General features: G+C 45.0%; 252 protein-coding genes, 1 other RNA gene, 5 pseudogenes, 1 CRISPR repeat array and 2 riboswitches (2 of these 261 cut by a window edge). Of the genes and pseudogenes, 223 read left to right on the top strand and 35 right to left on the bottom strand.

Annotated elements, in window-relative coordinates:
* The 6 genes from HDCHBGLK_RS09825 to HDCHBGLK_RS09850 form a co-directional block, all read left to right on the top strand.
* Nucleotides 1-220, top strand: partial view of a carbohydrate ABC transporter permease gene (locus HDCHBGLK_RS09825; protein ID WP_004608174.1) — the final stretch only. It extends 677 nt beyond the left edge of the window; only the last 220 of its 897 coding nucleotides appear in the window; its start codon lies beyond the left edge, outside the window; the stop codon is at nt 218-220.
* A gap of 2 nt (nt 221-222) precedes the next feature.
* Complete coding sequence (locus HDCHBGLK_RS09830) at nt 223-1,059, top strand: carbohydrate ABC transporter permease (RefSeq protein ID WP_004608175.1); 837 nt, start codon at nt 223-225, stop codon at nt 1,057-1,059.
* Between the two features lie 37 nt (nt 1,060-1,096).
* A complete protein-coding gene (locus HDCHBGLK_RS09835) occupies nt 1,097-2,305 on the top strand; it encodes an ADP-dependent glucokinase/phosphofructokinase (protein ID WP_004608176.1) in 1,209 nt (402 codons plus the stop codon).
* Between the two features lie 48 nt (nt 2,306-2,353).
* On the top strand, nt 2,354-3,208 hold the full coding sequence (locus HDCHBGLK_RS09840) for a class II fructose-bisphosphate aldolase (protein ID WP_004608177.1): 855 nt from the start codon (nt 2,354-2,356) through the stop codon (nt 3,206-3,208).
* Nucleotides 3,209-3,362: 154 nt separating this feature from the next.
* Nucleotides 3,363-4,196, top strand: a complete 834-nt coding sequence (locus HDCHBGLK_RS09845; RefSeq protein WP_004608179.1) for a MurR/RpiR family transcriptional regulator — start codon at nt 3,363-3,365, stop codon at nt 4,194-4,196.
* Nucleotides 4,197-4,394: 198 nt separating this feature from the next.
* Complete coding sequence (locus tag HDCHBGLK_RS09850) at nt 4,395-5,033, top strand: DUF3298 and DUF4163 domain-containing protein (RefSeq protein ID WP_039909986.1); 639 nt, start codon at nt 4,395-4,397, stop codon at nt 5,031-5,033.
* 283 nt (nt 5,034-5,316) lie between these two features.
* Here the strand turns inward: HDCHBGLK_RS09850 and HDCHBGLK_RS09855 are convergent, their stop codons facing one another.
* The 3 genes from HDCHBGLK_RS09855 to HDCHBGLK_RS09865 form a co-directional block, all read right to left on the bottom strand.
* Nucleotides 5,317-6,756, bottom strand: a complete 1,440-nt coding sequence (locus HDCHBGLK_RS09855) for a Na+/H+ antiporter NhaC family protein (RefSeq protein ID WP_004608181.1) — start codon at nt 6,754-6,756, stop codon at nt 5,317-5,319.
* A 121-nt stretch (nt 6,757-6,877) separates the two neighbouring features.
* The gene (locus tag HDCHBGLK_RS09860; RefSeq protein ID WP_004607984.1) at nt 6,878-7,072 is read right to left on the bottom strand and encodes a hypothetical protein; all 195 of its coding nucleotides are present in this window, start codon (nt 7,070-7,072) and stop codon (nt 6,878-6,880) included.
* A gap of 35 nt (nt 7,073-7,107) precedes the next feature.
* A complete protein-coding gene (locus tag HDCHBGLK_RS09865) occupies nt 7,108-8,289 on the bottom strand; it encodes an IS91 family transposase (protein WP_039909242.1) in 1,182 nt (393 codons plus the stop codon).
* Nucleotides 8,290-8,650: 361 nt separating this feature from the next.
* On the opposite strand from HDCHBGLK_RS09865, the gene greA (HDCHBGLK_RS09870) reads away from it, so the two are divergent.
* Nucleotides 8,651-9,154 (top strand): transcription elongation factor GreA, encoded by a 504-nt coding sequence (gene greA / locus HDCHBGLK_RS09870; RefSeq protein ID WP_009248716.1) that lies wholly within the window; start codon nt 8,651-8,653, stop codon nt 9,152-9,154.
* A gap of 281 nt (nt 9,155-9,435) precedes the next feature.
* Nucleotides 9,436-9,551, top strand: a riboswitch (TPP riboswitch).
* A gap of 31 nt (nt 9,552-9,582) precedes the next feature.
* Here the strand turns inward: greA (HDCHBGLK_RS09870) and HDCHBGLK_RS09875 are convergent.
* The 3 genes from HDCHBGLK_RS09875 to HDCHBGLK_RS09885 all read right to left on the bottom strand — a co-directional run bounded on the left by HDCHBGLK_RS09875 (nt 9,583) and on the right by HDCHBGLK_RS09885 (nt 12,618).
* Nucleotides 9,583-10,629, bottom strand: a complete 1,047-nt coding sequence (locus HDCHBGLK_RS09875) for an aldo/keto reductase (protein WP_004604903.1) — start codon at nt 10,627-10,629, stop codon at nt 9,583-9,585.
* A gap of 26 nt (nt 10,630-10,655) precedes the next feature.
* Nucleotides 10,656-11,003, bottom strand: a complete 348-nt coding sequence (locus HDCHBGLK_RS09880; protein ID WP_004604902.1) for a TIGR04076 family protein — start codon at nt 11,001-11,003, stop codon at nt 10,656-10,658.
* A 760-nt stretch (nt 11,004-11,763) separates the two neighbouring features.
* On the bottom strand, nt 11,764-12,618 hold the full coding sequence (locus HDCHBGLK_RS09885; RefSeq protein WP_004604900.1) for an AraC family transcriptional regulator: 855 nt from the start codon (nt 12,616-12,618) through the stop codon (nt 11,764-11,766).
* 107 nt (nt 12,619-12,725) lie between these two features.
* Here HDCHBGLK_RS09885 and HDCHBGLK_RS09890 point away from each other — a divergent pair, with 107 nt between their 5' ends.
* The 9 genes from HDCHBGLK_RS09890 to HDCHBGLK_RS09930 all read left to right on the top strand — a co-directional run bounded on the left by HDCHBGLK_RS09890 (nt 12,726) and on the right by HDCHBGLK_RS09930 (nt 25,508).
* Nucleotides 12,726-14,519 carry an L-fucose isomerase gene (locus tag HDCHBGLK_RS09890; RefSeq protein WP_009247880.1) on the top strand — a complete coding sequence of 598 codons (1,794 nt, stop codon included), beginning with the start codon at nt 12,726-12,728 and terminating at the stop codon, nt 14,517-14,519.
* Between the two features lie 50 nt (nt 14,520-14,569).
* Complete coding sequence (locus HDCHBGLK_RS09895) at nt 14,570-15,835, top strand: Gfo/Idh/MocA family protein (protein WP_039909209.1); 1,266 nt, start codon at nt 14,570-14,572, stop codon at nt 15,833-15,835.
* Nucleotides 15,832-17,127 carry an ABC transporter substrate-binding protein gene (locus HDCHBGLK_RS09900; RefSeq protein WP_004604897.1) on the top strand — a complete coding sequence of 432 codons (1,296 nt, stop codon included), beginning with the start codon at nt 15,832-15,834 and terminating at the stop codon, nt 17,125-17,127. Before HDCHBGLK_RS09895 ends, HDCHBGLK_RS09900 begins: the two co-directional genes overlap by 4 nt.
* Nucleotides 17,128-17,135: 8 nt before the next feature.
* Nucleotides 17,136-18,911: a sensor histidine kinase gene (locus tag HDCHBGLK_RS09905; protein WP_004604896.1), complete on the top strand. Its 1,776-nt coding sequence runs from the start codon at nt 17,136-17,138 to the stop codon at nt 18,909-18,911.
* Between the two features lie 2 nt (nt 18,912-18,913).
* Nucleotides 18,914-19,723 carry an acyltransferase domain-containing protein gene (locus tag HDCHBGLK_RS09910; protein ID WP_004604895.1) on the top strand — a complete coding sequence of 270 codons (810 nt, stop codon included), beginning with the start codon at nt 18,914-18,916 and terminating at the stop codon, nt 19,721-19,723.
* Nucleotides 19,724-19,790: 67 nt separating this feature from the next.
* A complete protein-coding gene (locus tag HDCHBGLK_RS09915) occupies nt 19,791-22,067 on the top strand; it encodes a glycosyl hydrolase family 65 protein (RefSeq protein WP_004604894.1) in 2,277 nt (758 codons plus the stop codon).
* On the top strand, nt 22,068-22,934 hold the full coding sequence (locus HDCHBGLK_RS09920; protein ID WP_004604893.1) for an HAD family hydrolase: 867 nt from the start codon (nt 22,068-22,070) through the stop codon (nt 22,932-22,934).
* Nucleotides 22,935-23,146: 212 nt separating this feature from the next.
* Complete coding sequence (locus HDCHBGLK_RS09925; RefSeq protein ID WP_009247876.1) at nt 23,147-24,487, top strand: ABC transporter substrate-binding protein; 1,341 nt, start codon at nt 23,147-23,149, stop codon at nt 24,485-24,487.
* 286 nt (nt 24,488-24,773) lie between these two features.
* Nucleotides 24,774-25,508, top strand: a complete 735-nt coding sequence (locus HDCHBGLK_RS09930; RefSeq protein WP_233440648.1) for a carbohydrate ABC transporter permease — start codon at nt 24,774-24,776, stop codon at nt 25,506-25,508.
* 133 nt (nt 25,509-25,641) lie between these two features.
* Here the strand turns inward: HDCHBGLK_RS09930 and HDCHBGLK_RS09935 are convergent, their stop codons facing one another.
* Nucleotides 25,642-26,820 carry an IS110 family RNA-guided transposase gene (locus tag HDCHBGLK_RS09935; protein ID WP_039909206.1) on the bottom strand — a complete coding sequence of 393 codons (1,179 nt, stop codon included), beginning with the start codon at nt 26,818-26,820 and terminating at the stop codon, nt 25,642-25,644.
* 257 nt (nt 26,821-27,077) lie between these two features.
* Here HDCHBGLK_RS09935 and HDCHBGLK_RS09940 point away from each other — a divergent pair, with 257 nt between their 5' ends.
* The 27 genes from HDCHBGLK_RS09940 (at nt 27,078) to HDCHBGLK_RS10070 (ending at nt 52,691) form a co-directional block, all read left to right on the top strand.
* Entirely contained in the window at nt 27,078-27,920 is an 843-nt protein-coding gene (locus HDCHBGLK_RS09940; RefSeq protein ID WP_004604889.1) for a carbohydrate ABC transporter permease, read from the top strand.
* 47 nt (nt 27,921-27,967) lie between these two features.
* Nucleotides 27,968-29,293: an alpha-L-fucosidase gene (locus tag HDCHBGLK_RS09945; protein ID WP_039909205.1), complete on the top strand. Its 1,326-nt coding sequence runs from the start codon at nt 27,968-27,970 to the stop codon at nt 29,291-29,293.
* Nucleotides 29,294-29,324: 31 nt separating this feature from the next.
* Nucleotides 29,325-30,884, top strand: a complete 1,560-nt coding sequence (locus HDCHBGLK_RS09950; protein ID WP_004604887.1) for a response regulator transcription factor — start codon at nt 29,325-29,327, stop codon at nt 30,882-30,884.
* A gap of 150 nt (nt 30,885-31,034) precedes the next feature.
* Complete coding sequence (locus HDCHBGLK_RS09955; protein WP_130574588.1) at nt 31,035-31,226, top strand: hypothetical protein; 192 nt, start codon at nt 31,035-31,037, stop codon at nt 31,224-31,226.
* A 50-nt stretch (nt 31,227-31,276) separates the two neighbouring features.
* Nucleotides 31,277-33,700: a CRISPR-associated helicase/endonuclease Cas3 gene (locus tag HDCHBGLK_RS09960; RefSeq protein WP_004604885.1), complete on the top strand. Its 2,424-nt coding sequence runs from the start codon at nt 31,277-31,279 to the stop codon at nt 33,698-33,700.
* Nucleotides 33,701-33,715: 15 nt separating this feature from the next.
* Nucleotides 33,716-34,456: a type I-C CRISPR-associated protein Cas5c gene (gene cas5c / locus HDCHBGLK_RS09965; protein ID WP_004604884.1), complete on the top strand. Its 741-nt coding sequence runs from the start codon at nt 33,716-33,718 to the stop codon at nt 34,454-34,456.
* Nucleotides 34,443-36,422 (top strand): type I-C CRISPR-associated protein Cas8c/Csd1, encoded by a 1,980-nt coding sequence (cas8c, locus tag HDCHBGLK_RS09970; protein ID WP_004604883.1) that lies wholly within the window; start codon nt 34,443-34,445, stop codon nt 36,420-36,422. The genes cas5c and cas8c overlap by 14 nt, the downstream gene beginning before the upstream one ends.
* Nucleotides 36,419-37,273, top strand: a complete 855-nt coding sequence (gene cas7c, locus HDCHBGLK_RS09975; RefSeq protein WP_004604882.1) for a type I-C CRISPR-associated protein Cas7/Csd2 — start codon at nt 36,419-36,421, stop codon at nt 37,271-37,273. Before cas8c ends, cas7c begins: the two co-directional genes overlap by 4 nt.
* Nucleotides 37,260-37,922, top strand: coding sequence for a CRISPR-associated protein Cas4 (gene cas4 / locus HDCHBGLK_RS09980; RefSeq protein WP_004604881.1), 663 nt, complete (start codon nt 37,260-37,262; stop codon nt 37,920-37,922). The genes cas7c and cas4 overlap by 14 nt, the downstream gene beginning before the upstream one ends.
* 2 nt (nt 37,923-37,924) lie before the next feature.
* The gene (cas1c, locus tag HDCHBGLK_RS09985) at nt 37,925-38,956 is read left to right on the top strand and encodes a type I-C CRISPR-associated endonuclease Cas1c (RefSeq protein WP_039909203.1); all 1,032 of its coding nucleotides are present in this window, start codon (nt 37,925-37,927) and stop codon (nt 38,954-38,956) included.
* 8 nt (nt 38,957-38,964) lie between these two features.
* A complete protein-coding gene (gene cas2, locus HDCHBGLK_RS09990) occupies nt 38,965-39,255 on the top strand; it encodes a CRISPR-associated endonuclease Cas2 (RefSeq protein ID WP_009247866.1) in 291 nt (96 codons plus the stop codon).
* A 180-nt stretch (nt 39,256-39,435) separates the two neighbouring features.
* Nucleotides 39,436-42,089: direct repeats of the CRISPR family, unit length 33 nt; unit sequence GTCTCTCCCTGTATAGGGAGAGTGGATTGAAAT.
* A gap of 25 nt (nt 42,090-42,114) precedes the next feature.
* Nucleotides 42,115-42,762, top strand: coding sequence for a flavin reductase family protein (locus tag HDCHBGLK_RS09995; protein ID WP_004604870.1), 648 nt, complete (start codon nt 42,115-42,117; stop codon nt 42,760-42,762).
* Nucleotides 42,763-42,780: 18 nt separating this feature from the next.
* Nucleotides 42,781-43,176, top strand: coding sequence for an SRPBCC family protein (locus HDCHBGLK_RS10000; protein ID WP_004604869.1), 396 nt, complete (start codon nt 42,781-42,783; stop codon nt 43,174-43,176).
* Nucleotides 43,177-43,204: 28 nt separating this feature from the next.
* The gene (locus HDCHBGLK_RS10005) at nt 43,205-43,411 is read left to right on the top strand and encodes a DUF4177 domain-containing protein (RefSeq protein ID WP_004604868.1); all 207 of its coding nucleotides are present in this window, start codon (nt 43,205-43,207) and stop codon (nt 43,409-43,411) included.
* Complete coding sequence (locus HDCHBGLK_RS10010; RefSeq protein WP_004604867.1) at nt 43,408-43,749, top strand: DUF3795 domain-containing protein; 342 nt, start codon at nt 43,408-43,410, stop codon at nt 43,747-43,749. Before HDCHBGLK_RS10005 ends, HDCHBGLK_RS10010 begins: the two co-directional genes overlap by 4 nt.
* A 167-nt stretch (nt 43,750-43,916) precedes the next feature.
* Entirely contained in the window at nt 43,917-44,216 is a 300-nt protein-coding gene (locus tag HDCHBGLK_RS10015; protein WP_233440650.1) for an alpha/beta fold hydrolase, read from the top strand.
* A 53-nt stretch (nt 44,217-44,269) separates the two neighbouring features.
* Nucleotides 44,270-45,250 carry an NTP transferase domain-containing protein gene (locus HDCHBGLK_RS10020; RefSeq protein WP_130574589.1) on the top strand — a complete coding sequence of 327 codons (981 nt, stop codon included), beginning with the start codon at nt 44,270-44,272 and terminating at the stop codon, nt 45,248-45,250.
* 42 nt (nt 45,251-45,292) lie between these two features.
* Nucleotides 45,293-46,327 carry a xanthine dehydrogenase accessory protein XdhC gene (gene xdhC / locus HDCHBGLK_RS10025; RefSeq protein ID WP_004604865.1) on the top strand — a complete coding sequence of 345 codons (1,035 nt, stop codon included), beginning with the start codon at nt 45,293-45,295 and terminating at the stop codon, nt 46,325-46,327.
* A gap of 29 nt (nt 46,328-46,356) precedes the next feature.
* Nucleotides 46,357-47,382, top strand: coding sequence for a molybdopterin-binding protein (locus HDCHBGLK_RS10030; protein ID WP_004604864.1), 1,026 nt, complete (start codon nt 46,357-46,359; stop codon nt 47,380-47,382).
* Between the two features lie 83 nt (nt 47,383-47,465).
* Nucleotides 47,466-47,717 carry a radical SAM protein gene (locus tag HDCHBGLK_RS10035; protein ID WP_004604863.1) on the top strand — a complete coding sequence of 84 codons (252 nt, stop codon included), beginning with the start codon at nt 47,466-47,468 and terminating at the stop codon, nt 47,715-47,717.
* Nucleotides 47,718-47,765: 48 nt separating this feature from the next.
* Nucleotides 47,766-48,020: a hypothetical protein gene (locus HDCHBGLK_RS10040; RefSeq protein ID WP_009247854.1), complete on the top strand. Its 255-nt coding sequence runs from the start codon at nt 47,766-47,768 to the stop codon at nt 48,018-48,020.
* Complete coding sequence (gene modA / locus HDCHBGLK_RS10045) at nt 48,017-48,910, top strand: molybdate ABC transporter substrate-binding protein (protein ID WP_004604861.1); 894 nt, start codon at nt 48,017-48,019, stop codon at nt 48,908-48,910. Before HDCHBGLK_RS10040 ends, modA begins: the two co-directional genes overlap by 4 nt.
* Before the next feature lie 27 nt (nt 48,911-48,937).
* A complete protein-coding gene (gene modB / locus HDCHBGLK_RS10050) occupies nt 48,938-49,642 on the top strand; it encodes a molybdate ABC transporter permease subunit (protein WP_004604860.1) in 705 nt (234 codons plus the stop codon).
* Nucleotides 49,643-49,667: 25 nt separating this feature from the next.
* Nucleotides 49,668-50,717: a sulfate/molybdate ABC transporter ATP-binding protein gene (locus tag HDCHBGLK_RS10055; RefSeq protein ID WP_004604859.1), complete on the top strand. Its 1,050-nt coding sequence runs from the start codon at nt 49,668-49,670 to the stop codon at nt 50,715-50,717.
* A gap of 71 nt (nt 50,718-50,788) precedes the next feature.
* Nucleotides 50,789-51,199 carry an ester cyclase gene (locus HDCHBGLK_RS10060; RefSeq protein ID WP_039909199.1) on the top strand — a complete coding sequence of 137 codons (411 nt, stop codon included), beginning with the start codon at nt 50,789-50,791 and terminating at the stop codon, nt 51,197-51,199.
* Nucleotides 51,200-51,355: 156 nt separating this feature from the next.
* Nucleotides 51,356-51,574 (top strand): hypothetical protein, encoded by a 219-nt coding sequence (locus HDCHBGLK_RS10065; RefSeq protein ID WP_004604857.1) that lies wholly within the window; start codon nt 51,356-51,358, stop codon nt 51,572-51,574.
* Nucleotides 51,575-52,082: 508 nt separating this feature from the next.
* Complete coding sequence (locus HDCHBGLK_RS10070; RefSeq protein WP_004604856.1) at nt 52,083-52,691, top strand: recombinase family protein; 609 nt, start codon at nt 52,083-52,085, stop codon at nt 52,689-52,691.
* Between the two features lie 186 nt (nt 52,692-52,877).
* Here the strand turns inward: HDCHBGLK_RS10070 and HDCHBGLK_RS10075 are convergent, their stop codons facing one another.
* Nucleotides 52,878-53,510 (bottom strand): recombinase family protein, encoded by a 633-nt coding sequence (locus tag HDCHBGLK_RS10075; protein ID WP_039909198.1) that lies wholly within the window; start codon nt 53,508-53,510, stop codon nt 52,878-52,880.
* A 443-nt stretch (nt 53,511-53,953) separates the two neighbouring features.
* Here HDCHBGLK_RS10075 and HDCHBGLK_RS10080 point away from each other — a divergent pair, with 443 nt between their 5' ends.
* From HDCHBGLK_RS10080 to HDCHBGLK_RS10115, 9 genes and pseudogenes are all read left to right on the top strand, one after another.
* Nucleotides 53,954-54,136 carry a hypothetical protein gene (locus HDCHBGLK_RS10080; RefSeq protein ID WP_233440652.1) on the top strand — a complete coding sequence of 61 codons (183 nt, stop codon included), beginning with the start codon at nt 53,954-53,956 and terminating at the stop codon, nt 54,134-54,136.
* 306 nt (nt 54,137-54,442) lie between these two features.
* A complete protein-coding gene (locus HDCHBGLK_RS20005; protein WP_230104866.1) occupies nt 54,443-54,532 on the top strand; it encodes a hypothetical protein in 90 nt (29 codons plus the stop codon).
* A gap of 728 nt (nt 54,533-55,260) precedes the next feature.
* Entirely contained in the window at nt 55,261-56,343 is a 1,083-nt protein-coding gene (locus tag HDCHBGLK_RS10090) for a Mu transposase domain-containing protein (protein ID WP_004604919.1), read from the top strand.
* A gap of 108 nt (nt 56,344-56,451) precedes the next feature.
* Entirely contained in the window at nt 56,452-56,664 is a 213-nt protein-coding gene (locus HDCHBGLK_RS19400) for a hypothetical protein (RefSeq protein WP_004604918.1), read from the top strand.
* A 117-nt stretch (nt 56,665-56,781) separates the two neighbouring features.
* Entirely contained in the window at nt 56,782-57,189 is a 408-nt protein-coding gene (locus HDCHBGLK_RS19405) for an ATP-binding protein (RefSeq protein ID WP_233440758.1), read from the top strand.
* A 224-nt stretch (nt 57,190-57,413) separates the two neighbouring features.
* Complete coding sequence (locus HDCHBGLK_RS10100) at nt 57,414-60,248, top strand: glycoside hydrolase family 2 TIM barrel-domain containing protein (RefSeq protein WP_004604916.1); 2,835 nt, start codon at nt 57,414-57,416, stop codon at nt 60,246-60,248.
* Between the two features lie 41 nt (nt 60,249-60,289).
* A pseudogene (locus HDCHBGLK_RS10105) lies at nt 60,290-60,781 on the top strand (GDP-mannose 4,6-dehydratase); the annotation flags it as partial.
* Nucleotides 60,782-60,834: 53 nt separating this feature from the next.
* Nucleotides 60,835-62,889 carry a beta-galactosidase gene (locus HDCHBGLK_RS10110; RefSeq protein WP_004604914.1) on the top strand — a complete coding sequence of 685 codons (2,055 nt, stop codon included), beginning with the start codon at nt 60,835-60,837 and terminating at the stop codon, nt 62,887-62,889.
* A gap of 41 nt (nt 62,890-62,930) precedes the next feature.
* Entirely contained in the window at nt 62,931-63,812 is an 882-nt protein-coding gene (locus HDCHBGLK_RS10115; protein ID WP_009248743.1) for a helix-turn-helix domain-containing protein, read from the top strand.
* Nucleotides 63,813-64,102: 290 nt separating this feature from the next.
* On the opposite strand, the gene HDCHBGLK_RS10120 is transcribed toward HDCHBGLK_RS10115, so the two are convergent.
* Entirely contained in the window at nt 64,103-64,561 is a 459-nt protein-coding gene (locus HDCHBGLK_RS10120; protein ID WP_167738458.1) for a hypothetical protein, read from the bottom strand.
* 757 nt (nt 64,562-65,318) lie between these two features.
* Between HDCHBGLK_RS10120 and HDCHBGLK_RS10130 the strand changes: the two genes are divergently transcribed.
* The 3 genes from HDCHBGLK_RS10130 to HDCHBGLK_RS10140 all read left to right on the top strand — a co-directional run bounded on the left by HDCHBGLK_RS10130 (nt 65,319) and on the right by HDCHBGLK_RS10140 (nt 68,391).
* Entirely contained in the window at nt 65,319-66,623 is a 1,305-nt protein-coding gene (locus HDCHBGLK_RS10130) for an ABC transporter substrate-binding protein (RefSeq protein WP_004604908.1), read from the top strand.
* Between the two features lie 78 nt (nt 66,624-66,701).
* The gene (locus HDCHBGLK_RS10135) at nt 66,702-67,589 is read left to right on the top strand and encodes a carbohydrate ABC transporter permease (RefSeq protein ID WP_004604907.1); all 888 of its coding nucleotides are present in this window, start codon (nt 66,702-66,704) and stop codon (nt 67,587-67,589) included.
* Entirely contained in the window at nt 67,582-68,391 is an 810-nt protein-coding gene (locus HDCHBGLK_RS10140) for a carbohydrate ABC transporter permease (RefSeq protein WP_004604906.1), read from the top strand. Before HDCHBGLK_RS10135 ends, HDCHBGLK_RS10140 begins: the two co-directional genes overlap by 8 nt.
* A gap of 284 nt (nt 68,392-68,675) precedes the next feature.
* On the opposite strand, the pseudogene HDCHBGLK_RS10145 reads toward HDCHBGLK_RS10140, so the two are convergent.
* Nucleotides 68,676-68,836, bottom strand: a pseudogene (locus HDCHBGLK_RS10145) (transposase domain-containing protein); the annotation flags it as partial.
* A gap of 427 nt (nt 68,837-69,263) precedes the next feature.
* Between HDCHBGLK_RS10145 and istA the strand changes: the two are divergent.
* The 4 genes from istA (at nt 69,264) to HDCHBGLK_RS20195 (ending at nt 72,357) form a co-directional block, all read left to right on the top strand.
* The gene (istA, locus tag HDCHBGLK_RS10150; protein ID WP_004605483.1) at nt 69,264-70,796 is read left to right on the top strand and encodes an IS21 family transposase; all 1,533 of its coding nucleotides are present in this window, start codon (nt 69,264-69,266) and stop codon (nt 70,794-70,796) included.
* The gene (locus HDCHBGLK_RS10155) at nt 70,789-71,562 is read left to right on the top strand and encodes an ATP-binding protein (protein WP_004605482.1); all 774 of its coding nucleotides are present in this window, start codon (nt 70,789-70,791) and stop codon (nt 71,560-71,562) included. Before istA ends, HDCHBGLK_RS10155 begins: the two co-directional genes overlap by 8 nt.
* Entirely contained in the window at nt 71,555-71,797 is a 243-nt protein-coding gene (locus HDCHBGLK_RS10160) for a hypothetical protein (RefSeq protein WP_004604852.1), read from the top strand. Before HDCHBGLK_RS10155 ends, HDCHBGLK_RS10160 begins: the two co-directional genes overlap by 8 nt.
* A gap of 164 nt (nt 71,798-71,961) precedes the next feature.
* Nucleotides 71,962-72,357, top strand: a complete 396-nt coding sequence (locus HDCHBGLK_RS20195) for a helix-turn-helix domain-containing protein (protein WP_004605199.1) — start codon at nt 71,962-71,964, stop codon at nt 72,355-72,357.
* Here HDCHBGLK_RS20195 and HDCHBGLK_RS10170 read toward each other — a convergent pair.
* Entirely contained in the window at nt 72,311-72,748 is a 438-nt protein-coding gene (locus HDCHBGLK_RS10170; RefSeq protein WP_004605201.1) for a hypothetical protein, read from the bottom strand. The genes HDCHBGLK_RS20195 and HDCHBGLK_RS10170 overlap by 47 nt on opposite strands.
* A 261-nt stretch (nt 72,749-73,009) precedes the next feature.
* Between HDCHBGLK_RS10170 and HDCHBGLK_RS18985 the strand changes: the two genes are divergently transcribed.
* The 6 genes from HDCHBGLK_RS18985 to lgt all read left to right on the top strand — a co-directional run bounded on the left by HDCHBGLK_RS18985 (nt 73,010) and on the right by lgt (nt 75,797).
* Nucleotides 73,010-73,168, top strand: coding sequence for a hypothetical protein (locus HDCHBGLK_RS18985; RefSeq protein ID WP_004605202.1), 159 nt, complete (start codon nt 73,010-73,012; stop codon nt 73,166-73,168).
* Nucleotides 73,169-73,212: 44 nt separating this feature from the next.
* Nucleotides 73,213-73,416 carry a hypothetical protein gene (locus tag HDCHBGLK_RS10175; RefSeq protein WP_039909285.1) on the top strand — a complete coding sequence of 68 codons (204 nt, stop codon included), beginning with the start codon at nt 73,213-73,215 and terminating at the stop codon, nt 73,414-73,416.
* The gene (locus HDCHBGLK_RS20200; protein ID WP_082210517.1) at nt 73,403-73,513 is read left to right on the top strand and encodes an excisionase; all 111 of its coding nucleotides are present in this window, start codon (nt 73,403-73,405) and stop codon (nt 73,511-73,513) included. The genes HDCHBGLK_RS10175 and HDCHBGLK_RS20200 overlap by 14 nt, the downstream gene beginning before the upstream one ends.
* A 91-nt stretch (nt 73,514-73,604) precedes the next feature.
* Complete coding sequence (locus HDCHBGLK_RS10185) at nt 73,605-73,715, top strand: integrase DNA-binding domain-containing protein (protein ID WP_130574590.1); 111 nt, start codon at nt 73,605-73,607, stop codon at nt 73,713-73,715.
* Nucleotides 73,716-73,814: 99 nt separating this feature from the next.
* Nucleotides 73,815-74,915: a redox-regulated ATPase YchF gene (ychF, locus tag HDCHBGLK_RS10190; RefSeq protein ID WP_004605204.1), complete on the top strand. Its 1,101-nt coding sequence runs from the start codon at nt 73,815-73,817 to the stop codon at nt 74,913-74,915.
* Nucleotides 74,916-74,930: 15 nt separating this feature from the next.
* Nucleotides 74,931-75,797, top strand: a complete 867-nt coding sequence (lgt, locus tag HDCHBGLK_RS10195) for a prolipoprotein diacylglyceryl transferase (RefSeq protein ID WP_004605205.1) — start codon at nt 74,931-74,933, stop codon at nt 75,795-75,797.
* 87 nt (nt 75,798-75,884) lie between these two features.
* On the opposite strand, the gene HDCHBGLK_RS10200 is transcribed toward lgt, so the two are convergent.
* Complete coding sequence (locus HDCHBGLK_RS10200) at nt 75,885-76,508, bottom strand: manganese efflux pump (protein ID WP_004605206.1); 624 nt, start codon at nt 76,506-76,508, stop codon at nt 75,885-75,887.
* A 129-nt stretch (nt 76,509-76,637) separates the two neighbouring features.
* Between HDCHBGLK_RS10200 and HDCHBGLK_RS10205 the strand changes: the two genes are divergently transcribed.
* The 10 genes from HDCHBGLK_RS10205 (at nt 76,638) to HDCHBGLK_RS10250 (ending at nt 86,001) form a co-directional block, all read left to right on the top strand.
* The gene (locus HDCHBGLK_RS10205) at nt 76,638-77,588 is read left to right on the top strand and encodes a calcium/sodium antiporter (protein ID WP_004605207.1); all 951 of its coding nucleotides are present in this window, start codon (nt 76,638-76,640) and stop codon (nt 77,586-77,588) included.
* A 189-nt stretch (nt 77,589-77,777) separates the two neighbouring features.
* A complete protein-coding gene (locus tag HDCHBGLK_RS10210) occupies nt 77,778-78,467 on the top strand; it encodes an N-acetylmannosamine-6-phosphate 2-epimerase (protein WP_004605208.1) in 690 nt (229 codons plus the stop codon).
* Between the two features lie 50 nt (nt 78,468-78,517).
* On the top strand, nt 78,518-79,438 hold the full coding sequence (locus tag HDCHBGLK_RS10215) for a dihydrodipicolinate synthase family protein (RefSeq protein ID WP_004605209.1): 921 nt from the start codon (nt 78,518-78,520) through the stop codon (nt 79,436-79,438).
* A 47-nt stretch (nt 79,439-79,485) separates the two neighbouring features.
* The gene (locus HDCHBGLK_RS10220; RefSeq protein WP_004605210.1) at nt 79,486-80,991 is read left to right on the top strand and encodes a sodium:solute symporter; all 1,506 of its coding nucleotides are present in this window, start codon (nt 79,486-79,488) and stop codon (nt 80,989-80,991) included.
* Between the two features lie 18 nt (nt 80,992-81,009).
* Nucleotides 81,010-81,459 carry a YhcH/YjgK/YiaL family protein gene (locus tag HDCHBGLK_RS10225; protein ID WP_004605211.1) on the top strand — a complete coding sequence of 150 codons (450 nt, stop codon included), beginning with the start codon at nt 81,010-81,012 and terminating at the stop codon, nt 81,457-81,459.
* A gap of 69 nt (nt 81,460-81,528) precedes the next feature.
* Nucleotides 81,529-82,329 (top strand): sialate O-acetylesterase, encoded by an 801-nt coding sequence (locus HDCHBGLK_RS10230; protein WP_004605212.1) that lies wholly within the window; start codon nt 81,529-81,531, stop codon nt 82,327-82,329.
* Nucleotides 82,326-83,213: an ROK family protein gene (locus HDCHBGLK_RS10235; RefSeq protein WP_004605213.1), complete on the top strand. Its 888-nt coding sequence runs from the start codon at nt 82,326-82,328 to the stop codon at nt 83,211-83,213. Before HDCHBGLK_RS10230 ends, HDCHBGLK_RS10235 begins: the two co-directional genes overlap by 4 nt.
* 12 nt (nt 83,214-83,225) lie before the next feature.
* A complete protein-coding gene (locus HDCHBGLK_RS10240; RefSeq protein WP_004605214.1) occupies nt 83,226-84,068 on the top strand; it encodes a MurR/RpiR family transcriptional regulator in 843 nt (280 codons plus the stop codon).
* A gap of 18 nt (nt 84,069-84,086) precedes the next feature.
* Complete coding sequence (gene nagA, locus HDCHBGLK_RS10245) at nt 84,087-85,217, top strand: N-acetylglucosamine-6-phosphate deacetylase (RefSeq protein ID WP_004605215.1); 1,131 nt, start codon at nt 84,087-84,089, stop codon at nt 85,215-85,217.
* A 73-nt stretch (nt 85,218-85,290) separates the two neighbouring features.
* Entirely contained in the window at nt 85,291-86,001 is a 711-nt protein-coding gene (locus HDCHBGLK_RS10250; protein WP_004605216.1) for a DUF5714 domain-containing protein, read from the top strand.
* Here the strand turns inward: HDCHBGLK_RS10250 and HDCHBGLK_RS10255 are convergent.
* A complete protein-coding gene (locus tag HDCHBGLK_RS10255) occupies nt 85,998-86,207 on the bottom strand; it encodes a zinc ribbon domain-containing protein (RefSeq protein WP_004605217.1) in 210 nt (69 codons plus the stop codon). The genes HDCHBGLK_RS10250 and HDCHBGLK_RS10255 overlap by 4 nt on opposite strands.
* Nucleotides 86,208-86,224: 17 nt before the next feature.
* Nucleotides 86,225-86,584 carry a YccF domain-containing protein gene (locus HDCHBGLK_RS10260; protein ID WP_004605218.1) on the bottom strand — a complete coding sequence of 120 codons (360 nt, stop codon included), beginning with the start codon at nt 86,582-86,584 and terminating at the stop codon, nt 86,225-86,227.
* Nucleotides 86,585-87,452: 868 nt separating this feature from the next.
* On the opposite strand from HDCHBGLK_RS10260, the gene tyrS reads away from it, so the two are divergent.
* The 5 genes from tyrS to HDCHBGLK_RS10285 all read left to right on the top strand — a co-directional run bounded on the left by tyrS (nt 87,453) and on the right by HDCHBGLK_RS10285 (nt 91,615).
* Nucleotides 87,453-88,676 carry a tyrosine--tRNA ligase gene (gene tyrS / locus HDCHBGLK_RS10265; protein WP_004605219.1) on the top strand — a complete coding sequence of 408 codons (1,224 nt, stop codon included), beginning with the start codon at nt 87,453-87,455 and terminating at the stop codon, nt 88,674-88,676.
* Between the two features lie 62 nt (nt 88,677-88,738).
* The gene (locus HDCHBGLK_RS10270; RefSeq protein WP_039909288.1) at nt 88,739-88,960 is read left to right on the top strand and encodes a hypothetical protein; all 222 of its coding nucleotides are present in this window, start codon (nt 88,739-88,741) and stop codon (nt 88,958-88,960) included.
* Entirely contained in the window at nt 88,935-89,447 is a 513-nt protein-coding gene (locus HDCHBGLK_RS10275; protein WP_004605221.1) for a flavin reductase family protein, read from the top strand. The genes HDCHBGLK_RS10270 and HDCHBGLK_RS10275 overlap by 26 nt, the downstream gene beginning before the upstream one ends.
* 477 nt (nt 89,448-89,924) lie before the next feature.
* Nucleotides 89,925-90,476 (top strand): sigma-70 family RNA polymerase sigma factor, encoded by a 552-nt coding sequence (locus HDCHBGLK_RS10280; protein WP_004605223.1) that lies wholly within the window; start codon nt 89,925-89,927, stop codon nt 90,474-90,476.
* 2 nt (nt 90,477-90,478) lie between these two features.
* Entirely contained in the window at nt 90,479-91,615 is a 1,137-nt protein-coding gene (locus tag HDCHBGLK_RS10285; RefSeq protein WP_004605224.1) for a DUF4179 domain-containing protein, read from the top strand.
* A gap of 72 nt (nt 91,616-91,687) precedes the next feature.
* On the opposite strand, the gene HDCHBGLK_RS10290 is transcribed toward HDCHBGLK_RS10285, so the two are convergent.
* Nucleotides 91,688-92,998 carry an alpha-amylase family glycosyl hydrolase gene (locus HDCHBGLK_RS10290; protein ID WP_004605225.1) on the bottom strand — a complete coding sequence of 437 codons (1,311 nt, stop codon included), beginning with the start codon at nt 92,996-92,998 and terminating at the stop codon, nt 91,688-91,690.
* A 221-nt stretch (nt 92,999-93,219) separates the two neighbouring features.
* On the opposite strand from HDCHBGLK_RS10290, the gene HDCHBGLK_RS10295 reads away from it, so the two are divergent.
* The gene (locus HDCHBGLK_RS10295; RefSeq protein ID WP_233440654.1) at nt 93,220-93,474 is read left to right on the top strand and encodes a hypothetical protein; all 255 of its coding nucleotides are present in this window, start codon (nt 93,220-93,222) and stop codon (nt 93,472-93,474) included.
* An 11-nt stretch (nt 93,475-93,485) separates the two neighbouring features.
* Here HDCHBGLK_RS10295 and HDCHBGLK_RS10300 read toward each other — a convergent pair whose 3' ends face one another.
* Nucleotides 93,486-94,838, bottom strand: coding sequence for an MATE family efflux transporter (locus tag HDCHBGLK_RS10300; protein ID WP_039909292.1), 1,353 nt, complete (start codon nt 94,836-94,838; stop codon nt 93,486-93,488).
* A 251-nt stretch (nt 94,839-95,089) separates the two neighbouring features.
* Between HDCHBGLK_RS10300 and rplM the strand changes: the two genes are divergently transcribed.
* Together rplM and rpsI are read left to right on the top strand one after the other, a co-directional pair.
* Nucleotides 95,090-95,518: a 50S ribosomal protein L13 gene (gene rplM, locus HDCHBGLK_RS10305; protein WP_004605230.1), complete on the top strand. Its 429-nt coding sequence runs from the start codon at nt 95,090-95,092 to the stop codon at nt 95,516-95,518.
* 26 nt (nt 95,519-95,544) lie between these two features.
* Nucleotides 95,545-95,937, top strand: coding sequence for a 30S ribosomal protein S9 (gene rpsI, locus HDCHBGLK_RS10310; RefSeq protein ID WP_004605231.1), 393 nt, complete (start codon nt 95,545-95,547; stop codon nt 95,935-95,937).
* Between the two features lie 216 nt (nt 95,938-96,153).
* Here rpsI and HDCHBGLK_RS10315 read toward each other — a convergent pair whose 3' ends face one another.
* From HDCHBGLK_RS10315 to HDCHBGLK_RS10325, 3 genes are all read right to left on the bottom strand, one after another.
* Nucleotides 96,154-96,492 (bottom strand): hypothetical protein, encoded by a 339-nt coding sequence (locus tag HDCHBGLK_RS10315; protein ID WP_039909294.1) that lies wholly within the window; start codon nt 96,490-96,492, stop codon nt 96,154-96,156.
* A 14-nt stretch (nt 96,493-96,506) separates the two neighbouring features.
* Entirely contained in the window at nt 96,507-97,598 is a 1,092-nt protein-coding gene (locus HDCHBGLK_RS10320) for a tyrosine-type recombinase/integrase (RefSeq protein ID WP_004605233.1), read from the bottom strand.
* A gap of 167 nt (nt 97,599-97,765) precedes the next feature.
* Nucleotides 97,766-98,335 carry a hypothetical protein gene (locus tag HDCHBGLK_RS10325; RefSeq protein ID WP_004605234.1) on the bottom strand — a complete coding sequence of 190 codons (570 nt, stop codon included), beginning with the start codon at nt 98,333-98,335 and terminating at the stop codon, nt 97,766-97,768.
* Nucleotides 98,336-98,406: 71 nt separating this feature from the next.
* Here HDCHBGLK_RS10325 and HDCHBGLK_RS10330 point away from each other — a divergent pair, with 71 nt between their 5' ends.
* On the top strand, nt 98,407-98,604 hold the full coding sequence (locus HDCHBGLK_RS10330) for a helix-turn-helix domain-containing protein (protein ID WP_004605235.1): 198 nt from the start codon (nt 98,407-98,409) through the stop codon (nt 98,602-98,604).
* A 257-nt stretch (nt 98,605-98,861) separates the two neighbouring features.
* On the opposite strand, the gene HDCHBGLK_RS10335 is transcribed toward HDCHBGLK_RS10330, so the two are convergent.
* On the bottom strand, nt 98,862-99,242 hold the full coding sequence (locus tag HDCHBGLK_RS10335) for a helix-turn-helix domain-containing protein (protein WP_004605237.1): 381 nt from the start codon (nt 99,240-99,242) through the stop codon (nt 98,862-98,864).
* Nucleotides 99,243-99,392: 150 nt separating this feature from the next.
* Between HDCHBGLK_RS10335 and HDCHBGLK_RS10340 the strand changes: the two genes are divergently transcribed.
* Complete coding sequence (locus tag HDCHBGLK_RS10340; protein ID WP_004605238.1) at nt 99,393-99,602, top strand: hypothetical protein; 210 nt, start codon at nt 99,393-99,395, stop codon at nt 99,600-99,602.
* 18 nt (nt 99,603-99,620) lie between these two features.
* Here HDCHBGLK_RS10340 and HDCHBGLK_RS10345 read toward each other — a convergent pair whose 3' ends face one another.
* Nucleotides 99,621-99,800 (bottom strand): hypothetical protein, encoded by a 180-nt coding sequence (locus HDCHBGLK_RS10345; protein ID WP_004605240.1) that lies wholly within the window; start codon nt 99,798-99,800, stop codon nt 99,621-99,623.
* 88 nt (nt 99,801-99,888) lie between these two features.
* On the opposite strand from HDCHBGLK_RS10345, the gene HDCHBGLK_RS10350 reads away from it, so the two are divergent.
* Nucleotides 99,889-100,101: a hypothetical protein gene (locus HDCHBGLK_RS10350; RefSeq protein WP_039909298.1), complete on the top strand. Its 213-nt coding sequence runs from the start codon at nt 99,889-99,891 to the stop codon at nt 100,099-100,101.
* 40 nt (nt 100,102-100,141) lie between these two features.
* A complete protein-coding gene (locus HDCHBGLK_RS10355; RefSeq protein ID WP_004605241.1) occupies nt 100,142-100,516 on the top strand; it encodes a hypothetical protein in 375 nt (124 codons plus the stop codon).
* Here HDCHBGLK_RS10355 and HDCHBGLK_RS10360 read toward each other — a convergent pair.
* Nucleotides 100,511-100,777 (bottom strand): hypothetical protein, encoded by a 267-nt coding sequence (locus tag HDCHBGLK_RS10360; RefSeq protein WP_004605243.1) that lies wholly within the window; start codon nt 100,775-100,777, stop codon nt 100,511-100,513. The two genes, HDCHBGLK_RS10355 and HDCHBGLK_RS10360, sit on opposite strands and share 6 nt — an antisense overlap.
* Nucleotides 100,778-101,074: 297 nt before the next feature.
* Here HDCHBGLK_RS10360 and HDCHBGLK_RS10365 point away from each other — a divergent pair, with 297 nt between their 5' ends.
* The 50 genes from HDCHBGLK_RS10365 to HDCHBGLK_RS10595 all read left to right on the top strand — a co-directional run bounded on the left by HDCHBGLK_RS10365 (nt 101,075) and on the right by HDCHBGLK_RS10595 (nt 135,066).
* Nucleotides 101,075-101,392: a hypothetical protein gene (locus tag HDCHBGLK_RS10365; RefSeq protein WP_004605244.1), complete on the top strand. Its 318-nt coding sequence runs from the start codon at nt 101,075-101,077 to the stop codon at nt 101,390-101,392.
* A gap of 85 nt (nt 101,393-101,477) precedes the next feature.
* A complete protein-coding gene (locus tag HDCHBGLK_RS10370; protein WP_003506129.1) occupies nt 101,478-101,699 on the top strand; it encodes a hypothetical protein in 222 nt (73 codons plus the stop codon).
* Between the two features lie 5 nt (nt 101,700-101,704).
* Nucleotides 101,705-101,866, top strand: a complete 162-nt coding sequence (locus HDCHBGLK_RS18990; RefSeq protein ID WP_003506130.1) for a hypothetical protein — start codon at nt 101,705-101,707, stop codon at nt 101,864-101,866.
* 26 nt (nt 101,867-101,892) lie between these two features.
* Nucleotides 101,893-102,456: an MT-A70 family methyltransferase gene (locus HDCHBGLK_RS10375; RefSeq protein WP_004605245.1), complete on the top strand. Its 564-nt coding sequence runs from the start codon at nt 101,893-101,895 to the stop codon at nt 102,454-102,456.
* Nucleotides 102,457-102,460: 4 nt separating this feature from the next.
* Nucleotides 102,461-102,775, top strand: a complete 315-nt coding sequence (locus tag HDCHBGLK_RS10380; protein ID WP_004605246.1) for a DUF7768 domain-containing protein — start codon at nt 102,461-102,463, stop codon at nt 102,773-102,775.
* Nucleotides 102,776-103,024: 249 nt separating this feature from the next.
* Nucleotides 103,025-103,945: a rolling circle replication-associated protein gene (locus tag HDCHBGLK_RS10385; RefSeq protein WP_039909304.1), complete on the top strand. Its 921-nt coding sequence runs from the start codon at nt 103,025-103,027 to the stop codon at nt 103,943-103,945.
* Nucleotides 103,942-104,733 (top strand): lytic transglycosylase domain-containing protein, encoded by a 792-nt coding sequence (locus HDCHBGLK_RS10390; protein ID WP_004605248.1) that lies wholly within the window; start codon nt 103,942-103,944, stop codon nt 104,731-104,733. Before HDCHBGLK_RS10385 ends, HDCHBGLK_RS10390 begins: the two co-directional genes overlap by 4 nt.
* On the top strand, nt 104,720-104,872 hold the full coding sequence (locus HDCHBGLK_RS18995) for a hypothetical protein (RefSeq protein ID WP_004605249.1): 153 nt from the start codon (nt 104,720-104,722) through the stop codon (nt 104,870-104,872). The genes HDCHBGLK_RS10390 and HDCHBGLK_RS18995 overlap by 14 nt, the downstream gene beginning before the upstream one ends.
* Nucleotides 104,844-105,353 (top strand): VRR-NUC domain-containing protein, encoded by a 510-nt coding sequence (locus tag HDCHBGLK_RS10395; protein WP_039909306.1) that lies wholly within the window; start codon nt 104,844-104,846, stop codon nt 105,351-105,353. Before HDCHBGLK_RS18995 ends, HDCHBGLK_RS10395 begins: the two co-directional genes overlap by 29 nt.
* A 14-nt stretch (nt 105,354-105,367) precedes the next feature.
* The gene (locus HDCHBGLK_RS10400) at nt 105,368-105,652 is read left to right on the top strand and encodes a hypothetical protein (RefSeq protein WP_039909307.1); all 285 of its coding nucleotides are present in this window, start codon (nt 105,368-105,370) and stop codon (nt 105,650-105,652) included.
* 15 nt (nt 105,653-105,667) lie between these two features.
* On the top strand, nt 105,668-105,808 hold the full coding sequence (locus HDCHBGLK_RS18805) for a hypothetical protein (RefSeq protein ID WP_004605252.1): 141 nt from the start codon (nt 105,668-105,670) through the stop codon (nt 105,806-105,808).
* Nucleotides 105,809-105,842: 34 nt separating this feature from the next.
* Nucleotides 105,843-106,622, top strand: a complete 780-nt coding sequence (locus tag HDCHBGLK_RS10405; protein WP_003506142.1) for a ParA family protein — start codon at nt 105,843-105,845, stop codon at nt 106,620-106,622.
* Between the two features lie 2 nt (nt 106,623-106,624).
* Complete coding sequence (locus HDCHBGLK_RS10410) at nt 106,625-106,903, top strand: hypothetical protein (protein WP_004605253.1); 279 nt, start codon at nt 106,625-106,627, stop codon at nt 106,901-106,903.
* On the top strand, nt 106,878-107,852 hold the full coding sequence (locus HDCHBGLK_RS10415; RefSeq protein WP_004605254.1) for a DNA cytosine methyltransferase: 975 nt from the start codon (nt 106,878-106,880) through the stop codon (nt 107,850-107,852). Before HDCHBGLK_RS10410 ends, HDCHBGLK_RS10415 begins: the two co-directional genes overlap by 26 nt.
* A 25-nt stretch (nt 107,853-107,877) precedes the next feature.
* The gene (locus HDCHBGLK_RS10420) at nt 107,878-108,273 is read left to right on the top strand and encodes a hypothetical protein (RefSeq protein ID WP_233440656.1); all 396 of its coding nucleotides are present in this window, start codon (nt 107,878-107,880) and stop codon (nt 108,271-108,273) included.
* 273 nt (nt 108,274-108,546) lie between these two features.
* Complete coding sequence (locus HDCHBGLK_RS10430; RefSeq protein WP_039909309.1) at nt 108,547-109,911, top strand: ParB/RepB/Spo0J family partition protein; 1,365 nt, start codon at nt 108,547-108,549, stop codon at nt 109,909-109,911.
* Between the two features lie 27 nt (nt 109,912-109,938).
* Nucleotides 109,939-110,517 carry a type II toxin-antitoxin system PemK/MazF family toxin gene (locus HDCHBGLK_RS10435; protein WP_004605258.1) on the top strand — a complete coding sequence of 193 codons (579 nt, stop codon included), beginning with the start codon at nt 109,939-109,941 and terminating at the stop codon, nt 110,515-110,517.
* Nucleotides 110,514-111,101, top strand: coding sequence for a hypothetical protein (locus HDCHBGLK_RS10440; RefSeq protein ID WP_004605259.1), 588 nt, complete (start codon nt 110,514-110,516; stop codon nt 111,099-111,101). The genes HDCHBGLK_RS10435 and HDCHBGLK_RS10440 overlap by 4 nt, the downstream gene beginning before the upstream one ends.
* Entirely contained in the window at nt 111,098-111,529 is a 432-nt protein-coding gene (locus HDCHBGLK_RS10445) for a single-stranded DNA-binding protein (protein WP_003506157.1), read from the top strand. The genes HDCHBGLK_RS10440 and HDCHBGLK_RS10445 overlap by 4 nt, the downstream gene beginning before the upstream one ends.
* 20 nt (nt 111,530-111,549) lie before the next feature.
* Complete coding sequence (locus HDCHBGLK_RS10450) at nt 111,550-111,924, top strand: hypothetical protein (protein WP_004605260.1); 375 nt, start codon at nt 111,550-111,552, stop codon at nt 111,922-111,924.
* Nucleotides 111,872-112,309: a hypothetical protein gene (locus HDCHBGLK_RS10455; RefSeq protein ID WP_003506159.1), complete on the top strand. Its 438-nt coding sequence runs from the start codon at nt 111,872-111,874 to the stop codon at nt 112,307-112,309. Before HDCHBGLK_RS10450 ends, HDCHBGLK_RS10455 begins: the two co-directional genes overlap by 53 nt.
* 175 nt (nt 112,310-112,484) lie before the next feature.
* Nucleotides 112,485-113,093, top strand: coding sequence for a hypothetical protein (locus HDCHBGLK_RS10460; protein WP_004605262.1), 609 nt, complete (start codon nt 112,485-112,487; stop codon nt 113,091-113,093).
* Between the two features lie 64 nt (nt 113,094-113,157).
* Nucleotides 113,158-113,700, top strand: a complete 543-nt coding sequence (locus HDCHBGLK_RS10465; protein WP_004605263.1) for a phage terminase small subunit P27 family — start codon at nt 113,158-113,160, stop codon at nt 113,698-113,700.
* A gap of 18 nt (nt 113,701-113,718) precedes the next feature.
* On the top strand, nt 113,719-115,494 hold the full coding sequence (locus tag HDCHBGLK_RS10470; RefSeq protein WP_130574660.1) for a terminase large subunit: 1,776 nt from the start codon (nt 113,719-113,721) through the stop codon (nt 115,492-115,494).
* Nucleotides 115,491-116,921, top strand: coding sequence for a phage portal protein (locus HDCHBGLK_RS10475; protein ID WP_004605265.1), 1,431 nt, complete (start codon nt 115,491-115,493; stop codon nt 116,919-116,921). Before HDCHBGLK_RS10470 ends, HDCHBGLK_RS10475 begins: the two co-directional genes overlap by 4 nt.
* A gap of 2 nt (nt 116,922-116,923) precedes the next feature.
* On the top strand, nt 116,924-117,751 hold the full coding sequence (locus HDCHBGLK_RS10480; protein WP_004605266.1) for a head maturation protease, ClpP-related: 828 nt from the start codon (nt 116,924-116,926) through the stop codon (nt 117,749-117,751).
* A gap of 19 nt (nt 117,752-117,770) precedes the next feature.
* The gene (locus HDCHBGLK_RS10485; RefSeq protein ID WP_004605267.1) at nt 117,771-119,138 is read left to right on the top strand and encodes a phage major capsid protein; all 1,368 of its coding nucleotides are present in this window, start codon (nt 117,771-117,773) and stop codon (nt 119,136-119,138) included.
* Between the two features lie 53 nt (nt 119,139-119,191).
* Nucleotides 119,192-119,503 carry a head-tail connector protein gene (locus tag HDCHBGLK_RS10490; protein ID WP_003506174.1) on the top strand — a complete coding sequence of 104 codons (312 nt, stop codon included), beginning with the start codon at nt 119,192-119,194 and terminating at the stop codon, nt 119,501-119,503.
* Complete coding sequence (locus HDCHBGLK_RS10495; RefSeq protein ID WP_004605268.1) at nt 119,500-119,817, top strand: phage head closure protein; 318 nt, start codon at nt 119,500-119,502, stop codon at nt 119,815-119,817. The genes HDCHBGLK_RS10490 and HDCHBGLK_RS10495 overlap by 4 nt, the downstream gene beginning before the upstream one ends.
* A 29-nt stretch (nt 119,818-119,846) precedes the next feature.
* Nucleotides 119,847-120,302, top strand: a complete 456-nt coding sequence (locus HDCHBGLK_RS10500; RefSeq protein ID WP_003506178.1) for an HK97-gp10 family putative phage morphogenesis protein — start codon at nt 119,847-119,849, stop codon at nt 120,300-120,302.
* 5 nt (nt 120,303-120,307) lie between these two features.
* Nucleotides 120,308-120,676: a hypothetical protein gene (locus HDCHBGLK_RS10505; protein WP_004605269.1), complete on the top strand. Its 369-nt coding sequence runs from the start codon at nt 120,308-120,310 to the stop codon at nt 120,674-120,676.
* Nucleotides 120,673-121,308: a major tail protein gene (locus HDCHBGLK_RS10510; RefSeq protein ID WP_003506181.1), complete on the top strand. Its 636-nt coding sequence runs from the start codon at nt 120,673-120,675 to the stop codon at nt 121,306-121,308. Before HDCHBGLK_RS10505 ends, HDCHBGLK_RS10510 begins: the two co-directional genes overlap by 4 nt.
* Before the next feature lie 32 nt (nt 121,309-121,340).
* Nucleotides 121,341-121,676, top strand: a complete 336-nt coding sequence (gene gpG, locus HDCHBGLK_RS10515; protein WP_004605270.1) for a phage tail assembly chaperone G — start codon at nt 121,341-121,343, stop codon at nt 121,674-121,676.
* The gene (locus HDCHBGLK_RS10520) at nt 121,673-122,197 is read left to right on the top strand and encodes a hypothetical protein (RefSeq protein ID WP_004605271.1); all 525 of its coding nucleotides are present in this window, start codon (nt 121,673-121,675) and stop codon (nt 122,195-122,197) included. Before gpG ends, HDCHBGLK_RS10520 begins: the two co-directional genes overlap by 4 nt.
* 20 nt (nt 122,198-122,217) lie before the next feature.
* The gene (locus HDCHBGLK_RS10525) at nt 122,218-125,571 is read left to right on the top strand and encodes a phage tail tape measure protein (protein WP_004605272.1); all 3,354 of its coding nucleotides are present in this window, start codon (nt 122,218-122,220) and stop codon (nt 125,569-125,571) included.
* A gap of 4 nt (nt 125,572-125,575) precedes the next feature.
* Nucleotides 125,576-126,283: a phage distal tail protein gene (locus HDCHBGLK_RS10530; protein WP_004605273.1), complete on the top strand. Its 708-nt coding sequence runs from the start codon at nt 125,576-125,578 to the stop codon at nt 126,281-126,283.
* A gap of 11 nt (nt 126,284-126,294) precedes the next feature.
* Nucleotides 126,295-127,305 carry a phage tail protein gene (locus tag HDCHBGLK_RS10535; protein WP_233440660.1) on the top strand — a complete coding sequence of 337 codons (1,011 nt, stop codon included), beginning with the start codon at nt 126,295-126,297 and terminating at the stop codon, nt 127,303-127,305.
* Nucleotides 127,306-127,309: 4 nt separating this feature from the next.
* Nucleotides 127,310-128,161, top strand: coding sequence for a BppU family phage baseplate upper protein (locus HDCHBGLK_RS10540; RefSeq protein WP_004605275.1), 852 nt, complete (start codon nt 127,310-127,312; stop codon nt 128,159-128,161).
* A 17-nt stretch (nt 128,162-128,178) separates the two neighbouring features.
* The gene (locus tag HDCHBGLK_RS10545) at nt 128,179-128,565 is read left to right on the top strand and encodes a hypothetical protein (protein ID WP_004605276.1); all 387 of its coding nucleotides are present in this window, start codon (nt 128,179-128,181) and stop codon (nt 128,563-128,565) included.
* Entirely contained in the window at nt 128,565-129,803 is a 1,239-nt protein-coding gene (locus HDCHBGLK_RS10550) for a hypothetical protein (RefSeq protein ID WP_004605277.1), read from the top strand. Before HDCHBGLK_RS10545 ends, HDCHBGLK_RS10550 begins: the two co-directional genes overlap by 1 nt.
* A gap of 457 nt (nt 129,804-130,260) precedes the next feature.
* The gene (locus tag HDCHBGLK_RS10555) at nt 130,261-131,559 is read left to right on the top strand and encodes an RNA-directed DNA polymerase (RefSeq protein WP_004605278.1); all 1,299 of its coding nucleotides are present in this window, start codon (nt 130,261-130,263) and stop codon (nt 131,557-131,559) included.
* Between the two features lies 1 nt (nt 131,560).
* The gene (locus HDCHBGLK_RS18810; RefSeq protein WP_004605279.1) at nt 131,561-131,710 is read left to right on the top strand and encodes a hypothetical protein; all 150 of its coding nucleotides are present in this window, start codon (nt 131,561-131,563) and stop codon (nt 131,708-131,710) included.
* A 1-nt stretch (nt 131,711) separates the two neighbouring features.
* On the top strand, nt 131,712-131,864 hold the full coding sequence (locus HDCHBGLK_RS10560) for an XkdX family protein (RefSeq protein ID WP_004605280.1): 153 nt from the start codon (nt 131,712-131,714) through the stop codon (nt 131,862-131,864).
* A gap of 56 nt (nt 131,865-131,920) precedes the next feature.
* Nucleotides 131,921-132,100 carry a hypothetical protein gene (locus HDCHBGLK_RS10565; RefSeq protein ID WP_227056834.1) on the top strand — a complete coding sequence of 60 codons (180 nt, stop codon included), beginning with the start codon at nt 131,921-131,923 and terminating at the stop codon, nt 132,098-132,100.
* The gene (locus HDCHBGLK_RS10570; protein WP_004605281.1) at nt 132,090-132,404 is read left to right on the top strand and encodes a hypothetical protein; all 315 of its coding nucleotides are present in this window, start codon (nt 132,090-132,092) and stop codon (nt 132,402-132,404) included. The genes HDCHBGLK_RS10565 and HDCHBGLK_RS10570 overlap by 11 nt, the downstream gene beginning before the upstream one ends.
* 48 nt (nt 132,405-132,452) lie before the next feature.
* Nucleotides 132,453-132,821, top strand: a complete 369-nt coding sequence (locus HDCHBGLK_RS10575) for a hypothetical protein (protein WP_130574592.1) — start codon at nt 132,453-132,455, stop codon at nt 132,819-132,821.
* Nucleotides 132,818-133,183: a hypothetical protein gene (locus tag HDCHBGLK_RS10580; RefSeq protein ID WP_004605283.1), complete on the top strand. Its 366-nt coding sequence runs from the start codon at nt 132,818-132,820 to the stop codon at nt 133,181-133,183. Before HDCHBGLK_RS10575 ends, HDCHBGLK_RS10580 begins: the two co-directional genes overlap by 4 nt.
* A complete protein-coding gene (locus HDCHBGLK_RS10585; RefSeq protein ID WP_004605284.1) occupies nt 133,176-133,508 on the top strand; it encodes a hypothetical protein in 333 nt (110 codons plus the stop codon). The genes HDCHBGLK_RS10580 and HDCHBGLK_RS10585 overlap by 8 nt, the downstream gene beginning before the upstream one ends.
* Nucleotides 133,505-134,320: an endolysin-like domain-containing protein gene (locus tag HDCHBGLK_RS10590; RefSeq protein WP_004605285.1), complete on the top strand. Its 816-nt coding sequence runs from the start codon at nt 133,505-133,507 to the stop codon at nt 134,318-134,320. Before HDCHBGLK_RS10585 ends, HDCHBGLK_RS10590 begins: the two co-directional genes overlap by 4 nt.
* A 17-nt stretch (nt 134,321-134,337) precedes the next feature.
* Nucleotides 134,338-135,066, top strand: coding sequence for a hypothetical protein (locus HDCHBGLK_RS10595; RefSeq protein WP_004605286.1), 729 nt, complete (start codon nt 134,338-134,340; stop codon nt 135,064-135,066).
* A 59-nt stretch (nt 135,067-135,125) separates the two neighbouring features.
* Here HDCHBGLK_RS10595 and HDCHBGLK_RS10600 read toward each other — a convergent pair whose 3' ends face one another.
* Entirely contained in the window at nt 135,126-135,527 is a 402-nt protein-coding gene (locus tag HDCHBGLK_RS10600) for a type II toxin-antitoxin system HicB family antitoxin (protein ID WP_004605287.1), read from the bottom strand.
* Between the two features lie 31 nt (nt 135,528-135,558).
* Nucleotides 135,559-135,741, bottom strand: a complete 183-nt coding sequence (locus HDCHBGLK_RS10605) for a type II toxin-antitoxin system HicA family toxin (protein ID WP_004605288.1) — start codon at nt 135,739-135,741, stop codon at nt 135,559-135,561.
* A gap of 535 nt (nt 135,742-136,276) precedes the next feature.
* On the opposite strand from HDCHBGLK_RS10605, the gene HDCHBGLK_RS10615 reads away from it, so the two are divergent.
* The 19 genes and pseudogenes from HDCHBGLK_RS10615 to HDCHBGLK_RS10710 all read left to right on the top strand — a co-directional run bounded on the left by HDCHBGLK_RS10615 (nt 136,277) and on the right by HDCHBGLK_RS10710 (nt 148,413).
* Entirely contained in the window at nt 136,277-136,693 is a 417-nt protein-coding gene (locus tag HDCHBGLK_RS10615; RefSeq protein WP_004605290.1) for a hypothetical protein, read from the top strand.
* Nucleotides 136,694-137,016: 323 nt separating this feature from the next.
* A complete protein-coding gene (locus HDCHBGLK_RS19410; protein ID WP_004605292.1) occupies nt 137,017-137,160 on the top strand; it encodes a hypothetical protein in 144 nt (47 codons plus the stop codon).
* A 304-nt stretch (nt 137,161-137,464) separates the two neighbouring features.
* On the top strand, nt 137,465-137,857 hold the full coding sequence (locus HDCHBGLK_RS10625; RefSeq protein ID WP_233440759.1) for a histidine phosphatase family protein: 393 nt from the start codon (nt 137,465-137,467) through the stop codon (nt 137,855-137,857).
* A 47-nt stretch (nt 137,858-137,904) separates the two neighbouring features.
* The gene (locus HDCHBGLK_RS19740; RefSeq protein WP_004605295.1) at nt 137,905-138,081 is read left to right on the top strand and encodes an NUDIX hydrolase; all 177 of its coding nucleotides are present in this window, start codon (nt 137,905-137,907) and stop codon (nt 138,079-138,081) included.
* A 377-nt stretch (nt 138,082-138,458) separates the two neighbouring features.
* Nucleotides 138,459-138,926 (top strand): GNAT family N-acetyltransferase, encoded by a 468-nt coding sequence (locus HDCHBGLK_RS10635; protein ID WP_009248722.1) that lies wholly within the window; start codon nt 138,459-138,461, stop codon nt 138,924-138,926.
* Between the two features lie 97 nt (nt 138,927-139,023).
* A pseudogene (locus tag HDCHBGLK_RS10640) lies at nt 139,024-139,146 on the top strand (GNAT family N-acetyltransferase); the annotation flags it as partial.
* A 7-nt stretch (nt 139,147-139,153) separates the two neighbouring features.
* Nucleotides 139,154-139,597 (top strand): GNAT family N-acetyltransferase, encoded by a 444-nt coding sequence (locus HDCHBGLK_RS10645; RefSeq protein ID WP_009248721.1) that lies wholly within the window; start codon nt 139,154-139,156, stop codon nt 139,595-139,597.
* A gap of 120 nt (nt 139,598-139,717) precedes the next feature.
* Nucleotides 139,718-140,395, top strand: a complete 678-nt coding sequence (locus HDCHBGLK_RS10650) for a 4Fe-4S double cluster binding domain-containing protein (RefSeq protein ID WP_004605300.1) — start codon at nt 139,718-139,720, stop codon at nt 140,393-140,395.
* Between the two features lie 278 nt (nt 140,396-140,673).
* Nucleotides 140,674-141,645 carry a biotin synthase BioB gene (bioB, locus tag HDCHBGLK_RS10660; RefSeq protein ID WP_004605301.1) on the top strand — a complete coding sequence of 324 codons (972 nt, stop codon included), beginning with the start codon at nt 140,674-140,676 and terminating at the stop codon, nt 141,643-141,645.
* A gap of 113 nt (nt 141,646-141,758) precedes the next feature.
* Nucleotides 141,759-142,643, top strand: a complete 885-nt coding sequence (locus HDCHBGLK_RS10665; RefSeq protein ID WP_009248719.1) for a DegV family protein — start codon at nt 141,759-141,761, stop codon at nt 142,641-142,643.
* 126 nt (nt 142,644-142,769) lie between these two features.
* Nucleotides 142,770-143,222: a LytTR family DNA-binding domain-containing protein gene (locus tag HDCHBGLK_RS10670; RefSeq protein ID WP_004605303.1), complete on the top strand. Its 453-nt coding sequence runs from the start codon at nt 142,770-142,772 to the stop codon at nt 143,220-143,222.
* A 4-nt stretch (nt 143,223-143,226) separates the two neighbouring features.
* Nucleotides 143,227-143,931, top strand: a complete 705-nt coding sequence (locus HDCHBGLK_RS10675; protein WP_004605304.1) for a LiaF transmembrane domain-containing protein — start codon at nt 143,227-143,229, stop codon at nt 143,929-143,931.
* A 201-nt stretch (nt 143,932-144,132) separates the two neighbouring features.
* Nucleotides 144,133-145,506 carry an FAD-dependent oxidoreductase gene (locus HDCHBGLK_RS10680; protein WP_004605305.1) on the top strand — a complete coding sequence of 458 codons (1,374 nt, stop codon included), beginning with the start codon at nt 144,133-144,135 and terminating at the stop codon, nt 145,504-145,506.
* Between the two features lie 249 nt (nt 145,507-145,755).
* Nucleotides 145,756-146,247: a DUF2975 domain-containing protein gene (locus tag HDCHBGLK_RS10685; RefSeq protein ID WP_004605306.1), complete on the top strand. Its 492-nt coding sequence runs from the start codon at nt 145,756-145,758 to the stop codon at nt 146,245-146,247.
* Between the two features lie 17 nt (nt 146,248-146,264).
* Nucleotides 146,265-146,474 (top strand): helix-turn-helix domain-containing protein, encoded by a 210-nt coding sequence (locus HDCHBGLK_RS10690; RefSeq protein WP_004605307.1) that lies wholly within the window; start codon nt 146,265-146,267, stop codon nt 146,472-146,474.
* A gap of 180 nt (nt 146,475-146,654) precedes the next feature.
* Complete coding sequence (locus HDCHBGLK_RS10695) at nt 146,655-147,020, top strand: DUF2089 domain-containing protein (protein ID WP_004605308.1); 366 nt, start codon at nt 146,655-146,657, stop codon at nt 147,018-147,020.
* 35 nt (nt 147,021-147,055) lie between these two features.
* Nucleotides 147,056-147,442 carry an SHOCT-like domain-containing protein gene (locus HDCHBGLK_RS10700; protein WP_004605309.1) on the top strand — a complete coding sequence of 129 codons (387 nt, stop codon included), beginning with the start codon at nt 147,056-147,058 and terminating at the stop codon, nt 147,440-147,442.
* A gap of 11 nt (nt 147,443-147,453) precedes the next feature.
* Nucleotides 147,454-147,717: a hypothetical protein gene (locus HDCHBGLK_RS10705; protein WP_004605310.1), complete on the top strand. Its 264-nt coding sequence runs from the start codon at nt 147,454-147,456 to the stop codon at nt 147,715-147,717.
* A 96-nt stretch (nt 147,718-147,813) separates the two neighbouring features.
* Nucleotides 147,814-148,413, top strand: coding sequence for a VanZ family protein (locus tag HDCHBGLK_RS10710; RefSeq protein WP_004605311.1), 600 nt, complete (start codon nt 147,814-147,816; stop codon nt 148,411-148,413).
* Nucleotides 148,414-148,563: 150 nt separating this feature from the next.
* Here HDCHBGLK_RS10710 and HDCHBGLK_RS10715 read toward each other — a convergent pair whose 3' ends face one another.
* Together HDCHBGLK_RS10715 and HDCHBGLK_RS10720 are read right to left on the bottom strand one after the other, a co-directional pair.
* On the bottom strand, nt 148,564-148,758 hold the full coding sequence (locus HDCHBGLK_RS10715; RefSeq protein ID WP_004607984.1) for a hypothetical protein: 195 nt from the start codon (nt 148,756-148,758) through the stop codon (nt 148,564-148,566).
* A 35-nt stretch (nt 148,759-148,793) separates the two neighbouring features.
* Nucleotides 148,794-149,975: an IS91 family transposase gene (locus HDCHBGLK_RS10720; protein ID WP_039909242.1), complete on the bottom strand. Its 1,182-nt coding sequence runs from the start codon at nt 149,973-149,975 to the stop codon at nt 148,794-148,796.
* A gap of 361 nt (nt 149,976-150,336) precedes the next feature.
* Between HDCHBGLK_RS10720 and greA (HDCHBGLK_RS10725) the strand changes: the two genes are divergently transcribed.
* The 17 genes from greA (HDCHBGLK_RS10725) (at nt 150,337) to HDCHBGLK_RS10805 (ending at nt 167,681) form a co-directional block, all read left to right on the top strand.
* The gene (greA, locus tag HDCHBGLK_RS10725; RefSeq protein WP_009248716.1) at nt 150,337-150,840 is read left to right on the top strand and encodes a transcription elongation factor GreA; all 504 of its coding nucleotides are present in this window, start codon (nt 150,337-150,339) and stop codon (nt 150,838-150,840) included.
* 281 nt (nt 150,841-151,121) lie between these two features.
* A riboswitch (TPP riboswitch) is annotated at nt 151,122-151,237 on the top strand.
* Between the two features lie 57 nt (nt 151,238-151,294).
* Nucleotides 151,295-152,116 carry a hydroxyethylthiazole kinase gene (gene thiM / locus HDCHBGLK_RS10730; RefSeq protein ID WP_004605595.1) on the top strand — a complete coding sequence of 274 codons (822 nt, stop codon included), beginning with the start codon at nt 151,295-151,297 and terminating at the stop codon, nt 152,114-152,116.
* Nucleotides 152,103-152,744, top strand: coding sequence for a thiamine phosphate synthase (gene thiE / locus HDCHBGLK_RS10735; protein ID WP_004605596.1), 642 nt, complete (start codon nt 152,103-152,105; stop codon nt 152,742-152,744). Before thiM ends, thiE begins: the two co-directional genes overlap by 14 nt.
* Nucleotides 152,741-153,400, top strand: coding sequence for an HAD family hydrolase (locus HDCHBGLK_RS10740; RefSeq protein ID WP_004605597.1), 660 nt, complete (start codon nt 152,741-152,743; stop codon nt 153,398-153,400). Before thiE ends, HDCHBGLK_RS10740 begins: the two co-directional genes overlap by 4 nt.
* Nucleotides 153,401-153,485: 85 nt before the next feature.
* On the top strand, nt 153,486-154,331 hold the full coding sequence (thiD, locus tag HDCHBGLK_RS10745) for a bifunctional hydroxymethylpyrimidine kinase/phosphomethylpyrimidine kinase (RefSeq protein ID WP_004605598.1): 846 nt from the start codon (nt 153,486-153,488) through the stop codon (nt 154,329-154,331).
* A gap of 3 nt (nt 154,332-154,334) precedes the next feature.
* Entirely contained in the window at nt 154,335-155,507 is a 1,173-nt protein-coding gene (cytX, locus tag HDCHBGLK_RS10750; protein WP_004605599.1) for a putative hydroxymethylpyrimidine transporter CytX, read from the top strand.
* Between the two features lie 109 nt (nt 155,508-155,616).
* Nucleotides 155,617-157,032 carry a helix-turn-helix domain-containing protein gene (locus tag HDCHBGLK_RS10755; protein ID WP_130574594.1) on the top strand — a complete coding sequence of 472 codons (1,416 nt, stop codon included), beginning with the start codon at nt 155,617-155,619 and terminating at the stop codon, nt 157,030-157,032.
* A 53-nt stretch (nt 157,033-157,085) separates the two neighbouring features.
* A complete protein-coding gene (locus HDCHBGLK_RS10760; RefSeq protein WP_004605601.1) occupies nt 157,086-158,552 on the top strand; it encodes a WD40/YVTN/BNR-like repeat-containing protein in 1,467 nt (488 codons plus the stop codon).
* A 372-nt stretch (nt 158,553-158,924) separates the two neighbouring features.
* Nucleotides 158,925-160,421 carry a ribosomal protection-like ABC-F family protein gene (abc-f, locus tag HDCHBGLK_RS10765; protein WP_039909385.1) on the top strand — a complete coding sequence of 499 codons (1,497 nt, stop codon included), beginning with the start codon at nt 158,925-158,927 and terminating at the stop codon, nt 160,419-160,421.
* A 111-nt stretch (nt 160,422-160,532) separates the two neighbouring features.
* A complete protein-coding gene (locus tag HDCHBGLK_RS10770; protein ID WP_004605603.1) occupies nt 160,533-161,846 on the top strand; it encodes a replication-associated recombination protein A in 1,314 nt (437 codons plus the stop codon).
* A gap of 55 nt (nt 161,847-161,901) precedes the next feature.
* A complete protein-coding gene (locus tag HDCHBGLK_RS10775; RefSeq protein WP_025644749.1) occupies nt 161,902-162,225 on the top strand; it encodes an MGMT family protein in 324 nt (107 codons plus the stop codon).
* Nucleotides 162,226-162,359: 134 nt separating this feature from the next.
* Nucleotides 162,360-163,040 (top strand): response regulator transcription factor, encoded by a 681-nt coding sequence (locus HDCHBGLK_RS10780; RefSeq protein WP_004605605.1) that lies wholly within the window; start codon nt 162,360-162,362, stop codon nt 163,038-163,040.
* Nucleotides 163,028-164,248 carry a HAMP domain-containing sensor histidine kinase gene (locus HDCHBGLK_RS10785; RefSeq protein ID WP_004605606.1) on the top strand — a complete coding sequence of 407 codons (1,221 nt, stop codon included), beginning with the start codon at nt 163,028-163,030 and terminating at the stop codon, nt 164,246-164,248. Before HDCHBGLK_RS10780 ends, HDCHBGLK_RS10785 begins: the two co-directional genes overlap by 13 nt.
* Before the next feature lie 73 nt (nt 164,249-164,321).
* Nucleotides 164,322-165,200 (top strand): ABC transporter ATP-binding protein, encoded by an 879-nt coding sequence (locus HDCHBGLK_RS10790; protein ID WP_004605607.1) that lies wholly within the window; start codon nt 164,322-164,324, stop codon nt 165,198-165,200.
* Complete coding sequence (locus HDCHBGLK_RS10795; protein ID WP_004605608.1) at nt 165,200-166,438, top strand: ABC transporter permease; 1,239 nt, start codon at nt 165,200-165,202, stop codon at nt 166,436-166,438. Before HDCHBGLK_RS10790 ends, HDCHBGLK_RS10795 begins: the two co-directional genes overlap by 1 nt.
* Nucleotides 166,395-167,015, top strand: a complete 621-nt coding sequence (locus HDCHBGLK_RS10800; protein ID WP_009248705.1) for a hypothetical protein — start codon at nt 166,395-166,397, stop codon at nt 167,013-167,015. The genes HDCHBGLK_RS10795 and HDCHBGLK_RS10800 overlap by 44 nt, the downstream gene beginning before the upstream one ends.
* Before the next feature lie 75 nt (nt 167,016-167,090).
* Nucleotides 167,091-167,681 carry a DUF3841 domain-containing protein gene (locus tag HDCHBGLK_RS10805; protein WP_004605610.1) on the top strand — a complete coding sequence of 197 codons (591 nt, stop codon included), beginning with the start codon at nt 167,091-167,093 and terminating at the stop codon, nt 167,679-167,681.
* 6 nt (nt 167,682-167,687) lie between these two features.
* On the opposite strand, the gene HDCHBGLK_RS10810 is transcribed toward HDCHBGLK_RS10805, so the two are convergent.
* Nucleotides 167,688-168,734 (bottom strand): acyltransferase family protein, encoded by a 1,047-nt coding sequence (locus tag HDCHBGLK_RS10810; protein WP_004605611.1) that lies wholly within the window; start codon nt 168,732-168,734, stop codon nt 167,688-167,690.
* A gap of 238 nt (nt 168,735-168,972) precedes the next feature.
* On the opposite strand from HDCHBGLK_RS10810, the gene HDCHBGLK_RS10815 reads away from it, so the two are divergent.
* Nucleotides 168,973-169,155, top strand: coding sequence for a hypothetical protein (locus tag HDCHBGLK_RS10815; RefSeq protein ID WP_004605612.1), 183 nt, complete (start codon nt 168,973-168,975; stop codon nt 169,153-169,155).
* A gap of 47 nt (nt 169,156-169,202) precedes the next feature.
* On the opposite strand, the gene HDCHBGLK_RS10820 is transcribed toward HDCHBGLK_RS10815, so the two are convergent.
* Nucleotides 169,203-170,291, bottom strand: coding sequence for a hypothetical protein (locus HDCHBGLK_RS10820; RefSeq protein ID WP_009248704.1), 1,089 nt, complete (start codon nt 170,289-170,291; stop codon nt 169,203-169,205).
* A gap of 179 nt (nt 170,292-170,470) precedes the next feature.
* On the opposite strand from HDCHBGLK_RS10820, the gene HDCHBGLK_RS10825 reads away from it, so the two are divergent.
* The 8 genes from HDCHBGLK_RS10825 to glmM all read left to right on the top strand — a co-directional run bounded on the left by HDCHBGLK_RS10825 (nt 170,471) and on the right by glmM (nt 179,764).
* Nucleotides 170,471-171,184 (top strand): IMP cyclohydrolase, encoded by a 714-nt coding sequence (locus HDCHBGLK_RS10825; RefSeq protein ID WP_009248703.1) that lies wholly within the window; start codon nt 170,471-170,473, stop codon nt 171,182-171,184.
* Between the two features lie 41 nt (nt 171,185-171,225).
* Nucleotides 171,226-172,404: a phosphoribosylaminoimidazolecarboxamide formyltransferase gene (locus tag HDCHBGLK_RS10830; RefSeq protein ID WP_004605615.1), complete on the top strand. Its 1,179-nt coding sequence runs from the start codon at nt 171,226-171,228 to the stop codon at nt 172,402-172,404.
* 573 nt (nt 172,405-172,977) lie between these two features.
* Nucleotides 172,978-173,556: a manganese efflux pump MntP gene (locus HDCHBGLK_RS10835; protein ID WP_227060846.1), complete on the top strand. Its 579-nt coding sequence runs from the start codon at nt 172,978-172,980 to the stop codon at nt 173,554-173,556.
* Nucleotides 173,557-173,587: 31 nt separating this feature from the next.
* The gene (locus HDCHBGLK_RS10840; RefSeq protein ID WP_004605618.1) at nt 173,588-175,000 is read left to right on the top strand and encodes a radical SAM protein; all 1,413 of its coding nucleotides are present in this window, start codon (nt 173,588-173,590) and stop codon (nt 174,998-175,000) included.
* A gap of 156 nt (nt 175,001-175,156) precedes the next feature.
* Nucleotides 175,157-176,152: a lysylphosphatidylglycerol synthase transmembrane domain-containing protein gene (locus tag HDCHBGLK_RS10845; RefSeq protein WP_004605619.1), complete on the top strand. Its 996-nt coding sequence runs from the start codon at nt 175,157-175,159 to the stop codon at nt 176,150-176,152.
* Between the two features lie 4 nt (nt 176,153-176,156).
* Complete coding sequence (locus tag HDCHBGLK_RS10850) at nt 176,157-176,744, top strand: TetR family transcriptional regulator (protein WP_004605620.1); 588 nt, start codon at nt 176,157-176,159, stop codon at nt 176,742-176,744.
* A 98-nt stretch (nt 176,745-176,842) separates the two neighbouring features.
* On the top strand, nt 176,843-178,234 hold the full coding sequence (locus HDCHBGLK_RS10855; protein WP_004605621.1) for an NAD(P)/FAD-dependent oxidoreductase: 1,392 nt from the start codon (nt 176,843-176,845) through the stop codon (nt 178,232-178,234).
* Nucleotides 178,235-178,417: 183 nt separating this feature from the next.
* Nucleotides 178,418-179,764 carry a phosphoglucosamine mutase gene (gene glmM, locus HDCHBGLK_RS10860; protein WP_004605622.1) on the top strand — a complete coding sequence of 449 codons (1,347 nt, stop codon included), beginning with the start codon at nt 178,418-178,420 and terminating at the stop codon, nt 179,762-179,764.
* 38 nt (nt 179,765-179,802) lie between these two features.
* Here glmM and HDCHBGLK_RS10865 read toward each other — a convergent pair whose 3' ends face one another.
* Nucleotides 179,803-180,645 carry a YitT family protein gene (locus tag HDCHBGLK_RS10865; RefSeq protein ID WP_039909386.1) on the bottom strand — a complete coding sequence of 281 codons (843 nt, stop codon included), beginning with the start codon at nt 180,643-180,645 and terminating at the stop codon, nt 179,803-179,805.
* A gap of 162 nt (nt 180,646-180,807) precedes the next feature.
* Here HDCHBGLK_RS10865 and HDCHBGLK_RS20205 point away from each other — a divergent pair.
* The 9 genes and pseudogenes from HDCHBGLK_RS20205 to HDCHBGLK_RS10910 all read left to right on the top strand — a co-directional run.
* Nucleotides 180,808-180,906, top strand: a pseudogene (locus HDCHBGLK_RS20205) (hypothetical protein); the annotation flags it as partial.
* 102 nt (nt 180,907-181,008) lie between these two features.
* Nucleotides 181,009-182,322 carry a phosphopyruvate hydratase gene (gene eno / locus HDCHBGLK_RS10875; RefSeq protein WP_004605626.1) on the top strand — a complete coding sequence of 438 codons (1,314 nt, stop codon included), beginning with the start codon at nt 181,009-181,011 and terminating at the stop codon, nt 182,320-182,322.
* Nucleotides 182,323-182,421: 99 nt separating this feature from the next.
* Nucleotides 182,422-183,372, top strand: a complete 951-nt coding sequence (locus HDCHBGLK_RS10880) for a glycosyltransferase family 2 protein (protein ID WP_004605627.1) — start codon at nt 182,422-182,424, stop codon at nt 183,370-183,372.
* Nucleotides 183,369-185,921, top strand: coding sequence for a YfhO family protein (locus HDCHBGLK_RS10885; RefSeq protein ID WP_004605628.1), 2,553 nt, complete (start codon nt 183,369-183,371; stop codon nt 185,919-185,921). Before HDCHBGLK_RS10880 ends, HDCHBGLK_RS10885 begins: the two co-directional genes overlap by 4 nt.
* 72 nt (nt 185,922-185,993) lie before the next feature.
* The gene (gene secG, locus HDCHBGLK_RS10890; protein ID WP_004605629.1) at nt 185,994-186,236 is read left to right on the top strand and encodes a preprotein translocase subunit SecG; all 243 of its coding nucleotides are present in this window, start codon (nt 185,994-185,996) and stop codon (nt 186,234-186,236) included.
* A gap of 83 nt (nt 186,237-186,319) precedes the next feature.
* Nucleotides 186,320-188,479, top strand: coding sequence for a ribonuclease R (rnr, locus tag HDCHBGLK_RS10895; RefSeq protein WP_004605630.1), 2,160 nt, complete (start codon nt 186,320-186,322; stop codon nt 188,477-188,479).
* Nucleotides 188,460-188,927, top strand: coding sequence for an SsrA-binding protein SmpB (gene smpB, locus HDCHBGLK_RS10900; RefSeq protein ID WP_039909387.1), 468 nt, complete (start codon nt 188,460-188,462; stop codon nt 188,925-188,927). Before rnr ends, smpB begins: the two co-directional genes overlap by 20 nt.
* 10 nt (nt 188,928-188,937) lie before the next feature.
* Nucleotides 188,938-189,180: a hypothetical protein gene (locus HDCHBGLK_RS10905; protein ID WP_004605632.1), complete on the top strand. Its 243-nt coding sequence runs from the start codon at nt 188,938-188,940 to the stop codon at nt 189,178-189,180.
* 29 nt (nt 189,181-189,209) lie between these two features.
* The gene (locus tag HDCHBGLK_RS10910) at nt 189,210-189,764 is read left to right on the top strand and encodes a zinc-ribbon domain-containing protein (protein ID WP_004605633.1); all 555 of its coding nucleotides are present in this window, start codon (nt 189,210-189,212) and stop codon (nt 189,762-189,764) included.
* Nucleotides 189,765-189,897: 133 nt separating this feature from the next.
* Here the strand turns inward: HDCHBGLK_RS10910 and HDCHBGLK_RS10915 are convergent, their stop codons facing one another.
* Entirely contained in the window at nt 189,898-190,323 is a 426-nt protein-coding gene (locus HDCHBGLK_RS10915) for an Hsp20/alpha crystallin family protein (protein WP_004605634.1), read from the bottom strand.
* 456 nt (nt 190,324-190,779) lie between these two features.
* On the opposite strand from HDCHBGLK_RS10915, the gene ssrA reads away from it, so the two are divergent.
* Nucleotides 190,780-191,130, top strand: a transfer-messenger RNA (tmRNA) gene (ssrA, locus tag HDCHBGLK_RS10920).
* 46 nt (nt 191,131-191,176) lie between these two features.
* Here the strand turns inward: ssrA and HDCHBGLK_RS10925 are convergent.
* Nucleotides 191,177-191,707, bottom strand: a complete 531-nt coding sequence (locus HDCHBGLK_RS10925) for a ferritin-like domain-containing protein (RefSeq protein WP_004605635.1) — start codon at nt 191,705-191,707, stop codon at nt 191,177-191,179.
* Between the two features lie 286 nt (nt 191,708-191,993).
* On the opposite strand from HDCHBGLK_RS10925, the gene HDCHBGLK_RS10930 reads away from it, so the two are divergent.
* A complete protein-coding gene (locus HDCHBGLK_RS10930) occupies nt 191,994-192,620 on the top strand; it encodes a cytidylate kinase-like family protein (RefSeq protein ID WP_039909389.1) in 627 nt (208 codons plus the stop codon).
* Between the two features lie 100 nt (nt 192,621-192,720).
* Here HDCHBGLK_RS10930 and HDCHBGLK_RS10935 read toward each other — a convergent pair whose 3' ends face one another.
* Genes HDCHBGLK_RS10935 through HDCHBGLK_RS10945 form a run of 3 tightly spaced genes read right to left on the bottom strand, consistent with a single transcriptional unit; the run spans nt 192,721 to nt 193,743 of the window.
* Nucleotides 192,721-193,329, bottom strand: a complete 609-nt coding sequence (locus HDCHBGLK_RS10935) for a manganese catalase family protein (RefSeq protein WP_004605637.1) — start codon at nt 193,327-193,329, stop codon at nt 192,721-192,723.
* Entirely contained in the window at nt 193,329-193,577 is a 249-nt protein-coding gene (locus HDCHBGLK_RS10940) for a spore coat protein CotJB (RefSeq protein WP_004605638.1), read from the bottom strand. The genes HDCHBGLK_RS10935 and HDCHBGLK_RS10940 overlap by 1 nt, the downstream gene beginning before the upstream one ends.
* The gene (locus HDCHBGLK_RS10945; protein WP_009248694.1) at nt 193,567-193,743 is read right to left on the bottom strand and encodes a spore coat associated protein CotJA; all 177 of its coding nucleotides are present in this window, start codon (nt 193,741-193,743) and stop codon (nt 193,567-193,569) included. The genes HDCHBGLK_RS10940 and HDCHBGLK_RS10945 overlap by 11 nt, the downstream gene beginning before the upstream one ends.
* 175 nt (nt 193,744-193,918) lie before the next feature.
* Here HDCHBGLK_RS10945 and HDCHBGLK_RS10950 point away from each other — a divergent pair, with 175 nt between their 5' ends.
* From HDCHBGLK_RS10950 to hflX, 11 genes are all read left to right on the top strand, one after another.
* Nucleotides 193,919-194,599, top strand: coding sequence for a response regulator transcription factor (locus tag HDCHBGLK_RS10950; protein ID WP_004605640.1), 681 nt, complete (start codon nt 193,919-193,921; stop codon nt 194,597-194,599).
* On the top strand, nt 194,599-196,065 hold the full coding sequence (locus HDCHBGLK_RS10955) for a sensor histidine kinase (RefSeq protein ID WP_039909390.1): 1,467 nt from the start codon (nt 194,599-194,601) through the stop codon (nt 196,063-196,065). The genes HDCHBGLK_RS10950 and HDCHBGLK_RS10955 overlap by 1 nt, the downstream gene beginning before the upstream one ends.
* Before the next feature lie 42 nt (nt 196,066-196,107).
* Nucleotides 196,108-196,713: an imidazole glycerol phosphate synthase subunit HisH gene (gene hisH, locus HDCHBGLK_RS10960; protein WP_004605642.1), complete on the top strand. Its 606-nt coding sequence runs from the start codon at nt 196,108-196,110 to the stop codon at nt 196,711-196,713.
* 14 nt (nt 196,714-196,727) lie between these two features.
* Nucleotides 196,728-197,489 (top strand): imidazole glycerol phosphate synthase subunit HisF, encoded by a 762-nt coding sequence (gene hisF, locus HDCHBGLK_RS10965; protein ID WP_004605643.1) that lies wholly within the window; start codon nt 196,728-196,730, stop codon nt 197,487-197,489.
* Nucleotides 197,490-197,507: 18 nt separating this feature from the next.
* On the top strand, nt 197,508-198,176 hold the full coding sequence (ung, locus tag HDCHBGLK_RS10970) for a uracil-DNA glycosylase (RefSeq protein ID WP_004605644.1): 669 nt from the start codon (nt 197,508-197,510) through the stop codon (nt 198,174-198,176).
* A gap of 17 nt (nt 198,177-198,193) precedes the next feature.
* Nucleotides 198,194-199,621, top strand: coding sequence for a dihydrolipoyl dehydrogenase (gene lpdA / locus HDCHBGLK_RS10975; protein ID WP_004605645.1), 1,428 nt, complete (start codon nt 198,194-198,196; stop codon nt 199,619-199,621).
* A gap of 202 nt (nt 199,622-199,823) precedes the next feature.
* Nucleotides 199,824-202,097 (top strand): heavy metal translocating P-type ATPase, encoded by a 2,274-nt coding sequence (locus HDCHBGLK_RS10980; protein ID WP_004605646.1) that lies wholly within the window; start codon nt 199,824-199,826, stop codon nt 202,095-202,097.
* Nucleotides 202,098-202,247: 150 nt separating this feature from the next.
* Nucleotides 202,248-202,607, top strand: a complete 360-nt coding sequence (locus HDCHBGLK_RS10985; RefSeq protein ID WP_004605647.1) for an ArsR/SmtB family transcription factor — start codon at nt 202,248-202,250, stop codon at nt 202,605-202,607.
* Between the two features lie 31 nt (nt 202,608-202,638).
* Nucleotides 202,639-204,501, top strand: a complete 1,863-nt coding sequence (locus HDCHBGLK_RS10990) for a heavy metal translocating P-type ATPase (protein ID WP_004605648.1) — start codon at nt 202,639-202,641, stop codon at nt 204,499-204,501.
* Between the two features lie 8 nt (nt 204,502-204,509).
* Complete coding sequence (locus tag HDCHBGLK_RS10995) at nt 204,510-205,034, top strand: tetratricopeptide repeat protein (protein ID WP_004605649.1); 525 nt, start codon at nt 204,510-204,512, stop codon at nt 205,032-205,034.
* Nucleotides 205,035-205,037: 3 nt separating this feature from the next.
* Entirely contained in the window at nt 205,038-206,318 is a 1,281-nt protein-coding gene (gene hflX / locus HDCHBGLK_RS11000; protein ID WP_004605650.1) for a GTPase HflX, read from the top strand.
* Here the strand turns inward: hflX and HDCHBGLK_RS11005 are convergent.
* A complete protein-coding gene (locus tag HDCHBGLK_RS11005; RefSeq protein WP_004605651.1) occupies nt 206,267-207,109 on the bottom strand; it encodes an AraC family transcriptional regulator in 843 nt (280 codons plus the stop codon). The genes hflX and HDCHBGLK_RS11005 overlap by 52 nt on opposite strands.
* Before the next feature lie 160 nt (nt 207,110-207,269).
* On the opposite strand from HDCHBGLK_RS11005, the gene dapF reads away from it, so the two are divergent.
* The 19 genes and pseudogenes from dapF to HDCHBGLK_RS11100 form a co-directional block, all read left to right on the top strand.
* A complete protein-coding gene (dapF, locus tag HDCHBGLK_RS11010) occupies nt 207,270-208,127 on the top strand; it encodes a diaminopimelate epimerase (protein WP_004605652.1) in 858 nt (285 codons plus the stop codon).
* Nucleotides 208,128-208,154: 27 nt separating this feature from the next.
* Nucleotides 208,155-211,579: pseudogene (gene addB / locus HDCHBGLK_RS20015) on the top strand (helicase-exonuclease AddAB subunit AddB).
* 3 nt (nt 211,580-211,582) lie between these two features.
* A complete protein-coding gene (addA, locus tag HDCHBGLK_RS11020; RefSeq protein WP_004605654.1) occupies nt 211,583-215,185 on the top strand; it encodes a helicase-exonuclease AddAB subunit AddA in 3,603 nt (1,200 codons plus the stop codon).
* On the top strand, nt 215,182-215,448 hold the full coding sequence (locus HDCHBGLK_RS11025) for a DUF1294 domain-containing protein (protein WP_004605655.1): 267 nt from the start codon (nt 215,182-215,184) through the stop codon (nt 215,446-215,448). The genes addA and HDCHBGLK_RS11025 overlap by 4 nt, the downstream gene beginning before the upstream one ends.
* A gap of 366 nt (nt 215,449-215,814) precedes the next feature.
* On the top strand, nt 215,815-216,138 hold the full coding sequence (locus HDCHBGLK_RS11030; RefSeq protein ID WP_004605656.1) for a PadR family transcriptional regulator: 324 nt from the start codon (nt 215,815-215,817) through the stop codon (nt 216,136-216,138).
* Nucleotides 216,135-216,821, top strand: coding sequence for a DUF1700 domain-containing protein (locus HDCHBGLK_RS11035; protein ID WP_004605657.1), 687 nt, complete (start codon nt 216,135-216,137; stop codon nt 216,819-216,821). The genes HDCHBGLK_RS11030 and HDCHBGLK_RS11035 overlap by 4 nt, the downstream gene beginning before the upstream one ends.
* Nucleotides 216,822-216,823: 2 nt before the next feature.
* A complete protein-coding gene (locus HDCHBGLK_RS11040; protein WP_004605658.1) occupies nt 216,824-217,672 on the top strand; it encodes a DUF4097 family beta strand repeat-containing protein in 849 nt (282 codons plus the stop codon).
* A 49-nt stretch (nt 217,673-217,721) separates the two neighbouring features.
* Nucleotides 217,722-217,916 (top strand): PspC domain-containing protein, encoded by a 195-nt coding sequence (locus HDCHBGLK_RS11045; RefSeq protein ID WP_004605659.1) that lies wholly within the window; start codon nt 217,722-217,724, stop codon nt 217,914-217,916.
* 127 nt (nt 217,917-218,043) lie between these two features.
* Nucleotides 218,044-218,238 carry a small, acid-soluble spore protein, alpha/beta type gene (locus HDCHBGLK_RS11050; RefSeq protein WP_004605660.1) on the top strand — a complete coding sequence of 65 codons (195 nt, stop codon included), beginning with the start codon at nt 218,044-218,046 and terminating at the stop codon, nt 218,236-218,238.
* Nucleotides 218,239-218,348: 110 nt separating this feature from the next.
* A complete protein-coding gene (locus tag HDCHBGLK_RS11055) occupies nt 218,349-219,047 on the top strand; it encodes a WecB/TagA/CpsF family glycosyltransferase (RefSeq protein WP_039909392.1) in 699 nt (232 codons plus the stop codon).
* A 218-nt stretch (nt 219,048-219,265) separates the two neighbouring features.
* A complete protein-coding gene (locus HDCHBGLK_RS11060; RefSeq protein WP_004605662.1) occupies nt 219,266-220,354 on the top strand; it encodes a PucR family transcriptional regulator in 1,089 nt (362 codons plus the stop codon).
* A 16-nt stretch (nt 220,355-220,370) separates the two neighbouring features.
* The gene (ftsE, locus tag HDCHBGLK_RS11065; RefSeq protein ID WP_004605664.1) at nt 220,371-221,057 is read left to right on the top strand and encodes a cell division ATP-binding protein FtsE; all 687 of its coding nucleotides are present in this window, start codon (nt 220,371-220,373) and stop codon (nt 221,055-221,057) included.
* On the top strand, nt 221,047-221,955 hold the full coding sequence (ftsX, locus tag HDCHBGLK_RS11070; protein WP_004605665.1) for a permease-like cell division protein FtsX: 909 nt from the start codon (nt 221,047-221,049) through the stop codon (nt 221,953-221,955). Before ftsE ends, ftsX begins: the two co-directional genes overlap by 11 nt.
* Before the next feature lie 18 nt (nt 221,956-221,973).
* Complete coding sequence (locus HDCHBGLK_RS11075; RefSeq protein ID WP_004605666.1) at nt 221,974-223,083, top strand: murein hydrolase activator EnvC family protein; 1,110 nt, start codon at nt 221,974-221,976, stop codon at nt 223,081-223,083.
* Nucleotides 223,084-223,100: 17 nt separating this feature from the next.
* Nucleotides 223,101-224,282 carry a S41 family peptidase gene (locus HDCHBGLK_RS11080; protein WP_004605667.1) on the top strand — a complete coding sequence of 394 codons (1,182 nt, stop codon included), beginning with the start codon at nt 223,101-223,103 and terminating at the stop codon, nt 224,280-224,282.
* Nucleotides 224,283-224,423: 141 nt separating this feature from the next.
* Nucleotides 224,424-225,710, top strand: a complete 1,287-nt coding sequence (locus HDCHBGLK_RS11085) for a dihydroorotase (RefSeq protein WP_039909394.1) — start codon at nt 224,424-224,426, stop codon at nt 225,708-225,710.
* 12 nt (nt 225,711-225,722) lie between these two features.
* The gene (gene pyrF, locus HDCHBGLK_RS11090; protein WP_004605670.1) at nt 225,723-226,652 is read left to right on the top strand and encodes an orotidine-5'-phosphate decarboxylase; all 930 of its coding nucleotides are present in this window, start codon (nt 225,723-225,725) and stop codon (nt 226,650-226,652) included.
* 34 nt (nt 226,653-226,686) lie between these two features.
* Complete coding sequence (locus tag HDCHBGLK_RS11095; protein ID WP_004605671.1) at nt 226,687-227,460, top strand: dihydroorotate dehydrogenase electron transfer subunit; 774 nt, start codon at nt 226,687-226,689, stop codon at nt 227,458-227,460.
* Nucleotides 227,460-228,136 carry the 5' portion of a dihydroorotate dehydrogenase gene (locus tag HDCHBGLK_RS11100; protein WP_004605672.1) on the top strand. The gene runs 226 nt beyond the window's last position, so only the first 677 of its 903 coding nucleotides appear in the window; it begins with the start codon at nt 227,460-227,462; the stop codon falls past the right edge of the window. Before HDCHBGLK_RS11095 ends, HDCHBGLK_RS11100 begins: the two co-directional genes overlap by 1 nt.

A 228,136-nucleotide genomic window follows, 5' to 3' on the forward strand; every position in this document is an offset into this window, starting at 1 on the left:
GCTTGACTTTGTGTGGACGCTTCAGTCTTTTGCGGTTATCTGGATGATGACAGGAGGAGGGCCGGTCAATTCGACGCAGACGCTCAGCATCTACATCTACAAGCTGGCATTTAACAGCAGCCAGTATGGCATTGCATCCGCGGTGGCGGTGCTTCTGCTGATCGTATGCGTGGTCGTAGCCATTTTCTATGTCAAGCAGCAAAAGAAAGCGAGGGAATAGGCATGGTAGGAAGTTACAAGAAGCCGATTAAGGTGATTTTGAGTATTTTACTGATTCTGGGCGGAGCCTTCGCGGGATTTCCGGTTTTATGGATGTTCATATCATCTTTAAAGTCTAACACGGAGATATTCTCCTGGCCGCCGACCTTTATTGACAAATCATTCAGCCTGCGTTCCTATATCGAGATTCTGACGGATGCGGAAAAGGTCCGGTATTTCCTGAACAGTTACTTTGTATCAGCAGTCGTAGTGGTGCTGACGCTGGTGATCGGGATTCTGGCCGCTTATGCGTTCAGCCGGTTTGATTTCCCGTTAAAGGGACTGATCAATACGCTGATCGTAAGCGTGCAGGCGGTTCCCCCGATCGTGCTTTTGATTCCGTATCTAAGCCTGATCGTGGCGCTGAAACTGTTTAATACATATTGGGCCCTGATTCTGACCTATCTGGTATTCACGCTGCCGTACTGCATCCTGATGATCACCGGATATTTCAACACGCTTTCTACGGATCTGGATGAAGCCGTCATGATCGACGGAGGATCCCGCATGAAAGCGCTGTGGAAGATTCTGGTTCCGGTGTCCGTGCCTGGCCTGGTATCCGTTGGAATGTACACCTTCATGCAGGCATGGAATGAGTACCTGTTTGCCCTGGCCCTGACCCAGACCACCAATATGCGTACGGTGCCCATCGGCATCAACATGCTGATGGGGCAGCATACCTACGACTGGAGCCAGATGATGGCGATGAGTTTCTTAGGCTCTCTTCCGGTATTGATTCTGTTCATCTTCTTCCAGAAATACTTTATCGCCGGAATGTCATCGGGAGCGGTAAAAGGATAACAGGACAGAAAAAAAGAGAGAAAGGAAATGTAGGAAAATGGGTGAAAAGATAGCATTAGGGTTCCACACTTGCGTTGATTTTGAAATGACTTGGGACGCAAAGGTGGTGGAGCAGATGATCCGGGAGTTTGACGTCCGGGATGCCGATCTTGTAGACGGCGATATTCCAATTGACTCGGTGCGGGCGCTTCTCATATCCAGCCTGTGGCATATGAAGCGGGGAATGGGATGCGAGCTGGTGCCCGACACGAACCAGATCTGCCTGGACTTCGCTAATCGGTTCCAGTACCGCGTCACCATCGGCGGCACGGCGACACGCGCCGCGATGGCGATCAGCAAGCTGGGGTACGAGAGCGCGATCCAGTTATGCTGCTTCAACCGTTATATGAAGGAACTTCTGCCAAAAGAGATCCATTATATGGTAGGTGTTCAGCATGAGAGGGAAGAAGTCTATCCTCATGTCATCCTGTCCTATCAGGGCGGGGTGCGTATCCGGGCAAATGACATTGATTTTACGACGCCCCGGGAGAACCGGGTGATGTTTTCCCGGGATATCGACAGCCTGCTGATAGAAGTTTCTGAAGATTACGCGCCGATGATACAGGATGCGGAAGCATTCCTCTTATCCTGCTTCAGCGAGATCCTGGATGAGGAGATTCTGGAAGACCGCATGGATCGGACCCGGAGACTCCTTGGGACGCTTCCCAAGGACGCCATCGTCGTGATGGAGGATGGATGCTATATTCGCAAGGATTTCCGCGTCTATGTGCATCAGGCGCTGCGGGACGTGGTGGACGTTCTGAGTATGAACGAGGACGAACTGCAGGAATACATCCAGCGCAGGATCGACATTCTGAATGTGGAAGAGGTTCTGGATGCGGTAAGAGAGGTGTATGAGAAGGTGAAGGTTCCGACGCTTCTGGTCCATTCGGCCGCCTGGGCGCTGACCTATGGGGAAGATGCCAGAAAGTATGAGCGCGCCCTGGAAGGCGGCATCACGATGGCAGCCACCCGCTTCTGGCGCGGGGATGATTTTGGAAGAAAGGAGTATGAGGAGACGGGGCGGCTGGCGGCAAAGGAAGAGGGAAAAAGATTCCGTCAGGAGATTGAGGAGCGGGCAGGGGAGGCGGTCTGCTGTGTTCCCTGCAAGGACTTACGTTTCGTGGAGAATCCGACGGTGGTCGGCCTGGGCGACTTCTTCGCGGGCGGCCTGCTTCCGCAGCTGACTAAGGACCGGCGCATATAGGCGCAGAACAATGGTTGATAATTAAAGATTAGAAGAAAGGATGATTTTATGTACGAGAGAGTGGAAAATATTTTAAAAATGGCAGAGGAGAGCAACACTTCAGCCATAGCATTTATATGTATGGATGATACGATGGCAAGATCCGTCGTATGCGCGGCGGAGGCGACGAATACGCCGGCGATCATCATGCTCTATCCGGAGCATGTCACGATCCAGAAGACCTGTAACCTCAGCGGATTCGCAGCCATGGTAGAGGAGATGGCCAAAGAGGCCAAAGTTCCCATCGGCTTGCATGCGGATCATGATTATACCTATGACGCGATCATCAACACGGTCAATAAGGGATTCCGTTCGGTCATGATGGATGGCTCCATGAATGATCTGGATACGAATATTGCCCTTACCAAGAAAGTCGTAGACAAGGCGCATGAACTGGGGGCCATCGTGGAAGGAGAGATCGGGCACGTAGGTATCGCGGCAAATGCGGATAACAACAAGGAGGACCTATATACCAAGGCGGATGCCGCGGAAAAGTTCTGCCGGGAGACATGCGCGGATTCTCTGGCAATCTCCATCGGAAACGCCCATGGAGAGTATAAGGATACGCCGAACCTGGACATCGCAAGGCTGGAAGAGATTCACGCAGCCGTGAATGTCCCGCTGGTACTCCATGGCGGCAGCGGTATTCCGGATGAACAACTCTTGATTGCATTTTCAAAAGGAATCCGCAAGTTTAATCTGGGAACAGAATTCCTGGGAAGATACTATGACGCGGTGGCAGAGTTCGTAAAAGAAAACGCCAAGAACCCGGATCCAGTAAAGATCATCAACCTGCCGGAATACGCAAGGGCGCGTCTTGTGCCATATCTGGAAGAAAGAATGAAGACCCTTTGCAGGTTCTAAAAACCAAAAGTCTTAAAACACAATTGAATTCGTTGTATATAAAAGTTATAATGCTTATAGGAAAAATCATCCAGAGCACCTTATTTTCATCAGGGGGAGGACAGGATACACAGGATATGGATATTCTCCAATTCCACAGAAGGAACATAAAAATATGAGTGAAAAAAGCGTAATCGATAATATACAGAAGCACTATCGCGAATTCTCGCCTACAGAGCGGAAGGTAGCGGATTGTGTATTAAGACATCCAAATCAGGTAACAGAATATACGGTCAAGGAACTGGCTATGGCAAGCGGGGTAAGCGAGGCGACCGTCGTGCGGATGTGCCAGCATGCGGGATACACCGGCTACTGGCCGTTCCGTACCATGCTGGCCCGCGATATGGGAATGATGGGAAGAGAAGAAAAAAGGGATAATGACCAGGCCAATATCGTGGCCGGCATATTCCGGAAATATGCGGATATCATGCAGAATCTCAGCAGCAAGATCGATCTGGATGCCATGAGCACATGCGCCAGGCTTATTGACAATTGCCATGAGGTGCATGTGATCGCGGCGGGAGATACAGGAACCCTGGCGAAGCATATGGGATTCTGTCTGGGCAGGATCGGGATCAAGGCGACTTACAGCGGACTTGCGGATTATTATCTGAATACCATCAACCTTGCCGATGAGAATGACGTGCTGATCGCCATATCAAAGTCGGGGATAACCAAGACGGTCATTCAGGGAGCCGAACTTGCGAAGGAAAAGGGGCTGAAGGTGATCGCCATTACAGAATACGGCAACTCGAAGCTGGGAGAATTGGCAGATCACGTCCTTCTTTCCAAAGGGGATTCCTCCCGCTTTGATTATTATAAGAACTATAATCACTTAAGCGAGACGGCGGTGATCGAGGCGCTTCTGGAACTGGTCAAGAACGTGGACAAGATCGTGGAGAAACGTGCGGACCAACTGGAGTTTATGCTCTCAGAGGCGAAATTATAGCAAGTTTGTGCAAGAATGTAAGGTGCGGGATAGAATAAGCGCCGCAATAGGATAGAGAGTTTTTAGAGTAGGCTGTGGCAGAAGATACAAGTTATGTTTTGCCGTAGCCTTATTTTCGTACGGCATATTACTTATCCTGTGACCAAAGGACATTGGATGGAATATAATATTACAACTAGTTCTATATCGGGAGGCATTATGCAGACAGTCACCCAAAAAACGCTGGAAGACACGATGTATTATGGGGATATCCCTGTATTTGTCTATAAGATCAACTATCCTTCCTTTACCACCACATGTGACGAAACCGCCGGCAGGGCCATAAATGCCTACTATGCCAAGAGGGCAATGGATACGGAGGAATATTGCCGGAATATCCTATTTGCGCAGGCAGCAGAGGATAAAAGGTATCATCAAGATGGGCTGCCATTCAACAGCTATACCCTGGAGGTGGTCTATCAAATTACTTATAATGCCGGGTGCATTACCAGTTTATATACGGATACCTATACCTATATGGGAGGGGCGCATGGCGAGACAAAGCGGACATCCGACACATGGGACTTTGTGACTGGGAATCGGTTAAAACTGGCAGACGCCTACCCGCTTACGCCTGCTTCTCTGTACCAACTGCACAGATCGATAGCAAGGCAAATCGCTAAACGGTTAAGAGAAACCCCAGGCTCATATTTTGAGGATTACAGATCTCTGTTAAGGGATACTTTTAATGTGAATAGTTTTTATTTACAGCCGGGCAGCGGAGTTATCTATTACCAGCAGTATGACATAGCGCCATATTCCACGGGAATCCCGGAATTCTATTTTCCTCTGCGTTAACCCCTATTTTTGTGCAATATGTAGAAAAATAACGACGAGCCACAAAAGTTTTGAAAATAGTTGACAACATGGCTGTCAATTCAAGAATCAAGCATTTGGGTCTGCCTGCAGTGAGAGGCGAAGAAGTGTATATAGCAAGGATAGCGGAACATTTCCTATGACAAGAACGGAAAGAAGCGTCCTATCAATCCGTTCTTGTTGGCAGACAGCGCCAATCCATACGAGGTTATGCCAGTTGCAGGAATGCTGTCAAACCCGAAGGAATCGTTTCTTTTTGAATCTTTTATTCCGATTTTTCCAAAGTTCTCACCGGCTTACCGTATGCGCCTTCGTATGCTCTGCCCCAGCCGGTTATTACGGAGAACAGCAGTACCAGGAACAACGAGAAGCAGTAAAACATGAATCCGCTTACCTGGGTAACGGATAAGGCATCTGCATATTCATATCCGGCCGTAAGGGAAGATCCGATGAATACGAATACGCTCAGAAACGGAACTGCCAGGACGATGGAATTGGCAAATCCATCCAGCAGATTGGCCCGGCGGTATGGGTGCAGGCCGACACGTTTCCCAATCTCGTTCTGGATCTTTCCGAAGGTAGCCATGGAGGCGCTGGTCACGCCGCCGAAGAACATGGTTGTGATGGAGATCCCAAGCATCATGGCAATCTCTGCACCGCGGGTAGTCTGGCCAAATTTGCTGTCCAGGATCATATTGGTAATCTTCTCCAAGGCTCCGGCAGCAGTGAGTACGCCCATGATTCCATATACGGAAAGTACAAGGGTGATGGTTGCGATCATCCCATTGATACCATCGGTGAGGAATCCGGCAGGCGCGCCGTCCTTGACGGATAGGATGCTGCTTGGGGGCAGAAGGTGGAAAGCCAGTCCCACGATGGTTCCCAGAATCAGTCCGACGGTAATGGCTTTATAAATATTTCTGGTTTTTACGGCGGTAACCAGCATCACCACTACAGGAACCAGCATGACCAGCGTGGCAGGGTTCATATTTTGAGTAAGTATCTCCTCTGCGCCGCTGCCAAGCGTTCCGCCGCCTCCAAATATCCAGAACAGTACAAAAGAGATCGCACCGGCAGTTAGCGAGTATTTCAATCGGCTGGTCACGCACCCGCCTACATCCGCGAAGCCGGATTTTTCCGTGTATTCTTGGGTGCCCGCAGATATAATCGTCGTATCAGAGATGGGAGCCAGGTTGTCGCCAAAGATTCCGCCGGATACGATGGCGCCTGCCAGTGCGGACGGATTGCTTCCCAGCAGGATGCCGGCTGCGTAGAAGATAGGGAAGCAGGTGAACATGGTTCCCAGGGAGGAGCCGGTAGCGGAAGCTATGATACATACGGCAAAAAAGGTAAATGCCGTAAATAAGCCGCCGCCCACATGCAGTTTATCGGCGAGCCATACAAAGCCGGTGGAAATATTGGCAGCCTTGATCATGGCAGAAAACATGCCGATGATCAGCAGCAGGACGGTAACCGGAATGGCCTCTTTCGCGCCGTCATAGACGGCTTCCCAGAAGCGGTCATAGTGTCCTTTCTTAGTGAAGACGGCGCTGATTAGCAGTGCCACGAAGGCTCCCATTGCAAGCGCGTACATTTCAAATGCTTTCAATACGATAAAATATAAGATGCAGAAGAATAGGAAGATGCATACCGGAAGGAATGCAGCCATCCATCCCCCTCTGAATTCGAGTTTTTTCTTTTCCATATCAGGTGTTTCTCCTTTGTAGTGTTAACTTTGTTCCTTTATAGGAAAGTTCTCCTTTCGGAGAACTTGGGGACTAAAATAGCCCGCTCAAAAGCGGGCATAGTGAATCAGACGGTTTGGATTAAAAGATGTAAAAGCCCTCTTCACCAAAATCGTCATCATCAAGGTTATCAAATTCATGTAAGAAATAATCCATATCCAGAAGTTCGTCGTCACTCATGTCATGGACTTCTTTAGAAGTCATACCTTCTGGTGGATTTTTAATGTACTGTTCCCTTAGTTCCTTTGCGAGTTCTGCTTCTGTTATACGTTTCATAGTGTGGCCTCCGTTCTTAAGATATATTGAGTTTATCATGAGAAAAGAGGTTTTGGAAGATATGAAAACGAGGCAGGCGAACGACATCTATGTTTTTGCATAGCCTTTTCGTATAATTCATGCAAAGGAACAGGATTATGATTAAAATATAGTTCTAAAAATAGCATGGTTTTTCCACAGTTCGGACATTTTAAAGGATCGTAACCAAAAGAATGTAAGATTGAATCACGCCACCTATTGAGTGAAAGAAAAAAGTTATGTTTTTCTCTGGAAATGGCTTTTCGTAAAAAATTGTCAGAATTACGGTGACGAGCGTAAATACCATAATAGCGAATCATTTTAAAATGTTTTTCAGGGATGTGTTGTGTTAAGCGGTCAATGAATTCCAAAACAGGAACAGTTTCTGTAATAAGTTTATTGTCTTCATGACGGTTGTAATGGAAGGTGACAAAATCACCATCGTAAGAATCAATGCGAGAAGTAGCAATAACAGGTCTGCCAAGATAACGACCGATATATTTGATAACCTGAGAAGGATTACACTTGTTAGGCATGGCGCGAACATAAAAACCATTTTTATCTTTTGCATAGATAGCAGATTTTACTTTTTTGAAAGCTGGACCTATTTTTTGATGGAGTTCATTTAAAAGAGCAGTTTGGAACGCATCACGTAAAAAATGATAGTTAAAATGTTTGAAGTGTCGCCAGGAAAGAGTATTACCAACACCACCTTCAGAAACAAGGCAGTGAATGTGAGGATTCCATTTTAAATCTCTGCCAAAGGTATGAAGGACGCAAATAAATCCAGGAGTAAATAATTCAGATTTATTTTCTTTATGGAACATACGAGAAATCACGCTGTTGACTGCCGAAAAAAGGCAGTTAAGAAGAGAACGGTCTTTAAGAAAAAAAGGCCGCAAAGAATCATCAATGGTAAAAACACAATGCCGATGTTGTACATCAATAATCTTAAAAGACATAGCAGTAGTTCTGTCAATGGAATACATGTTACCACAAGTTGGACAGAAGCGAGAATGACAACGAAAAGCAGTAAATTTGAAATTACCACAATTGGGACAAATATACATGGCGCCACCATAAGATGGATCGCCACAATGAATCATTTTTTCTACATTCTCAACAATAGCATCACGAGGATGTTGAAGATAAATCATTTCTTCATAATGTTCGATAAAAATTTTTTGTAAGATATTCATAAGACCATTATGAAGCAAAATGAAGCAAAAAGAAACCCCTATCCCTCATGATTGAGGGGCAGGGGAGTTGAAGTGTCGAAGACACTATTTTTACTTCTTAATTAAATGTTTCTTTCACTCTGCATGGTATTCATCTTCCCAAAGACCTGGGGGCTTGATGGAGTATGGACAGCGCCGGCGTTACCCAGTGTTGTCTGGCACTGGCAGGACTCATCCTGCTAAAAATGCTGGACAAACGAATGCTTGGGAAGGTAAAATGAGCACGTAACAAAGTTGAAAAGTGTTACGTGTAAAATTGAAAAATGTTACGTGTCAAACCTACACAACTGGTGCGTAAAATTGATCGGGAGGAGGATATCGCATGGGAGAGCAGTTAACGCGAAGTGACGTCAAGAAGATAAAGGAAGAGATTGAATACCGGAAGCTGGTGGTCCGCAAGAGGGAACTGGAAGCGGTAAAAGAGGCTCGGGCACAGGGAGACTTAAGCGAGAACTTTGAATACAAGGCAGCGAAGCAGGATAAAAACCGCAACGAAAGCAGGATACGCTATCTGGAGCGGATGCTCAAGAACGCCAGAATCATCTCGGATGATTCCGGGGAAGATGAAGTAGGGATTAATAATACGGTAGAAGTATATTTCGAGGACGATGATGAGACAGAGACCTACCGTCTTGTCACCAGCGTGCGCGGCAATTCCCTACAGGGCCTGATCAGCATAGAATCCCCGCTGGGGAAGGCCATCAAAGGTCGAAAGGCGGGAGACCGCGTAAAGGTTAAGACCAATGGCGACAATGGATATTACGTGGTGGTCAAGAAGATAGAGAAGACTACGGATGATTCCAATGATACCCTAAGAAAATATTAATTGGAGAAGGGTGCCAAGGAAGACCCAAAACGCGATTCACCCGGAAATGCTGTACACCTCCGGCACAATCCTGTGCGTGGAAATTTATAGGCAGTTATTCAGTTAACTGGTAGAGATGCACAGCCAATTATGAGCATACATAAATTATCGTCTAAAAAATATTTAGTTGTATAATAAATTGGTTTGATCTAGTTGATTAACCATACAACAAATTGCGGAAGGTAAAATTGTGGAAAAAGGTTGCAAAGAAACTGGAAAGTAGTATAATTAACGTTGTATAAAACAGAACAACGGGGAGCTTGCAGATATGGAGCAGGCTGAGAGTAGGCTGATATTGCCTTGACCCATAAACCTGATTTGGATAATGCCAACGTAGGGACATAACGTATGTAATCAGACGGATATGCCGAAGGCGGCATATCCGTTTTTCACTCTTTCGTGATATTCATATGCATAATATTACGGTATTTTGAGCCTACGGTACGCTCTAACTCAAACGGCTCGCCCTGTGGAGTCGGAAATTGCTTAAGGAACGTGCGGATTGCGTGAATATCGTCCTCTGCCAGTTCAAACTTGAATATCTGCGCGTTGGATTCTACGTGCCTGCTGTTGCGGACTCCTACGATAGCGCCGGCAACGCCGTCCTGGCTTAGGATGTACTTGGTTGCGACATTGGAAATGCTGGCGTCATATTTTTCCGCAATTCCCTTTAGAAGTACAAGCAATTCCTGGTAACCATCCCAGCCCAGAGAATCTTCGATGATCTGAAGGTATTTTACTTGGGAACGGGTCTCGGGCTCCGCGGCTTTCCTGCCCATCCATTTCTCTGCCAGGAATCCGCCGGAGAGGGTTCCGTAGCATAATAGCTTGATATCATTTTCTTTGCAGTAGTCCAGCATTTTCCGCTCCGTACGGCGGTCAAATACGGAATACTGCGCCTGCATGGAGACTACCGGAATTCCGGCATCCACCAGTTCTTTTAAATGTGCCGTATCAAAGTTGGTCACGCCGATGTTGCGGATTTTTCCCTTTTCTTTTAAGCGCATCAGGTCGCCTGCGGTCTCGATACATCCCGGCACATCATAGTCCCACCAGTGGAACTGCACCAGATCCAGGGTGTCCCGGTTCAGGCGCATCAGGCTCCGGTCGATGATCTTTTCAGTAAATTCATAGTTTACCTGGCTTAAGTAATTAATATCCGGCACATATTTCGTATGTATCTGGATATCGTCAGCGGAAAAGCCATGGCCGTTCTTGAGTTCCGTTACAAACTGGCCGATGAATTCCTCCGCGCCTGTGTAGATATCCGCACAGTCAAACGTCGTAAATCCTTGCTCTACCAGCATGTGAAACGCCTTCATAACATCCTTAAGATCCAGGCTGCCCTGCAGGCTGTGGCCTTTTGATAACTGCCAGCAGCCATTTAACACCCTGCTGATCGTATAATCCTTGGCTAATTCCATTCTCTGTGTCATTTTTTTCCCTCCATATCGAAACTTAATTAGTCTTCATTTCCCTTATAAATATCTTCCACAGTACAGTCGGCGTGGCTGAATGTCCGCTTACCGATCCGCGTAATCTTAAAACGTGCGCCGCAATTGGGATCCGGACAAGCGATCACGCTATCCGAGAGCATCCAGTCATTTTCATGCAGTTCTCTTTGCTTAGCCGGAAGAAGCGGAAGCAGGGCGGCAAGGGAATACATGGAAAATGAGGTGGTCTGCGGAAAGACCAGATTTTCTCCGATGACCAGGAAGTAGTCCCCTTCCTTATGGCTGCATACCATGGGCTTGTCTGAGGCGATAACCTCGACCTTTAAATCGTACAATGTAAATTCATCATGCTTCATAGATAAACATCCTTTCCGGCGAAATAAAAAAACCTGTCCTTGAATAGATTCATTCAAGGACAGGTATAAAACCTGCGGTACCACCTTGTTTGGTATAAAATATACCCTCTTTCACAGAGTGCCATCACACTCCTGACCCTATAACGCTGGTCTTGCGTCTCAGTTACTTGATAAACGTTCACTTCGCCCTCCGAGGCCCACTTGCTGCTACTGACATCTGTCCGGCTTCCACCATCCCGGATTCGCTGAAGACCGTTTCACAGCCTAACTTCCTCATCTTCGGTTTTAATTTTTAACATTATAGCACCGCGCACCAGGAAATGTCAACAATCAAAGATCTGCCTTTATATCCGTTTTTTTACCAAAGACATGAGCAGAAGCGGGCCAAGGAGGAGAACCTGGAGAAAATCAGGCGGGCATTAAAGTCAGACGAGACTGGTCAGGTTATTCTGGTATCTGGAGAGTCCGAAACCGGGAAAACGGTTCTTGAAATTCTCAAAAAGGTAAATAAAAGCGTATTGCTATTGTGCGTACAAGTTGGTATTATATAGTTAAATGGAAACACTAAGATTTCAGGCATTTGCTGATATTCGCGAAGATTACGGTATATGATTTATGAGGTAACTACCACCGGTCAAGCCGATGCCGATTTAAGGGGCATATATGAGTTTATTGAATGCATAGGGCAGCTTTTATATACCTGATAAGGATGCGAGGCCTTCCATACAATTCATAATTATATTGATACAGAACAATTTTCTTATTGTTTTTTTAAGTATTTTGTTGGAGTGATTTGCTTATATTTTTTGAAACATCTGATAAAATAACTGCTATCATTAAAACCGCAATGATAAGCGACTTCTGTAATAGAAAGATCTTCTGTTTCTAATAAATAGCAAGCCTTTTCAATACGATAATAGTTGAGATAGTCGATAGGCGTACGGTGAATGACAGTACGAAATATACGACAGAAATATTTTGGGGACATACCGGCAATTCGGGAAAGAGTATCTAAAGTAATTGGTTGAGAGTAATTGCCTTCTATGTATTCTAAAACAGGTTTTAACTGTTGGATTTTTAGATGACGGATACGTACGGGCGTATCTGTCTTTTTTTTAAAATAACCTTCACGAAAGAGAATGCCATAAAATTGGAATAGTCCACCAAGAACACTCATTTCCCAACCAGAAAAACGGATTCGGGCTGCGGAGAACAGAGAATGAAGACAGACTGATAGATCAGAAGATAGGCAACTAAAATGTTCGTGTATGGAGAGCTGTTCATATTCGGTTTTTCTCAGATATTGACGCACTGCATGGGTATGCATTAAAAGTGTAGTAGGATCAAACACAAGACATTCATAGATACAGTTTTCAGGTTCCCCTCCGTGAATTACCCCTCCTGCAATATAAATCAGATCCCCGGCATGAGCAAGGAATTCTTTGTCATTAAGGTAGATTCGCATATTACCTTTACATATATGTAGAAGTTCAGTTTCTTGATGCCAATGAAATGGCATTGTATAACGGGGATGATGTTGGTCAATATCATAATAAGCGAGGGGAAAGTCGTTAGTTCCATGTTGTCTTTTTTCATTATAATCCAAATAGTGCATGTTACCTCCAAAAAGTGAATATTATCCCATTTTTTGCAATTATATCACAGGAAATAGGGGAAACGCAAACTTATAATGTGAATATAAGAAGATTTGGAGGTGCAAATATGGGAAAAAACAGATTGATTGGCAGTTATCCGGTTATTGGAATACGTCCCACGATTGATGGTAGAAGAGGATATCTAAATGTGCGTGAAACTTTAGAAGAACAGACAATGAAAATGGCTCGTGCAGCAGCAGAGCTCTTTGAAAACAATCTGAAATATTCTAACGGAGAGGCCGTAAAGACTGTGATTGCGGATACGACTATTGGTGGCGTAGCTGAGGCTGCCGACTGCGCAGACAAGTTTAGAAAAGAGGGAGTAGAAATTACACTAACTGTCACGCCTTGTTGGTGCTACGGGGCAGAAACCATGGATATGGATGCCTCAACTATTAAAGCAGTTTGGGGATTCAACGGAACGGAACGACCAGGCGCGGTATATTTAGCAAGTGTATTGGCAACCCATGCTCAAAAGGGGCTTCCGGCCTTTGGAATTTACGGTCATGATGTACAAAATGCTGATGCAAAGGAGATTCCAGAAGATGTCAAAGAAAAATTGCTTCGTTTTGGCAGGGCGGCAATAGCTGCAGCTACTATGAGAGGAAAATCTTATCTTCAGATAGGTTCTATGTGTATGGGAATCGGAGGATCTATCATTGATCATGATTTTATCGAATCATATCTTGGAATGCGTGTGGAATCTGTTGATGAAGTTGAAATTATTCGTCGTATGGAAGAGGGGATTTATGATGAAAAAGAATTTCTGAAGGCACTTTCCTGGACAAAAAAACACTGCAGGGAAGGTTTTGATAAAAATCCACTAGAAACACAAAAAACAAGAGAAGAGAAGGATCAAGATTGGGAATTTGTAGTCAAGATGATGTGTATTATTAAAGATCTGATGAATGGAAACGAAAATCTTCCGAAAGGATGTGAAGAAGAACAGTGTGGACATAATGCACTTGCTGCAGGATTCCAGGGACAGAGACAGTGGACAGATTTTTACCCCAATGCAGATTTTGCAGAAGCTCTTTTAAATACTTCATTTGACTGGAATGGGGCAAGAGAGCCGTATATTTTGGCAACAGAAAATGATGTGCTAAACGGTTTGGGTATGATGTTCATGAAACTCCTTACAAATCGTGCACAGATTTTTGCGGATGTACGGACTTACTGGAGTCCTGAAGCAGTGGAAAAAGCTACAGGATATCAGCTGGAAGGGAAGGCGAAAGAGTCATCAGGATTTATACATTTGATTAATTCTGGTGCAGCATGTTTGGATGCCAGTGGTGCAGTAAAGGACGAAAGTGGAAATGCTGTAATGAAACAGTGGTTTGATATTACAGAAAACGATCAGGATAGGATCATGGAAGCTGTGACATGGAATCCGGCGGATTTTGGATATTTCCGTGGTGGGGGATATTCTTCTCGTTTTTTAACGGATTCTGAGATGCCAGTGACTATTATGCGTCTTAACTTAGTAAAGGGATTAGGGCCAACAGTGCAGATTGCGGAAGGATGGACAGTAAATCTTCCAGAAAAAGTATCAGATATTCTCTGGAAACGAACGGATTACACTTGGCCATGTACCTGGTTTGTACCGAGAGTTACGGGAGAGGGAGTTTTTAAGACTGCCTATGATGTAATGAACAATTGGGGAGCGAACCATGGAGCCATCAGCTATGGACATATAGGAGCGGATTTGATTACCCTTTGTTCCATATTACGTATTCCTGTTTCCATGCATAATGTACCAGAAGAAAAAATATTCCGTCCTGCTGTTTGGAATGCTTTTGGGATGGATAAAGAAGGACAGGATTATCGGGCGTGTGCTACATATGGGCCGTTATATAAGTAAGGAAGAGCGGAGATGGAAGAAATTATTTAAGAATGATAAGGAGTGGAATTATGTATCAAGTGACTGCAATTTTAATCGGCGCGGGACTTAGAGGCGCGAAAGCATATGCAACATACGCAAAAGAATATCCCGCCAATTTTCGTATTAAAGCTGTGGCAGAACCTAATGATGTACGCAGAGAATCCTTTGCAAAAGAGTATGAAATTTCGGATGAATTTTGTTTTAAAGATTACAAAGAAGTCCTGGAACGACCTAAGTTTGCAGACTGTGTTTTAGTGTGCACTCAAGATCATGAGCACTTTGAACCGGTTATGCTGGCGCTCCGCAAGGGATACCATGTACTGTGCGAAAAACCGATGTCAGTAGAACGAGAAGAAATGTTGCTTATGGAAAAAGCGGCTGCCGAATATGACAGAGTTCTGTCAGTATGCCATGTCCTAAGATACTCTCCGTTTTTTAAGAAGATAAAGAGTCTGCTTCAAGAAGAGATTATCGGAAAATTGATTAACATAAGGCATACCGAGAATGTTGGTTTTTGGCATTACGCACATAGTTTTGTAAGAGGAAACTGGAGGAACAAAGAACTTTCATGTCCGATTATTATGGCAAAATGTTGCCATGATCTGGATATTCTTCTTTGGCTTGCAGGAAGCCGCTGCTCTAAGATACAATCTTTTGGTGATCTAACATTTTTCAGGACCGATAATGCTCCAAATGAGGCGCCAAAGTATTGTATGGATGGATGCCCTCATATGGAATCATGCCCCTACTATGCTCCGCGATTTTATTTGGAACATCCAAAAGCGGTTGAAGATAAATTGATCTATGCAGTAAGTGAAGAGATAGATTCAGACAGGGTAATGGAGAAACTGGCATCTGGCCCTTATGGAAGATGCGTATTTTACTGTGATAATAATGTATGTGACCATCAGATTGTTAATATTGAGTTTGAAAATGGGGTACGGGCAGATTTCACGATGTCAGCTTTTTCGAAGGAATGTTTTAGGGAGATTTTGCTTATGGGAACAAAAGGCCAGATATGGGGAAACATGGAAAAAGGAGAAATTATTGTGGATGATTTTGTCTCAGGCAGCCGAACCAATATTCAAGTACATACACCCGAAGGAGGGCACAGTGGAAGCGATACTGCAATGATGAGAGAATTTACTGCTTTGATCGCTAATGATGGAAAAGGGATCAGGACGACTGACGTTTCCGTTTCGGTAGACAGTCATCTTATGGCATTGGCAGCAGAAGAATCAAGACAATATGCAAAAATAATTGATTTTAGGGAGTTTAGAGGAAGGACTTCATGAGGGTATTTAGAAATTGGAAAAGATATTTTGAAGCAGTAATAATCATTGTATGTATGATAATAATTGGAGGATGTAGTAAAAAAGAAGAACAGGAATGTGTAGAGATTACCCTTGTGCATGGGTATGGAGGAACGCTGGAAAGCTATAAGATGATGCAGGAAATATACAATGGTTTTTCAGAGAAAAATCCGGATATTAAGCTAAACTGTATTGAATATATGAATAATGAAATTGCAGTAGAGAAAGCAAATGATATGCTTGCAGTGGGAGAAATTCCGGATATTGTCAGTACAAACAGTCTGTCTTATTATGTGGATAATGCGATAAAGGCTGGAATGGCTTTAAATTTAATGCCGTATTTAGAGGCAGATCCTGAATGGAAAAGACAAATTCATCCTTCTGTATTTGAAACATGGGAAACTGATGATGGAAGGATATATACGATTCCAGATGCTTTGGAATTAAGTGGATATTGGTATAATAAAAAGTATTTGGAAGAGGCGGGGGTATTGGACAAAGAGGGAAATATAAGTATACCCAAAACATGGGATGATTTTATGAATATGGTGGAGAAACTTCAGAACTGGATTGATCAGTCAGGACAAGATATTTCGGTATTTTCACTTGAAGAAGAACAATTGACAGAATTTTTATTTTTAGCAAGGCTTGCAGGGGATGGCCAATCGGGGTTGGCATCAGCACAAGATCCTGTAAATGGAATAAATAAAGAAGCCGTAGAACATGTTGTTGCAGATCTGGCACGATTGAATCAGTACTCCTGTCCGGTAGAGAATATAGAGAGTGCTCGGCAGCGATTTATTGAAGGAAAGACGGTGATTTACTTTAATGGAGTATGGGAATCAGAAGCGTTGGAACAAAGTAAGCTAAGCGATGATTATGATTGTGCTGCTTACCCTTCAAATGATGGACGTAGTATTAGTTACGTTTCACCTCCTTCGGGGTATGTTTTGGCAAAACAGCAGGATAAAAAGAAAGAGGAAGCGTGTATACGTTTTCTTAAGTATATGCTTAGTGATGAAGTGCAAAAGAGAATTGTTTTAGAGACAGGCCAGGCTCCGTGTAACCCTAAAATAGGTATGAATGATCTTCCGAATAATGTGAAACTTTTAAGCAAGGCAGTTGATGCAGTTAATAAAGGTGATGAACAGATAAAAACGATTACCAGTGCATGGGAATATGACAAATGGAAGGTTGTGGATGATTATTTGGAACAAAGTATGAGTAATGGTTCTAAGTTGAATAAAATGTTAGAAGAACTTGATGCAAAATAGGGTGTGAGATGAAGAAAGAGGAAAAGGATAAAAAGAAATATTCTCTGCGAATCAGGATGTTAGAAATTAATGTGGGGATTGCTTTGGTTAGTTTCCTGTTATGTGGAGTATTGTTTATATGTTCTGTCAGTTGGGTAATAGGAAAATATATTGACCATGATTTGGATTTTTTCTTGAAAGAAGCAGGAGAAAATATAGAAAAAAGAATGGAATATATGACAGAAGTCCTGAATGAATTGCGCTCCTCAGAACTATTAATGGAGTATTTGAGAGATGGAGGGAATACATACAGTTTGGAAAAAGTTAGACAAGCATTTTCAGAGGCTGTGGATATCAATAATTCGTCTAACCGTGGGGATGAAGGAATGCCGTTGGTGGATTGTGTCTATCTTTTCCGAAATAGCGGCGAATATATAACAGATTTTTATTACGCTATAGTTCCGGGGGATCAAGAAAAGAGTGATCAGATCATTGCAAATGTGTGGAAGGTATATAGGGATACTAGGGACAATGAAATTGGCTTTGAAACTTATTGCTATAGAGATGGAAAGAGTTTATATTTAGCATGCCCTATTTTAAATGATTCTTTGGAGGAGCAGGGCAGTCTTGTATTTCGATTAAATATAAAGACTATATACAGTCTAATGAATCAAGTTGGTGATTACAGAGGGGGAGTTTGCGCAATATATACAAAGAAAGGGAATATTCTGGAAACGTATCCTAAAAATGTGGATTTATTAGGGAAAGATTGGAAAGAAGTTTCACATAATACTCCGTATATAGGAAAGATTGGAGAGGAGAAATACAGATTGTATAATCATGAACTGTGTATGGACCTCCGAGTTGCCATAGGGATACCAGAGAATTATGCAATTAAGATATTGTATGATTCTATAGATATTTATGTAGTCGGAATTATAGCGATCATTATAGCTGGGATACTTAGTTTTGGAGTGTTTACAATTAAGATGACAAGTCCTATTGAAGAAGTCAATGAAAAATTGAAGCTAGTTGGACAGAGAAATTTTCAAGCAAAACTTCCAGATTATGATAGTAAGGAGTTTCATGCAATCAGTTGTGGATTTAATCAGATGACAAAAGAAATAGACTATCTGGTAAATGAAGTGTATGAAAAACAGATACTGATAAAAGAAATGGAGCTGAAATTTCTTCAAACCCAAATGAATCCTCATTTTATGTTTAATGTATTAAATGCATTAGCGCTACAAGCACAGATAGACGGGAATCGGGAGTTAAGTAAAAAGATATCCACATTTTCACAGTTGATACAAGCAAAAATTTATCGGAGTGATACTGAGAAAGTTCAGATAAAACAAGAACTAGAATATGTCAAATACTATTTAGAGATTCAGGAATTTAGATATGAAAACAATTTAACATATTCGATTCAAATGGAAAAAGGAGTTGAGGAATATTACATACCCAAACTATGTATTCAATTAGTGGTAGAAAATGCAATAGTACATGGTTTGGAACCGAAACTTGGAAAAGGAAATGTCGAAGTAGATATAAGAAAAGAAGATGAACATATATGCATTTGTGTAAATGATAATGGAATCGGATTTGATATGGATGGAGAAGTTCTGCTACCTTTGAAAGCAAAAGAGGCGGATAAAGTGCATAATAGAGTAGGACTTAATAATGTAAACAATATTATCAAATTAATGTATGGAAATGAATTTGGGATACATATTTTTTCTAAAAAGGGAAAAGGAGTAAGAGTAACGATATACCTTCCTACTGATATTGGAGAGGAGATATAAAAATGGATCTGATGGAGTTGTGCCATGGAATAGGACTAAGTGAAGAGGCTGTAAATAAAATAGATGTTATAAGGCAGAAAAATAAAATGTATGAAGACATGAAACATCTTTTCAAAAATAACAGAGACGAATTTTATAAAATACTGATGTCGAAGAACGATACAGAACTGTCTTTTCTATATTATTATTGCCAATTTGCTTGTGATACTTATGAAGCATATAAAAAGAGAGGAATCGAGGATAAAATTTTTTGGGATACTTTTCTTGATATTCGGATTTGGAGTGATGATTATTTCCGCAAGACAGGGAAGTGTGGACTTGATTATTATGTACATGACTGGTTTTGGCGTGCGTTGGAACTAAAACTTTTCAGACTTGGAAGGCTGGAATTTGAGGAGATGAAAGCAGATGAAGAAATTCAGGGAACAAATAGTTGTATCAAGAAAGGGGAATCAGTAATTAGCATACATATACCAGAAGGTGATCCGTTGACTCCGGAGGTATGCCAGGAAGCGCTGGAAAAAGCATATCATTGGTTCGGAAAAGAAAGGCAGTATTTTTGTCATTCTTGGCTTTTATTTCCAGAACTTCGGAAGTTACTTCCTCAAAAATCGAATATTCTTCTTTTTCAGGATTTCTTCGATATTAAAAAAGTGGATTATAGAGAGCGGGAGGCAGAACTGAGGATATTTGGAGAGATTGGGTTACGGGTAATAGATTATGCCGAAGAGACTTCCCTTCAGAAACACGCTAAACAATTCCTGCTTTCAGGTGGAAGCCTTGGGAATGGGTGGGGGATATTAAAAAAGTAGGAAATTATTTTGATTCGTTATCCGCTGACTTAAAATCAAAATCATCGTATAAATCGGAGGATTCAATATGAACTGGAAAATAGAAGATAAAGAATATAAAAAAGAAAAGATAGAATTTATCGGCAATAAGATGTGTATAGGAAACGGCTATTTTGGATACAGAGGAACCTTGGAGGAGTATGGAAAAGAACAGCTTGTTGCATGTACGGTATCAGAAATATTTGATGATAATGGTAACGGCTGGAGGGAACCAGTAAATGTGCCAAACGGACTCTACACTTGGGTAGAATATGAGGAAAAAAAACTTTCCGTGTTAGAAACAAAAATTGAAAAACACGTTCAGGAACTTCACTTTGACACTGGTATACATAGAAGAAAGACCGTGTTTTCGACAGAAGATGGACAAAGAATTACTGTAGAAGCAGAAAGATTTGCTAGTTTAGAAGATATTCATCTTTTGGTGATGAGATATCAAGTGACTGCGGATAAGGATTTGGATATAAAAATACATACTGGAATTGATGATGATATATGGAACATAAATGGAAATCATTTTAAAAACAAAGAATATATAGAAAAAGACGGTGTTACTGGAATGATCTGTAAGACAATTGAGAATACCGCAAATATAGCGGTTGCAGAAAAAAAACAGGCTCTGTCGCCGGAAGGAAAAACCGAAAATCTCAAAAACGGATCGGTTATTCATGTTAATTTGAAAAAAAGTGTTCCTTATGTAATGGAAAAATATATAGCAATATGTAAAGAAACAGACTGTACAGATGTGTGGGAAGCGGCTGTTAATTGTTGTCAACAGGCAGAACAGAAAGGGTATGATAGGCTTAAGGCAAAGCAGAAAGCATTGTGGGGTAAAAGGTATGAAAAACTCGGAATCGAAATAGAAGGCGATGAAGAAGCAGAAAAAGCAGTTCTTTATAGCGCATATCTTCTTTATAGTTCTGCACCAGAGCATACAGACAGAGTGGCGATTCCAGCACGTGGACTCTCGGGGCAGGTATATAAAGGGGCGATGTTTTGGGATACGGAAATATATATGTTACCCATGTTTGCATTTTGTGATCCGAAGATTGCGAGAAATCTCGTGATGTACAGAGTGAAAAATTTGCAGGGAGCTTATGAAAAAGCTTCGGAGTATGGATATGAAGGAGCATTTTATCCGTGGGAGAGTCAGGAAACAGGTAGAGACGGATGTACCCACTATAATCTGACGGATATATTCACCGGACGTAAAATGAGGACTTATTTCCGTGATAAGCAGATACATATCAGTGCGGATGTGGTATACGGACTTTGGAAATACATGAACGTCACAAAAGATAATTCTATTTTGAAGGAAGGAGCAGCGGAAGTTATCTTGGAGTGCGCGCGTTTTTTCTGGTCTTATGCGTACTATAAAAAAGGAAAAGAGCAGTATGAATTCCTTGATGTGACAGGAGCAGATGAATATCACGAGAGAGTAAATAATGATGCCTATACAAATTATATGATCCGTTTAACGGCTAAGGCGACGCTGGATGTAATCAGTTATCTGAAAAGTAAAGAACCGGAAATGTATAAGAAGGTGATGGATAAGCTGGATTATTGGGAAGAAGAAGAGAATATCCGAGATCTTTATGAGAAAATCTATCTGCCTAAGCCAAATGATAGTCTGGTGATTGAGCAGTTCGACGGGTACTTAAAAGAAGAGGATTTATCTATACAAGAACTTTATTCAAGAATTATAAAACCGAACGAATATCTTGGAAGTCCATGTGGTCTGGCCGTCAATACGCAGATCATAAAACAAGCAGATGTAATATTGCTTTTGAGTCTATTAGGAAGTGATTTTACAGATGAGGTGAAAGAGAAAAACTGGAGTTATTATGAGCCTAGGACAGAGCATGGCTCTAGTTTGAGTACCTGTATTTATGCTCTGCTGGCTGCGCAGATAGGAAAAACAGAGTGGGCCTATCAATATTTAATGAAAGCTGCGCAGATTGACTTGACTGGAGACTACAAATTATATCTGGGAGACTTGTATATTGGTGGTACCCATCCCGCGGCAAATGGGGGAACATGGATGGTTTTGACGCAGGGGTTTGCAGGACTGGAAGCAGAAGAAGATGGTGTCCATTTTAGTCCGCATTTGCCTGAAAAGTGGAGAAAATTAAAGTTTCGATTCAACTATGGCGGAAGCAGATATCGTGTGGAAATCACGAAAGATATATTGAAAATAATAGGTGAAGACGCAGCAAAAGAACTCCGGGTGACATATATGGGAAATATATATACATGCTCTGCCGGAAGTACATTAAAAATACAGATGGAGAATCGGGAGGGAAAATAAATGCAGTATAAAGCCATTTTTTTTGATTGGGATGGAACAGCGGTAAAAAGTAGAAAAGAACCCGTGGATTCAGTCGTAGAACTGATGAAAAAATTACTTTCTAAAGATGTGAAGATGATTATTATCAGTGGAACAACATATGACAAGATAGCAGATGGAAAACTACACGAATATTTTACAAAGCAGGAACTTGGCAATCTTTATCTTGGATTGGGACGTGGCGCTCATAATTATTCATTTAAAGAAGGAAAGCCACTGTTGCATAAGGAATTTCTCCCGTCACAAGAAGAAAAATTAAAAATTCATGGGAGTGTATTTTTACTGCATCAACATCTATTGCGAGAGTATGGGTTAGATTCGGACATTGTTTTTACGAGACCAAATTACTGCAAATTGGATTTGATGGTAAACCATGATCGTAGTGATAATTTATTCCTTCAGGAAGGCGAAACTGAAATGCTTCAAGATATTTTGCATAAGCATGGTATAAGAGAAGGGCTTATAGAGCTTATGAAGTTGGCAGAAGATTTTGGAAAGAAAAATGGGATAACAATTAAAGCGACTACGGACGCAAAGTACTTGGAGGCAGGTTTGACGACCAAAAGTGATAATGTGGATTACTTTGTGGAGAATGTATTAAAACCTGAAAACATCAATATGAAAGAATGTTGTTTCTGGGGAGACGAATTCATATATCTGGATAAAGGGATTCCCGGAAGTGATGCTTATATGATTACAGAAAAAACTAGAATTGCTGAATTTTACGATGTCTCAGAAATAGATGCAGAAAGACCGGAGGAGGTGAAAAGATTAGGTGGTGGCACAATGCAGTTTCATCTGTTTTTGAAACAACAGTTTGAAAGATAATAGGAATGGCATTTATGAAGGTTTCACATTTTTGACCTGTCAGTCTTTTTTGAGACGACAGGTCAAAAAAATGTAATTAAATACATAGAAATCAACAAAACTGACAAAAAAATATAAGGAAATAAATGGTTCTGTTTATTTAATGTGCACAGATATAGAGATATACTAAATCTACAATAGAATTATAAGAAATGGATCAAGGAGGAACTGGAATGAAAAAGAAAAAACTGATTAGCTTGCTTCTGGCTGCAACATGCATCGGCTCAATGGCACTTACGGGATGTGGAGAAAAAGAAAAAGGTGGAGGAAAGGAAGCAGATAATGAACTTCCGACAGTTACATTTACACATGGATATTATCAGGATGAAACCGAATGGGCTCCAGCGGCAGAGATGAGAAAGATTTATGAAGAGTTTGCGGAAATGCACAAAGATGAATTTAATTTTGTAATTAAAGCAGACCAGAGTGGGGCAGAGGGAATTTACAATACTGCACTCAATGATTTAAGTGCAGGAGAGTTTTATGATATTGCGGATTTCGGCGGATGGGATATTACAGATGCTGCTGCGAGTGCAGATATGATTATGGATTTAAAACCCTACTTGGATAAAGATGAAGATCTGAAAGCTGGTGTGGGTGTATGTTATGATCAGAACCTGACGGAAGATGGAAAGATTTATACAGTGAGAGAACAGATTGAAGGAGTAGGATTCTGGTATAATCAAGCGCTGTTTGATAAAGCCGGAGCTACAACACCTGACAAATGGACATCATGGGCAGATTTTGATGAAGCAGTAGACAAATTATCAGATGCTGGAATTTCACCATTTAGTCTTAATGCGGGATGGCCAACAAACATTCTGGCAGCAGGTTATTCACAGCGGGATGAAGATTCAAGAAAGTTCTATGCAAACGGTGGTTCTGCGAAGAGTTTTGATGATCCTACCTTTATTGGTACAATGGATTTCTTACAAAATAATGTTCTTCAAAAAATTGATGCTGCACATTTTGGACCTGGAGGAGATGATGACAACCAATATACAGAAGACTTTATAAGTGGTGATTCCGCAATGCTCTTCAACGGCGTATGGGCAACGGGGGATTTTGCAGATTGTGAAGCAGGAATCGAGAATATCAAACCTGCTGTATTCCCGACAAACGATGGAAAAACAGCTGGGCTTCTTTCAGGAGGCTGTGGTTATGTTGTGTCAGATAAACTGACTGACGAGCAGAAAAAGATTTGTATTGAATTTATCAAATATATGACAAGTCCTGAGATCGCAGCAAGAATTGTTGAAAATGGAATCGGAATGGTTCCAAGTACAGCACTTGATTATGATAAAGCAGCGGCAGAAGTAGAGAGTCCGGAAGGAAAACTTCTTGTTCAGGCTTGCCAGACACTACAAAATGCAGATGTTCAGGTGCTTGGCTGGGGAAATACCTTTGGTGATATGGAAGGCGAGATTCAGAATAAATATGCAGGACTTAAAGATGGTTCCAAGACAGCGGAAGATGTAGCAGCAGAATTGGATCAGGTACTTGCGGCTGAGTAAACTGACGTCTACGACGAACCAGTGAAAAAATGCGCGAATGGGTAAAATGTGTAAGAATCGGGGACTGTCTTAGATAGTCCCCGATTTTATGAAAGAAAGGATAGATATGAATAGAAATAGGAGAAAGTTAAGTAAGCGTAGTATATTTATCATTGTGTTCCTGCTTCCAGCAGTCATCCTGTTCGGAATAATTTATGCATATCCACTTTTGAATATCTTTGCTACGTCATTTTGCGAGTGGAATTCGAAGAATTTTGTGGCTCCGGAATTTCTTGGGTGGAAGCAAATGTTTGATAATTATATCAAGATGTTCACGATGGATAAAAATTTCCAGATGGCGTTATTGAATTCTTTAAAATGGGTAGCATTGACTCTTATAATACAGGTACCTTGGGCAGTAGTAGTTTCTCTAGTGTTGTCGAAAAAAGAGAGAGGCTGGAGATTTACACGAAATATGTTTGTAATACCAAACATTATTTCAACAGCAGCAATTGGGTTAATTTTTTTAAATTTATATAGTCCGTCAAGAGGAGTAATTACAGAGATATGTAATTGGTTTATGCCAGGAAGCGATGTAAGTGTATTAGCAGACGAAAAATGGGCTTTTTGGGGAGTGACATTTGCGTTTATACTATTTGGAGGATCTTCTTGTTTACTATTGCTTACACAGATATTTTCTATTGATACGGCAATCTATGAAGCGGCAAAGGTGGACGGGGCAAGCGGACTACAGATTGATCTGAAAATTACTCTTCCATTACTCAAACCAATGATTGGTACAGTAGCGGTGATTGCAGCTAACTATGGACTTTTACTCTATAATGAAATTGCATTAATTAGTGGAGGCGGGCCGGATAACGCAACATATAGCTTGAGTTATTATGTTTATAAAACAGCGCTCGGAAGTGAGAGGCTAAATTTTGCAAGAGGAAATGCAGCAGGTGTGATCCAGATACTTCTTGGTATTTTATTGGTGGGTACGATTAATAAGATGTTCCATAGCAGAAAGACTAACTATTAAAAGTCAAGTCTAAAATGAAAGTTTTATGAATGAATTGCAGAAATGCATTTCAGATATTTTTGAACCTTGAAAACTGCATGACAACAAGAGCATCTTTACAGGTGCTCTAAAAGGAGATATTTACAGAAAAGAATTAAGTTGTTGGAAGGTATGCTTGTCCTGATTTTTCCAGTGCAAAAATCAATCGCACAAGTTTCTTGGAGGTATGAGATAATGCAACATTATAATGCTTGCCTTCTGAACGTTTCTTTTCTAGATATACACGAAAGGATTCATCCCACTGGCAGACATATTTTGTGGCATTGTAAAGGGCATACCGAAGGTATCTGGAACCTCGTTTCTCCATATGGGAATAACAGTTATCTAACTGTCCCGATTGATAAGTGGAGGGAGACATTCCTGCATATGCGAGTATCTTATCTGCGGAATCAAAACGAGAGAAATCCCCAATCTCAGCAATGATCATTGCGCCCATCCGGTAACTGATACCAGGAATGGTAAGGATGGGAGAATGGATCTCTTCATCCATGATTCGTTTGATGGCTGCTTCGATTTCATTAATCTCAATCGTTAATTCCTGAATGAGCTTGATGGTGTGTTTTAGTTCCAAAGACTTTGCAGGCATATGAGAACCGATAGAACCTCTTGCAGCGTCACGAAACATGACAGCAGTATCTTTCCCATATCTGCCTTTAGAACTTTCAGAGAGCAGGTTGGAAAGCCTTGTGAGGTGTGCGTTTGCAACAGCATCTGCACTTGGAAATTCAGAAAGTAAAGCATAAATGGATGCCATATGAAGCGTAGGAACGAGTTTTTCCAGTTCTGGGAAAAGAATACACACAAGTCTTGAAACAGAACTTTTCAGCTTTGCCCGTTCTTTGACTTTATCAAAACGATAACGAGTGAGTGACTTTAGCTCCTCATTGTGGTAAGATGTGTTTGAGTAGGACTTTAAGTTCATGTCAGACATCATCATAGTAGCAATGGTACGGGAATCAACTTTATCCGTTTTCGTCTTTCTAAGGCTGAGACTTTTTCTGTAAAGATTCGTATGTAACGGATTGATAACATAGGTCGGCAAACCTTTATCAAGAAGAAATCCCAGAAGATTGTAACTGTAGTGTCCGGTGGCTTCCAGTCCTACTTTTACTTTGTTTAAATCATCTGATACGGATGAGATTCTTTCAAATAAGGTTTCAAAACCTTCGCGATTATTAGAGATGGTAAAGGGCTTAAATAATACTTCGCCATCTGAGTTCGTAATAAAGCAGTCGTGCTTATCTTTGGCAACGTCAATTCCAACGTAAATCATAAGAAATCTCCTTTGAATAAATTTGATACTGTTTAGAGCCACAGGTACTCCTTGCGATTGTAACCTCGTTCTAAATAAACCGTCATGCGGTATCTAACTGATTAACAACTATACAAAGAGACTGTGGTTGTAGCCTTTCTGAAACCATCAAGTGGTAGGAGTGATTAAACAATCCACAGTATCTCCAACAGTATAGCATACAGTCCTTGGAGAGGGACTATAAACACTACTACTTTATAATACGAGGAGGAACTGTAATGAGAAAAAAGCAAAAAGAACATGCAGAAAGCGGAAGTATAGGAGCAAAAATATTTCGATATGCAATTATGGCAATCGTTCTGTTTATTTCGCTTTATCCGATTTTGTGGGTGTTGATTTCTTCTTTCAAAGAAAAGCCAGGTGGTTTGGGATTGCCGGAAAAATGGGTGTTTGATGGATATATTACTATTTTTACAAAACTGGATATCCAAACGTATTTCTTGAACAGTATTATTATAACCTGTGTTTCTACATTGTTGAGTGTAACAATTGTGGCTATGGCAGCGTATGTAGTTGCCAGGATGAATTTTAAAGGCAAAGGATTGATAACACTAATGTTTTCAACGACTCTATTTATTCCTGCTATTTCTATTTCTTTTCCTATTTATCGTTTGTTAGGAGAGCTTGGTTTAAGGGATACGAGGATTGGAGTCATTTTTATCTATTCAGGTCTGGGTATTGCAGTAACGTATTTTATTCTTCAGAGTTATTTCATGTCCATACCAAAAGAAATGGAAGAAGCAGCCAGGGTGGATGGATGTGGATATTTTGGGACTTTTTTCAGAATCATTCTCCCTATTGCAAAACCGGGACTTGCAACAGCGGCAATCATGGCCTTTTTGAATAACTGGAATGAATATTATTTTGCATCATTGTTACTGAAATCTCCAGAGAAAATGACAATACCAGCACTGTTGGGACAGTTTACATCAGCGTATTCAAGAAATTTAAATGGTATGTTCTCCGCAATTATTGTTGCAGTTGTGCCGACGATTATCGTATTCTGCCTATTGTCAGAGACATTTGTGAGATCGTTGACTGCAGGCGCTGTTAAAGGATAAAAAGTGGTTGATGAAAAATGGAGGATAAAAGAAAGGAGCAGCTCCAAATGGGAATTATAGAAGAGAGAGAAAAAAGGGTACAATGGTTTATGGATGCACGCTTTGGAATGTTTATTCACTGGGGACTGTATGCAATTCCAGGTCGTGGCGAATGGGTGATGGGAGATGAAGAAATTGACACCCCGGTGTATGAAAAATATTTTGAAGAGTGGAATCCAGATCACTATAATCCGAAACAATGGGCAAAAGCAGCTAAAAATGCAGGTATGAAGTATGCTGTGCTCACGACAAAACATCATGAAGGATTTTGCCTATTTGATAGCAAATATACGGATTACAAAAGCACAAATACAAAATGCGGACGGGATTTAGTGCGCGAATATGTGGATGCTTTCCGTGCGGAAGGTCTGAAGATAGGTTTTTACTACTCTCTGCTTGATTGGCATCATCCTGATTATCCGGCGTATGGGGATATGTATCATCCGAATCGCAATAACGAAGCGGTAAAGAATGAGAAAAGAGATTTTAACAAATATTTAAATTATATGCATGCTCAAGTGAGGGAATTACTTACCAATTATGGGAAAATCGATTTATTGTGGTTTGACTTTTCTTACGAAGGCCATATGGGGGAAGACTGGAGAGGAACGGAACTTGTCAATATGGTCAGAGAATTACAGCCGGACATTATTATGAACGGACGTTTGGAAGCTAATGGGGAATCATACGGCTCCGTGATGACAGATGAACCAAATATTTTTTCTGGTGATTTTGCATGCCCGGAGATGATTATTCCAATGAAAGGATTAAGGACTCCATCTGGGAAAAAGATTCCATGGGAGGCATGCTTCACCATGAATAATAATTGGGGATATACTCCGATGGATCTTCATCGAAAGACTGCTTCACAGATTATTCGAAAACTAGTGGAATGTACGAGTAAAAATGGGAACATGATTCTAAACGTCTCACCTACTCCGAAAGGAGAAATCCCTAAATGGCAGCTAGATATTTTGGCAGAAGTGGGAGAATGGATGCGTGAGAATGGGGAGAGTATCTATGGCTGTGGGATGTCAGAATTTGAAAAACCAGAGTGGGGACGATATACTCGGAAGGGAAATAAACTCTATGCACATGTTCTGGATGAATGTGTAGGAGCGCTCCCGCTTCCCGGAGTAAAAGGGAGAGTCCAGAAGGCACGAAGACTTTGTGACGGAAGCGAAATGCTGCTGCTGACTCCTTGGGTAGCAAAAGAATTTCCGGGGTATGAGTTTGTAAATTATGGAAATCCGGAATACTATTCGTTTCATATTGACGAGACAGCGGACAACGTAATTGAATTGACTTTAAAAGAAAAAACCGAGGTGTTATAATGGTCGTTAGACAAGACTGAGGTGATAGGCGATGGTATATAAGGTATTGATAGCAGATGATGAGCCAATTGTCCGTAAGGCAATGCAAACGCTGATAGAATGGGAAAAGTTGGAATGCGACCTTATTGGATTTGCAGCAAATGGGCAAGAAGTTATGGAAATGCTGGGACGAGCAATACCAGACATTCTGATTTTGGATGTTCAAATGCCAGGAGTAAGTGGTATTGAATTAGCAAAATATGTCTGGGAAAAAAAACTTTCTTGTAAAGTAATCTTACTTACTGCTTATGCAGATTTTTCTTATGCTCAGTCAGCTGTAAAATATGATGTAATTGATTATGTTATTAAAACGGGAGCCTTTGACGATCTGGTCGTAGCTATAGAAAAAGCAAAAGATAAGATTAAATTAACGGAATTCGAACGAAATGTCGAGAGCAAAAAAGTACTGAAAGAAAACTTTTTCAAATCTGTTTTTGACGGTTCGCTTTATTTGCAGGAAGATATCAGAAAAAAAGCTGATAAAGCAGATATCAGCCTTGTAGAGGGCTATCTGGTTATAGTTTGTCATTTTCGTGCAAGAGAAGACAAAGAAAGAAGTTATACATATAGTAGTCTGCAAAACTTTTTTCACATGGTGTTTGATGAAAAGTTGGTATATAGTCTGGCAGTAGATAAAGACGTAATGGCAATTATTCTTGATCATATTTCAATGGATTTTTATGAAGATATACATAAGAAATGTGAGGAAGTTATTGAGATCATGGATAACTTTATGAAAATGTATGTCTATATGGGAATCAGTAATCTGGGAAATGATATATTCGAACTGAAACAAAGGTATGAAGAAGCAGAATCTGCTGAAGGCGAAAGTTTCTTTAATGATAAGAGTAAGATTAATTATTTTCAAGAGCGTAAAAAAGATACCAAAGAACTTTTAGAACATATTGAAAAAGGTGTGGAAAGTCTTCAATATTGGATGAAAAAAGGAAATTCTGAGGAGGCAATGAAAGAATTTGACAATATTATTAAATATCAGATGGAAAGTGGGGGATCTGTAGCAACGATTCTAGAAGTTGGTATTTGTATTTATGCGTCGAGTAAAAAAATGCTATCAGATATGGAAAAAACTTTGTATGATATTACATTGCAGAAAGAGAGTTTTTCAAAAAGTATTTACCGTTGTAGGCATATCAGTGAATATTATAGTATTATGAGAACCGTGATTGAAAGTACTGCAGAATACATCAAAATAGCGGCAAGCAGAAGGAATATTCTTATTTATGAGTGTGAAAAATATATTGATGAGAATTATGAAAGAGGCATTACAGTATCGGAAATTTCAAGGTATATTGGAGTAAGTATGAGTTATCTTAGCCGAATTTTTAAGGATGAGACAGGTAACACGATTATTAATTATATTAATGAGAAAAAGATACAGAAGGCAAAAGAGTATCTGGGAGGAACGGATATGAAAATATATGAAATAGCCGAAAAATTAGGATTTGAGAATACAACATATTTTTCATATTTCTTTAAAAAATATACAGGAATATCACCAAAGGAATATAAAACCCCTGAAGATTCAAATTAATCCGGAAACTGTCTGAATGTAATCAGCACGAGGACGCAGGAACTTGCAAAGATATGCCATGATATTAAGGATCATATTTTTTATGATTAACTATCTGGCAGAAAAAGACGACATACAGGGTATAAAAAATAGTTAGGGAAAATTCCGGTTGTGGAAGGTACGGCAATGATTACGTTCCCGCAGAGGGAGTGGCTTGGGGCACTTATTTATTCAAAAGCAGAGAAGGCAAAGAAAGCAGGAGTAGAACTTGATTTTGAAAATTGTTGGAGTCCGGAAAGAACCTATTTACCGTATACCGACGATATGTTGGATATTTTTGTTTTAATTGCTGAAAATGTGTGATAAAATAAAGAAAATGGTGAAAATTGACAAATAACAGGAAGTAAGTAAATATGAACGATCCATACATTGCACATTTTTATAAAGACAGTAATAATGCTATACACATACAATCCGTTTCCGAGCACAATCTTAATGTGGCTTATCTTGCCATGAGTAATTCCCCATTGAAATGTCTATCCTCTGTCGCCTGGGTTAGTGGTGCGCTTCATGACGCTGGAAAATATAGAGAAGGTGTCCAAAATTATCTCAGAAGAGCGATGAATGAAGAACAAGTGCGTCGCGGGGAAGAAGACCACTCGACAGGCGGCGGTTTTCTGATAGATAAGATGTTTCCCGCCACAAATCTATCTGTGCTGATACAGATGGCAGTATTTTGCCATCATGGTCTGCATGACTGTTTTTCATTCGAAAAATCCACTATTTACATTAAAGAGCGATTGTCCAAAAAAGAGAATTTCCAAAATGTAGAGGAACGTTATTATCAATATTTAAAAAAGGAAGATTTGGAGAAGAGAGGCCTCATAGCAAAACAGGAAGTAGCAGGCATTATCCAGGAGATATTAGGGTTTATTCGTATTAAGAATTTGAGCAAAAATATGTATGGAAACAGAGATTTTTTTCTGGGTATGTATGAAAGGACAATTATGTCGCTGCTGGTAGATGCAGATAGGACTGATACGGCATGCTTTATGGAGCAGAGAGAATTGCCTGCTCCTAAAAGTGATGAAATGATGCAAGATATTTGGGGAAAATGTATTACATATCTGGAACAGTATTTAAAGTCCATGAAATCAGAATCAAGGCTGGATGAATATCGCAGGGATATCTCGCGGAAATGTATGGAGGCCGGAGAAAGAGAAGAAAGACTTTACCGTCTGACAGTGCCCACCGGAGCGGGTAAGACGCTTAGTAGTCTGCGTTTTGGGCTGTATCATGCCAGGAAATATCATAAGAGACATATCATATATGTAGCGCCCTATCAGAGTATAATAGACCAGAATGCGGAAGAAATACGCAGGGCGATTCATAATGATGAGATTGTTCTAGAGCACCATTGTAATGTGATTCATGATGATGAAAGAGAGAGAATCCGATATGAAATTCTGACAGAGAATTGGGATTCGCCGATTATAGTCACTACAGCGGTACAATTTTTGAACACGTTGTTTGCCTCTGGAATTGGAAATATCAGGCGTATGTATAGCATTCTGAATAGTGTGATTATATTTGATGAAGTTCAAGCCTTGCCAGTAAAAATTACCAAACTGTTTAATCTTTCTGTGAACTTTCTGACGGCATTTGGGAAGTCGACAGTGGTCTTATGTTCAGCGACACAACCGTTATTTGATGAGCTGGATGAAAATAGGCTGTTGCCGCCACTATCTATGGCAGGCAATCCCAAAGAATATGCTGAGGTATTTAAAAGAACGAAAATTATAGATGCTACGAAAGGAGCAGGAAGCGGATTTGCGGCAGAAGAATTACAAGAGTTTATCTGGGACAAGGCGGAGACGCTTAAACAAGTTCTTGTCGTTGTGAATACAAAGAAATGTGCAGAGAGTCTTTATAAAGAGATTAAGAAAAAATGTAAGGGATCGGATTATATATTATTTCATCTGAGCACGAATATGTGCGCGGAACACAGGAGGGATGTACTAAAGAGACTGGAAGAGAATTTAGAAAATGAGAAGAAGGTGATATGTATCAGCACTCAGCTGATTGAGGCGGGAGTGAATCTATCCTTCAAGTGCGTCATACGTTCCCTGGCAGGCCTTGACAATATCATTCAGGCGGCAGGCCGATGCAACAGGCATGGGGAAGCGGGTTTGGGGTACGTCTATGTTGTGGGAATAAGCAGCGAGTTAGAAAATGTAGAAAGACTTGCGGAGATTCGAAAAATGCAGGAGAGCATGACAGAAGTGCTAAATCAATTCAGGAAGAATCCGGAAATATTTGATCATAGTCTGTCGTCCGAGGAGTCAATCCGGTACTATTACCAGATATATCTAAGGAAGAGAATGCCGGAGATGGAATATCTTGTATCGGTGAATGGAGTGGATGTTACACTGCTTGACTTGCTATCCACTAGCAAGACGATGTGGGAAAGCATGTCAGAGTCAACCAAAAAGGATAGTAAGAATTTGCTGTTAAAGCAGGCGTTTAAAACGGCGGGAGATGTATTCGAAGTGATACCCGAAGATGGAAAGGTAGATGTCGTAGTTAGATATGATGAAAAAGCAGAGAAGCAGATAGCCATTCTTGAGGACGAATATGCTACGCTGGCAGAGCATAAGAAAGCGCTTCGAAGGCTTCAGCCATATACGGTGGGGATATCCGAGCAATTTCGTCAGAAGTTAGGAAATGCAATTACATCGGTATGTGGAGGAACCGTCTATGTCCTGAGTCAGAACTATTATAGTAGAGAAACTGGTGTTTCAGAAGAACCGCTGGGAATGGAATTTATAAACTTTTAGAAAAGGGGTGAGAAGGTGAAGTATCGCAATACAGTAGAATTTGAAGTGTATGGAGACTACGCGTTGTTTTCGGATCCCGTGACCCGCGTAGGAGGGGAGAAATGTTCTTATCATGTGCCCACGTATGAAGCGCTTAAAGGGATTTTGCAAAGCGTGTACTGGAAGCCTACGTTGATTTGGATTATAGATGCGGTAAGGATTATGAAGCCAATCCAGACGGAGACAAAGGCTATCCGTCCCATTAGTTATAATGGGGGAAATGATTTATCCTATTATACTTATTTGAAGGATGTCAGTTATCAAGTGCGGGCACATTTTGAATGGAACAGAAACAGGCCGGAACTAGAATCGGACCGTAATGAAAATAAGCATCATAATATTGCCAGGCGAATGATAAGCCGAGGCGGAAGAAGGGATATTTTCCTGGGCACAAGAGAATGTCAGGGATATGTGGTACCATGCGAGTTTGAAGAAGGGGAAGGATATTATGACAGCCAGGAAGGCGATTTGTCCTATGGGCTTATGTATCATGGCATTACTTATGCGGATGAGGCAGTTCTTCCGGAAGATGAGGGAAAGATGACGGTGAGGTTCTGGCATCCGGTCATGAAAAAGGGAATCATCGAATTTACCCGTCCTGAGGAGTGTGCGGAAAAAAGACACATTAGGGAAATGGCAGTAAAGCCATTTGGAGAGGGCAATTTTACAGGCATTCGAGAATTTGACGGGGAGGAGGAAGACATTGAGTTGGTTTAGCGAATTGTATGATTTATATGAGAAAAATGAAGAGAAAATTGGAAGAGTAGAATATAAGACCCGCCAGGGGAAAAAGGGACCAGAGCAGGTTCCGCTGGTTCTTTTGCCAATATTTCATACGACGGTAGCAGCACAGATTACGGTTGACATTGACAGTGAAGGAAATATTCTCGGAGCATCAAGAGTGCCGGATGAAGATAAGATGACAATCATCCCCGTGACGGAGACTTCCAACAGCAGGACATCGGATCCAAAGGCGCATCCTTTCTGTGACAACCTAAAATACCTGGCTGCAGATTACGCAAGATATGTAAAGAATGGAAAAAAAGACTTTTCCAAGAATCACAAACTCTACATAGAAGGTCTAAAGTCCTGGCATCTGTCTGAGTATACACATCCAAAAGTAGATGCGCTTTATGCTTATTTAAGCAAGGGGACGCTCATGGCTGATTTGGTTGAAGAAGGAGTCTTGATTACAGATGAAAAAGGAGTTCTTTTAGAAAAGGCAAAGATACAGATTGTATCACAGGCAGATGCGTTTGTAAGATTTCGTATCATAGAAAAAGCAGATTTAAGCCAGGATATTTTAAACGATCCTTCCGGGCGATATTTTTCAGAATGTTGGCTGGATGGGACCTTGCAGAAAAGTTATATCAAGTATCACCGTTCCAGATTAACGCAGACAGATTTCTGCTATCTTACTGGCGAGAATGTTCCGGTTTCTTATCTTCAGCCAAAGAAAATCAGAAATGAAGGAGACGGGGCGAAACTTATTTCTTCAAATGATAATAAAAATTATACATTTAGAGGAAGATTCTCGGATAAGACGGAAGCATTTGCCATAGGCTATGAGGTCTCCCAAAAAGTACATAATGCGCTTAAATGGATCATACGCAAACAAGGATATAGTTGGGGTGGGCTTTGCATCGTGATTTGGGAATCTAATCTGAAGCCGATTCCGGATTGGGGCGCTGATACAGATAAGATTGAGGAAGCCTGTCAGGAGGCGCAGGAAAGCGAATATGAAGGATGGGGAGAGGAGGAAGAACAGGAATATGAGACGGGAGCCGCGGCTGCGGCAAGGTTCAAAGCAGCGATGCGCGGATATGGAGAGAATCTGAAGACGGACTCGAAAGTTATGATTCTTGCCTTTGATGCTGCCACTACTGGAAGGCTTGCTATGGTGGAAAATAAAGAGTTTGCCGCCAGCAGGTATGTAGATAATATCAAATACTGGCATGACAGCTGCAGGTGGCTGCAGTCAAAATATAAGAACGGACATAACTTTCGTTATTTCGGAATGGCAGGCGTGAAAGATATTGCGGAAGCCCTGTACGGGACGGAGCAGAAAGGAATTATTTCCCTTGGAGGCAATACAAGAATGTATGCTGAAGTATGCAAGAGGCTTTTGCCCTGTATATCTGAGAGGAGACGCGTGCCGAGAGATATAGTAAATGCCGCGGTACAAAAAGCGTCATCCCCAGTTTCGTATGACAATCGGTATAATTGGGAAAAAGTGCTTTCTATAGCATGCGCTCTGGTGAAAAAGCAGAAAATGGAAGTGGAAAAGGAGGAGTGGAAAGTGTCGCTGAATGAGGAAAGCAGGAATAGAGACTATCTGTACGGACGACTTTTAGCAATGGCTGACAGGATTGAATACCGTACATTTGACAGAGATGAAGACGGGAAAAGAGTGACGAATGCAAAAAGATATATGAATGCATTTGCACAGCATCCATACCAGACATGGAAGGTATTAGAGGAGCGTATACAGCCCTATTTGCAAAAATTGGATATTAAGGAGCGGAATTCTTATAATAAGACTCTTGATGAAATCTATGAATTGTTCGATGAAAAAGAATTTACTAATAATGACAGGCTGGAAGGATTATATTTACTGGGCTATCACAGCCAGTCTTATGAACTAAAATATAGGCCGAAAAAAGCGGAGGAGGAAAAAGAATGACAACTTTAAAAGGAAAAATTGATTTTGCATTGCTTGTTTCAGCAACAAATGCTAATCCGAATGGAGATCCTTTGAATGGAAATCGTCCAAGAGAGAATTATGAAGGCTATGGGGAAATCTCAGATGTCTGTATTAAAAGAAAGATCCGTAATCGTTTCCAGGATATGGGACAGAAAATATTTGTCCAATCGGATGACCGTTCCGACGATGGTTACACAAGCCTGAAGAAACGGGCAGAAGGATGTGAAGAATTAAATAATGAAATTAAGAAGAAAAAAGCCGATAGGGAACATTTTGCCCAGATTGCATGTCAGGAATGGCTGGATGTGAGGACGTTCGGACAAGTATTCGCGTTCAAAGGAGAGGAAGTTTCTGTGGGAATACGAGGACCTGTTTCAATCCATCAGGCAGTCAGTTTGTCACCAGTGGATGTTGTCAGCATGCAGATCACGAAGAGCGTCAACAGCGAGGCAGGAAAGGACAGTAAGGCTTCAGATACCATGGGAACCAAGCATAGAGTAGGGTTTGGACTATACCTGGTAAAAGGAAGCGTGAATGTCCAATTGGCGGAGAAAACCGGATTTTCTCAAGAAGATGCTGAACTTTTAAAGGAGGCGCTGAGGACCCTGTTTGAAAACGACGCATCATCCGCAAGGCCGGAAGGAAGTATGGAAGTCTGCCGACTCTACTGGTGGCAGCATGAGGAAAAGACTCCTTCAGTACCTACTGCCCAAATTCATAGAAGTATAAAAATTGAGGCATTGGAAGACAGGCCTAAATCATTTAAAGATTACTCTATCAAGTTGGAAGAACTGAACTGTGTAAAACCGGAGGTATATGAGTTTGTATAAAGAAGAGGATTACCTGCAATTGTCGGGTATCCAGCATTTTGCATTCTGCCGCCGCCAATGGGCGCTTGCCTACATAGAACTCCAATGGGATGAAAATGTGAGGACTGTTGAAGGAAAACTTTTACATGAGAAGGCACATGATCCTACAAACGCGGAGAAGAGAGGAGATCTGATTATCAGCAGAGGCATGCCAGTATATTCCAGAGAATTGGGGATCAGCGGTGAATGTGACGTTGTTGAATTCCACCGCTCTCAGGACGGAATAACCTTATTTGGACGGGATGGCCTGTATGAAGTAATTCCCATCGAATACAAGCGGGGAAAGCCCAAGGAAAATGATGTGGATATTCTTCAGCTTATGGCGCAGGCATTATGCTTGGAAGAAATGCTTTGCTGCCAGATTTCCTTTGGATACTTATACTATGGAGAGACAAGACATAGAAAAATAGTAGAATTTACAGAAGAAATTCGGCACAAGACAAAAGACATGTTTCTGGAAATGCATCAGTATTATGAACGAAGATATACTCCAAGGGTAAAACGTTCCAAGGCATGTAATGCGTGTTCTCTAAAGGATATCTGTCTGCCGGCTTTAGGAATAGCAAAGTCGGCAACAGATTATATTAATAGCAGGCTATCGGAGGAATAGAGTTGAAAAAATTAATGAATACGTTATATGTGACCTCTGCGAATCGGTATCTTTCTTTAGATGGAGAGAATGTTGTTATTCTGGAAGAACAGAAGGAAATCGGGCGCGTGCCCCTACATAACCTGGAGGGAATCGTTACATTTGGATATACAGGAGCAAGCCCGAGACTTATGGGAACTTGCGCGCAGAAGAATATTAGCCTTACTTTTATGACTGAGCACGGACGTTTCCTTGCACGGGTATGTGGAGAAGTCAGGGGTAATGTCACACTGCGCAGGCAGCAATATCGTATCGCCGATAATACGGAAAAAAGGATAGAAGTGGCGCGAAATTGTATTGTTGGAAAAGTCTATAATTCCCGGTGGATTTTAGAGCGGGCAATCCGAGATTATCCGCTGCGGCTGGATGTAGAAAAGATAAAAGAAAAATCGTCTTTCCTTGCTTCCCGCTTAAAAGAAATCCGTACGTGTGAAAGCCCGGACAAACTTCTAGGGCTTGAGGGAGAGTCCGCCTCCGTTTATTTCTCTGTCTTTGATGAATTGATCTTGCAGCAAAAGGAAACTTTTTATTTTCATGGACGAAATAGAAGGCCTCCTTTGGATAATGTAAATGCAATGCTTTCATTCGCCTATTCGCTTTTGGCAGGTATATGTACGTCTGCCTTGGAAACTGTTGGCCTTGATCCGTATGTTGGCTTCTTTCATACGGATAGACCAGGCCGCGCATCATTGGCGCTGGATATCATGGAAGAACTAAGAAGTGTAATGGCTGACCGTTTCGTACTAACGCTGATTAATAAAAGGATTGTTGATTCCAGCGGATTCCTTCAGAAAGAAAATGGCGCTGTCATTATGGACGATGATACGAGAAAGAAATTTCTCGCTGCATGGCAGGATAAGAAGAAGGAAGTCATTACACATCCTTTCCTGGGTGAAAAGATGGAGTGGGGGATGGTACCGCATGTTCAGGCAATGCTTCTGGCCAGATATATTCGTGGAGATCTGGAAGAGTATCCGCCATTCTTATGGAAGTAGGTGATAGAATGCTGGTGTTAATAACTTATGATGTGAATACAGAGACAGAGGCAGGAAAGAGACGTCTAAGGAAAGTAGCAAAGCAATGCGTTAATTATGGACAGCGGGTTCAAAATTCCGTGTTCGAGTGCAATCTGGACGCCGCAAAACTTCGCCAGGTAAAGGCTATCTTGGAAGACATAATTGATAAAGAGGTTGATAGTTTAAGATTTTATAATCTAGGTAATAAGTATAAAGACAAGATTGAACATATAGGAGCAAAGAAAAGTTTTGATGTGACTGCCCCTCTTATATTCTAGAGTGGTTTAGTGCGAATGTGAAGTGCACATGAAAATGCAGGGAGATTCGCACCTGGATATTGATGATATGAGGGCTAGGGAAGTTATAATTTGTTGTGTAGGTGTTGGAAAAAGTTCTTTTGTTTGGCGTTTTGCATAAGAGATTGGCTGTATATTAGGAGTTTTATGTGCAAAATTGCTGTCTCTCCCTGTATAGGGAGAGTGGATTGAAATGAAAAAAATTATTATGTGGTTCCAGAGCCTGGAGGTCTCTCCCTGTATAGGGAGAGTGGATTGAAATGTGGCGGAGTATGTGAAGAAGTTTGGAAGCCTGGGTCTCTCCCTGTATAGGGAGAGTGGATTGAAATATAGCCAAATCCGCCATTGGTTCCAATCGTTCTTTGTCTCTCCCTGTATAGGGAGAGTGGATTGAAATATATTTTCGGTTGCTGAATTGCCGGATTAAATCGTCTCTCCCTGTATAGGGAGAGTGGATTGAAATGGCCATGCCCCAATCAGGCAGCCTTCGATGAACTGTCTCTCCCTGTATAGGGAGAGTGGATTGAAATATCACTCGTCTGTGCGTCAAAACTCTCATCCGCGTCTCTCCCTGTATAGGGAGAGTGGATTGAAATCTTTCTGCCGCTTCTTGATCGGCAATGTCTGTAGGTCTCTCCCTGTATAGGGAGAGTGGATTGAAATGCCGTCGGGTCCTCCTGCCTGGCCAGGCGCCGGGTCTCTCCCTGTATAGGGAGAGTGGATTGAAATAATAAAAACTGTTGACATTATAACACAAATGTAATGTCTCTCCCTGTATAGGGAGAGTGGATTGAAATTTATCCACGAAGGCTCTTGAAACCTGGAATTCTGTCTCTCCCTGTATAGGGAGAGTGGATTGAAATAATTCTTTCGCCAACTGTCATTGTCACAACTCCTTGTCTCTCCCTGTATAGGGAGAGTGGATTGAAATATATATGCTACGGCAATCTCTTATAAGCGGATATGGTCTCTCCCTGTATAGGGAGAGTGGATTGAAATAACTTAGACAGCAAGTCCGAAGCCAAAAACAATTGTCTCTCCCTGTATAGGGAGAGTGGATTGAAATGTCATTATAATAATAACACAGCAAAAACGAACAAGTCTCTCCCTGTATAGGGAGAGTGGATTGAAATTCATTTTCTGTACGGCACTCCTGAATTGCTTTCTCCGTCTTTCCCTGCATAGGGAGAGTGGATTGAAATAATTCTTTCATGTCATCCCCCTATTCTACTTCCGTCTTTCCCTGCATAGGGAGAGTGGATTGAAATTTCCATATATTGTCATAGAGAAGTTGCAGTCAGAGTCTTTCCCTGCATAGGGAGAGTGGATTGAAATTTTGTTGGGTCATTTCCAAGAAACCACTCTACGAGGTCTCTCCCTGTATAGGGAGAGTGGATTGAAATACCTTCCTTCCTCTTGGCCTGTATTGCATCCTCTTGTCTCTCCCTGTATAGGGAGAGTGGATTGAAATGCTTCCTTATACCAGGAGTTCATTTTCTGAATCCGTCTCTCCCTGTATAGGGAGAGTGGATTGAAATATAGCCGCGCCACCGGCTACTGTTATCGCTGTTGCGTCTCTCCCTGTATAGGGAGAGTGGATTGAAATTGTGCCACGGCCAGCATGATGTTGATCTTCAACTGTCTCTCCCTGTATAGGGAGAGTGGATTGAAATCTTCCAAGGAAGCCTCCCCTGCTCTTCCAACAGGTCTCTCCCTGTATAGGGAGAGTGGATTGAAATACCTTATAAGGTTTGCTATCGCTTTGCTTAGGCTGTCTCTCCCTGTATAGGGAGAGTGGATTGAAATGTTCTCTGCGATCAGTTCCCTTATTCTTTCTTCTGTCTCTCCCTGTATAGGGAGAGTGGATTGAAATAACGCTTAATATATAGCCCTCAAACTGGCTATATCGTCTCTCCCTGTATAGGGAGAGTGGATTGAAATAATGCGATCTATTCAGTAGTCTCATCCATTATGGGTCTCTCCCTGTATAGGGAGAGTGGATTGAAATCAAAAAGAAGGAACAGAAAGAAGGAACAGCAAAGTCTCTCCCTGTATAGGGAGAGTGGATTGAAATGTTCTACAATCGAAGATAAATAACTCATAATTGCGTCTCTCCCTGTATAGGGAGAGTGGATTGAAATATCCTCTGTCTGTTCATATGCAGCTTCATATTCGTCTCTCCCTGTATAGGGAGAGTGGATTGAAATGTCATTGTAATAATAACATAAGTAAAACGGTCGGAGTCTCTCCCTGTATAGGGAGAGTGGATTGAAATATAGGCAAACAGCAGGATGTCAAAATCCGGATCCAAGTCTCTCCCTGTATAGGGAGAGTGGATTGAAATGCATCAATGAAAGCGGCATTCAGGAATGTGCTTGGGTCTCTCCCTGTATAGGGAGAGTGGATTGAAATACGTACATGTTATCTATTAATCCTTTAGAACAACCGTCTCTCCCTGTATAGGGAGAGTGGATTGAAATTATAAACATTGGCGCTCTTTAATCCTCCGTCTCCGTCTCTCCCTGTATAGGGAGAGTGGATTGAAATATAATATCCGCTTTCCTTGTGGCTGAAATGCTATAGTCTCTCCCTGTATAGGGAGAGTGGATTGAAATCACCATTCCGGTAGTTATCGGAGATATTACAATCAGTCTCTCCCTGTATAGGGAGAGTGGATTGAAATGAAAAGAAGGAGGTGGAGAAGGATGCCAAGAGTAGTCTCTCCCTGTATAGGGAGAGTGGATTGAAATATCATTTTGACCTCCTAAATGCCAGTTACCATAGTCTCTCCCTGTATAGGGAGAGTGGATTGAAATAAAGAGTAGAGAGGGGCGTTTTGGTATGAAAATAGAAATAGGCAAAGAATTTCCACAGTATTTTAAGCCCTCATATCCAGAGGAATTTAAATTATTTTCACACTTTGAAACGACAGCAGGAATACCAACTGTTTTGTTTGCAATCACGACTTGGAAAGAGAATGGTAAGCCGAATGTGTGCTTTCATTCGTGGAGCTGCTTTCACGGAGATAAAACCGCTTTCTTTGCCGTGCTGGGGAACTTATATCAGCATACCCACACCTATGCCAATATCCAAAGAGAAAAATGCTTTTGTATAAACTTCCTTCCTATAAGTTTCTACGACAAGCTGGTAAACACCATTCGCCAAAATGAAATGGACGATGACGAATTTGCGGCAGGAGGGTTTACAGCTTCTTATGCCAAAACAATTCACGCCCCTGTAATCAATGAGGCGTTTCTTAGTATGGAATGTACCCTGAAAGAAGTACAGGATTTAAGCGGTGCGGGAATTACAGCTATGGTGATCGGGCGGGTGCAGCATATTTCCGTGGAGGAAGCCTATGCCCAAGGGTATGAACTAAGATATGGTAAAGATGGATTTATGATGTTAATTCCTGCGCCGCAAGACCTTGTTACCGGAGAGCCGAACAAGTCGGCGATTGCGACAGTGGATATCGAAAAATACGACTGATTTGAAGAGGGTGTGAAAATGACGACTTCAAATATAAAGGCGTTGATTCCAAGTGAACTTCGCAAAGTGTGGGAGTTTATTTTGGACATCGAGAATTACGACGCTTGGAGAAGTGATCTGAGTAAAACAGAAGTTGTAAGTGATAAGCAATTCATTGAATATACCAAAGACGGTTATCCTACGACTTTTACCGTGACGCTTGTTGAGCCATACAGACGATGGGAATTTGATATGCAAAACAGCAATATGAGTGGTCATTGGATTGGCGTTTTTACGGATAAAGGCAATGAAACGGAGATAGATTTTACAGAGTGCGTGGAAGCAAAAAAGATGCTGATGAAACCCTTTGTGAAATCATACCTGAAAAAACAGCAGGCACAGTTTGTTGCGGATATAATGAAAAACTTTTCTTAAAAACTCATACATAGAAAGGCGGTTTCTTATGAAGAAGTATGAATATATGACAGTTGATTTATGTGCAGAGCCATCGGTTAATGTTCACATTAAGTTGGAACGGTATATTGAAAAACTTAATGAATATGGAAAACAGGGCTGGCGTTTGATTTCTGGAACTGATGACTGGAAGTATTCATTTTTGAGCGTGAAATTGATGATGAAAAATAACATGCAGGAGGCGTATAACCTATGAAAGATATGATCGGATACTGTGGGCTGGACTGCGAAAAATGTGACGCATACCTTGCGACAATTAACAACGATCAAGCCTTGCGTGAGAAAACAGCGAAGCTGTGGGCAGAGTTGAACAACGCCACTATTATGCCTGAACATATTAACTGCGAGGGCTGCCGTATGAACGGGGCGAAAACGGTATTTTGCGATAGTCTATGCGAAATTCGGAAATGTGCTTTGGAAAAAGGCGTTTCCACCTGCGGCGACTGCTCTGAGGTGGAAACCTGTTCAACTGTCGGGGCGATTATTTCAAATAATCCTGCCGCTTTGGAAAATTTGAAAGAACGAACACTTTAAAATGAGACTGCAATGAAAACGATTTTGATTCACGGTTCAGGGTATAATGCGACAAGTTGGAAGGAAACAGTTTCTAATGTAAAAACAGCACTGATATAATATGCCCGAATTTATCTTCCATTCTTAACAGCAAAGAGACAAACTACGCAAATTTATATTCTTCCTTTGTGGAATATTGCGGCAAAATTGACGGACAAATTCATTTATGTGGTATTTCTTTAGGTGGCATAATCGGACTAAATTATGCTTTGGATTTTCCGGAAAAAGTAAAAACATTGGTTTTGATTGGTACTTTTACAGATTTATTTAATTTTGCACACCATTATTTTCATTTTGACACGGGGATTTTTGCGGTTTTACACACCAGTTATATAGGCTTGACACGTAACACTTTTAAGTATTGTTACGTGTCCATCTTAAAAATGTTACGTGTTAGTTCCATTTCCCCCACAGATATGTTACTATAACCATACATGATTCCTGCTTACGGCACACAGCACAACAGGCAGGTGAGATCGAGGTGATTGGATTGCGTTACGGAGCAGTAGTTACGGTGGCGGAGATTTCTTCTCAGATGGGCGAGTTTAAGCCGATGCTGCCAATCGGGAAGGAAACGATGATACAGCGGGTCGTGCGGACGCTTAGGAAAGCAGATGTAGAAGATGTGGTTGTTATTACGGGGTATCGTCATGAGGTAATCGAAGAGAATTTAAATGATGCGGGCGTTATGTTTTTGAAAAACGAACGCTTTATCCAGGGAGACTGGATTGACTCGGTAAAGATGGGGATGGAATGGCTTGATGATAAGTGCGATAAGATATTGGCCATACCAGGGGATATTCCCATGGTAATGGAGAACACGATAAGGGAACTTCTTGCAAAGGAGGGGGAATTCGCATACCCGACATTCCAGGGTGAGCCTGGATATCCCATCGTATTAGGTAGTCAGGCGGCGGCTGGGTTAACAAATGCCATATCAACAGAAGAATATCAAGCCAAGCCAAATGCCATAGAGCATCTGTTGGAGATAACGAAGGGCTTGGGTATCCAGGATACGAAACTGGCAGTAGAAGATGTGGGAGTAACGCTTCAGATCAATTCGCAGAAAGACTATGAAAAGGCGCTGAAACTTTATCTGGACGAGGCAGGGCGTAATGACCAGGTGCGAGTTATTACCAAGACGATGCTTGCTACGGATGAGAAATTTTTTGGAAATGGAACGGAACAACTTCTGGAATTGATTGGGGTCACAGGTTCTGTGAATGCAGCCTGCCAGGCCATGCAGATGTCTTATACCAAGGCCTGGAAGATGATTAACCGCATTGAAAAGAAGTTAGGCTACCGGGTGATGGAACGGGTTGCGGGAGGCCGGGAAGGCGGAGGTTCTCAACTTACGGAAGAGGGCGAAAGACTGCTGCGGGCATATCAGAAGATGAGGGCAGAAGTGCAGGCTGCGGCGGAAATAAGTTTTCAGAAATATGTATCGGGCATCCTGGGATAGGCTAGAAGTTTGAGGAGACATAAAAGGCTATGAAAGAGGGGGATGGAATCGTTGAGAAAATTATTTTCTTTACTAAAGGATATGCTGCAAAGCGGCCAGGATGCTGTACTGGTATCTGTGGTGGCAAGTTTGGGCTCCGCGCCCCGGGGCGCGGGGGCACATATGCTGATTGCAAGAGAAGGGCGTATCAGAGGGACGGTAGGCGGCGGCGCGGTAGAGCATGAGTGTATTCAGCGAGCCTTGGAAGTGCTTGACAGCAAGAACTCCCATTTGGAAGAATTCAGGCTTCATCCGAATCCGGCAGCGGATCTTGGCATGGTTTGCGGAGGAGATATAAGCGTTTTTTTTAGGTACATACCATCGGGTGATGAACAGATGATAGATCTGTCCATCAAAGCCATCCGGATGTTTGACCAGGATCGAAAGTGCTGGCTGGCAATAGATCTTACAAAAGAAGGGAACGGGCAGATGTATCTCTATGAAGAAGGGGAACTGCCAAAAGAAGTGCAAACTGCCACGCGTGCCAAAGCAAGGTCAGAACCACAGGACAGTCCTGCGAAATACTATCTGGAAAAATTAGTGCAAGGCAGCAAAGTTTATATTTTCGGCGGCGGCCATGTGGCCCAGGAGGCGGTTCCTACGCTTGCAAGAGTCAATTTCGACTGTATTGTACTGGAAGACAGGGAAGACTTTACAAAGCCGGAATTATTTCCGGGAGTGAGAAGGACGCGGCTGGTAGATATGGAGCATCTGGAAGAAGTATGCAGGGATATCACATCCGATGACTACATCTGTGTCATGACCAGAGGCCATCAGCATGACTTTCTGGTAGAAAAGCAGATTTTGCGCACGCCTGTATCTTATATCGGAGTGATTGGAAGCAGAAAAAAGAAGGAGGTGGTCTTTGCAAAACTCCGCCAGGAGGGGTATACAGACCAGGAACTGGCAAGGATCAAGACGCCGATGGGGCTGGATATCCAGGCGGAGACGCCGGCGGAAATAGCCGTCAGCATTGCGGCGGAGATGATTATGGAAAGAGCACGCCGCAATCGTGTTGCTGCGGACCAAATGAAATAGAACGAACTATACTAAGGAGGGAAAGAGCCATGCGTCTGATCAAGACGGAGGAAGCGGCTGGCCATGTGCTTTGCCATGATATCACGCAGATCATCAAGGGAGTGACCAAGGATGCCGTATTCAGAAAAGGCCATATCGTCAGAGAAGAGGATATCCCAGTACTTCTTTCCGTGGGAAAAGAGAATCTTTATGTCTGGGAGAAGCAGGAAGGTATCCTGCATGAGAATGAGGCTGCACAGATTTTGTGCCGGATGTGCAGGGGGGACAATATGCACCCGACGGAAGTCAAGGAGGGTAAGATTGAACTGATCGCGGACTGCGACGGCGTATTAAAGATTGATGTGGAGAAGATGAATGCGGTAAACTGTCTGGGAGAGATGATGATTGCCAGCCGCCACGGCAACTTTCCGGTAAAGAAAGGCGACAAGATTGCAGGAACCAGGATCATCCCGCTGGTAATCGAAGAAGAGAAGATGAGTCGGGCAGAGGCCCTGACACAGGGAGAGCCTATTTTCCAGATCGTGACTTACCAAAAGAAGCGCTCTGGCGTTATCACTACCGGAAGCGAAGTATATAAGCACCGTATTGTGGATAATTTCACCCCGGTTATCGAAGATAAGTTAAAGGAATATGGCGTGGAGATGGAAGACTATGCGATCTGCGATGACAAGCCGGAAATGATTACAGATGCTATACATAAGATGCTCGATAAAGGAATGGACATGATCATCTGCACAGGAGGCATGAGCGTGGATCCGGATGACCGTACGCCGCTGGCAATTAAGAACGTGGCGGAGGACATCGTGACTTATGGCGCGCCGGTTCTTCCGGGGGCAATGTTCATGCTGGCTTATTACGATGGAGACATTCCCATAATGGGACTGCCGGGCTGCGTCATGTACGCGAAAAGGACCATATTTGACCTGGTCCTTCCAAGAGTGCTGTGCAACGAGAAGTTAAAAGCAGAGGATCTGTACAGGCTCGGGCAAGGAGGCTTATGCTTGTCTTGTCCTACATGTACGTTTCCAAACTGTGGATTCGGGAAAGGAGCATGATGATGAAGGATCAGTATGGCAGGGAGATCGATTACCTGCGGATATCTGTTACCGACCGCTGAAATTTCCGGTGCACCTACTGAATGCCAGAAGAAGGAGTCGTACCACTGTGCCACGAGGATATCCTGACTTTCGACGAGATTATAAGAATCTGCCGAGCAGGAGTGGAACTGGGCATTCGCAGAATTAAAATTACCGGCGGAGAGCCGCTGGTACGAAAGGGGATCTTTGACTTGCTGGAGCAGATGCGCCGTATTGAAGGGGCTGAGAAACTGACGATTACCACCAACGGCGCATTGCTTGAAGAGGCCTTGCCGTGGCTTGAAGCAGTTTAGGTAGACGGGATCAACATCAGCCTGGATACGCTAAAGGAAGCCCATTTCTTGGAACTGACCAGGAGAGATGCGTTTGACAGGGGGATGCGAGGTCTAAAAGCAGCGGTTCCTTCGTCAATAACCAATATAAACATCGAGTTGATGCCCATTGGCTTGGAAAATGGCAGGGAAAGCCTTAGCCAGTGCATAATGGAGAACGCGCTGCGGGCCAGAGGTACTCAGAAGAAGAATGCAGGCAACTGGCACCGCCAGGCCAGCCTTCCGCATTGGAAATATAATAAAGAAAAGGAGAAAGTTCTATGAAAAAGAAAGCAGTGGCAGTATTTATGGCAGCAGTGATGGTAGTGGTGCTTGCGGGCTGTGGAGGCAACAATGCAAAGGAGACAGGAGACAGGGATAAGAAGGCCTCAGAGGAATCTAAGAAGGATGACGCAGATGAGACGGAGATCCAGGTGTTTATCGCGGCAAGCCTGAATACCGTCATGACGGAAATCGCGGAAAAGTATAATAAAAACAATCCGAATGTGAAGATTACCTTCAATGCGGATAGTTCCGGCACCCTGCTGACACAGATCGAGGAAGGGTATGAATGTGATATTTTCTTCTCGGCTGCCCAGAAGCAGATGGACCAATTGGACCAGGATGGACTGGTCAAAGAAGGAACCCGCGCAAATGTGGTGAATAACCAGGTGGTGCTTGTGACCCGGAAGGACAGTGGAACCAAGGTAACCGGACTTGAGAATCTGAAGGATGCCCAGAGCATCGCGCTGGCAGGCGGAAGCGTCCCGGTAGGCAAATACACCAGGCAGGCGCTTGTGAATCTGGGAATCCTGGGAAAGACGGACGAGCCCGATGCAGTCACTACGGAACAAGTATCAGAAGCGCTTGGCGGCGTGGAGATCAGCGAGCAGGATAATGTAAGCAAGGTTCTGGCAGCAGTGGTGGAAGGCTCCTGCGAGGTGGGCACCACGTATTATTCCGATACCTATGGTTATGAGGATGAGCTGAATATACTGGAGACGGTAGGTTACGATCTGACAGGAAACGTGATTTATCCGATCTGCCTGGTAGATAATCAAGAAGCGGATGATACCCAGACCAAGGCCGCAAAAGATTTTTATGATTATGTGTTATCTGAGCATGCCAGCGAGATATTTTCCAATTACTATTTTGATACTGATGTGCACAGATAGACAAGAGGAAAGAAGGAGGAAGCATCTATGGAGGAAATAGGCGCAGTCCTGCAGGGCTTGGACTGGAGCCCGCTTTACATCTCGCTGAAGACAGGAGCGGTGGCAACCATAATCTCCTTTTTCCTGGGGTTATTCGCGGCCAGGAAGGTAATCAAGGCGGGCCCGAAAGTAAAGGCCGTGGCGGATGGGCTGCTTACGCTTCCCATGGTGCTGCCGCCTACAGTGGCGGGCTTCTTCCTTCTTCTCCTGTTCAGCAGAAGAAGGCCGCTTGGCATCTTTCTGTATGATCAATTAGACATCAAAGTAGTACAAAGCTGGATTGGATGCATTATTGCGGCGACGGTGATCGCATTCCCGCTGATGTACCGAAATGCCAGGGCGGCGTTTGAGCAGATCGATGTAAATCTGGTCTATGCGGGACGGACTCTGGGGATGAGCGAGGGCAAGATCTTCTGGAAAGTAGTGATTCCTACGGCAGGGCCCGGGATTATCTCGGGAACCATCCTGACATTTGCAAGAGCACTGGGAGAGTACGGAGCCACTTCCATGCTTGCCGGAAACATTCCCGGTAAGACAGGGACCATTTCTCAGAAGATTGCCATGGTTATCCAGGATGGCGATTATCTGACGGCCGGAGTTTGGGTGATTATCGTGCTCATCATCGCATTTACGGTCATCTTCCTGATGAATCTTTTCACTGGCAGGAACATGAAGAACGTCAAGCGCTGGTAGAAATACGGACAGAGGGAGAAGAGCAGTGGCAATCGAAGTTAGGATTAAGAAGAAACTGGGGAATTTTCAACTGGATATTGATTTTAAAACGGAAGAGAACCGGATCGGCATTCTGGGAGCCTCAGGCTGCGGAAAGAGCATGACTTTGAAATGCATCGCGGGCATCGAGACGCCGGATGAGGGGCGGATTATTGTGGATGGAACGTTGCTGTATGATTCGGCGAAAAAGATCAGCCTGAAGCCTCAGAAGAGACATATCGGCTACCTCTTCCAGAATTACGCCCTGTTCCCTACCATGACGGTGGAGGAGAATATAGCGGCAGGACTGCAAGGAAGAAAAGAGGAGAAAAGGAGAAGGGTCGTAGAGATGATGGAAAAGTTCCAACTGCTGGGACTTGGAAAGCAGCTGCCGGGAGAACTCTCTGGCGGACAGCAGCAAAGGGTAGCCTTGGCAAGAATCATGGCCTATGAGCCGGAAGTCATCCTGCTGGACGAGCCGTTCTCCGCGCTGGATGACTTCTTGAAAGACAGGCTTGCGCAGGAGATGCTGGATCTGCTGAAAGATTACCGGGGAACGGTCGTTCTCGTATCCCACAGCCGGGACGAGATCTATCGGTTTACCAGGGAACTTCTGACCATGGCAGATGGGATGCAGATCAGTTACGGAGGCACCCGGGAGATCTTTGCGAACCCAGGGAGGAAGGAGACAGCACGTCTGACCGGGTGTAAGAACATTGCAGAGGCGAAAAGGATAGACGGCCGCCATCTTGAAGTGCCGGAATGGGGGATTACTTTGTGCTTGAATGAAAACATCCCGGAAAAGGTGGCGTTCGTCGGGGTTCGGGCCCATGAATTTATCCCTGTCTGGGGAGATGCAGGAAGCAACTGTATTCCTGTGAACGTTAAAAGCAGTGCGATCCTGCCTTTTGAAAGAAAGTATTTCCTGGCGGGCGCAGAGGGAAGCGAGGAGGATATCTGCTGGTTTCTGCAAAGGGATAAATGGCCTTTGATCGACAGGAAGGGAATGCCGGACTTCCTTATGATGCCGGAGGAGAAGATCTTACTGCTGGAATAGCGATACCATTTCTTTTTTTTCATGGCTGTGGTAGAATACGACTAATGGAACATGATGGCTGGAGGAAGTATATGAATAATAAAGAGATGATAAAATATTTTTACGAGACGGTAGTTACCGAAAATCTGTTGGATGAAGTATGCCGCTTCGTATCACCGGACTGCGTGCTTAAGATAGGGGAAGACGACATACCTCTGGGGGATGACGGGATGAAGACGCATTTGATAGAAGTGAAAAAGACGTATCCTGATTATTCTATGAAGATCCTTCGTCAGTTTTGCGAAGGAGACTATGTAATCTCGGAATTTATAATGGAAGGCACCCATATGGGCGAGTGGCTGGGCATGAAGCCTACGAATAAAAGGCTGCGCTTTACAGGCGTGGATATTGATAAAGTCGTTAACGGGAAGATGGTTGAGCATGGAGGCGCGGTCAATACATTTGAGACGCTCTTTGAAGAACATATGATAAAGCTGGTATAATAAGCGGATGGCTCCAGTCATAGCGATGCAAAAGGAGGAACAACGGTGGTAGAATTAAACGAAGAAGCAAAAGAATACATGCAAAGGTTCGGATGGAAGCATGTGGTACTTAATATTGAGACTATAACCAGCTGATGCGCGCCTCCATATAAGGAGATGTCGGTAAGTTTTACCGATGCGGATGAAGAGGCGATGCTGGAGAAGGGGTATGAGACAGACCAAAGCGAGTTGGGAAACGTATATTACCCAAAGGAGGGAATAGAAATCCCGGATCATATTATCGTAAAGTATGTAGAATATCCCTGGGTCACCTGCTTCGAGGTGGAAGGGATAGAAATCATCAAAGAGGCAATGCAAAAGGATATTGAGGAATAGACAAGCCTGAGAGCAGGCCAAGCGGCTATGTCAAAATGGGTATTAGGAGTTTCCCAAACAAAAGGATATTAAGAAACAACTCATGTTTATCTGCTTGCGAAGAAATAATTGATTATAAATAAGAGATATTGCTTAAATAAGGTGGTATCTCTTTTATAACAAAAACCTGATGTAACGACTTATAAAGTGAAATAAAACGCTATGGAAAAATGACACTTGAAATAGAGTGTCTTTTTTATTGCTGTGAAACAGCATAGTATTTCATTTCTGCTTGTTTGTTATCAACGTTTTATCTCATTGCTTGTCAAGAACTTGTTGAAAAGCAATGCTTTAGCACTCTTTACAAACTGTGCGATAAGACGTATTTTCAAAATAGCAGAAATTGAATATAGAATAAGACTGAAAAAAGAAAATATTTAGTACTGAAGTATTTTACTTTTATGGTAAGGTGCTTTTTTTATTTATGATACTTCTCATATATCCATATCAAAAGGAGGATTGATAGAAAATGGCACAAATTTATGGATATGTACGAGTTTCAAGCATAGACCAGAATGAAGAACGACAGATTGTTGAATTATCAAAAAGAAACGTACTTTCTAGAAATATTTACATAGATAAACAGTCTGGAAAAAGTTTTGAGCGTCCGCAATATAAAAAACTCATCAAAAAATTAAAACACGGCGATTTACTTTATATTCTAAGTATTGACCGTCTAGGCAGAAATTATCTTGAAATACAGGAACAATGGAGAATGCTTACTAAAGAAAAAGGAGTTGATATTTGTGTAATAGATATGCCCTTACTGGACACAAGAAACGGAAAAGATTTGATGGGAACGTTCATTGCTGACCTTGTGTTACAGATATTATCGTTTGTGGCACAAAATGAACGTGAAAACATCAGAAAAAGGCAGGCACAGGGTATTGCTGTCGCAAAGGCAAAAGGCATAAAATTCGGCAGACCAGAAATCGCACTCCCGGAAAACTTTGGAGAACTTGTCCATGACTGGGAAAAGAAAAAAATCCCTCTGCCGGAAGTTTTGGAATTATGCAAAATGAGTAAAGCAACATTTTATAGGAAATTAAGAGAATATCGTCTGCTGGAACAAAAATAGTCTGCGATGAACTATCAAAATGTACACCTTTTGAAAGCCCACAGATACTTTTTAATTATAATCGATGCAGTCGGAATTTTCAATAGATTTCACGAAAATTGACGCACTGAAACCCACTTTTTCTGTATCTTTTGTCGGGGAGGATATTGCAAAAGCCGGACAACGGCATTTATCAAAAGGTGTACCTTATGACAGTCCGCTTTCTTTCTGCCGTTTGTTCCTCAGCCGGTATTCCCTCAGACGCCGGTAAAAGGTGGCCTCGCTCATGCCGCACTGTTCCAATGCGGCGGAAAAGGAAATCTGCTGTTTCTCCCATTGCCGCACAATCCGCCCGAAATTATCGGGAACCGGGATTTCCGGTCTGCCGAATCTCACGCCTTTTGCCTTCGCCGCCGCAATCCCTTCCGCCTGCCTCTTTTTAATGTTCTCCCGCTCGCTCTGCGCCACAAAAGACAATATCTGCAATACAAGGTCTGCAATAAAGGTTCCCATCAGGTCCTTGCCGTTCCTCGTATCCAAAAGCGGCATATCAAGGACGCAGATATCCACGCCGATCTCCTTTGTCAGTACCCGCCATTGGTTCTGGATTTCCTCATAGTTCCGTCCCAGACGGTCAATGCTCAGGATATACAGCAAATCCCCGGCTTTCAGTTTCTTTACTAGTTTCTTATACTGGGGGCGGTTGAAGTCCTTCCCCGACTGCTTATCCATATAGATATTCATTTTCACCACACCCTTTTCTTTCAGGGCCAAAAGCTGCCTGTCCTCGTTCTGGTCTGTGCTGGATACCCGCACATAGCCGTAACTGTTCTGTTTCACGGCTTCGCCTCCCTTCAAAAAATTGTATTACTATATCTTGACAAACTATGTTCTTATAGATACAATATATAGCGCATAAAGGATTTGGCTACGGACTGTATGCAGAGCCGCAGCCGCTATGTTTCAGAGAATGAAAGTTTCCTGCCGTTTCACCGGCACAAGTGTTTTAAAGGATTTATGGGGTAAGGGGTAGTGTCCCCTTTTGCTGGAAATAAAAAATGAATACAGCGTTTCAAACGCATATGTTATGAGAGTACTGCTCTTTAGCCGTGCTCATTTGTTTTATATATCAACCGCCGGAGGTTTTTGCAATCGTTACCTGTCGGCATTTCAGACGAAGGAGGTGGTGCATATGCAGGAGAACTTGTTGTATCCCTATGATTGCATACTCGTTGTTCTATCGGTACGTCACACCGCTTACGCCGGACGAAGCGGGGGATTTAATGGCAAGGGCGGAACGGTCCGTTTCCCCGGCCTCCTCCTGCTATGAGGCATACCGGGAGCGGTTAATCCTCTATTCGGAAAAAGAAACCCAGTATGGGGCGGACTGCAACTTCCTGTTAGAAGCGGATGAATATCTGCGGGAACGGAAGCTGCCCGGTCTCCAAAACGTGAACGGATATTAAAATTTTTGTCAGTATAGCAAAAAGGAAAGCCCGCCAGTTATTCCGTGCAGGAATAGTTGACGGGCCCTTTTTTCTGTTACACTGAAATCTACAGTTATTGCAGATACAGGCTATTATAATGGAACGGAAATCAAAAAATGTGTTGATGCTGGAATGAATGTCTATATTAAAAAAACTAAAGCTAATAATGCTACTAAAGATAATGAATTCCGTAAAGAAAAGATTATATATGACACTAAGACTGATGAATACACATGTCCGGGTGGATATAAACTTGCATTTTTTGAAAACACATCAAAAAATGGCATGAAATATCGAAAATATAAATGTTCCGATTGCAATTCTTGCAAGTATAAAAAAGACTGTACTACTTCTTCGTCTGGAAGAACCGTATAACGTTGGGAGCATGAAGATGTTTTGGAAACTGTATATAAGAAAACCATGGATAATAACGAGGTTTATAAGCAGAGGAGATGCATCGTTGAACATCCATTTGGGACGATAAAAAGAAGCCTTGGATATAGTTTCTTTCTTCGATGCAGATAAGAAAATGTTGATGCAGAAGTTGCATCTATGTTTATCACTTATAACTTTAAGCGATTATTTTGTATGTTTTCAACACAAGAATTAATAAAGAAATTTGAATAATTCATAAAAAGGCGGAGGAGTAAATGTGTAAATTTTATTAAAAACAAAGAATATATGATGGTAGTATAGATACATGACACTAAAAAATAAAAAAGCACCGTAAATCAGACTCACATTGTAAATCGTTAGACAGTCTGACACACGGTGGTGTGGGAGTTCGGTAGATAAAATAATTATCTACCCGATTAAACTTTATAGTATTATTTTGTGCATATTTTGTCTTATATAGTATATGGAATAATAAGAAATTGAATCCTATAATGCTTTATAGAAAGCAGCATAGAACTCCATAGTGCATATTGCGGCGCAAAACGGCCGCATTCTGTTTCTGAACAGCCGATATATACGATGTCTAGGTAACTACTCCGATATAATGATGGTAGCCATCAGAGTGCTGGTGAATACATCATTTTTAAGTAGGATTATGTATACAGCTAGATTACAAAGACATCATTATCAAACATTACGCACTGTCCATGTCAGGCAGTGAAATAGCCCGTCAAATTGGAGCCAGCATATCTGGAGTTAACAACTTCTTACGGGCTTTCAAGAAGTGTGAGGACCTATGGAATTGCTATAAGAAAAAATGTGAAGAAGAAGGTGCCCGCTTCTATCAGTACAGTCAGTATTGTGAGTTCTACAACAGATGGTGCGAAGAGAATTATGAAACAGCGCACTTCAATGCCGTGATTGCTCAGAAGATGGAGGTTGATTTCGCAGGCCAGACATTCTCTATGACTGATCCACTTACCGGTGAGATCCTGACGATTGTTGTGTTTGTAGCAATCCTGCCATATTCACAGTATATCTATGCTGAAGGAATGCTCTCCACAAAGGAACCTCAGTGGATTGATGCGAATAATCATGCACTGGATTACTTCGGTGGAGTTCCGGCATTAGTTGTCTGTGATAATTGTAAGCAGGCTGTCATCGTTAATCAGGATTGGATCGAACCAGAACCAAAGTTCAAGAGCTATGTAGAAAACGCAACAGGCATTCTTGAGAAAGGTTTCTTCCATAAGCTTGAAGAACGACAGTATTTCTCTCTAGAACAGTTCAATAAAGATCTCTGGAAGGAGCTGGATGCTCTTAACAAGAAGCCATTCAAGAAGAAAGAACACAATAGATCCTACTATTGGGAAGAGGAGAAACTTGAATTGATGACGCTTCCCACCATGCATTACGAGTACATGGAGAGAAAAACGGCAAAGGTATCAAGCGATTTTCACGTACGCTTTGACAATGCTTATTATAGCGTAGATAAATCGTTTCTGCATAAGACAGTATCCATTAAGGCTTCGTCGGCCGTTGTTCGTATCTATTCTCTTGCTGGGGTATTCCTGTGTGAATGGCCAAGAGCAACTCGCAAAGGTCAGTGGTCAACCAATCCGGAGCATCTGCCGGATAACTATAAAGGGTTTACTCAGTGGAACGGTCCTTGCTTTATCCAAAAGGCTCAGTTCATTGGCAAGAATACAGAGACCGTTATCCGAACGATTCTTCAATCCAGACAGTACGAAGTCCAGACCTATCGAATGTGCCTGGGGCGATTGCACTGAATAAACAGAAATATACATTTTAATGCCACCGGAAGCTTCCAGTATTGATATTCTTTTATCCCACAGTAAAGCTCTTGCGGATCAGATGAGAGAGGAGGTGGACGACTGATGCTTACCGGAACTGCACTTATGAATGAGCTTGTTGATGAGTTGAATGAACTCAAGCTTTCAACAATGACAGTTACACTGGATGATTTGTACCACAAACCTGGATTCCTTGAAATGGACAATCTTACTCTGGTTGCAGAACTAATCGGACCACAGTTTCAGGAAAAGGTCAGTACAACGCTGAAGAATCGATTAACAGTCGCATATCTATAGGGATGTCCTGAAGAATTAACTGATTGTGTTGATTCTGACAGAAGAGAATATCTGCCCTCTGGTATAACAGAAGTTCTTTCATCACTGGATTTCATTGAAAGAGGCTATAATCTTTGCATTCTTGGCGAATCTGATGCTGGCAAGTCCTACTTCGCAAAAGCGATTGGTATCAAAGCCTGCAACCGGTATAACGTCGTATGCTTTCACAGTGAGGAACTTTTGGAAAGTATGGTTGCTCTAAAAGAACAGGATTACGATAAATACGCTCGTAAGATGAAAAAGTATCTCAAATGGGAACTAATTATACTGGATGACTTTCTACTCCACACGATCACAGACGAACGTGAAACCAAGATACTCTTTGAGCTCCTTGAGAAGCGGTACGAACAACGAAAAAGCACTATCGTGTGTTCGCAGCGCGATACAGACAACTGGAAAGCGATGATCCTAAACGATGAAGTATCGGCGAACTCCATCATGAAAAGAGCCACCAAACATTATACGATTAAAATCAATTCAAGGTAATCAGCTGCTAATTAGCTAAAATGAACGGCGACCGCCGTAAACTGCACCATAGCCTTTATATAATATTCAATTTATTTTTTCATATTCTTATTTCTCTTTTCTGTTTTTACAATGTCATCATAACTCAGAAGAGAAATAAATACATGCCAAATGTGAATGAAAAGTAGCCAATTGTTGCAGACGTATCAAGTTTCAATCAAACGAAAAGAAAGGTGGAATAAAAGATGATGAGAGCTTACGAAAATATTCAGTTTACAAGTGAAAATAGGAAATCACCAAGAAGTTACTACATACCAGGTGGATGTTCCCAATATTTATTATTAAATGGAGAGTGGAAATTTGCATATTTTAATCGAGATATTGATGTTCCAGAAAAGATTAAACAGTGGGATAAGATAAACGTTCCTTCTTGCTGGCAGTTATACGGATACGAAAATCCAAACTACACAAACATTAACTATCCATATCCTTGTGATCCTCCTTACGTACCAACAGATAATCCTTGTGGAGTGTATGAAAGAGAATTCGAACTTGAGAAAAAATGGGGTAAAGTGTACTACCTATTCGAAGGTGTATCGTCTTGTGCATACCTATATATTAATGATACTTATGTTGGATTCACACAAGGCAGCCATCTACAAGCAGAATTTGATATTACAGAATATGTAAAAGAAGGAACAAATAAAGTAACTGTCAAAGTTTTAAAATGGTGCTGTGGAAGTTATTTAGAAGACCAAGATTTCCTTCGTTTTAATGGTATTTTCAGAGATACTTATATTTTACAAAGACCGTTTGGCCATATAGAAGACGTAGAAATTATCCCAAATAAAAAAAATATTCATATTGTGTCTGAAGGTGCTTGTGAGGTATCCATTGCTTTTGAAGGCGAAGTGTTAGTGCAAACACAGATGGAAAATGAATTTACTTATGAAGTGGAAAATCCAGTTTTATGGAATGCAGAAAAACCAGCTCTCTATGATGTGGTATTAAAGAGAGAGGGAGAAGAATTAAAGTTCCGTATCGGTTTGAGAACAATAGAAGTTTCTAATCAATATGAATTGTTGATTAATGGAATGTCAGTAAAACTTCACGGTGTAAACCATCACGATACTCACCAATATAATGGATGGTGCCAGACAGACGAAGAACTTCGTAAAGACTTACTTTTAATGAAAGAATTAAATATGAACTGTGTTCGTACTGCACATTATCCACCTACACCCAAATTTATGGAAATGTGTGATGAAATCGGTTTGTACGTAATCTGTGAAACAGACATTGAAACCCATGGATTCCTTCGTCGTTTGCCAAATGTAGAGTATCATTTTGATATGGACTCTAATGATTGGCCTGCATCTACATTGGAATGGCAAGGTGAACATGTAGAACGTATGGAAAGAATGGTAGAAACATTCAAGAATTATGCCAGCATTATTATGTGGTCTACAGGAAATGAAAGTGGTCATGGAGTCAACCATGTGGCAATGATTCGCTGGACAAGAAACCGCGATAATTCCAGATTGATTCATTGTGAAGATGCTTCTAGAAAGCAACAAATCCACAATGCAGACGTGTATTCAAGAATGTATATTACCTTTGAAGAGTTAGAAAAGGCAGCGGTTACAAAGGATATTTGTATGCCAGTATTTTTATGTGAATATTCTCATGCGATGGGAAATGGTCCTGGAGATGTATATGAATATAATGAAATTTTTGATAAATATCCAAAATTAATCGGTGGCTGTATTTGGGAATGGACAGACCATGTAGTTATGGTAGATGGTGTCGCAAAATATGGCGGAGACTTTGAAGGGGAATTAACAAATGATGGTAATTTCTGTTGTGACGGCCTTGTATTTGCAGACAGATCATTTAAAGCAGGAACCATGGAAGCAAAGGCAGCATTCCAACCAATTCGTACATCATGCGAAGACGGTGTCCTTAGTGTATATAACCGCCTAGACTTTACAAATCTTAATGAATACGACTTTACATATTGGGTAGAAGTAGATGGAGTAAAAGGAGAAGAAGTAACTCTGAATCTAGATGTAGCACCTCATGAAACTGTAACACTGGAAATTCCATATACAGAAACTACTTGCCAATATGGAGTGTATTTGAATACTAGATTAACAAAAGCAGACAAAGAATATGCACAAACACAACATGAACTTTCATATAAAGTAGAAGAAACTGTAAGTGAAGCATCCCTTACATTAACAGAAGATCAATATCATATTTACGCTTCGGGAGAAGGATTCCAATACGTATTTTCTAAAATTTACGGTGGATTTACAAGCATGATCGTAGATGGAGTAGAGCAATTGGCTGGAACAAGCAAATTCTCGATGTTCCGTGCAACGACAGACAATGATGCGAAAATGAGACCATTCTGGGCGAATGTGAATATTTGGCAAGGGGAAAATCTTGATTGTGCATTTACAAAAGTGTATGAATGTGATATTTGCGATGACAAAATTCTTCTTAAGGGATCTTTAGCAGGAATTTCTAGAAAACCAGTTCTTTTATATGATATGGAAATAAGAATTACAGTGGGTGGAACTGTGGAAATTGGATTTAATGGCAAGATTCGTGAAGATGCAACATGGATGCCTAGATTAGGTATGGAATTTACTTTGACTGAACAAGCAAGTGCATTCTCTTATTACGGCAGAGGACCATGGGAAAACTACTGTGATATGAGTCACTGTGCAAGTATTGGTGCGTACGAAAGTGATGTAGATTCTGAATATGTGAATTATGTATATCCACAAGAACATGGAAATCATATGAATGTAAAACGACTTACATTGGGCAAATTAGAATTCCAATCAGAAGATGGTTTTGAATGTAATGTTTCAAAATATACAATTGATGATTTAGATCGAGCAAAACATACAGATGAGTTACATCCAGATGGAAATGTTCATGTGCGTATTGACTACAAAGTATCTGGGCTTGGAACAGCTTCTTGCGGGCCTGATTTACCAGAAAAATATCGTTTCTCAGAAAAAGAGGTAACTTATAGATTTAAAATTGTAAACTTGCATAAGGAGTAGTTAGATTGGTTTCATTATATGAGCAAAAAGAGGGAAGTGACAAAAATGATAGAACAGAACCTACAAACTGCTATGGGGAAACAAAGCCATCTAATCCTGAAACACACTTGATTCCACTGATTCTTCAGGTACCTAATGGACAACGCGAACATATTTCAGTATTTGGTACAGACTATCCAACAAAAGATGGTACATGTATCCGTGATTATATCCACGTTATAGATTTAGCTCAGGCGCATATCTTGGCCGTAAAATATCTTATGGCTGGAAATGAAAGCAATATTTTTAACTTAGGAAACGGAGTGGGATTTACTGTAAGAGAAGTAATTGAAATGGCAGAAAAAGTAACTGGTCAATCAATTAAGGTTGTGGAAACAGAGAGCCGAGAAGGGGACCCAGCAGTGCTTATAGCTTCTAGCGAAAAAGCAAAGAATGTTCTTGGATGGAAACCTAAACACAACAGTCTGAAAGAAATTATTCAAACCGCATGGAATTGGCATCAAAGCCATCCGAATGGATATAGAAATATATAAGCATGGATGAAGGAAAAGAAATATTGTCTTGAAGAACTGTGGTTGATTCATCAATGGCTATATCACAGGGGGGAATAAAAGTGAAAAACTATTACATTAACAGCTTATTACATGGTGGAGATTATAATCCGGAACAATGGTTATATGATCCATGTGTTTTGGAAACAGACATTGAATATTTCAAAAAAGCACATATTAATGAAGTGACATTAGGAATTTTCTCATGGGCAATGCTTGAACCAGAAGAAGAACAGTATGATTTTGGATGGATGGAAACAATTATCAATAGATTATACGAAAATGGTATTTCTGTAATACTTGCAACACCTTCCGGAGCTAGACCAAAATGGATGTCTGATAAATATCCGGAAGTATTGCGTGTGGATGAAAAACGTAATAGATTTCTGTATGGAATGAGACATAATCATTGTTATACATCACCAGTATATAGAGAAAAAACGAGAAAAATGAATACGGAGCTGGCAAAACGTTTTGGGAATCACCCCGGTGTAATTGCGTGGCATATTTCCAATGAATATGGCGGAGAATGTCACTGTCCGCTTTGTCAGGAAGCATTTCGTGAATGGTTAAAAGAAAAATATCAGACAATAGATAGGCTGAATTTTGCGTGGGCAACTACTTTCTGGAGTCACAGATACAACGGTTTCGAACAAATTGAGAGCCCTTCATTATGTGGAGAATATGGGCTTCACGGTTTAAATTTGGACTGGAAACGTTTTGTGACTGACAGAACGGTTGATTTTGTACGTCATGAAGTTAAGGCAATTAGAGATGCAGGTTCAGAAAAACCCACAACAATCAATATGATGTATGACTATAAGGGGCTCAATTATCATAAATTCAAAGATGTTGTAGATATTATTTCTTGGGATAATTATCCACAGTGGCATAAAAAAGCAGAATATTTAACTGCAATGGATAATGGAATGCAACATGATATTATGAGAAGCATTAAACATCAACCATACTTATTGATGGAAAGTTGTCCAGCGGCTACGAATTGGCAACCTGTGAGTAAACTGAAAAAACCAGGGATGCTTCATCTTGCGTCATTACAGGCTATTGCACATGGTTCCGACAGTGTTCAGTATTTTCAATTGCGTCAGAGCAGAGGTTCTTCAGAAAAATTTCATGGGGCTGTGATTGATCATTACGGAGGTAGTGATACAAGAGTATTTGATGAAGTTACTCGAGTAGGTAAATCTCTTGAACAGCTTCAAGAAATTGTTGGTACGCAGGTAGAGGCTAAAGTAGCCGTGTTGTTTGACTGGGAAAATCGTTGGGCAATGGAGGATGCACAGGGACCAAGGAATAAAGGCCTATATTATAAAGAAACTGTAGAAAAATCATATTATGCATTTAGAAAACTGGGCTTAGATGTTGATGTGATTGACATGGAGCAGGCATTGGAGTCATATTCGATTGTTGCAATTCCGATGTTGTACATGTTCAGAGATGGCTTTGAAAATAAAGTAAGAACATTTGTAGAAAATGGCGGGACTGTAATCATGACTTATTGGTCAGGAATCGTAGATGATACAGATCTGTGTTATCTCGGGGGAACACCGCATGGATTGATGGATGTATTTGGGATTCGGAGTACAGAAATTGATGCATTATACGACTGGGAAAGTAATACTTCAATCCCTGTAAAGGGCAACTCTTTGAAAATGACTTCGGAATGGAAATGCAAAAATCTTTGTGATCTTGTAAAAACTACTTCAGCAGAAGTGTTAGCAGTTTATGGAGAAGACTTTTATGCGGGAATGCCAACAGCTACAAAAAATCGGTTTGGTAGAGGCAATGCATATTATATTTGTGCTGATTTCGAACAAGGATTTTATGATGAAGTTATTAAAAAAATCGTAAAAGATTCAAAACTTTTTGTACCTGTAAAAAGCATTCCAAATGGTGTTGAAGTTACAACAAGGAGTTCTAGTGAAAATAAATATGTTTTTATTCAGAATTTCAATATGCATTCCGTCAAAATGGAAATTGATACTCGAAATTCTCAAATCATTTTAGGGAATTATAAAAAATCTACAATAGAAGGTTTTGATACTATTGTCTTAAAACTAAAAAGATAATGCGTTCCTATATGGTAGTAAACTGATTAAGGATGCGTAAAATGGAAAAGCAGAGTAGGGGCAATTGTTTCGAAGGTTTAATTTATCCCAAGGAATACATTCGAAACTATGAAATTATAAGAGAAAAATATAAACCAGGGAAAAATAAGAATACACCTTATTATTCTAAATGGATGAAAATTGGCATGTGTAAAAGTGGATATGGATTCGTAAATTCAGAAGGAATGTCATATTCATATAGTCCGGGAGATTATTTTGTAATCTTGTCAAATGTTGCATACACAGTCAAATGTGAAAGCAAAGATGATACCCTATGGGAAAGTGTATTAATAGATGAACAGGCTGTTGGCTCCTTTTTTAATACTTGTAATAAAGTATTATTGGAAACAATGATTCACCAAAAAAATAAAATTCAGGTGTTTAACTATTTGGATAAACCTAAAATAGGGTTGTCGATTCATCTGTTATTTAGTGAACTTGAAAATATAGGACTTATGCAGTATGAAATTTTGACCGGGATTATACAAATACTAATTATTAATATTATTAGGGATTTTCAAGGGGACGATATAAACAATGAAAAAGATAGAAAGGATAGTTTTGACTATATTTTTCCATCAATTCAATATATTATGGATCATTACAATGAGACGATACGCATATCAACATTAGCGAAAGTATGTTATATGAGTGAGTCTTATTTTAGGAAAACATTTTATGAGTGTATGCATGTTTCACCTTCAGAATATATTAATCGATATCGAATTGATAAAGCTTGTGAATTGATTAAAACTACAAATCAATCAATAGATTTGATATCTTCAAAAGTTGGATTTCAATCAAAAGCGACTTTTTATCGAAATTTTAAACAGCAGAAAGGATGTAAACCGTTTCAGTGGAAAAGTAACGATTTATCAGAGTGAAAATAAAACACGATTTTATATTTTACAATTGAAGTATTAATTTCAAAAAAATGTGGTGAAAATGAGAGAAAATGTATTGAAATTGAAAACATTTTAACAAATGCGTTTGTTAAAATAAGTTGAAATTATATAATAGTCCATATCCATAAAAACGGACTATAATAACTTCTCGGAATCTCAATGAATGAGATCCCAACTGAAAATTGACAACTGAATATCGTGCAGGAAAAGAAATTTGTGAGAAATGGACATAAACGTTGGACATAGCGGGTACTATGCCTTGAAAAATTCTATCTTGGATTGTCGTCGGTAAAGATATGTACGGTCCTGCCGTATTTCGCCGGTGAACAGGGATATTCACAGAAGCAGCCGTACTTCCGATTGGCTTTTGGACACCGGCATTTTGCCCGGTGCTTGGCAGCCTCATATCCATCCTTATGCATACGTAAGCCCATCTTACAGATCAGGACACCATCGTCATCAATGGTGAAATCATCCTTATAAGTAAAATGTCCGGTATGACCGGGATTAAGGTCAATAAAGGGTGTGATATTTACCTGTCTGCAATATTTATAGACAGGGTAAGTATCTTGTGCGGAATCCAGAAGAAGTTTTTCAATGCGGAATTCCGGAAGGTATGCCTTCATGGTCAAAAAGGAATGGAGAAGTGAAAGCATGTCATGCCGGGAAGCCCGTTCCAAAAGTGGGAATATCGGGAGGTCGCTGTAGGAATCGGATGCCACATACATGTAGAGGTGGCAGCCGAAGAAATAGTATTCCCGATGAGAGTCCCATCCCCAGTTGCAGTCAGGCTGAGAGTATTGACGTTTACAGTTACAGGAAAAACAGCCGTTTTCCTTACAATCGCAGGTTCGCTTTTTTCGCTGTTATGCGGAAGTGCGGACAGGAGTGCCGTCATCGGCAAGTGCCGGATGGTACGGATCAATCAGCCCTTTGCGGACAGAAATACTTAGGAACTGCTGTTTATAGAGCCGGAAAATAAGAAAAAAAGGATTTTCCGGTTTCAACTGCCAGCGTTCCAGCAAAGGAAGAAGTTTAGAAGCGATGCTTGAAGAATCGCAAGGAGTTTTATCGCCTTTCTTTTTAGAGTATCCCCGAAGGGGAATCCACTTAAGATAGCGTAGAGAGGAGTTTCCCTGAGCATGCGGCACCAGATAGTGATGGAAGTCAAGAAACTAGAACTGCACGATATAATCCCAAGTACTTTTAGAGAGTGCAAAAGGGTCAGGATAAAATTTAAGGAATTCAGATACGAAAGTATCTTAATAAGCGGCATGGCCACCAGTATTAACAGGTAACATAATAATCGCCTTCAGTCGATTGAAATAGAATATAATCAATCGGCTTCGCCGCAAATTTTGGGAGATTTGTCAAGTGTTTTCGACAAAAAAAGTGGGTGATTTTTAAAATAAGGATTCTGAAAGCCTTATGGAATAAGAGGTGAAGATTCCGAGAAGTATTATACAATAAAGGAGGGTTTCTTTTATGAAAAAGATGGGTAAAAGAATTATGGCAGTTTGTATAGTGATTGTTATGATGCTCAGTTTAGTTGCATGTGGAGGCTCTAAGAGCGAGAAGGGTTCTGCAAAAGATGAAAATACGCTTACTGTATGGGCATGGGATTCGCAGTTCAATCTTTATGCTATGGAAGAAGCAGCAAAAATTTATCAGCAGAAAAATCCAGATTTCAAGCTCGAAACAACAGAGATTACATGGGATGATTTACAAACTAAGTTGGGAACAATTATTGGTTCTGGAGATTTTTCGCAGCTCCCAGATATTTGTTTAATGCAGGATTATGCATATCAGAAATATGTAACCATTTATGATGGATTGTTCCAGGATATAACGGATTGTGGGATTGACTTTTCGCAATTTGCAGAAGGTAAATTAACAGCTTCTGTTGTTGATGGAAAAAATTACGGTGTACCATTTGATAATGGAGCAGATGTTGCAATTTATAGAACAGATATTCTTGAAGAGGCAGGATATACAATTGAAGATTTGACCGATATTGATTGGGATAGATTTATTGAAATTGGTGAAGATGTTTATGAAAAAACAGGATATTCTCTTCTTTCTGTTCAGACAGGTGGATCAGATCTTATTTATCAGATGATGCAATCAGCAGGTAAGAGTACATGGAATGAAGATGGAACACCAAATATTGCAAATAATGCAGATTTAAAACAGTGTTTGGAAATTTATAAGGAAATGGCTGACAAACATGTAATGGATGTTAGAAATAGCTGGGATGAATATGTGGCTACATTTACAAGCGGAAAAACAGCAGGTGTAATTAATGGTTGTTGGATTATGGTACAGCTTCAGAGTGCGGAGGATCTTTCAGGAAAATGGGCTATTACTAATATCCCGTCATTACCAGGTGTAGAAGGTGCTACAAACTACACAAATCAGGGTGGATCCACTTGGGCAATTACATCAAACTGTCAGAACGTAGAACTTGCAACAGATTTTCTTGGAAGTACTTTTGCTGGAAGCACAGAATTATATGATACTATTCTTCCAGGCGCAGGTGCAATTTCAACATGGCTACCAGCAAGTGAAAGTGAAGTATATGCTGAGCCACAGGAATACTATGGAGGCCAAGCGGTTTACAAGTTGATTGCGGAATTTGCTTCAAAGGTGCCAACTGTAGATTTGGGTGTATACTATACAGAAGCTAATACTGCTTTAGCTACAGTAGTTGGGAATATTCTTGGAGGAGCAGATATTGATTCTGAATTAAAAACAGCACAGGATGATGTAGAATTTAATATGAGACAGTAACATGGATTATATAGGGGAACAATTGAAAATTGTTCATAAGTTCCCCTTTTCTAAATTTAAGAAAGATTTGGTGCAAATATGAGTAGTAAAAAATATCGCAAAAAACAAAGATTAAATCTTACTGGATGGGGATTCCTGATGCCGGCGATGATTTTAATTACCTGTTTTAGTTTATATCCAATGATTAGTGCTTTTATTACATCGCTGCAAACAGGAACTGGGACACAGCTTACTTTTTCTGGATTAAGTAATTATATAAGAGCTTTTCAGGACGATGTGTTTGTACAGTCTATAAAAAACTGTCTGTTTTATTTGATTATACAGGTTCCAGTAATGCTTGTTTTAGCATTAGTTTTTGCAAGTGCGCTTAATAATCCGCATTTAAGATTTAAGGGATTTTTTAGGACATGCATCTTCCTCCCATGTGCAACATCGTTAGTTGCATATGCAATTGTTTTTCGATCTTTGTTTGCAAACGATGGATTTATCAATACAATGTTGATAAAAATGGGAATTTTAGACGAAGCTTTTAATTTTTTAGCCAATCCCACTAGTGCTAAGATAGTAATTATTATTGCGCTTGTTTGGAGATGGACTGGCTATAATATGATTTTCTATTTAGCAGCACTCCAAAATATCGATTCCTCAGTTTATGAAGCGGCTAAAGTTGATGGGGCATCTCCTGTTCAGACATTCTTAAAAATCACCTTGCCATTGTTAAAACCAACAATATTGATGACTGCAATTATGTCAACGAATGGTACACTGCAGTTGTTCGATGAGTCTATGAACTTAACAAATGGTGGTCCGGGAAATGCTTCTATTACAATGTCACATTACATATATAATACAGCATTTAAAGGTGTTCCTAATTTTGGATATACTTCTGCAATGTCATTTATCATTTTACTGATGGTAGCAGTACTTGCATTTATCCAATTGAAAGTAGGTGAAGACAATGAGTAGAAAAGTAAAGAAATTTGGAATGTATTTTATGTTAATAGTAGTTTCAATTATTTCTATTTTCCCTATTTTTTGGATGGTAATAGCTTCAACCAATAGAAGTGTAGATGTTATTGGAGGTAAACTCACGGTAGGAACATATTTATTGGAAAATTATAAGACATTGGTTTCACAGCAACCGATATGGGGAAATTTTTGGAATTCATGTAGATACACAGTTGCAGTCACTGTGTTTGCTTTGATTATAAGTTCTTTGGCGGGCTACGGATTTGAAATATACAAAGATAAAAAGAAAGAAAAGATATATGCATTGGTACTTATAACAATGATGATTCCTTTTGTCGCTCTAATGGTTCCTTTGTTTAAAATGTATTCTAAACTTGGTTTGTTAAATACTGTACTAGGATTTATGTTACCATCACTTGCAACACCTCTGTTAATCATGATGTTTAGGACTAATGCAAAGGCATTTCCACCATCAATTATTGAGGCATCGAGAATAGATGGACTTTCAGAATTTGGCATATTTTTTAGAATGTACATACCTAGTATGAAATCTGTATTCGCAGCAGCTGGCGTTGTAACATTTATGAATTCATGGAATAACTTTTTATGGGCAAAAGTTATCATGTCAGATAGTTCGACTCAGACAATGCCTATGTTGATTTCAAATCTTACATCAGGGTATAAGACAGATTATGGTATGCTGATGCTTGCAGTATTAATTACTACGATTCCTACCGCAATTGTATTCTTTACTCTTCAGAAGAATTTTGTTGAGGGAATTACTGGATCAGTGAAGTAGAAGTGTATTAGAATGTGAGATTAAGTTAAAATAATCAACTAATTAGGGGGGTATAGTTATGCTATGGTTCCCCATCAAGAAGACAATGAAGTAAAAAAATTCGGCTGATAGCCATAAGGCTATCAGCCGCAGACTGTAGACAAAGTCCCCAGCTTGATGCCGGGGCTTTTCTTCTGCAGTTATCAACCTTGTATCTATCTTTCCTCTTTTTATCAAGAAAATCGTAAACGTACCATAGTGGGTATCTTTACAACAAAACGGCCGCTTTCGCGACCGTCGATTTACTAGTTATCTTTTCTGATCTGTTTGGGAAGATCTTGAGACCACGGAAGAAGTTTATCCAGAAAAGATCTGTCGGTATCACTCCCATGTGCTCTGGTATCTCTGAAAGCAGATACTCAAAATAATCGTATGGCTTCAGATTGTTTGCTTTTGCCGTATCTGCTGAGTATTCTGTGACCTCGGAGCCACTTAATCCGTTATAGAGAGCCATCCATTCCGAATGTCAGAGCCGCCTGTATCAAAAAGGCATTCCGCTGTTGAGAGCCACCTCTTGAAGCAATACAATATTTTTACGGATGAATCCGTAATACTTTGAGAGGAGGACAATCGAATGTCCAAAGATGTTTATTGTAAAATAGAATTACCGAAAGTTGCAAACGGGAATTGGAGAATGTTGCATCTCCAAATTGGAGAAAGTTGCAAGGCATTCGCTAGAAGCGCTCAGGAACGGTGTAGCGCTTGAGTGGCAGCCACCAAGTATGAGCATTCCCATGAAAAGATCCATTGCAGGTATATCCAAAAACCATTAACCTTATCTTTATTGTAGTCCAAACAATAAAGACAAGGAGGAAAGGAGAATGTCAACTACAATGGATCAGATACATCATATCAGAGATATGTTCTACCGGCAAGATAAGAACATTTCTGAAATCGCATCTGAGACCGGCCTTAACTGGAAAACGGTCAAAAAATATGTGGATATGGAGGACTTTAACAATCCATCTCCCAAACCTGCATCATCAGAGGTTCACGAATCCAAGCTTGACCCATTCAAACCTTTGATTGATGAATGGCTGCAGGCAGACAAGCTTGCACCAAGAAAGCAACGGCATACAGCCAAAAGAGTATTTAAACGCCTCAAGGATGAAGCAGATGGTTTCGGCTGCAGTTATCGGCTTGTTGCCTTATACGTCAAACAGAAGAAAGAGGAACTACGGCTAAAAAGAACCGATGGCTATATCCCTCTTAATCATCATCCCGGCGAAGCCCAGTCAGACTTTGGAACAGCCGATTTTTATGAAAATGACAGGCTTCATCACGAGGCTAAGTACCTTGTGCTCAGTTTTCCCTACAGTAACGGAGGTTTCCTCCAGCTTAATTATGGCGAAAACATGGAATGTCTTCTGGAAGGACTGGTTGCCATATTTGAGCACATCGGTGGTGTTCCCACGGAAATCTGGTTTGACAATACCAGAACCATTGTTACCGAAATCATCAAAGGTGGCGGGCGTAATGTAACAGAGCGGTTTCAACGCTTTTGTGAACACTACCGCATTAAGCCGGTTTTTATGAATCCTGAATCCGGATGGGAAAAAGGAAACGTGGAAAACAAGGTTGGCTACCTGCGCCGCAACGAACTTGTACCGGTACCCCGCTTTGATGATCTTGTGAAAGAAAACAAGCATCTTCTGGATCGTTGTGAAATCGATATGCAGCGTGAGCACTATGATGACGATGATGACCGCTTTATCAGTAAACTGTTTGAAGAAGATAAGGCTCGTTTACTGCCGCTTCCTTCCGTTCCGTTTGATACGGCACTTTACACAACGGCAACAACGGATAAATATGGAAAGTTTACTCTTGACGCAGGAAAGCACCGTTATTCTGCTTCACCGGCTTTCTGTGAGTCCATTGTAAATCTCAAGATTACATCCTCTGATGTGATTGTCATGGACAAAGATATGCACGAAGTGGTGCGTCATAAGCGCCTTTACGGCAATGAACATGAAAGAATGGACTGGCTGCCATACCTTACATATATCGCCAGGAAACCCCGTTCTCTTCGAAACAGCGGCATATATGACATGATGCCACAAACCATGCAGATATACATGGATAACTGCGAAAGCAAGGAACGCGGACGTGTCCTGAAGGTGCTTGCAGAACTTACGGAAAGAACCGGGTTTGCTAGTGCTGTCAGAACAGTTGACGAAGCAGTCCGGCTGAATGCCACAGATCCGGACAGTCTGCAGAGCCTTTACAGGCGAACCTATGCAGATGTACCGCTTCTGCCTCCGCTTGAAAACAAAGTTTTACTGCCACAGCAGAAGGTCATTCCGTTCAGAAATGATCTGAAAATGCTGGATGCCGCCCTTAAGAAGGGAGGTGTCTCAAATGGCTGATATAGAAAAATCCATTGCAGCATGCTGCAAACAGCTCAAGCTGTCCACGAACTTTGCAGGACAGGCTTTCGAGCAGAAAGGAGACACACCGCAGGAATACCTTTTAAACCTCCTGACAAACGAAATTGAATACCGTACAGCAAAAAGGAAGAGCAAGTTCCTCAATACCGCCGGCTTCCCACGTAGATACCGCGTGGAGGAATTCAGGGCAGATGAGATAGATTTCCCGGAAGACGTCAGCTTCCAAAGCCTGTTAGACCTGGAGTTTTATCATACAGGAAAAAATGTCATCATGTATGGAGGAACAGGAACCGGTAAAACAATGCTTTCCATTCTGATTGGAATGTCTGCATGTAATCAGGAAATTCCGGTAAGATTCTACCGCACTGCCGGACTTATCAATCTCTTTTCCGAGAGTCAGAGCAGCGGAAAGCTTACTGCACTGAAAAAGAAGCTTAACAGTGCCCGGATACTGATTCTGGATGAATTCGGATATGTTCCGTATGACCGCACCGGTTCACAGCTTCTGTTTGATTATCTTTCTGAGATACACGAGCAGAAATCGGTGATTTTAAACACGAATCTTGAATTCTCACAGTGGGTGAACGTTCTTTATGACCAACGGATGACAACAGCACTGATTGGCAGGCTCACCCACCATGTGGAACTGATTCTGTTCCCGGGGATCAATAATCGGTTACGTGAATCAAGCATCAATGCAACTCTTTCAAGAATCAGCAGTCAGGAGGCAGGTAACAATGGCTAAAAATAAAAAAGTTATCAAAGAACAGAAAAAATATCAAAACCTTCAGGAACGCTATGAGGAGATGAATGATTATCTTCTTGATCTCATAGAAGATCACCGATGCGCAGAAGAAGATCTGAGATATCTAAATGATTTTATCCATTATAAAGAGCTGGATGAGGAGTTCCGCTATTTCAGGGAACATGCACATGAAGATGAAAACTCGGAACTTCCGTTTCCATATCTCACGCTATAACAACTAAATATGGTCTGCAATGGCTATGTAGCTGGCAGAATAGCTGCCAGCCGAGGCCTTGCAACTTTCTCCAATTTGGAGATGCAACATTCTCCAAAAATATTTTGCATTTTTCTCCAAAAAGTGCTTGCAAAAAACAGTCCAAAGAGAAACAAATTTTACAGATGCTTCAGAATGGATATAGCCAGCGGCGTATTGCCAGTACTCTGCGCGTATCCAGAAATACGGTCGCCAGAGTTGTGAAAGCGGCTTCGGACCACGGGCTATCAAAAGATGCCCTGGAGTCCATGGAGGAAACAGAGCTCCATCATACGCTCTTCCCTGAAGAAGCAATGCTTCCTACATTAGTTACGCCCGATTTCCCTTATATCCATAAGGAATTATTAAAAAACGGCGTAACGTTAAAGCTGTTATGGCAGGAGTATGTAGACAACTGCCGGGATGCCGGCAAACCGCCATATGGCTATTCCCAATACTGTAAGCTATATCAGGATTATGTCGTGCGGAATAAGCTTACCATGCATATCCAACCTCAACCTGTTCACCAAGTTTACGATTGATATGCATGGTAGCACGTCTTTTCTGCTCATCCTGTTGGATGTGATAGCAGAATTGAGAATACATGAGCGGCTCATCGCCGTTAGCGCGGCAGTCCTCCATGTATTCCGTCCATAGGAGTTTTTTACTGACTCCGTTACGGAGCAGTTCCTTACGGATGTAAGCATAATCAGGCATACGCTTATTAGGTGACACGCTGCTTTCTTTAGAAAACATGATTTTTTGCAACTCTGTGTCAGTCATTGATTCATCAAGTGGCCATGTGAGATTTAATTCTCTGGCGCGCTTTTGAACCTTTACGACAGTTTTCTGAGCAACACCACAGCTTGCCATGATTTTGTGTTGTGAGAATCCCAGACCTGTAAGCCGGATGATTTCTTTGTACTTGGTCATAATTGTGTGACCTCCCTTGTAATGAATTTACACTATAAAGTGCATAGATTCATTATAAGGGTTGTAGAGAAAACGATTTCTTTGGAGGTATTTTTGGAAACACAAAAAGAAAGTGAAGGCAAGATACTTCGATGGACATTGACAACATCTTGTTGGGATACTATCTGTAACGGAGACAGAAGAAAAACGTAACTTCGCTACAATCCCTTCGGGAAAACAATTTGCAGGAAAGGAGAAAACGCAGATGAGGAACAAGACATAATGGTCGTTCTGGGAAAGGATGATATCGAGTTGATTGAAGGCTCAAAAGGTTGGATGGAGCGATTGCAAAAATTAAAATGCAATGCAGAAAGCGTTGGAAGATTAGAAACAGAAATTGTTACAGCCAGAGACAAAAAGGGTTGCAGTACAGGAGATTAAGAAAGAAGTGAAGCCGTCCATTCTCAAAAGGCTAGCAGAAAAATGTGCTTCAGAAAATGGAGAAGTTAGTAGACCGAAAGGCAGTCAAAGCAATTCGAGACACTTTGGAAGGGACGGACAAAGGAACAATCCGAGGAACGATGCAGAATTACATGACCGTTCTTCGGGAGGACCCGCTTCTTGCCGGGAGGGAGAGCAGATGGGAATCCCCTTTTGATAGCCTGACAGAGAGAAATGCCGGTATTTGAGGTCATAAAGTTGTATTTTGTGCTTTACGTGGGAAGAAAGAAACTCGTGAAACGAAAACAGTTTGAGCAGTTTATAGAGAAGAAGACAGAAATATAAGAGTTGAAAGCGGTTGAAAAAAGAGCCCGATTATGATATGATTTATAAGTTATATTAGGCTCTTTTCTTAATATAAGAAGGGGTTAGTAATATGGGTAAAGACTTAAAAGGTAAGAAATTACCTGCGGGAATCTATCAAAGAAAGGATGGGTCGTATTTCGCAAGGTTTACAGATAAGTCTGGAAAGAGAAGGGTTGTCTGATAAATTGACATGGAATTGGAGTAAAATTGGAGTAAAGAAAATACCCAATATGCCACAAACCTTTTAAAATAAAGGTTTTTAAGGAGGATATATAAGAATATGAAATTAGGAATCGTGGGGTTACCCAATGTTGGAAAAAGTACATTATTTAATTCATTGACGAAAGCAGGAGCGGAATCCGCCAACTATCCGTTCTGTACCATTGACCCTAATGTAGGCGTTGTAACCGTGCCGGATGAGAGACTGAATGTACTGGGCGAGATGTATCACACCAAGAAGATCATTCCCGCGGCAATCGAGTTTGTGGATATTGCCGGACTTGTAAAAGGTGCATCCAAGGGAGAAGGCCTTGGCAACCAGTTCCTTGCCAATATTCGTGAAGTCGACGCGATCGTCCATGTGGTACGCTGCTTCGAAGACGGCAATATCGTCCACGTAGACGGAAGCATCAACCCGCTGAGAGATATTGAGACCATCAACTTGGAATTAATTTTTTCAGATTTGGAAATACTTGAGCGTAGAATTGCAAAGACTACCAAGGTGGCAAGAAATGACAAGACGGCTGCGAAGGAACTGGCTTTACTTGAAAAGATCAAGGCGCATCTGGAAGAAGGAAGACTTGCAAAGACTTTCGAGGGCGCTGAGGATGAGGAAGAACTGGCCTGGCTAACGGGATATAATCTGCTGACCTATAAGCCGGTGATCTATGCGGCGAATGTAGCAGAGGACGATCTGGCCGACGATGGCGCCGGAAACGTCGGAGTACAGGCTGTAAGAGAGTACGCCGGGAAAGAGCAGAGCGAGGTGTTCGTAGTCTGCGCTCAGATTGAGCAGGAGATTGCCGAACTGGATGATGATGAGAAGAAGATGTTTCTGGAAGATCTGGGATTGGAAGAATCCGGGCTCGAGAAACTGATTAAGGCTAGCTACCGGCTCCTGGGGCTGATCAGTTATCTGACTGCCGGAGAGCCGGAGGTACGGGCATGGACCATTACCAAGGGCACGAAGGCGCCACAGGCAGCAGGGAAGATTCATACGGATTTTGAACGGGGCTTTATTCGGGCAGAGGTTGTCGCCTATGATGACCTGATTGAATGCGGAAGCCATAATGCAGCAAAGGAAAAGGGATTAATCAGGCTGGAAGGCAAAGACTACGTCGTACAGGACGGAGATATCATGCTGTTCCGCTTCAATGTATAGGAAGGAAGACCGAAGATGCACAGAACTATTGATTTTCCGAATATAGGGATACATCTTAAGTCAGTAGGCGATCACATTACTATATTTGGCTTTGACATCGCGTTTTATGGGATGATTATAGGACTAGGAATACTGACGGGGCTTTTGATTGCCGCGGCAGAGGCAAAAAGAAGCGGGCAGAATCCGGAGGATTATTTTGATCTGGCAATCTATGCGGTGATATTTTCCATCATCGGGGCAAGGCTTTACTATGTGGCTTTCTCCTGGGATATGTACAAGGATGATCTGCTGAGCATCCTGAATATCCGTCAGGGGGGACTTGCAATCTATGGAGGCGTGATCGCAGCGGTAATCACGGTATTTGTATTTGCAAGGGTCAAGAAGATGTCGGCGACGCTGATACTGGATACCGCAGGCCTCGGACTTGTAGCCGGGCAGATGATTGGACGATGGGGCAACTTTTTTAACCGGGAAGCATTTGGCGAATATACGAACAGTTTTCTGGCTATGCGGCTCCCGGTAGATGCAGTCAGAGGCTCAGACATTACTGAACTGATGCGCAAGAACATGGAGACGGTAAAAGGTGTATCCTATATCCAGGTACACCCCACTTTTCTCTATGAGTCGTTATGGTGCCTGATGGTTTTGATTATCATGCTGATATACAGAAAGCATAAGAAGTTTAACGGCGAGGTATTCCTGGTCTATCTGCTTGGATATGGCTTGGGACGATTCTGGATCGAGGGACTCAGGACAGACCAGTTGCTGATCCCGAAGATCGGGCTTCCGGTATCCCAGATACTGGCAGGAGTGCTGGTGGTAGTATCGCTGGCGCTTATTATCTATAAACGAATTGAATTGAAAAAAGTAGAGAAGGAATAAAAGGATATCATAGATATCCCCTGCAAAGAATGCGAAGGCAATGTGCCTTAGGACTCTTTGCAGGGGATATTTTCATATAGGAATATGCTATCGTTTCAATATTGCCAGAATGATAAAGAGGGCGCCTCCTATAAAGGACAGATCCTTTGGGCATCGACTGCTGATCTTACGCCCGAGGAACAGGCCGAGATAGGTGAAGGCCTCTCCCATGGAGAATGTGGCAGCCACCGTCAGAGGAACGGAGATCTTGAGGAATGCGGCCATCGTGCCTGCTATGAGACTGTCAATGGACATGGCAAGGGAAAAGAAGATGGCCTCCTTCCAGGACAGGCAGTGACTCTGGTCGGCATCTGCCTCCATAGGATCGCTGTAAATATTAATGATGAAACGTAACTGTGAAAACGTAAAATGTATATCTTTTCGGACTTCCTTATGGTGCCTGAGATACTGCCGGATGCTGGAGTCCGCCAGTTTCAGGCACCCAAGGAAGAGGAGGCTGAAAAAACAGATCTCACGGGTGAATGTCTCCGGGATGATCCGGTCAAGGAGATTGCCGAACAGCAGGGATATGCCCAGGCATAGGCTGCATATCCCATTGACCGCAAGGATCTGCTTCCAGGAAAGCCGAACCTGGTTGGCGCCATATGCGGCGCTGGCAACAAAAGTGTCCAGACAAAGGGCAGAAACGAGAAGGAAAATATGAAGAAACATAATAACATGCCTTTTTCCCTATTATATTCAAAAAAAGTCGTTCCGACATAACCCGGGATATATTTTGCGGAAGAAAATCATATATTTGCAGAGAAGATTCTTGTTCATAAGACGGAAAGTGGGCAAAATATGACGGTGGGGTACTATATTCTGATTTTCTTGTTTGGGCTGGTGCTCCTGGTATGGGGGAGCAGCCTGTTTGTAGACAGCGCTGTGTCTGTGGCCGGACGGCTGCATCTTCCTGAGGTGCTGATCGGGGCTACGATTGTAAGCCTGGGAACGACGCTTCCGGAAGTGTTGTTTTCAACCATGGCATCTGTGCGGCACCTTCCGGAAATGGCAATTGGCAATGCACTGGGCTCCATTCTGTGCAATACCGGATTTATTGCAGGAATGATGCTGGTTTTGCAGCCGATTTATCTGAATGGCAAGGCAGTGGCAAACGTCGTATCCGGGACAGTGTTCCTGGGCTTGTCATTTGCGGTGTATGTAGCGGGCGCTGTCATGGAGCAGGGACTATCCAGGGCGACGGGTGGCATGCTTCTGCTCGTCTGTATTCTGTTTCTTGCTTATAATGTACGCAATGCTTATAGCCGGCAGCAGGAGGAGAAGGAGATGCATGCCCAGGAACAGGCCTTTGGAATCAGCGATATTATCCGGCTTGCGCTGGAAGCGGTAGTGATCTATATCGGCGCCAGCATGCTGGTGGAAGTAGGGCCGAAGCTTGCCAGGGCTTTTGGCGTCCCGGAAATGATCATTTCTCTTATATTCGTGGCCTTAGGAACCTCTCTGCCGGAACTGGTCACATCCCTTATGGCTCTTAGAAAGAAGCATGCATCCCTGTCTATGGGAAACATCATAGGAGCGGATATTCTGAATTTTGTGATGGTGGGGGGGCTGTCGGCGGTCATCTGCCCGATCCCGTTTCAAGAGAGTATTTTGAAATTAGAACTGCCGGTTATCTTTTTCATGCTGTTTATACTGTGCATTCCATCCATTACCAGGAAGAAGGCTGGCAGGCTGCAGGGGCTCCTTCTGCTGGGAAGTTATATCCTGTATCTGGCAGTTCTGGCGGCATAAGGTGGTTTTTTCTTGGAAAGAAGTAACCATGATTTGTGCAATATTACTAAAAAGATAAGGTAAAAATATAGCTACGCAACTAAGGTAGTTGGAAAAGGATGAAAGAACTTTCAGAAGGATTCAAGTTGCTTGAAAATAAAAACAATGCTGTTATACTAAAGTCAGAAAAGACAAGGAAGGTGCACAAAAATGAATGAGAGAGTGAGTAATCTACAGGGGAAATTAATTGTATCCTGTCAGGCGCTGCCGCACGAACCCCTACATTCTTCTTTTATCATGGGAAGAATGGCTGTTGCGGCCAAAGAAGGCGGAGCGGCAGGCATCCGTGCCAATACAAAGGAAGATATTAAGGAGATACAGTCACAGGTCGATCTTCCGGTCATAGGCATCGTAAAGCGTGATTACGAAGGGAGCAAAGTATATATCACGCCAACCATGAAGGAGATTGATGAGCTGATGGAAGTAGGGCCGGAGATCATCGCAGTGGACGCGACGTCTGACCTTCGCCCGGGTAATATAACGATCGACCAGTTCTTCGGACAGATCAAAGAGAAATATCCTGACCAACTTCTTATGGCTGACTGCTCTACCATCGAAGAGGCAATTCATGCAGATGAGCTTGGGTTTGACTTTATCGGAACGACAATGGTAGGGTACACAGATCAAAGCAAGGGCGATCGGATAGAGGAAAATGATTTTGAAATATTGCGCAAAATCGTATCCAATGTAAAGAATAAGGTCATTGCAGAAGGCAATATCAATACGCCGCAGAAGGCCAGGCGCGTAATCGAGTTGGGGGCATTCAGCGTTGTTGTAGGCTCCATCATCACAAGGCCGCAGTTGATTACCAAGTCATTTGCCGAGGAATTAGAGAAATAAGAACATTATAACATTACATAAAAATAAAAAATGAAAAGGAGAAGAGAATTATGAGAGACTTAGACAAGTACAAAGGTGTCATTCCTGCATTCTATGCATGCTATGACAAAGAAGGAAACATCAGCCCCAAAGGTGTGCAGGCACTTACCAGATATTTTGTGGAAAAAGGGGTAAAAGGAATCTATGTAAACGGATCTTCCGGAGAGTGCATCTACCAGAGCGTGGAGGACAAGAAGATTGTCCTTGAGAATGTGATGAAGGCGGCAGAAGGAAAACTGACGGTCATCGCTCATGTTGCATGCAATAACACTAAGGATAGCCAGGAACTGGCGCGCCATGCGGAAAGCCTTGGAGTCGACGCGATTGCGGCAATCCCTCCGATCTACTTCCATCTGCCGGAATATGCCATTGCGCAGTACTGGAATGAAATTAGTTCTGCCGCACCGAATACAGATTTTGTAATCTATAATATTCCGCAGCTTGCAGGTGTCGCGCTTACCATGGGCCTGTTTGAGGAAATGAGAAAGAACCCAAGAGTGATCGGCGTTAAGAATTCCTCTATGCCGGTGCAGGATATCCAGATGTTCAAGCAGGCGGCGGGAGAAGACTATATTATCTTCAACGGTCCGGACGAGCAGTTTATGAGCGGCCGCGTGATCGGAGCAGAAGGAGCGATCGGAGGTACTTACGGGGCGATGCCAGAGCTGTTCCTTAAACTGGACGAGCATGTGAAGAATGGAGAGATTGAAAAGGCAAGAGAACTTCAGCATGCGATCAATGCGATCATCTATAAGATGTGCTCTGCCCATGGAAATATGTATGGGGTGATTAAGGAAATTCTTAAGAAGAATGAGAATCTGGAACTTGGCGGGGTCAGGAAGCCGCTGCCCTCATTGATAGACAGCGACATGCCGATCGTAGAAGAGGCGGCCAGAATGATCTGCGAAGCGAAAGATAAATATCTGGCATAATATAAGCCAGCCCGGACACGAATGAGAGAGTTTTAGGAGGAAAAGACATGCAAGGCTTTACAGTAATTGATTTGGTTATTTTGATCGTATATCTGGCGGCAGTCCTGTTCGCCGGCCTTCACTTCGCGAAGAAGGAGATGAAGGGGAAGGAGTATTTCAAGAGTGACGGCACCGTGCCGTGGTGGGTAACGTCCGTATCTATCTTTGCAACCCTGCTTAGTCCGATATCTTTCCTGTCGCTTGCGGGAAACTCCTATGCAGGAACATGGATCATGTGGTTCGCCCAGCTGGGCATGCTGCTGGCAATTCCGCTTACCATCAAGTTCTTCCTGCCAATCTACAGCAAGCTGGATATTGATACGGCGTATCACTATCTGGAATTAAGATTCGGAAGCAAAGGACTTCGCGTACTAGGCGCTGTTATGTTTATCATCTACCAGGTGGGACGTATGTCTATCATCATGTACCTGCCGTGCATGGTATTGGGAAGCCTGACTGGCATCAGCGTGAATCTGCTGATTATCATTATGGGAGTCATCGCAATCATTTATTCCTACACAGGCGGATTAAAGTCCGTACTTTGGACAGATTTCATCCAGGGATCTGTATTGCTGATCGGCGTTACATTTGCGCTGGTATTCCTTCTTTCACATATTGACGGAGGAATTGGAGCCATCTTCACAGCATTTACTGCAGAACACAAATTCCTGGCAGTTGACCAGCCCATCTTTGATATCAATATATTAAAAGACAGCGTTTTCATTATGATTGTGGGCGCAGGATTTAATACGATGGGCTCTTATGTATCCAGCCAGGACATCGTACAGCGTTTTACAACAACGACAGATACAAAGAAACTGAATAAGATGATGCTGACAAACGGAGCGTTATCTATCTTTATTGCTACTGTATTCTACCTGATCGGTACAGGACTGTATGTATTCTACCAGCAGAACGCACTGCCGCCGGCAGCAGCGCAGGATCAGATCTTTGCATCCTACATCGCGTTTGAACTTCCGGTAGGCATCACGGGACTTTTGCTGGCGGCCATCTACGCAGCATCCCAGTCTACGCTGTCAACAGGCCTTAATTCTGTGGCAGCCAGTTGGACCTTGGATATTCAGGCAAGGCTTAGCAAGAAAGAGTTAAGTTTTGAGAAGCAGACCAAAATTGGACAGTATGTTTCCCTGATTGTCGGAATCTTCTCTATCGTGGTAGCCATGGTTCTGGCAAACGGCGGGGTTAAGTCCGCATACGAATGGTTCAACGGATTTATGGGACTGGTACTTGGAATCCTGATAGGAACATTTATCCTGGGGGCATTTACAAAGGTAGCGAATACTTTTGGGGCAACCCTTGCATTTATTGCTGCATCAGCGGTCATGGTTGGTATCAAGTACTTCGCTCCGGCAGGCTCCGTATCCATCTGGTCCTACTCCCTGATCTCCATCGCGGTATCCTTAGTCGTAGGCATTCCGGCGAGCCTGATCTGGAGAAAGGTAAAGAACGATACATCCGTACCGGCTCCGAATACTACGGTTTTCAAAAAATAAGCCAAGGGAGAATAGAAAATGATATTTGGAAATGTTGGGAATTTAAAAGAATTCCCGTATCTGGAAAGACAGGTACAAGAGTGCTTTGCGTATTTTAAGAGCCACAATATGGCAGACTATGAAAAGGGAAGCCATGAGATTGACGGAGACCGGCTGTTTGTAAACGTTGTGGAATATACAACGACGACGCCGGAGGAGAGATTCTGGGAAGCCCATAAGAATTATCTGGATGTCCATGTGATGATCCGGGGCACAGAGCAGATTGATGTGAACTTCATACAGAATATGGAGCAGAAAGAATTTGTGGAAAAGGATGATTTTCTTCCGCTGGAAGGAGAAAAGAATGGCCATGTAATATTAAGAGATGGCGATTTCCTGGTCTGCTATCCAAGCGACGGACACCGGACTGCAATTGCGGTTAACGGCCCGGAGGGGATAAAGAAGGCAATTTTTAAAGTAAAGATATAATCTGCGGCGAGGCAAACCAGAGAGACTCTCTGGATTTGCCTTTTTGCAGTATAGACGAGGTGACAGGATATGGACTTAGTGCTTTTAATTGGACAAAGTAATGCAAAAGGATGCGGGAATCCGGAAGAGAGCGAGGCTGCCTGCAGACATGCATGGGAATACCTGGAGAACTTTACCGGCCAGGCCCTCATTCCTATGGGGAGGACGCTTCAGCTGTCTGAGGGAAGAGGAACCATCGCCCCGGCATTTGCTAACCGTTATTATGACATTATGGGCGAAGACGTATGCGTCATTCATTACGCGGTGGATGGCAGCAGGATTAAGAATTGGGTCCATGACAAGAATCATTTTCTTGACGCAGCCATGGAAAAGTTCCGGCATGCAGAAGCATATGTGGGAATGAGGGCGCCGATCGGGCGGAGATTCGCCATATGGATACAGGGAGAAAGCGATGGAAAGTACGGGACAGACCCCATCTATTATTTAGAACGCCTGAAAGAAATCGGATGGATACTGAAAAAGGAATGCAAGATAGAAGAGACCTTCGTAAGCCGGACAGGAAGATGGCTTCCGGATGAAGAGAACCTGGCCCGGTGCCGCCGCATTGGGGCGGCCCAGGAGCAGGCATGCATGGAATACGACAATCTGATTCTTGTGAGCAAGATGGCATCCGCATTTTATGAAAAAGGACTGCTGCAGGACGAGGTACATTACTGCATGAAGGCGCTGAATATGCTTGGCAGCGAGATTGCAGAAAATATAGGAATATACTATAATGAGAAAAGAAGGCCCGTGCTTGAAGAGACAGATGATATGGAGCGGGCCAGAGAGGTTCTGAATATACTTAAAAAAGCAGAGGTATCGTTATGAAGAAATATGTAAGCATTGACATTGGGGGAACAGAGATCAAGTATGGACTCATCGATGAGGAGGGGCAGATTCTGACCCGGTCTAAGATGAAGACGGAGGCCTACAAAGGAGGGCCATCCATACTGGAAAAAGCGGTAAGAATCGTGGAGGCATACCAGGCGTCTGAAGAAATCAGCGGAATATGTATTTCAACGGCAGGTATGGTAGATACTGAAAAAGGAGAGATCTTCTATGCGGCGCCGCTGATTCCCCAATATGCGGGGACAGAATTTAAGGATACGATGATTCAGAAGTTCAGCCTGCCGTGCGAGGTTGAAAATGATGTGAACTGCGCAGGGCTTGCGGAATATATGTCTGGCGCGTCAAAAGGCACGAAGGCCTCGCTTATGCTGACCGTGGGTACAGGAATCGGCGGATGCATCATCATAGACGGGAAAGTCTACCATGGCTACAGCAGCAGCGCCTGCGAGATTGGGTACATGCTCATGGACGGCAGCGATTTTCAGACGCTTGGCGCAGCAAGCATCCTGTCAAAGAAGGTGGCTGCATGGAAGAATGAGCCCGAAGAACAGTGGGATGGATACCGGATATTCGAGGCGGCAAAAAAGGGCGATGAACAATGCTGCCGTGCGATTGATGAGATGGCGGACGTGCTGGGCAAAGGGATTGCGAATATCTGCTATGTGCTGAACCCGGAAGTGGTGGTACTGGGCGGAGGAATTATGGCTCAGGAGGAGTACCTGGCAAAGAAGATTCGCGGCGCGGTGGACAAGTATCTGGTGGCAAGCATTGCGTCCCGCACGAGAATCGCATTTGCCAGGCATAGGAATGACGCGGGTATGCTCGGAGCATTCTATCATTTTAAAAGTCTTCATGCCAGGTAAAGGGGATAACGAATGGAATACTATGTAAAATCCGTAGTACCGATTATAGAATCTAATTATGACAATTTTACGACCGTGGAAAAGAATATTGCCGACTACTTCATCCAGAACTACAAGAAGATGGACTTTTCGGCAAAGGCTGTGGCAGAAAGACTGTTCGTGTCTGAGGCATCTTTATCCAGATTTGCCAAGAAATGCGGATACCGAGGCTACCGGGAGTTCGTATATCAGTATGAGGAGACCTTTGTAGAGAAGCAAGAGACGATCACCGGAAATACCAGGATGGTCCTGAATGCTTACCAGGAACTGCTGAATAAGACATACAGCCTGGTGGATGAAGCGCAGATTGCAAGGATCACGAAGTATCTGAATGAGGCGGAAAGAGTCTTCGTATGCGGAAAGGGAAGTTCCGGCCTGACAGCAAGCGAGATGGAGATCCGCTTTATGAGAATCGGCGTGGATATCGATTCGCTTCAGGACAGCGACCTGATCCGGATGCAGGCGGTATTCCAGGATAAGAAAAGCATGGTGTTCGGCATCAGCATCAGCGGTGAGAAAGAAGAAGTGCTGTATCTGCTGCGGGAAGCAAAAAAAAGAGGCGCAAGGACGGTGCTGATTACAGCGAAGAATAAGGATATCTTCGGCGAATTCTGCAGCGAGGTCGTACTATTGCCCTCGCTTAAGCACTTAAACCATGGAAATCTGATCTCGCCCCAGTTTCCGATCCTGGTGATGCTGGATATTATATATTCTTATTACGTGGAGCAGGATAAGTATGAGAAAGAAGTCCTTCATGACAATACATTGCGGGCACTCGAGGAAGGCAGGACAAAGCGCCGGGATATGTTTGAATAGACAACAGGAGGTAGAAATATGATTATAAAAAATGTAAAAGTATTTACAGAAGACAAGACATTTATAGATGGACAGATCGCCATCCAGGACGGCGTGTTTGCAGCAGGCTGGCAGGAAACGGATGAAGTGATTGACGGGGAAGGATGCTATGCGATTCCAGGACTGATCGACATCCATTTCCACGGATGCAAAGGATATGATTTCTGCGATGGGACAAAAGAGGCCATTGAAGAGATTGCCAGATACGAGGCTTCTATCGGCGTAACCGCCATTGCACCGGCAACCATGACTCTTACGGTGGAGGAACTGGAACGAATCTTGTCTGTCGCCGCATCTTATAAAAAAGAGAACAGAGAAGGCGCGGATTTGGTAGGCATCAACATGGAGGGGCCTTTTATCAGCAAGGTTAAGAAAGGCGCACAGGATGAGAGGCATATAATTCAGTGCAATGAAGAGATCTGCCAGAGATTTTTGGATGCCTCCGAAGGCCTGGTCAAATTTGTTGGAATCGCGCCGGAAGATAATGCCGATGCTGTCAGATTTATAAAACAGATGAAAGACAAGGTGCGCATTTCCCTGGCGCATACCAATGCAGATTATGATACGGCGATGGCAGCCTTTGATGCTGGAGCGAGCCATGCAGTCCATCTGTATAATGCTATGCCAGCGTTTACACATAGGGCGCCGGGAGTCGTAGGCGCCGTGTCAGACAGCGGCCATGTGATGGCGGAACTGATCTGCGATGGCGTGCACATTCATCCATCGGTGGTTCGGGCAACCTTTAAGATGATGGGAGAAGATCGAATGATTCTCATCAGCGACAGCATGCGGGCGACCGGAATGCCAGATGGGCAGTATACGCTGGGCGGCCTGGATGTAAACGTGGTAGGCAACCGGGCAACTTTGGTATCTGATGGAGCCCTGGCAGGCTCGGCTACCAATCTGCTGGACTGCATGAGGACGGCAGTTAAGAAGATGGGATTGCCTCTGGAGACGGCAGTCGCATGTGCCACCATGAATCCAGCCAGAAGCCTGGGAGAGTATGACAAGTATGGCTCTATCGCTCCTGGTAAAAAGGGAAACGTAGTGCTGCTTGATCAGGAACTGAATCTGAAAGCCGTAATTAAGGATGGAAAGAGGATATCATAGCAATTTTGGATACAATCATAGCAGAGAAAATAACCTGCTCCAGAGGTTAAAGTAGATAAGGAGAAGCGTGAAGATGATTGCAAGAGGAGAAGGGGCCTGCCTGGTATGCGGCAAGCCGATCGTATATTATGAAAAGGCGCGGGAAATGGAGTGCGTAATGTGCCATAAAAGGTTTGAAAGTCATGCCAGCTGTGAGGATGGGCATTACATATGCGATGCCTGCCATGCCAAGAAGGGAATCCAGGTGATTATGGAAGGATGCGCCAAGAGCACATCCAGAAATCCCATAGCCATTATGCAGGAATTGATGATGAACCCCTATATATACATGCATGGGCCGGAGCATCACGTGATGGTGGGAGCAGCCCTTCTTACGGCATACCGTAACAGCGGGGGAAAGATCGAGCTGGATGCGGCGCTTCAGGAGATGAAGGCCAGGGGAAGCGAGTATCCCGGCGGAGCCTGCGGCCTGTGGGGATGCTGCGGAGCAGCGGTAAGCACGGGGATGTTCATGAGTATTATTACAAAGGCAACGCCGCTTACGGGACGATCATGGAAACTGTCAAATCTTATGACTTCCAGGGCGCTTAAGTCTATTGCGGAACTTGGAGGCCCAAGATGCTGCAAGAGGGATTCCTTTACCTCTGCCATAGCCGCGGTAGAACTGGTAAAAGAGGAATTGGGAGTAGAGATGGAACTTCCGGAAAAGATTACCTGCGATTTTTCAAATGAAAATGAGCAGTGCCTGAAGAAGCACTGCCCGTATCATAGATTATCATGTTAGCCCATTAGGAAGTCAAAGATATCCCATCCTTCGGAATTGGCACGCTTGTAAAGCTCAGTGTAGCCGCAGCGGGTGCATGAGATGGTCACGAACTTCTTGTTCTGGACATCGAATACCTTGGCAAAATTGCCTCCTGTAGCCTGAAACTGGTCGCTTTCATAGTGGTTGTTTCCGCACTTGGGACATACGTATTGTTGTTTTTCCATAATCGTTTCTCCTTTTATTAATATACGGTTGAGCCAAAAGGCATCAGAGCCAGTTTGGCCAGTTTAAACTGCTGCAGACCAAAGGGGATGCCGATGATCGTGGCACACAGAATCGCCCCGATGACAGCTGATTCCACAGCCAGCCAGAAGCCGGAGACGATCAGCCAGATTATGTTTAGCAGGAACGAGCCTGCGCCTCCGCCATAGGTTACCTCTTTCCCAAAGGGGAAGAAGCTTAAGGCGGCGAATTTAAAACACTGCATCCCCACTGGAATGCCAACGATGGTGATGCACCACAGCAGGCCCGCAAATGCCCAGCTAAGGCCGCTTAAGCATCCGCCGAAGATAAACCATAAAATATTTCCCAGACATCCCATATAGAACTCCTCCTTTCTTGCATTCTGTGATAAAAGACAGCTGCTCTTGCCGTGGCAGAAGCAACTTATGATTCAGATAATAAAAAAAGACCATTATCATGACTTCCGCCACGATAAAAGTCTTGCACATCTCATTTGATACGGATACCTCTCGGTATCGGGTGACGCTTTCAAATACACATGTAAGTGTTAGGCTACTCCCTTTTATCTGCATAAGAAAAATATACTACGAACGAATCAAAATGTCAATAGGGGTACAGGAAAGATGAAGAAAATATTGTTTTTAGGAGACAGCATTACCTTACCCGGGAGGGCGCGAAGATAGTAGCGGGGAAATGGATGGAATGCTGGAGGAAACGAAGGCATGACAATTAAGATATAATGCGGGAGCGTGCCTGGCATATTCTTGAAAATTGTGTCGGCTGCGTCTTGACAAAGAAGGACAAATAAGTTAGTATTTCAGACAAGCGAGTATATATTGTAAAAGGCTATGAAAAGAAGAAGTAGTAATCGTTACACCCATACAGAAAGCTGCCGGCAGATGAGAGGCGCATGAAGGAAGGGATTATGAATACATCTTGGAGCCGCGTACCGAAAGCGTTCCCTTACAGAAAGACGCAGGGAAGGATCAGTAGGCTGCGACGCAAGGCATACGTTACATGCATAAGCTGCGGCACGCGTAAGTTAGGGCACATATAATTTGTTGCGCGCAGGCTTAATAAGACTGGTGATGCGAGTTGCCGGTGAACAAAGGTGGTACCACGGAACTATCCGTCCTTATCTAGTAATTGACTATTAGATAGGGACGTTTTTTGTATTTGAACCAACAATAATAAGAAGATTTCAGAGAGAAAAGGAGAGAAGAAACATGGGGATTTATGAAGAATTGCAGGCCAGAGGCTTAATCGCCCAGGTGACGGATGAAGATGAGATCAAAGAACTGGTAAACACAGGAAAGGCGACTTTCTACATTGGGTTCGATCCCACTGCGGACAGCCTGCATGTAGGACATTTTATGGCGCTGTGTCTGATGAAGCGTCTGCAGGAGGCGGGAAATAAGCCGATCGCATTGATCGGAGGAGGTACCGGCTACATTGGAGATCCATCCGGGAGATCGGATATGCGTTCCATGATGACGCCGGAAACCATCCAGCACAACTGCGACTGCTTTAAGAAGCAGATGAGCCGGTTCATCGACTTTTCCGAAGGAAAAGCTCTGATGGTCAATAATGCCGACTGGCTGCTGGACTTAAACTATATTGATCTGTTAAGAGAGATCGGCCCGCATTTCTCTGTTAACCGCATGCTCACGGCAGAGTGCTATAAGCAGAGAATGGAGAAGGGTTTGAGCTTCCTTGAATTCAATTACATGATTATGCAAAGTTACGACTTCTACATGCTGTTCCAGAAATACGGCTGTAACCTGCAGTTTGGCGGCGACGACCAGTGGAGCAACATGCTGGGTGGAACCGAGTTGATCCGCCGCAAGCTCGGAAAGAATGCCTGCGCGATGACGATTACGCTGCTTTTGAATTCCGAAGGGAAGAAGATGGGCAAGACCCAGAGCGGAGCCGTGTGGCTGGATCCGAACAAGACCTCTCCGTTTGAGTTCTACCAGTACTGGAGGAACGTGGCAGATGCGGACGTCCTGAAATGTATCCGTATGCTGACATTCCTTCCATTAGAAGAGATAGACAAGATGGATTCCTGGGAGGGCGCCCAGTTAAATGCGGCAAAGGAAATTCTTGCCTTCGAACTTACGAAACTGGTTCATGGAGAGGAAGAAGCCCAGAAGTCGCAGGAAGCGGCAAGAACCTTGTTTAGCCAAGGGGCGGCAGCAGACATGCCTACCACTGAACTGAACGAAGAAGACCTGACAGATGGCAATATTGACATTCTGTCCATGCTGGTAAAGAGCGGCCTGGTTCCGTCAAAATCCGAAGCGCGCCGTGCCGTACAGCAGGGAGGCGTAGCAGTGGATGGCGAGAAAGTGGAAGACATCCATGCCACGTTTGCAGGAGAAGACATGGCAGGAGAGGGAATTGTCCTAAAGAAGGGGAAGAAGAACTTCCGGAAGATCGTGATGAAGTAAGCATTTGCGATGTTTGGATCGCATAGAGATACCGTCCATGTTCCCTAGGTGACATGGGCGGTATGAGTTTAGAAACATATGGAATAGAAGGGAGGGAGAAAAGCGGGAAAATAGGAATAAAATTCATAGCATGCAATGGAAACGCTATCGATGGAAATATTGAAACAGGTATTAGAATTAAGAAGCGTTTGCAAAATAGAAAAAGCGGATGCATAATGAAGATAAAAGAAAAGACCAGAATAATAGGAGGAGATTGCTATGGCATTTCAGGAGATATCAATTGACAGTCTGGAATTCAACCCGTTTCATAAAATATCAAAGGAATGGATGCTCGTGACTGCCGGAGATGAGAAAAAGAGTAATACAATGACGGCCAGCTGGGGCGGGCTTGGTATTATGTGGGGTAAGAATATTGCTACCGTATATATCCGCCCGCAGCGCTATACAAAGGAATTTGTAGATGCAAATGATCTGTTTACCGTATCATTCTTACCGGATGATCAGAGAAAAGCATTGAATGTATGCGGCTCCATATCAGGAAGAGAAGTAGAGGATAAATGGGAGATGGCTGGCCTTCATCCTTTTTATGTTGATGGGGCCACAGCCGTCCGGGAGGCCGATCTGGTATTGGTGTGCAAGAAGCAATACCACCAGGAAATGAAGCCGGAATTCTTTGATGTACCTGAGAACGATACGAAATGGTATCCGGACAAGGATTATCATGTTATGTATATGGCGGAGATCGTAAAAGTATTGAAAAAGGAAAGATGAGGTAAGTTTTGGGAAAGAAATCGCAAGGCTGATGCACATGGGTTGAGAGTCCATATGGCATCAGCCTTTGTTTGATTGATTTTTTGGATATTTCATGATAGAGTATTTATAAAAATATGAACAGACATTTTCTTATGTCTATAGCGCTCCTAATGAGCACATCGGAACTCTTACCGCAGTATCTGCGGAAATAGCGGCTCAGGAGATCGCCGTAAAATTGATGGATAAGTATGGCCTATCCCAGGAGGATGCGCTAAGGATGATTCGAGATTGTAAATAGCAAGTTGTAAATAACGGATAATGAAAAATTGCCGGGCAGTCCTGCCCGGCATATTCTTTCTTAAAGTACAAGAAAGATGCTTAGGCATATTTGAAATTTTGTAATGTTTTTTTATGAACTTGATAGAAAATACGATACTGCAGACGAAGTAATTAATAGATGCAAAATCTATCGCTTGCCTGCGCGGGAGAAAAGACATGAAGATAACAGAGACTAATTTTATAGAACAATTAAAAGAGCATAATGAAAAGGCGCTCTCTTACATGATACAACAGTATGGAGGCCTGCTTTCTTCCGTGGTCAACAGACATCTGCGCCTGTTGAAAGAGTATCGGGAAGAGTGCCTGAATGACGTATTTTTAGGCATTTGGAAGAATATTGGATACTACGATGAGAAAAAGAGTAGTTTTGCCAATTGGGCTGCCGGCATTGCCAGATATAAAGCGGTTGACTATCTCAGAAAGTATTATAAGAATGCCAGTTATGAGAATATCGACGATCTGGACATTCCACAAAATGATAAAGGATTGGAAGAGATCGTGGAGCGTGAAATATCCGATGAATTGGAACAGATGCTAGGCTGTCTGGGAGAACAGGACAAGGAGATATTCCTGAAGTTATACATGGAAGAAAAGGATATGGAGCAGGTGAGCCAGGAGACAGGGCTATCAAAAAATGTAATCTATAACAGGATATCCAGAGGCAGGAGGAAGATACAGAAAGAATATCCCGGAGAGAAGGAGGCATAAAAATGAAGAATATATATGAATTGATGAATGAGATCAAGACGGATACAGAAAATTATCCGCAAGAAGTGTTATCTGAATTCGAGGCGAAAAAATGGAACAAGAAATTGTCGAAGGAACTGAAGCGGCCAAGAAGGAAAAAGTATGCATCCATCGCAGCATGCGTAGTTATCTGTATGGCACTGCTGGCGGCAGGGCCGTTCAGGGAACAGGTAAAAGCGGCCATGAATTCAACCATAGATTCCTTGAACGAATGGCTGGCTATGGATATTACAGATAGGGATGTTTCGCCTTATACGAACGTAATCAATACAAGCGTAAAAGATGACAAAATTGATGTGAAGGTTGAAGCCGTGGTCGTAGATGATCGGGAACTTCTGATATCTACAATTCAGGATTTCTCTAAGAGAAAAGACATAAAAAAACATATGAAGCAGCTGGATGGCGATGTGGAACGGCTGGGAGTATGGGGACTGGAATTTGACTCCTTTGATGAGATAAGAAAAGAATTAAAAGAAAGACCGGAGGAGGATCCGATTTATAACGAGATTCCGTTTCTTGGTACTATAGTCACTCTCGATGGGGAGCAGATAAAAGGAACGCAGATAATTAAGCCAAAGGATTATGAAAAGGGGAAGATGCGCGTCATATACAGGTATGATATTGACAGAAAAGAAGCATTTGACCTGTCAAAAGAACTGGAGATGAAGATTGAATTCCAGGATGTGAATCGTATCAGCGATGGAAAATGGGAATTTGCATTCAAGGCTGATGGCAGAGAACTGGCGGCCAATACGATGACGGTGGATCTGGACCAGAAGGTAGCGATGCCCGATGGAAGCGAGATCCGGCTGACTTCTTACAAACAGAATGAACTGGGAACCTATATTTACTATGAAGGCAAGACGCCGAAGGATAATATCACGCAGTTCAGAGGAACCAATGACAGAAATGAAACGGTGTGGTTTATTGATTATGGAAATGGAAGGTTCCAGCTGGATCTATGGAATGAGATGAGGACACAGGATATTGAGAGCCTGACTTTATCCGTATATAGTGCAGAGATAACTTCGAAAGGCCAGAGCGTCAAAGAAAGCAGTTACAAGCCATACGGAGAGCCATTCACGATTTCCGTAAAGTAGGCAGAAGAAATATCGATAGAAAAAGAGAACTGCGCCTGAATATCAAGCGCAGTTCCCGATTAAGACAGACAGTTATTCAAATTTGATATACTGTACACTATAAGGCGGCAGATCGATCTGGCCATTTAGCCTTACCTCCAATTTGGCCACAAGTTCCTTGGCATTACCGTTCAGATCCTGATGGCAGGCTGTATAAGGAGTATCTGCCGCATTGATAGCAACGATGATCCGCTCCGTATCAGAGCAGCGTTCGAATACCAGCTGGTGGTTCTGTATAATGATATTCTTATATGAGCCATTGCAGAGGGCATCGCTGTTCTGGCGGATGCGGATTAATTGCTTTATATACTCGGTAAGCTCATTCGGCATAGGTTCTTCAAAGCAGGGACGCAAGGCATAGTCATTGTCCGGCGCCTTTTCCCCGGGCTGCCCCCATTCGCTGCCGTAATAGAGGCATGGGATGCCTGGCATCCCAAACAGCAGGCCATAGGCGAGTGGGATATGCTTATCGTTGGTCAGTATGCTGGCAAGCCGGGTTACATCATGGTTATCTACGAAAGTTACCAAATGCTTGCCCCGGTAAATGCACCAGGGATCAGGGCCAAACTGCCGGTGCAGGGAATGGGCGATCTCAAAAAGATTCATAGAGTTAAAACTGGAATAAATCCCCTTGTAACACTCATAGTTTGTGCAGCTGTGAAGCATCCGTTCATTTACGATCAGATTATAGTCTCCAAATAATACTTCGCCGATCAATACGAACCCATCCTTTAATTCCTCCACATAGGAGCGCAGCCTTTGCATAAAGCCGTGATCCAGGCTATAGGCCACGTCCAGGCGCAGCCCGTCGATGTCAAACGTATCCACCCAGTATTTGACACATTCCAGGAGATAGTCTGCGACGGCCGGATTCTGAAGGTTCAGTTTTACCAATTCAAAATGTCCTTCCCAGCCTTCATACCAGAACCCATCATTATAATTGCTGTTGCCGTCAAAATTGATATGGAACCAGTCTTTATACGGGGAATCCCACTTCTTTTCCTGTACGTCCTTAAATGCCCAGAATCCGCGGCCTACATGGTTGAATACGCCGTCCAGGACGATTTTTACTCCATGTGCGTGTAAGTCTTTGCATACACTGGCAAAATCATCATTTGTGCCAAGTCGGCAGTCGATTTTCTTAAAATCCCGGGTATCATACCCGTGGCTGTCGGATTCAAAGATTGGATTCAGCAAGATCGAGTCCACGCCCAGTTCCTGAAGATATCCTGACCAGTCTAGCAGCTTGCGGATGCGGGGAACGCATTCCCCGTCATTCTGCGTAGGCGCTCCGCAGAATCCTATTGGATATATTTGATAAAATACGCTGTTATAAGCCCACATAGTATAAACCTCTCTTTCCTCTAACGAAAATATATGACGGAGGCAGGATATGCCGCCAGTTCATATTATATCAAAAAGAAAAGGAATATACTATACCCGCAGGCATTTCGTTTAACAGCGCTTTTAAGGGCAGTATATAATGAAGGCAGATGTTTCCGGGGCATTAGGATAGGGAAAGAGAAATACATGCTTGGCGGAAGGAGCGGATTATGGAGGAAAAGATGATAGAGACAATGGATTATGGAAGCCTGGTGGATCTATTCGTAAAATCGGGCCTGGAGATTCATCCGGACGATCCGGCGCCGGATGGGCTGGTAACATGCTTCAGGCTGGAAGACGAGATTACGGGGGAACGCTATGGAGCAGCAGGGCTTTGCTTCGATGCAGAAGAATATATCCTAAGATGCGTGGCTGTGGAAGAGGCGCAAAGAGGAAAGGGATCCGAAGTAATGGTGTATGATTATGTGAAAAGATAAAATGAACCGGGTTAAGATTTCCGGTTCATTTCACGTTTCAAAAAGAATAAAAACCATATGAGAAGGAGCACGCCTTTAAATATGCTGGTGCTGGTGATGCTCCACCAGATTCCGTTGAGTCCTAAAGCCGTTTGTGTGAGGACCAGTGCCAGAGGAATCCTTGACGCGGTGAATATGATGCTTACGATAGAAGGCGGAACCGTCTTCCCATATCCGGAGAAGGCCCCTGCGGTCGTAATCTCCACGCTCATGAATAACTGGGAAACGCCCAGTATGATCAGGTAGTCAATACCCAGCGGGATTACATCTGCTTCCCGGATAAAGATTCGGAAGATCGGCTCCGGACATAGGATCAGCAGAAAGGTGCAGAGGACTCCCCAGATGAGGACGATTCCCATGGCGGAGGAGTAGCCCTTCTTAATACGGGTCCGGTTTCCGGCACCGTGATTCTGTGCAATAAATGAGTTTACAGCGGCGGCAAATCCATCCGACGTCATCCAGGAAATGGACTCTATCTGAGAGCCTACCTTCTGTACTGCTACCGCAGCATCTCCATAGCCTGCTACAAGCCGGGCAATAATCATGGAGATTGCCGTAAAAATCATACTCTGTATGGAGGTTGGAACGCCGATCTTTATAATAGAAGCCATCGCCTTTGAATCCGGCTTTTTACGGACGTCTACCTTATGAAAAATCAGGTCATCCTTGGCTGCGTAGTACAAGAACATCAGCGTTACGATAAACTGTGCGATCACGGTTGCTACAGCCGCTCCAAGCACTTGCATGCGAGGGAACGGGCCGATGCCAAAGATAAGCATCGGGTCCAGGACGATGTTGACCGCAAGTCCGGCAGTCGTGGCAAGAAATGCGGCCCGGCTGTTCCCAATGGCGGTAAAAAGGCCGGTGAAGGTCTGGTTTAAAAATGAAAAAATGACAAACCCGCAGGTAACTTGAAGATAAACCTGTGCATCTGCGATTACTTTTGGACTGTTCAGCCGAAAGAAACCAATGAAGGGCGTTGAGAATATAGTACAGGCAGCGCCATACAAGATTCCGAATAGGATGGCCAGGTGAAGGGCATTCGAGGCATATCTTGATGCGTCTTCCCTGTGTCCTGCTCCCAGGGCATGCCCTACATTGACCTGCCCGCCCATCTTGGATAAGGCAGCCAGCCCGTTGGACAGCCACATATACATGCCCGCGGCGCCCACGGCAGCAACTGCGTTGCTTCCAATCTGCCCGATCCAGATCATATCCGTCAGATTATAGGCCATCTGGATCAGCGAGGTTGCCATAATAGGAATGGCCAGCCTGGTTAGTGACGGCAGGACAGGCCCATTTAATAAATCTACATTTTTCTGCATAATAATATCCCCCGAGAAAACACTTGAAAATGAAAGCGAAGATATTATAACATATGAAATAGAGGAAAGACAGGAAGATTCTGACAAAAACCACAGAAAAATTCCAGAAAAATGGTTGACACGCGTGGCACCGTATAATATAATAAGACAGTATGACAAAAGGAGAAACAGCACGAAGCCAAAGCCCCGGAGTCTTGCTGATTTCGATATAATTATCATGAAAATGTTAATGATTCACAGGAGGTAAACCAATGAAGACTTATATGGCTAATCCAGATAAGATTGAAAGAAAATGGTATGTAGTTGACGCTACGGGATATACATTAGGACGCTTGGCATCAGAAGTAGCTAAGGTTTTAAGAGGTAAGAACAAGCCGGAATTTACTCCGCATGTCGACACAGGCGATTATGTAGTAGTAGTAAATGCTGAGAAGATTAAAGTAACAGGCAAGAAGATGAATCAGAAGATTTATTACAATCACTCTGACTATGTTGGCGGAATGAGAGAGACCACGCTGTCTGAGATGATGGATAAGAAGCCTGAGAAAGTAATCGAGCTTGCTGTAAAGGGAATGCTTCCAAAAGGACCTTTGGGAAGAGCAATGATTAAGAAACTTCACGTATATGCTGGACCAGAGCATGAGCAGCAGGCTCAGAAGCCAGTAGAACTGAAATTTTAAGGAGAGGTTGAAAGGAGGACATTACAGTGGCTAAAGCAAGATTTTACGGAACAGGAAGAAGAAAGAAATCTATCGCAAGAGTATATTTGGTACCAGGAACAGGTAACATCACAATAAATAAGAGAAATATCGATGAATATTTCGGACTTGAGACTTTAAAGGTTGTTGTTCGCCAGCCGTTGGTTGCAACAGAGACGAATGATAAGTTCGATGTGATCGTTAACGTTAAGGGCGGCGGATACACAGGACAGGCTGGAGCAATCCGTCACGGAATCTCAAGAGCGCTTCTTGAGGCAGACGCAGACTACAGGCCAGTGCTTAAGAAAGCAGGATTCCTGACTCGTGACCCACGTATGAAAGAGCGTAAGAAATACGGCCTCAAAGCTGCACGTCGTGCACCACAGTTTAGCAAACGATAATTCAACCGAATATCGAAAAAGAGCAACAAACCCCGAAAATCCAGTATTTTCGGGGTTTTCTTTATATTCTGAAAATCTATCAGACACCCTCAAAACACACGAAAATGTTCCGGTAACTAACAGGTAACACACAGGTAACTAACACGAAAACAGGTGTCTTGTGCAATACTTTTGAAATCTTGTGCAAGACACATTTTTGCATGAAAAAAGGGCGATTCAATCACCCTTTTCTTTGCAGTATTCAATGATACATGACCGGATATCTTTTTTCGTCCGGCAGTGACAGGAATGACCGTCCTTGAATATGATGTCATATCCGTCGTGCATGTTTCCAGTGATTCCGGAAATCATTTCCCTGTTCTTTTCTGCAACCTGCATCGTGTCGAACATTCCGCACTGGTCTTTTCTGACAAGGTCTTGAATGTATGCGTTGATAGACATTCCCTTGTCTGCTGCGAGCGTCCGGATAATATCTTTCATTCCTTTAGGAACTGCGAGGTTTATTCGTTCATAATGCTCTTTATAAAAATTATTCTTGTATTCTGTTCTGTTCATGACATTACCCTCCATCAAATCAAATTGATTGCCTCAAGTTTGGTCGGGAGTTCAATGTGGGTGTAGACGTTTTCGGTCACACCCTGTCCTTTATGCCCGACAATTTTCTTGATGAATCTCTCGTCAACCTCCTTTTCGGTGAGGAGAGAGATGCAGGTGTGTCTTGTATCATGCGGGCGGTGTCCGTCATAGACAGGTTCTTTTTTCGTTTCATCAATGACGAATTTCCCGAAACCGAACTCAAGCATCAGAGGAATCCAGTAAGAATCATAATAATTCCGGTACTGAAAAGGTTCGTCGTCGGGTGTACAAATCAGATGGTCACATTTCCGGTTCATCCAGTATTCAAAGAACGGTACAATCTTTTCAGCAATGGGAACTTCTCTGATTCCTGCCTCTGTTTTGGATTCTTTCACATAGAACCATCGTTCATCAAGATGGATGTCCCTTTTCTCAAGGTCGAGGAGTTCCCCGATACGGACACCGGAATAAATCATAATAAGGATGACGGTCACATATATGTTTGAATCCTTGCATTTCCACAGAATAGAAATCTCTTTCTTTGAAAAAGGTTTCCGGTTGTATGCGTTCGGATTTCCCGCCTTGCTTATATCAACGTATCTGACCATGTCTCTTTTATCTTGAGACACAATCTCGTGAATGACAGCATAGTCATACATGAGACCCCACAGGATTTTCAAGGTTTTAAGTGTGGGAGTGTTTTTGCCGGAGCTATCGACGACACCTTGCAGGTGATCCAGTTTGATGTCAACAAATCTCATTTTCCACAGGGGTTGCGATGTGTTAAAAGCAGCCTTGTAACCATTCGTGTCCTTGATTTTTTCAAAATGGATTTCCGACCAATTCTCATATACTTCCTCGAAAGTAATGGTTGCATGGTGTAAATCAAAGGGGTCTTTATTGTATTCTGCTAATGCAGTGAGAGCCTCTTTGCGTGTCGGGTAATATCCGACGGTTATATATAATTGTTTTGATTTTCCAGTTATAGGGTCAATTTCCCACCCTTTTGTCTTTTTTGCTACATAGGGATTTCGTCGGTTTCCGGATAATTTATAGACCGACCCGAATCCGTTCGGTAGTTTCATAAAATCACCATCCTAAAAAAAGAGTATAAAAAATAAAACCAATGCAAAAAGCACGGTTTTATGATAGAATGGTGTTTGCAGGAACATTCTGTCAGTGCCTTTTGCAGTAGCATGAGACGGAGGTTTCACAAAGGCGATTCGTGTTGCAGCACGGGTCGTCTTTTTTGTTACGATTTTTTATATTTTCGACCGATGACGATTGAAAATACACCTCCGACAATCGCAACAGCACCGCCAAGCGGAGCAATTAACAATAAAACAAGACCGACGAGGATAAGCAAAGCACCGATAACGGTGAACATTGCACTATATACACGATTCGTCTTGCTTGATTCTGCGTTTTGAACAGGAGCAGGAATGACATCAACGACCGTTGCAGCAGTCGAGGATTCATTTTCGTTTGTCTCCGGAGCAGAATCATATATATCTATATTGATAACACATCCATATTTCAGACCGGAATCACCTCCGGTGATGTCATCAACAGAAACAGCAAAATAACAATCTTTATATTTCTGATAGATTGTCGCAGCCAATTCTTTCGAGACATGTCCGATGCAGTTTCCGAGAGCATCCGTCACAGCATAGGCGGGTTCGTTTTCGTATTCATGATAATTCAGCAACAGAGCCTCTCCAACAGACAAGCCGGAAATGATGTCCTGTCTGCTTGTTCCGTCATCATTATCAAATGACACTCCGACAACTCTCGTTGTCATGCTTTTCAAAAGTTCACTCATGAAAACACCTCCATTCTTTAGAACAAACCTATCACCTTGTACACTTTTCCTTGCGAAAGGAGGTGAGCAGGATGAAAGTTTTGTTATGGGAAACAAGAACCTCAAAAGGGTTCACGTTGATGGAGTTGGCGAAGAAATCCGGAATCGGAAAATCGACGCTCAACAACATCGAAAACGGTAAGGTGTCACCGACATTGTTTCAACTCGAAACGATAGCGATTGCACTGGAGGTCAAAATCACCGACCTGTTTGAATCCGAGTACAAATAAAATTATTATAGCATGATGTGACGAATAGTCGTCCGTTCGGAGAGATATTTCCACAATTATGGAAATGATGTCCGATTTTTCCACAATCATGGAAAAATGTGCTATTCTGTACTACGGAAAGGGGTGGTGTTCCCTTGCATTACAAAGAGACTATCATTGAGTTAGTCGGTAAGATACAAAGCGAAAAAGTCCTCAAGAGGATATATAAATTCGTTTTATATCTGTACACCCACGAGACTGGCAGTTGAAAAAGACTGTCAGTCTTTTTTGTTTTCTGCTCTTAAAGAAATGTAATAATCAACAAGTCTGTCAAATGCCTCAATGTCATCATCCGAGGCATACAAGAGCATTTTTATCATATTTTTTCGGGTCTCATTTTCACCCGCCATGATGCGGTCGATTCTTTCAAAAAAGTCATCGTCGGTCTCGACGAACATTTCTCCCTCTCCAGTGGTCAACCACATATAATCAACGCTAAATTCACGACAGATCGATTTTATATTTGCGTCGGTGAGAGAATTTTCACCTTTTTCTATTTTAGAAACCGCTGCTTTTTTAATTCCGAGCCTATCACCGAATTTTTCAAGTGTAAGACCGAGGGTCTTTCGCACTTCCTTGACACGCTCATTCTGCGTCATATAGTATCACCTCCCTTGTTTTTCTCAAGCATATCACGGTAACTGACAAAAATCAATAAAAAAGTTTCCTCAAGATACAAAAAAGTATTGACAAAGTATCTACGAGATATTATGATGTATCTACAAGATACAAACAGGAGGTGAAAAGAATTGCCGAAACATCAAATTTCAAATGTTAGAACACGAGGAACGGGAGCGATTGAAAAAATTATTTTCTACAAAACGGAGGTCTCTGAACATCAAGAGATTAGAGTGAGAGCGGAATTTGAGGGCGACCCCGAACCGGAACAAATCAAACAGATTTCAGAAGTTGTAGAAAAGGCAGCGAAAGAAATAGGAAAGATTGTGGAGGAGTGGTGACGCACTCCTCCGTGAAAATCATTTCAGATTGCGAATATGTTGAGCAAAGTCGTGTGTTTCAACACATGCCTTGATAGCAGATGCAAGCAAACGCTCAAATTCTTCCTTTGAAAGGTCGGAAACTTTGTCAAATTTAATGTCACTTTCATCAAAAGAACGTTCAATCGCAGTCTTGAAATCATTGTGATGAACAGCCATGTTTTCACCTCCTGTCACATTGAAATGGTTGCACATTTATTATATGGCGGGAGACACAACAGGGCAAGAAAGAACAGGAGGAAACAGTATGGAACATATACAAGTGAAAAGAATTTTTTATCTCTGCGATGGAGAGCGAGAAAATTGCAAGAAAAGAAACTGTTATAAAAACGGAGGAGATTGCAGACACACGACTGACATCAGCCATGCGATGAATTTCGAGAGGCGAGGGAAATACAAAAACGGGAGTTTCTATGAAAAAGAGAATGTCTCAAGAAATGAAACATCCTCCACGGATTAAATAAAGTTAGACAGAAAAGAAAGAACAGGAGGGAAACAAGATGGAACATATCAAAGTGAACAGCGTATCAGAGGCATGGAGGGCAGCAGCAAGGATTTTCCCGACAGATTATGAAATGAATGAGGAGAGCAGCAAACGGGCGGGTTATCCAATATATGAGACAACATCGACAGACGAGCGTTTTTTCGGATTTCACATTTCAGACCTAAACACAAGGCTAGAGGTAAACATGGGAAACGAAACGGTGACGATTTGGATTGAGGAGGACGCATTTGAAATTGTAGTCAAAGGACTGACTGAGGAGGAAAAAGAAAGCCTCAAGGAAGTTGTTGACAAGGAAATCCGAAGAATCAAATACCGGAGACATAAGGCTGAAACCTCAAATCTCCGGTATGTGATAGACCTAAATTCATAGCAAATTAGAACTCATGTGAACAGCGGTTGCAATTTGCTCATTGAGTTCGGATTCGTTTTCGGGTGCATAGATGTTATCAAATTCTATGCACTCCGAAGAATCGAAAGCACAAAGAGAGAGTTCTGCGGGAACGGGTTCTCCACCGTCTGAATCGTCAAGAGGCTCAAGAATGGAAAGTTGCACATATTGTTTTCCGGTACGACGAGCATCTTGAACGAGAGAGCGGAGTTCTGAAATGCTAACAATGATTGAATCTCTCATGAAATCACCTCCTTGTATTGATTATACAATGCAGGACGGAAAAATAAAAGCCGAAACGGGGCAGCAGTCGCCCCGTCAGCGTCCGGATGGCGACCGACGCTCTGACGATGGCAAGCCGAAAGACAGCGTCGGAATACCGTGAGAAACATGGCAGCGGGTGAACTTGCTAAAAGGTTCATAGTTGGATGACAGGTTTTCGGTGACTTTTTAAGGTGAAAAGACACAACACGGTAAATTCAGCCGGAACAGAGGCGAGGTCATGAACAGACCGAGAGAGCCTCCACAGGAGGAAACAGGATGCAGGAAATGAAATATTTCAACGAGGGAAATGATTGCGACATCTGCAAAAACCAACTCATGACAGGACGAGACGGAACGGTCGAGGATTGCAGGAGGAGACAGAATGGGTTGTCATGCAGATTCGAGGAGCGTGACATTCGGACATGTCCGGTGTGCGAACATGAGGTTGATCGTGAGGATATGTATTTCACAAAGGATTGTCATGGAATCCCGTTCAGACTGGTGTGCGACAGATGCTATCAGAGAATCATGTCAAAAGGATATGACGGGGAATATTACACAGAGGCAGACGAACAGATTGAGGATGACTATTGAGAGCCGAAACGGGCAACAGTCGCCCGTCTGTGTGGGATGACCGCCCACGCATTGACAAGGCAGGTCAGAACAGGAGGTCAGACGGATGGAAGTCGGACGTATATTGCCAACCGAGGCAGCAGTCATATTGAATGTATCACCGCAATTCATCCGAATAGCGATGCAGCAAGGGAAACTCCCTATCGGAACAGCGGTGCAGATGTCATCAATATGGACTTATCACATTTCGGAGAAACTGCTTGCAGATTATTCCGGAAAAGACATACAGGCAGAACTTGAGAGAATCAGAGGAAAGAGAGGAGCGTGACATATATGTCAAAGGATGAAAGAAAAGAAATGATTGAGAATATCGCAGAGCGGTTCACACAGATGGATGACGTTGACAAGTCCTATATTGCCGGATATATGGCAGGAAAACAGGAGGAACGTCAGAAATGGGAGCAGCAGGGCAAGACAGCGGTTGCAACAGCGTAAAAACAGAACAGCAGGAGGAAAAGACAATGGAAATCAATATTTTTAACACAAACAAAAAGTATGACGTAATTTATGCAGATCCCCCATGGCGGTATAACGATAGGAAATGTAATGGAGCATGTGAACACCATTATGACACCATGACACTGGAAGAAATCAAGAAGTTACCAATCAAAGAGTTATGCGAAAAAGATTGTGTTTTGTTCTTGTGGACTACATATCCAATGTTGAAAGAGGCATTAGAAGTGATGGAGGCATGGGGATTCAAGTATAAAAGTATTGCATTTCAGTGGATAAAATTGAACCGTAGCGGAAACGGAAAATTTTTCGGGTTAGGAAGATGGACACGAGGAAATACAGAGCCGTGTCTACTTGCAGTAAAAGGAAAACCGAGCAGAAAAAGCAACTCTGTGTCACAGTTGATTGAGTACCCATTGGGAAAACATTCAGCAAAACCGCCAATTACAAGAGACAAAATAAAAGAATTGATGGGAGAGGAGTGCAAATGTCTTGAATTATTCGCAAGAAATAATATTGAGGGTTGGGATTGTTGGGGAAATGAAGTTGGAAAGATGGATGAGGTGATTTGAAAAAATGATATACATTTGTTCACCGTATAAAGCGAAAGACGAGGAGACCTTACAACGCAATATTGAGTATGCGAGAGAACTGACAAGAGAGGCACTGCTGCGGGGCGAAAGTCCTGTGACAGTTCATCTATACATGACACAGTGTCTCAACGAGACAGAACAGCAGGAACGAGAACTAGGTCTTGCAGCAGGGAGAGAAATAATTCCGAGATGCGATGCAGTGATGGTCGGTGTGAGACATGGGATTTCAGCAGGAATGAAAGCCGAGATTGATTTTGCGAGGAGGTGCGGAGTACCGGTTCAATACATTCAAGAGTGAATATGCAGAGCATGAGAAAAAAGAGCAAAAAGAAAGGAGACCGTTGCAGCGGTCTCCCGTTTAGCAGTCTGTGTCAGACGCTTAAAACCTAAAAATATTATAGCAAATCTGACACCATATTGCAAGCATGAAAAAGCGGGGGGAAACCCCGTGATTCAAAGGGTTTCAGACCCTTTTGACGACCTTGTGATGGATAGTAACAAGTCGTTGAAAAGTATATATAAGGGCAGCAGGAGGAACGGTGTCAGAATGGCAAAGAGAAAGAAAGGGATGACGTTCATCCCGTATGACTATGAGGCAGCATACAACAAGAGCCTTGAGGATATGCACGAGTTCTTTGTTGAGCAGATGTTCAAGCAAGGGAAAAAGGTTGTATATGCACTCAAGGAGATACGAGCAGGAGACCAGTTCGAGGTTGAGATATATCCACAGTTCAAGAAAATGGATGAAGTACCTCCGGAGGGTCGGAGTATCAAAAAGGACAATGACAAGGCTCAAAGGAATCTGAATGACAAGAACGCAAGGAAATATGTGGAGCGTCTTATCAATGAGAATTTCACGGACAGGGATTTGTGGCTCACGTTTACATACGACAATGAGCATCTCCCTCCGGATGGAGACATCGACGCAGCAATCAAGAACGTGCAGAAATTTATCCGACGGGTGAATTATCAGAGAAAGAAAAGGGGTCTCCCGAACGCAAGATATGTCTATGTCACCGCCTACAATCCGACAGAGGAAATCCGGTGGCATCATCACATTGTCATGGATGGCGACATGGACATGGATGTGGTTGAGGGGTGTTGGAAACAGAGCAGCAGGAACGAGGTTCGGAGGCTGCAAAAGGACGAGAACGGTTTGACAGGAATGGCAAAGTATATCGTCGAGGAAAAGAACAGGGTGAAATCGGAGAAACGGTGGAACTCCTCACAGGGATTGAGAGACCCCGACATCAAGGTGGTTCATTCCAAGAGACCGACAGCGAAAGCCGGAGGATATAAGAAAATCGGAACATACGTCGAGACCATGAGAAAAGGACATGAGCAGGTTCGTGAGCAGATGTTGAAATGGTATCCGGATTTTGATTTCACGGATGCGGGAATCTATTACAACGATTTCAACTCAATGTTCTACATACGGGCGAGAATGAGGAAACGGAGGCAGCAATGAAAGCAAAAAGAAAGAGAAGAATGAGCAGGAGGAGACGGGAACGGACATATATTGCGGTGATGGTATTACTGGCGATCGCTGTGAGCATAGGTCTGACACGCTCTGTCATGCGAGATGACAAGGAATTTGAGGAGTATGAGCAGCAGTCGCAGGAGTTCAATGCACGGATGCAGAGAATCGACGAGAAAAGAGAGGCATCCGGACAAAATGCAATGCTTGAGCAGGTGCGAACATGGCAGCAGGAGCAGGACACAGAACCGGACAAGTATGTAGTATTCGACACCATGTCGGCAGACTGGGGAGGCGAGGAGGATGGATTCGTGCTCTATGAGATACCGGAGGAATACAGTCGGACAGGTGGCTATTTTCCGGAAAAGATGCAGGTATATACATATTGCGTCTGCAAGCAGTACGGGGTCAGATATGACCTTGTGGTCGCTCTGATTGAGAAAGAATCCGGATATAAATTCGACAAGGTTGGTGATGATGGTCATTCTATCGGGTACATGCAGATATATGAGGAGTGCCACAGAGACAGGATGGAGCGTCTGAACGTCACAGACCTCACGAACCCATATCAGAACGTACTTGTCGGGATTGATTACCTGTCGGAACTGATTGAGAGATACGGAACGATTCAAGATGCACTTGCAGCGTATAACTACGGGGAGCAGGGAGCAAAACAACACCTATGGAAAAACGGAATCTATGTGTATGAGTACAATCAGACCATCATGAGCCGGATGAAAGAAATTGAGGAGGAACTGGAGCAGGATGCAGGTGATTGAGAGGATTCTGCACATGTTGAGGGTCAAGGATTGCAGACATGTGTGTCTGTTCTGCGAATATTATGACATGTGCAAGCAGGAGACAGGCAGCAGGAAAGAGGTGAAAGAGAATGAACATGAGATATGCAATGAGAAGTGAGGACACAGAGCAAATCAACGTCGTGTCATGGGCGAACTGGAACATGAACCGTTATCCGGAATTGAAATGGTTGCATCATGTACCGAACGGAGGTAGCAGGAACAAGCAGGAGGCGGTCAAACTCAAACAGATGGGTGTCAAGGCGGGGGTATCTGATTTATGCCTCCCGTACCCGAAAGGACTGTACTGCGGACTGTACATCGAGATGAAATTCGGTGATAACAGGCAGCAGGAGACACAAAAAGAGTTTCTTGCGGACATGGCAGCAGCAGGACATTTTGTCGCAACCTGTTATTCAGCAGAGGAGGCGGTCAAGGTTATCGAGGAATACTGCGAATTGATGAATCACAAAATGGGAGATAGTGAAATTGTCATACCACTGGAAAACAGAGAGGCATTAAGAAATATAACAATGAGCATCCCGAACAACAGCATCCTCAAGAACGGGGAAATCAAAGAGAGCAAACCGAGAAAGAAATGAGGAGGTGCAGCAGGATGACGGTCAAGGATATTATGACGTTGCTTGAAAGTCCGGACAGGGTTCGGGTCATCAAGGACGGTGAGGAGATATACAACCAGTATTTTGCAAACATGGAGGTTGACAAGGACATCGTCGCACAGATAGGAGATGCAGAGGTCAAGAGATTCCGGGCAATTCCGGAGATCACTCACAGGAAATACAAGGAACGGGGTCTCATTGCACCGATGAAACCGGAGGAAACACCGGACTATTCTTTCAGAGATTTGCAGATGTGTTTGTATCTTACAATCACGATATAGCAGGGAGGTGAGGACATGAGGAAAATCATCATTGTGGCAGCAGTCGTCGTCATAGCACTGGGAGCAGGGTTCACATATACACTCTACAAGGTGGGAGAGGGGATGCACCTGCACCGCTGCGGATGGAGACAGCCGGACGACAGAGGTTTCATGTAACAGGTAACAAGAGGATAACAGGAGGAACAGAAAAATGAGAATTATTGCAGTTATGTCACCGAAAGGTGGAATCGGAAAGACAACGACATCGGATGCAATCGCCTACATGTTGGGAGAGGAGCAGGAGAAACGTGTTCTCATTCTCGACGGAGACCCGCAGGGCGATACATCCAAGACATTCGAGGCATACGAGCCGGAGGGAACAGGAATGAGCGAACTGCTTGAGCGTCATGTGAGCGTGGGCGGGTCATACCGGACAACGGACTTGATAAGACCCACACAGTACAGCCACATTGACATCATTCCTGCAAACGGGTATCTCATGCAGACAGACATGAAACTGCTGCTCAAGCAGGAGGCAAATCAAGTCACGAGGCTGCGGGATGCACTGGAGGAAATATCCGAGGCATACGACTATTGCATTTGTGATTGTGGTCGTCTGCTTGATATGGTGGTCATCAACATTCTACTGGCAGCAGAACTCGTCATTGCACCCGTAAAGGTCGGAGGATATGAAAACGAGGCGATTCACAATTTGCAGGAGCAGGTTGACGACCTGCGGGAAATCAATCCGGAACTCCGAATCAAAGGTCTTGTGACCATGAGACAGAAAAACAAGACATCACTGGATTTCGAGGAGTGGATGAAAACCAGTTCCGGATTTGACATGTTCGTCACACCGATTCGTCGGTCGATTGTAGCGGAAAAGGCATCCATGAGAATGGCAGTCCTCCCGCAGTTTTCAAAGAACTGCATCGTGTCACAGGACTATCGCAATGTGGTTCATGAATTACTCAAGGAAATGGAGGGGTAGACATGGCAGGAATGAGAGCGGTGCATAAAAAGAACGGAACAACATTCAAGTATAGCGGAGATTTGAAAGAGACCATCGAAAAAGCAGAAAAAGAATTGAAAGAGAAAGAGGGAACAACGCAATGGCTTTTTCTTAAATGGCAGTACGACAATGCACGGAAAGCGTTTGAGAAGTACAACCGCAGACTGGAAGATTTGAAAGATTTCATAAAACTGGCAAAAGAAGAACTTGCAAAAAGAGAGGAGGCAGCAGGACATGGGCGAGACAATACAAATCCTTGAATTGTTCGGAGGAATTGGTTCGCCTCGATGTGCCTTGAGAAATTTGAACATCCAAACAAAAGCAATCGACTATGTGGAGATCAATGAAAAAGCAGTCCGGTCATACAATTCGATGTTCCGTGAGGAATTAGAATATAAAACACAGACGGTCGTCGGATGGAATCTGAAACCGGATATTTTGATTCATGGTTCGCCTTGTCAAGACATGAGCATCGCAGGACATCAAGGGAAAGCGACGGGAGACGGAAGAATCAACAGAGGGAAAGGTTCAGACGAGGGGAGCGGAACACGTTCCTCTCTCATGTGGGAGACAATACATATCATTGAGAATATGGGAGAATGGCGACCTCGTTATGTGATATGGGAAAACGTGAAGAATGTGAAATCAAAGTACATGAGACCGAATTTCGACAGATATATGGTCGAGATGGAAAAACTGGGGTACACGAATAATTATGCGGTTTTAGATGCAAGAGAGTTCGGATTGCCACAGGCGAGAGAAAGAGTGTTCACGATTTCTGTTCTGAATGGTGAAAAATTTGAGTTCGATGACCTCATAAGGACACCGATGCGAAACCTGCAAGAGTTCCTTGAGGATGACGTTCCGGACATCTACGATGTGACACAACCGTCCGTCCTTGCATGTATCGGAGAAAAAGGAATCCGGAGAGCGACGGTCATCAAAGATTGTGCATATACAATCACAACAAGGCAAGACCGGACACCTGCACAGGTCATCGACCGAGGAGATGGACGGTATCGGTATTTGACAGAGCGTGAGTGTTGGAGATTGATGGGATATACAGACGAGGATTTTGACAGGGCGAAAGCAGTTCAAGAGAGAAACGGGAAATATTACAAGGCTTTATATGACCAAGCAGGGAACAGCATCGCAGTTCCGATATTTGAGAGCATATTCAGAAAGATAATTTTGCAGGAGGTCGCATGAGAGCGACAGAAAGAGAGGATTGAACATGGGAAACATCATCAACACAGCACCGTGTCGATTCTGCGGACAGATGGTGCAGATTGACAGCGAGGAAAAATTGACACAGCCACAGGCAGAGGAACAGGCGACAATGTCCTGCACCTGCGAACAGGCGGTTGAGTATCAGAAAGAGAAACAGAGGAAAGAAAAGGCGATGCAGAACGTCGCTGCATTGTTCGGAGAGGCAGCAGCACCGGAAAAGAGATGCAGTGAGGGCATCGTGAACATTCTCAAGGCAGTAGTTGAGGAGATATACACCGGAGGACTGGCAAAGGTCACTCTGAACCTCCGAGGTGGGGTCAAAGCATCTATATCACAGAATAGCAAAGGCGAGATAAACGTCGAGCGTACAGAGACCAAAAAGCAGAAATTAACAGAATAGGGGAGCGGATGCGTGTGACCGAAAGAGAGATATGCGGGTCATTCCGGAGAGCAGAGAATCAAAAGCAACAGATTCAGATTTTGACGGAACTGACCTGCAAGAGTAAATATCAGATAATCGGTATATTGCTGCGGAATGGCGAGAAAGTACCGAAAAGCATTGAAAACCAGTTATACAAGAGATTGGACGCACTCGACGCACAGATTTTCGAGTGTGAAATGGAATACAAAGAAATCGTGACCGCACTGACGGGAGAAAACAGGAGGAAAGAACATGGCAACAGGATTCAGCGTCATGGACGCACTGAACAAGAACAGCAAGGCAGGAGTTGACGAATCACCGAGAGCGAGATTCCGGACAAAGGACATTTCAATTTTCAAGATGTACCGGAACAAACTCAATTTCTACGATTTGGCAGATATTGAGGAACTGGCAGGAGACATCCTCATGTATGGTCTCAAACAGAATCTTGAGGTTGTATTTGAGCCGAATGAGCAGGGTGAATATAGAATCGTCGCAGGTGAGAGACGGTGGCTTGCACTCAAGCACCTTGTCGAGCAGGGATATAAAGATTTTGAGATTGCGACCTGCAAACTGACCACACCGCAGGACGAGGACGAGGAGCAGGTGGAAATCATCATCGCAAACGCATACCGGACAAAGTCTCTCAAGGATGTTATCGAGGAGGAACAGCGTCTCAAAGCGTGTCTTGAGCGTATGAAAACGGATGGAAAGAAAATCAAAGGATATGACCTCCAGTCAGGTCGCCTCCGTGATGTCATCGCATCAATGCTCAAGATGTCAAAGACTAAGATCGCACAGATTGAGAGCGTCAACAACAATCTGATTCCGGAGTTTCGGGAGGAACTCAACAACGAGCGTCTCACATTCTCCGCAGCGTATGAGTTGAGCGGGATGTCTCCGGAGATGCAGCAGGAGGCACTTGCAAAATACAAGGAAAACGGAGAATTGTCCTATACGGAAATCAAGGACATGAAATCACCGCAGAAACCGGAACAGGAGCAGGATGCAGCAGGGCAGCAGGACACCGTGTCAGATTCAGACACAGCAGGGCAGCAGTCATCCGAAAACAGCATGAATCCTCCGGAGGAAAAGAAAGCGGGAGACGATTATGAGACACCGCATCCGGAGGGAATCACATCAATCTGTTATTCTTGCACCGAATACGAGACCTGCAACGTAAAGACCGGAACATGTACCTCATGCGACCAGTACAAGAACCGTGCAGAGGCTTACAAGACCGAGGAGCAGAGATATAACGAGGAGCAGGATGCAATCGACCGTGAGACGAAAAAGAAACTCCGTGAACAGGCAGAGGAGGAGAAGATGAACAACCTCCCGTCAGACACACAGGAGAACGGTCAGAAAGTGCATCACATTAAACTGGGAGCGACATTTTTTGAGGAGGTTGCATCCGGAGAAAAGACATTTGAACTCCGGAAGAATGATAGAGGCTATAAAAAAGGCGACATCCTTGAGATGATGGAGTTCAAGGACGGAAAGAACACAGGACGCACCGTGAGAGTGCTTGTGACATATATCCTTGAGGAGTTTGCAGGTCTTGAGGACGGATATTGCATCATGGCAACATCACTCATGAAAGAGGATGCTGAATGATGGCGGTGAAATAAGGAGGAAAAGGCAATGGATGACATCAGACGAGGAGAGATATTCTATATCGCACGAGGGGGGGCGACGAACGGGAGTGAACAATTTGCGGACAGACCCGCAGTTGTAGTCAGCAATGACGAGAACAACAAGCACTCCGGAGTGATTGAGGTTGTGTATATGACGACGCAACCGAAAACAGACCTCCCGACACATGTGACCGTCCGCAGTACCGGACGATTATCCACAGTATTGTGTGAACAGGTATCGTCAGTATCGACCGACCGTGTGAATAACTACATCGGGCAGGTATCGGAGCAGGAAATGAAAAACATCGACATCGCTCTCATGATTTCCTTACAGTTGAGCGGTGGAGGAAAGACATCAAAGCAGTACAATGAGACGATTCAGAAACAGCAGGAGGAAATTGAATACTATCGCAACAAAATTCAAGCGATGCAGCAGTCGTTAGAAGAAAAGAAAACCGAAAAGCCACAGGAGGCAGCAGGAGAGACATCGGAGATCGTTGTGAGGCTTGAGACGGAGCGTGACACATACAAGGCATTATATGAGCAGTTATTCGAGAGGATGCTGAATGGAGGAACAGGAAAGTGAAAAAAGGGCAATTAAAAGCATTATTCATCGAGGCAAAGGGAACAGGTCAGAAATATATCGGTGTAATGGTTCAGACAGAGGGCAGCAGTGAACCGGAGGTCATCATCAATCCGAAAGAGAATTTCAATGCAAAATTCGACTATTACATGGCAGCGTATGACGATGATTTGATTCTGATTGCAGCAAAAGGGAAAAAGGACATCAGAATCACGGGAGCAGCAGCGGGAGCATCGTTCGAGGACATCCAGTCACAACTCATTGATGAAAAAGCGTCATCCGGATGGAAAGAACAGATTGCGGATGCGGTGGACAGGGTTGTCGATAAGATGCTGAAAGAAACTCCTCCGGAAACGGAGGAGGAGAGACAGAACTGCGAGACCATGAGAGAGACAATCAAAGGAATGTTCCTCACGCAGAGACGCTCAAAGACAGAGGCAGCGTTCATCACCGAGAATATTGACAGATACGAGGAATTGTTTGAAATCTGCATGAATGGAGATGATGCACAGTTTAAAAAGGGCATCACGGAATTGCAGAAAGCACAGAATGAGTATATTTTGCAGAAAGAGAGGGAAAACGGATGAACAAGGTCATTTTGATGGGTCGTCTCACGAGAGACCCGAATGTCAGATATTCACCGAGGAATAATTCACAGGAGGAAATGGCGATCGCACGATACACACTTGCGGTTGACCGCAGAGGAGCAAAAGACGGGCAGCAGTCAGCGGATTTCATTTCCTGCGTTGCGTTTGGACGAGATGGAGAGTTCGCAGAAAAATATCTCAAGCAGGGAACGAAAGTGGTTGTCACTGGACGGATTCAGACGGGGTCATATACGAACAGAGACGGTCAAAAGGTCTATACCACGGACGTGATTGTCGAGGAACAGGAATTTGCAGAGAGTAAGAAAGCAGCAGGGCAGCAGGACGGGAACAACGGAGGGTATTCGGATGCAGGTGACGGTTTTATGAATATTCCGGACGGAATCGACGAAGAACTCCCTTTCAATTAGGTGCGGAGGAGGATGGAGACATGGGATTCGTGGAAAAGGTGAAAAACGTCATTTCAAAACTGCGGGCAGCGGGAAAGACAGAGAAAGAGGTGTCTAAAATCATCGAACAGGCAGCAGAGGCAGCAACGGTCTTGAAAAAGACGGAATCTCCGGAACATCCGGAGAAAATCAAGGCAGCAGGAGGAGAAAACCTGCAAGATGCTCTTTTGAAAGTGGGAATCAGTGCAAAAGAGGCATTGACCGCATTTGAGAGCATATACAGACCGAGGAGACAGGAAAAGTCGAATAATTGGAGGAAATATCATGGATTGCCTCTGAAAAGGTCAAAAGGAGGAAAACGACGTGGAGACAGAAAAAGAAATGACAGCAATTCAGAAAACACAGGTATATCTTGAGAATTATCGGGAAATAGAGCGATATATCAAGGATGCAATTTCGGAAGTATCACAGATTGACGATGTATCAAGATATAACATTTCGGCAGAGAAAGCGTTCCTCCAGTCCATCAGAGAGTGTAAGGCAGAGACGGTCATTCTGTTCGAGCACATGAAAAAGGCTCTTGCATCGCTGAAAGAGGATGCAGAGGCAGCAGGTGAGGGGTACAAGTACGACGCACTTGAGGCAGTATATATCAAGGGCAAGTCATACGAGGATATTGTGAGGGAGACAGGATGCGGAAAGAACTCACCGAAAAAGTGGTGCAGATCAATGACAGAACGTCTCTCAATCAAATTATTCGGTGCAAAAGCAATCGAAAATGACAAAATCGGAGTGAAATGAGAGTGAAAACGGGGTGAAATGAGGGTGATTTCGGGGGTAAAAAGTGGGTGAACAAAAGCAAATATAAACGTGCTAATATGATAACGTGAACAGTTGAGTGAGCGATTGCAGAGATGCAGTCGCTTTTTTCTTGCCTGTTTGCCCTCCTGTTATATGCGGGCAGCAGGACACTATCATGTGCGATGTATGCCCGCCTCTTGAAAGGCATGAGAGGCAGCAGGAGACCGATGGACAGAGAGGAGTGAGCAGTGTGTTATTGAAAGCATGTAAGGGATGCGGTCGCCTTATCCCACAGGCATTGACCATGTGCGAGCAGTGCGAGGCAAGGCAGCAGTCAAGGCATGTGACATATAACAATACACGCAGAGACCCACGAGCAGCAGAGTTCTATCTGTCAAAGGAATGGCGGGAGTTGAGACCTGTCATCATGAGTGTGTATGAGTATGTGGATATATATGCTCTGTATGTTGAACACCAGTTGATAACACTGAAAGATTCAGACCCCATCCACCACATCATAGAACTTGAGGAGGACTGGGAGCAGAGGTTGAACCCATTGAACTTGATACCCTTGAGCCATCGGACACACAACACAATCACAGCACTATATAAACAGAGCAATGCAAGCATGAAAGCAACACAGACACAGTTGAGGTCGCTGATTGATTACCATTTCAAAGAGGCAGGGGGATATGAAAAAGTTTTATGTGACCGTTTCTTAGTCGCACCCCCTCTTTTCTTTGGAGAAAACTCCCCACGAGAAAATCAAGACGCAGGGGAGTGACGAAAGGGTGTCAGAATGTGACACGAAACTCGTGAACACTGGACGGAAAGGGGGTTGATGCTGCATGGCAGGACAGAGACAACCGACCGATTTGGTGGTCATGAAAGGAAAAAAACACCTCACAAAAGCAGAGATTGAGGCGAGAAAAAATGCAGAGGTGGTCGCCCCGAACGACAAAGTCAAGCCTCCGGCATATTTGACACCGGAACAGAAAAAGAAATTCCGGAAATTGTCAAAAGAATTGCTTGAAATCAAACTCATTGCGAATGTGGATTGTGATGCACTGGCGAGATTACTGATTGCACAAGACCAATACATCGAGATAACGGACAAAATCAGAGAAACTCCGTTGATGGTAGATGTTCCGGTCTATGAGATGCAGGAGAATCCGGACACAGGAGAAAAGGAACGTGTACAGGTCGGAACACGAGAGGTTGTGAACGGTGAGAGAGAGCGTCTCATGATTATACAAGACCGCTGCATGAAACAGTGTCGGCAGGGGGCATCGGATTTCGGAATGACGGTCAGCAGTCGGTGTCGGTTGGTAGTTCCGAAAGCAAAGGAAACAAAACCGGAGAACAAATTCGCCAAGTATGCGAGTTCATAAATGACAGCAGGGGCAACAGTGACCGACCGTTGCACACAATACGCTCTTGATGTCGTTGCAGGTGTCATCGTCGCAGGTGAATATGTCAAACTGGCATGTCAAAGGCATCTTGACGACCTTGAAAAAGCAAAAGCAGCACCATACAGATTCTATTTCGACGTTGAAAAGTCCGAGGAAATCATCAATTTTGCGGAAGAATTAACGATCGCAGAGGGTGACGAACAGGAGAATGTGACAGCGTACCCGTTCCAGTGTTTCATTTTGGGGTCATTGAACGGGTGGAGGACGAAAGAAAAGGGTCACAGACGGTTCAGAACGTCCTATGTGCAGTTAGGCAGACAGAACGGAAAATCGTTCATCAACGGAATTTTAGCGTGTTACTATGGCAATTTTGACGGGTACAAATACGGAAAAATCTTTTGTACTGCGACAAAACAAGACCAAGCGAACATTGTTTTTGATGAAATTGTAAAATTCATCAATTCCGACGAGGATTTGTCGGAGTGGTTCAAGGTGCATGAGCATAATCACACGATAGATTGTCTCTGTACACATTCGGAAATCAAGGCATTATCCGGAGACACCAAGTCACTGGACGGACACCGTGCATATTTGGGAATCGTTGACGAATACCACGCTCACAAGACAAATCAGATGTACAAACTGCTTGAGGGCGGTATTAAGAAATTAAAATCCGCACTGATCTCCGTCATAACAACAGCAGGGTTCGATTTGAAATCGCCTTGCTACAAGTTATATGAGTATTGCTGCAATCTGCTGAAAGGTGTGTTTGAGAACGACAGTCAGTTCGTGTATATAGCACAGTTGGACACAGCGGATGACCTATACAAAAAAGAGAACTGGATAAAAGCAAACCCGATTCTCGAATATGACGAGGATGCACTGGAGAATCTCGTTCCGATTGCGAACACTGCCCGTGATATGGGCGGGGAAGATTTGCGAGATTTCCTAGTTAAGCAGTTGAATATGTGGATGCAGTGGTCAAACGCACTGTATATCAAGGACATCAAGGAATGGAAACGATGTGCAGCATTGCGAACGCTCAAGGATTTCAGAGGCTCAAAGTGCTATGTCGGAGTTGACCTGTCGTCCGGAGGCGACTTGACATCCATCGCAATCGTCATCCCGTACATGGTTGACGGTGTGAAAAAGTATTTTGTGCATACTCATTCATTCATCCCTGCGAGCAGAGTGGACGAGCATATCAAGACGGACAAAGTTCCGTATGATGTATGGATTTCAAAAGGTCTCGTGACAGTCACGGAGACACTGGGAGGAATAAAGACAGATTACAAGTACATCATCAAGTACCTTGAGGATTTAATCAAACAGAATGATTTGAAACCTCAACTTGTGTGTTATGACCCGCACAACGCATCTGCGTTCCTGTCAGACCTTGAGGCACTGGGATTCGATTCTGTGGCAATTACACAGACAGCAAAGGAACTCAATGACGCAACAGTTGATTTCAGACTGGAGATAAAAGCAGGAAACGTCGTGATTGAGGGAACAGAAGTCGGAAAAGGCAAGGTTGTTCCGTTCGATGAACTGCTGACGTGGTCGATTGCAAATGCAAAGACTATCTCGAACAGTTACGGTGAAATCAAAATCGACAAGGCACTCGACGAGGACAGAATCGACCCGATTGACGCAATCATCGACGCATGGAAAGCAGCAATGAAAGAGGAGTATAAGCCGGACACAAATGAGGTCGTGAATGAGTGGCTTGAAATGTATGAGAAATACATGGGGAAAGGCGGTGAGAAAGAATGAACCCATTAAGAAAAATAGCAGACAGGTTGATGAACTGGTGGAAAGGCGAAACTGCACCGGAGGTCAGTGATTCAACGGAATTGACCGGAGGGGTGATGACGCTCAACTCACCGTCGTTCCTTGAAAGTATGGGATTGAGCAGGAAAAGAAAGACAACATCAGAGGTGACATATTTCACATGTCTCAAGATGCTGTCGGAAACGCTTGCAAAAATGCCTATCAAATACTATCAGAGAACGGACAAGGGAATTATCGAGGCAGAGCAGACAGACACCTCGAAACTACTGACCAAAAGACCGAACCCGTTCATGACACCAACCGTATTTTGGAACACGGTTGAAATCAACCGGAATCATTACGGAAACGCTTATGTGTACATGAGAAAGAAATTCATCCGGAAGAAATACGGAGGAGAGGTCAAAATTCTTGACTTGTGGGTGATGCAGTCGAATTGTGTTCAGATTGTTGTGGATGATGCAGGCATATTCGCAGGAAAAGGACGATTGTGGTATGTCTACACAGACCCGACCTCCGGCAGTCAATACGTTTTCGACACAAGCGAGGTCATGCACTTCAAAACATCATTCAGTTTTGACGGTGTAACAGGTTTACCAGTTCAGCAGATTCTCCGTGACACGATTTCCGGAGCATCAGCGTCACAGAGATATATGAACAGCCTATATGAGAGCGGACTGACAGCAAAAGCGACGCTTGAATATACGGGAGAGTTGAATGATAAAGCGAAAGAGGCACTTGTGAAGTCGTTCGAGGATTTTGGCAGCGGAGCGAGGAACACAGGAAAAATCATTCCCGTACCGTTAGGGATGAAACTGACACCACTCGACATCAAATTGTCAGATTCACAGTTCTTTGAATTGAAAAAATACACTGCATTGCAGATCGCAGCAGCGTTCGGTGTGAAACCGAATCAAATCAACGACTATTCAAAGTCGTCCTATGCGAACAGTGAGTTGCAGCAGTTGTCTTTTTACGTTGATACAGAACTGTTCGTCATCAAGCAGTATGAGGAAGAAATCAACTATAAAATGCTGACGGACGAGGAACAGGATGACGGTTTTTATTACAAATACAATGAAAAAGTTCTTTTCCGGACAGATTCAAAGACACAAATGGAATATCTGAAAAACGGTGTCAGTGGCTCAATCATGAAACCGAATGAGGCACGACGCAAACTTGACCTCCCCGATGGAGAGGGTGGCGACACTTTACTTGCAAATGGCAGCATCGTTCCGCTGACAATGGCAGGAGCAGCATATCAGAAAGGTCAAATCGAGCAAGAGGAGACCGAAAAACCGGAGCAACCGGAGGAAGAAACAGAGCCGGACACAGAGCAGCCGGACACAACAGGACAACCGGACGAAACCGACGAGGCAGAGGACGAGGAAGAACAGGAGGGAGGTGAATAATCATGGCAAAGAAAAGACGTTTTGATTTCACAAAAAAGAATAAACGCAGCGGAAAAGTTGAAAATGTCGGCTATTTGGATTTGGAACAGGACGAGGAACAGAGCAGATGTTCCTTGTATTTCTACGGTGACATTGTATCGGCAACATGGGAATCCATGTGGTTCGAGGAGGACAGATGCCCGCAGGACATCGCAGATTTCCTCAACCAGTTGGATGGATATGAGGACATCGACATCTATTTCAATTCCGGTGGCGGTGATGTATTCGCAGGACTGGCAATCTATAACCAGTTGAAACGATACTCCGGACACAAAGTCGGATATGTTGATGGAATGGCTGCGTCAATCGCATCTGTCATCATGTTCGCATGTGATGAACTGCATTTTGCGACAGGAGCACAGGCGATGATTCACAAGCCTTTATGTATGGCATGGGGCAACGCAGACGATTTCAAAGAGGTCATCAAACAACTTGATTTATGCGAGGATTCAATTCTCGACGTTTACGAGGAACACTTGAAAGAGGGTGTGACGAGAGACAAAATCAAGTCTTTCATGGCGAAAGAAAAGTGGTTCAGCGGTGCAGAACTGGCAGAGTATTTCGACGTTTTGATTGATGAAAAGGCAGCAGTCGCAGCGTGTGCATCAGATTATTTTGAAAAATACAACCATGTTCCGGAGAGCATCAAAGGAACAGCCACAAAGGACATTGTCGATGCGGTACTTGCGGAACTGGAGAACCGGAGCAATGCAGCAGCAGAGGCAGAAAGAAAGAGAATCGAGGAAGAAAAGCAGGAAATTCTTGCAGACCTCGACATGTATGGATTTTAAGAAAGAGAGGACATGATTCATGAACAAGGAAATGCAGAAACTGTTGAAAGCAATCAACGACAAAAAGAATGAGGTCAAGAGCCTTGTGAAAGATGGAAAACTCGACAAGGCAAGGGCAGCAAAAGATGAACTCAAAGAGTTACAGGAAAAGTTTGACCTCCTGTTTGATTTGGACGAGGAGGAACATGAGGAGATCGAGGACAAGGTGGCGACGGGAGCAGCAAAGACCATCGGGGGAAAAGCGGACAAGAAAAACCTCGTGAAAGCGTTCGTCAATATCGTCAAGTGTGGATTCTTAAAGAGAGAACCGGACGAGGGAGATGTCAAGGTGTACAAGGATGCGTTAAGCACAGACACCACAAAGGGAGACGATGATGAAATGGGAATCGGTGTCACCGTTCCGGAGGACATCAGAACAGACATCATCGAGTTAAGACGTTCAGAGGATAATCTGGAGCAGTATGTCAATGTTGAGGGAGTAACCACAAAGAGCGGTTCGAGAAACATTGAGGTCGATGCAGATTCCACCCCGTTTGATAATGTGGACGAGGAGGCAGATTTCCCCGACATGGATGAGCCGAAGTTCAAAAAGATTATGTATGCAATCAAGAAAAAGGGTGGCATCTTAAAAATCACCGCAGAACTGTTTGAGGACACCGCAGCCAATGTCATGGCATACATCAACAAGTGGATTGCCAAGAAAACAAAGGCGACGAGAAATGCGATGATTCTCAAGGTTGCGGACGAGATGACAAAGGGGAAAGAGGTTGTGATTTCCACAATCGACAGTCTCAAGGACGTGTTCAATGTGGGTCTCGACCCTGCTATTACAACAGGAGCAATGGTCATCGCAAATCAGAACGGGTACAACTACCTCGACAAGTTAAAGGATAAGGACGGAAAGTACATTTTGCAGCCGAATCCTACACAGCCGACACAGATGATGTTGTTCGGTAAATATCCGATTGTCAAGGTGTCAAACAGGACTGTGAAATCTGAACCTGTGTACTCACCTGCGTTCACAATCTCCGGTAGCAAATTAGCAATCGACGGAACAACCACAGCAATCGACGCATCCGCAACGTCCGACGTGACAGCATGGAAAGTCGTGAAAGGAAAGTATGTTGTAACTTGCAAAGGACAGGAGCAGGAAACGACAGTCGATGCAAAGGTGTCCGCATACAAGCATCCTGTGTATATGGGCGACTTAAAAGAGGCTATCACATTATTTGACAGAAATGTCATCACCATCGACATGAACGACAAGGCAGCAGGTTTGTGGGAGAAAGACATGACCGGAATCAAGGTTCGTGACCGTTTCGATGTGCAGCCTGTTGATGATGGAGCAATCATCAAAGGCAACATCACGGAAGTTGTGCAGGGATAAGAAATGCAGCAGGGCGGGAACACCCGCCCTGTGATTGAAAGCAGGTGAATGAAATGACGGACGAGGAAAAGAAAGAGTATAGAGACAAACTGGTTGAGGACTGCATGAAATACAATCACATCGACTATGACGACGACAAGGACATTGTCGAGACTATGGTTGAGGCGATTGCATCAGAGGAGTTGATGGAACTGATTCCGAATTTCGACCCATACAATTTGACCGCCCGTCAGAGATTGCTTGTATATTCTTTCGTCAAGGAATTGTATGACCACAGGGAGAAGTATCAGAACGGTACACAGCAACTCACAAATGCGGTCTCAACCATGCTACTCAATGAAAAGTATGGAGGGAGCAGTGAATGACCGGACGGGTGAAAATAATCAGAGTGACCACAGAAATCAAGGCGGGCAGGAAAGAACCGACCACAGAGGTGTTTTATGAGTGTTGGTGCGATGTTCAGAGTTTGGGAACAAATGAGAAATACACAGCACTGCAAGCAGGTCTTGAGAACACCATTGTTTTCAAGGTTCGGAATTGCAAGCGGATGAAAGAGGTCAGAAAGAAAATGAAAGAGTTCTATGCAGAGTATGACGGAACACGATTCGACATCTATGATGCATCACCGATGTTCACAGATAACGGATGGGTGCTTGTGAAATGTCGTGCGGTTGCATAGGTGTCACATTCTGACACGGAGGTGAGGACATGAAAATTGACATGGAGTTCAAAGGACTGGAGGAACTGGTGAAAGCGTTTGAAAGTGCTGCATCGGATGAAGATATTGCACAGGTAAATAAAACGATCGCTGAAAAAGGCGAACCAGTTGTACAGAGAATCATGTCCGGAAAAATCCCAAAATCAAAGGACATCAAAAAAAGTGGGCGAGGGTTCGGTTCAAAATCATCAGTGTCCGCACATGCAGCAGATGAAATCCCTATCGGGAAAGTAAAGGTGAACGGTACGGGAGCGACAGCAGATGTCGGATGGGAAAAGAACACACAGGACGAGGGCGGTCATTTCTACGTCCGTTTTATTAACTGGGGAACGATTTACAGACCGCCACAAGAGTTCATATATGCAACAGGCAGGGAGGCAGATGCAGAACTGCAAAAGATAGCAGAACAGGAATATCAAGCGTATTTAGACAGGACAGTGGGGTGATAAGCATGGACAGCAGTCCGGACATCATAAAAGACGCATCAGACGCACTCAAGCCGATAGAGGACAGAGGAATCACTGTGATGCAGGGGTGGTATGACAAAGACCTCAACAAATGTCATGTGACATTGTGGGATTTGGGCGAAACCGATGACAATTTTTCGGATGATGATGCGGAGGGAGTGACACTTTCTTTGCAAGTCACCATTTTCTCAAAGGAGGACGAGGTGGAACTGGCAAGGGAAATCAAGTCTCTCATGAAAGAGAATGGGTTCTCATTCGAGGGGAGAAACGGAGACGATTCAAAACCGGAGGATGGAATCTATATGAAAGCACAGCGATTCACAAAATATTATGAAAGCGAGGAAAAATCATGAGCGAAACAGTAACACAGGTAAATGAAACCACACAGCAGATTGTAAGGAGTAGAACTTGCGGTCTGAAAGATTTCTACATCGCACTGGTGCAGAGCAATACTGCAACAGCATACACAGCCGGAACTCCGGTGAAATTAGCGAGAGCAATCAAAGCGAAAATTGATGAAAAGTGGACAAGTGAGAAAATCTACTCCGACGATAACACCGAGGAGGTCATCACCTCATACGAGGGAACAGATGTCGAACTGGAGATCAATGCTCTTGCACCGCAGGACAGAGTGATTCTGTTCGGGCAGTTGTACGAGAAAGGATTCTTGAGAAAGTCATCTGACGACAGAGCACCGGAGGTCGCTGTCGGATGGAGAGAAAGAAAACTCAACGGAAAATATGAGTTCAAGTGGCTTTATGTCGGAAAGTTTGCAGAGGGTATCAGCGAGGAGGCAAGCACTAAAGAGGGAAAACTGTCACCTACAACCAAGAGCATCAAGGGCAGTTTCTACGAGCGTAGCATCGACAATCTGTATGAGGTATCTGTTGATGAATCCAACCTTGTAGCAGAGGACACGGATGCAGCAACAGCAATCAAAGACTGGTTCTCAAAAGTGCAGGAAGCACCGGACGCAGCAGCGTAAAACAAGAGAGGATATAACAGGAGGATAATTCAATGAATAGAAAAATCATCGTGAATCATAAAGAGTTCAAAATGGAGAAAATGTCTGCGGACACATACATGGAATATCTCGAACTTGCAGAACAGATTGACGCTGCGACATCCGAGAGAGCGTCAAAGAGATACTCACGACAGGAAATTGAGGCAATGATGTTGTTCATCTGCAAAGCATACGGAAATCAGTTCACGGTTGACGAGTTAAAGGATGCAGAGAACGGACTGGATGCAGCAGGAATCGTCATCGAGTTCAACATGATTGACATGGGAATCGCAGAGGAAATGAACAAGAGAATGGACAAGATGATGAAAAATTTTCAGAGTGGCAAGTGATTCCGGAAATAACAATCACTTGCAGCACAGGAAAAGTATTCATCAACAACGTAACGGTTGAGCAGTACAAGAAATATGCTGCACTCATGGAGAAAAACGGTTCGGACAAAATAACGGATGCACTGTTTTTCAACAAAAGAATTATTCAAGAGATATTCGGGAACAGGATGTCTCTCGATGAACTGGGTGAGGTGGATGTTATTGAATTTCTGACAGCATCAAAGGGGATTCATTTCATCATGCAGGATATTGTTTCAGATGCGTTGCTGAACATTGTCGAGGCAGAGCCAATCGAAAGAGAGGCATCTGCGTTCGACGAATATGACCGTGAGAATGGGTATGAGGACGAGGAGCAGGAAGAACAGAACACATGGAAGATATGCGGAGAAATCGTTGACCGTGTGACAAAAATTGCGATTCGGCTCATGCGGGAATCATACGGGCAGTGCATGAAAGAAAATATCATTGAACTGCTGAAATATCTGAAATTTGAACTTGAAACGGTGAACGAGAACACATAGCACAGATAGGAGGAGAACCGATGGCACATACAAGCGTGAAGATTTCAGCAAATTCGTCTGATTATCAGTCGCAAATGAAATCCGCTGCGTCGCAGATGAAAGTGTTATCCAGTGAGTTCAAACTGGCACAGACGCAAGCAAAAGCGTTCGGTTCGGCAGCAGACCAACTCAAGGCGAAAGCAGAGAGCCTCACTCAAAAAATCACTCTGCAAAAGAATATCGTTCAATTAAACAGTGAGCAACAAGCAAAACTCACACAGAAACTTTCAGACCAAAAGACAAAGCAGGAGGAATTAAAAACAAAGGTCGAGGCAGCAAAGAAAGCCTATGAGGATTCAACAAAGGCGACCGGAGCAAATTCAGAGCAGTCAAAGGCACTGAAAGAGGAACTCGACAAACTGGAGCAGGAATTTAAGGCAAACGAGACAGCAATCGGAAAGACGGAGACTGCTCTTGCAAATCAGACCACAAAGACGAACATATCAAAAGCATCACTCGTCGAGATGGAATCTGAACTCGAAAAAGTAAACAAGGAACTGAAAAATCATAAACTGAATGAATTTGCAAGCGGTTGTGACAAAGCAGGACAAAAGATGGAGAGTTTCGGAAAGAAAATGTCTGTCGTTTCTGCGGGAATTGCTGCAATAGGAGCAGCATCAATCGCAGCGTTCAAGGAACTCGACGAGGGATATGACACGATAGTGACAAAGACCGGAGCAACCGGAGAGGCACTGGAGGGATTGACCGCATCTGCGGACAATGTTTTCGGAAGTATGCCGGAGGACATGTCAACGGTCGGAGAGGCTATCGGTGAAGTAAACACGAGATTTCATTCGACAGGAGAGGAACTGGAGAGCCTGTCAACGCAATTCATTCAGTTTTCGAGCATAAACGGAACGAATGTGACACAGTCTGTTGACCAAGTGGACAAAATCATGAAAGCGTGGAACATAGACACATCACAGACGGGGAATCTGTTGGGATTGCTGACATCAAAAGCACAGGAGACAGGAATTTCCGTTGACAAACTCGAAAGTTATGTACTGGATAACAATTCAGCGTTCAAAGAGATGGGGTTGTCATTACCACAAGCAATCAATTTGATGGCTCAATTCGATGCGAACGGTGTTGATTCTACGACAGCACTGGCAGGACTGAAAAAGGCATTGCAGAACGCAACAGCCGAGGGAAAGTCGATGGATGTCGCACTGGAGGAGACAATCGGCAGCATTAAGAACGCAAAGACGGACACAGAGGCTTTACAGATTGCGACAGAACTGTTCGGGAAAAAGGGTGCTGCGGAAATGGCGACAGCAATCCGAGAGAACAGAATTGACCTCACAAGCCTGTCATCCTCAATGTCGGAATATGGAACGACGGTCGAGGACACATACAACGGAACACTCGACCCGATTGATAATGCAACAATAGCGATGAACAATGCAAAACTGGCATTGTCAACACTGGCGACAACAGCACAGACCGCAGCAGCACCAGTTATCGAAAAGGTGACGACAAAGATTCAAGAACTGACAAAGTGGTTCACCTCTCTTGACGAGGGGCAACAGCAGACAATCATCAAGGTCGGTCTTGTGGTGGCTGCGGTGGGTCCTTTAGCAATCGGATTCGGAAAAGTAGCACAGGGAATATCGACGACGGTGAAAACAGGTCAACAGTTTGCATCGTTTGTCGGAGGAATCATCGCAAAGATAACAGCCAAGACAGCAGCAACCGCAGCAGGAACAGCAGCAGACACAGCAGGGGCAGCAGCGGAGGCAGCACATACCGCAGTGACAACAACGCACACAACAGCAACAACAGCAGCAACAGTAGCAACAACAGCATTTGGAACAGCGTTGAAATTACTCACAGCAGTGGGAGTTGTGGCAATCATAGCAGCGATAGTTGCGGGAATTGTTTGGCTGATTAAAAACTGGGATGATGTAAAAGAGAAAATAACAGAGGTATGGTCTCATGTAGTAGAGAAATTCAATGCAATCAAGGAAACCATAACGGGAGCGTTCTCGAAAGCGAAAGAGGCGGTCACGAATAAGGTGAACGAGATAAAAGATTCGGTTGCAAATAGCGCAGTCGGACAAGCAGCGACAAAGACGTTTTCAGCAGTGAAAAACACTGTCACAAAGTTCATGGGGGCAGCAGTTGACACCGCAAAGGAGAAACTGGGGAACATGAAAACCGCCTACGAGGAAAACGGAGGCGGTATCAAAGGAGTAGTTGCAGCCGGATGGGAGGGAATCAAAGGCTATTATACAGCCGGATTCACGTTCGTTGATAATCTGTCGGGAGGCAAACTGACAGAAATCAAGACAAAATTCTCCGAAAAGACATCGGAAATCAAGACGAAAGTCTCCGAGGGTTGGGAGAATATGAAAACGACGGTCACATCCAAGATGACCGAGTGGAAAACAAACGCATCAAATAAACTGACGGAAATCAGAACCGATTTCACGACGAAGATTTCCGGAATACAGTCCTATGTGTCAACCGGATGGTCTCACATGAAATCGACAATTTCAACGACGATGCAGCAGTGGAAAACGGATGCGAGCAACAAACTCCTGTCACTCAAGAATGATTTTGCAAATAAGGTCGAGAGCGTAAAACAGGGATGGTCAACGAGGTTCACGAATATCAAGGACACAGCGACGAATCTCATGGAGACCGCAAAGACCAATGTTTCCACAAAACTGGAAAATATGAAATCTGCCTATAACGAAAAAGGCGGGGGCATGAAAGGAATTGTGTCGGCTACATTCACAGGCATCAAGGACACGATGAACTCACTCATGTCCACAGCGAACACGTTGACAGGTGGAAAACTCGACAGCATCAAGTCATCTTTCTCGACAAAACTGAACGGTGCTCTTTCAAAGGTCGGTTCGGTCATGGAAAGCATACGAGCAAAATTTAGCGAAAAGATGGAATCCGCAAAGACAGCAGTCTCAAATGCTATCGACAAAATCAAGGGATTTTTCAATTTCAAGTGGTCATTGCCACATTTGAAAATGCCACATTTCAGTATATCCGGTTCGTTCAGTCTGAACCCTCCGTCTGTACCGTCATTCGGTGTTGAATGGTACAAAACAGGAGGTATCATGACAAGTCCGACAGTGTTCGGAATGAACGGAACAAGGCTCATGGTTGGAGGAGAGGCAGGAGCAGAGGCAATCTTGCCACTTGCAGAGTTCTACACAGAATTGAACTCAATGCTTGACCGAAAACTGAAAGCAATCAATCAGAATGTGAACGCTTTTATCGAGGTTCACAACTATATTGATGGAGACGAAGTGGCAAGCAGAACGACCGAAAAGGTCAGTGATAATCTTGCAATAGCAACAAAGAAACGGAGGTGAGGACATGAAAATTGACAGTGTAGACATTCGGTCATTCGATGCAAAGCAGTTGACAGTTGATTTCGAGCCTCCACAGACGGGTGTGACGGTGGAGATGTTCGACGGGGCATTGATACCGTCAGAATCCGAAACATACACACCGTTGTCCGGACTGACGGTGACAGTCCTGTTCAGAGGGAAAGACAGAGACGAGGTTCAAAAACATGTCAGTGATTTCAATGCAGAGTTGCAGAAAGGTGTTGTCCTTACACTGGACGGGTACAGTCGCCATTTTAAGGCATATATGACGGGAAACTCGTTGAGCAAGACAATAACGAAAACACGGTACACAGCAGAGTTCAAATTCACGGGGTACTGGTTCAGCGACGAGGTGAGTTTGAACTGGCAGGGAGTGTATGAGGCAATATTTGAGGCACAGGGAAACAGGGCGACACCGTGCAGACTGACAATCACAGCGACGGAGTACATTGAGCAGTTAAGAATCAACGGTCTTTCCTGCGGTGAAATTACTATCGACACGATTCCGAGAGGAGCAACCGTCATCATCGACGGAGAAACAGGGTTCGCAACGATGGACGGAGAGAACAAGTTCAAGGACGTGTCCTTGATGGAATTTCCGTATCTCACCACAGGGCAGGAAAAGGAACATCATCTCATTTTCTCTGACAATAACACACTTGTCACATTACAGTATAAGCCTATGTGGTTATAGGAGGCGGTCAGATGGATTTGTACAATGATTCACACGAAAAGGTGTGTATTTTATCCGGAACAAAAGAAACGTGCATCACAAGCACTCTCAAGACCGGAGACAAGGAAATCACATTTGAGTTCCGAAAGACAAACAGGTATGCAGCGGACATCAAAGAGGAGGGATATATCAGAACCGACACGGACGAATTTGTTATCAAGCAGGTAGAACCGAGCGGGGAATGGTATAAATGCACCGGAACATTGAACGTCGAGGAACTGGAGGGCAAACAATATCCGCAGGGATTTGAGACTGTGGAAAAGACGGTTGATGAATGTCTGACAGAGGCAATCGACAGAACTGGATGGAAAGTCATCCGGTGCGATGTTTCCAAAAAGAGAACAATCCGGATAGAGCAGAACTGTTCTGCATGGGATGTCGCTCAACAGGCAATCACAACGTATAGATGCGAGATGGTGTTCGATTCTCTGAACAAGGGAATTTCGGTATATGAGAAATATGGAGAGGACAGGGGAGCATATTTCATTGAACGTCTGAACCTCAAGAGGTTGCAGGTACAGTCAAACTCATACGACTTTGCAACAAGGCTCATTCCGATAGGAAAAGATGGATTGATGCTGAATATCGACGGGAAAAGTTATGTCGAGAATCACCAGTATTCAAAGAAAGTGAAAACGATGACATGGAAAGATGAAAGATACACGGATGCGGAATCACTGAAAGAGGATGCAGAGGCGAAACTGGACGAACTTTCCAAACCATACAGGTCGTACACAGCAGAAATCATCAATCTTGTTGAGGCAGTGCAGGACGAGAAGAAAAAAGAACAGTACAAAGAGGTGTTCAGTATGGCACTGGGAGACACGGTGCTGCTGATCTCAAAGTCAACGGGAATCCGTGAGAGCCACAGGATTGTGAAATTCTATGAATACCCGTTGACGAAAGAAAAGAACAAGGTCGAACTGGCAAACACAAGACTGTCATTCGAGGAGGTTCAGAGAACCGAGCAAGAATTGTCATGAGGAGGTGAGAAAATTGGAAATCATTAGACACATCAAAGTAGATTTGTATGGAGACACACAGCATTTTGCAGTTGCAGCGAAACAGATGGACATGGGAACACGGTACGTCGGAGTGACGCTCATGAAGGACGGTGTCGTGTATGAGATACCGGACAATGTGGAGGTTATTATCAACATGACCAAGCCGGACAAGACACACGTTCACAACGATGGAGAAAAGTCCGGAAACGAGGCTCTCATTCCTCTCACAAGAGGTATGTTGCAGGTTCACGGAACAGCATTGTGTGAGGTGCAGTTGTATCAAAACGGTGCGTTGCTGACGAGTGCGACGTTTGAGATGGAGATTTTCCCGTCGCAGCGGGATGAATCGGAAATCGTTCACTCCGGAGAATACACAAGACTGGAGAACACCATTGCAGCAGCGAGAGAGGCTCTACAAATTGCACAGGACACACAGAACTCCATTGATGCAGCAGAGGCGGTCAGACAGGCACAGGAGCGGTTGAGAGAGGCTGCTGAAAAGGCAAGAGAAATCAAAGAGAGCCGGAGAGAAGATGACACCGCAAAGGCGATCGCAAAATGTGTCGAGGCGATGGAGGCAGCAATCGAGCAGACAGAGAAATGTCTGACAGCGACCGAGGAGGCGAACAAAATCATCATCAGTCAGTCCGGTCTCGATGCGATACTGGCAGAAGTCAAAGACTATTATGAACGCATCAGAGAACTTGAGACGGACATCAACATCAATGTGGATGGAGGAACACCAAAATCAACCGACCACCTGCTTGTCAAGGGAGGAACACCGTTCACGACCGATTATGACAAGTACATCGCAGGAACGTCACACACAATTTGAGAAAGAGGTGAAAAAGAATGGCAACAGCAACAATCACTCTGAAAAAGGGAACGACCGCAGAGTGGACAGAGAGCAAGAGAGTTCTCGACGATGGAGAACTGGGTCTCGAAACCACGAAAAGCGGTCACAGAATCATCCGAATCGGTAACGGTTCGACCGAGTTCATGAGCCTCCCTGTCGCATTTGACATCGAGGAGGTCAGAGAAATCAAGACCGGAATGGACGAGGATGCAGAGGAATACTACAACAACATGGTCAAAAAGGGAACGGAGTTGCTTGCAGAAATGAAAGCACTGGCAACGACCGTCGAACTGGAGGACGACGCAACACAAATCAAGTATCGAATGGGCATCTCAAACGGTACGTTGTATTTTGAGGAAATCACAAAGGAGGAAAGTGAATAATGGCAGCAGGTGACAGAATATTCATGGCGAAAGAATCCACGTCGCAGGAGATTCTTTCCAACACAAAGAAAATTATCGAGGACGCAAAAGCAAAACCGAAAAGATACGGAATGAGAATCAACCTCCTCGACAGCAATCCGGCAACCCGTGTCAAATATCTTTATGATGCGGTTGGAATGACACCCGCAGGAATGAATTTCGCAGGAGGCGGGTTCGATTATGGAGACTGGGGAGATATTTGGTTCGTAAAGAAAAACCGTCCGGTCATGGTAAGAACTGACGGAACGGTTGACTATGAACTGAATCATGAAAACCATGCTCTCAAGCTGAACGGAGGAGCATCGGACATCACAAAAACATCATACGGTGGAAATGCAATGTCCGAGATTCCTCTGATTTGGGTCAAGAGATGGACACAGAACAATTATCATTTTGTTGTGTTCTGCGAGGAGCAGTATGATGACACATACAAAGCATACGCACACACCGACGCAGACGGAAATGTCCTGCCGGTGACATATTTCCCGATGTACGAGGGTTCGGTTGTCGAAAACCGGATGCGTTCGCTCTCCGGTCTCACACCGACAGCGTCCATGACAGACGAGCAGGAGACGACCGCAGCAAAGCAGAACGGTGACAGATGGGATAAACAGTCCTTTTCTGAAATCAACCTCATGTATGAAATGTGTACGATGATTACATGCAGCACCAACTCACAGGGCAAGTTCGGAAACGGAAACAGTCAGTCCGACAATTTCTTGCAGACCGGAACGCTCAACGGGAAAGGACAGTTTTTCGGTTATACATCGACCACACAGGCGGTCAAAGTATTCTACTGTGAGAACTTCTTTGCTAACTACTGGAAACGTTTGAGAGGTCTGCTGCTTATCAATGGAGTGTATCATGTGAAAGCAGTTCCTCCGTACAACTCAACAGGCGAGGGGTACACAAACACAGGACTGACACCGTCCGGAACATCCGGAGGCTACTGTTCAAGAATGGAAATGGCATCCGACATCGGAAGAATCCCGACCGTTGCATCCGGAAGCGAGACCACATACGAATGTGATGGCTTATGGTTCAACAACACGATCGTTGCAGTTGCCCTGTTCGGTGGCGTCCGTGGCGACGGGTCGAGGTGCGGTTTGTCGTACTGGCATGTGAGCAACCCTGCGTCGAGCGTGCGCACGTCCGTCGTGGCGAGCCTTTCTTGTAAACCGCCTGTTGCTGCTGCGTAAGCAGCGAGGGGGAACGGGGGAGATACTCCCCCGCAATAAAAAGGGAGGTTCGGAGGGTTTACCCTCCGAGGTGTCCGGCATGACAAGGATTTTCCACGATGATGGAAACGGGAGGCACATCCGACACAAACAGAAAAAATTGTGATAGAATCTCCGACATGACAAAAAGATGACCTTGACATGACAGGGGAATCGGTGTGCGTCCTTGCCCTGTTCGGTGGCAACCGTAGCAACGGGTCGAAGTGCGGTTTGTCGTACTGGAATGTGAACAACCCTGCGTCGAACGTGAACACGAACATCGTGGCGAGCCAATCTTATCAAATTATGGAGCGTTTAACCAAAAGCACACCTTTTTCCTACACCGCAGGGTGTTGAAATACACCTAACCAGTGGAAATGATACCGATGCAGGCAGGGTCGAGTAAGAATATCAGAAAGACCTTGAGGTGATAAGAAAGATGGGAAAGAAATCCGTCAATAACCTGTACAAGCCTATGTTAGAGCATAGCAATGTTGAGCAAAAATTTCATAAGGCAGCAAAGGGCAAGACAGAGCGTCCGGACGTTGCGGTGATATTAGAGCCGACCAACATTCAGAGACATGTCAAGAACGTCGTCGAGCAACTTGAGAACACTGCACCGGAGGGGTACAACGTATCACATCCGGAAAAGGCATGGAAACCATCAAGACACGGGAAAGTCCGTATCAACGAGGGAACGAGCAGGAAAGTGAGGATGATTGAGAAACCTCGATACAATTATGAGCAGGTGATTCATCACATTGTCGTCTCTGCGTGTTATGACATTTTCATGAAAGGGATGTATGAGTTCTCGTGTGGGAGCGTACCAAACAGGGGTGCTCATTATGGGAAAAAGTACATCGAGAGGTGGATTCAGCGAGACAAAAAGAATTGTAAATATGTTCTCAAGATGGATATTCGACACTTTTTCGAGAGCGTTGACCATGATGTCTTGAAAGCGTGGCTCAAGAAGAAAATCAGAGACGAGAGAATGTTGTACATCCTCGAACTGATAATTGACGGGAGCGAGGTCGGGTTGCCTTTAGGGTTTTACACATCGCAGTGGTTGTCAAATTTCATGTTGCAACCTCTCGACCATTTCATCAAAGAGCAGTTGAAAGCGGTGCATTATATCCGGTATATGGACGATATGGTGGTGTTCGGAAAGAACAAAAAGGAACTCCACAGGATGCAGCAGGAGATTGAGAGATTCTTGAGGGAAAAGTTCAACTTGCAGATGAAAGGAAACTGGCAGGTGTTCCGGTTCGATTACACAGAGAAAAAGACCGGAAAGAGAAAAGGGAGACCACTCGATTTCATGGGATTCCAGTTCTACCACGACAAGACGATTCTGCGGGAAAGCATCATGTTGAGTTGCACACGGAAAGTCAACCGTGTCGCAAAGAAAGAGAAAATCACATGGTACGATGCAACCGCAATTCTGTCATACATGGGTTACTTGAGCAATACAGACACATACGACATGTACCTGCAAAGGGTCAAGCCTTATGTGAATGTTAAGAAATTAAAGAAAATAGTTAGCAAACATTCAAAGCGAAAGGAGCGAGAAAATCATGAAAGAATGGAGAGAAGTGTTCGGAACGGAGGCAGAACAGCCGGAGGAGTTCGACACAGCAGCATCACCGACAACGGTGTATCAGAGACGCAATATCAAGAAAGCGACGAAAGAGGATGCAGACGGAAAGAAAATCACCGGATGGCAGCGAGAGGAGCGTGAGATGTCACGGGAGGAATATGACAGATTGACACTCATGCAGGAGGTTGTTGCATCCAACACAACAGGAATCGTTGAATCCGTGACACAGTTTCAGAAAGATGCAGTCATTGACGAATACACACAACAGTTGATTGAGGAGGGGTTGATTTAATATGAAAATGCTTGTCGAAAGTCTGAAAAGAATGTACAAGAAAGGCACTCTCACCGAGGAACAGATCGCAGAGCGTGTCACAAAAGGAAGTATTTCAGCGGAGGAATATGAATACATCACGGGAGAAAAATATTCCGGTGGTGAGGTAAAATGACACCGCTTGAAATAATATCACGGTTGTGCGAGATAACGGAGGAGTTGTCCGGAATCGTGAAAAAGCAGCAAGAAATGATTGAACGCTCAAAAGTGGAGGAGGGGGTCAAAGAGGAACTCCGGAACATGGTCAATGAGGCAGACGGGAAACTGGATGTCCTTGAGTACCACATGAGACGATACTGCGACACCGACGACGTGGGAGCGTTCGGAAAGGAGCAGCCGAGTGACGATTGAACTCTCATTGTTGTTGAGCGGGATTTCCGTCGCATTTGCAATCTTTTTCGGGATTTCCAATAAAAAGCGGAATGACAAAAAGGATGCAGAGCAGGAGACGGAGGAACGTGCGACAGCGAACACACTCATGATGACAAAACTGGAGAACATTGCCGACGATGTCAAAGACATCAAACGTGACTACAAAGAGACACGGGCAGAGGTGCAGGATTTACATGACAGGGTTCTCATAGTTGAGCAGTCATTGAAATCGTATCACAAGAGACTGGACGGAATGAATTTGAACATTAAGACCGACCAATAACAGGAGGGCGGGAACAGGCAAGAATCAACCACATAAAGGAGGCAACAAGTGAACAAAAGCAGGATGACGAACGCAGAGCGTCGCATGTATTTCCGGCATAAAAGAAAATTGTACCGGATAGAACAGCGGGCAGCAAAGCGGAAAAACAAAGTCTCCGGTCAGTTCATGAATCGTGTTGTTATCTGTATGATTCTTGCAGCATTTATCTACACAGTCGTGGCGATTATGGTGTTTGTGAGAGTGGGTGCTGAACCATCAACATTGACAGAGAATGTATTTCGATTCCTGTCAGTTGAGGGCGGTGCGATGGCACTCATTAAGTCAGTAAAGACGGTTACAAAGAAAGATACAGGAAAACAGCACGAGAACGAACCGGATGAAATCAATGCAGACAATAATGAGGAGGTGCAGGGATGAAATTCATCGTTGAAAATTGGTTTGTTATCGTGGCAATAGCAGCAGTGGGAGGCTCTATCGGGTACGCAATTTATTCTTTTGTGAAAATGCCATCTGATAAGCAGTTGAACAAGGTCAGAGAGTGGCTCTTGTATGCGGTGACAAAGGCAGAAAAGGAACTGGGAGCAGGAACAGGAAAACTCAAACTCCGGTATGTGTACGACATGTTCGTGGCGAGGTTTGAGTGGCTTGCAAAGGTCATCACATTCGACATGTTCAGCATGATGGTGGACGAGGCTCTTGAGCAAATGAGAACGATGCTTGACAGCAATGAGGCGGTGCAGAAACTAATTGCGAACGAGGCAGGTGAGGGCAGTGAGTGAAATTGAGATTTTCATGTCACAGCACTGGAGCACGATGGTGACGGTGTACATCATCGGGGCAGCAGTTACATTCGTTTTGACGTTTGTTATTTTTTGGATGCTTGAAAGACAGTCCGGAAAAGAGGAGCGGGAAAAAGAGTTGTTTCCGGAATACTACGAGGAACAGGAAACGAAACAGGACAGAATCATGGTCAAACTGACATTTTTCATTTTGTCGGTATTGGTGGCGGTGATATGGATAGGAGTTCCGTTCATACTGGCTTTTATATTCATTATGTCAGTGATAGATGATTCCGGAGATAAGAAACAAAAGGAGGAAAAATGATTTCAAATTGCGGACACGACGAGAGAGGAAAATATTCCGGAGGAAAAGCCGGAGATCAGACGGGAACAGAGTGGCAGGTTATAAACTGGTATAACAGACCGTGGAAATGCGTTCTCCGTCATCCGGATGCAGCAACGAGAAAACTCATTGCACAGATGGCAAAGGCAGCAGCAGTCAACAACATGGTCGGATATTGTCAGTCACACAGGGGAACGTTTTGGACGAACCTTGCGGATTCAAATTTCGACCCTGCTCAAATCACAGTTCCGTGTGAGGCTGACTGTTCGTCCGGTGTTGCTGCAATCGTAAAAGGTGCAGGATATAGACTGAAAAACGAGAAACTGAAAAGCGTGAGCACTGCATGTTATACCGGAAACCTGCGGGCAGCACTCAAAGCAGCAGGATTCGAGGCGCTGACAGATAAAAAATATCTGACATCAGATGCGTATTTGCTTGAGGGCGACATTCTGTTGAACGATGGTGCTCATGTGGCGACGAACCTCACCAATGGAGCAAAGGCATCCGGAGGAGGTACATCGCAGACAGTTCCAATCAATAGCAACGTGAAACTGGAGACTGCAAAAGGGTTCAACAAGAGCCTTGCAGGAACGTATAAGGTAACGGGAGCGGGAGCGTTGAATCTACGGTCGGGAGCAGGAACAGGAAAAGACAAGAAAGTCTTGACGACAATGCAGAGCGGAGAGACATGTCAGTGTTATGGATATTACACGGATGTGTCCGGAGTGAAGTGGTTATATGTAGCATATAAAAACGTGGTGGGATTTGCGTCGAGCAAATATCTCAAAAAGTAGCAGAGGAGGGCGAAAACATGTTATACTATTTAGGTAAAGGAACAGAGTTCAAAAAAGAGGACTGCAAGGAATACAAGACAATCGAGGGAGCGTTGAAAGCAGCAGCAAAAAACGAGGAACTGGTTGTGTGGGATGAAAACGGAAACGTCATCGGCTCACTCACGGACAATGTTCCGGAGGGAGCACTGGAGACAAATCCCGACGGTAGCGTAAACACCTACGATGCAGACGGGAACAAGGTCGGCACAATGACCGCAGAGGAACTCAAAGCAGCAACAACCCTCACCGATGACAAGGATGCAGAGGGGCAGCAGGGCGACGCAGGAGCGTCCACAGACGACGAAAACGGAGGTACTGGAGGAAATACACCAGTAGAACCGGAAAACGGGCAGAATGGGGCAAATAGCGAGCAGGAGAACGGACAGCAGACCTCCGGTGATGGAGACGATGCAGCAGGACAGGAGGCATCCGGTGACGATATAACAGGAACAGAGGAGCGTGTGTCCGATTCTGACACAATCTATCCGGAAAAGACCACAAGAGCGATCGTTGACTGCGACGGTGCTCTGAATCTCCGTCGTTCTGCATCATGGGGCAATGAAAGCATCTGCGGACGTGCAGTGAGAGGTCAGTCGTATTATATCAAGGCAATTCACACCGTAGAGGGAAAGAAAATGCTTGAGACTATCGACGGAATTTTCCTGTCCGGTCAGTCGGAGCATGTAAGAATTGAAACAATAGAGTAAAAAAGAGGGCGGTATCTGTTTGACAGATACCGCCCTTGATTATATTATACAAATGAGATTTATGAATGTATTTGTAACTTTGCAATAAGAGCATCCTTGAGGACTTTTGAATAATTGATACCAAGATTTTCACATGCAGTATTAAGCCATGCAGGAATACTCAAGGTTTTCTTGACTGCCTTATCATCGTATGCACGAGCGTACTCGTCGAGGTTCACACATACCATGTTGACAATAGCGTTTTCGTCGTCTTTTTTGACCGTGTCCAGTGCAGACGGAGCAGGAAGAACATCACCGTCACGCAACGAAGTGAAAAGATATTGACCACAAGCCTCTTGAGCCATAGCGAAAGCATCCGCAAGGTTATCCCCATAAGTGGCGAGGTCATTAAGGTCGGGGAAAATGACAGAATATCGACCGTCATCCTCCGGATAAAAAACAGCGGGATAAATATAATTCATACAAATCTCCTTTCTTTTAAGGTGGCAGGTCTCACTTGAGACCCGCCTGTTTGAGTATGGAGTTGACAACCCTTTGAGGAATGTCGCCTCGATGATTCGGGATTGTTACCTTTCCCGATTTGGTTGGATGCTTGTATTGATGATGTGAACCTCTCACATCTACGAGCGACCATCCGTCATCAAGGAGTTGTTTTTCAATTTCTCGAAATCTCATTTGTATTGTTTCCTCCTTACAAGTATATAATACTACGTATTATACGTAATGTCAATAGAAAATACGTAAAATACGTAAATAATTTTCAAGGTTAAAATAAACGGGGTAATATGAGAATAGGTGAAAACGGGTCAGTAACACACGGGTAACTGACAAATGCTTTGAAAATGCCTATTTTTCAAGGGTCGGAATTATGCAAGCGTTAATTTCGGTTCAGCAAGAGATAATCGAAGAAAATATGAAGATACAGATAAACCTCAGAGACATCACGTTTCTGGGGTTTATCTTTTGCCCCTTGAAACGTGCTGAACCGGCAGAAAACAGGGTGGAAATTCGTCAATTCAATATTTTCAAACCGAAAAACCCGGAATTTAAGTCCAGGAAGTTCATAGAAAAAATGAAATACTATTATACGGATATTATCTATAAGCTGGTAAAAGGTACGAGCCAGAGAATTTAGGAGGGCTGGAAACCGGATCAGTTCCGAAGAATTCTGCAGAAAGCGATCGGAAAACTGAGAGGATTCATTCAGTTTGTGAAAGAGATCCGGAACGGAGAATTTGAAGCAAGAGGAAACCCGCTGATCCGCCCAGATCTGAGATTTGATGTGACACTGGCACCACTGCCGGAGACGGCAAAAGGAGAAAGACCATCTTCAGCTCTGCAGGAAGCGAAAGTGATGAGACTGGATCATATTTTGCAGAAGAAGAAAGCGCAGCAGACTCTAAGCGAGATTCCTAAAATGCAGGAATATGAAAATGCACTGGAAGTGAAAAAAGCCTATAAAGCTGCAGTTACTGAACTGAAAGATGTGCGGAAACTTCAGAGTGAATGGGAACAGAAAGGAATCCCGGAAAAGAAGTACTGGGTGATCAAAGCCAACGTTCCAGAGAAGACAAGGCAGAAAAGCATCCATGAACGTCTGGAGGAGGTATGTATATTCAGATTATAATATTTCGTAATAACGAAATATTTTGCCATAAAGAAAGGATTGATCAGAAAATGTTTGACGGCCAGTGTGTATATGGAGATTGGATTGCAGGCAGGGATATTGCTGATGCAGGATGTGGTCAGGAATGTTTGCATGGGGAATATGCCAGATATTGAAAAAGAGCATATATAAGGAATTTCAGGGATGCTTTAAACTAAGAGAAGAACTAACATTTTAAAGCAGTTTTCACTTTAATGTTATAGATAGTGATAGTATAATAAGTCTATAGATCCATAGTTGTTGAACGTAAAATGGGAATTGACTGAATAGAGAAGAAAAGGGATATGGAACTGGAACTTATTAGATTAGAGGAATTACATATCAGCGAATTGACAAAAATAATGGAGCGCGCTTTTGATGAAGATACAAGAATACATCTTTGTGACGATAAAGATGGATCTGACGGGTATGATGTGGTAGTTTTTTGAGAAAGTGGGGACTAAATCGAAATGCTTCCTCATATGGCATTTTTTTGGAAGGAAAGTTAATTGGAGGTGTGATTTTTTGGATTGATTGAAAAAATGTATCCTGATACAAAGATTTGGAATACAGAGACACCTATTTTTTCGAGCAGAAATCATAATTTCTATGTCAATAAGTGTGGTTTTCATATTGTCAAAATTGATAATCCTAAAAACAGGCGAGAGGGTCAATATATCTTGCAGAAAGTGAAACCTGACGGAAAAAGGCATAGAACAGGCCAGACAATTTGCTGAAATCGTACCAGATGATATTGACATGATTATAACATCCCCGTTAAAAATGGCCGTTGAAACAGGTAAAATTGTTGCTGCGAAAATGAATGTTCCTTTGTATAGAGAAGTGCTGCTAATTGAGCAGAATTATGGAATATATGAAGGTGTTGACAGAAAGGAATCGCAATTTCTAAATAACAAAAGAAATTTCGCATACAGATATCCCGGCGGGGAGTCTATGATGCAGGTAGCATATCGGATTTATGGGTTTATTGATAAGATCAAAGAAGAGTATTCGGAAAAGAAGATACTTCTGATCAGTCACGGTGGTGTATGCCGCATTATCAGGACATATTTTACGGACATGACCAATGAGGAATTCTTTCATTACACATTGGAAAATGCAAAATGTGAGGAATATGAGTTGTAGGATTTTTCTAATACTCATTTTGAAGGGGGAAGAGTGATTTGTTAGAAGTGAAACTTTATGACACAGTAGACGATGCATTATTGAAGTTTGCGGTAATTATTTCAAAGAGCAACGGGAAATGGGTATTCTGCAAGCATAAGGAGCGGGATACTTTTGAAGTGCATGGAGGACATCGTGAATTTGGTGAAGATATCATAGAGACTGCAAAGCGTGAACTTCAGTAAGAAACCGGCGCAGTCCGGTATGATATTAAGCCGGTTTTCGTTTATTCAGTCACGGGAAAGAACCGTGTAAATGAAAGCGGAGAAGAAACATTTGGGTTATTATGTTATGCGGAAATCATGGGATTTTCAGATCAGCTGAACAGTGAAATGGAAAAGGTAGTGCTTATGAATCAGCTGCCTGAAAACTGGACATATCCATTAATACAGCCCAGATTGAGTGAAAAGTATCTTCAAATGGAAAAGCAATCTTACAGTTAATTATGGAGGCAGGATATGGTTATACCACAAAATGGAAACTGCTGCTTTAAAAGGATAGATGGAAGAAATGGAAAAGTAAAGATCTTTTAATATACATGGATTTCAGGAGAAAGAACAATATGGACTTAACATACAAAAAAGCAACTCTGGGAGATATTGATCTGTTAACAGAAACAAGGATAATAATATTGAAAGCAGCCAATCAATTATCTGATGAGGTTGATATGAGCGAAGTGAAAAAGGAGTCTTATCATTATTATCAAAAGGCTCTGCATGATGGCCGCCATGTTGCCTATTTGGTCTTTGATGGAAAACGGTTTGTTGGAGCCGGTGGTGTCAGTTATTTTCAAGTAATGCCGACTTATCATAATCCGAGCGGGAAAAAAGCATATATAATGAATATGTATACAGACCCTGAATATAGAAGACGAGGAATTGCGTTTAAAACATTGGATATTCTGGTCAAAGATATTAAGAATAAGGGGATTACTACTATTTCATTAGAAGCTACCGAAATGGGACGCCCACTATATGAAAAATACGGGTTTGTAGCAATGAATAATGAAATGGAATTATTGGTGGAATAAATTGCAAATATCCGGATTGAAAGGAAAAGAGATATTATGATACGTGAACTCAAAGAATGCGAGTATTCTATTTTGTCTGATTTTCTGTATGAAACGCGGATATGAAAAAGTTTCTCTGTCTGTGCAGAAAGCGAACTATGCCGTAAAGCTGTATGAGAAGACAGGCTTTAAAATTGTGGATGAAAACGAAGAAGAATACATTATGGTACGTGATTGGTGAGAGAAAAATGAAGATAAGAGAGATTACAGAAAACAAAAAGCAATATATTTCCCTTTTGCTGCTGGCGGATGAACAGGAAAGTATGATCGACCTTTATCTTGATCGGGGTACTATGTATATCCTGGAAGATGACGGGATAAAGTGTGAATGTGTGGTTACGGATGAAGGTTGCGGAATTCTTGAGATTAAAAATATTGCCACGGACCCTGGCTGTCAGAGAAGAGGATATGGGAAGGCTATGCTTGAGTTTGTTACAGAAAAGTACAAAGGCCGATATGACATTCTGCAGGTTGGGACGGGTGACAGTCCACTGACAATTCCTTTTTATGAAAATTGTGGTTTTGTCTATTCCCACAGGATTAAAGATTTCTTTACGCAACATTATGACCATCCGATTTATGAAAATGGTGTCCGGTTAACGGATATGATATATCTGAGAAAACGATTATAAAGTAATATTGCTGTAATTTGAATAATTTGCATGATGACGGTATCGTGTTTAGCTAAATTCCTTGTAAATAAATAGATAATTGCGTACGGATAAATGCTGATTGGAGGAGGTGTCATATAAATGGACAGTAAAAAGGTGAAAGAACTATTGTTTTCATTAGGTGCAGACTTGTGTGGAATTGCAGATTTAAGTTATTTTTCTAATGCACCAAAAGGATATCACCCGTTAGATGTTATGCCGACATGTAAATCGGTAATTTCATTTGGTTGCAGATTTCCTGTCGGAACACTTATATGCAAATCGCCGATTCCTTATACAAGAGTACGAAATTCTATTGTACCTAAAGTAGATGCCATAGCACTTGATTTTTGTATTGAAATGGAAAAATCAGAAATTGTGTGTGTTCCGATACCGGCGAATGAAAGTCAATGGGACAAGAATACCGGCAGATACCGTTCAATCATATCATTAAAACATGCGGCGCAGGCGGCCGGCCTGGGAACAATAGGACGGCATTCGCTTCTGATCACGCCGGAATTTGGCAGCATGATCTGGCTGGGGGCTGTTTTATGTGATGCAGGGCTTGAACCGGATAAAACATTAGAACATGTTTGTGATAACTGTAACCGGTGTGTTGATATTTGTCCGGTAAATGCACTGCAGATGCCGGAATTAGACCAGCAGAAATGTTGGAACCATGCTTTTGGAGATGATGAAGAAATTCAGTCATGGAGAATCATTTGTCACAAGTGCAGGGACATATGCCCATATAATTTGGGAACAAAGAACTCTTTTTAAAAAAGATAAACTGTTAATTATCGTATTGAATAAATTTGAATGGGGGAGTTGCTATGAAACGTGAGTTAGGAATTGCCCGATGTGGACTTGCCTGTTGTTTGTGTTCAAGGATAATCAATTGTATATTGCAATGAATGGAAAGGGGGCTATCGCACTCATTACTTAGAGCGACTGGTCCTCATTTTTTGCAAAACTGTAAACTGATATTATGGAAAAGTTGACAATAAAAAGGTTATTGTTTATAGTAACTAAGAAGATTATAAAGGAGGAAATATAATATGACTTTAGTAGAAGAATTAAAAGAGAAGGTTATGAGTAATGGAAATCTGTCAAGAGAAGAAGCCTGTGCTCTTTTCCGGGAACCATTAGAAGAACTTAGCCGTGCTGCGGACGAGATCAGGAGGCATTTCTGCAAAGACGGGTTTGATATCTGTACGATTGTCAATGGAAAAAGCGGCAGGTGTTCTGAGAACTGCAAGTTTTGCGCGCAATCCTCCTTTTATCATACAGAGGCAGTAGAATATCCCCTTATGGATGTCAAAGAGATTCTGGATAAGGCTATCGATAATGCCAGACGCGGGGTACTGCGCTATTCTATCGTGACATCAGGAAGGCGCCTTGGCGATAATGAAATTGATCAGATGTGCAGGACTATCCGTAAAATTAAGGAAACAGTGGATATCGAGATCTGCGTTTCTTTTGGGCTTCTTGACAAGGAACAGTTTATAAGACTGCGGGATGCAGGCGTATCCCGGGTACATAACAATCTGGAGACATCCAGGAGGTATTTCCCGCGTGTTTGCACGACCCACACCTTTGATGATAAAGTGGCAGCCATCCGCGCCGCCCAGGATGCGGGGCTGAATGTGTGCAGCGGTGGCATTATGGGACTTGGCGAGACGGAAGAAGACCGAATTGATATGGCGTTTACCCTGAAAGAGTTGGGAATTAAAAGCGTGCCAATCAACATGCTGAACCCGATTCCGGGAACGCCATATGAAAACGTCCCAAGGCTTAGGGAAGAAGAAATGAAAAGAATCGTCGCCATATACCGCTTTATCCTTCCGTCGGCTTCCATAAGGCTGGCAGGAGGAAGAGGGCTGCTTGCAGACAAAGGCGAAGGATGCTTTCGGTCAGGAGCCAATGCAGTCATATCGGGGGATATGCTGACCACCTCAGGGTATACCATTGAGTCGGATCTGGAGATGATTGGAAGATTAGGGTACAGGACGGCTCTCTGTAACGGGTAAGGCCTTTTTCCATTTTTCCATAGGCTTATAGCACAATCTGTGATAAAATAGAAAGTATATAATTGCTGCACAAGAATGTGACGGATTGCGGCAAGGAAGAAAGGATGATGAGGATGGGGGAATTTGTAATCAGTTGCTGTTCAACAGCAGACCTTACAGAAGAGCATTTTAATACGCGTAAAATATCATACATCTGTTTCCATTATGAACTGGATGGGAAAGAATATGCCGATGATCTGGGAAAATCACTTCCTTTTGACAAGTTTTATCAGGCGATGATGAATGGCGCCCAGACTAAGACTTCACAAGTGAACGCTGAAGAGTTTACGGAATATTTTGAAGGATTCCTCAAAGAGGGAAAAGATATCCTGCATGTATGCCTGTCATCAGGAATCTCAGGCGTGATCAATTCCGCCGTGATTGCAAAGGGAGACCTAAAGGAGCAGTATCCGGACAGGAAGATCTATATAGTAGATTCCTTGGGAGCGTCTGCGGGATATGGACTTTTGATGGATCAACTGGCAGACCTGCGTGATGAGGGGAAAAGTATTGAAGAAGTCTATCAATGGGCTATGGATAACAGACGAAAGTTACATCACTGGTTTTTCTCTACAGACTTGACCTTCTACATCAGAGGGGGGCGGATCTCCAAGACAGCAGGCTTTATCGGAGGAGCGTTGAATATCTGTCCGCTGCTTGATATGGACAAGGAAGGACATCTGGTTCCAAGATTTAAGATACGTACGAAGCGGAAGGTAATCAAGGCTATAGTAGACAAGATGGAAGAATATGCACAGGGCGGCCTTGAATATTCGGGCAAATGCTATATCTCCCACTCCTATTGCTATGAAGATGCCAAGGAAGTGGCCCGGCTTATTGAAGAGCGGTTTCCAAAACTGAATGGAAAAGTTGAGATTAATAATGTAGGCACGACCATAGGAAGTCATACGGGCCCAGGAACCGTTGCGCTGTTTTTCTGGGGGAGCGACAGAAACTAGGAGGGTCAGGCTTGATTCTCCTGAAAGGGATTCCTTACCACTTACCGCTGGATTCCATACCACTTGCTGAAATATTGTTTACTTTCCATCCCATTTATGGTTAGATAACACCAGGGAGAGGGAAAGATGAAGATACGCATAGAAATCGAAGACAACTTAACAGAGGAAGAGATTATTATACGCAGCGGCAGCCTGAATGCTAAGGTTCAGATGATACAGAAGGCTATTGCCGAGGCGGTGGACAAAGAGCAGAAGATGTCATTCTTTAAAGGGGACACGGAATATTATCTGCAGCTTGCCGAGATTCTGTTTTTTGAGACAGAAGATGGAGAGGTATATGCTCATACGAGGAAAGAGACCTACCAGGCTAAGTACCGCCTGTATGAACTGGAAGAGGCTCTTCCCAGATATTTTATGAGAGTGTCCAAATCGACGATATTGAATACGAAGAGAATCTATGCGATCACAAGAACGCTGCCCTCATCCTGCACGGTAGAATTCCAGGGTACGCACAAGCAAGCGTATGTATCCAGGTATTACTATAAGCCGCTTAGGGATAGATTGGAAGAAAAGAGGTAAGGATATGAAGAAGGAACGGATATTTTGGGGATTATTTTTTATAGTCGCGGCAATTTTTCTGCTTGTAAGCCGGCTGGGGGTTCTGGGGGACATTGGCGTATGGAGTTTGCTGCTTACGGTATTCTTCGTGGCATGCCTGGTAAAAAGCATTGCCCATAGGAGCGTCAGCGGCGTGCTGTTCGCGGTGGCATTCTTATGCATTATCTATGCAAAGCCTCTGGGGATTGAGGCGATTACGCCGTGGCCGGTGCTTGGGGCGGCTGCCTTAGGAAGTATAGGAATCAGTTTCTTATACCATCCCAGAAGGGATTACAGGAACTATGGATGCTGGGGCCGCGGCAATCACTATTCAACGGAGACAGAAGAGACTGTGGATGGAAGCCAGATGGAGTTTAGTACTTCATTCGCAGGCAGTATCAAATATGTTAATTCCGATGATTTCCAGAGTGCGGATTTAAAATGTTCGTTTGGCTCGCTGAAGGTGTATTTTGACAATGCTATGATTCAGAATGGCGCGGCGAGGATATTCCTGGATGTTTCATTTGGCGGGGTCGAATTGTTTGTTCCCAAGGAATGGAACGTGGTGAATAATGTAAGCGCATCTTTTGGATCTGTGGACGAGAAGAATTCTAGCAGGAGTTCAGGGGTACCTGTAGTGACGCTGACGGGAAAGGTAAGCTTTGGAGGCATAGAAATAGTATATATTTAAGGAGCAATCAATAGCAGCTATACTTTTGAAATTCAGAGGACTCGGTTGCAAGAGGCAAGGAAAAAGGATTTCCTTGCTTCTTTTTTGGATGAAATAAGATTCCGATATACATTGCTATAAAATGTTCTTGACATTCTAAACTGTACATGATAAAGTTACAGTAATAAATGTAACATTCAAATATACAGTTCGAAAAGAGGTATGGAAATGAAAAAGTATCAGGATATTATCATTGGTTTTGGCAAAGGCGGAAAGACGCTTGCAGCAGCACTAAAAAAGGCGGGACGGGAAGTCGCGCTGATTGAAAAATCCGATCAGATGTATGGAGGAACCTGTATTAATGTAGCCTGCATCCCGTCGAAGTTTCTGGAGCATGAAGCACGCAGGTCAAGCATAGTAGGCGGAAGTTTTGAAGATAAGGCACGGCGCTATAAAAAGGTGATCCAGGAGAAGAGAGAACTGGTAGGAAAGTTGAGAGATAAGAATTATAAGAAGCTGGCAGAAGCAGCAGGAGTCGATGTCATAACAGGCACAGCATTTTTTACAGATCCAAATCATATTATGGTTGCCTATCAGGATGGAAGGACGGAGGGATTGGAAGGAGATAACTTCTACATAAATACAGGCGCCAGGCCATTTATCCCTCCGATCAAGGGGATTCATGAAAGCATCCATGTCTACATAAGCGAGACTCTTATGGAAGAAGAACGTCTTCCCAAGAACTTAGTGATTATTGGCGGAGGATATATAGGTGTTGAGTTTGCCTCCTACTACAGCAATTTTGGCTCCCAGGTGACTGTGATTCAGAATGGAAAAGATTTTATCCCAAGGGAGGATCAGGAAGTGGCCCAGGCCGTTCTGGATCTTCTGAAGAAAAAAGGCGTACGGATTATGGAAAGCACGGAGGTAGAGTCTGTCAGAGATATGGATGATGTGGCACTTGTAAGCGTAAGCCAGGATGGCAGGCAGGAAATACTGCGGGCAGACACAGTGCTCGTTGCCACCGGGCGTCGGCCGAATGTAGAAGGATTGAATCTTGATAAAGCAGGTGTGGATCTGACGGAGAGGGGAGCAGTCAAGACGGATGAAGGTCTGAGGACTACAGCTTCGCATATCTGGGCAATGGGGGATGTAGCCGGGGGCCTGCAGTTTACCTATATCTCTCTGGATGACTCTAGGATTGTGAAATCCCAGGTACTGGGAGCGGGAGAACGCACGACCCTAAATAGAGGAGAAGTTCCCTACAGCATCTTTGTAGATCCGCCGTTTTCCCGGGTAGGACTTACAGAAAAGCAGGCGCTGGAAGCAGGATATACGATAAAGAAATCGGTACTTCCCGCACAGGCAATTCCCAAGGCTCTGGTGATTGGACGCCTTGAGGGCCTCCTGAAAGCGATTATTGACGAGGAGTCAGGAAAGATTCTTGGCGCGCATTTATTCTGTGCAGAATCTCAGGAGATGATCAATATCATTAAGATGGCTATGGATGCGGATCTTCCCTATACAGTGCTGCGGGATTGCATCTTTACTCATCCGACGATGAGTGAGGCGTTAAATGATTTGTTCGCGTTATAATGTGAAAATACTTCATTTAAAGAAGTGTTAGAAATTTTCAGGAATCTTCCCGATGGAAGGTTCCTGTTTTGCTTTCCGCGAGAGTTTTGCGGTTCGGTCCGTAATCTGGCATGTATGTAAATAACTGCTTTCTTCATGTTAACTTAATTCAATAATAATTTAATGATAATCATTAAATTATTATTGAATTAAATTAGAATATATGGTATACTTCAGATTGGTTAAAAAGAAGAGGAAGGAGAGGATCACATGTCAGAGGAAGAGATTCAGATGGATTGCGAAAAGACAGAAAAAAAGGAATTTTCAAGAGGATTTCGAATATTGCTGTACTTTGCTATAGCAAATACGGGATTTGCAGGACTTAGTGCAATATATTATATACCTTGGGCGCTGAGAAATCATGGATGGGAGATGGATGGGATGACATATTTTTGCTGGAACTGCATGTTCTATGTGATTATGCTGTTCTGCTTTATTATTTTAGTGAAAATTGCCGTTTCCAAGAGACCATTTTCTGGCGCGCTGGTAACGCTTTTTTACGGAGTAGGCCTGCTGTTTATTACTGGATCCGCGATATTTCCTAGTTTGCCGGGGTATACGCAGCCGCATATGCTCTCGGGGGTTGAAGGAGGATTTTATATCGATATGATTCCGTTTATGGCGGGCCTGGTATTAGTCCTCTTCGGAAGAATTCTGCGGTATGGATTCGAGTATCAAAAAGAGATGGATTCTATTCTGTAGAAAGTGGGGGCTGTGACATGGCAATTATACTAAGGCTTGACCGGGTGATGGCGGACCGCAAGATGTCACTGAATGAATTATCAAAGGAAGTGGGAATATCCAATGTAAATCTTTCAAATCTAAAGACAGGAAAGGTAAAAGCAATTCGGTTTTCTACTTTGGAGTCTATCTGCGATGTGCTGGACTGCCAGCCGGGAGACATATTGGAGTATCGACGGGAAACTTAAAAATTAGGTGTAAGAATGTGCTTTGGCACATTCTTTTTTTAATAATATATTAAACTAATAATAAAAATTGGTTGAACGATGCATTAATAAAATTAAGATTTATATTAAAATAATTAATTATATGATTGACATTTTTAAGGATATGGATTATATTAGTCTTATTAGAAGGGAAGTGGATGTATGAGAAAAGTAATCAGCCAGTGTCCTGTGTGTGGAGGAGAACTGAAAGTAACCCGTTTAAAATGCGAGGAATGCGAAACGGTGATTGAGAATGACTTTGTGCTGAGCAAGTTCGACTACTTGTCTGGAGAGGAACTTTATTTTACAGAGACATTTATCCGGTGCAGGGGCAATATCAAGGAAGTTGAGAAAGAACTAAAGATATCTTACCCTACTGTTCGGGCGAAACTGGATGCCATAATCAAGAAACTGGGATATGAAGATGAGACAAGGCAGGACGAAGAGATGATGAAGCGCGAGGCTGTGCTTAAGGCGCTTGAACAAGGGGAGATTACGGTGGAAGAAGCAATCAGGCAATTGAAATAAGAAATGAAAATAATCAATGAAATAGGAGAAGAATTATGGATGAGAGACTCAGAATATTAAAAATGGTGGAAGATGGGACAATTACGGCAGAGCAGGCAGCCGAGCTTATGAAGGCAATGGGCGTGGAAGAAGAAAGCCAGGTTCCAGCGAAATCCAAAGCCGGCTATGATAAGAAGATGTTCCGAATCATCGTAGACAGTGTGGATGGCGATAAAGTAAATGTCCAGTTTCCGGTGGGCGCTATCAAGAAGATCCTTAAAGTGACAGGCAAGCTTCCCATTGCGGATAAAGATCTGCAGGGAGTGGATCTGGAGCAGATGATGGATGCCATCTCGGAATGCCTGGATGAAGAGATCGAAGGCGATTTTGTCAATGTCGATGCAGCGGACGGTACTACTGTAAGAGTATATGTAGGGATATAAAGGAGCTGTCTATGAGAGTAATCGTAAGATCCAAAGATGCGAATTTCAGAATGCCTGTGCCAATCGGGCTTGCTTCTGTTGTTGTAAAGTTGATTCCCAAGGCTGTATTTGATAAGATGGGCGAAGATGTGCCTAAGCCATATGACAGCCTTGTCTCAAAGGATATCATTTGCATGATCTTTGAAGAATGCATGGATGTGCTGAAAGAGAACAAAGGCTTGGAAATCATACATGTAGAAGCAGTAGATGGAACATTCGTTTCTATAACTCTATAAAAGCGTCGGATAAAAAATCAGAATTCCTTAATAAAATTCCATTCTTTATTTTAAGAATCCTTGGCTATAATTTTCTTAGATAAAGGAGGGTTGAGGATGCTGAATGTATTTACGCTTTATAGTCTGGCAAGCATGCTCCTTCCCTGCATGGTCTATCAGTTAATCTTGGTAGTCAAGGCGCGCAGGAACGGGCAGAGGTGCCAGGCTGTACATGTCATCTGGATATATATTTTCCTGATATATATATGGATGGTATTCCAGGTGACGGGGATCGGGCTTCTGGGGGATATATTAAGAACGGACACTGATCTCATTCTTGGGGGAGTGAATTTTGTTCCTTTTGATTCCATTGGGATTGGCTATATCTTAAACGTTGTTATGTGCATGCCTTTGGGATTTTTGCTTCCATTAATCTGGGAAGATTGTAGGAAATTGGGGAAAACGGTGATGATAGGAGCCGGATTCTCATTGCTGATTGAGATTACCCAGCTCTTTAATTATCGCGCTACAGATATTGACGATCTGACAGCCAACACGCTTGGAGTTTTATTGGGATATTTCATATGGAAGATATTTGTGCGGCTGTTCGGTATCCGACTGAAAGCAAGAGCCATAGGAAAGCAAGAGGCAATCATCTATATATTGCTGTCGGTGGCAGGCACTTTTTTACTGTATGATCCTTATTTGTTATTTTAGATACTAATATTTGTCTAAAGAAACTATCTTCTGACATTTAATGGCAGAAGATAGTTTCTTTTTTGCTTTATAGGAAAGTTCTCCTTTCGGAGAACTTGGGGACTAAAATAGCCCGCTCAAAAGCGGGCATAGTGAATCAGACGGTTTGGATTAAAAGATGTAAAAGCCCTCTTCACCAAAATCGTCATCATCAAGGTTATCAAATTCATGTAAGAAATAATCCATATCCAGAAGTTCGTCGTCACTCATGTCATGGACTTCTTTAGAAGTCATACCTTCTGGTGGATTTTTAATGTACTGTTCCCTTAGTTCCTTTGCGAGTTCTGCTTCTGTTATACGTTTCATAGTGTGGCCTCCGTTCTTAAGATATATTGAGTTTATCATGAGAAAAGAGGTTTTGGAAGATATGAAAACGAGGCAGGCGAACGACATCTATGTTTTTGCATAGCCTTTTCGTATAATTCATGCAAAGGAACAGGATTATGATTAAAATATAGTTCTAAAAATAGCATGGTTTTTCCACAGTTCGGACATTTTAAAGGATCGTAACCAAAAGAATGTAAGATTGAATCACGCCACCTATTGAGTGAAAGAAAAAAGTTATGTTTTTCTCTGGAAATGGCTTTTCGTAAAAAATTGTCAGAATTACGGTGACGAGCGTAAATACCATAATAGCGAATCATTTTAAAATGTTTTTCAGGGATGTGTTGTGTTAAGCGGTCAATGAATTCCAAAACAGGAACAGTTTCTGTAATAAGTTTATTGTCTTCATGACGGTTGTAATGGAAGGTGACAAAATCACCATCGTAAGAATCAATGCGAGAAGTAGCAATAACAGGTCTGCCAAGATAACGACCGATATATTTGATAACCTGAGAAGGATTACACTTGTTAGGCATGGCGCGAACATAAAAACCATTTTTATCTTTTGCATAGATAGCAGATTTTACTTTTTTGAAAGCTGGACCTATTTTTTGATGGAGTTCATTTAAAAGAGCAGTTTGGAACGCATCACGTAAAAAATGATAGTTAAAATGTTTGAAGTGTCGCCAGGAAAGAGTATTACCAACACCACCTTCAGAAACAAGGCAGTGAATGTGAGGATTCCATTTTAAATCTCTGCCAAAGGTATGAAGGACGCAAATAAATCCAGGAGTAAATAATTCAGATTTATTTTCTTTATGGAACATACGAGAAATCACGCTGTTGACTGCCGAAAAAAGGCAGTTAAGAAGAGAACGGTCTTTAAGAAAAAAAGGCCGCAAAGAATCATCAATGGTAAAAACACAATGCCGATGTTGTACATCAATAATCTTAAAAGACATAGCAGTAGTTCTGTCAATGGAATACATGTTACCACAAGTTGGACAGAAGCGAGAATGACAACGAAAAGCAGTAAATTTGAAATTACCACAATTGGGACAAATATACATGGCGCCACCATAAGATGGATCGCCACAATGAATCATTTTTTCTACATTCTCAACAATAGCATCACGAGGATGTTGAAGATAAATCATTTCTTCATAATGTTCGATAAAAATTTTTTGTAAGATATTCATAAGACCATTATGAAGCAAAATGAAGCAAAAAGAAACCCCTATCCCTCATGATTGAGGGGCAGGGGAGTTGAAGTGTCGAAGACACTATTTTTACTTCTTAATTAAATGTTTCTTTCACTCTGCATGGTATTCATCTTCCCAAAGACCTGGGGGCTTGATGGAGTATGGACAGCGCCGGCGTTACCCAGTGTTGTCTGGCACTGGCAGGACTCATCCTGCTAAAAATGCTGGACAAACGAATGCTTGGGAAGGTAAAATGAGCACGTAACAAAGTTGAAAAGTGTTACGTGTAAAATTGAAAAATGTTACGTGTCAAACCTACACAACTGGTGCGTAAAATTGATCGGGAGGAGGATATCGCATGGGAGAGCAGTTAACGCGAAGTGACGTCAAGAAGATAAAGGAAGAGATTGAATACCGGAAGCTGGTGGTCCGCAAGAGGGAACTGGAAGCGGTAAAAGAGGCTCGGGCACAGGGAGACTTAAGCGAGAACTTTGAATACAAGGCAGCGAAGCAGGATAAAAACCGCAACGAAAGCAGGATACGCTATCTGGAGCGGATGCTCAAGAACGCCAGAATCATCTCGGATGATTCCGGGGAAGATGAAGTAGGGATTAATAATACGGTAGAAGTATATTTCGAGGACGATGATGAGACAGAGACCTACCGTCTTGTCACCAGCGTGCGCGGCAATTCCCTACAGGGCCTGATCAGCATAGAATCCCCGCTGGGGAAGGCCATCAAAGGTCGAAAGGCGGGAGACCGCGTAAAGGTTAAGACCAATGGCGACAATGGATATTACGTGGTGGTCAAGAAGATAGAGAAGACTACGGATGATTCCAATGATACCCTAAGAAAATATTAATTGGAGAAGGGTGCCAAGGAAGACCCAAAACGCGATTCACCCGGAAATGCTGTACACCTCCGGCACAATCCTGTGCGTGGAAATTTATAGGCAGTTATTCAGTTAACTGGTAGAGATGCACAGCCAATTATGAGCATACATAAATTATCGTCTAAAAAATATTTAGTTGTATAATAAATTGGTTTGATCTAGTTGATTAACCATACAACAAATTGCGGAAGGTAAAATTGTGGAAAAAGGTTGCAAAGAAACTGGAAAGTAGTATAATTAACGTTGTATAAAACAGAACAACGGGGAGCTTGCAGATATGGAGCAGGCTGAGAGTAGGCTGATATTGCCTTGACCCATAAACCTGATTTGGATAATGCCAACGTAGGGACATAACGTATGTAATCAGACGGATATGCCGAAGGCGGCATATCCGTTTTTCATGCGCAAAAGGAGGAAATAGGAAATGCTGGGAAAGTGTTTAGACAATGTAAGAAAGACGATGCCGCTGGTACATAATATTACCAATTATGTGACGGTCAATGATGTCGCAAATGTGCTGCTTGCCTGCGGGGGAAGCCCGATCATGTCCGATGAGCCGGAGGATGTTCAGGATATTACTGCCATCTGCGGCGGATTGAATATTAATATCGGCACATTGAATAAAAGAACGATAGAAGGCATGTTCGTGGCTGGCCATAAGGCCAATGAATTGGGCCATGTGGTGCTTCTTGACCCTGTAGGGGCAGGCGCCAGCGCGCTTCGCACCAATACGGCTGTAAAACTGATGGAGGAACTTCATCTGGACGTCATCCGAGGCAATATCTCGGAAATCAAGACGCTGGCTCTTGGAAGCGGCACCACCAAAGGCGTGGATGCCGATGTGGCGGATGCAGTGACAGAGGAAAATCTGGACGAAGCCGTTGTGTTTGCCAAGGAGTTTGCGAAGACATCCGGATCCATCGCGGCAATTACGGGAGCCATCGATCTGGTCAGCGACGGACAGGAGTGTTATGTGATCCGCAATGGCCGTCCGGAGATGGGGAAGATTACCGGCACCGGCTGCCAGCTCTCGGGGCTGATGACTGCTTTTCTAGTGGCCAATCCCGACCAGAAGTTAAAGGCTGCGGCTGCCGCGGTCTGCGCAATGGGACTTGCAGGAGAGATCGGATGGAACTTAATGCAGGAAGGAGATGGCAATTCCGCGTACCGGAACCGGATCATCGACGCGATATACCATATGGATATGGAGACTTTGGATAAAGGAGCAAAATATGAAGTGCGATAAGAAAGACCTATTATTATACGCTGTGACGGACAGGCATTGGCTGAACGGCAGGACGCTATACAGCCAGGTGGAGGAAGCGCTAAAAGGAGGCGCCACCTTCATCCAGTTAAGGGAGAAGGAACTGGATGAGGAGCATTTTCTGGAAGAAGCCAAAGAAATCAAAGAACTGTGCAGACGCTATCAGGTTCCATTCGTCATCAATGACAATGTGGAGATCGCCCTGGCAGTAGATGCGGATGGCGTGCATGTTGGGCAGAGTGATATGGAGGCCGGGGATGTGCGGGCAAAGCTGGGTCCGGACAAGATAATCGGCGTCTCCGCCCAGACGGTAGAGCAGGCGGTGATGGCAGAGCAAAATGGAGCCGATTATCTGGGAGTTGGCGCGGTGTTCCCGACCGGCTCGAAAGCAGATGCTCTGGAAGTTAGCCACGATACGCTGAAAGCCATCTGCAAGGCGGTAAAGATACCAGTCATTGCTATCGGCGGGATCAGCAAGGAGAATATTCTGGAACTTTCCGGCAGCGGGATCTGCGGCATTGCCGTTATCAGCGCGATTTTTGCAAAGGATGATATAGAAGAAGCGGCCAGGGAATTAAGAGGCCTGACAGAGAAGATGGTAACCGCATGATAAGAGGCGCGATATTTGACGTAGACGGGACGCTTCTTGATTCCATGGCAATCTGGGAAGATGCGGGAGCCAGGTATCTGAAAGGGCTTGGCATCCAGGCCCAGGAAGATTTGGGGAAACTATTATTTCCCATGAGTCTTCAGGAAGGGGCTGCCTACATGAAGGCCAGGTATGACCTGAAACTTAGCGTAAGCCAGATTATCGAAGGAGTAGGGGATACGGTAAGAGACTACTACTTTTATGAGGCCCCTCTAAAGAAGGGGGCAGCCGACTTTTTGGGGAAATTGTCAAGAAAAGATATTCCCATGGCGGTGGCAACATCCAGCGAACTGGAGCATATTGAAGCGGCATTTAAAAGACTGAATGTGAATCAATATTTTCAGAAGATTTTTACCTGCTCCCAGGTAGGCGCAGGCAAGAGCAGACCGGATATCTACTTTGCGGCCGGCAGGTATCTGGGGACAGAGCCCCGGGAGACCTATGTGTTCGAAGATGTGCTTCATGCCATCGAGACGGCGGACAATGCCGGTTTCAAGACGGTAGGCATATACGATAGATTCAGCGAATCGAAGCAGGAGGAGATCCGAAAGCACTCGGATATTTATCTTGAGGATTTGACCGATTTTCAGACATTTTGGGAATATGCATCCAGGTGATGCTTAGACCGGCGGTAGATTGGGGGCACCACCTTCTGTCGCTTGATAAAATTAATGCAGGATTTTATGAGGAGGATATATACAGATGAGAACAGCATTAACAATTGCTGGGAGCGATTCCAGCGGAGGCGCCGGCATCCAGGCAGATATCAAGACGATGATCGCAAATGGCGTATACGCCATGAGCGCGATCACAGCTTTGACTGCGCAGAATACTACCGGCGTGACAGGCATTATGGAGGTGACTCCAGAATTTTTAGCAGAACAGTTAGATGATATTTTTACGGATATCTACCCGGACGCGGTTAAGATCGGAATGGTATCGGCAAGCCCTCTGATCCGCATCATCACGGAAAAGTTAAAAGCATACAAGGCAGACAAGATTGTCGTGGATCCGGTCATGGTTGCCACCAGCGGTTCCAGGCTGATCAGTGACGAGGCGATTGAGACGTTGAAAGAATGCCTGCTTCCGATGGCAAGCGTGCTGACGCCCAATATACCGGAGGCAGAAGTGCTGTCCGGCCTGGCAATTGAGACGCAGAAAGACATGGTGGCTGCGGCGGGAGCCATCAGCAGGACCTATTCCTGCGCGGTCCTTCTAAAAGGAGGCCATCAGATCAATGATGCCAATGACCTTCTGTACCGGGAAGATTCTTATAAATGGTTCAATGGCAGGCGCATAGATAACCCGAATACTCACGGCACAGGCTGCACGCTTTCAAGCGCCATCGCCTCGAATCTGGCGAAAGGATTTGACCTTGACACCTCTGTAGAACGTGCCAAGGCGTATATATCCGGCGCGCTGGGCGCGATGCTTGACCTGGGACGAGGAAGCGGCCCGATGGATCACGGATTTGCCCTGACGGGAGAGTTTATCCGGGAGAAGGAAGAGAGAATTGCTCCTGATTCAAACAAAGGGGAGGCGTGCTAGGAAATGGAAGAAAAGCGTACCTCTATATTTGAAAATGGACTGATCTGGTTTGGCGCAGGGGTATCAATTGCGGAGATTCTTACGGGTACCTATCTTGCGCCGCTGGGATTTAAAAGAGGACTGGCGGCTATCGTCCTTGGCCATATCATTGGATGTGTCATGCTGTTTCTGGCGGGCGTGATCGGAGGCAAGGCCAGACGAAGCGCCATGGAGACCGTGAAGATGAGCTTCGGCCAGAAAGGAAGCCTTCTGTTCTCTGTTCTGAATGTATTGCAGCTGGTGGGCTGGACGGCCATCATGATCTACGATGGAGCGCTGGCGGCGAACGGCGTGGTCCGTACCGGCAGATGGGTATGGTGCCTCGTCATCGGCATTCTGATCATTCTCTGGATCATGATTGGGATCACCAATCTTGGGAAAGTCAATGCCTTTGCCATGACAGCGCTCTTTATTCTGACGCTGATTCTGTGCAAGGTGATCTTCTTTGACAGTGGTGCCATAGGCATGGCCGCCGATGACAGCATGACCTTCGGAGCGGCAGTGGAACTGTCTGTTGCCATGCCCCTATCCTGGCTTCCGCTAATCGGCGATTACACCAGGGAGGCCAGGGAGCCTGTAAAGGCGACGGCGGCAAGCGCTATCGTATATGGGCTTGTCAGCTGTTGGATGTACGTGATTGGAATGGGGGCCGCGATCTATACGGGAGAGTATGATATTGCCCAGATTATGCTGAAGGCGGGACTTGGCATTGCAGGCCTTCTGATCATCGTGTTCTCCACGGTCACCACAACCTTTCTGGATGCATATTCCGCCGGAATATCCAGCGAATCTATCATCGCCAGGTGGAACGGAAAGCATGTGGCTGTCATTGTGACGGTGATCGGAACGATTGCGGCTATCGTGTATCCGATGGACAATATCACGGACTTCCTGTATTTGATAGGCTCTGTGTTCGCGCCGATGATCGCCATCCAGATCGCGGACTTCTTCCTTTTGAAAAGGGACAGCAGCAAAGATCGGGCCAATATCCCCAACCTGCTGGTATGGATTGTGGGATTTGCTATATACAGGATTCTGATGCACATAGATATGCCGGTAGGCAATACACTTCCGGATATGGTAATCACCATTCTTCTGTGCCTGATCGTAAGCAGGATTCTGAAGCAGAAAAAATAGTTCCTAATGAAAAATAGTAGAAAATAGGCGGTTGCAACCAATAGTTGACAAATAGTTGGTAGATTGCAACCGCCTATTCTGTTATGCTTGTTACATGGAGGTGAGCAGGATGTCGCTAGGAAAAAATATCGCATCCAGGAGAAAGAGCCAGAATTTTTCACAGGAAGACATTGCGACTCTGGTGGGCGTAAGCCGGCAGGCGGTCTCCAAGTGGGAGAAGGATCTGTCAAGCCCCAGCACGGAGAATATCATACGTCTGGCGGAGATTCTTCGGGTATCCGTTGAAGAACTGACAGGTGGCCGCCCGGCGGCAGCAGGCAGAGACAGAGAAGACAGGAGCGTGTACCGTGTGTCAGACAGTAGATATCTGTGGCTTCTGATCAAAGACCGGTTATTCATCAGGCTGGCCAACCCGGTGCTGATATTCTTGTATCTGGAAGCATGGCAGACCATGTACCAGTTAGCCTATATCGGAATGCTGAAAAGGAATCTTTTATGGCTGTCCATCTATTCATTCGGAATATTGCTGTTTATCCTGGAAGGGGCAGCCGCTGTCTATATTGCGGCAAGACGCCGGGTGATCCTTGGCGGGGAGCTCCTGGAACTGTCGGAAGAGGGTATCGTCGTGGTGGACATGTCCTACCGCAAGAAGGCTGACATCCACTGGCGGGAAGTAAAGCGGGTAAAGGAAAGCAGGCATTATTATATCCTTATCCTGGAAGGGCGGCGTTTTCTGCCAATTCCCAGGCAGGATATGACAGAGGCCCAGGAGAGTCTGCTGAAAAAGCATGCCAGGCGCGTCCGGGGCATAAAGCTGCGCATCGTGATTGCAGCATTCTGGATATTCGTAACAGCATGCGGCACCTTTGCCGTAGGAAGGTGCATGGTGAATCTCAATGGAAAGCTGGCCTGGAAGATTCAGGAGGCAAAGACAGACAAAAAGGTAAGGCTTAAGGAAAAGAACTTCTACAAAACCGGGCTTTCAGGAATTATGGATAGGGTGCAAACGAAAGTAGAACTGATGCCTCACCTTATGACCGAGAATGTGGATATTATATTTAAGAAGGATGGAGAGATTGAAAGCATCTATGCCTTCATCTATGGATACGATATGGACTATAAGCTCAGGACTACGTATCTGGTATCCTACGAGCCGCAGACAGACAAGCGGATGCTGATACACACTCAAGACTGGACGGGAGTCGATAAGAGCGAGCAGAAAGAATACGATCCGGACAATGATATGGAGATACTCTTTCAAATGGCGGGGAATATTAATGTCCAGGATGTAGTAAGGCAGTGGGATGAAGAGCGTTACGGATTCTATTACAAAGGAATTGCATCCTGGGGATATCTGGGAGCGGCGGATGGTATCCGCTATATCGACCAGAAAGGAAAGGTTACGCTGCCTGACGATTATTCAAGCGTGGAAGTGAATGGGCCAAGCCTCTCCATCTACTGCCCAGATAAGAAGGAAGAACGGACGCCCATCCGATTTGTCTATGCACCGTCGGAAACCATGTAATACGTGCCAATCAGGAACAGAGGATACGACTAGGAAGAAGGAGAGCGAGTAGAATGAGCAAGTACAGAAAAATGGCAGGAGTCATAGCCTTATGCGTCTGTGCCGCGGTGCTGTGCACTGGATGCAGGTATCAATTTTTTGAGCAGATTCCGGTAATTGGAAAACTGTTTAAAGATGGGCAGGATGTGAAGCCGGGCTACACGGATTCAGGGCAGTATGACCTGCCGGCAGCCCTCAAAAAGGCAAAGCGTCCCGAGTCTTTTAACGAAAATGTTATTAACAAAATAAAAAAATTGACGCCTTTGGAGGAGTCGGATGTCATTGTGACAGAAGACCGCTATGAGAGCAAAGACGTGCAGTCTATGGAGATTCCGAAGAACCCATACGAGGTTCTGGCTGCGGATCCGGATGACTATGCAGCCGCTGCTGCTACCATGCTGGAGCGGTATTTTGCCTCCTATCTTTATGAAGATACAGAAACTATTGACGAGCCGAATATTCCAAAGGAGAAGTATTACTCTTATATCGAGGTGCAATGGTCCAGGCCGCTGGCCGGAAGCAGGGAGGAATTTGCTGTTGCTGCCGCAGTCAAGATCCACGATGTAAACCCGGAGGATACCATATATACGGAATTTGGGGAAATCGGCAATGACAATGCCATACACTGCAACCTTACGGTATATGGCGAACAGGCTAAGGATTATACCTTTAATCTAAAAGGCATCGCACAGACGGAGGACGTATTAAACGCTATTGAAGAAAAGTTCCAGCCTGTCCGGGCAGAGGCGACTCCTGTTTCGCCGGATCGGTATAAGATAGAGGGAGAGACTCTGTCCATTTCCTATGACAACGGAGGTACCTGGAAAAGCGTTCCTATCACGATGGATCAGTTGTTCGGGGAAGATACTCAGACAGATCGGATCTCTCTTTTAAGCGGCAGTTATTATATTGCGCCGGATAAGACCTTCTTCGTCTACGGAGGACGGGAGAAAATGCCGGTCACCATGATCGTGTCGGAGGATGCCGGAGAGACATGGACCAACAAGGAAGTGCTGGATCACCCCGGCGTTAGACGTAGTTATGCAGGGATGAGCGGGGATGGCAGTTTTATCTATGCGCTGATGTGCGTGGATAAGACCATGGGGTCCGAAGCGACCGTACTTTCTGTCAGCACGGACATGGGAAACACATGGACAGCCAAAAAGCCGATCGATGATTTTATGACGTTCCTAGTAAATGGCTTTACCTTCTTTGACAGCATGAATGGAATGGCGGCGGTCACAGACCATGAAATGCTGGACTTTAAGAGGACAAAAGACGGAGGGAATACCTGGGAGGAAGTACGTATGGATCCTCCGGCAGAGGGGTGGACCATGGTTTATGCCCCGCAGAAAGAAAATGATACATGGATATTCTACGTAGGGCAGGATGGATACGAAGAAATGGCGGGCGTATTATACAAGTATATCAGCACGGATATGGGAGAGACTTGGGAAAATACGGGAAGGGTAATATTGTAGAATAAAAATCGAAGCTTGCCTTTCTGGAAATTCTATGCTATCCTATCCAAAGAATAAGATGAAATGGAGATGAGAGGATGAGGACAGCTTCTTGCTAATGGAAACGTAACTGCATAGCAGGATGTACATGGGGATTGTATGCCCATTCGTTTTGCTGTGCACAAATAGCAGGAAAGTTGAACAAATCCATCTGCTGGGCAGGCAATTCATTCGTCTTTAAATAGAGAATATTTTGCGTACGTTATTACGTAGTGAGTGACTTTGCGCATCCATGCGACAAGATGCTAAAAGAACGTGCTGCCAAGACTGCAGGGAAGGCTTTCCTGCAGTCTTTTTTGGATAAGTTTTAATAGTTGAATGGGGGCATGCATTATGGCATTGATAGATGTAGTAGATTTAAGCTTCGCCTATGAGGGCAGTTATGATAACGTATTTGAACATGTGTCGTTTCAGATAGACACGGACTGGAAATTAGGATTTGTTGGGCGTAACGGGCGCGGGAAGACGACATTTTTAAATCTGCTTTTGGGAAACTACGAATATCAGGGAAGAATATCTTCCAATATGGAATTTGCGTATTTTCCATATGAAGCAAAGGATAAAAGGCGTATGACGATCGAGATTTTAGAAGAGATCTGTCCCGGCTTTGAACAATGGCGGATTTACCGGGAACTGAATCTGCTGGAGGTGGCAGCAGAGGTCTTATTCCGCCCTTTTGAAACGCTAAGCCACGGCGAACGGACAAAAGTTATGCTGGCCGTGTTATTTGCAGGCGAGGATCGATTCCTTCTGATCGATGAGCCGACCAACCATCTGGATATGGAAGCAAGGGATAAGGTGGCCCGGTATTTGAACAGCAAGAAAGGATTTATCCTGGTATCCCATGACCGCAGGTTCCTGGATGCCTGCGTGGATCATATCCTTTCCATCAACAAGATGGATATTGAGGTGCAGAAGGGAACTTTTAGTTCCTGGTATGCCAATAAAGAGGCAAAAGACCAGCAGGAGATGGAACAAAATGAAAAATTGAAAAAAGAAGTCCGTCGGTTGAGCCAGGCTGCCAGACGCTCCGGGGAATGGTCTGACAAAGTGGAGAAAAGTAAAAAGGGCCAGCGGGTAGCAGGCCTCAGGCCTGATAGGGGGCATATCGGACATCAGGCCGCGAAGATGATGAAGCGCTCCAAGGTTTTGGAAGGCCGTAGGCAGCAGGCGGTTGAGGAGAAGTCCCGGCTGCTTAAGAATATTGATACCGCGGAAGAACTCAGACTCTATCCCCTGGAATATCATACGGACCGGCTGGCAGAACTTAAGAATGTGTCAATCTCTTACGATGGACGAAAAGTATGCGAAGGCGTGAACTTCGAAGTAAGACGCGGGGAAAGGATCTGTCTGAGAGGAAGAAATGGATGTGGAAAATCCAGCATCCTGAAGATGATTCTGGGAGAAAAGATTCCATACACCGGAGAAATGCAGGTCGGAACAGGAATAAAGATATCTTATGTTCCTCAGGATGCTTCATTCTTGCAGGGAAGCTTGGAAGATATGGCGCTGGAATATGATCTGGATGAAAGCCTGTTTAAGGCAATGCTGAGGAAGCTGGATCTGGAAAGGAGCCAGTTTGATAAGGACATCGGGCAGTACAGCGCCGGACAGAAGAAGAAGGTGCTGCTCGCAAGAAGCCTTTGCCAGAGAGCCCACCTGTACATCTGGGATGAGCCTCTTAACTACATTGACGTTCTCTCCAGAATACAGATCGAGCAGCTGCTGATGGCATATAAGCCTGCTATGATCTTCGTGGAGCACGATGCGGCATTCTGCGAGAAGGTGGCTACGAAGCAAGTGCGGATAGGCAATCTTGGGGGCGAATAATTTTTAGGACATTTTGCTCAAACATGGATTGCGAACGTAAGTTCGGCGTGGTATGATACATGTATATGGAATTAGCAGCTCATACTATTAGCAAGTGCGGGAGGAATTAAGATGGAACAGATGTCCTTGTTTGACGACCGGCAGGCCAGCGCGCCGCTGGCAAGCCGATTAAGGCCCTCTTCTTTGGAAGACTTCGTGGGCCAGGAGCACCTTCTTGGGAAGGGAAGGATGTTAAGACAGCTGATCGAGCGAGACCAGATATCTTCCATGATATTCTGGGGGCCGCCCGGCGTAGGAAAGACGACGCTTGCCAGTATCATAGCCGGACGCACGAAGGCGGATTTTATCAATTTCAGCGCAGTCACCAGCGGAATCAAGGAGATCAAGGAGGTCATGAGGCAGGCGGAGGAAAGCCGCTGCATGGGGATTCGAACCGTACTATTCGTCGATGAGATTCACCGGTTCAATAAGGCCCAGCAGGATGCCTTCCTTCCATTTGTGGAAAAAGGGAGCATCGTCCTGATCGGCGCCACTACAGAGAATCCCTCCTTTGAAGTGAATGCGGCGCTTCTTTCCAGGTGCCGGGTATTCGTGCTGAAGGCTTTGGAAGAGACGGATTTGGTAAAATTATTGACCAATGCCCTGAATAGCCCGGCGGGCCTAAAAGACCAGAATGTCCGGATTACGCAGCAGCAGCTTAAGGCCATTGCGGCGTTTGCCAACGGGGATGCCAGAACGGCGCTGAATATTCTGGAGATGGCGGTGATAAACGGCGAGATCACGGCAGATGGCATGACGGTCACCAATGAAGGACTGGAGCAGTGCATCAGCAAGAAGTCCCTTTTATATGATAAAAATGGTGAAGAACATTATAACTTGATATCGGCGCTTCACAAGTCCATGCGTAACAGCGACCCGGATGCGGCCATTTACTGGATGTGCCGCATGCTGGAGGGAGGGGAGAATCCCCTGTATATCGCGAGGAGGCTGATTCGTTTTGCAAGCGAGGATATTGGAATGGCGGACAGCCATGCTCTTCAGGTGGCGGTTGCGGCCTATCAGGCGTGTCATTTTCTGGGAATGCCGGAGTGCGATGTGCACCTGACCCATGCAGTCACCTATCTGTCCGTGGCTCCTAAGTCCAATGCCCTTTATATGGCATGCGAGGCATGCAAGAAGGATGTGAAGAATCTGCGTGCCCAGCCGGTTCCCCTACAGATTCGCAATGCGCCTACCAGCCTGATGAAGGAACTGGACTATGGGAAAGGCTATGAATATGCCCACGATACAGAAGAGAAGCTGACGCATATGCAGTGCATGCCTGAGGGAATGGAAGACAGGAAATACTACCGGCCCACCACGCAGGGAGAAGAAGAAAGGGTAAAGGAACGGCTGGAAGCAATTGAGGCATGGCGCAGAAGTTAACATAGCGGGAAAGTCCCCGGCTAAAAAGACTAGGATGAAGAAGGATGGAAAGAAGATGAAAGAGGAAAAAAGCGCATTTGAGAGAATCTACGATATTATCCGGGAGATTCCCGAAGGAAAGGTGGCTTCCTATGGACAGGTCGCAGAACTTGCGGGAAACCGCCGGTGGGCACGGGTGGTAGGCTATGCCCTTCATGCTGTGCCAGAAGACAGCGAGCTTCCCTGCCACCGGGTGGTAACTAAGGATGGTAATGTATCCTGCGCCTTTAGCGGCGGCATCTGCAACCGGCAGATGGAATTGCTGAAAAAAGAAGGGGTAGGATTTATAGACGATCATGTGGATATGCGACGCTTTCAATGGTCGAAGCGCCTATTCTGATGTTTGGGCTCGCAAGGCAGGCTCTGACCGATCCATCTTTCTAAAGATTAAGATTATTTGAATATCGTCCTGCATAGGGAATTTATAGAGAATATCATGCTATAATATTTCCCGAAAGGCAGGGCGATATTTTTATGGAAATAAAGAAAAAGATGCTGGCAGCGGATGATGAGCCGGGAATCATCCATCTGTTAAAGGATTATTTTGAAATGCAGGACTACCAGGTGATAGAGGCCGAAAATGGGATGGAAGTACTGGAGAAGATATCCCAGAATCCGGATATTATTCTTCTGGATGTGAATATGCCAGGATTGGATGGATTTGAAGTATGCGAGAGAATCCGCGCGCATGTCTCCTGCCCCATCCTTTTTTTGACGGCAAAGATAGAAGAGGCTGACAGGATCAAGGGCCTGATGCTGGGAGGCGATGACTATATATTGAAACCCTTCAGTATCGAAGAACTGGGAGCAAGGGTGGAAGCCCATCTGCGAAGGGAAGAACGAATTAAGCGCAAAAAGCCGGTGAAGATCTGTGGAGCGCTGGCAATACGCTATGAAGAACGCTGCGTATATATCGGGGAAGATTTGCTTGGGCTTACCAAGACAGAATATGGAATCCTGGAACTTCTGTCTCTCAATCCAGGACAGGTATTCAGCAAAGAGCAGCTCTATGAAAAGGTCCGGGGGTATGAAGGGGATGCAGATGCAGGCATCATAACAGAGCATATCCGAAGAATCAGGGCAAAGATCAGCCGTTACACAGATAAGGCATATATTGAGACGGTATGGGGAGTGGGATATCGATGGATTGGATAAATGAGAAATTTGAAAAACTGTTTTCCTGGGTGAGGAATCTTACTTTCCGCAGGGCAATGATCGCTTATATCCTATTGACATCCGTTATCGTATGGGCATTATCTTTTGTTACAATGCGCCTGTGCTGGCAGTGGGAGAACAGTCTGTGGAAACAATATGACAGTATCAATGACTTAGGCAATGTCATAGTTGAAAATGGCTTGATGTGGATGAATTCGATGTGGAGGCAGCAGGTAGATGGCAGGCTGATAGTATTGGATATGATCCGGGTGTGGTGTCCGTTCTTCTATTTCCTGGCAGGAATCATTGTGGCGATCTGCCTTTTTTACCGAAGGCGGCTTCGGACGCCGCTTGCAATTCTGGAAGACTCCGCGGCTGCCATCAGAGGAAATGATCTGGACTTTCGGAACGCCTATGACAGCAGGGATGAGATGGGCAGGCTGTGCCAGTCCTTTGAAGAGATGCGCCAGGAACTGGTATGCAATAAGGAAAACATGTGGAAACTGGTGGAGCGGCAGAAAGAGTTGAATGCGGCGTTTGCCCATGATCTTCGAACGCCGCTAACGGTATTAAAAGGATATACGGATTTTTTGGCCAGATATATCCCGGAGGGCAAGGTAAGCCAGGAAAAGATGCAGGATACCCTGGAATTGATGTCGGATCATATTAAGAGGCTGGAACGCTACAGCTATACCATGAAAGAAGTCAGAGGAATCGACGAGGTACCGCTGCGGGCTGAGGATATGGCACTTGAGGGGATACAGAGCAAGATAGGAGAAGTGGTATTTGCCTTGAACCAGATCGGGGATATCTGGATCGATTATGCCAGATCTGAAACAGAATGCGAGATATACGCGGATGACAGCCTGATCGTGGAAGTACTTGAGAATCTGCTTTCCAACGCTATTCGCTATGCCAGGACAAAGATCCAGGTAATGGATGACTATGATGCGGCCAGCAGCGAGCTGATCCTGGCAGTCAGAGATGATGGGCCGGGATTTGCCAAAGAACAGATGCGAAAGGCGCTCAGGCCTTATTATAAAGAGTATGAAGACGATGCAAAGGATGAACACTTCGGCATAGGGCTCCATATCTGCAGGCAGCTGTGCCGCAAGCACGGCGGAACGCTGGACATTGCCAACAGCGTGGAAGGCGGTGCCATCGCCACAGCATCCTTCTCCTGCAAAAAGGAATCAAGAGAATCTTAATATTTCGTAGGGAAAATATAGATATTTGTATTCTATGCTATAGATATCCGAATAGAAAGAGAGGAGAATCAGAATGGATATAAGTATCAAGATAGAAGGCCTGAATCAATATTATGGCAGAAAACAGGCGCTTAAGGATGTGAATCTTTATATCAAGACGGGCATGTTCGGACTGCTTGGAAGGAATGGGGCAGGAAAGACGACCCTTATGAAGGTCCTGGCCACGCTTCTTAAGAAGTCCGAGGGAAAGGTATCAATATGTGGCATCCCGGTGGAGGATGCCAGGGAAATCAGACGGATCGTAGGGTATCTGCCCCAGGAATTCTCCATGTATCCGAATATGACGGTATATGAGGCGATGGATTATCTGGGCGTGCTTTCCGGCATGGATCAAAAAAGCAGAAAACAGAAGATTCCAAAACTTTTATATAAGGTAAATCTACAGGAAGACCAGAAGAAAAAAGTAAAAGTATTATCAGGGGGAATGAAGAGACGGCTGGGGATAGCCCAGGCTATCCTGCATGATCCCAAGATACTGATAGTGGATGAGCCTACGGCGGGACTGGACCCTGAGGAGCGTGTCAGGTTCCGCAATCTGCTGTGCGAGATAGCAAAGGATCGGATTGTGATTCTGTCTACGCATATCGTGGGGGATATTGAGGCTACCTGCGAGGACATCGCGGTGCTGGACGAGGGAAGCCTGATCTACCAGGGTACGGCTGCAGAATTGACCAGCCTGGCAGAAGGCAAGGTATATATGGCGGAAATCAGCAGGAAAGAAATGGAAACATTAAAGGAAAAATACGTGGTGACCAGCATGCTTACCCTGGGTAATAATGTGATGGCGCGTTTTATATCTGAAACCAGGCCCTTTGAGTCGGCGAAACTTTGCGAAGCAGGGGTGGAGGACGCCTATCTGTATCTGATGCATGGGAAGCGGGGTGGACGATAATGTTCTTTAAACTTTTCATGAAAGAATGTTCCCAAACGGCAAAAAGCCTGACTTATTGGCTGTTGGTGATCATCATGGTGCTGTTTTTCGCCTCCCAGATGGGACAGATGGATATGGAGAAGGCGCCGGAAAAAGGCTTGGAGGATTATGGCGTCAAGCCGAGCAAGGATAAGAATATCATTATGAGCGCAACCTTGGGAATGCTTGCCGGCGAATACGCCGAAGGAAGATACACGACCTATCCCATCGGATTTGTCAAGTCAGTGACGCTTGGCAAGGAAGAAGAGGCGAAAGTAGGAGAGATATTGAAAGAAGCCACGGGGCTTGACAAAGAAGAGATAGAAGAGAAGATAGATGAATTCTATGAAAACAGCGGCGGCATCATTACCTCCAGGCCAGTGCTTGAGCCATTGGAAAGCCTCTCTTACGGGCGGTTTGAAGAGATCATGCAGGAAGTAGATGACATGCTGGGAGGCGGATCATCCTATGCTTTGGATTCGCTCGGAGATAACGGATCTGAGCCTAAGACCTATGAAGATGCGGTGAAAGAGTACGAAGAACTGGTACAAAAGGACGGCTATACCGGAGGCTATGCCCGCCTTTTCAGCGACTACATGGTGATCATTCTGGGAATTCTTCCGGTATTCCTGGCCGTTACCAGGGAACTGCGGGATCGAAGGGCGAATATGCAGGAGTTGATCTATGTCCGAAGATCCTCTTCCATGACGATCATTGCAAGCAGGTACCTGTCTATGGTCGTCATGATATTGATTCCGGTTTTTGCGCTGTCCATACAGCCTTTGGCAAGCTGCGTCACGTATGCAAAAACAGCCGGAATATCGGTGGATTACCTGGCATTTGCAAAGTATATTGCAGGATGGCTGCTGCCCACCGTCATGGTGGTGACGGCGCTTGGCATGCTCTTGACAGAACTGACGGATACTGCGCTTGCAGTGCTGGTACAGGGAGCCTGGTGGTTCGTCTCCATCTTTATGGGGGCGAAGACGATGGACGGAGGAAGGTATGGATGGAATCTGATTCCCAGGCATAATACGATTCTGAATTACAGCGGATACCAGGAGGGGTTCTCGCAGCTGCTGACTAACAGAATCTTGTATGCATCGCTTGCGGTCATTGCTGTATCCGTGACAGCCTGGATCTATTCGCAGAAAAGGAAAGGGAGGATGAATATTCGTGGAAAGATATCTGCAAATCGGAAAAGTCAATCTAATGCATAATGTCCTGTGGCATTTGCTGGCCTGCGCCCTGCTTCTGTGCGCCTCCCCGCTAGTGCTGGGCACCAGCAATCTGGGAGAACGTGATACCGCAAAGGTACTGGAAATGTTCGTGGCGCTCATTGGCATCATTATGATCCCGTCGGTGTTTCTGCCGGAGCAGAACCGGGACATCCGGGAATTGATCCGTTCCAAGTATACGGGCTGTGGAATCGTGTATGGCATCCGGCTAATGACAAGCGTGCTGATTCTTGCAGCGCTTCTGGGGATATACGTCTGGATCCTTGCCAGAGGAAATTGCAGTTTCCCGGTTGCCGGCTATTATTGCGGTACTCTGGCGGAAATGCTGTTCCTTGGCGGATTAGGGTTGTTCTTTTACGGACTTTCTGATAATCTTGTGATAGGATATATGATACCGTTTTTCTACTATATCGTTGCGATAGGAAGCGGAGATAAATACTTGAGAATGTTCTATCCATTTTCCATGCAGAAAGGCAGTTATGACGAGAAATACTATCTGCTGGCCGGCGCCGTCATCATGATCGGCGCAGGAGTATGCCTGAGGTGCCGGAGGCGCTAGTGCTGGCGCATGGAGATAACGAGATAGAGCGGGACAATATAAGGATACCGGAATAACCGGCAGGAGGATGAGCAGATGGAACAGAAGACCGTGAATCTATATACCCGTCAGAATGATAAGACCCTGTATCAGTTGGAGCGAAATGGCAGGATTATCAATGAAAGGATCTATGTAGAACTGCATTTTGGAGATATCGCCCCCTTATTTATGGAAAGCTACGACTGGTTTACCAGGGAGGCGGCTAAGAAAGTGGCAAAGCCTGAGGATGTAAAGGCCCCGATCTGGTGCTCGATAAGCCCGGATAACTGTTTAAAGCCGATTCCGGATACCGTGGTCTATGTGCTGGAAGTGCCCCAGGATCAGATCATTTACTTTGATGATGTGAAGTGGGATTATGTACTGAACCGTATCTATCTTCCGAAGGATGACGAAGATGCCGCCGCTTATAAGCGGCACCTGAAAGAGATCGGGGTAGAGAATGGGTTTGAATTCTTTGAGGGCAGATACAAGGGCATGTTCCCGGAGGAAGTAGAGCGCATCCGCGCCAGCTGGAAGCGGGTCTTTGAGATCGACAACTGGACCATATTCAACGTCTGCGGCAATATCTGGGAGATTAAGAAGGAATGGGTAAAGCGTATCGTGCGGCCCGGGGAGAGCGTGGACTAGTCCACGCTAGATGGAACGCAGGTTTGGCGCGTATTTCCCGGTCCCATCCTTCTGGCGGACGCGCAGAGTACGAGGCAGCCTAAGAGAAGAGACTGCATTTGTAAAAGTAGTCAGCTGCGGGATGGAAAAAGCAGCGGTCATAAGCAGGCAGGACAGGATCAGCAGAAGAGAGCCGCTAAGCGTATCGATCCCCCTTAGCAGGTCCGTGCAGCCTTTCAGATAGGAGTAGGCCAGGCCATGGAACAGATAGATCGCCATGGTCCGGGTTCCGATATAGGAATAGAATGTCCGGCGGCCAGACATCAGCAATGCGACCGCCAGCGTCATGGCAAAGCCGATGCCATAGCAGATTCCCCGGCAGATGACGCCTTCGATAATACTCTGATCCAGATAATCATAGTTATATCTTCCATAGAAGATTTTGGGAGAAAGATTCCTAGGGAAAGGGTCAAAGGCCAGAAAGCATGCAAAGGCAGCAACGCCTGCGCATGCGATCATCCGGTTTTTCAGAGTGCGCATTCTTACAAGCAGGCTTCGGTCAAATGCCGACCCTGCCAGGAAGTAAGGGAAAAATACCAGGGTACGCGGAATGCTTAAGAAATTGTCCGGCATATCAAGGCATCCGGCCAGAAGTCCTGCGAGAATGGAAATGGCCATATAATGCGGAATCTTTCGGATATGCGGAGCCAGCAGCCGCCAGAAAAACAGCGCCTGGATATACCACAGGGAGAATTTGGGGTATAGCAGGTACAGCCCGGTTGGCTTATGGATGATGAAGGTGTAAACAAGGTAATAGATGATTTCATATATAATATAAGGTATGGCAAGCTTCTGGAACAAGATGCCAAGCGAAAGCGCACGTTTTGAAAAATAGCCGGATATGAAGATAAAGGCCGGCATATGGAAAGACACTACCAGCCATTTCAAAGCGTACAGGAACTCGTTATCCTTGTAACTGAGTTCGATAAAGTGTCCGATTACTACCAGCGCGATCAGAAGCGCCTTATAATTATCAAATAGATAGTCCCGCTTTTTTGTATTTCCCGACGGCATAATTTCAACTCCTATGATCAAATTCTATTTTTAACCTAATACATTCTACTCCTGGATTCTTATCAGGACAAGAAGTAAAATGTATAAAAAAATTAATGATATTTTCATGAATTTGTAACATTTTTATATTAATGGATAAAAGAGGGAATTTAGGTTTATAATACAGATATAAGGCACTCGTAGACGAAGCGGCAGATAGTCATGCTGCAGTTTCAGCCATATTCTGGAAGGTGATCGTATGGGAGATTTTATTGTCTTTATTACGCCGTTTATTATTGCCCTGAATGGCATCTTGCTGATCGCGACTGAAGTGATCGACTGGAAGAATAAGAAAAAGCGACGGGAAGGCGCTGGCGGGGAAGCAGATAATAGGCAGGAAGAGTATGAAGATATAAAAAGAAAATGGAGGGACGACTCCTAAAGGCTAAAAAAACGGTTCCGATCAGGAACCGTTTTTTATGCCCGATTCTATTCCGGGGTGGGAAGAATCAGAAGGGATAAGTTGGTCAGATCCGCATTGTCCTCCCCGGCGGAGATCAGGGAATTAAAATTCACCGGCACATTCACCGTGGTCTCTTCCCCGAAAGTAGGCGCCGCAGCATATTTTTCCAAGGTTGCTACCAGGCCTGCCGATACCTCGTCAATCGAATAATAAGTGCCCTGCTGGAACTCATTCATTGCATCAATCAGGCTGTTATTTGGCACGACAGTGACATCCATAGTGTAATTGAAGCCGCCGGCATCCTTTTTGGGAATTCCTGTAGTGTACTGGCACTGCTTCATAATGTTCTTAAGGGCATCCTTATATCTCTGCACATAGGCCTCGCCTAAGTCTGAAGGAGGATCGAACGTCTCCGTCTCATACCAGGCAAGAGCCTCTTCCTCGGTGCGGTTGGTATGTTTGGCAAATTGCTCTACTTCTCCCTTAAAACTGGCATCCAGATAAGATTGCATAAAGTTCTGGACGTCCAGGATTTCACAGACTGCATTGTATGGCTCCATGCAGTCATACAAAGCCTGGGAAAGAAACGCTTTCAGGCTGTCGTTGCTTATAGCGAAGGAATCCCCATCCTTCTTTACCTCCAAAGTCGAGATGACTTCGGCCTGGTACTTTGGCTTATCGGCAAGTATTTTTGCGTCTGATTCAAGAAGGGCGGAAGTCTCCGCAGTCAGATCGGATGATTTCAAGGCGTTGGCTTTCTCGCTGTCGGAAGACTTTAAGGTCTCTCCCACATTGAGCGGGGTATAGGTGACGTCCACTTTATAGTTTCCGTCATCGCCCTTTTTGGCGGAGGCTACTTCAAACTCTATGGTCTTGAAGCATTCCTGCAGGAACTTCTGATAGGGCTCCTTTAGTTCTTCCGGGAATTGGAGTACATACTCCTGATTGCTTTTGGCGATTCCATCCTCCAGAACGGCGGCGAAGCAATCCGCCTTTTCCTTCTTCATAGAAGTAATCTCCTCGCCGACGTATTTATCGGCGGAGTCCTTGCCGCATCCGGCCAGGAATAGCATGGACAGCAGGAAGGCGGCGGATAGGATGATTTTCTTTTTCATAACGCTAACCCTCATTCCTTTCTTAAATATAAAATTATAATAACTGTATTAATTGTAACATCAAGAAACAGCTGCTTCAACAGGAGGTTCAAGAAGTTTCAAATACCACTGGAAAAACCCATGTATTTTATATATAATAAGATAACAGGTCAAAACCAATGAAAAAAGGAGATGTATTCATGGAAATGTTATCAATTGAGAAAGAACTGCAGGGAAATTCATATCCGGGACGCGGGATTATCATAGGCAGGAGCACTGACGGGACCAAGGCCGTAACCGCTTATTTTATTATGGGAAGAAGCGTTAACAGCCGCAACCGAATCTTTGTGGAGGATGGGGAAGGCATCCGCACGCAGGCATATGATCCGTCTAAACTGACTGATCCAAGCCTGATTATCTATGCGCCAGTGCGTGTGCTTGGCAATAAGACAATTGTAACAAATGGAGACCAGACGGATACCATCTATGAGGGAATGGACAAGCAGATGACGTTTGAACAGTCATTAAGAAGCAGGGAGTTTGAGCCGGACGGTCCCAACTATACGCCAAGGATTTCGGGAATCATGCATATCGAGAATGGCACATATAACTATGCGATGTCTATCTTAAAGAGCAATAACGGCAGTCCGGACAGTTGTAATCGCTATACGTTCGCATATGAGAACCCGGCGGCAGGCGAAGGACATTTTATCCATACATACAAGTGTGACGGCGACCCGCTGCCAAGTTTTGAGGGTGAGCCGAAACTGATCGCGGTTCCGGATGATATAGATGCATTTACAGATACATTGTGGAACAGTTTGAATGAAGACAATAAGGTGTCTCTGTTCGTCCGCTACATTGATATCGCTTCCGGTACATGTGCGACCAGGATTGTAAATAAGAACCAGTAAGTCAAAAGGCAAGGATAATAAATGCAAAGGAGCAAGAGAAGATGAAAGAATTAGAGTTGAAATATGGCTGCAATCCAAATCAGAAGCCATCCAGGATCTATATGGCAGGCGGCGGGGAACTTCCCATCCAGGTATTATGCGGAAGGCCGGGATATATTAACTTCTTGGACGCGTTTAATGGGTGGCAGCTGGTAAGCGAGCTTAAGAAGGCCACGGGACTTCCGGCAGCAACCTCCTTCAAGCATGTATCGCCGGCGGGGGCGGCCGTAGGACTGCCGCTGAGCGATACGCTGGCAAAGATCTACTGGGTAGATGATCTGGGAGAATTGTCCCCGCTTGCCTGTGCATATGCAAGAGCCAGGGGAGCAGACCGCATGTCTTCATTCGGAGATTTCATCTCCTTATCCGATGTGTGCGATGTGGACACGGCCAGGCTGATCAAGCGCGAGGTATCCGATGGCGTTATTGCGCCAGGATATGAGCCGGAGGCTCTCGAACTTCTGAAGCAGAAGAAGAATGGCAATTACAATGTCATCCAGATTGATCCGGATTATGTGCCGGAGCCGCTGGAGCACAAGGATGTGTTCGGCATCACGTTTGAGCAGGGAAGAAATGAACTGAGGATCGATGAGGAATTCTTCTCCAATATCGTGACGGATAACAAGGAACTGACAGAGCAGGCCAAGATTGATCTTGCCATCTCTATGATCACATTAAAATACACCCAGTCCAATTCCGTATGCTTCGTAAAAGACGGACAGGCGATCGGCATCGGCGCAGGTCAGCAGTCCAGAATCCACTGCACGCGCCTGGCAGGCACCAAGGCTGACAACTGGTGGCTGAGACAGTCCCCGCAGGTTATGAACCTTCCATTTGTGGATTCCATCCGTCGCGCTGACCGGGACAATGCCATTGACCTTTATATTGGGGACGATTATATGGATGTCCTGGCAGATGATGCATGGCCGGCAATCTTCAAAGAGAAGCCGGAAGTATTCTCAAGGGAAGAAAAGAGAGAATGGCTTGACAAGATGACAGATGTAGCCCTTGGCTCAGACGCTTTCTTCCCGTTTGGGGACAACATCGAGCGCGCCCATAAAAGCGGCGTGAAGTATATTGCACAGCCAGGCGGCTCTGTTAGAGACGACAATGTGATCGCAACCTGTAATAAGTATGGAATGGTGATGTCCTTTACGGGAATCCGGCTGTTCCATCATTAGGGATTTTTGGGCGTGGTTTGTTGGAACTTGGAAGAAGGACGGCGTCTGCAGGGGGCAGGTGGCTTTTCTTTTCCGACTTGCTTCGCCTTGGATTTGTAACTTCAAATGCAGTCAAAATAAGGAAACCGTGCCTATTCGGCAGGAAATTTGGATGATTTCCCGTCTCAGAGGCACTTGGGGATTTTGCTTGTGGCAAAATCCCCATTCCTTATTTTGGCTGCATTTTCAGTAACAGTTCCTACGGCTCATCCGACGGAAAGGTAAAGGCACCTGCCCCCTGCAGACGCCTGGCGTTCACTAAAGTTCAAGAAACTATCGCGGTGGAGAAGGTGTACATGAACGCCAGCACACCTCATGACGTTGTCGGTAAATTGCCGACAGCGAGGGTGGAGATGGGGCGGATTCTGCAGGGAAGCGGACAGGACGAAGAATCCGCTCCATCCCCTCCCTCGCGTACGCCAATTTCACTACAAATCTCCCCAAATGTAGTATTCTTTAGACGTTCGTCTTTCTTTGTACATTCAATTTTCTGAATATTTCCCTTACAATAGATTTTAAAGGAAGGTGATGCAGATGTCCATAGCAGAGATTCTGGTTATCTCCATCGGCCTATCCATTGATGTATTTGTGGCGGTGGCATATCTTGGGGCGGGTTTTTCGAAGATCCTTGCAAGGAATTTGGCCGGGCTTAGCCTTTTATTTGGCGGGATGCAGCTTGGAGGCCTGATTATCGGCAATCTGGTCACTTTGCTTCCGGCAGTTCCGACAGACCACTCGAAGAATGTGGCTGATGGCTGGGAAGGAATAACGGTACTGATCTTTGCGGGACTTGGAATCTATATGATATGCAAGGGCGTGAAGAGGGAACAGGTCCTGGAACGCCGGAAAGATGCGATCGAATGGAAGACGACGACGGTTCTGGCTCTGGTGACCAGCATAGATGCATTTATGGCAGGCGTAGGGATGGGATTTTTGGATACAGAGGTGATTGCCCAGGCGATCACATTATTTCCGGTAACAGTCCTGCAGGTTATCTTTGGCGTATATGCAGGGTACAGGCTTGGCCTGAAGCACAACAGGCATGCATACTGGATCGGGGGCGCAATGCTTCTTTTGGCCAGCGCGGACGTAGTAATCCACTATTATATATAGATTGAACGAAAGAAGAAGGAGGAAGCATATTATGAGTACATTATCACACAAAGCGGCAAGAGGCGCGTATGGAACCGCGATCGACATGGTGCTAAGGCACATGAATAAGGACAGGGAAAAAGGAATGCTTCAACTGGTGGATCTGACAGAACGCTATATGGGCAGCCATTTTGACAGCAAGAATTATGAGGCTGCGAGGTGTATGATAAAGGATCCTGAGAGTAAATGGATGAAGTATATCAACCGTCTGCTGGACGAGGTGGATCCCTATGTCATCCGCCAGTCGGCCCTGAATCTTGGCTATGAAGCAGGACTTTATGGGACCAAGACCATACGGGAGATGAGAAAAAAGTATGACTGCAATATCCCTTGGCTGATTCTGATGGACCCCACCAGCGCCTGCAATCTGCATTGCACCGGATGCTGGGCAGCAGAATATGGCAACAGGCTGAATCTTACGTTCGATGAATTGGACGGAATCATTACCCAGGGCAAAGAACTGGGGATTTATTTCTATATGTATACCGGCGGAGAGCCGCTGGTACGTAAGGCCGATATTATAAAACTATGCGAGAAGCATAATGACTGTGCCTTCCATGCATTTACCAATGGGACGCTGGTAGACGAGGCGTTTTGCGAGGATATGAGAAGAGTGGGGAATCTTTCCTTGTCTATCAGTCTGGAAGGCTTTGAAGAGGTCAATGATTTTCGCAGAGGGAACGGGGTATTTGACAAGGTAATGCATGCCATGGATCTGCTAAAGCAGTCCGGGCAGATATTCGGGACATCCATCTGCTATACGAGCAAGAATATTGATACGGTGACTTCGGATGAATTCCTGGATCTGATTATAGAAAAAGGCTGCCGGTTTACCTGGTATTTCCACTATATGCCGGTGGGAAACGATGCGGCGCCGGAACTTCTGCCAACGAAGGAGCAGAGGGAGTACATGTACCACAGGATACGGGAAATCCGGGCAATGGAAGGCGGTAAGCCGATCTATGCCATGGATTTCCAGAATGATGGTGAGTTTGTAGGCGGCTGCATTGCAGGCGGACGGAACTATTGTCATATCAATCCCAACGGCGATGTAGAACCGTGTGTATTCATCCATTATTCCAGCGCGAATATCAGGGAAGTCTCTCTGCTGGATGCGCTCAGGCAGCCCTTGTTTATGGCATACAGGGATAATCAGCCATTCAACGGCAATCATCTGCGGCCATGCCCGATGCTTGAGAATCCGGAGATCCTGATGCGTATGGTAAAGGAGACAGGCGCAAAGTCTACGGACCTTAAGTCGCCTGAGACGGTGGAGCATCTGTGCGGCAAATGTCATGAGTATGCCGAGAACTGGAAGGAAACCGCCGAGAAGATATGGGAAGAGAATCCTCATCATAAGATGAATTATGAAAATTATAAGCAGAGCCATAAGTCGGCAAGCTGACCTTTCTTATATCATAGGGAACTCCGTTCCCTATGATATAAGAACCATCCGGGGGATGCGCACTCCGGCGTAAGCCGAAATTGTCGCAGGCGGCCGCCGGAGGCGCGAGAATGTGCAGAGCACATTCTTTGTTCTGCGAGGAAAGAAGGAATCCCCTTGAAGAAAAATAACTGGTGGAAAATCATATTCATTGTAATAGTCCTCATCATCCTCTGTCTGTTATTTGGAGATTCCTTCTTTTCTATACAAAAGGAAATATCGGATACGGCAGGGCAGACAATACTTGGAATCTGCCTTTGCGGCGTATTCTATAACCTATCGGAGGGACTAGTATATGTCTGGCTTGCCAGGAGACATCAGAATGATTTTCATTACAGGGATGGCATCGCCTGCTCTTACTATACTGCGTTTTACCGTACGGTTACCCTTGGAAGCGGGACGGCGGCAGCGACAGTATATTTTTTATATAAGAAAGGGATCCAGGTGCCGGAAGGGGTTGCCATCTGTGCAGTCCAATATGTATTGCAGAGGATTGCGGTGGCTGTGTTTGGAGGGGCAGGATTCCTTTTCTGTGGCCCCTATATGAACCGTTGGTTTGGAGAATACCGCATGGAACTGATTCTGGGCTATGGCCTGACTGCCGTCATCTGTCTGGTCCTGATACTGGCCTGCGTATCCGAACGGTTCCACCGTACGCTGGCATGGCTGGGAAGAAAAGCAGACAGAAAGCACAAATATGAAGATAAGATTATGCAGATGGAAGGCAAAGGCATGCTTCTAAGGCAGGAGACGGCGAACCTTATGAAGGACAGGAGGGATATAATCCTGGTACTGCTGATGGAACTGGTAAAACTGGGCTGCTGGTACGTGATTCCGTATATGATCCTGCACCCTGCGGGATCGGGAATTTTTGAGACGGCCTGCGTCACTTCGCTAATATTGATGCTGGCGGGCATTATTCCCGCGCCTGGCGGGCTTGGCAGCACGGAGGGAGTGTTCATACTGCTGTTTTCCAGGATCGCGGGAGGCATCGAGGCGGCTTCCGCCATGCTGCTCTACCGGTTTGCAACCTATATGGTTCCTTGTGCGCTTGGTGGCATCTGTGTTATAATATTCCACAAATACTGGAAGGCAAATGGTGACAAAGGGTGATTGAATGGAACGTAGAAGCGAAAAGACAAAGGCTTTGCTGGGCGAGGAATTTAAAGAACTGGTGGTGGAAAAGTCTTTTGAAAAAATAACAATTAAGATGATTACGGATGCGGCAGGGGTCATCCGGCCTACTTTTTATAATTATTTTCAAGATAAATATGAGGTCATGGAATGGCTGTTATGGGAAGACGTCTTTCAAAGCGTGACAGAACTTATTTCCATGGATATGGCGCTGGAAGCAATGAAGATGCTGTTCCGCAAGATGGGAGCGGACAAGGCGTATTATAGAAAAGTCTTTGAAGTAGAGGGACAGAATTCTTTTGAAGAGATGCTGTATCAGAGGATCTACGACGTGGCCCGGAAACTGATAGAGAAGCATCCTCTGAAAGTGGAAGAGGACGCGCCCATCATTAGCGAGGAGATATTCTTAAGATTCCAGTCCATCACTTTGGTAAATGGGATCAAATACTGGCTGCTGTATGAAACGGATGAGATATCCGCGGATACGGCGCTTAAGTTTTATGAATTTCTGATGTCCCATTCGCTGTTGGAGATTATCGATGACGATATATTAGGCAGGGTTATTAATTAGGATCATAATTTCTAATTAATGCCTTGTTTTTTTATGTCCCCAATGGTATGATAGTCGAAGTGTAAAAAGCCCTGAAACATTAGGAGAGAAGTGATAGCATGAATCTGTATGACGTAATTATTATAGGCGCGGGTCCCTCCGGGATTTTCTGCGCATATGAATTGATGAGACAAAAACCGGATCTGAAGGTTTTAATGATTGAAAAGGGACGTTCGATCGAGAAGAGACAGTGCCCGAAGAGAAAGACTAAGACTTGCGTGGGCTGCCAGCCCTGCTCTATTACTACGGGATTTGCCGGAGCCGGAGCATTTTCGGATGGTAAATTATCCCTCTCCCCGGACGTGGGAGGAACGCTTCCTGAGATTTTGGGATATGAGAGGGCAGCAGAACTGATCCACGAAGCAGATAACATCTATCTGAAGTTCGGAGCAGATCAGAAGGTCTATGGAATCGAGGATTATGAGGCCATTGAGAATATTCGCGCCAAGGCAATCCGCGCGAACCTGAAGCTGATTGAATGTCCAATCCGCCATCTTGGAACCGAGGAAGGATATAAGATCTATACCAGGCTTCAGGAGCATCTGGAATCCTGCGGCGTTGAGATCAGATTCATGACCATGGTCAAGGATATTATCGTGGAAGACGGCGCTGCAACAGGAGTCGTGACGGATAAGGGCGAAGAATTCTATGCGCCGGAGATTGTGGCGGGAATCGGAAGAGAGGGTTCAGAGTGGTTCTCTCATATCTGCAAGGAGCATGAGATCGAGACGCGCAACGGCACGGTAGATGTAGGCGTACGTGTGGAAGTCCGGGATGAGATCATGAAGGAACTCAATGAGAAGCTTTACGAGGCGAAGCTGGTATATTATACGCCGACGTTTGACGATAAAGTCCGCGTGTTCTGCACCAACCCGTCAGGGGAAGTGGCAACGGAGTATTACGATGACGGCCTGGCAGTGGTAAACGGCCATGCTTATAAATCCAAGGATATGAAGACAAATAATACCAACTTTGCGCTGCTGGTTTCCAAGAATTTTACGGAGCCGTTCAAATCACCCATTGAATATGGCAAGCAGATCGCGCAGCTTGGAAATATGCTGTGCGATGGCAAGATACTTCTGCAGCGCTATGGGGATTTCCGGCGGGGCAGGCGTACTACCGAGGAACGACTGAACCGCAACAACATCGTGCCGACGCTGAAAGACGCTGTTCCGGGAGATCTGTCGTTGGTATTCCCGCACCGGATCATGGTAGCCATTGATGAGATGATCCAGGCGCTTGACAAAGTGACCCCGGGTATCGCTTCCGATGAGACGCTTTTGTATGGCGTGGAAGTGAAGTTCTATTCCAATAAAGTGGTCGTGAATCAGGATTTTGAGACCAGCGTAAAAGGTCTTCGGGCAATGGGCGACGGCGCTTCCATCACCAGAGGGCTTCAGCAGGCATCCGCCAATGGCATAAGTGTTGCAAGAAGCATATTAGCGAAGTAGAGACAGGTAAGAATAGAAAAGGGGGCATAATGCTTCTGATAATGTTATGGCCCCTTTTGACGTTATTTTTTTACATTTGGGTTGTATATAGAGTAAAAAAAATATATAATAGTAAAGATGTGAATGCTGATAGTGCAAAAAAATCGGTAAATATGGCAAATGATTTGAAGGAGAAGTATTGCTATGGGAAAATATTTTGGAACGGACGGATTCCGCGGGGAAGCCAATGAGGTATTGACGGTTGAACATGCATTCAAAGTGGGAAGGTTTCTTGGATGGTATTATGGCCAGGATCATAAGGCCAAGGTCGTGATCGGAAAGGATACCAGAAGAAGCAGCTACATGTTCGAGTATGCGCTGGTTGCGGGACTAACGGCATCCGGGGCAAATGCGTATCTGCTCCACGTTACGACGACGCCAAGCGTATCTTATGTGACAAGGACGGAGAATTTTGACTGTGGAATCATGATTTCCGCCAGCCACAATCCTTTCTATGATAATGGGATCAAGGTGATCAACGGAAAAGGACATAAGTTGGAGGCAGAAGTAGAAGAAAAGATAGAACGTTATATAGATGGCGAGATGGGCGAGCTGCCGCTTGCCAAGAAGGAAGAGATCGGCCGTACCGTAGACTATGCGGCAGGAAGAAACCGTTACATAGGCTATCTGATCTCCTTGGCTACCCGGTCATTTGAAGATAAGAAGGTGGGCCTGGACTGTTCCAACGGAAGCGCGTTTGCCATTGCAAAGAGCGTTTATGATGCATTGGGGGCAAAGACTTTTGTGATCAACTGCGAGCCCGACGGCACCAATATCAATACGAACTGCGGCTCCACCCATATTGAGGTGCTCAAGGAGTATGTAAAGGCAAATCATCTGGATGTGGGATTCGCATTTGATGGAGACGCAGATCGATGCATCGCGGTGGACGAGAACGGCAATGTGATAGATGGCGATTTGATCTTATATATCTGCGGCAAGTATATGAAGGAAAACGGACGCCTCAACGGAGATACCATTGTCACTACGATCATGTCCAACCTGGGGTTATACAAAGCCTGTGACAAGGTAGGCTTGAAATATGAGAAGACTGCCGTGGGCGATAAGTATGTCTATGAAAATATGGTTCAGAATAACTTCTCTCTCGGAGGGGAACAGTCCGGACATATCATTTTCAGCAAGCATGCAACCACGGGAGACGGCATCCTGACCTCCCTTATGATCATGGAAGTCATGCTGGAGAAGAAGTTAAGTCTTGCCAAGCTTGCCGAGGATGTGAAGATCTATCCGCAGCTGCTTCAGAATGTGCGGGTGGCAGATAAGAAGACGGCAAGGGAGAATCCTAAGGTCATGAAAGCAATCGACGCAGTGGCAGAGGCGCTGGGAGATGACGGACGCATCCTGGTAAGGGAGAGCGGAACCGAGCCGGTGATCCGGGTAATGGTGGAAGCGGCCACGGATGAACTTTGCGCCAAATATGTGGGCCAGGTAGTCGATGTGATCAAGGCACAAGGACTGGTAGTTCAGTAGGCTATGAAAGCATAAAAAGTGAACAAAAGGGTTCCGCTCTAGATGGAGTGGAACCCTTTTCCTATGATTTCGCTGGTATTGGAGATAAGAAGGAATGCGTCCGGCGCATTTTCCTTAATAAAATTCCTGAGTTTGACGGCCTCGATCCGATTAAGCGCTGTAAAGATGATATACTTATCCTCGCCGGAGAATGCGCCTTGGGCAAGAACAATGGTGGCGCTTCGGTGCAAGTCATCCTTGATAAAGTCGCAGATCGCCTTGGGACTTGTGCACACTACGTTGAAATACTTGGATAGATTCAAACTTTCAATAAAGCCGTCAATCATAAAGGAGCGGACGGCAAGTCCCAGAAAAGAATAAAGCCCGGTCTCGATATCGAATACGAAGCAGCCGGCAATGGTAATAATAAAGTCAGTGATCAAAAGAGCCTTTCCAATATCAGTGCTGGTATATTTTTTCATGATCATGGCAATGATATCCGTTCCCCCGCTGGATGCGCCGATATTAAAGAGTACTGCGGAGCCAAGGGAAGGAAGCGCGATGGCAAAAGCCAGTTCCATCACCGGCTGATCGGTAAGCGGCTGATTCAATGGATACAGCCGTTCCAATACGGATAAGGTGACAGACAAAAGGATGCTGCAGTAGGCTGTCTTTTCCGCGAATTTCTTGCCAAGGATCACGAAGCCGACGGCAAGAAGCACCATGTTGGCGATAAACGTAAAATCGCTGGCAGAGATCCGGCCTGTCTTCGCTACCAGGACCGCAAGTCCCGTGATTCCGCCAAACGTAAAGTTGTTGGCGAATTTAAAGAAGTAGATGCCTACTGCCATAATAATGGTACTGAAGGTTAATAAGAAGAAACTTTTTAATTTTGATTTCATAATTCCCTCCTTTGTCTGCATTGTAAATCTGCCGTGTAGAAATGTCAACGAATTCATGCTATATTGGAAGAAGAATAATGTAAGCAAGGAGATGGAAAAGTAGTCCTACGTTTCTCCGAAGGCGAATCTGTATACAGAGATGTTCAGCATAAAACTGCTGATGAATTCCTGACGGTCAGCAACCTTGCAGGAATCGCATTTGGGAATGCGGGTACGGGCGCTGTCCATGCAATGTCCTATCCGCTGAGCGGTGTCTGCCATTGCAGCAGATGGCAGAAATATACAGAAGGCTATATTAGTCCATTATTGCATTAGAAAAACATTAATTACACATAATATCCTCCATGAAGGAGGAGATAAGCGATGTATAAGTATTTACCGATTACGGATGTATACGCAAGAGAAATCTTAGATTCCCGCGGGAATCCGACTATAGAAGTGGAAGTGCTGGCAGGGGACGAATACCTGGGAAGGGCCAGTGTGCCGTCCGGCGCGTCTACCGGGCAGTATGAGGCAGTAGAACTCAGGGATAGGGAAGAGCGGTATGGCGGCCTTGGAGTGGAAAGGGCGGTAGACCATGTGAATGCCAAGATCGCTCCGGCAGTGATCGGCGTGAATGTATTTGAACAGCCGGCCCTTGACGCCATCCTGCTGCAGCTGGATGGTACCCAGAATAAGTCTCATCTCGGCGCCAATGCTATGCTGGGAGTGTCCATGGCAGCAGCCAGGGCAGCGGCAGGCGCGCTGCATATGCCGCTGTATGCTTATCTGGGAGGTACCAATGCCAAGAAGATGCCGGTGCCAATGATGAACATCATGAATGGCGGCAAGCATGCGGATAATACTATTGATATCCAGGAATTCATGATCATGCCCACCGGTGCGTGCTGCTTCAAGGAAGGTCTTAGAATGTGCGCTGAGATATACCACGTATTGAAGAAACTCTTAAAAGACCAGGGATACAGTACGGCGGTGGGAGATGAAGGCGGATTCGCGCCGAATCTTCCGGATGCCAAGGAAGCCCTGCGGTTCATCACGGAGGCCATCACAAAGGCCGGATATAAGCCGGGAGAAGACATTGTCATAGCGCTGGACGTAGCGGCCACGGAATTGTATGACAAGAGTTTCAAGAAATATGTGTTTGAAGGCGAAGGCAGGATGCACGGCCATAAAGTCATCCGATCAGTGGAAGAACTGATTGATTATTATGAAGAACTTGCGGAAGAATTCCCGATTGCCTCCATCGAAGATCCTTTGGATGAAGAGGACTGGGAAGGATGGGAACTACTGACCACCAGGATGGGCTTGGATACGCAGCTGGTGGGGGATGATCTGTTTGTCACCAACACCAGAAGGCTTAAGAAGGGAATTGAACGGGAAGTGGCCAATGCCATCCTGATCAAGGTTAATCAGATTGGAACGCTCACAGAAGCATTCGATGCGATTGAGATGGCTCAAAAGGCAGGCTACAAGACGGTCGTATCCCACCGCTCCGGCGAGACCGCTGATCCTATCATAGCAGACATCGCAGTCGCGTTTAATGCCGGACAGATCAAGACCGGGGCTCCTTGCCGGTCGGAACGGGTGTCCAAATACAACCAGCTGCTCAGGATTGAAGAGCGTCTGGGAGATATGGCAGTATATGAGGATCCTTTTGGAACTTCGGACGTGCTGTAAGATTTTCGGTTTTCTTTAGATTTCTTTTAGAAATCTTTTATGCAACATAAAGAAAATCTTAAAATTTAGAGCGTAAGATGAGAGCCAGGAGGTGTTGATATGCATATGATTTCGGTAATCATACCATGTTTTAATGAAGAAGAGGCACTGCCGGTCTATTATGAAGCCATGACCAAAGTTATGGAACAGATGGATATGGCAGAATTCGAATTGCTATTTGTAGATGACGGTTCTACCGACCGCACGCTTGGAATATTAAAGAGTTTAAATAAAAGGGATGAACGGTGCAGGTATCTGTCCTTTTCCAGGAATTTTGGGAAAGAGGCGGCTATCTATGCCGGCCTTGGCAATGCGAAGGGGGATTATGTGGCCATTATGGATGTGGACTTGCAGGACCCTCCGTCGCTGCTGCCCAAGATGTACGAGATTTTGGAAAATGAAGAATATGACAGCGTGGCAACCAAGCGTTCCACTCGGACAGGAGAGCCAAAGATCCGGTCTTTCCTGTCCGAAAGTTTTTATAAGTTTATCAACCGGATCTCAAAGACGGAGATTGTAAATGGCGCGCGGGATTATCGGCTGATGAAGCGCAAGATGGTGGATGCGGTGTTGGAAATGAGCGAGTACAACCGTTTTTCGAAAGGCATCTTCCAATGGGTAGGATTCCGTACCAAGTGGCTGGAATATGAAAATGTTGAACGGGCGGCAGGGGAGACCAAATGGTCCATGCGCAAACTATTCCTGTATTCCCTGGAGGGAATTACCGGGTTCTCGGTGGCGCCGCTCTCCCTGGCCTCGATCGCGGGAGTTCTGTTCTGCCTGATATCGTTTTTGATGATCGTAGTAATAGTTGTTCGGACGCTGATCTGGGGAGACCCTGTATCAGGCTGGCCGTCCTTAGTGTGCATCATTTTTATGGTGGGCGGCATCCAGTTATTCTGTACGGGGATCGTAGGGCAGTATCTGTCTAAGACGTATCTGGAGACGAAGCACCGCCCAATATTCATTCTGAAGGATTCCAGCGAGGACAAGGACGGAGGGGCATTATGATCCGCTCCAGGCTGAAATGGTACGTGCTGTTTGCGGGAATCACGCTGCTTTTGTGCTGGGTGTTCGTGGGACAGTATGGCATTTTCGGCTCTAAGGTAGACTGGATCAGCCAGCACAGCGTAATTCCGGACTACTTCCGTCAGCAGTTTTATGAGACCGGCAGTCTATTCCCGGAATTTGCCATGAATCTTGGCGGCGGCCAGAACATATACAATTTTGCGTATTATGGGCTTTACAATCCGGTAATACTTCTATCCTATGCGCTTCCCTTTGTGAAGATGGGCGACTATGTGATGGCAGCCAGCATCATCAGCCTGATAGCGGCAGTCTGTCTTCTCTACGAGTGGCTGGATAAAAGAGGGTTTCAAAGAAGCGTCTGTGTCGCGGTAACGATGCTGTATCTGCTTGCTTCCCCTATGATATTTCATTCTTACAGCCAGGTGATGTTTGTCAATTATATGCCCTTTTTATGCATGGCATTTTTGGGGGTAGATGCTTATTTTGAAAAGAGAAGATGCGGGCTTTATATTGCAGGGGTATTCCTGATGATCATGAGTAGTTTCTATTTTAGCATTGGAGGAATGCTCTCTCTGGTAATATATGGGATGCATAGATATTTTGAGGCGAAGAGATTTGTATTTCGGACGTTCTTTAAGGATGGCATCCGGTTTCTCATGCCAATGCTGTCAGCCGTGCTTCTGGGCGGCCTCCTTTTGGTTCCGGCGGCTATGGCCCTTGGCGGAGGCAGGGGAGGAAAGGAAAGCATGAGTCTGGCATCCCTGTTGATGCCGCAGGCTCCGATATACCGTTTCGTATATACGCCTTATGGCATGGGCCTTACTACCATTGCCATAACCATGCTGATTACCAGCCTGACTTATAAAAGAACCAGCGAGCGAGTGCTTTCTTATGGATGCGCCCTGGTGTTTGCCATACCAATGTTCGCCTACCTTCTAAACGGAGGACTGTATATCCGCGACAAAGTATTCATTCCGTTTCTTCCGCTGATCTGCTACATGATGGCTGTCTACCTGAAGAAACTTGGAAATAGAGAGATTTCTTTTATAAAAGGGATAGCGCCTTACCTGATCACAATCCTGCTTTTATATCTGGGAAGAGGACAGGAAGAATACGAAGGATACTGGCAGTTTGTCATGGCGGATGGAATACTTATGGCGGTCCTGTTCGTTTTCTATTATTACAAGGACAGGAGGCTGCCGTCAGTATTAATCCTGATACCATCGCTTGCGTTTTTGATCCTGTTTAACGGAGTATTTCATAAGATATCCAGGCAGATTGAAGATGGGGATTTCTATCAGAAAGTTACGGATTCTAAGATTGCCCGGGAGATCGAAGAGATTCAAAAGGATGACCCGGGCTTCTACCGGATTGAGCAGGCGGGGGACGAAGAGGAGAATGCGGCTGACCTAAACCGGATCCACAGTATGGAGCAGAATGTTTCCTCCATCTATTCTTCGGCATATAACACAGCTTATGATGAATTCCGTAAGAAAACGTATCAGGTGGAGCAGCCGTATAGGAACAGCCTGATGCAGTCTGTCTCCCGGAATCCGCTATACCGTTCCTTTATGGGCGTCAGATACGTGATTGGGGATCAGGCACCGTTAGGATATGAACTGGTGAAGTCATCGGAAGGGGTGAAGATTTACCGGAACACCAAGGTTTCGCCTGTTGCCTATGCTACGAACCGTTATATATCCCGGAAGGAGTATGATAAACTGACATTTCCCTATAACCAGATGGCGCTTACGGAATATGCCGTGGTGGAGCAAGGCGTAGGGGAGCAGGAAGTCAAGGAGGCGGGACAGATGGCCGGAGGGGCAAAAGAGAAAGATTTTGCCATCCCGGAACTGAAAAGAGAATGCCTGAAGATTAAGAAAAATGCCAGCGGCTACCACATAGAGGCGGATAAGGCAGTCACGATAAAGGTTCCGATATCCGGGCCGGAAGAGGGAGACAACATCCTCTTTCTCCAATTCAAAGTCAACAATGGCCAACCCAATAAGGACGTGGCGATCTGGCTGGAAGGCGTAAGGAATAAGTTGTCTTCCAGAGAGCATGTCTACTATAATGGAAATACGACCTTTACCTATACAGTGGAACTGGCCCAGGGGCAGCAGGATGCCTCTTTGAAATTAGGAAAAGGGGTCTACGATATCACAGATATTACCTGCTATGGAATGAGTTGGGATGAAGAGGCCGGGAAGAATCTGTATCAGTCTGTGTTCGAGGCTGATAAGAAACGGACGAAAGGGAATCGGATTGCGGGAACTATCCAGGCGAAGGAAGATGAATATTTCATTACTACGATTCCATATGACAAAAACTTTGACGTTACGGTGGATGGGAAGAAGACCAGGGCCAGGAAGGTCAATACGGCATTTCTCGGATTTCCCATAAGCGAAGGACAACATCAGATCGAGATTGTCTATCATGCCCCGGGCGCTGGCTTTGGTAAGTTCCTGTCGCTTTTGGGGGCTTTCATGGCAGCAGCCCTGGTGATCACATCCAGAATCTTCCTTAAATAGCCCAGATTTTCCTTGCTATATCTTGTCTCCTGTGCTAGAATAAATATGGTTTATCCGCAGGAGGTGTAAAAAGTGGAGATAGTAAAGACGATTTTAATGATCATATTTGCAATAGACTGTATCGCGTTAACGGCAATCGTGTTATTGCAGGAAGGTAAGTCAGCGGGGCTTGGTACCATCAGCGGTATGGCTGATACTTACTGGGGGCGGAACAAAGGCCGTTCTATGGAGGGCGCGCTGGTGAAGTCAACGAAGTTCCTGGCGATTCTGTTTATTGTACTGGCAGCAGTGTTGAATTTAAAAGTATTTGCATAAGATAAAGCATATTTTTATGAGAATGGTGGGACACTCCTGTATGGGAGTGTCTCTTTGTATATAAGATGGAGGACTTGTAAGAGATGGACAAGACAATTGAAAAAAGAAAAAAGGTCATCTATGACTTGATCTGTGATGATTTATACGTGCCAATGAAGTTCAAAGAACTTGCCATGCTTCTGCAGGTTCCAAAAGATCAGAGGAATGAATTCAGGGAGATTCTTGAGACCCTGGAGGCAGAAGGCAAGATCTACCTTTCACAGAAAGGAAAGTACTTAAAAGGAGAGGCTAAGAGGATTCAGGGCGTTTATCGGGCCAGCCTGAAAGGGTTTGGATTCGTTACGGTTCCAGGTGAGGCTTCAGACATATTTGTGGCGGAAGAAGATGCGGGCGGGGCTTTTGAAGGCGACCAGGTAGAACTCGTCATAACGAAGGAGCCTCAGGGCAGAAGCCGGGAAGGCAAGATCGTAAGAATCCTCTCCAGAGGAATCACCCATCTGGTAGGGCTGTATCAGGGGAACCCGAATAAGAGTTTTGGATTCGTCAAGCCTGATAACCAGAAGTTTCCGCATGATATCTTTGTGCCAGTGGAGAAGGCCAATGGCGCTGTGCAAGGGCATAAAGTCGTGGTGGAATTGACTTCTTACGGCGGACCGCAAAAGAAGCCTGAGGGGAAAGTGGTTGAAATTATCGGCCATATCAATGATCCTGGCACAGACATCCTGTCGATCGTGAAGGGATATGATCTGCCGGTGGAATTCTCGGAAAAGATATTAAACCAGGCGCAGCGTGCGGCCAGAGACGTATCCGATGCCGACAGGGCAGGGAGAAAGGATATCCGGGACTGGCAGATGGTGACGATCGACGGAGAGGATGCCAAGGATCTGGATGACGCAGTATCCGTGGTTAAGAATGGGGAGAACTATATCCTGGGGGTTCATATCGCGGATGTGACCAACTATGTCCAGGAGAACAGCGCAATCGACCGGGAGGCGCTTGAGCGGGGTACCAGCGTGTATCTGGTAGACCGGGTAATCCCGATGCTGCCCCATGCCCTTTCCAATGGCATCTGCTCTTTGAATGCGGGAGAGGACAGGTTGGCCCTCAGCTGCATCATGACGGTAAATCCTAAGGGCATGGTGATAGCCCATGAGATAGCGGAGACCGTCATTCATGTGGACGAAAGAATGAGTTATACAAGCGTCAAGAAGATTCTGGAGGACCGGGACGCAAACGAGATAAAAAGGTATGAGAAGCTGGTGCCTATGTTTGAACGGATGCAAGAACTTTCTGGCATCCTGCGGGAACAGAGGAAAAGGCGGGGATCGATTGATTTCGACTTCCCGGAGACGAAGATGGTGCTGGATGAGAATGGAAAGCCAGTGGAAATCCGTCCATACGAGCGGAATGTAGCAACCAAGATGATTGAGGATTTCATGCTTCTTGCCAACGAGACGGTGGCGGAAGATTATTTCTGGCAGGAACTTCCTTTCGTTTACCGTACCCATGAGGCGCCGGATGACGATAAGATCCGCACGCTGGCGACATTTATCAATAATTTTGGATATTCTATGCATGTGGGAGCCAACGAAGTAAAGCCTAAGGAAGTGCAGAAACTGCTGGGCAAGGTGGAGGGGACTCCTGAGGAGGCCCTGATCAGCAGACTGGCGCTTCGTTCTATGAAGCAGGCCAGATATACGCCGGAGAATACCGGGCATTTTGGCCTTGCTGCCAATTATTATACGCATTTCACCTCGCCGATCAGGCGTTATCCAGATCTTCAGATCCACCGGATCATCAAGGATAATCTGCGGGGGCGGATGGACGCAAAGAGAATAGAGCATTACCAGGGGATACTCCCGGAAGTGACCAAGCACTCCAGCGAGATGGAGCGCAGGGCAGACGAGGCCGAGCGTGAAACCATCAAGCTTAAAAAGGTAGAGTATATGCAGGCGCATATCGGAGAAGTGTTTGAAGGCGTGATATCCAGCATTACAAAATGGGGAATGTATGTAGAACTCCCTAATACGGTCGAAGGCCTGGTTCATGTCATCAACATGGTGGATGACCATTACGAGTATCAGCAGGAGCGGTACGAGATGGTGGGAACCCGCAGGCATAAGGTATATAAGCTGGGCCAGAAGATATCCGTCCGCGTAATGGATGCGGACAGGCTTCTTAGGACCATTGATTTTGAGATTGCAGATGAAGGAGAGTTGGAAGATGGCGAAGATGAATGGTAAGATGATAGCCAATAATAAGAAGGCATACCATGATTATTTCATTCTGGAGAACTATGAGGCCGGCATTGCCCTGCATGGGACTGAAGTAAAGTCCCTCCGCATGGGCAAATGCAGCATCAAAGAGGCATTTATCCGCGTTGAGAATGGCGAGGTATATATCTATGGAATGCATATCAGCCCTTATGAAAAGGGAAATATATTCAATAAAGATCCTTTGCGGGTACGCAAGCTTCTCTTACATAAGTCGGAGATCAATAAACTTCTTGGCAAGACTAAGGAGAAGGGTATTGCAATTGTGCCTCTTAAGGTGTACTTTAAAGGAAGCCTGGTAAAAGTCGAGATTGGGCTTGCAAAAGGCAAGAAACTATATGACAAGAGACAGGATATTGCCAGGAAGGACCAGCAAAGGGAAGCGCAGAGAGACTTCAAGGTCCGGAATCTGGGTTAGGAGGAAGAAGATGGTACCTAGAAGCAAGGAAGAATTAAGAAATATGGTTTCTCAGACGACAATAGAGACTTACGAAGAACTGACTCCCCAACTGATACAATTGATCGACCAGACCAAGCATGATGAATCATTGACGGAGGCCCAGAAGCAGGACGAGATATCCTTGCACATGATGGGATATATAAAGTCATGCACCAATGAAATCATAATCGAAGTTCTTGCTGAGATATTGGGATTGGAAGATTCACAATAAATATACTAGAAGAAAAAGGAGAAATAGAAATGGCTTATTGTGTAAAATGTGGAGCGAAAGTGAACGACGGTGTGCAATACTGCCCGCAGTGCGGCGCAAAGATTCCGGTGATGCCGGGGGCAGGCCAGCAGCAGGACAGCCAGCAGGATTATTCATATCAGCAGAATGGCCAGCAGGGCTATACATACCAGCAGAACAGTCAGCAAGGCTATACAGGCCAGCAAGGGAAATTCTTCCAGCAGGAGGATGTACGCCAGAATAAGGTAATGGGGGTCTTGTCATATCTCGGAATTTTGGTATTCGTACCGCTTATTGCTGGAAATAAGCAGTCTCCCTATGTTAGATTCCATACCAATCAGGGACTGGTGCTTTTCATTGCGTCTGTAATTGTAGAACTGCTGGACGGCAGATGGATCTGGGGATTCCATTCTATGATCAATTTCGGGGGCAGCTGGTTTTCCTGGATCTTTGACATCTGCAGCCTGGTATTGTTTGTATTTATGATCGTTGGAATTGTGTATGCATGCAAAGGAGAAAGAAAAGAATTGCCGGTGATCGGCCAGATAAAAATATTAAAGAATTAAGGCTTGAAAATCAAGGCAGCCGCCATCAATCAGATGATGCGCGGCTGCCTTTTTATATTAATATTCAGGATGTTTATATGAAAAAGGGGAAATTCCCCTGAGAGCGTGGGACCTGGTCCCTCTATATTAAAAGTTATTCAATCGTAATTAATTTTGGCTGCTCTTCCTGCTTCTGAATCTCTTTCGGGAACTGAAGCCTGAGGATTCCATCTTTAAATGCTGCCTTAATGTCCTCCTGAGTCAGGGCATCGCCTACATAAAAACTTCTGTTGCAAGTTCCGGTATAGCGTTCCTTGTGGATGCAGTTTCCTTTGGCATCCTTTTCTTCCTTGGATTCGCTCTTATTGGCGGTGATTGTAAGATAGCCGTCTTTTAAGTCTGCCTTAATGTCTTCTTTGGCATATCCCGGAAGTTCCATCTCTATAATGTAACTGCCATCCTTGTCATGAATGTCTGTCTTCATGATCTGTGAAGATGAGTTGTCATATGGACGGGTAAAGAATGGATCCTTGAACATATCATCGAATAAATTGTTAAAACCTCTGTTTGCAAGTAACATAAGTCATTCCTCCTTGATTTATCTTTATTTTTGATTTGTTTTATTTGTTATAGTTATTATATAACACGAATTGTTAGCACTGTCAAGTATTGAGTGCTAAAAATATAGAAAAATTTTTGGGATTTCGTCTTTGATAGTCATGAGGGCTTTACAAGAGCCTTTCGCAGACAATTTGGAATGAGTCCAAACGAATAAAAGAAAACCACGCCGCCTATTCCGGAAGAATATAAGGAATTCTAAGCGGTATGGGTCCCGGCATACAGGCGCAGGGAAGAATATGTGCCATCGGACTAGGCGAAGGCAGAAGAGTATGATAGAATGCCCTGCTTCTTGCATATTGCGCGGTTTCGCTGGTGATATAAGGAAATTGGGATTAAGATTTGACATTTGGGGCAATGCTATATATAATGATAACGGCAAGAGATGTCTGCGAGCCAGTAGTACAGCGAATGATCAGGGCTTGTACTGGTTTCGACGGGGGTCTGGAAGTTGGAGAAGCCATCCGTAGCGGGACACTACGTTAAAAGTTCCAATTAAATATAAACGCAGACAATAGAGAATTAGCGTACGCTGCCTAATTAGGCGGCAGTCGGCCCCGGATCTTCCGCCGTCTGGGTCACCGGCTTCAAACAGGCGGAGCACTTCGTTTCCAAAGCTTTGAGGGAATGGAAGAACTTATGAAGCTACTAAAGTCGGCAGCCTGTCATTAGGCGGCTGATGGAGGGAATGTCAATATAATGACTGTGATGGGAGATGCTTTGATGGATGGGCTTTCGGACGCGGGTTCAACTCCCGCCAGGTCCACTAAAAAACGCCGTAGTTACGGCGCTTTTTTTATGTAATAATATAAGCATTAGATCTGAGCCAGGAAATCACTAAAGATCTTGCAATGCAGTTCCTCATCAAGCGACAGCCGGGCAAGCATCTTCGATACAAGCGGATCCTTGATTTCTTGCGCCTGTTTTGCATATGCCTTGGCGGCAAACCGCTCAGATTCGGCATTCTTAGACAACAGCGTCTGAACGTCGCAGCTATAGTCTACCATATCGCCGCACCAGTACGATTCGGGATCTGAGGAGCGGCATTCCGGCTGAGCCCCAAGCAGGGTGATGAGTTGGCCGAGTATGGAGAAATGATGCTGTTCCACTACGGCCATCCGTTGGATCAGCCGCCGGATGCCTTGATAATCGTTGCTGATCGTCCAGGACTGGAACAGGTATTGGTGCACGGTCGTCATCTCGCTGGCAGCAGAGGCAAAGTCAGGCATAAGAATATGCGCATAACGCAAGTTCTTTTCCGAGACAGCGACGTTAGGATACCAATTGGAGTGAATGACTGGAATAGAGTTTGGATTTGCGTGGATATTGTATCGAATATTGCTCATAATACATCCTCCTAAAAATCTATTAATATAATTACCACTTTATGAAATATGGCGTGAGTATAGAACCGGCCGGCCAACACCATTAGTAAAGGCGTAAGAGGGCTTGAGTCTGAAGAATGCCGGAATATGGATGTAACTATGCTTCGATATATGCTTGACAGTTATCTGGATCTTAGGTTCTGAAAGTGCAGGGATTACATTTAGATTGGAATTTTATGGAATTCAGGGTATACTATAGATAGGAACAATAATCGGTGCAGCAGGAATGAGGAAGGGAGTGGGCAGTATGACAGAAAATGTAATTATTACGATTGGACGCCAGTACGGAAGCGGAGGACGGGAAATTGGGATCCGGCTTGCCAAAAAACTGGAGATTCCTCTCTATGACCACAATCTGGTGGCAATGGCGGCGAAGGAACTGGGCATCAGCGAAAAGGAAGCCAAGGAAGCCGATGAGACGGCTCTGGAAGGATTTCTGTCCTCCTATATAGTAGGCCCCGGCGATTATACGGCCTATATGAATGCGGAAGACTATATGCGACCCTTAAGCGACCGGGTATACCGCACGCAGTCTGAGATCATAAAGAGGCTGGCAGACAGAAGTCCCTGCGTCATCGTCGGACGGTGTGCGGATTATATCTTAAGCGACTGCCCCAAATGCATCAGCGTATTCATCTGCGCGGATAAAGAAGACAGAATCCGCAGAATAGCGGCCCTCAGAGATCTGCCTGAGAGAAAGGCGGCAGAAAAGATTAAGAAGGTTGACAGGGAGAGAAGATATTATTACGAGTCCAATACCGGAGAAGAGTGGGGCAAATCAGGCACATACCAGGTGGTATTGAATGTAAGCCTGACCGGTATCGATAAGGCGGTGGATATGCTGGCTGCCCTGTTTAATGGGCTATGTGATTAGTAGGCATATTGGCGCCTGCCGCTTGCTTAAGACAGATGTCATGCAAAAAGGAACTGCTGCTTATTCTGCGGCAGTTCCTTTTGAAGTTGTGGATGGTCTGCTAACCAAAAAGTTTCTTGTCGAACTCCGGATTTGCATAATAATAGTTCTTTGCATCCAGTCTGTCCTTGGTCTTTTCCAATGCTTCTCCGAAACGCTGGAAGTGAACCACCTCTCTTGCGCGTAAGAACCGGATCGGATCTTTGATCTCCGGATCATCAACGACTCTTAAGATATTGTCATAAGTGGTCCTTGCCTTCTGCTCGGCAGCCAAGTCTTCGAACAAGTCAGTGATTGCATCGCCTTTGGATTGGAATTCGCAGGCATTAAATGGAATTCCGCCTGCAGCTTGCGGCCATAATCCGGAAGTATGATCGATGTAATAAGCATCAAATCCTGCTGTCTTAGCATCTTCCAGAGACATATCCTTGGTCAGCTGATAGATGATCGCGCAGACAATCTCCAGATGCGCCAGTTCCTCCGTACCGATATCGGTCAGAAGTCCGGCTACTTCCTTGCATGGCATGGTGTAACGCTGGGAAAGATATCTCATAGAGGCAGCTAATTCGCCGTCGGGCCCGCCAAACTGACTGATGATCAATTGTGCTGTCTTAGGGCAGGTCTTTGATATCTTAACCGGGTATTGCAGTCGTTTTTCATAAGTCCACATTAAATATGCCCTCCTTCCCAAGGAGTCGGCCCTTCCGCCCAGGAATGATATTCACATGAGCAGTCCAGAGTCAGAGGTCCGAATTCCTTCGCATATTTCTGCATCAGTTCCTTCCTCTTGGATGCGGCCTGCTGGAAATCAGACTTGGCGATTGAATCCATCGGATGGGTATCCAGATATAAGGTCAGGTCATTGAATACGAAACTGATCTCGTTGATCTTCTGCAGTAATGCATGTCTATCTTCCATCAATGCCACCTCCCATAAAGAAAGGAAGGTCCAGTTCCTTGAAGACCGTTCCTCTTGCTAAAGCCTCTTCAGGTTCATACAGCTGTCCATATATCTGCATGGGAATAGCAGCCATTGCCAGGACGCAAGTACATTCCTGACGGGTGTTCTGCTGGTTTTTGTCCATAAAGATCGACTCCTTTCTAGCCAAAGTGGCTTGTATATTGCTATACACTACTATTATCCCCGACGCAAGGCATGTTTTATGTTATAATATAAATGGTAATTTCACAAAGACGACATATTTCTTTGGTATGATTTAAGAAAAGTAATGGAACATCTTTGGATGGAGGTTATGTCATATGGAAAAAATTAAAATTTTGATCGTAGATGATGAGAGCAGGATGCGCAAGCTGGTAAAAGATTTCCTTGGGCGGGAAGGCTATCTCGTCCGGGAGGCAGGAGATGGCATGGAGGCCTTGGAAATCTTCTACGAGGAGAAGGATATTGCGCTGATCATCCTGGATGTCATGATGCCAAGGATGGACGGATGGCAGACTTGCAGGGAGATCCGGCAGTCTTCCCAAGTGCCGATCATCATGCTGACGGCCAGATCAGAGGAGCATGACGAATTGCAAGGATTCGAGCTGGGTGTGGATGAATATATCTCTAAGCCTTTCAGCCCGAAGATCCTGGTTGCCAGGGTAGAAGCGATTCTAAGGAGGTCTCACGCGATTGGAACAGGGGATGTGATCGATGCGGGCGGAATTATAATAGACAAGGCGGCCCATCAGGTTAAGATTGACGATACAGAGATTGATTTAAGTTTTAAAGAATTCGAACTCCTGGCCTACTTTGTAGAAAACCAGGGAATCGCCCTGTCCCGGGAGAAGATATTGAACAATGTGTGGAATTATGACTATTTCGGGGATGCAAGGACGATCGACACCCATGTAAAGAAGTTAAGAAGCAAGCTGGGCGACAAGGGAAACTATATCAAGACAATCTGGGGCATGGGTTATAAATTCGAGGTAGAGGCATGATGAAGCATTCAATCAAGCGGCAGATGATTACGGTCTTTATTGGCCTGCTGGCATCCATGGTCCTAGTGCTTCTGATCATTAACGTCAGTTTTCTGGAACCATATTATATCAGCAACAAAGAGACGCAATTTATAGATATGTATGAAAAACTAAGCCAGTGTATGGAGAAGGGCACGATGGAGGACAAGGAAGTGTCTGTGAAAATGATCCATTTGGCGGAGAAGAACAATATATCATTCCTGATCGTAAATGATACCACAGGAAAAGGATATACCAATGTCTATGACTCGGATATGCTAGTAAACCAGCTGAGAGGATATTCGCTGAACCAGGCGCAGAAGGGGAGCAAGATTCTGGAAAGCACAAAGGAGTATCAGATCAGCCAGTCTTTCGACCCGTGGAACCAGACGGATTATATAGAGATGTGGGGAAGTTTTGACGACGGAAGCAGATTCCTGCTGCGCAGCCCGCTGGAAAGCATCAAAGAAAGCGCCGCCGTTTCCAACCGATTCCTGATCTATATTGGCAGCCTTCTGATTCTGATATCCGTGGTTCTTGTATGGTACTTTTCGAAGCGGCTTACAGATCCGATTCTGGAACTGGCGGTCCTGTCCGAGAAGATGGCAGATCTGGATTTTGACGCCAAGTATACCAGTGGAGGCAGCAATGAGATTGGGGAATTAGGAGCCAATTTTAACCGAATGTCAGAGCGGCTTGAGAGCACTATATCTGAACTGAAAAAGGCAAATAACCGTTTGCTGGAAGATATTGAGCAGAAGGATAAGCTGGAGAAGATGCGCAACGAGTTCCTGGGAAATGTCTCCCATGAATTAAAGACGCCTATCGCCCTGATCCAGGGATATGCGGAAGGGCTGAGGGAAGGAGTCAATGAAGACGCGGAAAGCAGGGAATTCTACTGTGACGTCATCATGGATGAAGCGGCGAAGATGAACCAGATGGTTAAGAATCTGCTGACGCTGAATCAGCTGGAGTTTGGCGATGAAGACATCGTGTTCGAGCGGTTTGATCTGACGGAACTTGTAAGAGGCGTTATCCAGAGCATGGAGATCCTTGCCCAGCAGGCGGAGGCAAAGGTCATCTTCCGGCAGCAGGAGCCAGTGTATGTGTGGGCGGATGAATTCAAGGCAGAGCAGGTAGTACGCAACTATATGAGCAATGCCTTCCATCATGTGGGAGGTGAGAAGGTAGTAGAGGTCAAGATGCTCTCAGATGGGGAGAAGGCAAGAGTAAGCGTATTTAATACAGGCGCTCCGATCCCGGAGGAAGATGTTGCGCATATCTGGGACAAGTTTTATAAGGTAGATAAGGCACATACCAGGGAATATGGAGGGAATGGCATCGGCTTGTCGATTGTAAAGGCGATCATGGAGTCTCTTCACCAGAAGTACGGATTGAATAATTATGACAATGGTGTTGAATTCTGGTTCGAACTTGATGTAAAATAAAACGATACACTATACCGTACCAAAGAAAGGCAGGTCAGTACATTGATAGCAATAATAGATTATGATGCCGGCAATATTAAGAGCGTGGAAAAAGCGCTGCAGCTTTTGAACCAGAAAGTAGTCATCACCAGAGAGCGGGATGCGATTTTGAAGGCGGACAAGGTAATTCTTCCGGGAGTGGGCTCCTTTGGAGACGCGATGGGGAAACTGCGCCAGTATGGGCTGGTGGAAGTGATAGAGGAAGTAGTAAGGCGCGGGACGCCGTTTCTCGGCATCTGCCTGGGGCTCCAGCTGCTATTTGAGAGAAGCGACGAGGCGCCGCAGATAGAAGGCCTTGGCATTCTGAAGGGGGAGATTCTTCGCATTCCGGATGGCGATGGGCTTAAGATTCCGCATATGGGATGGAATTCCCTGAGATTCCCGAATCAGGGAAGGCTTTTCAAAGGCCTGCCCGAAGAGCCGTACGTATATTTCGTACATTCTTACTATCTTAAGGCAAAAGAGGAGGAGATCGTGACGGCTACCACCGAGTATGGCACTTTGATTCACGCTTCTGTGGAGAAAGGCAATGTATTCGCCTGCCAGTTCCATCCGGAGAAAAGCAGCGATACAGGAATCCAGATACTTAAGAATTTTGTGGAACTATAGACGGAGGAGAGCGTATGCATACAAAAAGAATCATTCCCTGCCTGGACGTGAATAACGGACGCGTAGTAAAGGGCGTAAATTTTGTGGACTTGAAGGATGCCGGAGACCCGGTGGAGATTGGAAAGGCCTATGATAAGGCGGGGGCAGATGAACTGGTATTTTTGGATATCACGGCAACATCCGATGCAAGGGGAACGGTCGTGGACATGGTACGCAAAGTAGCGGAGACGGTGTTTATACCATTTACTGTAGGAGGGGGAATCCGTACGGTTGAGGATTTCAAGATGCTGCTCAGGGAAGGCGCAGATAAGATCTCTATCAATTCTTCGGCCATTAATACCCCAAGGCTTATCTCGGACGCGGCAGACAAGTTCGGCAGCCAGTGCGTGGTGGTGGCGATCGATGCCAAGAAAAGACCCGATGACAGCGGATGGAACATCTATAAAAATGGGGGACGTATCGATGTGGGCATTGACGCGCTGGAATGGGCAAGGAAGGTCGAGAGCCTGGGAGCCGGAGAGATTCTTCTCACTAGCATGGACTGTGACGGGACTAAGGCTGGCTATGACCTGGAACTGACCAGAGCCATTGCCGAGGCGGTTTCCATCCCGGTTATCGCGTCCGGCGGTGCAGGAACCATGGAACACTTTTATGGGGCTCTGACGGAAGGAAAAGCAGATGCGGCTCTTGCCGCTTCCCTGTTCCATTATAAAGAACTGGAGATCCGGGAGGTGAAGGAATATCTGCGGAATAAGGGCGTATCCGTACGCCTGTAGCATGGAAGGAATTAGAATATGGCAGCGATTAATAATGACTGGCTCGAGGCTCTAAATGATGAGTTTAAGAAGCCGTATTACAAGAAGTTATTTGCGACAGTAAACCAGGAGTATAAGACCAGGCTGATTTTCCCGCCGGCAGACGATGTCTTCAATGCATTTCATCTGACGCCACTACATAAAGTAAAGGTAGTGATTCTGGGACAGGATCCCTACCATAACAATGGGCAGGCTCATGGGCTGTGCTTTTCCGTGAAAAAAGGAGTGGAGATTCCGCCATCCCTGGTGAACATCTATCAGGAACTTCATGATGATCTCGGATGCGCCATCCCGGAACATGGATGCCTGACCAAGTGGGCCGAGCAGGGCGTCCTTATGCTGAATACGGTTCTGACCGTACGCGCCCATCAGGCGAATTCCCACAGGGGAATCGGCTGGGAAGAATTTACAGATGCCGCGATCATGGCTTTAAATGGCCAGGACAGGCCTATCGTATTCATCCTATGGGGGAGCCCTGCACAGCAGAAGGCAAAAATGCTTAATAATCCGAAGCATTTGATCCTAAAAGCGCCCCATCCAAGCCCGTTATCCGCATTCAGAGGATTCTTTGGAAGCAGGCCATTTGGCAAGACCAACGCATTTCTTGAGGCACATGGGATAGAGCCGATTGACTGGCAGATTGATTAGAAATAGGGAGGTATGTAATGGGAAAACAATATGATCTGATTATTATCGGCGCCGGCCCGGGCGGGTATGTTGCCGCCAAGAAGGCAGCGAAGCTTGGAATGTCGGTAGTGATTATTGATAAAGGAGACGTGGGCGGGACCTGCATCAACAGGGGATGCATTCCCACAAAAGCCCTGGTGCACGCGGCAATGCTGTACCGGGAGATGACAGAATGCGAAAAGTTCGGGCTGTCAGCAGAGAAGGTCGGGTTCGACCTGCAGAAGATATATGAGTATAAGGATCTTTCCGCGGCCCGGATGCGGGAGGAACTGGAAAAAGAATTTAAAGAACTTGGGGTAGTCAGCGTAAGGGGAAACGCAACTATCCAGAGCGACAAAAAGGTCAGGGTAGTTACTCCAAAGAAGGAAGAAGTGTACTATTATGGCAAGTATATCCTGATCGCTACCGGAGCAAAAGCCCGCACGATCGATATTCCTGGTCTGGACCTTCCTGGAGTCATGACCAGCGAAGAATTGCTGACGTCCAATGAGAGCCAGTACCGCAGGCTGCTGATTCTGGGCGGGGGGGTTATCGGAATCGAGCTGGCGACCGTATTCAATGCGCTTGGCAGCGAAGTGACGATCGTAGAAGTATCAGACAGGCTGCTTCCCAATATGGACAGCGAATTTTCATCTGCGTTGGAAGAAATCCTTACGAACCGCGGAATCAGCATTTATAGGGAAAGCATACTGGAAAGGGTGACACAGCAGGAGGATGGCGTAGGATGCCATTTTGTGTATAAAGGGGAGAATAAGCAGGTTGACGTGGATGCTGTCCTGGTATCCGTAGGAAGGGTTGCGAATACGGAAGGACTCTTTGATCCGGATGTCCGTGTCAAGATGGAAAATGGAAGGATTATCGTAGATGACTTTTACATGACCAATATTCCGGGGATCTATGCCATCGGCGATGTTACCGGAGGAATCCAGCTGGCTCATGTGGCTTCAGCTCAGGCAACCTATGTAGTGGAAAGGATGAACGATGTAGAGCCGTCCGTCATTATCGAGATGGTACCCAGTTGCCTGTTTGCCTCTATTTCCATCGTACCCAGCTGTCTGTACACGGATCCGGAGATTGCGTCAGTGGGGATTACGGAAGAAGAGGCCCGAAGAAAGGGGATTTCCCTTCGCTGCGGCAAATATATCATGGATGTAAATGGACAGTCTATTATTTCCAAGGAAGAGCAGGGATTCATAAAAGTACTGTTCGCGGCCGACAGCGATGTACTTTTGGGCGCCCAGCTGATGTGCCAGAGGGCAACCGACATGATTGGTGAATTGGCTACGGCCATAGCGAACGGCCTGACTTCTTCCCAGTTAATGTATGCGATGCGCGCCCATCCTACGTTCAACGAGGCCATTTCCTGCGCGGTCGAAAACAGCAGGGAGCAGGCTTCCAGATGGTAGTGGACTTGGGATGGGTTCCATTTTGATTAATAGAGTTTTTAAGATTTGCGCCATGGACGAAAATCCATGGTGTTTTTTCATTCCTTTTTCAAGATTATATATTGACAATCCATAATGAAGTGCATATAATATAAATGAACATATGAATAACTGTTCATATGTTCATGCGAAGTCATAACAATCATTCAGGAGGATTTGAGATATGAAAGAAGTAGAAAGAGTGCCGGGAACGCCGGGCCACGAAGCGTGCGGATGCGGCCATGAGCACCATCATGAGCATGGGCATGAAGAGCATGAGCACCACCATCATGAACACGAAGAAGCAGCATCCCGGGAGACGGTTCCAATGCCGGAGGGTGTTGAAAAGAGAGTGTATATTCTTGAGAATCTGGGCTGTGCCAATTGTGCGGCCAAGATGGAGCGCATGATCAGGGAACTTCCAGGGGTTAGGATGGCTACCATTACGTACGCCACGAAGCAGCTGGCAGTAGCGGCAGACCATCAGGAAGCATTGCTTCCGGAATTCAGAAGAATATGCGCATCCATTGAGGAAGGCGTAACGGTGACGCCAAGGGATTATACGCCTGTAAAAAAGCAGGAAAAGACCAGCGTTATCCAGGATAAGAAGGCGGATATCCTGGCCATAGCCGTGGGGGCTGTGATGTTTGTGGCAGGAGAAGTGATAGAGCATCTTTATCCGGCATCCTTGATCAGTGCAATACTGTTTATAGCGGCATACGTGATCCTGGGCCTTGGCATTATCTGGACGGCAGTTAAGAATCTCGCAAAGGGGCACGTGTTTGATGAGAACTTCCTAATGAGCGTGGCAACGCTGGCGGCATTCGCCATCGGTGACTTTGCGGAAGCGGTAGGCGTTATGCTGTTCTACCGGGTTGGAGAACTGTTTGAAGATATTGCGGTAAGCCGCAGCAGATCCCAGATCATGGAAGCGGTTGATCTGAGACCTGAAGTTGTAAACATTGTCCATGGAGACGAAGCAGAGAGCATCCCGGCCCAGGATGCAAAGGTGGGGGATATTATCCTGATCCGTCCGGGCGACCGGATTCCATTAGACGGCGTCATCGTTGAAGGAAGAAGCCAGATCGATACCTCGCCGGTTACCGGGGAGCCGGTTCCGGTAAACGTATATCCGGGAACTGAAGTCTACTCCGGCTGCGTAAATGACCAGGGGGTTCTGAAGATGGAGGTAAAAAAGCCTCTCAGCGAGTCTATGGTCACCCGAATATTGGATTCCGTAGAAAATGCGGCTGCCAGCAAGCCGAAGATCGACCGCTTCATTACCAAGTTCGCCAGGATCTATACTCCGGTGGTCGTAGCGGTCGCAGTTGCTACGGCAGTCATCCCTTCGCTGGTTACCGGCGAGTGGAATCACTGGATCTATACGGCGATTACGTTCCTGGTAATCAGTTGTCCATGCGCTCTGGTACTCAGCGTTCCTCTGGCCTTCTTCTCGGGAATCGGCGCAGGCTCTAAGAGGGGAATTCTCTTTAAAGGGGGAGTAGCCATTGAAGCGCTTAAGGATGTAAAGGCTATCGTTATGGATAAGACGGGAACCATAACGAAGGGAAACTTTGTCGTACAGCAGGTGGTTTCCTTGAAAAAATTGACGCAGAAGCAGATTCTCACAATAGCTGCGGACTGCGAACTTAGTTCGACGCACCCCATCGGTACCAGCATCGTGTCGGCGGCAAGGGAGAAGAACCTGGAACTTTCCAGTCCGAAAGAAGCAGAGGAAATCTCGGGCAAGGGGATTCGCGCCGTGTTCCCGGAAGGAACCGTGCTGTGCGGTAGCAAGGGGCTTCTGGAAAAATACGGAGTGGATGTCAGCGAATATAAGTCGGACCTGTATGGCACAGAAGTGCTGGTAGCGGTAGATGGCGAATTGGAAGGCTATCTGGTGGTCGCAGATGTAATCAAGCCGGAAGCAGGGGCATCCGTGAAGCGTATGAAGTCGCAGAATCTGATTACGGCTATGCTGACAGGAGATGCCAGGGACAATGCCATGGCAGTTGCAAAAGAGACCGGGATTGACGAAGTCCATGCCCAGCTCCTGCCGGAAGATAAATTAAGCCATTTAAAGCAGATCCGTAAGGAACATGGCTCCGTCATGTTCGTAGGCGATGGCATCAACGATGCGCCGGTTCTTGCAGGGGCAGATGTAGGCGCTGCCATGGGGAACGGGGCGGATGCCGCGATCGAGGCGGCGGATGTGGTATTCATGACATCCTCGGTGGATGCCATACCGGAAGCGGTTTCCATTGCAAGGAAGACCGGGAAAATCGCCATGCAGAATGTAGTATTCGCGCTGGCCATCAAATTCCTTATCATGATTCTTGGATTCACAGGCTATGCCAATATGTGGATGGCGGTATTTGCCGACACAGGCGTTGCAATGCTTTGCGTACTGAATTCAATCCGGATACTGTACGCCAGTCAAAAAAGTGGCAATGCATAAGAAATAGTTACGAAAATATTAATTTTAATTCATTTAATGCCAAATGGTTGAAATAACAATCACCATTTGGCATAATTAATAAATGAGTGAATATTTATACCTATTGGATCATACCGCGATAGGGCTTATAATGTTGAAAGGAAGGAATGTATGAAGAAGACAGAAGTAGAGTGCTGCGATATTACATGCATTCATGATGATAAAGTCCGTACAGTCCGGCAGAGGATGCCGGAGGAAGAACGGTTAAAAGAACTGGCGGATTTTTACAAAGTGTTTGCGGATGCTACCAGAATCAAGATTTTGTGGATTCTGCTGGAATCAGAGATGTGCGTCTGCGACCTGGCAGAGATTCTGGGGATGACCCAGTCGGCCATCTCGCATCAGCTTAGAGTCTTAAAGCAGATGAAGCTGGTAAAGAATAGAAGAGACGGGAAGACAGTATACTATTCATTGGCCGATGGCCATATCCAGACGATAATCAGTCAGGGAATGGAGCATATCGCGGAATAGTTTTCATATAGTTATCAAAAAGGACAATATTATGACCGAGGAATTGAAGAAAAGGTGTATCATTTATGCGGTGGGGGTGTTTGTGTACGTATGCGGGATAGCGGTGACCATCCAGTATACGATGACCGACCGGGCAAAGTTCATATGGTTTCTGGCGGCATACCTGATTGTAGGCTTTGATGCCTTTAAGGTGCTGGAAGAGAAGCTGGCGCAGAAGAAGTTCCTGACAGAGTATACGCTGATTATACTTGCTACGATTGGGGCTTTTGGCGTGGCAAGATATGTAGAGGGCGTACTTGTTATGCTCTTATTTGAATTGGGAATGATGTTTGAAGCCTATTCCACGGACAGCGCCAAGCGTTCCATCAAGGAATTGATCGATATCCGGCCGGAATACGCGACACGCAAGGTACACGGGAAAGAATTCAAGGTGGATCCTTCCGCGCTGAAACTAGGCCATATTATTGTAATCAAGCCGGGAGAACGCATCCCTGTGGATGCGGTTGTCGTCTCCGGAACAACAAGCATCGATACAAAGGCTTTGACAGGAGAAGCCATGCCTCAGTCCGCATGGCCGGGAGACCGGATATATAGCGGATGCATCAACCTCAACGGGGTGATCGAGGCAAAGGTCACGGCGCTGTATGTTGACTCTACCGTAACCAAGATTATGGAGATGGTAGAAGAGGCCCAGGAGAAAAGAGCGGAAAGCGAAGATTTTATTACAAGGTTCTCAAGAATCTATACGCCGGCAATGCTGGTGTGCGCCTTGCTGGTCATGATCTATCCGCCCCTTACATTTTCCTATGGGAATTGGGATACCTGGATCTACAGAGGATTGATCTTCCTCGTAGTGGCGTGCCCCTGCGGGCTGGTCATGTCCATTCCGATTGCTTTCCTTGGCGGCATTGCGTCAGCAGCCAGACAGGGGATCGTAATCAAGGGCGGCAACTATCTGGAGGACCTTTCCAAGGCAGATACCTTCGTGTTTGACAAGACAGGAACGCTGACGGAGGGCATATTCAAGGTGAAGGAAGTAAAGGCAGTGGGGATGGACAATGACGAGCTGCTTCGCATAGCGTCCCATGTGGAGAGTTATTCTAACCACCCGATCGCCCAGTCCCTGTCAGAAGCCTATGGAAAAGAGATCAATAAGAGCAAGGTATACCGGATGCGCGAGATGCCGGGATATGGCGTCAATGCGACCTTTGAGGGAGAGCGCGTCTATGTGGGAAATAAGCGGCTGATGGATCGTCAGAAGGTTCTCTGCGATGAAGTAAGCCGGAATGGAACCGTCGTCTATGTTGCGATTGGCAAGAAATATGCCGGATATATCGTCATTGCGGATTCTGTCAAGGAAGATGCAAAGACGACGCTTCAATACTTGAAGGAAAAGTGCAAGGCAGTACTGGTAATGCTTACCGGAGATACCAAGAGCAGCAGCCTGGAAGTAGCCAGGAGGCTGAAGATAGACTATGCGTATGCGGAACTGATGCCAGAGGATAAATTAGAACAGCTGGAGGACTTTTTGGACCTTCAGGATTCTACCGAACGTCTGGTATGTGTCGGGGATGGAATCAATGATGCGCCGGTCCTTGCAAGAGCTGACGTGGGGATTGCCATGGGCGCGCTGGGGTCGGCGGCGGCAATTGAGGCGGCTGATATTATATTGATGGAAGATGAATTGCCAAGAATCGTGGACGCGATCAAGATTGCGAAGGAGACCTTAAGAGTAGTCAGCCAGAATATTTCTTTTGCATTGATTGTTAAGGTGCTGATCCTGATACTTGCCACAATTGGCTATTTTGGAATGTGGGAAGCAATTCTGGCTGAAGTCGGCGTAATGTTCGCGGCGATCCTGAATGCCGTCTGGGTTGTCCGTTATACTGTTTAGGAGGATATATGAAGTATATGAAGATAGCCCTGTCTGTGATGGCTGCTGCCATTGTATTGACAGGCTGTGTAAAAAATCCATCTGAAAAAGGAGTAGAATATCTGGAAGATGGAAAATATAAAGAAGCGATCGAACAGTTCCAGGATGCAATCGATTCGGAAGTGAATGCAGGAGATGCATACAGAGGAATCGGAATTGCAAAATGGGAGCAGGAAGACTATGAGGGAGCAAAAGAAGCGTTTCAGAACGCGCTTGACAATGGTGCCAAGAAGACTGGCACCATCTATAATTTTATGGGAAACTGCGATATGAAGCTCTCCAGGCCGGAATCTGCCCTTAACTATTTCCGCCTTGGCATCGGCCAGGAGGATAGCAGCGAGGAACTCAAAAAAGAGATGCACTTTAACATGATCGTAGCATATGAACAGATGAAGGATTGGGAAAGTGCGAAGGCCAAACTAAAGGAATACCTGGCAGAGTATCCGGACGATGAAGCAGCAAAAAAAGAATTGGAATTTCTGGAGACAAGATAATATATGGGAAATATGATTGATTTGGAAAAAGAGACCGAACGGGTCATCCTGGTAGGCGTCAGCGTGACGGATGAGGATGACACCCAGAAGTCGTTAGAGGAATTGAAGGATCTGGCTTCCACTGCCGGGGCGGCTACCGTGGGCGTGGTGATTCAAAACCGGGAGCAGGTTCATCCGGGCACCTATGTAGGCAAGGGAAAGATAGAAGAGATCAAAGGTCTGATGTGGGAACTGGAAGCGACCGGGATTATCTGTGATGATGAACTATCCCCGGCGCAGATGAAGAACCTTCAGGATGAGCTTGACGCAAAGGTGATGGATCGGACGCTGGTCATACTCGATATATTTGCGTCCCGGGCTTCTACCAGCGAAGGTAAGATTCAGGTAGAACTAGCCCAGTTAAAATACCGCCAATCCAGGCTTACCGGTTTTGGCACGGCGCTTTCCAGGCTGGGAGGCGGCATAGGTACCAGAGGGCCGGGAGAGAAGAAGCTGGAGATGGATCGGAGGCTGATCAAGGGGCGGATCGCCCAGCTGAACCGGGAATTGAGAGACGTGAAGCGTCACCGGGAGGTCACAAGAGAGCAGAGAAGCCGCAACCGGATTCCGGTGGCGGCCATCGTAGGATATACCAATGCAGGAAAGTCCACGCTTCTTAACACGCTGACAGGGGCAGGAATCCTGGCAGAGGACAAGCTGTTTGCAACCCTTGACCCAACCACCAGGGAATTGAAGCTTCCCAGCGGACAGGAGATACTGCTTACGGATACGGTAGGATTTATCCGCAAGCTGCCACATCATCTGATAGAGGCTTTTCGAAGCACGCTGGAAGAAGCCAGGTATGCGGATATCATTCTACATGTAGTAGATGCGGCCAATCCCCAGATGGACGAGCAGATGTATATCGTATATGAGACGCTTCAGAATCTTGGAGTGACGGATAAGCCGATTGTTACCATATTCAACAAGCAGGACAAGGCACAGGACGATGTCATCATCCGGGACTTTCATGCAGATTATACGGTCAAGATCTCCGCAAAGACAAGGGAAGGGATACCGGAACTTCTCAAGACTATTGAGGCAGTGCTCAGACAGCAGAAGGTTGCCATTGAGAATCTCTATCCTTATCAGGATGCGGCAAAGATACAGATGATCCGAAGATTCGGGGAACTGCAGGAAGAAGAATACCGGGAGGACGGCATCTTTGTCAGGGCTTATGTACCTGTGGATATCTATGAAAAAGTCAAGGTTTCCCGGGGGGATTCGCCGAAAAGCGCCTTATAAGAGCGGGAGAATGTGGAGTAATCCTTGAATCCGCAGTCAAAACAGGCCTGCGTGCTAGGCACGCCGGATAATATCAAGTCTTTTGCTAGCAGGAGCCGCTTCTGGGAGATATAGCGTCCCATAGTATAGCCGGTCTCCTGCTTGAATAGTCTCATCATATAATATTTGCTGATGTAGAAGGTGTCCGCCAGATGGTCTATGCTCAGATCCCTGCCAAGATTCTCGTTGATATAGCGCAGGATATCCAGAACCTTCACGTTGCAGTTGTCGGTATCAATGAATTCCAGCCGGTTCTTTCTCGCGGCGCGGTTCAGATGTATCATGAATTCCAGGAATAGGACCTGGCGGTATAATCCGGCTGCATATCCATCGTCGGAAAAGGATTTTTCCAACTGGGTGATGAAGCGGAACAGAGAACTTCTCTCCAGGGATGGGATGCGAAGAACGTTGGAATGCTCTTCTTCGGCTTTCTGAAAGCAGTAGCTAAGATCATAGGAATCCGTCTGATAGGCATTGATGAAATTGGGCGATATATATACGATGATCCGTTCATATACGGTAGAATTATCTACAATCAGGCGGTGGATGTCATTGTGCTTTACCAGCACGATATCATAAGGGATGAGTTCATATGATTTTCCTTCCACCATGTAATTGACATTTCCTTTGATAAATATGGTGATCTTGTCAAAGTCGTGATAATGGTATTCCACCTCCCGGGTCTCCTGATCCGTAAGGTGGAACAGCCGGAATTCGCTATTTAAGTATCCTTTTTTTACATATTGTTCCATAAGGGCGCCTCCTTCTTAGAGTTTATCTTATAGCAAGAGAGCATTATTTGCAATATACTAAGCACGATTTGTGTTGAAATGGGAAATAATGCCTGATATGATAGAGATATAATAACGGGGAACAATAAGGACAATCCCAATGGAAAGACGGAGGTATGTTATGAAGGTTGTGTTGGAACGTTATCATGGGCTGGGAAATGATTATGTTGTATTTGACCCTAATAAGAATGAACTGGAACTTACATCGGAAAATGTAAGAATGATCTGTGACCGTAATGAAGGACTTGGCTCAGACGGCGTGCTGGAAGGACCAATCCTGAAAGAAGATGGAATGTATGTAAAAGTCTGGAATCCGGATGGAAGCGAGTCAGAGACCAGCGGAAACGGAGTCAGGATCTTCGCGAAATATCTCAAGGACGCAAGTTACGTACAGAAGAAAAATTTTAAACTCTATACAGGCAACGGACCTGTGGAAATTACATTCCTGAATGAAGACGGCAGCCGCCTTCGCGTATCCATGGGAAAACTGTCTTTCTGGAGCGACGATATTCCGGTTACAGGAGAGCGCCGGGAAGTCATCAATGAAGATATGGTATTTGGAAGAACCTTGTATCCGGTTACTTGCGTATCCATCGGCAACCCGCACTGCGTTATCCCGATGCGGGAGATCTCGAAGCCGCTGGTATGCAAGATTGGCGATTACGCAGAACTAGCAAGATACTTCCCCAAACGGATCAATACACAGATTATGAAGGTGATTGATAAAGAGCATGTGGCAATCGAGATCTATGAAAGAGGCGCAGGCTATACGCTGGCTTCAGGAACCGGCGCATGCGCCGCCGCCGGAGTAGCCTATAAGCTGGGAATGACCAACAACAAGGTCATAGTACAGATGCCGGGCGGCGAGCTTCAGGTCGAGATTGAAGAGGACTGGAACGTATTTATGACAGGCGACGTGTTCTATGTGGCAAAGATTACCCTGAGCAATGAGTTTGTTGAAAAATTAAGAGCGGTATAATATACTAAGGCATAGGGAGGAAAACCTATGCCTTTACAATTTATATTCGGGCCGTCAGGCTCGGGAAAATCATATCACCTATACCATCAGATAATTGACGAATCTAGGATCCATCAGGAGCAGAATTATATCGTCCTTGTGCCGGAGCAGTTTACGATGCAGACGCAGAAGGATCTGGTCAATATGCACCCCTGCCATGGAATCATGAATATTGACGTGTTAAGTTTTGTCAGGCTGTCTTACCGCGTGTTCGAAGAGACGGGCGGAGGGACGCTGCCTGTTCTGGACGATGAAGGCAAGAACCTGATTCTTAGAAAGATTGCCGGAGACTACGAAGGGGAACTCAAGGTTCTGGGGGGAATATGAAGAAGCTTGGGTACGTCAGCGAGGTGAAGTCGGTCATCTCCGAGTTCGCCCAATATGACATTACGGAAGAAGAACTTGAACGCGTCATGGAGACGGCGGGAGAGGAATCCAGGCTATACTACAAACTGAAAGACATCCAGGTGCTTTACAGAGGATTCATGGAGTATCTGGAAAAGAAATATATTACAAAAGAGGAACTGCTGGATGTTCTAAGCCAGATGGTCTGCAAGTCTGACATGCTCAAGAACAGCACGGTAGTGCTGGACGGGTTTACCGGCTTTACACCGGTGCAGAACAGGCTGCTTCTGGAACTTATGATCCATTGCCGCAAGGTTGTGATTACGGTGACCATGGATGACCGGGAAGATCCTTACGTCTATCAGCACCCATACCAACTCTTCGGGCTTGGAAAACATATGGTGACCACGCTGATGCGGCTTGCCAGAGATCATAGAATAGCGGTTGACGAACCGGTCTGCCTGTATGGCAGGCCTCCTTATCGTTTTAAAGATCATGATTCCCTGGCTTTTCTGGAAAGAAACCTGTTCCGCTATCATGGGAAGGGATTCGGAAAAGAGCCGGAGTCGATCGGCATTCATGTGACAAGAAATCCGAAGGAGGAGGCCATGGCCGTGGCAGGAGCAATTCGGGCGCTGGTAAGGAAAGAAGGATATCGTTACCGGGAGATTGGCGTCATCGTAAGCAATATGGACGTGTACGGAGATGATCTGGAGCAAGCCTTTGCCATGTATGAGATTCCGGCTTTTATGGATCATAAGAGAAGCATACTGCTGAATTCCTTTGTCGAGTATATCAGAAGCCTGCTTGACATGGCAGAACAGAATTTTACTTATGAAAGCGTGTTCCGGTTTCTTCGGACCAACCTGGCAGGGTTTAACTTTGATGAAGTGGACAGGTTAGAGAACTATGTCATTGGCCTGGGGATCAAAGGCTATAAAAGGTGGCAGGAGAAATGGGTACGCCGCTTGAAGGGAATGGAAGAAGAGGAATTGGAGGCGTTGAACCACTGCCGCATAATACTGGTAGAGAAGGTAGACGGCCTGCTCTATGTACTGAAGCAGAGAAGCAAGACGGTGCGCGACATTACCATGGCTCTGTATGAATTCATGGTGCGCGAGGATCTGCAGGTGAAACTTGCGGCTTTGGAAGAACGGTTTCAGGCAGAAGGGAAACTGGCGCTTGCAAAAGAATACGCCCAAGTATACAGGATAGTAATAGAACTGTTCGACAAATTCGTAGAACTTCTGGGGGATGAAAAGGTCAGTTTGAATGAATACTGCAAGCTGCTGGATGCCGGCCTGGAAGAAGCGAGAGTAGGCGTAATCCCGCCCAGTGTTGACCAGGTGGTGGCAGGAGACGTGCAGCGGACCAGGCTTAAGGATATCAAGGCGCTGTTCTTCGTGGGAGCCAATGACACATATCTTCCGGGGTCATTGCTTCGAACCGGGCTCCTGTCCGAAAGGGATCGGGAAAAATTTGCCAGGGAGAGGCTTTCTTTGTCGCCGGGAGGCAAGGAACAGGCCTATATCCAGAAGTTTTATCTCTATATGAATCTTACAAAGCCGTCCGAACAGCTGAATATCTATTACAGCAAGGTATCTGCGGACGGCAAGAGCATCCGTCCGTCTTATCTGATACAGGAATTGAGACGGCTATTTCCATTGCTTTCGGTGCAGGATGAGGAAGGCCGCGCGCTTGCGCTGCGGGAGATTACGGAGAAGATGGGAATTGGCTATCTGATTCGCGGTTTTCAGGGAAATGGGGAAGGCATGGACGCAGCATGGAAAGAACTCTATACCTGGTACAAGAAGAGCCCTAAGTGGCAGAGCAAGGTGGAGAGCCTGATAAAAGCCGGGTATTACCGCCGGCCTATGGATGGATTGACAGAGGCCGTTGCCAAAAGGCTTTATGGGGAAGAATTTGAAGACAGTATTACCAGAATGGAAAGGTTCCAGACTTGCGCGTTTGCCCACTTCCTGACCTATGGGCTGAATCTTCAGGAAAGGCAGGAGTATGATTTCCAGGCGGTGGATATGGGAAATGTGTGCCATAACGCGCTTGAGCGCTTTTCCCGGAAGGTTGAAAAAGAAGGCTGCGGCTGGGTTGGATTAAAAGAGGAGAAGCGGGCTTCCTTCATTGACGAAAGCGTGGAAGAGGCGATCACGGACTATGGCAATTCGGTATTGTATAGTTCCGCAAGGAATGAATATATGATCGTGCGCATGAAGCGCATGCTGGAGCGTACGGTGTGGGCGCTTACCAAGCAGCTGTCTGCCGGGGACTTCCAGCCTTCTGCCTATGAATTCCGGTTTGCGAACGGCAAGATCGACCGGATTGATACCTGCGAGGATGGGGATAAGGTCTATGTAAAGGTGCTGGATTACAAGACCGGAAGCAAGGCGTTCGATGTGGTGGCCCTGTATCATGGACTCCAGCTGCAGTTGATGGTGTATATGGAAGCGGCGGTAAAAGCGGAGCAGAAAAAGCATAAGGAGCAGGAAGTCGTTCCGGCTGGCGTGTTCTATTACCGGATCCAGGATCCGCTTGTTGACAAGCAGGAAGAGGCAGCGGTGGAAGAGGCGCTATTGAAGGAATTGAAGCCGGATGGAATGATTAATCTCAAAGATGAGGTGCTTCAGCATCTGGAACACCGGACGGAAGGGGAATCCCTGGCAGTTCCGGTGAAGTTTAACAAGAACGGAAGCCTGGCAAAGAGTTCCAAGGCCGTGCCGGAGGAAGAATTCCAGATCATGATGCGGCATGCGGCAAGAAAAGTAGAAGAAACCCGCCAGAGCATCTTAAGAGGAGAGACGAAGGCCTCGCCATACAGAAGAGGCCAGGAGACCGGCTGTGATTACTGCAAGTACCGGCACGTATGCGGATTTGATGTGAAGGTTCCGGGATATGCTTACCGGGATATCGGAAAGATGAGCAAAGAAGAAGCGATCGCGGCTATGAACCAGGCCGCGTCTGGCTCGACAGTAAACGGCAAGAATGCAGATAGAAAGAGTGCAGATAAAAAGAATGCAGATGGCAGGGAAGCCGCTTCGAAAGGAGAAGAATAGGTCATGAAAGTTACGTGGACAAAGGAACAGCAGAAAGTCATAGACCTGAGAAATAGGAATATTCTCGTATCAGCTGCGGCAGGCTCTGGCAAGACGGCCGTCCTGGTGGAACGCATTATTACCATGCTCACGGAGGATGAAAGCCCGGTAGATGTAGATCGGCTGCTGATCGTAACATTTACGGAGGCAGCGGCGGCGGAGATGAAGGAACGTATCCGCAATGCCATTGAGAAGAAACTGGAAGAATACCCGGGTAACGAGCATCTCAAGCAGCAGGCCACTTTGATACACAATGCGCAGATTACGACGATTCACAGTTTCTGCCTGTCGGTGATCCGGGATCATTTTCACGCGATTGACATTGATCCCGGCTTTCGGATTGGAGAGGAAGGCGAACTAAAACTTCTGCGACATGACGTGCTGGAAGATATGCTGGAGGATCGGTACCAGCGGAATGAGCAGAGATTCCTGGACTTCGCTGCTGCTTATGGCGGCGGGAGAAGCGATAAGAAGGTGGAAGAACTAGTGCTGAAAATCTATGAGTATTCCAGGAGTTATCCGGATAGTGAAGGATGGCTGTCCTCCTGCTTGGAGGCCTATAAAGCGGACAGCCTTCTTGAATTGGAGAAAAGCGGCTATATTCTTCTGGTGATGGATAATGTGAGACGGTATCTGGACGACGCCGGAAGGCTTCTTAATAAGGGGCTTGATATCTGCAATGCCCCGGATGGACCTGCGGTCTATGAAGCGGCTCTTAGGAGCGATCTGCGGATAATCGAAGAACTACGGGAAACGCGCTCGTTTACGGAACTTGGAGAAAAGATGAATAGCGTAAAGTGGATGAGGCTTGCAGCCAACCGGGATAAGGCGGTGTCGGAGGAAAAGGCAGCCAAGGTAAAGGCGATCCGGGAGGAGGTAAAGGGGCTGGTCAAAGATCTGGCCGGCCAGTATTTTTGTCAGGACGCGCCGGGAATTCTTGAAGACCTTCAGATCTGCCGTCCTGCGATGGAGGAACTGGCAAGCCTTGTCCGAGAGTTCGCCGAAAGATTCGAAGAAAAGAAGCGCTCCAAAAATATGATTGACTTCTCTGATATGGAACAGTACGCGCTGAGGATTCTTACCGATAAGTCGGACGAAGGATTTGTCCCTTCTGTCATTGCCAGGGAGTACCAGCAGCAGTTCTTAGAAATCATGATTGATGAATATCAGGATAGCAATCTGATACAGGAAGCCATCCTAACCAGCATCTCTACCGTGTCTGAGGGACGTTATAACATATTCATGGTCGGGGATGTAAAGCAGAGCATCTACCGATTCCGCTTATCCAGGCCGGAACTTTTTATGGAGAAATTTAATACTTATGATACGGATGACAGCAAGACGCAGAGAATCGACCTTCATAAGAACTTCCGCAGCCGACGGGAAGTGCTGGAAGGAGTCAACTATATCTTCCGCCAGATCATGACCCGGGAACTGGGGGGCATCGTCTATGACGACCAGGCAGCGCTGTATGTGGGCGCGGATTATAAAGATGGAGAAAATATGGAGACAGAGGTGCTGGTCATTGACAGCAACGTGGATGCATGGGAAGATGAGGCGCAGGCCGTCCGGGGAATTACGGAACGGGAATTGGAGGCCAGGGCGATCGCCGGGCGTATCCGGGAATTAATCCATCACCACCAGGTGACGGACAAGAAGACCGGGGAATTCAGACTGGCGCGCTATTCGGATATTGTCATACTGACCCGCAGCATAAAAGGATTTGCGGATGTATTTACGGAGGTGTTGAGCAAAGAAGGAATTCCAACCTATGCAGGCACCAGAGAAGGATATTTCGCAACCCAGGAGATTGGGGTGATTCTGGATTATCTGCGTGTCCTGGATAACCAGAGGCAGGACATCCCGCTGGCGGCGGTGCTGGCCTCGCCGATCGGCGCTATGACGGAGGAAGAACTGGCGATTATAAGAAGCAGTTATAAAGAACGGCCCTTCTTCCAGGCGGTATCAGACTATCTTGCAGGAGGCGAAGATGAGTCCATCCGTGGCAAACTGGGCCGGTGCCTGGGCCAGATGGAGGCATTTCGCAAGGTGGTTCCTTATACGCCTATGCATGAACTGCTGCATATGGTGCTGGAGAAGACCGGCTACGGCGATTATGCCTGCGCCATGCCGGGAGGCGAGCAGAGAAAGGCCAATCTTGACATGCTGGCAGAGAAGGCAAGGGTTTTTGAATCCACCAGTTATAAGGGGCTGTTCCATTTTATACGCTATATAGAACAATTGCAGAAGTATGACGTGGATTATGGGGAAGCAAGTATTGAAGATGAGCAGTCTGACACGGTGCGTATTATGACCATTCACAAGAGCAAAGGACTGGAATTTCCCATTGTGTTCGTAGCCGGAATGGGGAAACGGTTCAATATGCAGGATGCCAGAAGCAGCGTGGTTCTCCATTCAAAAATGGGCGTGGGCCTGGACGCGATTCATATTGCCAACAGGACGAAAAGTCCAAGCCTTGTAAAAAAGATTATCCAGAAGGAAGAAGCATTGGACAGCCTGGGCGAAGAATTAAGGGTCCTCTATGTGGCATTAACTAGGGCTAAGGAGAAATTGATCATTACGGGAACTATTCCAAATCTGGAGAAGAAGATGCCGCTCTATGAGATGGGGATTACATTTGGCCGTCTTAGCAAGGCATCTACTTATTGGGACTGGATTCTTCCGGCAGTATCCAGCGTACCGCCCGAGGTTCCTATCGCAGTAAAAAGGATAGCATTTGACGATATTGTAAAAGAAGAAGTCATAGAAGAGACTGCCGGAAGGATGACCAGAGCGATGCTGGAAGCATGGAATACCAGCCAGGTCTATGATCCGGCCATGCATGAGGCGATAAAAGAGCAGTTTGGATATCAGTATCCATATGCTGGAAGCGGAATGCAGAAATTGAAATTTACCGTTTCCGAACTTAAGAAGAGAATCTATCTGAAGGATAGCCTGGGCGAAGAATTGGACGAAACGGGCGAACTATTATATGAAGAGCCTGAAGTAGTTCCGCTCATTCCAAGATTCCTTAAGGAAGAGGAAGAACTGACAGGGGCTTCCAGAGGTACGGCATACCACCGCCTGATGGAACTTCTGGATCTTGCACAGGATTACGGGGAAGCGGAACTGGCGGACGCAGTGAGCGCATACGTGGAAGAAGGAAAGATGGACGCGGATATGGCTGCCTGCATACGGCACGGCGATATCCTGGGCTTTCTAAATGGCGGGGCAGGAAGGCGAATGAAAGCGGCTGCCCGGGCAGGCACCCTATGGAGAGAGCAGCCCTTCGTGCTGGGGGTGGACGCCAGAGAAATGTACCCCGAAGAACAGGAAGGCGAGCTGATCCTGGTACAGGGAATCATAGATGCTTACTTTGAAGAGTCGGACGGGCTGGTAGTCCTGGACTATAAGACAGACCAGATATATACGCCGGAAGGACTGATAGAACGATACCATTCCCAGCTGGACTACTATGCGAAGGCGCTGGAGCAGCTGACACACAAAAAGGTTAAGGAGAAGATTATCTACTCCTTTACTATAAAGAAAGAGATTCGATTGCCATGACACAGATATTAGCTGCATATATAATACTCATAAATATTGTTACATTCTGGGTGTTCGGACATGACAAGCGCCAAGCCAGGAACAAAGGCTGGCGCGTGCCGGAGAAGACCCTCTTCCTTTTGGCGGCAGCCGGAGGGAGCATTGGCGCTATAGCAGGAATGCAGATATTCCGCCATAAGACCAGACACTGGAAGTTCCGCCTGGGAATGCCGCTGATATTGGGAGCGCAGTGTGTGGCGGGGTGGTGGATTTTGGGGACGTAGGATTGTGGGAGAAATCGCCTGGAAGCCGCAAGAAGTACATATTCCTATCATTTTGCTCAATGCTGCTTTGGGGCTAAGTTCCAAAGATTTCTATTGCTAAACTTCCGCTACTAAAATAAATCCGGTGAAAAGTGTAAACTAACGCAGGCACACCTCGCAGAATTGCCAAAAAATTGCCGGTAGCCTCCCCGCCCTCCCCGCCCTCCCCGGCGTACCACAATCCCCAATTCCCAAAATTCCACAAAAATATTCTCACAAAAAATATAATATGTGTTGACAAATCATATTATACGACATATAATATGACCATCAAAACAATATTGTAATGAAAGATATATTATAAAATTCCAGCAAAGGAGTGAGAATATGGTATTTAACACTGGAGCCGCTCTTCTGGACGCCATAGTACTGGCGGTCGTATCCAGGGAGAAGGAAGGGACTTACGGATATAAGATTACCCAAGACGTAAGAAAGGCTATTGAAGTATCAGAATCAACATTATATCCTGTGCTAAGGAGGCTGCAGAAAGACGAATGTCTGGAAGTATATGATAAGCAGTTTGACGGACGCAACCGGCGCTATTATAAGGTGACGGAAAAAGGTATGGCGCAGTTGAATTTATATCGGGTAGAATGGAGAAATTATTCTTTGAAGATTAATGAATTGTTTGAGGGAGGTGTGACTGCATGAACCGCATAGAGTTTATGACAGAATTAGCCGCATTATTACAGGATGTGCCGGTCGAAGAACGCAGAGAGGCGATGCAGTATTATAACGATTATTTTGATGATGCGGGAGACGAGAATGAAGAGCAGGTGATATCTGAATTAGGAAGCCCTGCAAAGGTGGCGGCCACGATCAAGGCCGATCTGGGAAGCCAGGCCGGCGATTACACGGAGTATTCGGAGAATGGATATACCGACTCCAGGTTTGACCAGAAGGAGATGCCGGCAGGCAGGGCCTATCAGAGGAAGGAAGAGAAAGAACCGCCAAAAACCAGCAGAGCGCTGAAGATCGTACTGATTATCGCGATCATTCTGGTTGGAGCGCCAGTTCTGATTCCGCTGGGAGTAGGGATAACGTTGGCGGTGCTTGGATGCGTAATTGCGTTGTTCTGCGCTTTTATAGCGCTGGTAGTTGCATCCGTGGCAGTGGCGATTGTAGGGATCGTGGTATTCGGTGTTGGAATCGCTACATTGATTCCGGAACTTGCCGTAGGATTGGCGCTAGTAGGAACAGGACTGATACTGACGGTGCTGGGCGTGATAGCAACCGTAGCAAGCGTGAAACTTTGCCTGGTAGTATTCCCGGGGATCTGTAGAGGAATCGTATGGATCTGCCGCAGGCCGTTTCAAGGAAAGGCGGTGGCATAAGCATGAAAAAGGGATGGAAGATATTCTGGATAGTATGCGCGGTAACGGCAGCGATTGGTTTTGTGTGCTGTGTGATCGCCAAGGTACTGGGTGTTACGACGGATATGATAGAAGGACGTTTTCCCCATGGTATAGTGGTATTTTCCCACAACTATACGGTGGATGATTATATCAATGACGATGATGACATACCCCTTGCGAGTGATATGAAAAATAGTTATAGCAACATAGCCGAAATGGATGTTGACATATTCGCGGGTCAGGTGAAGGTGGTGCTTTCCGACGATGCAAAAGATGTAATGGTCGAGACGAGGGGCATCAACAAGCGGCTGGGGCTTAAGTGCTATCAGGACGGCGACGAATTAAAGATAAAGTCTAAGGAAAGGATATGGCATGTCAACAATGTGGGGTCAGGAACGATTACGATTACCCTGCCCAGGGACTTAAGGCTGAATGAGGCATCCTTTGACATTGGAGCCGGTACGCTGGATATAGAAAAGATTTTTGCCCAGGATCTGTATGTAGGCGTGGGAGCAGGCGATGCGAATATCACACATTTTGAAGCAGGAGAAGTGGAATTTGACTGTGGAGCCGGAAGCATCCGTGCTAATGGAGATGCAAGGTCTAAGATCGATATTGACGGTGGAGTGGGCGAGGTTATCCTGACGGTTGCCGGAGAAGAATCCTCTTACAATTATGATATCGACTGCAAAGTAGGAGAAGTCATCTGTGGAAATACTACTTATTCGGGCTTAGCCAGCGAAAAGAATATTGACAATGGGGCTTCAAGAGATATTACGGTAGATTGCGGTGTGGGGACCATTACAATCAATTTTGGAAATGCATTATAGCGGGGGCGTTCAAGGAAACTAGACGCGTCAATGAAAGGAGAATTATAAAATGGAACAGAAAAGATTATACAGATCACGGGAAAACCGCATGATATGCGGGGTATGCGGAGGCATAGCCGATTATTTCAATGTAGACCCGACGCTGATTCGTCTGGGACTTGTGTTATTAGCTTGTACTGGTTCAGGAATCCTGGCTTATTTTATAGCGGCTATTATAATTCCTGACCAACCAAGAACATATTAATCTTCAAAGAGGGGAAAGCATCCGTACAGGGTGCTTTTTCCATGTATATGGCAGGCAGGAGGCGCTGCCAGTATATTCCAGCCAAAAGGTGTCAATACTTACTAAAAAATGAAAGGGGTATTGTACTATGGCTGGAAAGAAGAATAAACCGATCAAGCTGGATGAACTGACGCAGGAAGAAAAGATGAAATACGAGATCGCAGAAGAACTGGGACTGTTGGACAAGGTAATGCAGGAGGGCTGGAGATCACTGTCATCCAAGGAGACAGGCAGAATAGGAGGCCTGATGACGAAGAAAAGGCGGGAAGCAGAGAAAAAGTAACAAAAATATTACGAATATTAATTAGTGTGAACAATTGGTGATAAAGGTTGAAAAGAGGGTATCCATTTGCTATAATCGAAAAACTGGTAAAAATATTAGCAGGTGAAGTTATGAGCGATAAGATTAAAGTTTTAGATATTGATATAGATAACTGCACGGCCAAGGAAGCCATGAAAGAAACCATGGAGTATCTGAAGTCTGAGCCGGTAAGCGTGATAGAGATGGTTACGGTGGATGGATTGATGCAGATGGACGAATTGCCGGAACTCAAAGAGAATATGCAGGAATTCGATCTTGTACTGGCTGGGGATAAGACAATCCTGGAGGCTGCAGATATCACAGACCGCAAGTTCCTTCAGGAGACAGAAGGTCATTTGTTCCTGAAGATGTTTATGCGATACCTTCATAAGAACCATAAGAGAATCTATCTCCTGGTGGAGACGGAAGAAGAAGGCCAGGAGTTCTACGACTACCTTCAGAGATACTATAGCGGACTCCAGATTATTGGGCTGGCAAAGGTATCGGCACAGAACCGAGCAGATGATATGCTGGTCAATGCGATCAACGGCGGCGAGGTGGACTGTATCTTCGCGGCGCTGTCGGCGCCTCTTCAGGAGGACTTTATTATGAAGAACCGGAGTCTTCTGGATGCCCGTGTCTTTATCGGGCTGGGGAAGGAAAGCCTTCCGGTAAAGAAGGCAGGCCTCGGGCAGAGCAGGATCGGACAGTTCCTTATCCGGCGCATTTTCAAGAAAGAGATAGAGAAGCGCAAGCGCAGCCAGCCGAATCAATTCTCTCCCGCAAAATAAATAAGAAAATTATAAGATTTGACTTTTCGTCACTATGTACATGGACAAAAACTGAATATTTTATTAAAATCTTGAGGAAATTAACAAAAATATGTGATTTCCTCTTTATTTTTTTGTTGATATATATTAAGATAGAATTCAGTAGTATGCATTTTGGCTACTTTTTCAAGTAATTTGTTGTGAAAAATGCATATTGAAATGAGTGGAGGAGATGGAATATGATATCTAATCAAATACTTCAAAATACAATTGAAGGATTGAAAGGGATTACACGAATTGACTTCTGCGTAATGGACACCGATGGTAAATCTCTTGCAAGTACATTTTCAGAACAGGACAACTATGAAGAAGAGGCAGTCTCCTTCGTAGAATCCCCGGCAGACAGTCAGGTTGTACAGGGATATCAGTTCTTTAAGATTTTTGACGAGCATCAGTTGGAATACATCCTGCTTGCCAATGGAGGCAGCGATGATGTATATATGGTGGGAAAGATTGCCGCGTTCCAGATTCAGAATCTTTTGGTGGCTTATAAAGAACGATTTGACAAGGACAATTTCATTAAGAACTTGCTGCTTGACAACCTGCTCTTAGTGGATATTTACAACCGTGCCAAAAAATTACATATTGACACAGAAGTGAGACGTGTTATCTTTATTATTGAGACAAAGCACGAAAAGGACAGCAATGCTCTCGACAATGTGCGCAATCTGCTGGGCAATCGGACGAAGGACTTCGTAACGGCAGTTGATGAGAAGAACATCATTGTCGTAAAGGAACTGGAGCCTGGCGACGGGCATGAGGAACTGGAGAAGATCGCGCAGAACTTGTATGGGCTCCTGAAGGAAGATGGAGAAGAAGAGATTCTGATCGCCTATGGAACCATAGTCAATGACATTAAGGAAGTGTCTAAGTCTTATAAGGAAGCGAAGCTTGCCCTGGACGTTGGCAAGATATTCTTCGGGGAGCGAAGCGTAATCGCCTACAGCGCTTTGGGAATCGGACGCCTGATATACCAGTTGCCGATTCCGTTATGCAAGATGTTCATACGTGAGATTTTTGAGGGGAAATCGCCAGATGATTTTGATGAAGAGACGTTGACTACCATTAACAAATTCTTCGAAAATAATCTGAACGTATCAGAGACATCCAGACAATTATATATTCACCGTAACACATTAGTTTACCGGCTGGATAAGCTTCAGAAGAGCACGGGGCTAGATCTGCGCGTGTTTGAAGATGCCATTACATTCAAGATCGCACTTATGGTCGTGAAGTATATGAAGTATATGGAATCACTGGAGTATTAATAATCAGGAGGAAAGTATGATTGAATTAAAAGAAGTAACGAAAGAGTACTCGAAAGGGGTTGCAGCCCTGAACGGCGTTAACCTGAAGGTTGAGCAGGGTGAATTTGTATTTATCGTAGGGGACAGCGGATCAGGAAAGTCTACGCTGATACGTTTGATCATGAAGGAACTGGACCCTACATCAGGAACGATTGTCGTAAACGGACAGAACCTGAACCGGATGAAGCACAGGAAGATTCCGATGTACAGAAGAGGAATCGGAGTCGTATTCCAGGATTTCCGGCTTCTGAAGGACAGGAATATCTATGATAATATAGCATTTGCACAGCGCGTTACAGAAACGCCTACCCGAATCATCAAGAAAAAAGTGCCGGCGGCATTATCGCTGGTAGGGCTGGCCCAGAAGTACAAATCATATCCAAAGGAACTCTCCGGAGGAGAGCAGCAGCGTGTTGCCATCGCAAGAGCGATCGTAAATGAACCGGCAATCCTGCTGGCAGATGAGCCTACTGGTAACCTGGATCCGACAAATTCTTGGGAGATTATGAAACTGTTGGAAGAGGCGAATGACAGAGGAACAACCGTATTGGTTGTTACGCATAACCAGGAGATTGTAAACGAGATGAAAAAGCGAGTTGTTACAATGAAGAAGGGAGTCATTGTAAGCGACGAGAAAAAAGGTGGGTATAATAATGAGAATTAGTACAGTAGGATATTCGATGAAACAAGGGGTGAAGAACATTGGAAGAAACAAGATGTTCTCTATCGCATCCATTGCGACGATGGCAGCGTGTATCTTCCTGTTCGGCCTGTTCTACTCCATTGTCATCAACTTTAACTATATCGTGGAAAAAGCAGAAGAAGGGGTGGCGATTACCGTATTCTTTGAAGAGGATGCTACCAAGAGCCAGAAGGATAAGATTGGCGATGAACTCAAGACGGCTGATGGCGTTCTTGAAGTTAACTATATCAGCGCGGATGAAGCGTGGGATAAGTTCAAGGGCGATTATTTCGGAGAGTCAGGGGATCTTGCGGAAGGATTCAAAAGTGACAACCCGCTGGCTAATTCTGACAACTATGAAGTCTATATGGAAGACGTATCCAAGCAGAAGGATGTCGTTGCATTTGCGGAAGGCCTGGAAGGGGTCCGCAAGGTCAACAAGTCGGATGTTGTGGCAAAGACGCTGACAAGCGTGAATAAATTAGTGGGCTACGTTTCCGTGGCGATCATTGCGATCCTGCTGGCGGTATCCATATTCCTGATCAGCAATACGGTCACCATGGGTATTACGGTAAGGCGCGAGGAGATTGCCATTATGAAATACATAGGCGCGAAAGATGGATTCGTCCGGGCGCCGTTCGTGATAGAAGGTCTGATCATCGGAGCGGTGGGAGCCGTGATTCCGCTGGTGATGCTGTACTTCATGTATGACAAGGCGATTTCTTACATAATGACCAGATTCAGCCTTTTGAATAATATTGTAGACTTCCTTCCGGTGGCAACCGTCTATAAGACGCTGCTTCCAGTGGGAATCATTCTGGGAGTCGGAATCGGTTTCCTTGGAAGTTTCTTTACGATCCGTAAGCACCTGAAAGTATAATTTTTAAGGGGGATACATATGATACGAGGGAAGAGGTTGATAAGCCTTCTTCTGACGCTTATGCTGTGCTTAGGCCTGGCCATCCAGGTAAATGCGGCTGATCTTAGCGATACGAAGAAAAAGGCGCAGGAACTGGAAGAAAAAAAGAAAGCGGCAGAGGGCGAGAAGGCGTCTCTGGAGGCACAGTTAAGTTCGATCGTCTCGGAGATGGAGGATACCAAGACAAAGATCGACAAGAAAGAGGCCGAGATAACAGAGAAGGAAGACGAGCTGATTCAGGCCAAAGTCGATGAGAACGACCAGTATGAAAGCATGAAGAAGAGAATCAAATATATGTATGAGAACGGCAATTCTCAGTTTATTGAGATCTTGTGCGAGTCTAAAAGCATAGGTGATTTTCTCAACAATGCGGAGTATATTACGACCATTTCTGAATATGACCGGGATATGCTGGTAGAATTCCAGGAGGTCGTAAAGAAGGTGGAAGACCAAGAGGCGGCGCTCAAAGAAGAGTACGCCGAATTAGAGACGATGCAGAACGACCTGATCGCGAAGCAGGATGAAGTATCCGGCCTTATGGCCAGCAAAGAGGACGAGATCAGCAAGTTGGACAGCGAGCTGGGAGACACCAAGGATAAATTGTCCCAGCTGGAGGCGGCAGCGGCAGCTGCGCAGCGTAAGCAGAAAGAAGCGTCCGGAGGCGGAGGCGGTTCAGCTGGTGCGGCTGTGGTTACTGGCAATGGAACTTTTACCCATCCTTGTCCGGGATATTCTTATATATCCAGTCCGTTTGGGTACAGGGAACAGCCTTTGGCAGGCGCAAGCACGAACCATAAAGGCATTGATTACGCGGCGGGAATCGGAACCCCGATCTATGCAGCGGCGGCAGGGACGGTTGTCTCAGCAGGATACAGCGGGAACGCAGGAAAGATGATCGTTATCAACCATGGAAACGGATTGACGACGTATTACATGCATTGCAATGACCTGTATGTAAGCGCGGGACAGTCGGTCAGCAAAGGGCAGAACATTGCGGCTGTAGGAACAACCGGAAATTCTACGGGACCGCATCTTCATTTCCAGGTAAATTTAAATGGCACACCGGTTAATCCGGCAAATTATCTATAAGAACAGGATTTAATTAGATGAAAAACAAAAAAGGGTTTTTGCAGGGGGCGCTTTGCGGCGCCCTTGCTATGTTATTGGTGGCAGGGCTTGTATCCTGCGGGTTAAAAATGAAGGATAGCGGCAGCGGGAAAGACGCTGTCGATGGCAGCACGCAGAAGAAGGTATCGGAATTAAAGGAATTGATTGATCAGAATTATATGGGCGATGTAGATGAAAAGCAATTGGAAGAAGGCATCTACAAAGGCTTTATCAGTGGACTGGATGATCCCTATTCCGTATACTATGACGAGGAAGAGACCAAATCCCTTTATGAGACCACCGAGGGAGAGTATCAGGGAATCGGCGCGGTGCTGAGCCAGAATATGAACACTGGCATCATTACCCTGGTGCAGATTTATGATGATTCTCCTGCGATGAAGGCAGGGCTTAAGGATAACGATATTCTCTACAAAGTAAATGGGGAGGAAGTTACCGGCGTAGAACTGACGGAGGTTGTCTCCCATATTAAGGGGGAAAAAGGTACGACGGTAGAGATGACGGTGCTGCGAGGCGCTGACAATGAAGAAGTGACGGTGACTGCTACCCGGGATACCGTCGAGGCCCAGACGGTCAAGTATCGGATGATGGATGGCCAGATCGGGTATGTGTCAGTCTCTGAATTTGACAGCGTCACCTATGACCAGTACCAGAAGGCTCTTAAAGACTTAGAAGGCCAGGGGATGAAGGGACTGGTAGTGGATCTGCGCAACAATCCCGGAGGCAATCTGAATACCGTCTGCGACATGCTGGATTTGATGCTGCCAAAAGGGCTGATCGTATATACGGAAGACAAGGACGGCAATCGGCAGGAGGCCTCGTCAGATGATGAGAACCAGTTCACGCTGCCGCTGGCAGTATTGGTAAATGGTAATAGCGCCAGCGCTTCCGAAATCTATGCAGGGGCCATTCAGGACTACGGAATCGGCGATATTGTGGGAACCCAGACATACGGAAAGGGCGTGGTACAGCAGATCTTTGACCTGAAGGATGATACCTGCGTGAAGTTGACCATTGCAAAATACTTTACGCCTAAAGGGAGAAGCATTAACGGAAAAGGAATTACCCCCGATGTAGAGGTTGAGTATGAGGCGGATGAGAATAATCCGGAAGCCGACAATCAGCTGGATAAGGCCGTGGAAACGATAAAAAACAAACTGTAAGAGCCAAAAATCCACTGGGAATGCCAAATGGGGCATTCCCTTTTATTATTCCATGTGATAAAATAAACTACAGTATGGAATTCTATGCCCCATGGGGCATGCTGTCATGCCAAGGCAGGGACAGCGGAAAGGAAAGCATATATGACGATATTAATTAAAAATGGACATGTCGTCGATCCGCTTACAAGGATAGACGGAGACTATGATGTGCTGATTGAAGATAACCGAATCAAGAAGGTTGCAGCAATGATAGAAGAAGCGGCAGGGCAGGTCATCGATGCGAAGGGCTGCTATGTCATGCCGGGGTTCATAGACTTGCATGTGCACTTCAGAGATCCGGGCCTGGAATATAAAGAGACCCTCAAGACCGGAGGCGCGGCTGCCGTAAGAGGCGGCGTCACGACGGTGTGTGCTATGCCCAACACCAAGCCCGTCATTGACGATGGAACTAAAGTCAGAGATGTGCATGAAAGGGCAAAAAAGGACTCTCTTACAAATGTGATTCAGATCGGGGCGGTAACAAAAGGGCAGAATGGAAAGGAACTGGCAGACATTGAAGGGATGGCGAAGGAAGGCTGCCATGCCATCAGCGAAGACGGGAAGTCGGTGATGGATGCCTCCCTTTACAGAAAGGGAATGAAGGCTGCCAAAGAATGTGGAATCTCGGTTTTTGCCCATTGCGAGGATATCAACATGGTGGAAGGCGGCGTGATGAACGCGGATGAGAATGCAAGACGTCTGGGAATGAAAGGAATTACCAACTCCGTGGAGGATGTGATCGTGGCAAGAGATATCCTGCTGGCGAAGGAGACCGGCGTGAGGCTTCATCTGTGCCACTGTTCTACAGCGGACAGCGTGGAGATGATCCGCCTGGCCAAGGAAGAGGGGCTGCCGGTTACCGGCGAAGTGTGCCCGCATCATTTTACCTTGTGCACAGATGATATCAAGGAAGATGATGGAAATTATAAGATGAATCCGCCGCTTAGAAGCAAAAAGGATGTGGAAGCATTGAGAAAAGGGCTAACGGACGGCGTTATGGATGTCATAGCTACCGATCATGCCCCCCACTCAGAAGAAGAGAAGAACCAGTCCATGGAAAAGGCATTCTTTGGAATCGTCGGTCTGGAGACGTCTGCGGCGCTGACTTATACGGAATTAGTAAAGCCAGGCATTCTTAGCATCATGGATATGGCGGAAAAGATGAGTTTCAATCCGGCAAGGATCTTGGGACTTGGGGAGAAAGGCTCTGTATCCGAGGGGAAGATTGCGGATATTGTGATCTTTGATCCGGACAAGTCCTACGTCATTGATAAGAATACTTTTGCGTCCAAAGGAAAGAATACGCCGTTTGACGGCTATCCGGCAACAGGGAAGGTAAGGTATACTCTGGTAGATGGCAGAATCGTGTACAAAGATGAGAAAAACTAGGAGGTAGAAGAGTTGATTAACCAGTTGATTGCAAATATAAAAAAGACGGAAGCCCCCATCGTAGTTGGGCTGGATCCAATGTTAAATTATATTCCGGAACAGGTACAGAAGAAAGCCTACGAAGAATTCGGCGAAACGCTTGAGGGGGCAGCGGAAGCAATCTGGCAGTTTAATAAGGAGATCGTAGATAAGACCTATGACCTGATACCGGCGGTAAAGCCGCAGATCGCCATGTATGAACAGTTCGGGATCCCGGGGCTTGCGGCATTTAAAAAGACGGTAGATTACTGTAAGGAAAAAGGTCTGGTCGTCATCGGCGATATCAAGAGAGGCGATATTGGCTCCACATCAGCCGCTTATGCCACAGGACATATCGGCAGGGTCCAGGTAGGGGACAAGGCCTATGCGCCGTTTGATGAGGATTTCGTAACGGTCAATCCGTATCTTGGCTCGGACGGAGTGAATCCGTTCCTGGATGTATGTAAGGAAGAGAAAAAAGGCATATTCGTGCTGGTCAAGACTTCCAATCCTTCCAGCGGAGAGTTCCAGGATCAGTTGATCGATGGCCGCCCGCTCTATGAACTCGTAGGCGAGAAAGTGGCAGCCTGGGGCGAAGAAGTTATGGGAGATGCGTACAGTTATGTGGGCGCCGTTGTAGGGGCAACTTATCCCAAGATGGGAAAGGCGCTCAGAAAGATCATGCCGAAAGCCTATATCCTCGTGCCGGGCTATGGCGCGCAGGGCGGAAAAGGAAAGGATCTGGTACATTTCTTTAATGAAGACGGCCTGGGGGCGATCGTCAATTCCTCCAGGGGAATCATTGCCGCCTATAAGCAGGAGAAGTATCAATCCTTCGGTCCTGAGAACTTTGGGGATGCCTCCAGGGCGGCCGTAAAGGACATGGCAGAGGATATCAAGGGGGCATTGGAGAACCGCGCATAAGCAAAGATCGGATGAAGGGGATAGGAGGACAAAGATGAGCAAGTATAAAGAACAAGCAGTCGTCGTCGCGCAGGAGAGAATCGCGACAGATATCTACAGCCTGTGGATTCAGACGGCGAATATTGCCGCAGAGGCAGGACCGGGACAATTTCTGTCCGTATATACCAGAGATGAGAGCAAGCTGCTTCCCCGTCCCATCAGCATCTGCGAGGTTGATAAGGATAAGAGCTATATCCGGCTGGTATATCGGGTGACCGGAAAGGGAACAGGGACGCAGCAGTTTGCGGCATTGAAGGAAGGCGACCAGGTCGCGGTCATGGGGCCTCTGGGAAATGGCTTCATGACGAATTGTCCGAGGAAGGCATTTCTTATCGGCGGAGGAATTGGAATACCGCCGATGCTGGAACTGGCAAAGCAGTTAGACTGCGAAAAACAGATTATAGCAGGGTACCGGGACGAATTATTCCTGACAGAAGAACTAAAAGAATATGGCAGCGTCTATGTGGCTACGGAAGACGGAAGTTCTGGAACCAAGGGGAATGTACTGGATGCCATCCGTGAAAACGGGCTGGACGCAGAGATTATCTATGCCTGCGGACCGGCGCCAATGCTCCGGGCACTGAAGGCATATGCCGAGGAAAAGAATATTCCATGCTATCTATCTTTGGAAGAACGGATGGCCTGCGGCATCGGCGCTTGTCTTGCATGCGTATGCCAGTCCAAGGAAGTGGATGGCCACAGCCATGTGCATAATAAGCGGGTCTGCAAGGACGGGCCGGTATTCTTGGCTACGGAGGTGGAATTATAATGGATACGAGAATTAATCTTGCTGGCGTAGAACTTAAGAATCCGGTCATGACAGCATCCGGAACCTTTGGATCCGGGGAAGAGTATAGCGAATTCGTAGATCTTAACAGGCTGGGGGCCGTCGTCACCAAAGGCGTGGCCAACGTGCCATGGCCGGGAAATGCTACGCCCAGAATCGCGGAGACAAAATGCGGCATGATGAATGCCATCGGACTGCAGAATCCGGGAATCGACGTATTCTGCCGGCGGGACATCCCGTTCCTTAAGCAGTTTGACACCAGGATTATCGTGAATGTCTGCGGACGGACAACGGAAGATTATTGCGAAGTGGTGGAGCGCCTTGCCGATGAAGCAGTGGATATGCTGGAGATCAACATTTCCTGCCCGAATGTAAAAGAAGGAGGCATTGCTTTCGGACAGAATCCCAAGGCGGTTGAGACAATTACCGCGGAGGTGAAGAAACGGGCCAGACAGCCGGTGATCATGAAACTTAGCCCCAATGTAACAGATATTACAGAGACTGCAAAAGCAGCAGAGGCAGGCGGAGCAGACGTGCTTTCCCTGATCAACACGCTGACAGGGATGAAGATTGACATTCATAAGAGGGCATTTGCCCTGGCCAACAGGACCGGGGGACTCTCGGGACCGGCGATTAAGCCGATTGCCGTCAGAATGGT

The sequence above is a fragment of the [Clostridium] scindens ATCC 35704 genome, assembly GCF_004295125.1.
Taxonomy (GTDB): domain Bacteria; phylum Bacillota; class Clostridia; order Lachnospirales; family Lachnospiraceae; genus Clostridium_AP; species Clostridium_AP scindens.

Coding starts and splice junctions, on each gene's coding strand:
- HDCHBGLK_RS09830 (WP_004608175.1), top strand. CDS start 223: ATGGTAGGAAGTTACAAGAAGCCGATTAAGGTGATTTTGAGTATTTTA.
- HDCHBGLK_RS09835 (WP_004608176.1), top strand. CDS start 1,097: ATGGGTGAAAAGATAGCATTAGGGTTCCACACTTGCGTTGATTTTGAA.
- HDCHBGLK_RS09840 (WP_004608177.1), top strand. CDS start 2,354: ATGTACGAGAGAGTGGAAAATATTTTAAAAATGGCAGAGGAGAGCAAC.
- HDCHBGLK_RS09845 (WP_004608179.1), top strand. CDS start 3,363: ATGAGTGAAAAAAGCGTAATCGATAATATACAGAAGCACTATCGCGAA.
- HDCHBGLK_RS09850 (WP_039909986.1), top strand. CDS start 4,395: ATGCAGACAGTCACCCAAAAAACGCTGGAAGACACGATGTATTATGGG.
- HDCHBGLK_RS09855 (WP_004608181.1), bottom strand. CDS start 6,756: ATGGAAAAGAAAAAACTCGAATTCAGAGGGGGATGGATGGCTGCATTC.
- HDCHBGLK_RS09860 (WP_004607984.1), bottom strand. CDS start 7,072: ATGAAACGTATAACAGAAGCAGAACTCGCAAAGGAACTAAGGGAACAG.
- HDCHBGLK_RS09865 (WP_039909242.1), bottom strand. CDS start 8,289: ATGAATATCTTACAAAAAATTTTTATCGAACATTATGAAGAAATGATT.
- greA (WP_009248716.1), top strand. CDS start 8,651: ATGGGAGAGCAGTTAACGCGAAGTGACGTCAAGAAGATAAAGGAAGAG.
- HDCHBGLK_RS09875 (WP_004604903.1), bottom strand. CDS start 10,629: ATGACACAGAGAATGGAATTAGCCAAGGATTATACGATCAGCAGGGTG.
- HDCHBGLK_RS09880 (WP_004604902.1), bottom strand. CDS start 11,003: ATGAAGCATGATGAATTTACATTGTACGATTTAAAGGTCGAGGTTATC.
- HDCHBGLK_RS09885 (WP_004604900.1), bottom strand. CDS start 12,618: ATGCACTATTTGGATTATAATGAAAAAAGACAACATGGAACTAACGAC.
- HDCHBGLK_RS09890 (WP_009247880.1), top strand. CDS start 12,726: ATGGGAAAAAACAGATTGATTGGCAGTTATCCGGTTATTGGAATACGT.
- HDCHBGLK_RS09895 (WP_039909209.1), top strand. CDS start 14,570: ATGTATCAAGTGACTGCAATTTTAATCGGCGCGGGACTTAGAGGCGCG.
- HDCHBGLK_RS09900 (WP_004604897.1), top strand. CDS start 15,832: ATGAGGGTATTTAGAAATTGGAAAAGATATTTTGAAGCAGTAATAATC.
- HDCHBGLK_RS09905 (WP_004604896.1), top strand. CDS start 17,136: ATGAAGAAAGAGGAAAAGGATAAAAAGAAATATTCTCTGCGAATCAGG.
- HDCHBGLK_RS09910 (WP_004604895.1), top strand. CDS start 18,914: ATGGATCTGATGGAGTTGTGCCATGGAATAGGACTAAGTGAAGAGGCT.
- HDCHBGLK_RS09915 (WP_004604894.1), top strand. CDS start 19,791: ATGAACTGGAAAATAGAAGATAAAGAATATAAAAAAGAAAAGATAGAA.
- HDCHBGLK_RS09920 (WP_004604893.1), top strand. CDS start 22,068: ATGCAGTATAAAGCCATTTTTTTTGATTGGGATGGAACAGCGGTAAAA.
- HDCHBGLK_RS09925 (WP_009247876.1), top strand. CDS start 23,147: ATGAAAAAGAAAAAACTGATTAGCTTGCTTCTGGCTGCAACATGCATC.
- HDCHBGLK_RS09930 (WP_233440648.1), top strand. CDS start 24,774: ATGTTTGATAATTATATCAAGATGTTCACGATGGATAAAAATTTCCAG.
- HDCHBGLK_RS09935 (WP_039909206.1), bottom strand. CDS start 26,820: ATGATTTACGTTGGAATTGACGTTGCCAAAGATAAGCACGACTGCTTT.
- HDCHBGLK_RS09940 (WP_004604889.1), top strand. CDS start 27,078: ATGAGAAAAAAGCAAAAAGAACATGCAGAAAGCGGAAGTATAGGAGCA.
- HDCHBGLK_RS09945 (WP_039909205.1), top strand. CDS start 27,968: ATGGGAATTATAGAAGAGAGAGAAAAAAGGGTACAATGGTTTATGGAT.
- HDCHBGLK_RS09950 (WP_004604887.1), top strand. CDS start 29,325: ATGGTATATAAGGTATTGATAGCAGATGATGAGCCAATTGTCCGTAAG.
- HDCHBGLK_RS09960 (WP_004604885.1), top strand. CDS start 31,277: ATGAACGATCCATACATTGCACATTTTTATAAAGACAGTAATAATGCT.
- cas7c (WP_004604882.1), top strand. CDS start 36,419: ATGACAACTTTAAAAGGAAAAATTGATTTTGCATTGCTTGTTTCAGCA.
- cas4 (WP_004604881.1), top strand. CDS start 37,260: ATGAGTTTGTATAAAGAAGAGGATTACCTGCAATTGTCGGGTATCCAG.
- cas2 (WP_009247866.1), top strand. CDS start 38,965: ATGCTGGTGTTAATAACTTATGATGTGAATACAGAGACAGAGGCAGGA.
- HDCHBGLK_RS09995 (WP_004604870.1), top strand. CDS start 42,115: ATGAAAATAGAAATAGGCAAAGAATTTCCACAGTATTTTAAGCCCTCA.
- HDCHBGLK_RS10000 (WP_004604869.1), top strand. CDS start 42,781: ATGACGACTTCAAATATAAAGGCGTTGATTCCAAGTGAACTTCGCAAA.
- HDCHBGLK_RS10005 (WP_004604868.1), top strand. CDS start 43,205: ATGAAGAAGTATGAATATATGACAGTTGATTTATGTGCAGAGCCATCG.
- HDCHBGLK_RS10010 (WP_004604867.1), top strand. CDS start 43,408: ATGAAAGATATGATCGGATACTGTGGGCTGGACTGCGAAAAATGTGAC.
- xdhC (WP_004604865.1), top strand. CDS start 45,293: ATGGAATCGTTGAGAAAATTATTTTCTTTACTAAAGGATATGCTGCAA.
- HDCHBGLK_RS10030 (WP_004604864.1), top strand. CDS start 46,357: ATGCGTCTGATCAAGACGGAGGAAGCGGCTGGCCATGTGCTTTGCCAT.
- HDCHBGLK_RS10035 (WP_004604863.1), top strand. CDS start 47,466: ATGCCAGAAGAAGGAGTCGTACCACTGTGCCACGAGGATATCCTGACT.
- modA (WP_004604861.1), top strand. CDS start 48,017: ATGAAAAAGAAAGCAGTGGCAGTATTTATGGCAGCAGTGATGGTAGTG.
- modB (WP_004604860.1), top strand. CDS start 48,938: ATGGAGGAAATAGGCGCAGTCCTGCAGGGCTTGGACTGGAGCCCGCTT.
- HDCHBGLK_RS10060 (WP_039909199.1), top strand. CDS start 50,789: ATGAATAATAAAGAGATGATAAAATATTTTTACGAGACGGTAGTTACC.
- HDCHBGLK_RS10065 (WP_004604857.1), top strand. CDS start 51,356: ATGTCGGTAAGTTTTACCGATGCGGATGAAGAGGCGATGCTGGAGAAG.
- HDCHBGLK_RS10070 (WP_004604856.1), top strand. CDS start 52,083: ATGGCACAAATTTATGGATATGTACGAGTTTCAAGCATAGACCAGAAT.
- HDCHBGLK_RS10080 (WP_233440652.1), top strand. CDS start 53,954: ATGGCAAGGGCGGAACGGTCCGTTTCCCCGGCCTCCTCCTGCTATGAG.
- HDCHBGLK_RS20005 (WP_230104866.1), top strand. CDS start 54,443: ATGAAATATCGAAAATATAAATGTTCCGATTGCAATTCTTGCAAGTAT.
- HDCHBGLK_RS10090 (WP_004604919.1), top strand. CDS start 55,261: ATGTCAGGCAGTGAAATAGCCCGTCAAATTGGAGCCAGCATATCTGGA.
- HDCHBGLK_RS19400 (WP_004604918.1), top strand. CDS start 56,452: ATGCTTACCGGAACTGCACTTATGAATGAGCTTGTTGATGAGTTGAAT.
- HDCHBGLK_RS10100 (WP_004604916.1), top strand. CDS start 57,414: ATGATGAGAGCTTACGAAAATATTCAGTTTACAAGTGAAAATAGGAAA.
- HDCHBGLK_RS10110 (WP_004604914.1), top strand. CDS start 60,835: ATGGCTATATCACAGGGGGGAATAAAAGTGAAAAACTATTACATTAAC.
- HDCHBGLK_RS10115 (WP_009248743.1), top strand. CDS start 62,931: ATGGAAAAGCAGAGTAGGGGCAATTGTTTCGAAGGTTTAATTTATCCC.
- HDCHBGLK_RS10120 (WP_167738458.1), bottom strand. CDS start 64,561: ATGTATGTGGCATCCGATTCCTACAGCGACCTCCCGATATTCCCACTT.
- HDCHBGLK_RS10130 (WP_004604908.1), top strand. CDS start 65,319: ATGAAAAAGATGGGTAAAAGAATTATGGCAGTTTGTATAGTGATTGTT.
- HDCHBGLK_RS10135 (WP_004604907.1), top strand. CDS start 66,702: ATGAGTAGTAAAAAATATCGCAAAAAACAAAGATTAAATCTTACTGGA.
- HDCHBGLK_RS10140 (WP_004604906.1), top strand. CDS start 67,582: ATGAGTAGAAAAGTAAAGAAATTTGGAATGTATTTTATGTTAATAGTA.
- istA (WP_004605483.1), top strand. CDS start 69,264: ATGGATCAGATACATCATATCAGAGATATGTTCTACCGGCAAGATAAG.
- HDCHBGLK_RS10155 (WP_004605482.1), top strand. CDS start 70,789: ATGGCTGATATAGAAAAATCCATTGCAGCATGCTGCAAACAGCTCAAG.
- HDCHBGLK_RS10160 (WP_004604852.1), top strand. CDS start 71,555: ATGGCTAAAAATAAAAAAGTTATCAAAGAACAGAAAAAATATCAAAAC.
- HDCHBGLK_RS20195 (WP_004605199.1), top strand. CDS start 71,962: ATGCTTCAGAATGGATATAGCCAGCGGCGTATTGCCAGTACTCTGCGC.
- HDCHBGLK_RS10170 (WP_004605201.1), bottom strand. CDS start 72,748: ATGACCAAGTACAAAGAAATCATCCGGCTTACAGGTCTGGGATTCTCA.
- HDCHBGLK_RS18985 (WP_004605202.1), top strand. CDS start 73,010: ATGGTCGTTCTGGGAAAGGATGATATCGAGTTGATTGAAGGCTCAAAA.
- HDCHBGLK_RS20200 (WP_082210517.1), top strand. CDS start 73,403: ATGCCGGTATTTGAGGTCATAAAGTTGTATTTTGTGCTTTACGTGGGA.
- HDCHBGLK_RS10185 (WP_130574590.1), top strand. CDS start 73,605: ATGGGTAAAGACTTAAAAGGTAAGAAATTACCTGCGGGAATCTATCAA.
- ychF (WP_004605204.1), top strand. CDS start 73,815: ATGAAATTAGGAATCGTGGGGTTACCCAATGTTGGAAAAAGTACATTA.
- lgt (WP_004605205.1), top strand. CDS start 74,931: ATGCACAGAACTATTGATTTTCCGAATATAGGGATACATCTTAAGTCA.
- HDCHBGLK_RS10200 (WP_004605206.1), bottom strand. CDS start 76,508: ATGTTTCTTCATATTTTCCTTCTCGTTTCTGCCCTTTGTCTGGACACT.
- HDCHBGLK_RS10205 (WP_004605207.1), top strand. CDS start 76,638: ATGACGGTGGGGTACTATATTCTGATTTTCTTGTTTGGGCTGGTGCTC.
- HDCHBGLK_RS10210 (WP_004605208.1), top strand. CDS start 77,778: ATGAATGAGAGAGTGAGTAATCTACAGGGGAAATTAATTGTATCCTGT.
- HDCHBGLK_RS10215 (WP_004605209.1), top strand. CDS start 78,518: ATGAGAGACTTAGACAAGTACAAAGGTGTCATTCCTGCATTCTATGCA.
- HDCHBGLK_RS10220 (WP_004605210.1), top strand. CDS start 79,486: ATGCAAGGCTTTACAGTAATTGATTTGGTTATTTTGATCGTATATCTG.
- HDCHBGLK_RS10225 (WP_004605211.1), top strand. CDS start 81,010: ATGATATTTGGAAATGTTGGGAATTTAAAAGAATTCCCGTATCTGGAA.
- HDCHBGLK_RS10230 (WP_004605212.1), top strand. CDS start 81,529: ATGGACTTAGTGCTTTTAATTGGACAAAGTAATGCAAAAGGATGCGGG.
- HDCHBGLK_RS10235 (WP_004605213.1), top strand. CDS start 82,326: ATGAAGAAATATGTAAGCATTGACATTGGGGGAACAGAGATCAAGTAT.
- HDCHBGLK_RS10240 (WP_004605214.1), top strand. CDS start 83,226: ATGGAATACTATGTAAAATCCGTAGTACCGATTATAGAATCTAATTAT.
- nagA (WP_004605215.1), top strand. CDS start 84,087: ATGATTATAAAAAATGTAAAAGTATTTACAGAAGACAAGACATTTATA.
- HDCHBGLK_RS10250 (WP_004605216.1), top strand. CDS start 85,291: ATGATTGCAAGAGGAGAAGGGGCCTGCCTGGTATGCGGCAAGCCGATC.
- HDCHBGLK_RS10255 (WP_004605217.1), bottom strand. CDS start 86,207: ATGGAAAAACAACAATACGTATGTCCCAAGTGCGGAAACAACCACTAT.
- HDCHBGLK_RS10260 (WP_004605218.1), bottom strand. CDS start 86,584: ATGGGATGTCTGGGAAATATTTTATGGTTTATCTTCGGCGGATGCTTA.
- tyrS (WP_004605219.1), top strand. CDS start 87,453: ATGGGGATTTATGAAGAATTGCAGGCCAGAGGCTTAATCGCCCAGGTG.
- HDCHBGLK_RS10270 (WP_039909288.1), top strand. CDS start 88,739: ATGAGTTTAGAAACATATGGAATAGAAGGGAGGGAGAAAAGCGGGAAA.
- HDCHBGLK_RS10275 (WP_004605221.1), top strand. CDS start 88,935: ATGGCATTTCAGGAGATATCAATTGACAGTCTGGAATTCAACCCGTTT.
- HDCHBGLK_RS10280 (WP_004605223.1), top strand. CDS start 89,925: ATGAAGATAACAGAGACTAATTTTATAGAACAATTAAAAGAGCATAAT.
- HDCHBGLK_RS10285 (WP_004605224.1), top strand. CDS start 90,479: ATGAAGAATATATATGAATTGATGAATGAGATCAAGACGGATACAGAA.
- HDCHBGLK_RS10290 (WP_004605225.1), bottom strand. CDS start 92,998: ATGTGGGCTTATAACAGCGTATTTTATCAAATATATCCAATAGGATTC.
- HDCHBGLK_RS10295 (WP_233440654.1), top strand. CDS start 93,220: ATGATAGAGACAATGGATTATGGAAGCCTGGTGGATCTATTCGTAAAA.
- HDCHBGLK_RS10300 (WP_039909292.1), bottom strand. CDS start 94,838: ATGCAGAAAAATGTAGATTTATTAAATGGGCCTGTCCTGCCGTCACTA.
- rplM (WP_004605230.1), top strand. CDS start 95,090: ATGAAGACTTATATGGCTAATCCAGATAAGATTGAAAGAAAATGGTAT.
- HDCHBGLK_RS10315 (WP_039909294.1), bottom strand. CDS start 96,492: ATGAACAGAACAGAATACAAGAATAATTTTTATAAAGAGCATTATGAA.
- HDCHBGLK_RS10320 (WP_004605233.1), bottom strand. CDS start 97,598: ATGAAACTACCGAACGGATTCGGGTCGGTCTATAAATTATCCGGAAAC.
- HDCHBGLK_RS10325 (WP_004605234.1), bottom strand. CDS start 98,335: ATGAGTGAACTTTTGAAAAGCATGACAACGAGAGTTGTCGGAGTGTCA.
- HDCHBGLK_RS10330 (WP_004605235.1), top strand. CDS start 98,407: ATGAAAGTTTTGTTATGGGAAACAAGAACCTCAAAAGGGTTCACGTTG.
- HDCHBGLK_RS10335 (WP_004605237.1), bottom strand. CDS start 99,242: ATGACGCAGAATGAGCGTGTCAAGGAAGTGCGAAAGACCCTCGGTCTT.
- HDCHBGLK_RS10345 (WP_004605240.1), bottom strand. CDS start 99,800: ATGGCTGTTCATCACAATGATTTCAAGACTGCGATTGAACGTTCTTTT.
- HDCHBGLK_RS10350 (WP_039909298.1), top strand. CDS start 99,889: ATGGAACATATACAAGTGAAAAGAATTTTTTATCTCTGCGATGGAGAG.
- HDCHBGLK_RS10355 (WP_004605241.1), top strand. CDS start 100,142: ATGGAACATATCAAAGTGAACAGCGTATCAGAGGCATGGAGGGCAGCA.
- HDCHBGLK_RS10360 (WP_004605243.1), bottom strand. CDS start 100,777: ATGAGAGATTCAATCATTGTTAGCATTTCAGAACTCCGCTCTCTCGTT.
- HDCHBGLK_RS10365 (WP_004605244.1), top strand. CDS start 101,075: ATGCAGGAAATGAAATATTTCAACGAGGGAAATGATTGCGACATCTGC.
- HDCHBGLK_RS10370 (WP_003506129.1), top strand. CDS start 101,478: ATGGAAGTCGGACGTATATTGCCAACCGAGGCAGCAGTCATATTGAAT.
- HDCHBGLK_RS18990 (WP_003506130.1), top strand. CDS start 101,705: ATGTCAAAGGATGAAAGAAAAGAAATGATTGAGAATATCGCAGAGCGG.
- HDCHBGLK_RS10375 (WP_004605245.1), top strand. CDS start 101,893: ATGGAAATCAATATTTTTAACACAAACAAAAAGTATGACGTAATTTAT.
- HDCHBGLK_RS10380 (WP_004605246.1), top strand. CDS start 102,461: ATGATATACATTTGTTCACCGTATAAAGCGAAAGACGAGGAGACCTTA.
- HDCHBGLK_RS10385 (WP_039909304.1), top strand. CDS start 103,025: ATGGCAAAGAGAAAGAAAGGGATGACGTTCATCCCGTATGACTATGAG.
- HDCHBGLK_RS10390 (WP_004605248.1), top strand. CDS start 103,942: ATGAAAGCAAAAAGAAAGAGAAGAATGAGCAGGAGGAGACGGGAACGG.
- HDCHBGLK_RS18995 (WP_004605249.1), top strand. CDS start 104,720: ATGCAGGTGATTGAGAGGATTCTGCACATGTTGAGGGTCAAGGATTGC.
- HDCHBGLK_RS10395 (WP_039909306.1), top strand. CDS start 104,844: ATGAACATGAGATATGCAATGAGAAGTGAGGACACAGAGCAAATCAAC.
- HDCHBGLK_RS10400 (WP_039909307.1), top strand. CDS start 105,368: ATGACGGTCAAGGATATTATGACGTTGCTTGAAAGTCCGGACAGGGTT.
- HDCHBGLK_RS18805 (WP_004605252.1), top strand. CDS start 105,668: ATGAGGAAAATCATCATTGTGGCAGCAGTCGTCGTCATAGCACTGGGA.
- HDCHBGLK_RS10405 (WP_003506142.1), top strand. CDS start 105,843: ATGAGAATTATTGCAGTTATGTCACCGAAAGGTGGAATCGGAAAGACA.
- HDCHBGLK_RS10410 (WP_004605253.1), top strand. CDS start 106,625: ATGGCAGGAATGAGAGCGGTGCATAAAAAGAACGGAACAACATTCAAG.
- HDCHBGLK_RS10415 (WP_004605254.1), top strand. CDS start 106,878: ATGGGCGAGACAATACAAATCCTTGAATTGTTCGGAGGAATTGGTTCG.
- HDCHBGLK_RS10420 (WP_233440656.1), top strand. CDS start 107,878: ATGGGAAACATCATCAACACAGCACCGTGTCGATTCTGCGGACAGATG.
- HDCHBGLK_RS10430 (WP_039909309.1), top strand. CDS start 108,547: ATGGCAACAGGATTCAGCGTCATGGACGCACTGAACAAGAACAGCAAG.
- HDCHBGLK_RS10435 (WP_004605258.1), top strand. CDS start 109,939: ATGGATGACATCAGACGAGGAGAGATATTCTATATCGCACGAGGGGGG.
- HDCHBGLK_RS10445 (WP_003506157.1), top strand. CDS start 111,098: ATGAACAAGGTCATTTTGATGGGTCGTCTCACGAGAGACCCGAATGTC.
- HDCHBGLK_RS10450 (WP_004605260.1), top strand. CDS start 111,550: ATGGGATTCGTGGAAAAGGTGAAAAACGTCATTTCAAAACTGCGGGCA.
- HDCHBGLK_RS10460 (WP_004605262.1), top strand. CDS start 112,485: ATGTGCGATGTATGCCCGCCTCTTGAAAGGCATGAGAGGCAGCAGGAG.
- HDCHBGLK_RS10465 (WP_004605263.1), top strand. CDS start 113,158: ATGGCAGGACAGAGACAACCGACCGATTTGGTGGTCATGAAAGGAAAA.
- HDCHBGLK_RS10475 (WP_004605265.1), top strand. CDS start 115,491: ATGAACCCATTAAGAAAAATAGCAGACAGGTTGATGAACTGGTGGAAA.
- HDCHBGLK_RS10480 (WP_004605266.1), top strand. CDS start 116,924: ATGGCAAAGAAAAGACGTTTTGATTTCACAAAAAAGAATAAACGCAGC.
- HDCHBGLK_RS10485 (WP_004605267.1), top strand. CDS start 117,771: ATGAACAAGGAAATGCAGAAACTGTTGAAAGCAATCAACGACAAAAAG.
- HDCHBGLK_RS10490 (WP_003506174.1), top strand. CDS start 119,192: ATGACGGACGAGGAAAAGAAAGAGTATAGAGACAAACTGGTTGAGGAC.
- HDCHBGLK_RS10495 (WP_004605268.1), top strand. CDS start 119,500: ATGACCGGACGGGTGAAAATAATCAGAGTGACCACAGAAATCAAGGCG.
- HDCHBGLK_RS10500 (WP_003506178.1), top strand. CDS start 119,847: ATGAAAATTGACATGGAGTTCAAAGGACTGGAGGAACTGGTGAAAGCG.
- HDCHBGLK_RS10505 (WP_004605269.1), top strand. CDS start 120,308: ATGGACAGCAGTCCGGACATCATAAAAGACGCATCAGACGCACTCAAG.
- HDCHBGLK_RS10510 (WP_003506181.1), top strand. CDS start 120,673: ATGAGCGAAACAGTAACACAGGTAAATGAAACCACACAGCAGATTGTA.
- gpG (WP_004605270.1), top strand. CDS start 121,341: ATGAATAGAAAAATCATCGTGAATCATAAAGAGTTCAAAATGGAGAAA.
- HDCHBGLK_RS10525 (WP_004605272.1), top strand. CDS start 122,218: ATGGCACATACAAGCGTGAAGATTTCAGCAAATTCGTCTGATTATCAG.
- HDCHBGLK_RS10530 (WP_004605273.1), top strand. CDS start 125,576: ATGAAAATTGACAGTGTAGACATTCGGTCATTCGATGCAAAGCAGTTG.
- HDCHBGLK_RS10535 (WP_233440660.1), top strand. CDS start 126,295: ATGGATTTGTACAATGATTCACACGAAAAGGTGTGTATTTTATCCGGA.
- HDCHBGLK_RS10545 (WP_004605276.1), top strand. CDS start 128,179: ATGGCAACAGCAACAATCACTCTGAAAAAGGGAACGACCGCAGAGTGG.
- HDCHBGLK_RS10550 (WP_004605277.1), top strand. CDS start 128,565: ATGGCAGCAGGTGACAGAATATTCATGGCGAAAGAATCCACGTCGCAG.
- HDCHBGLK_RS10555 (WP_004605278.1), top strand. CDS start 130,261: ATGGGAAAGAAATCCGTCAATAACCTGTACAAGCCTATGTTAGAGCAT.
- HDCHBGLK_RS18810 (WP_004605279.1), top strand. CDS start 131,561: ATGTCACGGGAGGAATATGACAGATTGACACTCATGCAGGAGGTTGTT.
- HDCHBGLK_RS10560 (WP_004605280.1), top strand. CDS start 131,712: ATGAAAATGCTTGTCGAAAGTCTGAAAAGAATGTACAAGAAAGGCACT.
- HDCHBGLK_RS10580 (WP_004605283.1), top strand. CDS start 132,818: ATGAAATTCATCGTTGAAAATTGGTTTGTTATCGTGGCAATAGCAGCA.
- HDCHBGLK_RS10590 (WP_004605285.1), top strand. CDS start 133,505: ATGATTTCAAATTGCGGACACGACGAGAGAGGAAAATATTCCGGAGGA.
- HDCHBGLK_RS10595 (WP_004605286.1), top strand. CDS start 134,338: ATGTTATACTATTTAGGTAAAGGAACAGAGTTCAAAAAAGAGGACTGC.
- HDCHBGLK_RS10600 (WP_004605287.1), bottom strand. CDS start 135,527: ATGAATTATATTTATCCCGCTGTTTTTTATCCGGAGGATGACGGTCGA.
- HDCHBGLK_RS10605 (WP_004605288.1), bottom strand. CDS start 135,741: ATGAGATTTCGAGAAATTGAAAAACAACTCCTTGATGACGGATGGTCG.
- HDCHBGLK_RS19410 (WP_004605292.1), top strand. CDS start 137,017: ATGGAACTGGAACTTATTAGATTAGAGGAATTACATATCAGCGAATTG.
- HDCHBGLK_RS10635 (WP_009248722.1), top strand. CDS start 138,459: ATGGACTTAACATACAAAAAAGCAACTCTGGGAGATATTGATCTGTTA.
- HDCHBGLK_RS10645 (WP_009248721.1), top strand. CDS start 139,154: ATGAAGATAAGAGAGATTACAGAAAACAAAAAGCAATATATTTCCCTT.
- HDCHBGLK_RS10650 (WP_004605300.1), top strand. CDS start 139,718: ATGGACAGTAAAAAGGTGAAAGAACTATTGTTTTCATTAGGTGCAGAC.
- bioB (WP_004605301.1), top strand. CDS start 140,674: ATGACTTTAGTAGAAGAATTAAAAGAGAAGGTTATGAGTAATGGAAAT.
- HDCHBGLK_RS10665 (WP_009248719.1), top strand. CDS start 141,759: ATGGGGGAATTTGTAATCAGTTGCTGTTCAACAGCAGACCTTACAGAA.
- HDCHBGLK_RS10670 (WP_004605303.1), top strand. CDS start 142,770: ATGAAGATACGCATAGAAATCGAAGACAACTTAACAGAGGAAGAGATT.
- HDCHBGLK_RS10675 (WP_004605304.1), top strand. CDS start 143,227: ATGAAGAAGGAACGGATATTTTGGGGATTATTTTTTATAGTCGCGGCA.
- HDCHBGLK_RS10680 (WP_004605305.1), top strand. CDS start 144,133: ATGGAAATGAAAAAGTATCAGGATATTATCATTGGTTTTGGCAAAGGC.
- HDCHBGLK_RS10685 (WP_004605306.1), top strand. CDS start 145,756: ATGTCAGAGGAAGAGATTCAGATGGATTGCGAAAAGACAGAAAAAAAG.
- HDCHBGLK_RS10690 (WP_004605307.1), top strand. CDS start 146,265: ATGGCAATTATACTAAGGCTTGACCGGGTGATGGCGGACCGCAAGATG.
- HDCHBGLK_RS10695 (WP_004605308.1), top strand. CDS start 146,655: ATGAGAAAAGTAATCAGCCAGTGTCCTGTGTGTGGAGGAGAACTGAAA.
- HDCHBGLK_RS10700 (WP_004605309.1), top strand. CDS start 147,056: ATGGATGAGAGACTCAGAATATTAAAAATGGTGGAAGATGGGACAATT.
- HDCHBGLK_RS10705 (WP_004605310.1), top strand. CDS start 147,454: ATGAGAGTAATCGTAAGATCCAAAGATGCGAATTTCAGAATGCCTGTG.
- HDCHBGLK_RS10710 (WP_004605311.1), top strand. CDS start 147,814: ATGCTGAATGTATTTACGCTTTATAGTCTGGCAAGCATGCTCCTTCCC.
- HDCHBGLK_RS10715 (WP_004607984.1), bottom strand. CDS start 148,758: ATGAAACGTATAACAGAAGCAGAACTCGCAAAGGAACTAAGGGAACAG.
- HDCHBGLK_RS10720 (WP_039909242.1), bottom strand. CDS start 149,975: ATGAATATCTTACAAAAAATTTTTATCGAACATTATGAAGAAATGATT.
- greA (WP_009248716.1), top strand. CDS start 150,337: ATGGGAGAGCAGTTAACGCGAAGTGACGTCAAGAAGATAAAGGAAGAG.
- thiM (WP_004605595.1), top strand. CDS start 151,295: ATGCTGGGAAAGTGTTTAGACAATGTAAGAAAGACGATGCCGCTGGTA.
- thiE (WP_004605596.1), top strand. CDS start 152,103: ATGAAGTGCGATAAGAAAGACCTATTATTATACGCTGTGACGGACAGG.
- HDCHBGLK_RS10740 (WP_004605597.1), top strand. CDS start 152,741: ATGATAAGAGGCGCGATATTTGACGTAGACGGGACGCTTCTTGATTCC.
- thiD (WP_004605598.1), top strand. CDS start 153,486: ATGAGAACAGCATTAACAATTGCTGGGAGCGATTCCAGCGGAGGCGCC.
- cytX (WP_004605599.1), top strand. CDS start 154,335: ATGGAAGAAAAGCGTACCTCTATATTTGAAAATGGACTGATCTGGTTT.
- HDCHBGLK_RS10755 (WP_130574594.1), top strand. CDS start 155,617: ATGTCGCTAGGAAAAAATATCGCATCCAGGAGAAAGAGCCAGAATTTT.
- HDCHBGLK_RS10760 (WP_004605601.1), top strand. CDS start 157,086: ATGAGCAAGTACAGAAAAATGGCAGGAGTCATAGCCTTATGCGTCTGT.
- abc-f (WP_039909385.1), top strand. CDS start 158,925: ATGGCATTGATAGATGTAGTAGATTTAAGCTTCGCCTATGAGGGCAGT.
- HDCHBGLK_RS10770 (WP_004605603.1), top strand. CDS start 160,533: ATGGAACAGATGTCCTTGTTTGACGACCGGCAGGCCAGCGCGCCGCTG.
- HDCHBGLK_RS10775 (WP_025644749.1), top strand. CDS start 161,902: ATGAAAGAGGAAAAAAGCGCATTTGAGAGAATCTACGATATTATCCGG.
- HDCHBGLK_RS10780 (WP_004605605.1), top strand. CDS start 162,360: ATGGAAATAAAGAAAAAGATGCTGGCAGCGGATGATGAGCCGGGAATC.
- HDCHBGLK_RS10785 (WP_004605606.1), top strand. CDS start 163,028: ATGGATTGGATAAATGAGAAATTTGAAAAACTGTTTTCCTGGGTGAGG.
- HDCHBGLK_RS10790 (WP_004605607.1), top strand. CDS start 164,322: ATGGATATAAGTATCAAGATAGAAGGCCTGAATCAATATTATGGCAGA.
- HDCHBGLK_RS10795 (WP_004605608.1), top strand. CDS start 165,200: ATGTTCTTTAAACTTTTCATGAAAGAATGTTCCCAAACGGCAAAAAGC.
- HDCHBGLK_RS10805 (WP_004605610.1), top strand. CDS start 167,091: ATGGAACAGAAGACCGTGAATCTATATACCCGTCAGAATGATAAGACC.
- HDCHBGLK_RS10810 (WP_004605611.1), bottom strand. CDS start 168,734: ATGCCGTCGGGAAATACAAAAAAGCGGGACTATCTATTTGATAATTAT.
- HDCHBGLK_RS10815 (WP_004605612.1), top strand. CDS start 168,973: ATGGGAGATTTTATTGTCTTTATTACGCCGTTTATTATTGCCCTGAAT.
- HDCHBGLK_RS10820 (WP_009248704.1), bottom strand. CDS start 170,291: ATGAAAAAGAAAATCATCCTATCCGCCGCCTTCCTGCTGTCCATGCTA.
- HDCHBGLK_RS10825 (WP_009248703.1), top strand. CDS start 170,471: ATGGAAATGTTATCAATTGAGAAAGAACTGCAGGGAAATTCATATCCG.
- HDCHBGLK_RS10830 (WP_004605615.1), top strand. CDS start 171,226: ATGAAAGAATTAGAGTTGAAATATGGCTGCAATCCAAATCAGAAGCCA.
- HDCHBGLK_RS10835 (WP_227060846.1), top strand. CDS start 172,978: ATGTCCATAGCAGAGATTCTGGTTATCTCCATCGGCCTATCCATTGAT.
- HDCHBGLK_RS10840 (WP_004605618.1), top strand. CDS start 173,588: ATGAGTACATTATCACACAAAGCGGCAAGAGGCGCGTATGGAACCGCG.
- HDCHBGLK_RS10850 (WP_004605620.1), top strand. CDS start 176,157: ATGGAACGTAGAAGCGAAAAGACAAAGGCTTTGCTGGGCGAGGAATTT.
- HDCHBGLK_RS10855 (WP_004605621.1), top strand. CDS start 176,843: ATGAATCTGTATGACGTAATTATTATAGGCGCGGGTCCCTCCGGGATT.
- glmM (WP_004605622.1), top strand. CDS start 178,418: ATGGGAAAATATTTTGGAACGGACGGATTCCGCGGGGAAGCCAATGAG.
- HDCHBGLK_RS10865 (WP_039909386.1), bottom strand. CDS start 180,645: ATGAAATCAAAATTAAAAAGTTTCTTCTTATTAACCTTCAGTACCATT.
- eno (WP_004605626.1), top strand. CDS start 181,009: ATGTATAAGTATTTACCGATTACGGATGTATACGCAAGAGAAATCTTA.
- HDCHBGLK_RS10880 (WP_004605627.1), top strand. CDS start 182,422: ATGCATATGATTTCGGTAATCATACCATGTTTTAATGAAGAAGAGGCA.
- HDCHBGLK_RS10885 (WP_004605628.1), top strand. CDS start 183,369: ATGATCCGCTCCAGGCTGAAATGGTACGTGCTGTTTGCGGGAATCACG.
- rnr (WP_004605630.1), top strand. CDS start 186,320: ATGGACAAGACAATTGAAAAAAGAAAAAAGGTCATCTATGACTTGATC.
- smpB (WP_039909387.1), top strand. CDS start 188,460: ATGGCGAAGATGAATGGTAAGATGATAGCCAATAATAAGAAGGCATAC.
- HDCHBGLK_RS10905 (WP_004605632.1), top strand. CDS start 188,938: ATGGTACCTAGAAGCAAGGAAGAATTAAGAAATATGGTTTCTCAGACG.
- HDCHBGLK_RS10910 (WP_004605633.1), top strand. CDS start 189,210: ATGGCTTATTGTGTAAAATGTGGAGCGAAAGTGAACGACGGTGTGCAA.
- HDCHBGLK_RS10915 (WP_004605634.1), bottom strand. CDS start 190,323: ATGTTACTTGCAAACAGAGGTTTTAACAATTTATTCGATGATATGTTC.
- HDCHBGLK_RS10925 (WP_004605635.1), bottom strand. CDS start 191,707: ATGAGCAATATTCGATACAATATCCACGCAAATCCAAACTCTATTCCA.
- HDCHBGLK_RS10930 (WP_039909389.1), top strand. CDS start 191,994: ATGACAGAAAATGTAATTATTACGATTGGACGCCAGTACGGAAGCGGA.
- HDCHBGLK_RS10935 (WP_004605637.1), bottom strand. CDS start 193,329: ATGTGGACTTATGAAAAACGACTGCAATACCCGGTTAAGATATCAAAG.
- HDCHBGLK_RS10940 (WP_004605638.1), bottom strand. CDS start 193,577: ATGGAAGATAGACATGCATTACTGCAGAAGATCAACGAGATCAGTTTC.
- HDCHBGLK_RS10945 (WP_009248694.1), bottom strand. CDS start 193,743: ATGGACAAAAACCAGCAGAACACCCGTCAGGAATGTACTTGCGTCCTG.
- HDCHBGLK_RS10950 (WP_004605640.1), top strand. CDS start 193,919: ATGGAAAAAATTAAAATTTTGATCGTAGATGATGAGAGCAGGATGCGC.
- HDCHBGLK_RS10955 (WP_039909390.1), top strand. CDS start 194,599: ATGAAGCATTCAATCAAGCGGCAGATGATTACGGTCTTTATTGGCCTG.
- hisF (WP_004605643.1), top strand. CDS start 196,728: ATGCATACAAAAAGAATCATTCCCTGCCTGGACGTGAATAACGGACGC.
- ung (WP_004605644.1), top strand. CDS start 197,508: ATGGCAGCGATTAATAATGACTGGCTCGAGGCTCTAAATGATGAGTTT.
- lpdA (WP_004605645.1), top strand. CDS start 198,194: ATGGGAAAACAATATGATCTGATTATTATCGGCGCCGGCCCGGGCGGG.
- HDCHBGLK_RS10980 (WP_004605646.1), top strand. CDS start 199,824: ATGAAAGAAGTAGAAAGAGTGCCGGGAACGCCGGGCCACGAAGCGTGC.
- HDCHBGLK_RS10985 (WP_004605647.1), top strand. CDS start 202,248: ATGAAGAAGACAGAAGTAGAGTGCTGCGATATTACATGCATTCATGAT.
- HDCHBGLK_RS10990 (WP_004605648.1), top strand. CDS start 202,639: ATGACCGAGGAATTGAAGAAAAGGTGTATCATTTATGCGGTGGGGGTG.
- HDCHBGLK_RS10995 (WP_004605649.1), top strand. CDS start 204,510: ATGAAGTATATGAAGATAGCCCTGTCTGTGATGGCTGCTGCCATTGTA.
- hflX (WP_004605650.1), top strand. CDS start 205,038: ATGGGAAATATGATTGATTTGGAAAAAGAGACCGAACGGGTCATCCTG.
- HDCHBGLK_RS11005 (WP_004605651.1), bottom strand. CDS start 207,109: ATGGAACAATATGTAAAAAAAGGATACTTAAATAGCGAATTCCGGCTG.
- dapF (WP_004605652.1), top strand. CDS start 207,270: ATGAAGGTTGTGTTGGAACGTTATCATGGGCTGGGAAATGATTATGTT.
- addA (WP_004605654.1), top strand. CDS start 211,583: ATGAAAGTTACGTGGACAAAGGAACAGCAGAAAGTCATAGACCTGAGA.
- HDCHBGLK_RS11025 (WP_004605655.1), top strand. CDS start 215,182: ATGACACAGATATTAGCTGCATATATAATACTCATAAATATTGTTACA.
- HDCHBGLK_RS11030 (WP_004605656.1), top strand. CDS start 215,815: ATGGTATTTAACACTGGAGCCGCTCTTCTGGACGCCATAGTACTGGCG.
- HDCHBGLK_RS11035 (WP_004605657.1), top strand. CDS start 216,135: ATGAACCGCATAGAGTTTATGACAGAATTAGCCGCATTATTACAGGAT.
- HDCHBGLK_RS11040 (WP_004605658.1), top strand. CDS start 216,824: ATGAAAAAGGGATGGAAGATATTCTGGATAGTATGCGCGGTAACGGCA.
- HDCHBGLK_RS11045 (WP_004605659.1), top strand. CDS start 217,722: ATGGAACAGAAAAGATTATACAGATCACGGGAAAACCGCATGATATGC.
- HDCHBGLK_RS11050 (WP_004605660.1), top strand. CDS start 218,044: ATGGCTGGAAAGAAGAATAAACCGATCAAGCTGGATGAACTGACGCAG.
- HDCHBGLK_RS11055 (WP_039909392.1), top strand. CDS start 218,349: ATGAGCGATAAGATTAAAGTTTTAGATATTGATATAGATAACTGCACG.
- HDCHBGLK_RS11060 (WP_004605662.1), top strand. CDS start 219,266: ATGATATCTAATCAAATACTTCAAAATACAATTGAAGGATTGAAAGGG.
- ftsE (WP_004605664.1), top strand. CDS start 220,371: ATGATTGAATTAAAAGAAGTAACGAAAGAGTACTCGAAAGGGGTTGCA.
- ftsX (WP_004605665.1), top strand. CDS start 221,047: ATGAGAATTAGTACAGTAGGATATTCGATGAAACAAGGGGTGAAGAAC.
- HDCHBGLK_RS11075 (WP_004605666.1), top strand. CDS start 221,974: ATGATACGAGGGAAGAGGTTGATAAGCCTTCTTCTGACGCTTATGCTG.
- HDCHBGLK_RS11080 (WP_004605667.1), top strand. CDS start 223,101: ATGAAAAACAAAAAAGGGTTTTTGCAGGGGGCGCTTTGCGGCGCCCTT.
- HDCHBGLK_RS11085 (WP_039909394.1), top strand. CDS start 224,424: ATGACGATATTAATTAAAAATGGACATGTCGTCGATCCGCTTACAAGG.
- HDCHBGLK_RS11095 (WP_004605671.1), top strand. CDS start 226,687: ATGAGCAAGTATAAAGAACAAGCAGTCGTCGTCGCGCAGGAGAGAATC.